Raw genomic sequence first — 218,732 nt, forward strand, 5'->3', positions numbered from 1 at the left:
GGCGATGAACCCAAACATACGGGAGTTAGTCTTGACGCACCTAACGACCGGTCTCCAGGTTTCAAAGCTCTTTACTCATGTGCTAAGCGAAATGGTCTTCTCTATCTACAATTCCACGGTGCTGAACTAAAACACAACGGCACCGATTGGGGCGACGACCAAACCATTCCTATCGTTGATGGTGAAAATGTTAAAACTGACCTCAATGGCAACACCGTCAAAGTGTTCTGCCACCACACTCAATTCCCAATTGGCATCGCATACAACAACTAAGGCCCTGCTATGAACGAACAAATGAATGAACAAGCAAATGAACCAGTCACTGAGCAACAGGCTGTGATCACCTATAAAGATATACACACCAAAATTGCCCTGCGACACCCACAAGAGCAAATCACACAAGCGCTGCAACAGGCTATCGAACAAGAGCAATCGGCACACGAACAAGCACATGCACAATGGCTAGAAGCACTCCCAGTAATTCAAGCTGAAATTGAGCAAGCACAGGCGCACAACGCAGCAAACCCAAACGATCAGGTAGATGTTCCAACACTACCGACTGAACCTGTAATTGACATAGCAAAACGTCGTGCGTGTTATGAAGTCAAAAGCGTAGAGGTAGATTTAGAGCTCACAACTGAAGCGCAAGACGAATATGTTGTTTATGACGATGACACACTAATTGCATACCATCACCCTAAAACAATTGCTCATACTGACGAGCAAATCGCCAAAGTAAAACGCGAACGCTTTAAAGCTCAACGCGCCGCAAACGTTGCGGCTATCACCATTGAAGTTGACGATATGGTGTTTGATGGTGATGAGCTGAGTCAACAACGCATGGCGCGGGCTATTTTGCTTATGTCTGACGAAGACACTCAGCTTTGGGTGTTGGCTAACAACGAAGTGGCTGAGGTAAGCAAAGCGCAGCTCACACAGGCCTGTTTACTTGCAGCACAAAGGCAATCTGAACTTTGGGTAGCATAGTGGCTACGACCGCTTTTAAAAAGCTTCTACCATCATTCCACTTCTAATCAAGCAGCCACAAAGTGACTGCTTCACTTCTTTTTCAAAACGGTCAAACTTGACCGTTTTCTTTTCTAAATAATTGCTACTATTTCAGCAAATTGAAACAGTGGTCTTTCCCGTAACGAAATGGGCATAGGGTTTTACTCTATGCCCATTTTTTGTTTGCGCGGTTTTGAATACTCATTAAAAAGCAGAGCCAAACTATGAGCAATCCTTTTACCTTGGTGCATGCTGACGTGTGCCGAGCATCCACCAGTACTATTTTTATTGATAGCATTGCAGCCGAGCCTGTCAACAATCCACTTACCCAAAACTTGCCTGTGTATGGTCGTGAGCAATATTTTGCTAACTCGCTCGTTCAGCCCCTTGTTCAACCCGTTTTGATCAAATTCACCTCATTTGGTAATACCAATTTAGGCAGTTTTGCGGGTGGTCATCAATTGGCTGAGTGGGTTCAGGTGGATAACTGCATCGTGGTAAATGGTGAAGACTTAGCCTTGGTAAACCCCAATACAGATGATGAGAACTGGTTTAGCTTGGGCAATACCATCAGCGAGCACAGCCAAGTTACCGCGCATATTATGATTGCCACCATCGGTGAAGGGGAGGAGTTTACCGCCATGCCGCAAATGGATGTGATAGCCACGCCCAACAAATTTACGCAAACCTTTCCCAAAGGGGTGATGGGCCGATACAACCATAATCATGTGCCCGATGGCAGCGATACCGCCTTTAAACTCACTCGACAAGCTCAGCCCGACGGGCCTGATTTTTGTGCGTATTTACAAGGCGAAAATTGGTTAGATACCACCAAGGCAATGAACTTAAACCTTGCCAACAACACCATTCAAAATGGGCAAGTTTTACAGCCTAACAACGTTGCCATTTATTTTTACCACGGTGAATAAAAGGACTTAACAAGCCATGTCAAAATCTCAACTCATTGATTTATCAAAGTTGCCGCCGCCTAATGTGTTAGAACAGTTAGACTACGAGCAACTGCTTAAAGAGTTAAAAAACAATTTATTAGCGCAAAATCCAGCGCTTGAGCAAACTTTGGGGCTTGAATCTGAGCCACTTACGCAACTGCTCAACACCTATGCGTATCAAGCCATGTTACTGCGTGCACGGGTGAACGATGCCGCTAAATCGACCATGCTCAGCAGCGCAACAGGGGCAGACTTAGACCAAATAGCCAGCAAATACGCGGTTGCACGCCAGCAAAATGAAAGCGACACCCGCCTGCGCGAGCGCGTGCAACTGGCGTTTCATAGCCTAAATACCGCAGGCACCGGTAAAAGCTACCGCTATCATACTTTGAGCGCTGATGAACGGGTAAAAGATGTGCATGTTGCCAGCCCATCGCCGTGCCATGTTGTGCTTACAGTGTTAAGTAACGAGTCACAAAATGGCTTGCCATCAAGCGATCTGATGAACACCTTACACGAAGCTTTTGGACTGCAAGCAGGCTCACCCGAACGTGTCTCTCATGCGTTAGAGACACAAAAAATTCGCCCCATTGGCGACCGTGTAGAGATAGTGCCACCAAAAATAAAGCCATATACGCTAAATGCCCACATCAAGCTAGAGAAAGGCCCGGGGAACACCCATGTCAAAGAGCAAGTACTTGAAAAAGCCGCGCACTTTATTGCTAAACAAAATGGCCTTGGACAAAGCATCAAACGCTCGGCACTGTTTGCTGTGTTGCATCAACAAGGGGTTGAAGAAGTTGAGCTTATTGAGCCAAATAGCAACATTGTTGTAGCGCAAGATGAAGTTGCTTGGTGTGAAAACGGCTTAGATAAAATCACCTTTGAGGTTGTGGCATGAGTCAGTTGCACAATGGCACACAACTGCAAGGCGAACTACAAGAATTAGCCCAAGATCTTCTACAGCCAATTTGTGATGGCACAGACTTTATTACCACATTGTGGGATGCACAAAGTTGTCCAACGTCTTTGCTACCTTGGCTTGCTTGGAGCCAAGGTGTAACGCAATGGGATGAAAGTTGGAGTGATGCAACCAAGCGTTTGGTTGTCTCGCAAAGTTATGAGCAGCACAAACATTTAGGCACGCGCTTTGCCATTATTAATGGCCTTACCCCGTTTGGTTATAAAACAAACCTAAAAGAGTGGTTTGAAAAAACACCGCAAGGCGTTGCGGGGACGTTTTCGGTTGATGTGTCGGTGACCGACAAAGGCATAGATCAAGAGGTGATAGAGCAGATCTATGCCACCATCACCCATACCAAGCGCGAAAGTGTGCAGTTTGATTTATCGGTGAGCTTGCTCAGTGAGACAGAATTGGCCTTTGCCAGTGCTGCCACATCGGGCATTACTGCCACCGTATATCCCTATTATGCCAGCGAAATTAGCAGTGAGTCGTCGTTGCGTGTTGCGCTTGTTAACCAATCTTTTAATCAAATCAAAGTATATCCTCGGAGTAGTTATGTCTCAGCCTCAATACTGGACCATGCTGACCCCAGCTGGTCGAGCTAAAATTGCCAACGCCATTGGCACGGGCCAAAAAATCAATTTAACCAAATTTGCCGTAGGCGATGGCCTAATTCACCCAGATGCGCAAGGCCTTACTAATGAGCGCTTTAGGGGGCTAATCAATAGCTCTAAAACCCTCGATGAAAGCCCTTCAATGCTCGAAATTATAGGGGTAGTACCATCAACTGAAGGCGGCTTTTATGTTCGCGAAGCGGCCTTTTATACCGAAGATGATGTGGCGTTTGCCATTGTTAAATATCCAGAAACATACAAACCTAATATTGCCGACAACGCCAGCGCCGAGCTTGGCATAAAAGCGGTGATCGATGTGGTTCAGGCTAATGCGGTAAATTTAAAAATTGACCCATCTATGGTGTACGCCACGCAAGAACATGTCGCCAATGAAATCAACAAATTTATGGGCCTGCTATCACTTGATGGCGGTGCTTTTTCAGATTCTTATCCTAATGCAACTAGCCTAGATGGAGGCACTTTATAATGGCAAACAAATTACAATTTAGACGCGGCCCAGCAGCCAACAGAACCAACGTAACCCCAGCAAGCGGTGAACCAATTTGGCTTACCGATAGCAAAAAACTGTTTGTAGGTGACGGCCAAACCCCGGGTGGTATTGACATTTTTGGCACCCTTGGCAGCGCCATTTATAAAGATGCTGGTACAGGCGCAAATCAAGTATTAACCCTTGATGGCAGCGGTAAAATTCCAGAGGGCGTGCTACCAAGTTTAGCCATTGGCCAGCCGTTTGAAGTGGCAAACCAAGCCGCCATGCTTGCGCTAACGGCACAGCCGGGCGATTTGGCAATTCGTACTGACGAGAACAAGTCGTATGTGCTAAAAGCGAACCCAGCCAACGTGCTATCGAACTGGATTTTACTCAGAACGCCAACCGATAACGTTTTATCTGTAAATGGCAAAACGGGCGCGGTAACAATCAATAAAAGCGATGTAGGTTTAAGTAACGTTACCAATGAATCTAAAGCACAGTTATTTACCTCACCAAACTTTACAGGCAACCCAAAAGCACCCACTCGCGCGTTGTCTGACGACAGCACCCATATTGCCAACACCGCATGGGTAAAAGATTGGGTTAATTCATTAGGCTTAGCGGTTGAGGACGGCGACATTGACGGAGGCACATTTTAATGGGTCGAAAGATTCAATTTAGACGCGGACCCGAGGCAGAACGGTTACAAACCGTTCTCGCCAACGGCGAGCCGGGATGGTCTCCAGAGGCTGAGCAGTTGTTTATTGGTGATGGGCAAACCTTAGGCGGCGTGCCTGTTGAAATGGGCAAGTTCACACTGGTTGACCAACCGACATTGGCCACAGCAGGTGGACGTTATTTGTTTACCTCAGTAACCACATTGCAGTTGCCGACCTCAGCCATTGAGGGAGCGGTTGTCTCTGTCATGCTTGGTAGAAACTGTGGTGCAACAAGAGAAAATCCGGTCAGAGTGTTAGCGCCGCAAGGTCAGTCAATTTATAAAAAAGACGTTGCAGGTACTGAGTATCAAATGACCAAAACGAGTGTGCAGCGTAGTTTAATCTATTTGAATGGAGAGTGGTATTTATGATCCATAATGATTTCGAAAGTACCGCAGGTTCTTTACCTGTAAATAGTGTAATAGCAATGCAGCTACCTGAAACTGAAATAAAATACCATGCGCCTGATGGCTCGGTATGGCTGCGTTCGGGGCATTGTGAATTAGATTTTGCGCAGTATCCAGATGCTAGTCGTCATTTATATCTACCAGCTGCTGTAATGTCAGGTGCACCTTCTGGAGATTTGTCGTTAACATATGCAAGCGGCTATATATTTTTTGCAGCTCAAAACAACAAAATAGTTTATCGCGTTGACGAAAATTTTGAAGGTGAAATTGAGAGTTTTGATGTAAGTGCACACGTAGCGTATGTTACGGCGTTAACGTTTGATGGTACACATATACTCATCTACGACTACAATAATGCGAATATTCATCGATTCACAACCAATCTAGAGCATATTAGTCAATTTCGCTTTTCTCAGAATTTTGGCTGCCGTGACTTTACCTATGATGGTGAGTTTATTTGGGTATTATCAGCCTCGCAAACGGGTAATCAACTGTCACTGACATCCTACACAAAAACAGGTCAATATATGTCAACAATTCCAAATATTGATATATATGCTAGTGGGTTGGCCTATCACGAAGGTGGCTTTTACATTTCAATTCACAACCACTCAGACATTAAAAAATACGACAAATTGGGCGCTATTGTTCCAGGAGAGTCAATCAAACCAAAAATCTATTCTTCGGGACAGTTTCGAGGATTGGCAAGCAATGGTAATGGTGGTGTATATGTCTCACGCTATGGTGACGGTAAAATTACGCTATTTAAAAAAGGCATTGGCACGATTCAAGCGCAAGAGTCAAATACAGAGCTTCCATATTACATGAGAATTAAATAGTTCGCTTTTCGCCAAAAAATTCAAGGAGCCTAATCGATGACCAGTTATATCGATTTAAGCAAACTCCCTGATCCCAACATTATCGAATCACTCTCATTTGAAGCCATCTATAAAGCGCGTAAGGCGCGCTTTATAGAGCTTGCGCCAGACTATGCGCAGGCGCTTGAACTTGAGAGTGACCCGTTAACTGTGTGGCTTCAGGTAGAAAGCTATCAAGAACTATTACTGCGCCAGCGCATTAACCAAGCGGCGCAGTCAAATTTATTGGCCTTTGCCAAAGGCGCTGATTTAGAGCACCTCGGTGCCTTTTATGGCGTTGAGCGAGTGGCCGATGAGCAAGATGACGATTATCGTCAACGTATTCGTAACAATACCATTGCATCAAGCACCGCAGGCAGTGCCGAGCACTATCGTAATCATGCTATTAATGCCGCACCTAACGAGATTGCCGATGTATCGGTAACCAATATACGAGACGGTAAAGTGATCCGCGGTAGTGTGATTGTAACCGTGTTAGCAAAAGAGGCATTGGATAGCCATACCTTAGGCATCAAGAACGAACCACAACCAGCAGATGCACCGCCAAGCAAAACCACGGTTGAACGTGTCAAAGACAAAGTGTTGGATGATAGCGTTAAAATGCTCACCGATTCGGTAACAGTGCAACCCGCTGATATGAAAGTAGTTGATATTGAAGCGGATATCTATTTACAGCCCAATACCTCTAGCGATGTGTTTAATGAGCTAGAGCCGCTGCTGCGCAACGCGTGGCGCGATGAGGCAAAACTAGATTGGGATTTAGCACCGAGTTGGATAAGCGCGCAACTGCACAAAAGCGGGGTGAGTCAGGTTGAAATTAAAAAGCCCAATGGCTTAATTAACATCACGCCAGAGCAATGTGCCGTACCGGGCAATATTAAACTCACACTTTGCGTGAGGTAACAATGCAACAACTTTTACCCCCTAATCATAGCCCGCTGCAGCTCAAAGGCTTGCAAAGCCAAGATCAAACAACCCTGTTTGATGGCGCAATTGCTAATCTAACCAACATGAAGGCCAATCCGCACGATGCGCAACTTATGTGGCTAGTGTGGGAGTATGGGTTAGAAAGCATTTTGCCCTACAGCCAAGATGTGCGCAAAACTCTTAAAGACGGGCTGGCATGGCAACGTATTCGAGGCACGCCAAAAAGTTTAACCACGGCACTTGGTTGGCTTGAGCTAAACGATGCACAGATAGAAAACACCCCACCGGGGCAGCATTATTATACCTATCAAATTGAAGCAGGCACTGTGCCCGGTGACGAGCGCTTAACCAAGGTGGTTAATCTGGCACAGCTATCGGCACCGGTGAGCAGCGAACTGACTCGCGTATATCATGGCTATGACATTCGCAAGCAAACGCTATCAAGCCAAGGCTGTGGGTTTGGTCATGTGCTCAGTGATTACTCTGGTGTGATGTTTAAGCATCAAGGCAAAGGTTTAGTTAAGGCCAGTTTTGGCCGCACACAAAAGCACTTTGTTGATGCAAGCGTTGAGCAAATTAGCTTTGCCCACCAGCGCAAACGCAGTCAAATAAGTGAGCATTTAGATGTTCAAGAGACAGGTCGCTACTGCTTAACCACCAACCAGCCATCGCATCTGCCTAACATCATTGTGCGGAGTCGTTTATTTAGTCAACAACGTACCCTTGCACAACGGGTGTGGTTAGGTCCATGGCATGACCGTTGGCAAAACGCCAATTGGCAATCACAGCAATTATGTAGCGTGCAAATGAACTATAAGCGCATCACTAATGTGGCACCATTAAGCTTCTCGGGCGCAAGCACCGGGCGAATGAACTACGGCACATTAAACCTGATTGCAACCCTGCCAAACGGTTAGGCAAGCCATTTTCTTTGGCGCATTCGCGCTTTCATATTTTGTTTTTAGTAAAATCAATCGGAAACCAACATGAGCGACCCAAGCACATTTACGCCTATCGTGTGGACTGAGCAAGGCTTGAGCAAACTGCTTAGCGCCTCTCAGCAGGGCATTAGTATGGCGATCACCCATGTGTCGGCGGGAGATCAAGCCTATGCTCCTAGCAACACACAAACCGCACTTCGCAACCAGCTACAAATAGTCCCCATTGGTGGTGCTGAAATTTTTGACGACCACCAGTTTGGCAAACAGCTGCGCTTTAGTGCCTTATTTGATGGCCCACAAGAATACCCAGTAAAAGAGATTGGTATTTGGTCAACTGAGCAGACCTTAGTGGCTGTGTACAGTGTGCCAAATAAGCAGCTGAACTATAAATCAGCCGATGCCGCTTGGCTTGAGGTATTTAACCTCAGCGTATCGGCTCTGCCTAATGACAATATTACGTGTACGGTTGGGGTGAACAACGCCAACGTGTTTTTAACCGAAGAGCTGCTCACCATGACCTACGCACACGTCTTACAAAGTAAAAACTTGACCAAACAAATTCACCAAAACTTTTTACTGAACAAACGGTTAAGAAACGCCGGATTGTAAGGAATCATCATGAGTATAGATTTAAAACTAACTGAAATTAATGCCATCGTCACCGAGCAAACCAACGAAGTCTCAAACCTAAAAACTGCCATAGAAGACAGCTGGCAAGAGATAGACAAAGTACACCAGCTTGCTAAACAAAACCATCAAGCTGCCCGCGACTGGCAAACCAAAACCGGTAAAGTCACTTTTAAAGACTTAAACGACACAGAATACCAAGTTGATACGCTTGCAACGCTGATTAACGAAACACAAAAAATCAACCCACACCCAGAGGTAATGACCAAAGCTCAGTTTGATGCACTGCGCCAAATGCGCAAGCAGCAATATGCGGGCAGTGGGTTTGTGGAATGGGGGAAGTGTTACACCACTGAGGGTAATTGGAGTCCACAGTGGATAAACGAGGGCCTATTTCAACCTGCAAAGGCACCTGCGTATAAAAATCAATTGATGACGGGTTCAGATGGTGGAGGACAGCAAGGGAAATCAAGTTCTAACTTCCCATTATGCTCAGTTGATGGCACGCAGTTACGATTGAGCTTTGTTAATTCAGCAAACCCAGACATTCTTAATCAAATTAACTTTCCAGACGCCCCCGATGGCACTAAAACCTATGATTCTGCCACGGGAAAAGTAACCCAACATGCTAGTGCTGAAGAGGCGTTTGGTGGGTTGGTAACCAATGGTAACTTTAGTACCGGTGATATTTCGGGCTGGTCTCTTAACGCAGCAAACGATGAAGTGTCAGTAACTAATGGGGTCGCTACCCTCACTGATATTGATGGAACATATGCATCGCTTATTAATCAGCAGGTACCGACAGAAGCTGGTAAAGAGTATGTGTTAAAGGTGTCGATTAAAGTACATGAAAACAACCACGTATTTGCTGCGTTTGGAGACACAGAATTTATTGAGCGTACACCTCAAGTAGGCAAATGGTATGATGTTACCGTTAAGCATGTTGCCACGGCCTCATCAACGCGTATCAACGTTGGCACTAACTCGCCAACAGCGGTTGGTGAATCTGTATCAATCAGAAATGTATCGGTAATGCCCGTTACCGAACAAGTCATCACCTCTCGTAAAGACCTCGTTTTCCTTGAGTCGTGGCATGAAAAAATTGCCGATAAAGATGTGGTTTATCCACTGGGTAACGTGCAATTCGGTGCAAATACTTACGAGGGCATTGGCCTTGCCAGTAATTTAGTTGCACAAGGTTACTCCGCGTTTGGTGAATGGGACACCGATACCAAAGGGTATGGCGTAAAATGGTCAACTCTATCTGCCGTAAACCGCGTTAAGTTTTTAAAAAATCCTGAGCACAATATTTATTACGACCCAGAAGCCAAAGCGTATATTCAGGTACGGTACCGGGTTCGAGTAGTTGAAGGTTATGGCGACCAATGGAATGAATTACGTCCATCTGTGCATGAGATAACAACAGAGTGGGCAATTGCGGATAGGCGACGTATCACGTTTGCGCAAGGCTCATCACAGAGTGTTACTTCTAAAGTGTTTGTAATGAAAGGTCATACGCACACCATTTACACTAAACAAGATAATGGCGTTGCTGAAGGGGAAGGTACAACAATCGGCTCACTAAGCTATGGACAGACTAAACCTTTGACTATACCTATTGCGATAGTCCAGCGCTTAAACCAAGGTGCTTATCACCCAACATATAACCCGATGGGCACGGCAAAAGTTTGGCATACAGGTGGCTTTTTAAAATATTGGCATGATGCAACCGGAGTTGAATTTTTGACCTCTCAAGCAGCTTGTTTTAACTATTCTGCCAATGACACGCAATGGGAGCACGGTAAAGTTGCTTGGGGCCGCTGGGGTTCAAGTATAGAAAATCACAATGATAGCGTTTATGGTCGCCTAGACCAATATACATACTATGATGCTATCTACGCAGGCCAAGTGGAAGACTTACGCCTAAACGCCAATAAATTAGATGTTAATCAACTGCGCGAAGATGCTTTAAATAAAGCAATAGCAGGCACATTGCGTGGTAAAGGAAAAACAATATTCACCACTGTGAAAGCAAAAAAACTAGCAATAGCCAGTGCATATGCAGGTAAGTATTACATAAACTTGTTTGGAACCGTTGATACACAAAATGGTTATGAAGTTGAACCTCAAAATAGGCCATTTAGCTACTTATATAACAGTATTCGAGGCAATATACTTTACCCAATATATGTTGAACCCAGCGGCAATATTTATACTTCAGATGTTCCGAGTGCATTATTAGAAAACAGGTTTCAGAATGTCGGGTCAAGCACTTTGCTAGACTGGCAGATTGGAGATGATATTTATTTAGTAAACGGCGAGCAAATGACGAGTGAATTTGACTCTCTCCCGTGGACTGACATAGTTGGTCACCCTGAGCGTATTGCGGAGACGTTCCCTAACGGCGTTGTTGGCCAGTGGTTGCCAAAGTTACCTGATAATTCGTATGGATATCCACTGAATAAAAAAACTACAGATAGTAAGTTAAATGCGACTTATACTCGAGATTTAGGTGAAACTTGGACAAACTCAGACGTTGGTTTTGATAACATCAAAAATACCAGTTCGGGAAGTTGGCACCCTGATATTGTTGTCTTACTCAGCTATAAAACCCCTGCTTATTTTACTCAGGCCACCAGCCACCAGCCAGTGATAAGCACTGTAGGCAATGTGTATGCAACGCAAGCTAACTTAACAGCCTACGGCAACCGCTTACAACCGAGTTTAACGGGTAATGTGGGCACGCGAGCCAATGGTGCATTTATACACGAAGAGGTTGCGGTTAATAAACTCAGTAAATATGCTCCTACAGGTCAATTGACGTGGACACAATCTCTTGGGGATGAACCCAAACACGCGCCGCTGAATTTAGATAGCCAAACAGAGCCATCAAGCGCGGTTAAAACATTGAGCACCGTAGTAGAAAAAAATGGCTTGTTATATTTGCAGTTTAATGGTGCAGAGTTGATGTACGGTACACCCGAGTTTACAACAATAAGTGCTACTAACTTAGGCACAAATATGGTTGCGGGAAATCTCTACTATGTGCACCTTGATGCAGGTACAACCGTGATGGATGGTCGTTATTGGTATTGTAAAACATCCTCCAGTGTTAATTGGAACGCACCAAACTGGGTGACTCAAACCAATGGGGCTGTGGGTGTTCATCATGCGCCAGATAGACATGAATATTTAATTCCTATTGACCCTGCATCATGGGGCGATGACCAAATTATCCCGATCATCAACGGTGAAAACACCAAAACAGATTTAAACGGCAATACCGTGAAAGTATTTTGCCATCACACACAACTTCCGCTGGGTATTGCCAGCCACTAAGGACAAATTATGGAACAAACTAATAATGAGACTGCGCTAGCGGTCGACTCAACTGTGCCTGAAACACAAGCGATTAATGAACAAGCAAGCACTGACAGTGCGCAGCAATTGTTTGAGCAGCCAAGCATCAGTTATGACGATGTGCTAACCAAAATGGCACTACGTCACCCACAGGAGCAGGTTGAGCAGGCATTAAAAGCGGCCATTGAGCAAGAGCAAGCCGCTCATGTTGCTGCATATCAAGCGTGGGAACTTGAAGTGGTCGAAGTGGAGGCGGCGCGTCAAGCTGCGCTGGCACACAATGCCAACCTAGATGCCGATAGCGATGAGTTGATAGAAGTCCCTGAATTACCAGCTCAACCACAACTAGACTTATCGCTACGTCGCCAGTGTTATCGCACAGAGTATGTTGAGGTTGACCTTGCATTAACCACCGAAGCAACCCCCGCACGTACAGAATATGACGACGAAGCTTTGGTCGCTTATATCTATCCAGCAACGCACGCACACAGTGAAGCGCAAATCGCACAAGTTAAGCGTGAACGCTTTAAGCAAACACGTATGCAAGAGCTTGCCAAACTGACCGTAGAAGTTGACGGGATGGAGTTTGATGCAGATGAGCTAAGCCAACAACGTATGGCGCGCGCGCTGGTGGTCATGCAAGACGATGAGAGCACATCATGGATATTGGCAAACAATGACGTGGCGCAGGTGAGTAAAGCGCAGTTGTTTGAGGCCTGTAAATTGGCATCAGCGCAACAAACCGCATTGTGGGTTAGCCAATAATTCACTATTAACACAGATTTAAGCCCGCTAATGCGCAACTAGAGTCGTTCATAAGTTCGTAGATGCCATTTTGAGTCTGTTTAGGGAGCTGAGCGTCACAAGATTCTGACCTTCGTCAGAATGACGGGTTGTTCGTCATCCTGAACTTGTTTCAGGATCTTCTTGCTCTCAGCGCCCAATGCTGAACGTCAGCGAGATTCTGACCTTCGTCAGAATGACGGATTGTTCGTCATCCTGAACTTGTTTCAGGATCTCAAGACCTTTTAACGACTCGCACAACGCAGAGGCGGGCTTTTTTGTGCGCGTTATTTGCCAACATTATTTATTTTAAGGAGTACACAGTGGCCATATTGACTCGTGCAGGGCGCATTGCACTGGCTAAGTCCATTAAGCAAGAAGATATTTATCTGGCGTGGGGGCAAGGTGCAATTGAGTGGGATAACCAACTTCCGCCAGAGCAAAGTGCTAGCACACAGCTAACCTCTACTTTAGGTTATCGCAAAGCAACTCGGGTGTTGTATTGCGAGGTAGATCAAGAAAACGGCGAAATTCAAGTCCCCAATGGGCGTTATAAAATTGTCGACTATCCAACCCCGCACTTGTATTGCCAATTTAATTACGACTTTGAAGATGGCTTATCAAAAACCGTTCGAGAGTTGGGTTTAATGGTAGGCACAAAGCCTAATGCCGATGTGCCAAATGGCAAACCTTATTTACTCCCCAGTGAAGTGTCGCAAATTGGCACCTTGATGCTACTTGAGCATCGGCCCGCGATTTATCGCGACCAAGGGGTACGTGAATCTTTTGAATTTGTAATAAGCTTCTAAGGGAGCATTATGCAGCCACATATTTATGATCAAATCAGGGCAGAGCATCCTGATTACTACCAAAAGTTTGATGCTAACAAACAGTACGAACATATCCTGTTTCGCGCCGGCAAAGGTCTGCAAAGCCGAGAGCTTAATGATGTACAGCATCAAGTGGCCCATCAGGTCAAAGGTGTTGCCGATGCCTTATTAAAAGATGGCAATATTGTTTCAGGTGGCGGCGTTAAAGTAGAGCAAGATAAAGATGGCGCACGCGTCAGGCTTGCCGCCGCATCTGTATATATCCGCGGTGCGGTAAGGCCAATCCCAAGCGCTGAATATGAGCTAGATATCAGTAAAGATACTGTAGTAGGGATCTTTTTAGAAAGCACCGTTGTTACTGAAGAACAAGATGTTGAATTGCGAGACCCAGCTGGTGAAGGCTCGCCAACGGTACATCATAACTACAACGAAGCAGGCGCGGCGCGTTTGCAAGTAACTGGTCGTTGGGGATTGTTAGAGGGGGCGCAAGCTGCTAATACTGAGTTTTACCCTGTATATCAAATAAACAAAGGCGTGTTGGAAATCAAAGAAGCGCCGCCTCAAGTCGATGCTATTTCGAGCGCGTTAGCGCGATACGATAGAGAGTCCAACGGGGGTAACTATGTGGTAGAGGGGTTGGGCCTGCATTACATAAAGACCGACAATGGTAAACAGCACTTTAGCTTACAGTCGGGCAAAGCCCATATTGCTGGGTTTGAACTTAGTTATGCAATGGCGTTGCCGGTGACGCTACCAGCTGATCCTGATGTACAAGTAATTGGTGCTGAAAAAACCAACCTTGAGTTAGTGGTAGTTGACGGGCAACAACAGCTATGGGCAAAAGTAGACTTTGCGCCTTTAAAACAGGTGGACCGAGCAAGTATCGACATTCGGGCAACGCGCAATTTGAGCAGAGAAGCTGGGCAACTCCGTGATAAAAGCTTTCACAATACTGGCGTTACTCATATTGAAAAGGTCGAATATAACGAAATTGAGTATGTTGAAGGCCAAGATTTCAAGCAAGAAGACAATCATATCGTTTGGTTGCTAGATGGTCCAAAAGAGCGACCTCCTGCGGGCAGTAGCTATCAAGTGACCTATGTGTATTCTCGAGTTGTTAATACCAAAGAGCAAACCTTAAATAGCTTTAGAATTGATACATCGGATATAGGCGCTGACGAAACGATTCTTACTGAAGAAATTGAAATGGATTATCAGAGGTTTAACCCTCGGATTGATTTATTTGTAATGACCAAACAAGGTGTTGTTGAGCGTATAAAAGGCGCATCGGCACTGGAGTACCCCCAGCCGCCAGCCGCCCCAGAGCAGCATCTACCTTTGGCATATGTGTATCAATTGTGGGATGGCACGGCTCCACGAATTGAGTCGGTGGCGATTCAAGCTGTGAGCATGCTGGACTTGCAAAATATGCAGCATCAAATTCGCGATTTATATCAGTTGCTTGCTATTGAACGTCTGCGTAACGATGCCAATGCGCAAGAGTCTGCCAGTAAATATGGCGTGTTTGTTGACCCATTCTTAGATGATGACCTTCGAGACCAAGGTAGAGATCAAAGCGCCGCCATCATTGATGGTGAATTAACGCTGCCAATCACCCCCAAAGTCGAGTTACTTGATGCTGAGCAAACACTATTACTGCCTTTTGAGCTAGAAGATGTGCTTACTCAACCAAAGCGTACGGGTTCAATGAAGGTGAATCCTTATCAGGCATTTGAGCCCGTTCCTGCTCAAGTGACTTTAACACCGAATGTGGATCACTGGACCGAAACTCGTCAGCGCTGGAGTAGCCCGATTACACGCCGCTTTACGCGTGGTGGAGGCTTAGTTCAGCGCATTGTCACACGAGTAGACACCCAGCGCGTGGGGGTACAAACCCAACAGGCAGAGTTTTTACGTCAAAGAACTGTGCACTTTACAATCACTGGCTTTGGTAAAAATGAGCAACTTGAGAGGGTGTTGTTTGATGGCATTGAATTAGTGGCGGAGGAAGCGTGATGATCACAGCAAATGAAAACGGGGAGCTATCGGGTCGATTTACGATCCCCGCACAAACGATCCCCGCGGGTGAAAAAACCGTGGTGTTTCAAGGCAAGGGAGAGCATGGTTCACAAGGGTTCGCAACCTACACGGGCAGTGGTCAAATTCGTACCGAAACCCTAGCACAAGTAACAACTATTACCACGCAACGTTTTGACCCACTGGCACAAACCTTTACCTTGCAGCAAAGCCGATTTATAGCGGCGGTTGAATTGTATTTTACAGACAAAGGAGGTGAGTCTGTGCAAGTACAGATTCGTGAGGTAGTGCAAGGCATACCAACACAAACAGTGTTAGCACAAAGCCGAGTAGCCAGCGATGATATTTCAATAGGCGCAGCCACGTTGTTTGAGTTTACCCCGGTGTTTTTACAAGCCGGACAAGAATACGCGATTGTGGTGTTGACCGATGGGTCGCAGCATGAGGTAGCGATTGCCGAACTCGGTCAGTTTGACCAACAACATGGTTGGGTAACCAGTCAGCCTTATCAAGTAGGTGTATTGTTGTCATCAAGCAATGCCAGTACCTGGACGCCACATCAAAACAAAGACTTAACCTTTAAATTAAAAGCCGCCAAGTTTACTCAACACACACACAGTGTTGATTTAGGGAGCGTTACCGCACAAAGCGTTAGCGACCTAATGGCACTGGCGGTTGTGCAGCGACCAAGCTCACAAACAGACGTGGACTTTACCTTTAAAGTAGCTGGCAGTGACAACATCTTAGAACGCGCACAAGAGTGGTCGCCACGTCAGCTCAAGCAAAAACTGATTGGTAAAACCCTCAATGTGAGCGCCAATTTAACGGGCACCGATACGCTAAGCCCGGTGCTGTTTGCAGGCAGCCAATGTGCGCTGGGTGAGGTTGAGCAAAGCGCCGACTATATCACTCGTGAGATCAGCTGCCACAATGGTGGCCAATTTACGGTGAGCTTTGATGCGGTACTTGATGGCGCAGCAGCAATAGAAGTGTACTTATTAGATGATAGTCAGCCAGAACCCATCCTAATTCCATTGACTAAGTCTTCAGCCAGCGAAGGAGGATGGAAGCAATTTGATTACCTGCATACATTCAACGATGGCACCAATACGCCAGATGAAAGCTTATTAAAGCGGGTACGACTGAAATTGGTATTACGCGGCAATGAAGCACATCGCCCAAGAGTGAAAAACCTACGCGCATTTTCAACTTAAGGAGCAAGTATGACCGTTGAAATTAATACGCCTAAGCGTGATTATCCGCTTCCTCATCCTAGTAATTTGCTTGAACAAGATGTGTTAAGGCTAATTCAAGCGCTGACACAAATTGATACCGATGTAGAGGCTCATGAACAGGGCCTTAGTCAACACCAAGAGGCGCTTACGCAGCAACAGTTGGCACTTGCACAGCAAGCATTCAGTAATGACGCAAAGCTGGCAGAGCTAAAAGCTCTAATAAATCAGCAACAAGCGGCCCACCACGAGCTACATCGCAAGCAAAAAATCAATCACCTACTTGGTGAAACCATCTACCCACTTTAAGAGGACATTATGGCAACGATTAATAACGCCATTCAGGAAATGGTCGACCACTTGGTCGACAAAATGCGCAGTAATGAAAAACTCAGCGCAGAAGAGCAAACCTTAGTTAGCAACGCCATTCAAAAATTATCAAGTAGTGCGAATTTGGAAGCCGCGATAGTGGCTGTGGCGCAAGAGCATTTGGGCGAGGCGACAGGTCACCTAACCAGTGCTAGTGACGTTGTAAAAGAGTTACAAGCTAAATTGCTGGAACAGAGTGATAACCTTGGGCTATTGCCTGAGCTTGAGACTAAGTTTAATGAGATCACTTCAAGCTTAGTGACCAATGTTGCTAACACGTTAGCAGATCTGCCCAAACAGCTCATTGATCCAACTTTTAAACTGGGCGAACCAGAATTTAGATTGGATTATTATGATAATACTGTTTCGACATTGATTAATACTACTCAAGTCTATGGAGCATATAATAGCGTTAGTTTAGCGAACTATGACAATAAGACCTTTTACGGCTATTTTGATGCTGGGAGTGCTACTCAAGCAGACAACCCAGCTGTAATTTTAATGATTGATTCAAAAGGAGAGGTCTCTAAAGCTACTCGAACTACTCCTCTTATTGCTCCAAATGGAAGTGATACGGTTGGAGTTTTGGTTTTGCCGAGTGGAGAAAATACACTATTTTCTTATATAGCAAGTACTAAGCAGCTTACAATTTATAAGAGCCAAAGCTTTACTACTCAAGCAACGTTAGAAACGGATTATTTTAAGCTTTATCAGGATAAAGAAACGAAAAATTTATATTCGGTTGATGCAGGAATTCTCCATGAATTCGACGGAAGCACATGGATACAACAACTACAACAAACTTTCAGTAACGAAACTCAGTTTGATAGTTGGGCGCTAGCACAGGGTCTTGAACCATTGCACAACCGTACGATTAAACCCGTAAACTCAAGTATTGGTATCAGCTCCCAGACAGGCTATTTATCTTCATTGTCTTATCTTAGTGTTACTCGCCCCCCATCTCGCTTGGAGGCCGCATTTAAAGATAACACATATGAAACGATGACAAATATTGGTACGCAAAGGCTTGTTCAATATAATCAGTCGACGCTATCACATGCAACCAACCGTTACATTTATGCTAAGAGCTTTAAAAGTCGAGTGAAATTACCAAATTTAGGGTCTCCTATAAGAGCAAATTTAGAATCGGTTGCACCAACTAACAGTTATGAAAGTAACAGTGCGAATTATCATGCTCAAGGTTACCCGCAATTAATCACGTATTCGCCGATTCACAACGCTTTGATTGTTTATCAATATTTCCGTTTTTTTGAAAATAGTAATAACCACCAAACACAATCACTTTGCCGCGTTTACTTTGCTTAAGGAGCGAATATGTTTAATTGGAGCGATAAAAAACAAGCCATCTATTTGCATGGCACGTATTTACTAACCCACCCAGAGACGGGGGAGCGTTGGGAGTCCAAACAACAAGCGCAGCTTTGGTATATAGAATATCAAGCTCAAGAACAAGCGCGTGAAGAGGAGCTTGCGCAACGAGCCATGCCTGAGCTTAAAACGGTTAAATTGCAAGCTGTTGACGGAGCGTTAAAAGTTCCAAGCAATTTCGAGTCGTTGGATGCGATTAAAGTAACTGTGGCGGAAGGACAGAATGTCACTTTAACAGGGTTGTTGGATATTGCTGATGAGTCATTTTTAGTGCCGGTGCTTCGCGATGATGGTCGCCGTGTGTACTTTCCTATTGAAGTGCAAAATGGCCAGTTTAGTGCAACGTTTAACTTTCCCACATCAGGTCGTTTTGAAGTGTCACAAGCATTACTAAACGAAGAGTTTGCGCAGCCACGCTTTAGTGCCAGTAGTATTACCTTTTACGTAATAAGGCAGACGCAAACTGCCGCGTGATGTTAGATTCTGATCTTTGTTAGAATGACGGTGGTTTTTTAAAATACTTACTTCAGGTCAGCATTGACCTGTTTTAAGCGCTAAAAATCAGTAAGATACACATATGCTGATTAATTAACTCAGTTGAGTTTCTCACTTGAGCTTCTCAACCGAGTTTATCAACCGAGTTTATCAACCGAGTTTATCAACCGAGTTAACATACAGTTTATGTCCCAACTTGCATTTTAAGCCTACCCACTGTGGTAGGCTTTTTTATTGGGGCAGAACAAAGCATTCCGTCACTCTTAACAAATATTGTCATCCTGAACTTGTTTCAGGATCTGCTAATCGTCGGCACCCGATGCTGAGTGTAATGAGGTTCTGACCTTCGTCAGAATGACGGTGGCGTTTTTTAAATACTTACTTCAGGTCAGCATTGACCTGTTTTAAACGCTAAAAATCAGTAAGATACACATATACTGAATGATTAACTAAATGCTTAAACACAGGCATTTAAACCTTAACAGTTCCATTATCCGAGCAATTAAGCCCACCTTAAAAAGTGGGCTTTTTTATTGGCGTCAGAGGTGCATATGCGCGTTTTTAACTTATTAGATATGTCGAAGGTGCCATTACCTGACACCATTACTGAGCTGGATTTCGAGCAAAAGCTATCACAGCTAAAGCAAAAACTGCTGGAGCAATACCCACAGTACAAAGACGCACTTTCCTTAGAGTCGGAACCTATGTTGGTGTTGCTTGAAATGATGTCATATCAACAAACGCTGTTCGATAGCAAATTAAATAACGCCATTAAAGGCAGTATGTTAGCAAGCGCCACAGGGAATGACTTAGAGGCGATTGCGGCAAGGTACAATTTAGCTAGACAAGCCGATGAATCGGATGAGCGTTTTCGCCGTCGTATTCAAATGGTGTTTGAAGGGTTAAATACCGCAGGCAGTAAGCAAGCCTATCAATTTCATGCTTTGTCGGCAGACTCGCGGGTAAAAGACGTGTACGTAACCAGCCCAGAGCCTTGTGATATTCACCTAACTATTTTAAGCCACGAGAAAGATGGGGTGCCATCAACTGATTTGATGAATACTTTACATCAACACTTTGGATTAACCATCGATGGCAACATTGCCAAAGAGGCGTCAAAAGTACGCCCGCTTGGCGATAGAGTGACAATCTCTGGCCCACAGCTAAAGCGTTTTGATTTAGAGGTGTCGATAAATATTGCACCGGGGCCTGCTGCATCGGCAGTAGAGCAAACGGTCAAAGCTGCGCTTGCTCAGTATCTAGCAAAACAAAGTTTGTTAGGTAGAGATATAAATCAAATGGGGCTGTTTGCAGCGCTTAATCAGCCGGGGGTTGAAAGCGGGCAAATTATCAGCCCATCAGAGGATATTGTGGTGGCGGCCGATGAGGTTGCACTGTGCGAGCGCATAAAAGTAAATACCCATGTGGCTTTGGGGGAGTAAATGGATAACTTTGCTAACTTGCCCAAGTTACTGCCCAGTAATGCCAGTAAATTACTACACGCACTTACGCAGTTATTAACTTATCCAGAGCAAACTCAGTTACTTTACGATATTTGGCATCCACAAAAGTGCCCAGCACAGTTATTACCATGGCTGGCTTGGTCACTGTCGGTGGATGACTGGAATGATGCGTGGAGCGAAAAAAACAAGCGCCAAGTAATTGCTGATGCATTTGAAGTACACCGTTACAAGGCTACCCCGTACGCACTCAAAAAAGCTCTCGATAGTTTGGGCATTGAAACTGATATTCAAGAGTGGTGGCAAAGCGAAGGTGCACAACGGGGCACAGTGCTGGTACAGGCGCTAGTGAATCAAAACCTCGATACCAACGCGCAAGGTTTGCTTACCAAAGCGATGCTAGCGCAGGTTAAACGTATTGTAGATACCGCCAAGCGTGCATCGGTGCACGTTGAAGTGCAATTAGGCATTTCGTTGAAAGAGCAATTTGCAACCGGGTTGTTTAGTGGTGCAGGGATTGGACTTGCCCGCAAGGATGGGGCATTTAACGGCGTGCATCCCGATGATGGCACGCTGTTTTCTGGTGCTGTGTTGGGCGCAAAAATTGGCGTGGGTGCAAGTGATAAACAGGCACAGTTTGAGGGCGTTAGGCCCAACAGCGCAAATGGATTTTTAACCGCAGGTTTAGGTGCCAAGGCAGGCATTACTGCGATTGATAAACAGGCGCAGTTAACAGGCATTACCCCTCCAAGCTCAAAAGCTTCATTGGGGGCAGCCCTTGGTGGCAACAGCGCCATTGCAAGTTGCGAATATCAGGCTGCGTGGTTAGGGGTAAAACCTGAACCTGGGGCAATCTCTCAAGGCATTGCCGCACTGCTAACACGCATTCAATTTAATCATTTAACGTTACAAGGAGCGACTTAATGTCTGCATTAACCTTGCAGTTTACTCAAGCGGGACTAAACGCCTTGCTCAGTGCTACACAGCGTGGCTTTAAAGGCAAAATTAGCCATATGGCTTTTGGTGATGCCGCTTACACACCAAGCAAAACACAAACAGCCCTAAAAGGCGAAAAAGAGCGCGTTGCTATAGTTGATACCGATTACAGCGATGGTGAAACCAGCGAGCTAAAAATTGCCGCTAAGTTTGATGCGCCATTGGAGTACGCCATTCGTGAAATTGGCGTCTTTATCGAATCGCCTGATCACAGCGGTGAGGGCGAGCCTGAGCTGATCTTATTGGGCGTGTACTCACAAGAAAACACCACACTGGGTTATCGCACTCCAGATGTAAAGGTGTTGCAGTGGCTTACTTTGTCTTTAGCACAAATTCCATCCAATAGTGTTGAAGTAAAAGTAGGGGTTGACAACCTCAATATCATTGTGGATAGAGAGCTGGCCGATATGGCACTAGTACAGCTCAACACCATGCAAAGGCAAATTGAACAAGAGCTGCGTTTAGTGGCTTTAGAGCAAGCTCAATAATTAAGGAGTTTTCATGTCAGAAAAAACAATGACGCAGCGCTTAACCGATGTAGTGACCGCTGCGGATAATTTAACCCAAACGGTGCAAGACCAAATTGGTCAGATTAACAGTACTGTATCGACCAAAATGGGTGAGGTTAACAGTGTAATTACGCAAGCAAATCAAGATATTGATAAAGCAATAATGGAGCTTGGAAATAGTCATGCAAATCAGATTATTAGCTACTATGACCGCGTTCTGCATACAAAAGCGTCATTAGAGCCCACTATTGATCCCAATGATGAAACACAAACACAGTGGATTAAAGTACCCGTTACAAATACAGGGTATCTTACATATCCAGCGCCGCTGAAGTTGACCAAAGTTCATACTGTCAATGTTTATTCGTCAGAACCTGGATACTATGAAGAGCCAGAAAAGTATGTTAACGACTGGTCTCGTTCATTTGTAGAGTTCATATTGGCTAACACTGAAGCGACCAGTGAGCAAATTAACGAAGAAATAGCAGCTAAGAATTTAACGATACAGGGTACTGGAGGTTGGTGGGATGGTGCCAGAGTATATGATATTAACTCTATAAAAATTTCAGGTCTTGATCCCTATAGTCAACTGTATGTGAGATTTAAGAATCAAGTCGTATCACCAAGGCAAGGCGAAGGTTTAAAGCCTCAGAATATCTTAGAGTTTGGTGGAAACAGCTTCTTCTCAATAGACCGAGTCGTTAATTATCCTGGAATTGAAGCCTAGGGGGCACTTATGGAATATAAACCTTTATCAGAACAAGCAATTTTAGAGCTTGAAAAGCAAGTTAAACGCGGTCAGATCAAAATCAACGTAGCGGATCATGACTCTTTACTAGGTACCGTGTCAGATACATGCCATATTTTATTGGTGGAATTTGCCAAGCTAACAACTAAGCTAGCAGAGGCGACTTCACTAGAAGAGGTGAAAAGTGCAGCATCTGAATCAAATTCAATAATTGGTCAGTTTGCTCAAAAAGTAGAGCAAGGGACTCTGACTTTTCCGTATCAGCAAAAAGGCATAGACAACGTCGTTCAAGAGATTGAAACTCGCGCTTTGGGTGTCAGTGAAATATTGGCAAAAGCATAGTTTAAGCTATCTAACTAACCCTCTTCGGGCACATCGTCCGCCGTTAATCCTCCAGCCATTGTTTATTTTAAAAGGCTGATCATTTATATCAGAGAATCACTATGAATCATCGCAGTACCCTAGTTGAAAAGGTGCTTGAGTACCTGACGTCTGGACTTCAAGGCATCGCACAGGTTGGTTTAATAAAACCGACAATGCCGTATCCAGACTTAACGCAAGTGGCGCAGCTTTGTGTCACGCTGATATCAGAACGTCAAGCCAGTGAGTTGCAAAGTACCGGTAGCGCGTCAGGCGTTACCTATGGGCCTACTTCAAACAAGAACTTAAGCCCAAATCCACTCGATAGACGAGTGCTAAAACTGCAACTAGACATCGAAGCGGAAGATGCCGATAGCATCGCGCTGCTAAAGCGTTTGGACACTGTGATTGAAACTGGTGAAGCCTTGATGCAGGCAGACGGTGTGCCCGTTCCTTGGCAGCATTTTGTGGCGCAAAATGCTGAGTTTGCTTTTACCAAGCAAAGCGACTCGATGATAGGCAAAACTAAGCTAATTTGGGAGTTTTACTATCAAGTTGAGCCGCCAGAAGAGCTACCTGGGCCTACTATTACCGATGTGTATTTAGGTCCACAAGGGGGCGTGCATCATCATGTGGCAACGGTAAATGCTGAGGGTGAAGTGGTGATAGCGGAGGTGAACAATGCTGGCTAATTCGCTGCAAAGTAATCTAGCACAGGCAGATATGCAAAATCGCTTAGCAAAGTTGATATCGCTTGGCACTGTGAATGAAGTGGATTACGAAACAGCCAAAGTACGAGTCAAAATTGGTGATTGGCTTACCACTTGGCTGCCTTGGCTAACCAATCAAGCGTTTAACGATTTAACTTGGCAAGCCCCTGAAGTGGGTGAGCAAGTGATGGTGTTGGCACCCTGCGGTGATTTAGCCCAAGGCGTGGTACTCGGCAGCATCTATCAAAAAGAGCACAACATCGACAAGGTAGTAAGCGATGTTGCCAAGGAAGAGCGTGTCAACGTGCAGCGCACCAAATACCAAGATGGTTCGCTGGTTGAGTACGACCGCAATAAACATCAATACTTAATTGACATCAAAGAAGACACCGCGGTAATCAAACTCAAATCAGCCAAAGACATTATCTTAGAGTGTGAGAACGACTTAAACGTGATTGTGAAAAACAACGCCAACGTCACTGTCACTGAAAATGCCAGTATCACGGTTGAAAATGGCGATGCCAACTTAACCACCAATACCGGGAGCATTTCTGTTACGGCAACCGATGCACTTAACCTCAAAGGTAAAGTGGTCAATATCGAGTCTACGGGTGGCAACGTGGCGGTAAAAGCGTCGGACGTACTAAAGCTCAACGGTAGTTCAATTAGTGCACAGGAGTAAGCTATGCCAGCAATTTCTCTTGATGGCCATTTAACTAATGTGCATGTGGGGTTTTTGCCCGGTACCGCCAGTGCCACTCAAGCTAGTTTTACGGTGGCAGGTAAACCGGCTTTACGGGTAGGTGACCCAATTAGTACCCACAGTATGATTGCAGACCCAAAAACCAAGCATATCGGTAAAAAAATCGCACAAGGCGCGGGCACTTTTACTATCGCGGGAAAAGCAGTGGCTCGCATAGGTGATGCAACCAATTGCGGTGGTGCAATGGCTCTGGGTGAGGGCAGTTTTACTGTGGGCGGTTAACAAAAGGAAGCGCAATGATAGGTATGAACGCACAAACGGGTCGACCGCTTTCAGGGGTTGACCATCTAAAACAAAGTATTCGTGACATAGTGACGACGCCGCTCGGTAGTCGAGTTATGCGCCGTGACTATGGCTGTGGTTTATTCGATTTACTCGACAGACCATTTTCTACCTCGTTGGTGGGGGATATTACCCTCGCCATTTCTGAAGGGCTTGAAAAATGGGAACCACGCTTTCGTTTGGAATCGGTTGCCGTGCATCCTGCAGGCAGCGGTAAATTATCTATTGATATAAATGGCCTGTATTTAATTAACGGCGAACCCGTATTAATCGAAGGCATTCAAGTTTAATACCTAAGGTATAACGACAAGCAAACTGGGCTTAATCCCCCAATTATTTTTTAAATCTTAAACCACGCTTTGCGTGGTTTTTTTGTTTCTAACTGACATACCCTTAAAGGAGAATCATATGTCACAATTTCTACATGGTGTAGAGGTGATCGAGGCGCAATCAGGCACTCGTCCAATCAAAACAGTAAAAAGCTCAGTAATTGGTGTTATCGGTACAGCGCCAGCTGCAGATGCTGAAAAATTCCCACTTAATACACCTGTATTAATTGCAGGTAAACGTGCTGAAGCAGCGCCTTTAGGTGCTGAAGGTACACTTCCAGCAGCAATGGATGGTATTTTTGACCAAGCTGGTGCAGTAGTTGTAGTGGTACGTGTTGAAGGTGCTGATGAGGCTGCAATCATGTCTAACATGGTTGGTGGTGTTGCCGCGGATGGCTCTTATGAAGGTGTACATGCTTTCTTGGGTGCAGAGTCTGTACTTGGTGTAACACCTCGTATTTTAGTCGCACCAGGTTATGCACATCAGCGTCCAGCAGGTGAAGCAAACGCAGTTGTTAAAGAGATGGTGTCGGTCGCTGAACGTTTACGTGCAGTTATCATTGCTGATGGTCCAAATACAACCGATGAAGATGCGAAAGCATACCGTGCAGACTTTGGTTCACGTCGCGTATTCGTTGTTGACCCAGCGGTTAAAGTATTTAAAGACGGTCAGTCTGTTGTTGAACCTGCCAGTGCACGTGTTGCTGGTATGATTGCGAAATCTGACAACGATAGAGGTTTTTGGTGGAGTCCAAGTAATACCAATATGAATGGTATTGTGGGTACAGCTCGTCCAATTGACTTCCAATTAGGCGACTCAAATGCGCGTGCTAACCTACTGAATGAAAAAGAAGTAGCGACCATTATCCGTCAAAACGGCTTTAAGCTTTGGGGTAACCGCACGTGTTCTGACGACCCTAAATGGGCATTCCTTTCAGTGGTACGTACAGCGGATATGATTAACGACTCACTGCTACGTGCACATATGTGGGCGGTTGACCGTAACATCACAAAAACTTACATCGAAGATGTAACGCAAAGCGTTCAGTCTTACCTTGATAGCTTAAAAGCACAAGGTGCGATTTTAGGTGGCCAGATTTGGGCTGACGAAGACCTAAATACACCTGAAAACATCCAAGCAGGTAAAGTGTTCTTCAGCTTTGACTTTACACCACCAACGCCTGCTGAGCACATCACCTTCAAGAGCATTCTTACCAACAACTACCTAGAGGAAATCGTATAATGGCAATGTCTCCTAAAATCTTAAAAAAATTCAAGTTATTCGTTGATGGTAAAGGCTACCTAGGTATTGCTGACGAAATCACACTACCAAAAGTAACGGTTAAAACTCGCGAAGTAACCTCAGGCTTCCAAGCGCCAATTGAGCTTGATGTAGGTCAGCTTGAAAAGCTTGAAGGCTCAGTAACGTTACTTGAGTACAACGCTGACATGATGAAGCTACTAGGCGACTGGAGTGGTAAAACAACACCACTTACAGCGCGTGGTGCAATTCAAGCACAAGGCGAAGAGCCAGTACCAGTTAAAGTTACACTTGAAGGCTTCTTCAAAGAAGTTGAAATGGGTAATTGGAAAGATGGCGAAGAAGCAAAACTAACGCTTCAATACGCGGTTCAAAAGTACAAACTTGAAATTGGTCAAGACGTTATCTACGACATCGACCTATACAACGATACACGTATCATCAACGGTAAAGATCAAATGGCACTTCTACGTGCTGCAATTGGAGCGTAATACATTATGACAGATATCATTAAACTGAACTTCCCAGTAACGATCGACGCGCATGAGTATGCAACGCTTACAATGAGACGACCAAAAGTACGTGACCGTTTAATGGTGGACAAAACAGACTTGAGTGAGTCAGAAAGCGAAATTCGCTACTTCTCAAATCTGTGCGAGGTTTCTCCAGATGTGATTGAAGAATTAGACTGGAGTGACTTTGTCAAATTACGCGAGAAGCTACAGGCTTTTCTCGTATCCCGCCCAAGCGCTTAAAAGCAATGGTTATTGCCCTCGCTAAATATACTGGGTGGGGCTTAAACGAGTTAAACGCGCTGACCGAACCTGAGCTGTGCGAATGGTTTGAGGCAGCCGTAGACTACAAACAATCGACTGAGGCGGGTTAATCCCGCCTTTTTTGTAGCGCAAATCACATTACTTTGAGTGTGATTCGCGCTACAAAAATAAACACCACGCCTGTTTGTGCTAGCCAAATCTCCTTTGGTTTTAAGGCACTTCCAATACAGGCACGTCGCTCATTTCTTTGTATTTCCTAGGTATTGCTATGAAAAATCAGGACGCTTCTGATCAAATTCGCCCCCAAGCTGCGGGCGCTTCAACTGAGCAGGGAACTGCCCAAAACAAAGTGAAAAATAAGCTGCCAAACGTTCAGCCATATGAAGACATTAGCGTCAGTGCCGAAGTACTCGGGCAGGTAATTGCGCAACTTCAAAATGAAGCACTTGCGTTTGACACTAAGCCGCTGGAATCATTACTTGGCCTGTTATCTCAATTTAACGTTAATGAACTTTTGGCAAGCCACGTTACGCAGTTGCGTGCGCATTTGTTGGATCTCAACGCAACGCTTGCTGAACAAACCAGTGCATTCCCTCAAGGAAAAGGTCCTCAAGGAGCCGATCTGCTAGGTGAAGGCCATCAAGAACAAGCACCAACCGTTGCTTTAGCACAGCGCCCTGCAAGCACTGGTAGCGCTACAATTGAAAGCAGCTTGTTGAGTACACAAGAGTCGGCAGTGCGACAATTGGATGCACAAAGTGTGATGCGCGACAGCCTATCATCGGTGCAGTTCAGCACGGCGAATTTGCTCAATGCCATTGATGTTTCATCGCTCGACGAAAGCTTTACGCAACTAAATTGGTCTATCGGCGCGGTTGAAAACGCCATACTTGGACTCGGTAAAGATTTACCTAAAGTTTTTGAACAAAGTGTTGGTAATGCCATTCGCGGCTTACTTAACACGGTAGCCAGTTTAAAAGTGGTTAACGTTAAAACGGTTCAACAGCAGCTAACAATAAATAACCAATTTACGGCAAAACTAAAAGGCAATCAGGCAGAGCCTGATAAAAATAAAATTGGTTTGTCTGATACGCTGCAAAGCGCAGCGCCGTCGGTCAGTGCATTAGAGCCAAAAGCTGAAAAACAGCAGGCCCCATCGCAAGTAAAGCGTAAGGGTACACATGGTAACGCCACAAAGCATAACGGTAAAAAAGGCAATAAGCGTTCAGTACCTTCGGCATTAAACGCGACTAAGCGAAAGCAAAGCAAAGCTAAAAATGTAGATGCAGGTAACTACAAACAGCCAGCTGCAAAGCAAGTTAGTGCGTTAAATCAATTGGATTTACAAAGTGTTGCAGCAGGGGATTTGTCATCGCTGATTGACCTTGCGCCCGACATTTTAGAAGCGGCCAATCTGAAAGGTCCTGCAAAGGCATTAAAAACCGCATTACCAGCACTTAAACAGCTGGATATGCAAGGTATCGCCAGTGGTGATATTTCATCCTTGCTGGATGCTGCGCCGGGCTTAATGGAAGCGGCCAATTTAAAAGGTCCTGCAAAGGCATTAAAAACCGCGTTACCGGCACTTAAGCAGCTCGATATGCAAGGTATCGCCAGTGGTGATATTTCATCCTTGCTGGATGCTGCGCCGGGCTTAATGGAAGCGGCTAATCTAAAAGGTCCAGCAAAGGCATTAAAAACTGCATTACCGGCACTTAAACAGCTCGATATGCAAGGTATTGCCAGTGGTGATATTTCATCATTGCTGGATGCTGCGCCGGGCTTAATGGAAGCCGCCAACTTTAAAGGCCCTGCCAAGGCGTTACAAAGCGCATTACCAGCGTTAAAACAGCTTGATATGAAAGGGATCATGGAGGGCGATTTACAGTCCTTGGTGAAAGCAGGTCCTGATCTGCTTAACTCTTTTGGGTTTAGTGATGCGGCGTCTGTGTTTAAAAAGCATGGCGCAGCCATTGGTAAACTCGACTTTAAGGGTATTTTGAACGGTGATTTATCATCGGTAGGTGATGCCGCGACGGAGTTTTTATCATCGCTTGGTGATGATGAACAACCATCACAAAAGCAGCAGAAGAAAAAGCCAGCCAAAAATCGCAAAGGTAAGCGTCGCGGCGGTAAACGCAATCAAGCGCAATATCGCAGCAACAACAAGCCGTGGGCTAAAGAAGGCCGAGATGTTACGCAAGCGAAGCCAAAAGCAAAGGTTAAAGTGGCAAAACCTGCGCTTAAAGTATTGGATGGTGGCTTAAATGAGCAGCCTCGTAAGCAGTCATCAAAAACGTCAAATAAGTTATCAACAAAGCAGCCGGTTAAACAAACCAGTAAGCTAAAGCTTGGTCAAAGTGGCGCTGCCAATGACCCTATTTTTGGCAAGATGAATAAACCTAAGTTTAAAGCGGGTGGTTTATTTAAGAGCATAGCGCGCAGCCCAATTGCAAAAACACTCGGCCGATTTACTGGTCCATTGCGTAGCATCATGGGCGCGGCTGATGTTGCTTCCACTTTGTCAGATGACAGTCTCAGCAAACGTGAAAAGTCTCAGCAAATTGGCACTGCGGCGGGTGGCGTCGGTGGTGCCATGGCGGGTGCCGCGGCGGGCGCAGCCATTGGCTCCATCATTCCGGGCGTTGGTACCCTAATTGGTGGTGCGATTGGTGGAGCAATCGGCTCGTTTGGTGGTGAGTCACTGGGTGGATTTTTAGGCGACTGGTTTGGTAGCAAGATTGACGACGAAGCGCCAGCCTCTCCAGAGACAAGTAATACAACGGATAGTGTGGCGCAAGGCACGCAAAGCCAACCTGCGTCTTTAGCCAATGCCCAACCTTTGAGTATCGGCAAAGTAGATCAAACGCTGGGTCGAACCGCAGCGAATGACGCCATTGTTAAGTCAGTGGTCAGTAATACACAGCAAACAAATCAGGATAACAATCAAACGCTTAGCTCGCAGGTGCAAAGCACATCGAGTCAGAGTACTTCAAATAAAAGTACGTCAGTGACAAGTACAGCCAATAATTCGGCGCAATCACAATCTGCCAGTACTTCAAATACATTTGGCAGTATTTTGAGCTTAGCGAGTAATGTGCTCGGCCCTATGGGTGCCATCACGGGCACGATTATGGCGACGCAGCCCAACGCCAATAAGTCGGGCAGTAAAATGAGCAAAGTGGCCAATGCCACTGGTGCTTTAGGCCATGCAGTGAACGGTTTAAGCATACTCAATACGACCAATAACGACGCTTTATCAGCCAAAGAAAAAGCACAGAGCATCGGAGAAACACGCGGTGGCTGGGTGGCGGGTGAGCTAATCAGCCGCACTTTAGGCAAGTCTAAAAATCCGGTATTGGCAGCAGCCGCACCGATGTTGAGTTTTTTCGGTGGCGGTGCAGTTAGCAAAGCAGTTGGCGGTGTTAGCGGTTGGTTTAGTGAAAAAGTACTGGGTAAAGAACAAGCGAATGCCAAACCAGCCTCAGAGCTTGCGGCTAAATCGCCAGATGCGGCTGTATTGTCATCAAAACTTGAGAATGATCCAAATGCATTGCATGAAATAACCAAGCGCGAGCCAAAGTCGACATCTTCACAACCAAATGTAAATAGCAGTGTGACGGTAAACGCCAACATTACGGTAAACGCCACGCCAGAAATGTCGGCCATTGATATTGCCGAACAAATTAAACAAGTGCTAGAGCAGAAACAGCAACAAGCACAGCGCGATATGCGCCTGAGATACATTGACGAGGTAGCCTAATGGCAAAAGTAAGTAGCGCATCGCACATGATGCAACTGGGGGATTACAAATTCTCGGTAAGCAGTGCGGCTTTTAGTAAATTAAGTTACGAGACGGAATATCGCTGGAAGACCCAAGAATCGCAAACCGAAAAAAATAGCCCAGTTCAACAATTTATCGGGGTTGGCAGGCAAAGTATCAACCTTGACGGCACTATCTATCCACAGCTGGTAGAGGGGGGTCTTGTGCAGGTTGATAAAATGCGAGCAGAGGCTGCCAAAGGTAAGCCTCTCACATTGGGGTACGTAGAAAAAAGCGGTAACTCGAGTCCATCTGTTGGCCGAGTGATGGGCAAATGGATCATCAAGTCGATAAATGAAGAACGTAAGTTGTTTTTAAACGACGGTATACCACGAGAAATTCAATTCCAAATGACCTTAGAGAGCTATGACGGCAATACTAAGTAAAAAGGAGAATAAAATGAATGGTGTCACCTATATCACCCGCGATGGCGACTGCTTAGACAACATTTGCTGGCGTCATTATGGACGCAGCAGCGACATGGTCGAAATGGTGCTGGAAGCCAATCATGGCTTGGCTGAACTTGGCGCGATTTATAAAGAGAATATCGAAATATTTTTACCAGAAGTGATTGAAAAGCCAATTGCACAAAACGTGATTAATATTTGGGACTGAGGTACAGACAATGGACAGTTCAGCTAAGAATATTCAGCCCCAGTTTTCGATTAAAACCAATGGTAAAGAAGTTGCTAAACGATTGGTTGACCGTATTGTTGATGTACGAGTGAGCTTGAAAACGGGGCTGATGAGTGACAGTTGTTATGTGCGCTTTGACAACTTAGAGCCTGCGCCTATCAAAGTGTCAAAACCGACCGACACCGTTGAAATTGCTATGGGTTATAAAGAAGGAAACGAAGACAAAACTGCCACCTTACAACCTTTAGGACTTTTTGAAGTGGGGGAGACCAGTTTAAGTGGTCCCCATCGCTCTATGGAGTTGTTTGGTAACAAGCTATTTTGGCACACCACGCTAAAAACGCCGAAACAACGTTCTTGGCCAGAGGATCCTAAAAAGCCAAAAAAACTGGGTGAACTGGTGTCTGATATAGCTGGTGAACATGGCTTAGACCCACGTGTTGGTGATGTTTTTAAAAACATTGAGCTACCGCATATTGAGCAAAATGAGAGTGATGCGCAATTGTTGAGTATGTTGGCTGAACAGTTTGATGCCATTGTGAAAATTGCCTATGACAAGCTGATTTTTATGGCGCGAGGTACGGGCAAGTCACTCTCTGGTAAGTCGTTAACAGAAGTCGAAGTCAGTAATTTGCACATACTTGATTGGCAGTATGAGCAAGGTGCTTATCGCCAAATTGGTGAAGTAACCGCGTTTTATCATGATTTTGAAACGGCAACACGCACGCCTGTTAAGGAAGGTGAGGGCAGCCCCGCCTTGGTATTGCCCTATGTGTATGCTGACGAAGCGACCGCTAAACGGGCTGCCAAAGCGAAACACAACCGGCAAAAGCGAGCAACCAAAACACTGGCCTTGTCTATGATTGGCGATGCAAAGATTGTCGCCGGTGCGGTTATCAATGTGGTTGATAAGTCTACAACTGAAAAAAATAAAGTAGACCAGATCCTTGGAAAATGGTTTGTCTCAGAAGTTGAGCATCAAATTAACTATCAAGGCTTTCGCTCTCATTTATTATGCGAGCAGCTAGCCTGAGCTTTTCACGCTGACAATCCAAAATTTAATTAAATTAATCAAACAATTAATTCCTATCCAGTAACTGCTGTGTGGGCTTTTCCTTCTTCTTTAATCCTACCAACGATTCCTTTCTCCAACTAAGGCCACCCTATGCTTAGCGTAGGCTCTGGCCTCCTTCCACTACTCAATACTACACTCGCCCTTTTGTGCGTTTGCTTTATCACTACTGTAAGAGATACACAGGTTTGAAAACTCCCCCGAAGCAATTGTTTTACCATCTTGTTGATAAGTAAACTTAAATGGCCATAAAATGCCTTTTACAGCTCGATAATCCATTTCATGACCAACTCCGCCATCATCGTAAAACAGTTTAAGGATTTTTTTACGTTTCTCATCCACTAAGATACTAAAAGGCTCTACTAATGGCGCTTCGATTCGATAGATAAACTGGCTTGGTTCATAACTATATTGACGATATAGCTTAGTCTGCGGCTGTTTTAGTAAATCAATAAAGTTCTGTCTTAGTCTTTTTATCTCATTCTTTACTTCACTCGTACTTAGGCGTTCTGTTGTGTGGTTCGAGAGGTTGATTTTTTCACCTGATTTTGCGTTTATTTCATAGCGAACCCCTTGTCTTACACTTGTTAGTCTAAATGGCTGGTAGCGAACATAAACCCGTTCGCTACTTTTTGTACCGTTGATCTCAAGCGTTACCGTATAAGAAAATGCAGTGATGTCTTTGACGCTCGAGTGATGAGATAGCAAGTTAAGCTTTTTTGGTGCGAAGTGCGCTTGATACCAGTTATCAGGAAAAGCACTTTTTGTACTCACTTTGTGAATGTTAAATAAAGCATAACCTGGCTCTGGACGGTTACTACTATAGTACAGCCACTTTGCATCCACAGAGAATTGTGGGGTGATCTCATGATGTGCTGAATTAACATCACCCTTTAATTTGATTGGCGCGCTCCACTTTCCCTTATGGTGGCGGCTTGCGTACAAGTCTGCATGATTCGATGATTTAGTCGTTTGCCAAAATACGGCAACTTTTCCGTCTGGTGAAAATGTGATGTCGCTACGCGCCGTAACATGCTTATCGATAGGTATGCTATTGAACGGTTCGGTTTTTTTAGCTGACTCGTTATTTACCATAATTTTATACTGGCCATTTTCAATTTGAGTGAAAAAGAGTTTGTCATTATGGCGCTCTGGCCCAAGCGCATCGTTATCTAAATTGATGTGCATTAATAGCGGTGCGATATCTTGCGCCAAACCTTGTTTTAACGTTGCTTGCCAGAGGTTTAAATGCCGACTTGTGGCATCACCATTTAAAGGTCTATCGGTGACAAAATAAAGGTGTTTTCCATTAGGGGCATACATGGGGTCGGTATACTTAAACTGGTTAGGACCAAGTTTTAGTTCAATAGGATGAGTAAATTCACCCTCATTCGAGCGTGAGTATTGTATGACTTTGGCGTTACTAAAATGGTTGTCTGAGCGGGCCAAAACAACACGATTATATTTGGGGTGAAAGTTGAGGTTATAATCACTCTTATCACTTGATAGAGCTTCAACTATCTGAGCATAAACGGTCAATGGTGAGCAGATAATAGCGAGTAATAGCAACAAACATTTCATTGTTTTTCCCCTTGAGCTGCTAAGTTTTTATACACTTTGCCTTGCTTCATAACAAAATTCACTTGTTCCAATTCGGCGATGTTTGCCAGAGGATTAGCACTGATAGCGATGATATCTGCTGCAAACCCATTTTTTAGCTGGCCTAAAGAGTCGCTTAACCCTAACATTTTGGCACTAACCAGAGTTGACGAGCGAATGGCATCAATTTCTGACATGCCATATTTGACCATATGGCTGAATTGTTTCGCATTTTGTCCATGTGGGAAAATAGCGGCGTCCGTTCCAAAAACAATATTTGCACCACGTTTATAGGCATTGCTAAAGCTGTCTCGTTGACGTTTTCCTACTAACTTTTCTTTTTCGATGGACTCTGGTAATGCGCCATTGTCTTTTGCATGTTGCAAAATATAGTCACTAACAAAAACATCCATGCTCAAATAGGTTTGGTTTTTTATGGCCAATTCAATGGCCTTTTCAGATAAGAAGCTCGCATGTTCTATAGAATCAATGCCTGCTGTTATGGCATTAATGATGGATTTTTCACCATGGGCGTGAGCCGCAACGATAATACCTCTTCTGTGAGCTTCTTCACGAATAGCGCTCATTTCATCAATGGTATATTGTTCATCACTGACTTGAGTGCCTTTAGACATTACCCCTCCACTGGCACAGACTTTTATCGTGTTAGCACCATATTTAATGGCTTCTCTTACTTTGGCTACGGCTTGCCAAGGGCCATCAGCCACACCATGTGCACTCACGCCATAATGCGGAGCAAGTAAATTGTTGTCACAATGACCACCTGTACTACCTATAGCTGGTCCACTTGTAAATAGCCTCGGACCAATAATATCTCCATCATCAATTGCTTGTTTTAGGGCTATATCACTATAACCGAATGCCCCCATATTTCTTACGGTTGTAAACCCCGCCATTAGTGTGGCGTTGGCATGTTTAGCTCCGTATAATGCAGCGCGTGGGGCAGAAATACTTAACCCTTTATAGCCAAAACGCGTTGGGGAAAAGGTTAAATGAACATGCATGTCCATCAATCCCGGTAGTAAAGTTTGCCCTGTCAAATCGATTACATTTGCTGCCTTAGCTAAGTTTCTTTTGCCGAAGTAAACACCTGAAATGTGCTGATCCGTCACTTCAATGATGGGGTTAGGTCGTAACTCTCCTGAGACGACATCGAGTAAATAGCTGGCTTTAATGTAAGTGGATTGTGCTTGCACCGAAGTTGCCAGTAATATTAAAAGCAATAAAAAAGAAGTCTTGTAAATAGTTATATTCATACTTAATCTGATTCTGTGTTGCGTAAGTTATGCTTTAAAAAGCTTAGGTGTGTACTGCAAACAGCAGTCACGCGTTATGAAATGTTGAAGCTATGCTTGGTAGCTTTGAATTGCTTGAAATACGTTTGAATATTTTTGAATAATTTTAAATATCAAAATAAATCAATTGGTTAATATCTTGGTTGAACTGAATGTGAAGTACTTAAAAGCAGGAGATCTATATCTCAACTGCGAATCTAAACAGGTTTTTTTTAATGAACAACGTATAGAGCTACCCACACTATCGTACAAGTTGTTATTTGAATTAATGGCCGCATGGCCAGAAACGCTGACCCAAGATGAGTTGATTGCGCGTGTTTGGGGCAGTCTTCATGTACAAAATACAACATTAAGTCAAAGAGTTAAGTTATTAAGGCAGTCACTTAAAGCGGTATCTGACGATCTAGTATTTATAGAGGTTGAACGCAGCAATGGGTACCGTTTTGCACGCGAAGTACAGCGCTGTAATGTATTACCAAACCATAATGGAGCATTGAATTTATTGCGGGTAAAGCGACCGTGGATACTAACATGCTTTTTCATGTGTGTACTTGCAGCTGCTGTTTTGATCATAGCTCGCTCGTCAAAAGATGAAACAGCTGAGATTCAACAGGCAGCGCGTCATTTACATGTATTACCATTTGAAGCTGATAAACAAAGTATAAATATCAAATATTTAATTGATCCGTTAAAGTATGAGTTAGTTAATTTACTCGGCGAGCTCAAAGGGCTTCAGATCAACCGTAGTCGCGTAATAAAAGAGCAGCATAGTAATGGACGACGCTATACGGTGTCTGGCAAAGTCAGTGGTAGAGACAATTTTGTCGTGGTTGATATAGAGCTGACGCTGCAGCAGGAAATAATTTTTGTAAAACAGTATCAGACAAATCGAAATTCACTATATTTTTTAAAGTTTGATATCGCAAAAGATTTGCTTGCACATTTACCTGCTGTGCAGCAACCCACGTTTATATCTCAGCCGGCAAAAGCAAATGTGTTAAATCCGCAAGCATATGATTTGTTTTTAAAGGCCATGAATTACTTTTATCGTGGCAATATCGAGTCAAACCGCATTGCCAGTGAGTTAGTCGCTCAAGCTTACCAGATATCAAATCAATGCTTTGATATTATTCAAGGTTATAGTCAGGTATTAAATGAGGCGTTGTTACTCGGTGCGAATGTTGACGAAAAAAAGCTTAATAGTCTCATAGATAAGTTAACCGAGTTGTATCCAAAACACCCTGCAGGGTATATCGAACTCGGTAAATATTATTACTTAACAGGTGAACTGACACAGGCGCGTATGGTATTTGAAGGTGTGCTTATACAGCACCCTGAACACATCCGAGCACTCAAAGGATTAGCATGGGTTTTAATAGAGCAGGGCGGATTATCATTGGCAGATAAGCATGTGGAGCAGATCACTATTTTTGAGCCTTATTCCATGGAGCCAGCTTTAATGAGGGCTGGTATTGCGCTCAAGCAAGGTAACTTAAACGAGGCAACGCGGCAATATAAGCGCATTCTTGCAGTTGAGCCTGACAATGTAATGGCACTAAATGGCATTACGCGGTTGTTGCTCACAAGCGCTGATATAGAACAAGCCAAGCAACAAAATAAGAAGACTTTGGGTTACTCCCCAAATGATGCATATGCCCTTTACTATCAGTCTGTTATTGATATCTTTGAGCAGCACTACGCGCAGGTTCAAACGACCGCTAAACGACGTTTGCAAACTATTAGTAATGTGCGCCTAGTGAGCAAATACCAAAGGTTACTAGGACTAATTGAGCAGTTAGAATCTAGTGGTCAGCCGCCGTCTACAAGCATGATATTCCAAGATAACTCTTTATAAGCGGCTCGTAGCGGCGCATTTTGTTTATCCAATTATTTGAGTTCGTTAGCTACTTCGGCAATTTTTTGTCTTAGCCAAATATGGCTTGCATCTCGGTGCAATAACGGACTCCAAATCATATCCAACTCAAACGGTGGGATAGGGAATGGCGGCTCTAGAATTGCAAGCCCAGGGTCATCTTTGTAGATGTTGGCTGCTTTTGAGGGTAAAGTGGCGACTAAATTTTGCTCTTTGGCTAAATGTATTGCTACATGGTAATTACGCGTAAAGGTTGCGATATTTCTATGCTTACCAAAGTTCGCTAACGCTTCGTCTACCCAACCCAGTTTTTGTACATCGGCGGGGTCCATACCTACACCTACACCAAACCCGGTTTTACTCACCCAGATATGACGTGCTTTTAAATAGGCATCTAAGTTGAAGTTGTCAATTATAGGGTTATCCGATTTAATCAAGCAACAAAAGCTATCTTTCCAGATTTGCTTGTGATGGAAAGATTGCGGTAAGTTTTCAAAGCGGTTGATTGCCATATCCACTTTGCCGTTTTCCACGTCATGGAACGTTACATCACTGGGCGTGAGAATGTCTAAGGTGGTGTCTGGTGCTTCTTCGTGCAATTTATTGAGTAGTTTTGGGGCTAAAGTGCTCGCCGCGTAGTCACTGGCCATGATTCTAAATACGCGATTACTTTGGTGTGCAACAAACTCACGGTTAGGTGCTAATGTCTCTTCAAGAGTCATTAATATGCCTCGGATCACAGGCTGCAGCTCAAGTGCACGTTCGGTTGGCACCATTCCTTCACTAGTTCGCACTAAAATTGGGTCATTAAAAAGGTTTCTTAACCTTTTTAATCCGTTACTCATGGCCGGTTGTGTAATGCTAAGCTGATTCGCCGCGCGCGTAACGTTACATTCGCGAAGTAAAGTGTCTAAATAAACAAGCAGGTTTAAATCAATTTTACTAATGTTCACGGCGTTCCTTTTTTATTTTATCTAGGTGGACGAAGCGCTGCGTTTGCGGGTAAGGATATATATGTTTTACAACCTTATTTTCTATATCTCGCTGTGCTTGCTGCCAAAACTTTGCAGTTAATAGCTCCGGATGAGCTTTTTCAAATAGGCTTCTGAGTGTAGGGTTTGTGAGGACAAATGTACACAGTTGCTGCGGAAATACATCTTGAGGTGCAGCTGAAAGCTCATCAACACCACTGTATAAATCCGATAAATCCATTTTTGGCATATCTCTAAAATTCATGTCTGTCAGATACTGCACTTCATCATAATCGTAAAAGATCACCCGCAGATGTTTACTCACACCAAAATTTTTCAGCAACATATCCCCTGGGAAAATATTAGCTTGCAGCATCTCTTTAATAGCTAGGCCATAATCGTTCATCACATATTCTGTTTGCTCTGTGTCGGCATTTTGTAAATACAGATTTAAAGGCGTCATACGCCGCTCGATGTAAAGGTGCTTGATGACTATCATGTCTCCTTCATCCTGTATGCTACCTGCTATGGTTTTATAAAACTGCTGCAACAAAGCAGGTTCAATACGGTTTTTTGGAATAACTACATCGGAGTATTCAATTGTGTCAGCCATCCTTCCAACTCTGTCATGGTTCTTAACCAATTGGTAGCGCGCTAAAACAGTCTCTCGTCCAAATGGTTTGCTTTCTGAAAAGTTGTCTTTTATAACCTTAAAAACATAAGGAAAGCTTGGTAGCGTGAATACCATCATCACCATGCCAGGTGTTCCTGGGGCTATTGTAAATAGGTCGTCACCATTGTTTAGGTGTGTGAGAAACTCGCGATAGAACTCGGTTTTTCCTTGTTTATGAAAGCCAATAGCATTGTAAAGCTCCGCTGGGGTTTTATTTGGCATCAATTGATTCAAAAATCGCATCAGGGCTGATGGCGCGTGTGTTTCCACCATGAAGTAGGCTCTAGCAAAACCAAAAATAACTCGCATTTGCGATGAATTAGTAAGTAATGCATCAATATATAGGCCACCTTTTGGATGGTGTAATACGGATATTATGAACGGTTGCACACCACTTTTTGAAACTACCCGACCAATAATGTACGCGCCTTTATTACGATAAAACGGCGCTTGTAATATATCAAAGCGCATCATATGACTTTTATGATGTGTATCAGGAGCTTGGCGAATAAAGGCTTTTAATAGCAGTTTGATATCTTTATCTAGGTTATTGAATGCAATCTTAAAATCGATATGACTTATGATTTCTTTAATGGTGGGTCTTAAACCCCCTACGGCAGGAAAATAACTTCTATACTCGGCCTCAACGGGTAACGCCGGAGCGTCTTTAAGTGTGGTCTCAACAAAAATAAAATCATTGTTAAAGTAACGCCGATGGAACAGGCGACAAAAAACACTATTATAAAAAGTTTCTGCTAACTCGGCTTGGGGATGAAAGCTAAGTAGCTCCAAGTAGTCTTGCTTTATTTGATACCATAGTGGTTCATTGAGCTTAGTGCAGGGCAGGGACGTTTTGAGCCGGTTTATGGTTTCATCAACACGCAAGTCATAGTGACTAATTCTTGATTTACTGAGCTTTTGTATTAAAGACCAATCTTGCTCAGCAAAAGCTTGTCCTGCTAGTTGCGTTATTTTTTGAAAAAGCTGATAGTGCCGTGTAAAGCCTGCCAATATCAGCTTAGCAATTGAAAATGACTGCACCGTAGTACCTTAAGTGGTATGACCTGTTTGTAGGTTAACGGTTTTTATCTTGCCTGTCACTTATTCATAACGCTTAAGGCGTTTTTCTAACTGCACTATTTGTTTGTTTAGTGAGCGATACTGCTGGTGATAAGTTTTATTAATCGCCTTTAGTTTTTGCTTAATATCTTTTAGTGTCTCTGAGCGTTCTTTATCACTCATGATGCGGTTTACACGTTGTTGTTGGTCGCGTGTTTCTCTATCTCTTTCCCTTGTTAAAATTGCCGCTTCGTGCTTTTTGGCTCGCAGTTGATTTTTTAAATTTCTAACAATTTGTTTCTGTTCTAATCGGTTAAGCGTTTTAAAGTGTTGCTCGACAGGTGTATTGGCTTTAGGGTCTGTGTTGGTCAGAGTATGCTCTGTACCATTGCCGCCACACGGAAATTGGCTGTATACAGTGCCGCGTTCCGAAACACATTTATAGTAATTAACTATGGTTTTTGCTTGGCCAGAGAGTGAGCTAAAAAACAGTAAAAAAATAAGACTCCGTATCATAAAGCTTCCTTTTGAGATATTCCTCACTCAAAGATAGACAAACATCACTAAATGGCAAATCAACGTAGGTTTTGTTCAGGTGAAAACTTTTTCAATACTTTGATACTATTGATTAAAAAAGGAATATCCAGCTTCTGTTCAATAGTAAATCCTTCCGTGCCAGAGAGGTTTTTATAGCTACCGTCTTGACTAACCAATGTAATCCTATCTTTTTTAAAGGCAACTAACACACCTTGTGTATAGTTAACTCCCTCAACACTACTGATATGCTTAAGATCTCTCCCTAACATAGTATGACTTGCAAGCTGTGCACAGTTTAAATGAGAGGCTACAAGTGTATAAGTAATATCATGTAATTGCTTAAAGATGAGCGCTTCAGATACTTTAAAACCTTTGCTATAAAATTTGCTTGTATGAATTGCATCGCTGCTTTGAGGTGCTAGAGAAAACGCAATAATAGTACCTTCAATTTTTTTATCAGATTTAAGTGTACTGCCGTTAATGATGCTGACAGGTGCGTTATCACTTTTTATATCGTCAAAGCCATCCAAGCCAATAACGTTCAGTAGCGGCTGAGCTGAACTCCATGCAGGCATCGAGTTTTCCATAATGGCTGTTTTATAAAAGGCGGGCAGTCCATAAATCAAATTAAACAGCGCATCAGAGTGGTTTGTTGGTTGTAGTAGTTGCTTTACAGGGCTTAGTTGTTGCTGATTAACAAAAGCATCCAAATCAGGGGTTTGCTCAAACACTATAATTGATATCGGCGCATTATCTGGTACATCACACGATGGAATCGGTTTACTATAGGTGAATAAGTTTTGAGTTTGCGTCAAGCTAATATCGTGAGCTTGCTCGTACTGTTTTATATCTAATAAATCATGCCTAGCCAGCAGTGTTTTGGCGGTTGTAGGATAAGACAACGGAAGCACATTGTCCTGCTTGGTAATATCGAAATAGGCATTTGCGTCGGCCCAAATGTGAATGCTGTGACTGGCTGCAAAACAACTTACTAAAATAGCAGATGCATATTTAGGAAATTTATAACTTTTAAGTTCAGCAAGGTGGCGCCATGCCCGATTACCTGCAAGTAATTCAAAAATGAGCACTACAACCACAAAGCTTAAGGCTAACGTACAGGCAATAATAGGCGAGCCACTGAATTTACTCCAAAGCAATGAGATTATCTCTGGACCTGATTGGAGGTTAATATGATAGCCGAGCTGAAAATAGACAAATGCGTCTAGGCTTAACACAGATATTCCGAAGGTTGCTATCAGTGCAGCCATACCGCGAATATGCCTGGGGTAAGGAAATATCAGGCTTAATGGGAATACCGTGAGTACAAACGCACTAAAGGTAATAAAGCTTGTATGGCTCAACCAAGTAATAAGCATATAAAAGCCGCCAAGCAAACTTGACGGTGCTTTATCTGCAAACAAGTAGCTACTGCTAATTAGCAGTACTAAGCCAATATTTGCGAAAGTAAACCAATGCCCCCAACTTAAAAGTTGGCTAGCTTTAGAAGAAAACGGGCTTTGTGGGGTTAAATTCATCCAGTTATTTTACCGATTGTACGAGCGCTTTAGCGAAGTTTTCAGCAACAGATTGTCTTTTCGCTTCTGGCACATGTTCTTTTAAAATATGCGTGATAGAATTTCCCAAACACATGAGGCTCAAATCCACTGGTGCCTTCTGTGAGGTCAGAACATCAATTAGTTGGTCAACAATTTGTTCAACTTGTTTGTTGGAATATTTAGATTGGATAGGCATCAGTTGGTTCAATTTTAAAGAGTTATAATTTTTACATTTTAACACCAGAGGCGCGAAAAACAAAGATGAGCATAGAGGTGAATAAGCTAGTTGTACATTATGTCGACAAGCAAGATGAAGATACACAGATCCACTTACGCGAAGATGAGATGCAAATTAACGATAAAGTTAAAGTGTTCATCGAACAGTTACATCATGCTTACAATGGAAAACCTGGCAAGGGGTATTGCGCGTTCAGTGGCGAGAAAAACAGTCAAGTATCTGGTGCGATGCAAAGCTACCGAAATAATGAATTGGGCTTTTGGCATATGACACAGCAAGCAACCGAAGTGCTAAAAGAAGAGTTAAATAAATACGCTTTTCACGAAACGGGTTACTTGATTTTTTGCCATTATCAGTACGTTGCAACAGATTATATCCTTATCGCGTTGATAAATATCAAAGAGCATTACTCAATTACCTCGGAACTTAATCTCTCTGCATCGAGACATTTAGATATTTCACGTATGCAATTGGCCGCGCGTGTTGACCTAACCGCCTGGGACACGCAAGCCGAAGATGCGAGATATATTTCATTTATTAAAGGTCGAGCAGGTAGAAAAGTAGCGGACTTTTTCTTAGATTTTTTAGGCTGTGAAGAGGGTATAGACCCAAAACAGCAATCACAGGTAATGCTTAGTGCTGTCGAAGATTATCTAAGCGAGCAACAGTTTGATAAACATGAAAAAGACAATTTACGTAAAGAAGTTTTCGATTATTGTAATGACTGTGTCGCATCGGGTGAAGATGCAAATGTAGAAGTGCTATCAGATACACTGTCAAAGTCATCAGATGCCCCGTTTGACGCTTTTTATAAAGAGCAAGGTTATGATTTGGCAGAGTCTTTCCCTGTTGATAAGAAAACGCTAAGCACCATGGTTAAGTTTTCTGGTCTAGGCGGTGGCGTGAGTGTTGGCTTTGAGCGTAAGCATCTGGGTGAGCGCGTTATTTACGACGCAAAAAGCGACACGCTTACTATCAAAGGCATTCCACCTAATTTGAAAGATCAACTGCAGAGATTCTATGAGCAAGATGAACAATAAAGTTTATGTTTTCGCTCCTTGAATGAAAAATGCCGCTTGATGCGGCATTTTTGTTTGTAACTGTTACTTTAAGCGCCTGACACTATAAACTCAGCCAACTGCTTAGATAACTTGCCACCAAGCTTTTGCATTGCATTACTTTTTGCCGTTTGAGAATAGGAAGATGCGGCTTTTACTTTACCATTAAAATGCGCTTTTTCGCGTCCGTTTTCCTTCACCACCAAAAAGCTCTCACCAATGCTATAGAAAGTATCGGCCTTTTTAATGTGCTGCCAATCTACACGAAAAGATAACTCAAAATCAGCATTATCCGATACGATTTGAATGCCATTTCCGGTGAGGGCACTGGCTACCATATCTTTTATATTGCTATGTCTATCTGAATCAGCGGTGATACTAAAACTTAAGCTATTCAACACTTCTTCACTGCTGGCCAACTGAGCTTGCACTTCGCTAGGTATTGGCAGCTTAGCGGACTGTAGCATTTGTAAATAGTCATTTAATTTGCCGCGCTCAATGACTAGCCTTCTGATTTTGATTGCTTGCTTTAAGCGCTGAGATTTAGTTGCCGCATTTAAAGTGGTTTGGCGAATAGTATCATCAATCCCACTTATACTAAGTTCAGTCTGCATGATGGCTTCTGTGCGGTTAAATGAGGCAAGTGCATAGGCCGTATTATCCTTTTGAAACTCCTCCTCAATTTTTACGCCTTGCAGCAATATGCTGGGGACTTGCGAATTGATCACCTCATCAATATGGTATTGCATAGACTTTTCGTTTGCACTTTGTTCTATGTTAGTAGTAGCGGCAATGGTGACGTTCAGCTGTTTAGCAAGCGCCAATCGCGCAGACTCTTGAGCTGCAAGCTTAGCCGTTTGCATATCGCCCACACTATCTGCAACACCCACACCATAAATCATGTAATCAGCATGAGGCGTTGCTGTGACCCATGATGGTGTAACAGGTGTAGGAGGTGCTTTTTCAGTTGTTTGACAGCCCGTTGCTAACACCAAGCTTAAGCATAGTGCCGCCGAAAGTTTAGAAGCCATAACCGGATCGCTCTTGTAACTTTTGAATTTTCTTCTGACCATTCCATACCTCTCGGTTGCTCGTCATATCGATTAAACGCAGGTCTACTTGATAAAAGGTAACGCGAGTTCCACCTTGTTGGTCGACAAAAGAGTTAATGGTGCCTGATAGCGCATAATCCGCACCATATTCCTGACCCATTTCATTTTGCGACTCAAGACTTGCATTCAGTTCTTGGTCTTTTCGCTCTTCTCTTATTTCATTTCGAACTTCTTTATTAGCAACGAAATCGGCCTGCCCAGAGCGCAAAATTGCACGTTTTAGATCGTTCAAGAAGGTATCTACAGCTATATGTTGATGTGATTTATTTCGTACAGTTTGAATGATAATAGCGGGGCGACTGCCTTCTCTTTTTAGATGGTCGTTTACCCACGGAAAGCTTAGCATATCGCTGATCATAGCCTCAGCCACTAATTGTGAATCTTTACCATTCCATTTGTCTGACAAAGCTACTTCTTGGTTCGCGTCAATTCGCTGTACTTTCGTGCTTTCACAAGCACTTAACGCGAGTGTAGAGAGCACCGCAAAAGGAATGAGCTTAGTTAATTTGCGATTGTTTTTCATGCCATTATTCCATATTTAAGGTTGAGAGAGTGTGAGAACTTTGGTCACGTTTGGTATCCAAAAAAGTGCGTGTGTGCCAAAGGCCCATGTTGCTATTGATATTTAGCGTTTCACTTTGTTCAATGACGTGTCCAGAGTTCAAGTAGGTTTTAATAGTAATTTTTTGCTCGCCAGCAGGAAGTGCAAACTGTGCAACACGAGTTTCTAAGGGAAGTGTTTGCCATTGTCTGGTATCTGCTGACGCCGTAATTGCATTAACTAACGATGTCGAAAACTTGGCCAAGCTGCCGAGCAAATTATCTTGCTTTACGCCAACTTCTTTTAACACCTTCTTCGCTGAAAGCGCTTTTGTAAGCTCTCTGGTCAGTGCAGCTCTGATCTCACTATTAGACTGAGCAAGCGCATCTTGAAGAGTTAAAAGTCCAATTGAATGATACGGGATCAGTTGCGTATACGGCTTGCCTGCAAGCCAAACTTCACTTTTTTTAACTGGTGTATCAATTGGTTCAAGATAGGTGACAGAGATCCTTGCACCAAATTCGAGAGCATCAACAATGCCTAGCTTCACAGCCTCATCCCAAAGAGGTCCAAGAGGTAAGCGTTTAGTAACCGTCCCCATTGCCACATCACCTAAGTCACCCAACATGTAGTTTTGGATCATGTCAAACAAGCTTGTGTCTGCGTGCAGCATTTGGAACCATCTTATTTGTGCTTTTCGTTCTTGAGTTGTACCAAATACAATCGGCGTCATAATAAGCGCTTTTGCTTGTGCATCTGCCTTTAGTAATAAGTTCAACTGCTTTCTTTTTGGCGCAATGCCGATATCTTGCACAATAGTAACATTGGTATGGTCGTTACTACTTTCATATTTGCCTTTTAACTTATTTTTAAGTTCTCTGAGCTTATTTTGGTAGCCCCCAGCCTTTTGCATCACTCTGGCAAGCGCGGCAGATACTTGATGAGAAACTAGGTCTGGTAATTTATATTGTTGCTTAAAACCATTGTCATACATTTGCATCGCGCGTTCGTATTGGAGTCGCGCAGAGTCTAATTCGCCTGTTTGCTCAAATAGAACACCACTTAGAAAATGCGCATACGCATCATCTTTGTAGTCTATGTTTTCTAATAGTCCTTTTGGCGCAAAAATAGGGGTTAGCACTTCATTTATTTTACTGGCAGTCGAGTCATTTGTTTGTAAAGTGGTGTAGCCACCTGTTTTTTCTTTAAGTCCCGTTAAAAAAACATCTAGTTGACGCATCTCAACGAGCGCAGCATCAAAGAACGGCTGCGCGTTCGATGGGTTTTTCTGTGCTAGCGCATTGTAATTTATGGCCTTCATAATATGAATTTGCGGCACGTAATAGGCCTTTCCTTTATAGGTTGTATAGGTTGGTCCACTAAATTGCACCATAGCTAGTTCGGAAATGCTTTGCGTATAGAATGATTCAATTAGGTTTATTGCTTCACTCAAATGGGTATTACTCTGCTCGAAGTTTTTCTCAAGTTGCAATAGACTTGCCATTTCTAAATGGTAGAGTAATCTCTCGTTGCCTGTTTTACTGTAATTATGTGTAATGTTTTGTTTGGCTTTAACAAAATTACCTTGTTGTGCCAATTGGGCAGGTGAAAGCTGCTGTAATGGTGTTATATTGCAGGCACTGAGTAAACAGACTTGAATTAAAATAACTAACAACGAAATAGATTTTTTTATACTGGCACTCAATGATGCGTCCTTTGCTTAATCGTGAGGTGACGAAAATTATCTTATCAATGTGGGCAAGGTAATAAAACTATAAATATTATTAAAGCAATAAATTGTTAAAAATGGTTTTTACAATTTATTACTTCCGCTAGCGAAATAGTTTGCTAGATTGGGAGCTATAAATTACTTCGGGCCAAAAGGAAAGACTATGAAAATTAAACCACTAATCACTACGCTTGTACTTGCTGGGATGCTAACAGCCTGTAGTTCAACTAAAGATGATGATGCTTCTAGCCCTCGGGTTAATATTCCTGATTGGGTGCTTAACCCGGTTATTGAGGATGGTATTGCCGCTGCTGATTGCATTAAGTACTCAGGCAACATTTCTGTGGATCAAAAAATGGCGGTCGCTAATGCGCGTCTAGCGCTTGCACAACAAATTGAAGTGCGTATAGAGGGACTTGATAAGACGTTTGCCAATAGAACGGATGCAAATGACGAAATGACAGTGGGCAGTACATTCAGTTCAGTATCAAAGCAGCTTACTAAGCAAACGCTTAATGGCTCACGTGTAGTGAAAGCTGATGTGGTTGATATATCAGGTAAAGATTATTTCTGTGCGTTAACTACATTATCGCCAGAACTTACAAAAACACTATTTAAAGACTTGATTAAGGCTGCTAAACCAAAAATTGACCCAAGAGATGAGCAGTTTTTATATCAAGAATTTAAAGCATTTAAAGCTGAACAAGACTTAGAAAAAGAAATCGCTAAGTTGACCAACTAGAGCGTGTTGCTGGCTCATTTAGACGCTTTAGTTGATGAGCCATAAACCACACAACCGAAAAATAACTGTTAATTGTTCTGCTAGGAGAGCGGCAATGAAAAAGAAGATAACGATGTTTGCTTTTATCTCGCAGTTTTTTTTGCTTGGTGCCGAAGCATCGCAAGACATTATGTTCAGTGAACTAGATGAGGCGATGCAACAATGGCAGTCAAACTTTAGTGAAAATAGCAATCTCAATAGCCAACAAAATAAGGAGTTGGAGGAGTTTGAACTATTTAAACAGCAGCGCATAAAGGAATTCGATGATTATGTGGCGCAACACTTCGCAGAGTTTGACGCCTATAGAGATAACCTTATAGCGAAGTGGGGTGAGGCTGAAATATCCGATAAAGCAAAGTATGTGGCATATAATGATGACAACGATGCACGTTTAATTGTTGATTTTGAAGCCAACACATTATCAATTGCCGTGCACCATTCTAAGCAAACAGAGGTCACTGCAGAGGATGCACACGCAATCTTTGCAAGGTTTTTATCCGAGCATACTAAATTATTTAAAAAATTTTATGTAGACTCAAAACCGCAGTTCCCAAGCCCTACTAAGCTCTCTACCTCGACATATGATGTAAGTAATGTTGTCAAAGCACAATCACTACTTAGCGCCAAGAAACAGATTAAAGCGCAAACCATACAGCAGCAACAACTCATTGAACATCAAATGGACGACCAGCTGACGCATTCTGTGGATACGATTGAGGCCAAAAAATTACTAGAAGAAAAGCAGCGTAAGCTCAAAGCACTGCAAACACAGCGTTTGGAGCGCTTGAAAAACAATATTAAATTGCTAGCACAAGAGCCCAAGTCGGCTGCAAAAGTCACCGAATTTGCTATCACATTACCAAAAAGCATCGAATTGCCAAGACGAGCAAAGGAATATGAGCCATTAGTATCTGCCAATAGCGAGAGGTTTGGTATTGAGTCGAGTTTGGTTTTTTCAGTAATACATACTGAAAGCCACTTTAACCCACTAGCAAAGTCGGCTATTCCTGCTTTTGGTCTAATGCAGGTAGTACCGACTAGCGCAGGTGTTGATGTAAACCGCTTTTTGTATAACCGAGACGAGCCGATGGCCGGTCCATACCTATATAATGCTGATAATAATATTGAAGCGGGAGCCGCCTACTTACATATATTAGATAAACGTTACTTAAAGCACATTACTGATCCTTTAAGCCGAAAATACTGCATGATCGCAGCATACAATACTGGAGCTGGCAATGTGGCCAGAGTGTTTAATAGTGATGATTCTCGTAATATAAAAAACGCCAGTCGTATTATAAACTCAATGACTCCCGAGCGAGTGCTCGAGGCCCTTGAGCGTGGTTTACCTTATGATGAGACTAAGCACTATTTAAAGCGCGTGTTAGAGAGGGAGCAACTGTATCAGTCGATTTAACTATTTGAATTAGAAAAATATAGTAAACTTTTATCGCTCCTACTTATATCTTAGGCTTTACTCGTTATACTTCTTCTTTTTGCTACATATAAGGAAAAGCTTTGAAGTGGTTTGCTGCTGTATCTGGCAATAATGTTGCCTTGGATAACTTAGATAAAATCCGTTCACCTCAATTTAGCCTGTTTGAAGACTCTGAAGATCATCAATCGAGTTTATATTATTTAAAGTCTGCGCACTTCGAGGTGCTTGAAGACCCTTATACTGTCATGTCACACATGAAAGGGTTGCTGCAACTTATTAATGGTGCTTGTGCGATAGCGTGGGGGTTTCAAGAATATGACGCTAAGCTTCCGATTAAACTTGATGGTCTATACACGACTAAACCCCCAGTATCCAACGCAGGGTTTAATATCATTCACGGGCTTGGTGAGCTTGATGATATTCCGCCATCTAGCCCGTTTTTGGGCGATTTTATACCTGTATGGAGTGATAACCCATTCAGATATAAAGTATCTTCTCTAATTGAGATGAGTGTTAATAATGACGATGTACTTTGCTTGCTGAGGCAAGCATCAATAGGTGTCGATTGGAGAAATCTTTATTGTATATGGGATACCATTAGCCATTATTGTGATGGTAACAAATCTGCTATTAAACAACTCGGCCTTGATGAGCAGAAAATTAAGGCATTTACAGGGACCGCTAATAGTTTCTGTCACCTTGGTATTGAAGCTAGACATGGAGCACAAGGTTGGAGTAAACCTAAAAATGTTATCAGCCATAGTGACGCTATGTGCTTAGTAAGCAATATGGTGACTCGTTATGTCAAAGCTAATCATGATGTCGAAGCATTATTTGAGCAATGGCAAGATAGGTATAACCCAAATAAATACACGTATCCAACTTAGATACTAATTAAAGAGATTTAAGAATGTTTGTTGACAGTCACCTAGCCGTGACTGGGATATAAGAAAGGCCGCAAATGCGGCCTTTTTATGTATTAGCTGTATTTATTACTCTGCATGACTTGGTTCACTAGATGACTGAGCGCTGCTAGAAGCAATTGACATCGTTGATGCCATTGCTGCACTCGCTTTACCTGTCGGCGATTTTGAGCCAGCCGATAGACCTGAGTTAGCAACGACTTCTCGCGCTTCGTGAGGCATTGCAGATGGTGTGATCATTTCATCAGGCTCATCTACACTGCTTGCCTTAGTCATAGGCGAACTTGCGTTGTTGGTATAACGTACGCGAGGTTTGTTCTCAGTGCCATTTAGAGCAGCAGTACCTTTTGCTTCAGCATGAACTTCTGCTACTTCCTCAATTGCTGCTTCTGGCTGAGTTTGGGCTTGAACTTCTGCCACTTCTTCAATTGCAGCCTCTGACTGAGTTTGGGCTTGAACTTCTGCCACTTCTTCAATTGCAGCCTCTGACTGAGTTTGGGCTTGAACTTCTGCCACTTCTTCAGTTGCAGCTTCAGGCTGAGTGTCAGCTTGAACTTCTGCCACTTCTTCAGTTGCAGCTTCTGGTTGAACGTCAGCTTGAACTTCAGCTACTTCTTCAAATACAGCTTCTGGCTGAGTTTCAGCTTGTTCTTCAGCTACTTCTTCAGATACAGCTTCTGGCTGAGTTTCAGCTTGTTCTTCAGCTACTTCTTCAGTTGCAGCTTCTGGTTGAACGTCAGCTTGAACCTCAGCTACTTCTTCAGATACAGCTTCTGGCCGAGTTTCAGCTTGTTCTTCTGCTACTTCTTCAGATACAGCTTCTGGCTGGGTTTCCGTTTGAGCTTGTGCTACTTCTTCAGATACAGCTTCTGGCTGAACGTCAGCTTGAACTTCTGCCACTTCTTCAGTTTCAGTTGTTAGCTGAGTCTTCACTTCAACTTCTGCTGCCAGTGATTCAAATTCAGATTCAGCTCCAGACTCAGAGGTACTTTGTGCTTTAAGTTGCGCTTCATACTCAGCTGCGGCTTGATCTGCAACAGGTATAAAGGCTGGCTCTGCATCTTTATCACCTTCAGGCTTACGACGACGTTGACCGGCTGCTCGTAAGTGACGAGGAGAGCGGCGAGAACGAGTCCTAGTCGTTTCTTCCTCAGATCTTTCAGCTTCCTCAGATGCTTCTTGAGGCAACTCAGATACTGGTGATTTCACTGGGGCAGGTGACGCTTTAGAATCAGACTTCGTAGCTGTATCTAACTTTGCTTCTGTTTGCTCTACGTCTTGCTTAATCTCAACGTTTGCTTGCTCAGTGCTTTGAACGTTTTGAGATTGCTCCGGTGCGTCTGCAACTTGCTCAGTTGAAACAACGTCATTACTTGTTTCAGTTTGGTCTGTGATACGTACTTTTTTACGCAAATTGCGACGCTGACGACGAGGCTTCACTTTCACTTCGTTCGCTTCGACTTCGGTGTTTACCTGTTCCTCTTTTACAGAGTCAGGTCTCACTTCATCGGGGCGTTTACGTTGATTTTGACGGCGACGCTTGTTTCTACCTTCCGTTTTTTCACGATTTTCGCTAGTGCTGCGGTTGTCGGCACTTTTAGCTTCTTGCTCAGTGCTAGCAGCTTGTGGCTGTTCATCACGTTTTTTAGGATTATTACGACGACGGTTTTGATTTTTTCGCCTGTTGTCGTTATTTCTGCGAGGCTTATGCTCTTCCTGTTTTTTCTGATCTGTTTCTTTGTCTTCGCTTTGAGAACCAAACAAACCTTTTAACCAGTTACCAATGCGAGTCAGTATGCTTGGTGTGTGCTTTTCGACTTCAACCTTGGCAGGTTTTGGCGAAATCGTACTAGGTGTTGGTGCAGGTGCTGTAGGCATAACAACACCTTTCAACACAGGCTCTTCTTTAGTAGCTACCGTAGCACGAGATATTTCAAGTACTTCTGGCTCTGGCACAGTAATTTGCTCGTAGCTCGCTGCTTGAGAAGTCTCATCTTTACGTAAACGTAGCACTTCATAATGCGGTGTTTCCATATGCTGGTTTGGAATGATCACCACATCACAGTTGTGACGTTTTTCAATTCTTTGTACTGATTTGCGCTTTTCATTTAGCAAGAAGGCGCCAACAGTAACAGGTACCTGTGCGTTGACTTGCGCGGTATTGTCTTTGATCGCTTCTTCTTCAATCAAACGAAGGATAGATAGCGCAATTGACTCATTAGAACGAATTGTTCCTTGACCGCTACAACGAGGGCAAGAGTGCTGACTTGCTTCACCTAGGCTTGGACGCAAGCGTTGACGTGACATTTCTAACAGGCCAAAACGTGAGATCTTGCCGATTTGTACACGGGCACGGTCAGGACGAACAGCATCTTTCAAACGGTTCTCAACTTCTCGCTGGTGGCGAGGAGGTGTCATATCGATGAAATCGATAACAATCAAACCACCTAAGTCACGTAGGCGCAATTGGCGCGCAATTTCGTCAGCCGCTTCTAAGTTGGTATTTAACGCTGTCTCTTCGATATCGCCGCCTTTTGTTGCTTTTGACGAGTTGATATCTATTGAAGTTAACGCTTCTGTTGGATCAATAACAATTGACCCACCAGATGGCAAGCGAACCTCGCGCTGGAAAGCAGACTCAATCTGGCTTTCGATTTGGTAGTGTGTGAATAAAGGCACATCGTTTTGATAAAGCTTAACGCGACTCATAAAATCAGGTCTGAAGCGCTCGATGTGGGCTTTTGCCTCTTCGAACACACGTGCTTTATCAATTAGAATTTCACCAATGTCACGGCGTAAGTAATCGCGAATCGCTCGGAAAATAACGTTACTTTCTTGGTGAATTAAAAATGGAGCCTTACCACTGTCAGCAGCTTCTTGGATTGCTTGCCAGTGTACCAATAGGGCTTTAAGGTCATATTCTAGTTCTTCATACGATTTGCCTACACCCGCTGTACGTACAATTAACCCCATGCCCTTAGGCAAGTCTAGACGACTCAAGGCTTCTTTTAGTTCGATACGCTCATCACCTTCGATTCGGCGAGATATACCACCGGCTCTTGGGTTATTGGGCATTAAGACTAAATAGCTACCAGCAACACTGATAAAGGTGGTAAGTGCAGCGCCTTTTTGTCCACGCTCTTCCTTATCAACTTGCACAATTACTTCTTGACCTTCTTTGATCACGTCTTTGATGTTAGGACGGCCGTTGAAGGTATAACCACTTGGGAAGTATGTTTTTGCAATTTCTTTAAGAGGAAGAAAACCGTGGCGCTCGGCACCATAATCTACAAACGCGGCTTCTAGTGAGGGTTCGATGCGGGTAATTTTACCCTTGTATATATTGGCTTTTTTCTGTTCGTGACCAGGACTTTCGATATCTAAATCATATAATCTTTGGCCGTCAACCAGTGCTACGCGCATTTCTTCTTGCTGCGTTGCATTGATTAGCATACGTTTCATATTGTTACTCTACTTTCAAATTTAGTCGAGTCTGACCGTCTGCAGTATCAGCAGATTTAGTGTTCCATAGGTTTTAATGCAGTCTCACGACTGGGGAAAGCGGGAACAATTCACATTAACCTTGCCTAGTGAGCAGTGTTTTACAGCGCATAACTTGCGTCCACAGTACTCTTGTCAGCAATGCATTTTTGCATTCGGTTTTTCGCACGGGCTAAATAGCACGACACTGTTAACTATCAGACAAATATCTTTATTTCTTGCTTTTTTTTGGTTTAATCGTGCTTAACGTCACTTACGATCTATTACGCTCATCGTCAGGTGTTAAATGCACGTGTTTGGTCGGGTGTGACAAAAGCTTTGGAAATCCTAGCTTCAATCTGTATGATCTGACACCCAGATGTGCTTCACGATTAGTATTTTGCGATTAAAAAGCGGTTTCGCAAAATTTCGAGCCGATTATCCCATTAATACCCTCGTGATAGCAACTAAATTATTACTCAAATCAGTGATTAGGCAATGTCAGAAAAGTCCGGTTTAAAAGTTAGCTTTGTTACTATTACCGAAGACCAAGAAGGTCAACGTATAGATAACTTTTTGGTAACCCATCTAAAAGGCGTACCAAAGAGTGCGGTATATAAAATTTTGCGAAAGGGTGAAGTGCGCGTAAACAAAAAACGCGTCAAACCGGTTTATCGTCTTCAGCCAAATGACCAAGTGCGCATTCCACCTATTAAAGTTGCCGAACGAGAAGAGTTTGTACCGCGCAATTTAGATAAAATTTCAGCCTTGGAAGATGCCATTATATTTGAAGATAACTATTTGATAGTTATAAATAAGCCGTCAGGTATGGCAGTGCATGGTGGAAGTGGTCTAAGTTATGGCCTTATCGAAGCTTTACGAGTACTAAGACCTGATGAGAAAAACCTAGAATTGGTCCATCGCTTAGACAGAGATACATCAGGTTGCTTACTTATTTCTAAGCGTCGTTCAATCCTCAAAGGTCTTCATGAGCAACTACGTGAAAAGACCATGGAAAAGAATTATTGGGCACTGGTAAACGGCCAGTGGGCTGCAAAACTAAAGAATGTCACAGAACCTTTGCGAAAAAACACGCTGCAATCGGGTGAGCGAGTAGTGCGTGTGGATGAAGAGCAAGGCAAGCCTTCCCACACACGTTTTAGAGTGTTAGAGCGTTTTAGCGATTGTACTTTGGTGCAAGCATCGCCTGTAACTGGGCGTACGCACCAAATTCGTGTTCATACTCAGTGTAAAGGTCATCCTATTGCATGCGATGATAAGTATGGAGATCAAGTGTTTGACGCCAAAATGCGCAGTCGCGGATTAAGCCGTTTATTTTTACATGCACATGATTTACGTTTTTTACATCCAAAAACCGAAACCACATTACATGTTGAAGCGCCTTTGGATAAAGCGCTGGAAAATTGCTTAAAAACATTAAAGGAAGAGTAAATGCGTTATAAGTTGGTCATATTTGATTGGGACGGCACGGTGATGGATTCGGTGCCAAAAATAGTAAATACGTTAAAATTGGCAGCGGCGAGTGTTGGCGTTGCGGTTCCTTGTGATGAAAAGGCGGCGGCAATTATAGGCTTATCTCTAGATACTGCTGTGGCAACTTTATTTCCTAATGATAAAAAATATTGGCCAGAACTTATCGAAGCATATCAATATCAATATGTACACGGCGATAATACTGCAACTCCGCTGTTCAATTATGCGGAGCAATACATTCGTCAACTAAAGGCCAAAGGCGTGTTACTCGCCGTTGCGACGGGCAAAGGAAGATCTGGGCTTGAGCGCATGTTAGCGCAAACTAAGTTAGGTGATTGCTTTATTACGACACGCACTGCGGACGAAGCGCAGTCAAAACCTAGTCCAGACATGATCCATCAGATTTTAGATGAGTTAAACGTTGCAATTGATGATGCAGTGATGATTGGTGATTCATTGCTGGATATGAAAATGGCCGAAAATGCGGGTATAGATGCAATAGCAATGAGCTGTGGCGCCGCCAGTGCTGAACAACTAACACAAAGCTGTGCACTGGCTGTATGTCACGATTATCTGCAGTTAGAGCAAACGCTGCAAAGTCAGCACGTCGAAGCCGCGCTCTGCGAGTAATTGATTAAGTCTTATCAAAGGGAGGCCGACTAAACTATTCGGGTCGTCTCCCTCTAGTTTGTCGAACAAACAAATACCCAGTCCTTCACTTTTAAAGCTCCCAGCACATTGATATGGTTGCTCGCTGTCACAGTAGGCTTCAATTTGTGACAGTGAAAGTGTTTTAAAATACACCGAGAATGGCTCAATAATCGTATCAGCAGTATTACTTTCGATATCAAATAAGCTCAAGCCAGTTAAAAAGGTGACCTTGTGCGAGCTAAAAGTGCTTAGTTGTTTGATTGCATTCTCTCGAGTATGAGGTTTGCCGAGTATGTTACCGTTGTGCAGCGCAACTTGATCTGAACCTATCACCAGCCCTTTAGAAAAATGCTGTTTAGCACTTTTGGCCTTTGCTTCGCTTAGCCTCAAGACAAGTTGCTCAGCCGACTCGTTGGATAATGGAGTTTCATCTATGTCTGGCGAAAAGCTTTCAAAAGGTAAGTTAAATTTTTTTAAAATTGACTGCCTATATGGTGAACTTGAGGCTAAAATAAGGGGTATTTCCATTGATACTCGCAGGTCGATTTAAATATGTAGCAAGGATAGGGCGCAATAACGCGAAAAACAAAGGAAAGTTTGATTTTTATTTTGACTCAGGCACTAACTATCTATATGATGCAGCCCCTATGCAAAAGGTGAAAATTCCCATCACCCTTGATCCTTGTAGAGCCGCACAGCGTTGTCTAACTTATGACGGAGTTGTTCAGCTTGAAGAGCTTTCTCGTTTAGAGCAAGTTGTACAAGATCAATCAGGTGAAATAGCGGTAAACATTCATTGCAAAAATGATGAGCAAGGGTTAGTTGTTGTTAGCGGAACTATTCGCGCACACCTTACTGTTATTTGTCAGCGATGTAATGATGAATTAGGGTTGGATTTGGTACAAGACTTTGCTTATTCTCCAGTTGGATTAGGTTCAGAGTCAGATGATCTTCCCGATTGCTACGATGTGGTAGAACTGAATGAAGAAGGTGAAATCAATCTTCGTCAACTTATAGAAGACGAGCTGATTTTGGCGATTCCTATAGTTCCTAAGCACAACGAAGCATCATGCACTTATTCTGAGAAGCCTGCCAGCTTCGGTGAGATAGAGTCGCAAGAGAGCAAACCAAATCCATTTGAAATTTTAAAACAACTTAAGAAAGATTCTTAGGAGAAGGCTAATGGCAGTACAAAAAAGCAAGAAGTCTCGCGCACGTCGTGGCATGCGTCGTTCACACGATGCAATCAGTGGACCAGCTTTAACTGTAGATCAAGTTTCAGGTGAGACTCACCGTCGTCACCACGTGACTGCAGATGGTTACTACAAAGGCGTTAAAGTAATTTCTAAATAAGAGATTGCTTTATGCTGACTCATCTAACCATAGCGTTAGATATGATGGGGGGCGATTACGGCCCCCGTTCATCTATCCCCGCAGCGGTCAAGGCTGTAAATAAGCATCCCAATTTAATGCTGCTCCTTTGTGGTAACGAAGCTGTTATCAACGAGGGATTAAGTAAACTAGACTCTCTCAATCACCCTAGATTAATCATTAAACATTGCCCTGAAGTTGTCACTAACAGCTGTGAGCCGGCGCTTGCTTTAAGAAATAAAAAAGCATCTTCTATGCGCGTGGCATTGGATTTGGTGAAATCAGGTGAAGCCCAAGCTTGTGTTAGCTCTGGTAATACAGGGGCGTTGTTCTTCATGGCGCATTATGTATTAAAAATGCTGCCGGGTATAAAAAGACCAGCTCTTATTTCTTCGGTTCCAACAGAAAAAAAACAACCCGTTTATCTACTAGACTTAGGCGCTAATGTGCACTGTGATGCGCAAACGTTGTTCGAGTTTGGCATTATGGGTTCAATTGTAGCCGGCCAGGCATTAGATATCGAAAAACCTAAAGTTTGCTTGCTTAATATTGGCTCTGAAGATATCAAAGGACATGAAGGCATTAAACAAGCTGCAGAGATGATGAAAGCTTCAAAACACATCAATTATCAAGGGTACTGTGAAGGAAGTGACATGTTTACCGGTAAAGCTGATGTCATAGTGTGCGAGGGGTTTGTTGGTAATGTGGCACTTAAAACCTGTGAAGGAATAGCTAAACTTATAATGTATAAGTTTACAAAGGCGTTAAAAAAACACGCTTTTTACCGTCTGATAGCATTTGTATTGCGGCCAATAATAAAAAAACTCTATAAAAGGGTGAACCCCGACCAGTATAACGGCGCAAGTTTGGTAGGATTGCGGGGCATTGTTGTGAAAAGCCATGGAAATGCTTCAAATAAAGCATTTCTTGCAGCGATTGAGGAAGCCGCCCGAGAAGTTGAACGCCGCATCCCCGAGAAAATTCAAGCTACTTTTGAGCAGATTGCATCAAAATCAGAACATCCGCCATCTTCAATCAGCAAATAGTTAATTTGTTGTATAGAATATACGTGGCGTAACTATTACTAGAAGAGCACTATAATGTCACAAAAAATTGCACTTTTATTTCCTGGCCAAGGGTCTCAAACCGTTGGCATGTTGTCAGAACTATTAGAAACATCCGATGTTGCTAAGCAAACTTTTGCTGAGGCATCAGCTGCACTAGGATACGACCTTGCTGCATTGGTTTTGACTGGACCGGAAGAAGAGCTTAATCAAACTCACCGTACACAGCCTGCGCTATTGACTTCAAGTGTTGCTATTTACAGACACTGGTTGCAAAGTAACCAAGATAAAGAAGTTATCATGGCAGGACACAGCTTAGGTGAATATTCAGCGTTGGTTTGTGCTGGTGTCATGTCTTTGAGCGATGCAGCAACCTTGGTTGAAAAACGTGGATTATATATGCAAGAAGCAGTACCTGCAGGTGTGGGCTCTATGGCTGCGATCATTGGTCTTGAAGACCAAGCAATTGAGCAAGCATGCGCAGAGTCAGCGGGTGAGCAAGTTGTTTCTCCGGTAAACTATAACTCGCCAGGCCAAGTGGTGATTGCGGGTCATAAAGAAGCGGTTGAACGTGCATCTGAAGCTTGTAAGGCAGCTGGAGCAAAGCGTGCATTGCCATTGGCGGTAAGTGTTCCTTCGCATTGTGCTCTGATGAAGCCTGCTGCTGATAAATTGGCTAATGATTTAACAAATATGAACTTTAGTACCGCAACCTGTGATGTTATTAATAATGTCGACGTTGCAGTAGCTAACTCAGAACAAGAAATTAAAGATGCACTTATTCGTCAATTATACAGTCCTGTACGATGGACTGAGACAGTGCAATCGTTAGCTAAACAAGGCATTGAACAAGCATATGAATTTGGACCAGGGAAAGTGATCACTGGTTTAGTTAAGCGTATTGATAAATCTGTTGCTTGCAGTGCGGTAAACGACACTGCGTCTATAGCAACTGCACAATAATAAGAGAAGAATTAGGACAATGAGCAAATTATTTTCTTTAGAAGGTAAAGTAGTTTTAGTGACGGGCGCAAGCCGTGGTATCGGCAAAGCGGTTGCAAATGCACTAGTGGCACAAGGTGCGAAAGTAGCTGGTACTGCTACTAGCGAGTCTGGTGCTGAGAAAATTAGTGAATACCTAGGTGACAACGGCAAAGGTTATGCTTTGAATGTGACCGATGTTGATTCGATCACGGATACTTTAGCGGCAATTAAGGCTGATCTAGGTGATATTGACGTATTAGTAAATAATGCAGGTATTACCCGCGATAATCTGCTAATGCGTATGAAAGACAGCGAGTGGGACGATATTATCGATACTAATTTGAGTTCAATCTATCGCCTGTCAAAAGCTGTATTACGCCCAATGATGAAGAAAAAGTGTGGCCGTATTATTAACATTGGCTCAGTTGTCGGCACTATGGGTAACGCTGGTCAAGCTAACTACGCAGCGGCTAAAGCCGGTGTGATTGGTTTTTCTAAGTCTTTAGCACGTGAAGTAGCCTCTCGTGGTATTACAGTGAATGTTGTAGCGCCTGGTTTTATCCAAACAGATATGACAGATGAGTTAACAGATGAACAAAAAGCAGCTACGCTTGCCAATGTGCCAGCAGGGCGTTTAGGCCAGCCAGAAGAGATTGCTGCTGCAGTGTGTTATTTAGCTTCTGACGCTGCTGCGTACGTATCTGGTGAAACATTGCACGTAAATGGCGCGATGTACATGGTATAACGTTGCAAAGATCACAATTTCGCATTTTAATTTTTTGTGATCTTGCTGCAAACTTACTTGAAATTGCTATGAAAATAAGCGATAAAAGTAGAAAATATTAGCTAAGAGGTTTGACCAGATAAAAAATTCTGAGCAAATCCTTGAATCACAGTATTATGCGCCGTAAACTACGCCGCAATCTGAAAATAACGCAAATGCGTTTTAATAAAGGAAAGAAGAATGAGCGATATTCAAGAACGCGTAAAAAAAATCATTATCGAGCAACTAGGTGTTAAAGAAGAAGAAGTAAAATCTGAAGCGTCTTTCGTAGACGACTTAGGTGCTGACTCTCTTGACACTGTTGAACTTGTTATGGCTCTTGAAGAAGAGTTCGATACTGAGATCCCTGACGAAGAAGCAGAGAAAATCACTACTGTTCAAGCAGCGATCGATTACGTTACTGCTCACGCTGAGTAATTAGCGAACACTCGGGGCAGCGCTCGCTGCCCTTAGTTTTTTTATCCCCCTCATAAAATAATAATCCCTTTTTGGAGGAAACCGTGGCTAAACGTCGAGTCGTAGTAACTGGCTTGGGTATGTTGACGCCGCTGGGTAATGATGTTGCATCAACCTGGCAGGGCTTATTAGATGGCCGTAGTGGCATCGAAAACATCACTCACTTTGATACATCATCTTTTTCAACCAAATTTGCAGGCCTAGTCAACGACTTTGATGCCACCCAATACATGGAAAAAAAAGAAACCAAAAAAATGGATTTGTTTATCCAGTATGGTATCGCCGCGGGTGTGCAGGCAATTCAAGATTCAGGTCTTGAAGTGACTGATGAAAATGCTCATCGAGTTGGCGTAGCTGTTGGCTCTGGGATTGGTGGTTTAACCCTGATTGAAGAAAACCACATCAAATTATTAAACAGTGGACCTCGAAAATTATCTCCGTTTTATGTGCCATCGACCATTATCAATATGATCTCAGGTCATTTGTCGATTATGCACAATCTACGAGGCCCAAATATTTCAATAGTAACAGCATGTACGACAGGTTTGCATAATATTGGCCATGCGGCACGTATGATTGCATACGGCGACGCTGATGCTATGGTTGCTGGTGGTGCTGAGAAAGCATCTACACCAATAGGTATGGGCGGCTTCTGTGCAGCTCGTGCTTTGTCTTCTCGTAATGATGATCCGCAAGCAGCATCGCGTCCTTGGGACAAAGACCGTGATGGTTTTGTTTTGGCAGACGGTGCGGGTGTGATGGTACTAGAAGAGTATGAGCATGCGAAGGCGCGTGGTGCAAAGATCTACGCTGAATTAGTCGGATTTGGTATGAGCGGTGATGCGTATCATATGACCTCTCCACCAGAAAATGGCGCAGGCGCAGCTTTGGCAATGAAAAACGCATTAAATGATGCGGGTATCAATGCTGAGCAGGTCGGGTATATTAACGCCCACGGCACGTCTACCCATGCGGGTGATAAAGCGGAAACGCAAGCGGTGAAGTCAATTTTTGGTGATGCTGCCAACAAAGTAATGGTAAGCTCATCAAAATCTATGATGGGGCACTTACTAGGTGCTGCAGGTTCAGTTGAATCTATTATCACAGCGCTGTCGTTGGTGAACCAGCAAGTGACACCAACCATCAATTTAGACAACCCAGATGAAGGGTGTGATCTAGACTACGTACCTCATACCGCGAGAGACGCGAAACTTGAATATGCCTTGTGTAATTCATTCGGGTTTGGTGGAACTAATGGCTCGTTGCTGTTTAAAAAGGTATAATGCAGTTAAGGCATAAGACGAAGAGCCTGGCATAGCCGGGCTTTTTTGTGGGTGACATATGGAAATTATTCAAGCTGATTCGATATCCGTTTTTGACCGGGGACTACTCTACGGTGATGGCTTTTTTACCACCGCGCAGGTTAAGGATGGACGAATTTTGCTTTGGCAATTGCATAAAGAGCGCCTCAAAAACTGCCAACAACGTCTATATTTCCCTGAAATCGATTGGCCTCGTCTAGAAAATGCCTGTCAAAGAACATCTCAGGATATGTCGCACGGTGTTTTGAAAATTATGATTACACGTGGTAAGGGTGGAAGAGGCTACCTACCGCCGAAAAATGCGCTACAAAGTGTTATTATCCAAACATCAGACTATCCAGTTCATTATAAAGCACTACAACAAAGTGGGTTACAGTTGCAGTTCAGTGCGATAAAACTTGGACATCAGCCTTTGCTTGCCGGCTTAAAAACCCTTAATCGCTTAGAGCAGGTGTTAATAAAGGAAGATGCCAGTAACTACGAGTGCGATGATGTAATAGTGTGTGATTTAGATGAACACGTTATAGAGACGTCAGTAGGAAATCTAATTGCAATCAAAAATGGTAAAGCATTTACGCCTAAATTAGACCGCTGTGGTATCGAAGGGGTTTATTTGCAACATTTGTCTACAGTAAACAGCATTGAAAAAACACGTTTTTCAAAACAAATGCTCAGTGAAGTTGATGCCTTGTTTGTTTGCAATAGTTTACTCGAATCTGTATTTGTGCGCAGTGTTGGCGAGCACAAATTTAATCTACCTCTTGCGCAAATGCTCAAAACTCAATTAGAGTCAGGGATGTTATGATTAAAAAAATTGCACTGGTTTTGGTTTTGCTTTTAATGGTGATAAGTAGTTTTGCTTATCATCAGTTCGCAGCCATACAAAATGAATCTCTCAAAATAAACACTGATTTATATGAAGTAAAATCAGGTGTTGGTTTTCACCGCTTATGCAAAGAGTGGCAAAGACAAGGGTTTATAAGCTCATGTTTTAGGTATCAAGTTTATGCAAAGTTTGCACCGCAGCTTTTTCATCTAAAGGCGGGCGTATATGAGCTGAGCAGCTTGCGTGTTTTAGATGCGATAGCAAAAATCCATCGTGGTGAGCAAAAGCAGTTTAGTTTCACGATTATTGCCGGAGAGACGTTTAACGACGTGCTTAGCAAACTAAAAAACAGCCCCTATATTGTTTTTTCAAATGATAAGCAACAATTGCTGGCAGAGTTGCAAATGGACAGCGAACCGGAAGGGTGGTTGCTGCCAGAGACTTATCATTACGAAGCATACACAAAAGCGTCTTCACTGCTCAAACGAGCTAATCTTAAAATGCAGCAAGTATTAGAGCAAGCGTGGCAACAACGAACCGAACCATTGCCTTTGGAGACGCCATATCAAGCCTTGATTTTAGCGTCGATCATTGAAAAAGAAACAGGCTACGCGCCAGAGCGAACAACCATAGCGTCAGTCTTTGTGAATCGTTTGAATAAGAATATGCGCCTGCAAACAGATCCAACGGTCATCTACGGGCTAGGGCAAGAGTTTGACGGCGATATAAAGCGTCGCGATTTGAGACAATATACGCCTTATAATACGTATAGAATTAAAGGCTTACCGCCAACGCCGATCGCTATGCCATCCGCAGATGCAATTTACGCGGCTACACAACCGGCGCAAACACCTTATTATTATTTTGTGTCAAAAGGTGACGGCCAACATCAGTTTTCAAAGAGCTTGCGAGAACATAATCAAGCGGTTCAAAAGTATATTTTAAAGAGAAACAATGACAGCTAAATTTATTGTAATTGAAGGCTTAGAAGGCGCCGGAAAGTCCACAGCAATGGCGATATGTCAGCAGTTTTTGCAACAGCACAATATCGACTTTGTACAAACTAGAGAGCCTGGTGGTACACCACTTGCTGAGCAATTGCGCAACTTAATCAAACAGCAACATGAAGAACTTGTCGCCAGTGAGACGGAACTATTGCTAATGTATGCCGCAAGAGCTCAGCTATTACATAATGTCATTCGGCCTGCACTAAAGCAGGGTAAATGGGTGCTCGGTGACAGGCATGATATGTCTTCGCAAGCATATCAAGGTGGTGGCAGAGGTTTGGCGCCAGAGACACTGAGTGCGCTGGCTAAAATAGTGCTTCACGGACTTAAACCTGATTTGACTCTTTACTTAGACATTCCTCCTGCAGTTGGCTTAGAACGTGCAAAAGGGCGTGGAGAGTTAGATCGAATAGAATTAGAAGCATTGAGCTTTTTTGAGCGCACTAGAGCAAGATATTTACAGTTAGCACAAGAAGATGAGAGCTGTGTTGTAATAAACGCTGATCAGTCAGTAGAAAAGGTCCACGCGGACATATTGGTTGCGCTTGAGCAGTTTTATTTGCGGGTGAGCCGCTAATGTACGCTTGGCATGAAACACTTTGGCAACAGTTGGCACAGAGCCAGCGGCAACATAGGTTTCATCATGCACTACTATTACATGGTTTAGTGGGCGTTGGTAAACAGGCACTGGCGACTGCTTTGGCTGAAGCTCTGTTATGTGAGCAGCATCAGTTTTTAACGTCATGTGGGCAGTGTAAAAGCTGTGCGTTGTTTAAAGCGAATACACACCCTGATCTAATAACGATTGCGCCACAAGGGCAAAGTATATCTGTTGATGAGATAAGGGAGTTAGCCAGCTTTGTTCATCACTCTGCGCAGCAAAATGGCAATAAGGTTGCCATCATTGTTAACGCACACAAAATGACACACTCGGCTGCTAATGCGCTTTTAAAAACGCTTGAAGAGCCCAATCCTGGGCGGTACTTGCTACTGACATGTGATGATATCAGTCAGTTGCCTGCAACTATATTAAGCCGTTGTAATAAAATACAAGTTGCGGTGAATGATAGAGATTTAGCGAACGAATGGATACAACAGCAGTTACCAAGTGACATCGATTACCCATGGCTCAATGGCTTTGTTGATCAACCGCTGAAAGTTCAGCAATGGTATTTAGATAATCAATTAGAACTGATTGATATGCTGTATAAATTTGCAAGTGATGTGAAAGCAAGTCATAATTTCGAATCGGTACAGAGAATACTTAGCGATACGCCAGAGTTGGTTGATGTGTTATGTTTGTTTATTCAACAACATCTCAAGGCTAGCTTGTTAAATGGGCTTGCTTTGCAAGCGTATAATGAGGCTCAAAAAGCACTCAATCAGTTTATGGCAGACAACAAGCAAATTTTAGGCTTAAATCAGTCATTGGCGCTTAGTAAGTTAGTCAACACTATAAAACGTACGATCAAATAGGATTTCCAGTGCAAGAATTGCTAATAGACCTACAAGATTTAGATGAATTGTATCGCTGTTATATGGCAACGTTAAAGCAAGGCGGTTTATTTGTTAAAAGTAATGCACGTTTTGAATTAGGGCAAAGTGTTACTTTGCGCGTTACCTTGCCTGATGAGATTGAAGATCATCAAATTATTGGTAAGGTTGTCTGGATAACACCACAAGGCGCACAAAACTCAAATCCGCCAGGTGCTGGGGTAAGTTTTGTTGAAGACCCAGATAGAATCAACGATAGAATTATTAAGCAATTAGGTACCGCCCTAAATTCAGATAAACCCACCTACACCATGTAAGAGCAGTTATGATTGTAGATTCACATTGTCATTTAGATAGACTTGATTTCGAAAAGCTCGGCCAGCAGTTACCAGAAATATTAGCAGCAGCGAGAGCCAAACAAGTAGAGCACTTTTTATGCGTTAGCGTCACGCTTGACCAATTTCCAGGTATGCTTGATGCCATTAGCCAGTATGACGATGTATCTGCATCGTGTGGTGTTCATCCACTGGATCAAAAAGATGTGTTGGACAAAGAAAGGCTGATCAAGCTGGCCAGCCACCCCAAGGTGGTTGCAATCGGTGAAACAGGGTTGGATTACTATTATTCCCAAGATACGCATCAAGTGCAGCAAGACAGTTTTGTGGGTCATATCGATGTCGCAAACGAGTTCAACAAACCGCTTATTATCCATACTCGTGATGCCAAGGCTGATACCATCAATTTGATGAAAGCACATAATGCGCAAAACTGTGGTGGTGTATTGCATTGCTTCACAGAAGATTGGGCAATGGCAAAACAAGCATTGGATCTTGGTTTTTATATTTCGATTTCCGGCATTGTGACGTTTAAAAACGCAGTCGAGCTAAAAGAGGTGGTAAAACAAATCCCTCTTGATAGGCTACTTATTGAAACGGACTCACCATATTTGGCGCCTGTGCCTCATAGAGGTAAAACAAATCAACCTGCTTACGTTCAAGACGTAGCATACTATATCGCAGATTTAAAAGGCATAAGCTACAAAGAGCTGGCAACAGCGACCACTGATAATTTTTATAACTTATTTAGCTTGGCACCTCGCTCGGATGCGGCAAACTAACGCGTTACCTCAATTGTTGCTTGGCCCTATGCTTCGCAGAGCAGAGCAGGGTCAAGTTTGTGTGCAGCTGGTGACCAGTTTTCACAGTGTCCTCGCTATCGAGATAGAGGATTATCAGTGTAAAACAGAGCAAAAAACCTTCCGTCTGGGAACGCATTGTTTTTTCCATATATTATTAGTAAGACCTATTTCGGGACTATTTCCAGCCGATGTGGCGCTCAATTACCATCTGCTGTCTGATGGCCAAACGCTTAATTTAGAAGATTATAAATATCCGTCTCAAGCAAGTACCCAATGTGTCATACCACAACAATTACAACAGGTTTTGCATGGTTCTTGCCGCAACCCTCATCACCCGAGCCGAGATAGCTTAGTCGCCGCGGATGCACTACTAGAAAAGTGTAAAATTTCAGGTCAGCCAGCGCCGAGTTTACTGCTGATGTCAGGCGACCAAATCTATGCGGATGATGTGGCTGGTCCAATGTTATTGGCTATTGCTCAATTGATTGAAATACTGGGGTTATATAAAGAGCAAGCTCATATTGCTGAGCTGCCAGATGATATCCAACTGCAATTGTTTAATCGCCATCAATTTTTGCCAAAAACGCCCTGGCAGGAGTGCTCTAAATACAGTTTTAGCTATTGGTTTAAACGAGGCGAAGCGCACTTTACAAGCTTAAGTGCCGGTAATCACCTAATTTATTTTCAAGAATTTGTAGCCTGTTACTTGCTTAACTTTGGTGCTGTGTGCTGGCAGCTCGTTGATCATGAGCAAATGGCGTATCTGGGTACAAATCCAAAATTTATTAAATCATTTGATGCTCAATCAAAGGCAATTGAGAAATTTGTTGAAGACCTACCTTACGCACAGCGGCTATTTGCCAATGTTCCTACGTTGATGATGTTTGATGATCATGACGTGACCGATGACTGGAACCTGACTGCCCGTTGGGAGCAGGCCATTGCAGCCCATAATAGTAGTCGTAGGATCATCAATAGCGGATTACTCGGTTATTGGCTTTTCCAAGGGCTTGGCAATGATGCTATGCACAACAGCGGCAGTTTATGTGCAGAGTTTGAGCGCAGTTTGCAAGGTGATGTTTGGCAATTTAAGATGCTGGATAAAGCGCTTAATCGTTTTTCAAATTGGCATTACTGCCTTGAAACAAAGCCCAAGGTAGTGGTAATGGATACCCGTACTCATCGTTGGCGCAACGAGCAAAACTTTAATGAACCCAGCGGCTTATTAGATTGGGAAATGCTGATGGAGTTAGAGGATACTTTGCTGGATCATAAAGAAGTAATTTTGGTGTCTCCGGCGCCAGTATTCGGTGTAAAGTCTATTGAAGCTATTCAATCAATTTTTAACTTCTGTGGTCAACCATTGCTGGTGGATGTTGAAAACTGGATGGCCCATGAAGGCTCTGCACGTAAATTGCTGGAAATATTTAGGCGTCCAGATACGCCAAAGGAAACTATTATATTATCTGGCGATGTACATTATTCATTTTGCTTCTCAGTGCAAAGTCGATTTGGTAAACATCACAATAGAATTTGGCAGTTGACGGCCTCGGGCATAAAAAATGAGTTCCCAAAAAAGCTAATAAGTTGCTTGGATAAGTTGGACTCGATATTTTATGCGCCGTGGAGTCCTCTCAATTACTTTACAAAACGTTGGCAAATGGAAGTAAACAAACATCCTTTACAAGGTCATGCCAAAAAACAGCCTTACTTAGTTTCCGATAGCGCCATTAGTTTAATTACTTTAGATAACGCAAAGTTGTCACGTTATCAGCTACTACACCATGATGGCAGGATACAAGAGTTTTCATTAGAGACTGATTAGCAGAATAGTTTTAGAGTTAACCGCGAGTTTTGATAAACCCTTTAAAAAAAGAAATGTTTGTAAAGTGCCCTAGTTTGCGACCCGCTGAAAGTACTTTGTTCAATATCAGCTCAAAATATCAACTTGTCTTGGTAACTCTTTGCTATATTTATTTAAAGTCCTCTGCCTTGTGTAGCCTATGCAAATTAAATGGTGTTTATACTTTGCATTAGTAATTAACCTAGCTTATGCGGTTCCGCAGTTTTCTGATACTGCGCAAATAATGCGGCACTACGATTATAACAGTGGCTTAAGCCAAGTAACTGTTACTGCTTTGGCGCAAGACCAATATGGATACATCTGGGCGGGTACTCAAGCGGGCTTGAATAGATTCGACGGACATGAATTTATGCAATTTAAGCCCAAACAGCAAGATGGTAAAAGCCTGGCTGGTGGCTTTGTGACCGACTTATGTATCAGTGCAGACAAAGTTTGGATAGGTACACGTACAGGCTTGAGTGTTTATCACAGTACTCATGGATATTTCACTTCATTTTTATCTGAGCAATACCCTGAAATTGAATCAGACCGAGTTATCTCCTTGGATTGCAATGGCCCAAACGTCATAGTGTCGTTGGAAGATAACCATGTTTATCAAGTGAATCAAACATCTTTAAATCCCAGTAAAATCATTTTGCCTGGCCGATTCATTCGCAATGTTATAGAGCGCACTGATGCATATTACTACTTAAGCGAACAGGGCTTAATGAAGTATGTAAAGCAATCTGATGAAGCTGTGTTATTGCTAGGTGGTGAATATGAAAAAATGAGTTTTTCTGTGCAGCGCATTGTGCTTATTAGCAAAATGCAGCAATTAGTTAATTATGACACTCTATATGAGCGTGTACTTTGGTCTAGAAGCTTCGCCAGTGATGCCAATATTACACTGCATAATGTTGTAGTGAACGCTGACGAAGTATTAGTCGCAACCAATAACGGCTTGTATTTATTGGATAGGCAAGGGCAGTTGATAAATCATTGGTACAAGCGCAGCATGCAAGCCAATGGCTTGCTTGATAATAATGTGATCACGGTGATGCGAGATGACAATCAAGATCTTTGGCTTGGTACGGAGACTCGAGGTCTACACTTTTTAAGTCAACTCAGCGAATCGTTCGGTCACGTTAGTCAATACAATTACCCTCAATCACCTTTATCGAGTCCTGATATACGTAGCTTTGCGATAGATAAACAAAACCGCCTTTGGTTTGGCACATCTAGTGGATTATTTATATTTGACGGTCAAGGGTTTGAAGCCGCTTACAAGTTATATCCTTCATTGGACTTATTAGAAAATAGCTTTATCACTCAAGTCGCTATTATTGAAGAGCAACTCTGGGTAACCACCAGAGGTAACGGGATTGTAAAGTACGATTTTGTCAGCGCACGGTTAGAACACCTTAAACCTGATTTTGGCAATGGTCCAGAGCTTACCTTTAACAGCATGCTTAAGTTTAAAGGGGAGCTTTTAATCAGCTCACGTACCTCTGGTTTGTTAAAGTATGCTGCAGATAAAAATACTTTGGAGCCATACTTTCATCCATCTATACAAGCACCTAGTCATGTTTCTTCGATGAAGAACATTGCAGGTTCATTGTGGTTTGGCTCGATTGGTAATGGTTTATATCAGTATAAAGATGGCAGGCTTCGTAACATAACGACGCAAGACGGTTTGATTTCAGATATCGTCTTTATGATCGAGCAAGATCAATATGAAAAAGTATGGATTGCCAGTGAGCTAGGTATCTCGATTGTAAACAACCAGTTTGAAATTGAACGCACAATAAACCAAGAGAGCGGTTTGGCAAATACAGCAATCTGGGCACTCGTTTACGATGGTTTTGACCATATGTGGGTGGGAAGTAGTGGCGGATTAAGCCAAGTGCATACCGCAAGTTATGCAATTCATAACTTCTCGCCAATTGATGGTATTCAAGATAATGAGTTTAATTATAACGCGGCTTGGTTAGCACCAGATGGACGTGTGTTTGTGGGTGGAGCGAAAGGGTTTAATCAGTTTTATCCGCAAAAAGTTAATATTGATAAAACAGAAAAACCTTTGCTTATTAGTCACATTGAGTTGCTAGGCAAACCCTTGGTGCCAAGTGCTGATGGTCATCTGCGCACTTCCCCTGAATTGGCTAGTGAACTACATCTGGCGCATGATGAAAATATAGTATCTTTGCAGTATTCAAGCCTTGATTATGGCTCAGAGCAACAACAGTTTTACTATCGAGTTTTGGGTTTGAGTCAAAAGTGGCTAAAGCTTGCCTCTGGTGTAAGGCAAGTGAATTTGTTGCGACTAGAGCCCGGTGAATATGTGGTCGAGGCGTATACACTAAATCGCTTTAACATTCGTTCACCAACTCATCGTTTTGTTATAAAAGTTGCTGCACCATGGTGGTGGAATAGGTACTCAAAAGCACTCTATGCGCTGACTATTTTGTTGGCTGTTGTGCTCATTGTGCGGGCTAGGCAAAAACGCTATCAACAGGTCATTCGAGCCAACAAAAAAATGCAAGACTTGCAGCAGCGGCTAGAGCTGTCGTTATGGGCCAGTGGTGATGAGTTGTGGGACTGGCACATTACTCAAAATACTATTTATCGGCACAGCGTCTCGCCACGCGTAGACTATGGTATTACGCAAACTCGCATGACCTTGGATGATATCGGGCGATTTGTTCATCCTGATGACAGCATGTATCTAAAAGAAAAAGTCGAGGCTTGTATTAGTGGTGACGTACAAAGTTATGAAATTGCTATTCGTGTTAAAGATTTAGATGGCAATTGGACGTGGGTGTTAGACAGAGGGAAAGTAGTTAAAAGAGATGATGATGGCCGAGCAATACGCATAGCGGGCGCGCTCAAAGATATTGCGCAACTCAAGGAGCATGAAAATGCACTGCAAGCGCTGAATGAGCAGCTAGAGATTAAGGTCGCGATGCGTACCGACGAATTGTATAAAAAGAATCAGAAGCTAGAGCAAGCTATGATGGAGCTAAAGCATACTCAAGATGAATTGATAGAAAGCGAAAAAATGGCCTCATTAGGAAGCTTGGTTGCTGGGATTGCGCACGAGATTAACACACCTTTAGGCGTGGCGTTGACGGCTTTGACATATAACGAAGAGAGTATGCAAAAAGTCGCTCATAAATTAAAAAATAGAACGCTCAGCCAAAAAGATTTAAACAAGTCACTTGAAGAGCAGGCACAGGGCTATCAACTCATATTCAGAAATCTCGACAGAGCGCAAAACTTAATAGGTAATTTCAAACAAGTAGCAGTTGATCAGTCAAGTGAAGTTTGCCGAAAAATTAACTTAAAATCTTACGTAAACGACATCTTTACGTCGCTTGAGCCGTTAATTAAAGGCAAGAATATTGAGATACAAATTGTGAGTGAAGATGATTTTGAGCTTACCACTTATGCTGGCGCGATTTATCAAATATTAACCAACTTACTTAATAACTCAGTGATACATGGCTTTGAAAATCAAGCTTCAGGAATTGTTGTTGTTGAGTTGTTACATGATGAGCAATATTGGTATGTAAACTATCAAGACAATGGGGTGGGCATGCCTGACGAGATGCTTAAGACGATATGCGACCCATTTGTCACCTCCAAACGCAGTCAAGGAGGATGTGGTTTAGGGATGCATATTGTTTATAACTTGGTTACGCAACTTTTAAAAGGCGAGATCCGCTGTTTTTCAAAGCCTGGTGAGGGAATAGAAGTAAAGATCAAGGTGCCAATCCAACTCTATGAAATAGAACAAGATTGACACCTAATACAGGTTAGTACTGATAACTTATATGCTGAAAGAATCTAACATTAACGTCTTGTTTCTCGGGGTTAATGTGTAATTTATCAGTAAAAGAGTGAATGGCGCCTTCTACGCTATTCATAAAGCGCCCGTAGCCCATATCTTTTTTGTTTGATGCGTGTGCAACGATAACAAAATTCATGGTATCTACTAGTTTGTCACTTTCCCATATCGACGCGGTTTGTACTTTATCACTTTCGGTGTCGAAACTTAGCTTTTGTAGTTCGCTATTGGCACTATTTTTATCAATTTGACTGTTTCTAACTAGTGGTAAACGACCATCGGCAACAAAAGCGCATAGCGACAGCTGTTTGTCTGCACAGCTAGATAAAAAGGCATCTTCAATCGCTCTATAAAATAGGCTGTAATCGCCCGGTTTAATGAGATGTTGATACTCTGTTTTTAGTGCGCGAGTTACAGGTAAACTGAAAGTGGCATATGTCATTTCTGAGTGTGCTTCAGGCAGCTGGCAATTTCTAGCTTGATAACGAGGGTACAAACTTCTTAGTTTGTAGCCGTAGCTTTCTTTATTACCTTTTGCTTTAGCAAAAATATCGTAAGTTAGGTGTTGGTGATCTCTTACTCTTAATTCGTTGGCAGAGATATTTTTATTGGTTTCAAGTAACGCATCGAGTGTGCGTTTGACCTTAGAGTGAAAGTTTGCAGCATTGGCGCGAATATCGCTGCCAGTGGCTAAAAATAGCAAAGAGATCTTGCGCGCTTTAACATCTTCATCCCAGTATGATTTATGGGCTTCATGATATTTAGGGTTATAAAAGAACAGCATTTGCTTGGGGGTTTGCAAGCAATACGATTCTTCATGAAAACGTACGATAGGTAGTTTATCATTCGCTATCAAGTGTACATTATGGAGTTCATATTCGTCACACAGCGCAAATAATTGACGAGATAGTCTCTCGTAACAGCTTTGCACGTTATCGAAGCAAGCATAAAACTGCTCATTTGGTTTAAATTCAGCGAGAATATATTGATTGTTTCGCGCGTTAGTTGGAATGTAGACGCGATTGAGTGTCATTGAAGCCATATGTCGTTGTCCTTGGATTACATCACTTTATGTGCTCAACTATACAACAGTTTTGTTGCTTTTTTATTGCGATAGAACAAAAAGTGTCATGAAATTTTAAAGCTCGCTACCTCATATTGACGGCAATTAAATAATTCTTCTTCTGCAGAGCATGATTTGCTGTAAGTTCTAGCTGGATTTTGTAATAATGCCGAAGTTATTCAGTGCTAATTTCAGAGGAATGCATGCCCATGGCGGAAACAGAAAATCGCCCAACGAATTTTATTAGAACAATTATCGATGCTGATTTGGCTAGCGGTAAGCACCAGCAAACGCACACGCGTTTTCCGCCTGAGCCAAATGGGTTTTTACACATCGGCCATGCTAAATCAATCTGCCTAAATTTTGGTATTGCACAAGATTATCAAGGTCTTTGTAACTTACGTTTTGACGATACAAACCCAGAAAAAGAAGATATAAACTACGTAAAATCAATTCAAGAAGACGTAAGTTGGTTAGGTTTTAAATGGGATGGTGAGATTTGTTACTCGTCAAACTACTTTGATAAATTACACGACTATGCGGTTGAGTTAATCGAAAAGGGTTTAGCCTACGTTTGTTTCTTATCACCTGATCAGGCACGCGAGTATCGTGGCACGTTGACGGAACCTGGTAAAAACAGCCCTTACAGAGATACACCTGTAGAAGAGAACTTAGCGTTATTTGCAAAAATGCGTAACGGTGAGTTTAAAGAAGGTGAATGCGTATTACGTGCCAAAATAGATATGGCCAGCTCATTTATGGTAATGCGTGACCCTATTATTTATCGTATTCGTTTTGCACATCATCACCAAACAGGTGACAAGTGGTGCATTTATCCTATGTACGATTTCACGCACTGTATTTCAGATGCGCTTGAAGGTATCACTCATTCACTGTGTACGCTTGAATTCCAAGACAACCGTCGTTTATATGATTGGGTGCTAGACAATATTAGTATCGATTGTCATCCGCAACAGATTGAATTTTCGCGTCTTAACCTTGAATACACGGTGATGTCAAAGCGTAAGCTTAATGATTTAGTGGTTAATGGTCACGTAGAAGGGTGGGATGACCCGCGTATGCCAACAATTGCAGGCTTACGTCGTCGTGGTTATACGCCAGCGTCAATTCGCGAATTTTGTAAGCGTATTGGTATTACCAAACAAGATAACATGATCGAAATGGGCATGTTAGAAGCGTGTATTCGTGATGATTTAAATGAGAGTGCACCGCGTGCGATGGCCGTACTTGACCCATTAAAAGTTGTTATTGAAAACTTTGATGAAGGTAAGGTAGAGCAGCTTGTAGCACCAAACCACCCAACTGATGAATCAATGGGCACGCGCGAGCTACCGTTTACTAAAGAGTTATACATTGAGCGCGAAGACTTCCGTGTTGAAGCAAACAAAAAGTTCAAACGTTTAGTGTTAGGTAAAGAAGTTCGCTTGCGTAATGCCTATGTGATCAAAGCTGAACGTTTTGATGAAGATGCCGATGGCAATATCACGACTCTTTACTGTACGTATGATGAAGAGACACTCGGTAAAAACCCAAGTGACGGCCGTAAAGTAAAAGGCGTGATTCACTGGGTAAGTGCAACACACTGTGTTGAAGCACAAGTTCGCCAGTACGACCGTTTGTTTAACGTACCAAATCCAGCGGCTGCTGACGATTTTACGCAGACGCTAAACTCAGAGTCTCTCGTGATTATTGAGTCAGCAAAACTGGAGCCGTCACTTGCAAATGCAAAAGCTGAGCAGGGTTTCCAATTTGAACGTATGGGTTATTATTGTCGAGATAATAAGTCTGATGATTTGGTATTTAACCAAACTGTAGGCTTGAGAGATTCTTGGGCAAAAATAGAGAACGCTTAAGCACCAAATTATAAAAAGGGCCGAATCATTCGGCCTTTTTCGTTAGCGAAAGAAATAATGAAAAACCTAGCTTCCGTTAAGCAAAGCGCTAAATCCATCCACAATTTCTATATTAATGAGCAGCAATCAATCTATTTGCTGTCGCATCACGATGCTAAAAGACATCGCCAGTGGCTAAATATTTGTAAAAAGCAGCTTACAATGCTTGGCTATACCAATGTAGAGATCATTGGCTCAGGCGCATTTGGTTTTGTTTTTGCGGGAGTTAGCCCAGATGCCCAGCAATGGGTATTTAAGTTTTCACGTATTACTTTATCTCAGGCTATTCGCGATAGGTTAGAAGATGAAGCTTATATGCTGTCGCAAATTCGCAATCCTATGGTGCCTAGATTCTTTGCTTTTGAGAGGGTGAAAAAGCAAGGGATCTTAATGATGGAACGAGCGCCGGGGGAAGATTTAGAAAAAATATCCCTCAAACGTGGCCGCTTTTATCCAGATGAGTTAATTGCGTTAGCGCTGAAGCTGCGCAACGTGTTGAGAGACTTGCGTGCTCATCGAAACGGTATGTCGCCTCAACCCATTGTGCACGGTGATATCAAGCCATCAAATATCGTCTGGGATGAAAAAACCAAGAACTTTTCTTTGGTGGATTGGGGAAGCTCAGTTTATGCGCAAATAGATGAACATGGCGAGCCAGTCGCAAGTAATATCATGGACCTAATGTCCTCTGACATATCCAGTACCAACGCCAGAATGGGAGACGTGTATTTTATTGGCGACGAGCAAATGTCCGGTGCGCAATCATCCCCTCGATTTGATGAGCAAGGCGTTGCTTCAACTATTTATGCGCTGGCCAGCGCCCAGTCTTGTCGCTTTGGCTCACAGGTTATTCCTGCGAAAAGCTTAGGTTTACCCAAAGAGTTTGCCTCTGTTATCGATGCGATGTTGAGCAAAGACAAGCAAACTCGAGACCAAGCGGGCGACTATTTTATGCGTAATATGCCTGCGATGGCACGTGCATATTTACCGCGCTTGCCCAGAAAAGAACGCAAGGCAAATATTCCATTTTGGGTCAGCAACACCGATGAGCAGCCCGACACCGTGGTATATAGCTCTCGAAAAGAGTTTTTGCGCAGAGCCGATCACAATCAACAGCTTCATGACGTAAACGATGCGCAACTGGATAGATACTACAAAGAGTTTTTATTTGACACAGGTGATGTCGAAAAAGCCTTTTTAGCATCGATTAGTCGACTGGCAAAATACCCTGTGGTAGGTGGGCTAAGCTTCCATTGGAAGGAACACTCTTTATACATTGAGTCGAGTTTGATCCTCCATGACAGCCAACTGCAAACAGCTTTGACCGATGCAATTAATGCCACAGTGATGTTGGCGCAGGGTATTACCCAAAAAGGGCTATTCAAATGCTGCTTGTTCGATGCACGGCAAACCATTCAGCTAGAAAGAGATGAAACCGGCGCGTTTATTTTTGAGAAGTTACCCGAGCTTTGCTACTCGGTTGTTGATGTTTCGAGTAACGAATTGACTCGACCCCACAGTTACTTTGAAGATGGTAAAGACCCAGATGAACAGTTGCAGTTACCCAAAAGCATCATTAAGTGCGTTTTTGAGCTGAACCAAATTCATCATACTGGCTGTATTATTTTTGAGTCGCTTGAAAATCGCTTGAAGATTCACCACTATTACCGTCTTTTAGATGCTAGCAAAGAGGCGCAGTTTAAAGAGCTTCTGAGCCGAATAATGCAATATGCAATGAGCATTGAAGATGTTGGTGTAGCGGGGTTTATGAAGTTGCCTTATAAGAATACCCGAGAGTTCAACTTATGTGAGCAACAAGAAGAACATTACTATCCAAAAAACCCAAAAGAAGTGGCGCTTAATCACAAGTAATTGCTTCTTTATAAGTTGAATTATTTGCTATTGCGCATAATCACGTTTTTATTCACAGTATTTGTCATTTGAACAATAGGTGAGCAAGGAAATGGACAAACAACAAAGACAAGATATTTTAACCTTAAGCTGGAGTATTCATGATGATGTTGAGCAGGCAGTGCTTAAACATCCTGCCAGCGAAAACGATGCCGACTGGCCGCAGAAGCAACGTTTGTTACTCGCCGATATGGCGTTACATCTATTGCAAACTGCGCTGAAGCCAGGTGAGTTACAAAAAGATAAACTTGCCAATAACTTAAATGCAATTCTAACCCTGAGCGACAGCTTTATTGAGCATGTTGATTTAAAAGCTGTGTCAGATAAATTGTATCAGTTAGAGAGCGAGCATGAGTCGTAAAATTACGCTAGCTCCACAGCAGCATGATAAGTTAGTTGTGCAAACTCAAGCTTATTGCGCTGAAAACCTCGGACTAGAGTTAGCGCAGTTTGATGCCGCTTTTATGGTTGATTTTTTTATCGAGCAAATAGGCAAGCAGGTATACAACCAAGCACTTGAAGATGCCAAAAGTCATTTACAGCAACATTTTGAAATGCTCAGCGATAGGCTGTACGAATTGGAAAAATACTAGGCCAACACGCCTAAAGCTCTGCTATTATTGGATTAATCAATATAAAGTAAACGGAGAATTGTATATGGAAATACCAAAATCTCTACATGATGTACTTGGAGAACAACAGAGTAAATCTGCGCTGCTTAGTATCGCGATTTTCACGCTTTTAGGCTCAATTGTTATTTTTTCATTGATGCATTACCAAGCGCCAGAGCAATCATATGCGTGGTGGCAATACGCCCTAGGGGAATTGATCATCATTGATATCGTTGCAGGGGCGGCAGCCAATTTTACCCAAGGTACAAATCACTACTATGCGAAAAGTGCAAAGTCACGATGGATATTTATAGCTATTCATATTCATTTGCTTGCAGTGGCGGTATTGTTTGAACAATCGCTGTTACAAGCTTTATATATTTGGGCTTATGTTATTATCGGCGCGTGCTTTTTAAACCTGTTGTTTCGCAATCCTTGGCAGAGGATCATCGCTTTGCTGGTGGTTTTGGGTGGGTTAATTGTGATTGCAAGTTTTGGTTTACCATGGTGGTACCAGCTGGTGGCGGGGTTATTTTTGGTCAAAGTGTGCTATTCATTTGCAGTGGATCATTACTACACAAAAAATCCGACCTAAGTCGGATTTTTTATCTGCTTGCTTACTCGTCCGGTCGGTAAGTTTTTTTCATGATGTAGACGTAAGCGTTAACAAAAGCATGTTCTTGGTACTTCTTTAAGCCTGTATCTTCAAAATCAATGGGGAGCGGGTTGCGTTTTAACTGCTCTTTTACTTCTGTGCTAGAGAGCAAGCGAACATCTAAGCCCTCAATTAACTGAATGGCTGCTTCCATTTTAAAGCCCGTAGCGCTGCCCGCGAACTTACCTTTTGGCGCGCGCTGGCGGATGGCTACAGAGTCGACTTGATAATCAGCCATTAATTTGCCAAAGTCGAACTGAAACTTGCACATTTGTTCTGTATCTTGACCGACATTTGCTAGTGTGAAGCGGGTTTGACGAATATCTCGTATATCAAAAACGTCATCTTCTTTGGTCAGCAAGCACAGCAGCACATCGCTGCCGGTGATCTCAACACCACATGTTCTCATTATTTGTTTCCAATTTATTGTGTTATCGGCGAATTATAGCAACCTGACACTCAAAGCAAAAGCTTACACCTGAATCTCAATGGCTATTGCACTGTGATCTGAGTATCGAATGTCTTCTTCATCCCTTTGTGGGTCTAAATGCGCGTCGAAATTGCGGTAAAAAACGGATTTGACCAAAGGCGCATTTTTATTTGGATTAAAGTGTTCTGAGGTGAGAATGTAATCAAGGATGTTTCCACTGCCTTGATAATAATGTGTTGCAGGTTTACTTTCAAAAGTATGTGCGTTGTCAGAAAAACTAAAGCTATCAAATAGGCCAACACGTTCAAAATGGGTGTGCTCTGTGACTTGAACAGGGAATGCTTGGGTCATAAACGATAACGCAGGGCTGTGGATATTGTCATTGAAATCCCCCATAACCAGCGTGGCGCTATTTTGCTCTCGTTGGGTTTTAAGCGCATCGTAGTAAATAATCGAAGCTTCTAATGAACGAGAAATTTGTGATTGCATCATGCCGACTGTTTGCTGAAGCATTGACAATAAAGGGTCGTCTTGTGCTTGCTCGGCAAACATATGTGCCATTGATAGCACTCTTTGCGACTTTAAATGCATGGCATAACAGGTAATGTCGCCGATACCTTCAAGTTCGATTTGGCACTTCACCGGGGTGCGATTAAATCTAAATTGCTGCTGATTGTTTAAATACTCCAGTAATTCCGGGCAGGGCTCTAAAGCTGAAACTTGTTTGAAAGGCACTTTAGAGGCAATCGCAACTACTGGGTTGAATAACACATTGGGGTAAATTGCATCAGCCAGAGGTGTATCTACAGTTGCAAAATAATTGAGCCCCAAGTTGTGACACAATGATTTCAACGCATCAATGCTAAATACTTCTTGAAATGCGATTACCGTTGGGTCAATGTGTTCAATGAGCCCGGTGATAAACTGCGTTTTGGACTGCCACTGAGATTCGCTGTATAGTTCATGAGGTTGATAAAAAGAATACGGCGGTGCGACAAAGTTAAGTAAGTTCAAAGAAGCAAAGCAATAGCGAGTTTGTTTAGTCATGTTTTAACCTTGTATAATGCACTAAGGTGTATAAATTTAATAATTTATGTATCAATTTTAGTCTTTCCCTTGAATTTCGTCACGTGCGCGGTCAAAATACCGTTCGGTTTGGAAGTCCCCAAGCACACGGTATGCTAAATCGCTGCCGGCGCCAATGCTTATTCGTACAAGCGTTGTTGGGCATTCATTTTTATATTAATTAATTTTGTACATGTGATGCGTCGTAGGTGTCACCACTGTAAATAGGATTTATCATGCCAATTATTACGCTTCCTGACGGTAGTCAGCGTATCTTTGAAAACCCAGTTTCAACTTTACAAGTCGCCCAAGATATCGGTCCTGGTCTTGCAAAAGCAACCATCGCTGGCCGTGTAAATGGTGTACGTGTTGATGCGTGTGACATCATCACAGAAGATGCGAACTTAGAAATCATCACAGCAAAAGATGATGATGGTTTAGAGATCATCCGCCACTCTTGTGCTCACTTAATCGGTCATGCAATTAAGCAGTTGTTTCCTGATGTTAAAATGGCAATTGGTCCAACGATCGACAACGGCTTTTATTATGATGTTGACCTTGAACATTCTTTAACGCAAGAAGACCTAGATGCCATTGAAAAGCGCATGCTAGAACTTGCGAATACTAATTACGATGTTGTTAAGAAAACCGTTTCTTGGCAAGAAGCTCGTGACACTTTTGAAGCGCGTGGCGAAACCTATAAAATTGAAATTTTAGACGAAAATATCGCTAAAGATGATAAACCTGGTCTTTATCATCACGAAGAATATATCGATATGTGTCGTGGTCCACACGTGCCTAATATGAAGTTCTGTCAGCACTTCAAAATTATGAAAGTGGCGGGTGCATACTGGCGTGGTAACTCTGAAAACAAAATGTTACAACGTATCTATGGTACAGCGTGGGCGGATAAGAAACAGCTTAAGGCTTATTTAAAGCGCCTTGAAGAAGCAGAAAAACGTGACCACCGTAAAATTGGTAAAGCGCTTGATCTTTGGCACTGGCAAGAAGAAGCGCCAGGTATGGTGTTTTGGCACAATGATGGCTGGAGCATCTACCGCGAGCTAGAAGACTTTGTGCGTGAAAAATTACGCGAATATAGTTACGAAGAAGTAAAAGGTCCAATGATGATGGACCGTGCGCTTTGGGAAAAATCAGGCCACTGGGACAAATACGCTGATGCGATGTTTACCACAGAGTCAGAAAAGCGTGAATATGCAATTAAGCCGATGAACTGCCCAGGTCACGTGCAAATCTTTAATCAGGGTTTGAAGTCATACCGTGACTTACCATTGCGTATGGCGGAGTTTGGTTGTTGTCACCGTAATGAGCCATCAGGCGCTTTGCATGGTTTGATGCGTGTGCGCGGCTTTACTCAGGACGATGCACACATATTCTGTACAGAAGAGCAGATCATGGACGAAGTTTCGGCGTGTATCAAAATGGTTTACGATACGTACGACACTTTTGGCTTTGAAAAGATTGTTGTAAAGCTGTCTACTCGTCCAGAGAAGCGCATTGGTGAAGACGAAATGTGGGATAAGGCAGAGCTGGCGCTAGCTGAAGCGCTTAAAGCCAACAACATTGAGTTTGAATATTTGCCGGGCGAAGGGGCTTTCTACGGTCCTAAAATTGAATTTACTTTATATGATTGCTTAGAACGTGCTTGGCAGTGTGGTACAGTACAACTCGATTTTGCATTACCAGGTCGTTTAGGTGCCACTTACGTTGCAGAAAACAATGAACGTAAGACACCGGTTATGATCCACCGTGCAATTTTAGGTTCAATTGAACGCTTTATCGGTATACTAACCGAAGAGTATGCTGGTCTATTCCCAACTTGGTTAGCGCCAAAACAGGTGGTGATCATGAATATCACCGACAAACAAGCTGATTACGTGCATGAAATTGTACAAAAGTTAAATAAACTTGGAATTAGAGCCTGTGCTGACTTGAGAAATGAGAAGATTGGCTTTAAAATTCGGGAGCATACTTTAAAACGTATACCTTACCTACTTGTTGTTGGTGATAAAGAAGTTGAACAACAAGAAGTAGCAGTGAGAACGCGTAAAGGTGAAGACCTTGGCAAGTTCTCTGTCGAAGATTTTATCGCTAAAATCAGTGAAGAAATTAAGCATCGACAATAAAATAAACCTGCGTGTGGCAATAAAAAATATGATTGCTACACGCAACAATTTTGATTTTCTTGGAGGAACGTACCATTAGAGGCGGAAAAAAAGGGCAAACTACAGCTCAAAAAAATCGTATCAATGAAGAAATAACTGCGAAAGAAGTTCGCTTATCTGGCGTAGAAGGTCAGGAAGCGACCATTATGTCGTTGAAAGAAGCTCAAGCGATTGCTGATGAAGCCGGAGTGGATCTAGTAGAGATTAGTCCTAATGCTGAACCTCCTGTCTGTAAGGTGATGGACTACGGTAAGTTCCTTTTTGAAAAAGCAAAATTACAAAAAGAACAAAAGAAAAAGCAAAAGCAGATCCAGATTAAAGAGATCAAGTTCCGTCCTGGCACTGACGAAGGTGACTACCAAGTTAAGCTACGTAGCCTAAGAAAATTCTTAGAAGCGGGCGACAAGGCTAAAATCACTATTCGTTTTCGTGGTCGCGAAATGGCTCACCAAGAAATTGGTATCGAATTACTTAACCGTGTTAAAGCTGACTTAGAAGATTTGGCAGTTGTTGAATCTTTCCCTAATCGTGTAGAAGGGCGTCAGATGGTGATGATGATGTCACCTATTGCTAAAAAGTAATAAACACGGCATAATGCGCGCGAATTTAATACAGGTTTAAAGTGTCTTTGTTGGCCACCTGTATTAACCGGTTTTAAAGAAAGGGTAGTACCTTCACCGGATTTGGTTGTGAGTTAGGCCTTCAAAGTGATGGAAACATCCGCCTACTTGCATTGGTTTAAAGCAATACATTTGGAGTTATTGCAATGGCTTATAAGCTAAAATCACACAGAGGCGCAGCTAAGCGTTTCAAAAAGACTGCTTCAGGCGGTTATAAGCGTAAACAGTCGCACTTACGTCACATTCTGACTAAAAAGTCTTCTAAGCGTAAACTTCACTTACGTGCTAAGTCTATGGTTCACAAAAACGACATTGGTCTTATCGACCGTATGTTACCATTCGCTTAATAGGGGATATCAGAAATGGCAAGAGTTAAACGCGGTGTTATCGCACGTGCACGTCACAAAAAAGTATTAAAGCAAGCTAAAGGTTACTACGGAGCACGTTCACGTGTTTACCGCGTAGCTTTCCAAGCAGTAACTAAAGCAGGTCAATACGCATACCGTGACCGTCGCGCTAAGAAACGTACTTTCCGTCAATTATGGATTGCACGTATCAATGCTGCAGCACGTCAAAACGGCCTTTCTTACAGCCGTTTCATCGATGGTCTTAAAAAATCATCTGTTGAAATCGATCGTAAGATCCTAGCTGATATCGCAGTATACGACCAAATCGCTTTCGCAGCATTAGTTGCTAAAGCTAAAGACGGTCTAGCTGCTTAATAAGCATTAAAGCTTATCCCCCAAAAAAGGAGCCTTAGGCTCCTTTTTTTGATCTCATCATCATATTAGCTGTGTTTTCAACGATTTTTTATCAATAATTTATCCAACCATCGAGTGCTGAGAAAACGCTTTAAATATCCCATAAAGTAAGTTGGGAAAGTGACGTAATAACGAGGCTTTGCCTTTTCTGCCGTTAAAGCATGATAGAGCTTTTTATAAACAGCTTCAGGCCCGAGTGTAAACGGCTGTGGGACGGTTTGGGATGCTAGTCTATTTAGTTGAGCGATGTAGTCTTGTTCATGAGGGCTTGATTGGATCTCAATATTATCAACAAATGCTTTTTTAGCGTTCTCTCTAAACTTAGATGTGATTGGACCTGGTTCGATAAGACTAATTTGAATATCGGTGTCTCTCAATTCCATACGCATGGTGTCTGTTAAGCCTTCCAACGCAAACTTACTGGCGTTATATGCGCCGCGAAAGGGTAAAGCGACAAGCCCCAGTACCGATGAATTATGTATGATACGCCCACTGCCATGCTGACGCATATGTTTTACCGCGAGATTTGTTAGCGTATGCCAAGAGAACAAATTAACCTCAAACTGCTGACGTAAAGCGGCGGTTGGTAGATCTTCTACGGCGCCAGGTTGGCCATAAGCACCATTATTAAAAAGTGCATCGAGTTTGCCATCGCACAACACAAGTGCTTCATTAAACCCTTGTATTATGTTTGCCTCATCACTCAAATCGATTTGAATGCATTGCAAGCCTTCGCTTCTTAGTTTGCCCACGTCAGACACTTTTCTACAAGATGCAATAACATTGAAGCCTGCGCTTTTCAGGGCATGGGCACAGTAATATCCAATGCCTGTTGAGCATCCTGTAATAAGAATTGATTTTGTCATAAAAGCCTTCTTTGACTATGTATTGTCCTGATTATGATTAGCCTGATGTTATTAGCTGCATATTTTTGTTGAATCACCGCACATTGTAAGATGTTAACTAAAATATTGATATAATTGTGCTATCTAGGCTGATAATTGAGAAATAAAAATGATCGCAAGCATGATTATGTTAACTGCAGGCTTGTCATTAAACGGGCATTTACCACCGTTAATTCCTTGGCAAGGAACAAGTGAACAGTTGATGCAAACAAAAGGCCCTCTGACAACTTATTTTGAGTTGAGCGAAGGGGCTGACTCCCCTGATTATCAGCAGACAATGGCGTTTGTAGAGCGTTTAGTTGCGGCCAACCCGACTCAATTTAAAGCTTATGACATTGGCTACAGTAATTCGGGTAGAGCTATCAAGATGCTTGTTGCCTCTGAGCAAAGCCAGTTCTCTGCGTCGATGTTAAAAAATAATAATAAGCCCACTTTACTTATCCAAGCAGGTATTCATGCTGGAGAAATTGACGGCAAAGATGCTGCCTTTATGATGCTCAGAGACATAGCATTGGGTAAACGTCGGGATTTACTTAGTAAAGTAAATATTTTGTTCATTCCTATCCTTAATGTTGATGGTCATGAAAGACGCAGTCGATATAACAGGATCAATCAGCGTGGGCCCGTAGAAATGGGCTTTCGAACCAATGCCAACAATCTTAACTTAAATCGGGATTATACCAAGCTTGATACCCCAGAAATAAGAGCTGTGTTAAAAGTGATTAACGAGTATGAGCCACAGCTCTACTTAGATGTACACGTAACGGACGGTGCAGATTATCAATATGACATTACTTATGGTTTTACACCAGAGTTTGCCAGTGAATCACCAGCCATTGCTCGTGTGCTAGAAACAAAAATCAAGCCAGTCATAGATAACACTTTGCTTAGTCAGGGCCATATACCAGGGCCGCTGGTGTTTGCCATGGATAAAAGAGATTTTAAAAAAGGCATAGCTGGATGGGTTGCCAGCCCCAGATTTTCTAACGGTTGGGGTGACCTTGCAGGGGTGCCAACTATATTAGTCGAGAACCACTCTTTAAAACCTTATAAGCAGCGCGTTCTGGGAACCTACGTTTTATATGATGGATTGATATCTGCGTTATCTGAACATCAAGCAGAACTTGCAGAAGCGGTTGCTTATGAACAACAGAATCTACCTCAGCAATTGGTGGTAAAAAGAGATTATGCAAAAAAACCTGACTTTATTAGCTTCAAAGGGGTTGCCTATAAACACTTTGAAAGTGCAATATCAGGGCAAGCGGAAGCGAAATATTTAGGTGAAGCACTACAGTATGATGCGTTGCCGATTTTCTGGCAAAAAGATGTGGCCCTAAAAGTCGATGTTCCACAAATCTTTTATGTTCCACCGGCCTACCCAGATGTGGTAGAAAAACTCAAAATACACGGAATTGCAGTACAGAAACTTAGCGAACAACAACAAGTTCAAGGTACTTTAAAGAGTGCCTCTATTGCGCAACATAGCTTCGCACAGCAACCTTTTGAGGGGCGCTTTAGAGTTGATGCTACAGTTAATTTTGATGCTGTTGAGAAATTTGATTTAACAGGTTGGTATGCGGTGCCAACGCAACAAGCTCGTGGCGAATTAGCAACACACTTATTGCATCCGCTTGCCCCAGATTCATTGTTTAGTTGGGGAGAATTTAACACAATTTTTCAGCGTACCGAGTATGTTGAAAATTATGCACTGGAGCCATTTGCTCGTTCTATGCTAAAAGAGAATCCAGCCATGGCTTTAGAGTTTGATCGTAAGATACGTGAAGACAAAGCGTTTGCAAATAACCCAAGTGCTCGTATGGAGTGGCTGTATGCGCAAACGCCGTATTATGATCAGGCATATTTAAAATATCCGATCCTCATGTCGTTTAAGGAGAAGTAGAGTGCAAGTCATCACTTTACCAGTAACACCGTTTATGCAAAATGCGCGGTTTATAACCTGTGAGAGTACTGGGAAAAGTGCAATTGTAGACCCAGGCGGTGATCTGGATAAATTACTGGCGCAAGTCAAGCAACAGGATCTGCACGTTGAATTTATCTTATTGACACATGGACACCTCGATCATGTAGGCGCTGCCGACGAGCTGAAAAGTGCCTTAGGTGTTGATATCATTGGGCCGCATATAGACGAAAAGTTCTGGTTTGATGCGCTGCCAATGCAGTCACAAATGTTCGGCTTTGCGCCAAAAATGCCATTTTATCCAGACCGTTGGCTTGAAGATAGAGAGCAAATTAAGCTTGGGGATGTGTTGTTAGATGTTTTACATTGCCCAGGGCACACTCCTGGGCATGTGGTGTTTTATCATAAGGCATCATCGCAAGTATTAGTAGGTGATGTCTTATTTAGAGGTTCTGTTGGGCGCACAGACTTTCCTAAAGGGGATGCATCGCAACTGAAGCAGTCTATACTTGAGCAGCTCTTTACACTGCCTGATGATACGGTAGTGCTATCTGGGCATGGCGAAAACACCACAATTGGTTATGAAAAACAAAATAACCCATTTGTGAGTGGACGATTTGGTTAACTAAAGGGGCGGACAAATGTCTTGTCTGCATGTATAATTTTTTCCACTGACTAAAATTTAAAGAAAAAACAATGTCATTAAATCAGGTTGATCGCCAAATATTGGCACTATTACAACAAGACGCAAGCCTTTCTACTGCGGAAATAGCTGACAAAGTTGGGCTATCTCAATCACCGTGCTGGCGTCGTATTGCTAAGCTGGAACAAGACGGTTATATCAAAGGCAAAGTCGCTTTGTTAGATGAAAAGCAGTTGGGTTTTGATATGTTGGTCTATGCACATGTTCGCTTGTCAAACCACGGCAGAAGTAACTTGGCTGAATTTGAAAAGCTGATAATGAGTTATGATGAAGTCACTGAATGTTACACTATGGCAGGTACAATGGACTTTATGTTACGCATCATCTCTAAAGGTATAGAAGGTTATGAACTGTTTGTCAGAGATAACTTGCTTAATCTTGAGTATGTTCAAGAAGTTCACTCAAACGTGACTATGACCTGTGTAAAAAGAACAACGGCACTACCTTTGTAAAATAATACCGCCGCTTGTCATAAAGTACCAGTCACCTTCGTCTATAATATTGACATCTAATTTGTTTAAAGTGCTGTATTTTGTTAAAATCCAGCGCTTTTCTGTACGTTGTAAATACAAGAGGATGTGAATGTTTAATTTAATCAGCAAGGCGCCAAGCTCTGCTAAGAATGACATCTTATCTGGTTTGACCGTGGCACTAGCCTTGGTACCAGAAGCGGTTGCATTTGCGTTTGTAGCGCAAGTAGATCCTTTAGTCGGCTTATATGCTGCGTTTATTGTTGGTTTGATTACGTCAATTTTTGGTGGACGACCTGGCATGATATCAGGTGCTACTGGTGCACTTGCGGTGGTAATGGTCAGTTTGGTTGTTGAGCATGGTGTAGAGTACCTGTTTGCCACCGTACTATTGATGGGGATACTGCAAGTTTTAGCAGGAATATTTAAACTTGGTAAGTTTATCCGCATGGTTCCTCATCCTGTAATGCTAGGTTTTGTGAATGGACTTGCGATTGTTATTTTCCTTGCACAGCTAGGTCAGTTCAAAGTGTCTGACGCGCAAGGTCAGTTGCAGTGGATGCAAGGTAGTGAGCTGTATATTATGCTTGGGCTAGTCGCGCTTACTATGTTCATTATTCACTTTTTACCCAAAGTGACCACGGCTATACCTTCCTCTTTAGCTGCAATATTGGTTGTAACGGGTTTAGTGATAGGCCTTGATCTAGAAGCCCGCAACGTATTGGATTATCTAAAAGATATGTCTGGTAATGTTAACGCGACTATTGCTGGAGGCCTTCCACAGTTCCATATTCCGCAAGTACCGTTTAATTTAGAAACGCTTTATATCATTTTCCCATATGCGCTAATACTTGCTGCGATAGGGTTAATTGAGTCTTTGTTAACGCTCACCCTTATAGATGAAATTACTGAAACGCGTGGCAACAGCAACAAAGAGTGTATCGGTCAAGGTGCGGCAAACATGACGTGTGGTGTGTTTGGTGCTATGGGTGGCTGTGCGATGATAGGGCAATCAATGATCAACATCAATTCAGGTGGCCGTAGCCGATTATCGGGCATTACTGCTGCGGTGTTATTGCTTGGCTTTATCTTATTCGCTGCAAGTTTAATAGAGATGATCCCGTTGGCGGCACTGGTTGGCGTTATGTTTATGGTTGTACTAGGCACGTTTGAATGGTCTAGTTTTAGGTTAATGAAACGCATTCCTAAAACGGATGCTTTTGTTATTGTTCTTGTATCTGGTGTCACTGTGATAAGCGATCTAGCGATTGCTGTATGCGTAGGTGTGATTGTGTCTGCTTTGGTATTTGCGTGGGAGCACGCTAAGCATATCTACACAAACAATTATATTGATGATGAAGGCTCAAAAGTATACGAGCTTCACGGACCACTATTTTTTGGTTCAGTGAAAAACTTTGCTGATTTGTTTGATGTAAACGCCGACCCAAGTGATGTAATTATCGAGTTTAAGCACAGCCGAGTGGCAGATCACAGTGCAATAGAGGCGATTGATAACTTAGCCGAGCGATATACAAAAGCGGGTAAAAAGTTGCACTTACGTCACCTAAGTCAAGATTGCCTTGACCTTTTAGAAAAAGCCAAAGACCTTGTCGAAGTGAACGTAATCGAAGACCCCAAATATAAAGTGGCGTCGGACAAACTTGCGTAAAGCAATTGGGCGTTAAAAAGGCACTTCGGTGCCTTTTTTTATTTGCGCTGGAATGAAAAAAAACTAGGACCATTTACAGTGATTCATTCACGAGCACTGGGATATAATTCAACAGTACTATGAGGAGTTTAATAAGCTTTTGAAATGGCAAGCACTGGTCGATAATCGACAACGATTTTTTTGGGTTTTACAGATAGCAGGGTGGCTTGGCTACGCACTGGTTAACTATATTGGCTCAAAAGTATTTGAGATGCGCGATATATATGTGTTTGTTATCGTGCTTAATGCTTATGCAGGGTGCTTGATGACAGTGCCACTGAGGTATTTATACAGAAAAATATGGAATGCCTCTCCTTGGGTACTCATTTTGGTGGTGTTTGGTGCGTCTTACGTCACTGGGACATTATGGGCAGTTGTTCAAAAGTTTAATCTATGGGAAATTTACCGTCATGGTTATCGCCCTGAAGAGTGGTTCTACTACCTGCAACAAGGCCTAGACTCTGTTTATATCGTGCTGTGTTGGAGTGGTTTGTATTTTGGTATCAAGTACTACCAGCTGCTACAAAGTGAACGACAAAAAGCACTCAAAGCTAATACCATGGCGCATGAAGCACAACTCAAAATGCTGCGTTATCAGCTCAATCCTCATTTTTTATTTAATACGCTCAACGCCATTTCAACACTTATTTTGGTTGAAGAAAACAAAGATGCGAACCTGATGGTCGCGAGGTTGAGTGACTTTTTACGCTATACCCTAAATACTGACCCGATTAAAAAAGTGGCTTTAGAGCAAGAGTTACATGCACTGTTGCTCTACTTAGAAATTGAAAAGGTACGCTTTGATGAACGTTTGTCGATTGATATTGATGTCAGTGACGAAGCTAAGCAAGCGTTGGTACCCAGCCTGATATTACAGCCTCTGATTGAAAATTCTATTAAATATGCCATTGCCCATTTATCAGAAGGCGGTAAGCTAGAAATAAAAGCACAAGTTTTCGCCAATGAGTTATTGCTGGAAGTGGGTGATAATGGGCCGGGGGCGGAGCTGCAAAATGGGCAACTGCAAAATGCCCAAGGCGTTGGTATTGCCAACACCATAGATAGACTTAAAACGCTATATGAAAATAATTATTCATTTGTGTTATCGCATAATGAACCGAGTGGTTTAAAAGTGAATATTCGCGTTCCTTTTGAGAAGGCTAAGAAGTAATGAGCAAAATTAAAGCATTGATTGTTGACGATGAGCCACTGGCCAGAAAAGGCTTGGCTGTACGTTTAAAATCGTTTTCGCAGATAGACGTTGTAGAGTTATGCGCCGGTGGACAACAAGCAATTGATGCCTGTCAAAACCAAGATATTGATTTAGTTTTCTTAGATATCCAAATGCCAGGGATGAACGGCTTTGAAGTGGCAAGAGCTTTGAGTGAGAGTGTAAAGCCACTACCTGCAATCGTATTTGTAACTGCTTTTGATCAATATGCAGTGCAAGCGTTTGAGATCCACGCATTGGACTACATTTTAAAACCCGTTGATGACAACAGATTAGAAAAGGCGGTGGAAAAAGTGCAAAGTTATTTAAAAACACAACAAGATAACATTCACAAGAAAAAGCTAGCTAGCTTTGTTGCTGGGATAACAGGCAATAACTGTGAAGAAATTTTGAAAAAGTTGGCAACAGGCGATACTCTGGTAGATAAAAAATATCCAGAGTCATTAGCCGTAAAAGAGCAGGGCGAGATCATTCGCGTTGCTACTGCAACCATTCAATGGGTGGATGCAGCCGGTGATTACATGTGCCTACACTGTAGCGATGGCCAAACTCATATTTTGCGCAAAACCATGAAGGAGCTTGAGCAAGAACTAGACCCCGCTTTATTCGTGCGTGTTCATCGTTCAGCAATTGTAAATACTAAACAGATCAGCAAGTTGGTTACGCAAAGTAGTGGTGAGTATTTGTTAGTATTAGATAATGGGCAAGAACTGAAGGTTAGTCGTAGCTATCGCGATAAAGTAAAAGCGGCGTTGGCAAGCTAGGCAGCCAATTAGCTGCCTAGCGAATCGGTTTAAACTGTCACAATTTTCATGGTGTTAGTTGCACCGATTGTTTCCATAGCGTCGCCATGGGTCAGTATTACTGTGTCACCCGCTTTAAGCGAACCGGCTTCAACCAGTGTATTAAGTGCGTCACGAACCATCGTTTTGTCAGAGCACTTGGTTGAATCAAAATAGACAGGATAAACACCGCGATAAAGTGCAGTTTGTCCAAGCGTACTTTGATGTCTAGATAAAGAGTAGATTGGTAGACCTGAACTAATACGTGACATAAGCTTTGCAGTTTTACCAGACTCAGTTAATGCCACGATTGCTTTTACGCTATCTAAATGGTTGGCAGCATACATAGCTGATAGTGCTAATGTTTCAGAGGTATCAGAAAACATGCTGTCTAAACGGTGCTTTGATACGTGTATTTCTGGCTGTGACTCTGCACCTAAGCAAACTCTCGCCATAGTTGCTACTGTCTCTTCAGGGTAGTCACCAGCTGCTGTCTCAGCTGAGAGCATAACAGCGTCAGTACCGTCTAGTACTGCGTTTGCAACATCCATGACTTCTGCACGGGTTGGCATTGGATTATCAATCATTGATTCCATCATTTGTGTCGCAGTGATAACCGTTCGGTTAAGTGAACGCGCGCGTCGGATGATCAACTTCTGTTTACCAACTAATGCAGCATCGCCAATCTCAACACCTAAATCGCCACGAGCTACCATAACCGCATCTGAAGCTAGAATGATGTCATCGACCGCTTCTTGCGTAGCTACCGCTTCTGCACGCTCAATTTTAGCAAGGAGCTGAGCATTAGAGCCGGCTTTTTCTGCTAAGGAGCGTACATAGCGCATGTCATCACCGCTGCGCGGAAACGATACTGCAATGTAATCAACGCCAATTTCTGTTGCGGTGATTAAATCTTCTTTGTCTTTGTCGGTGAATGCTGGTGCGGTTAAGCCACCACCTAAGCGGTTAATACCCTTATTATTTGATAATACGCCGCCAACGGTCACAGTGGTGTGAACTAGGTGACCTTCAACACTATCAACAGTTAGCTGAATAAGACCATCGTTAAGCAATAAAAGGTCGCCCTTGCTGACATCTTGTGGCAACTCTTTGTAATCGATACCAACGGATTCAACAGTACCTTGGCCTTTTTCCATCTTGGCGTCTAATGTAAATTTAGCGCCAACTTCCAAAGTCACTTTGCCATCTTTAAATGTAGAGACACGGATCTTTGGACCCTGTAAATCAGCTAAGATAGCCACATGCTTGCCAAGCTTTTTCGCGATATCACGTACAGCTTGTGCGCGCTTTTTATGATCTTCAGCTACACCATGGGAGAAATTAAGTCTGACCACATTGGCACCAGCTTGGATGATTTTTTCTAAGTTATTATCTCTATCAGTTGCCGGTCCAAGTGTGGCTACGATTTTTGTGCGTCTAAGCATCAGGATCTCCAGTAGGCCTATATCCATAGGGTTATGTTATTTATACCAAATCTTTTACAACATCATTTGTTAGCAAATAAAACCATCTCACGCCATATTTGCTGCAAATTACTCTAGTTCGTAAAGAATTAACTCAAAAGGCTTTTTAACGACTAGATTAAATTATATGATCTGTATGACGTCATTATGACACCGGTGTCAGTGTAGGTCAATCACTGATACCGTTGCAAAAAAGTTTACCTGTGAGTGATTTTTGTACTTTCTCAATGGCCTTGTAATGAACCCGAGACAAAATCTAAGCCCCTAATACATGCCAAAGAGCATAATTTAGCATCTTAGCCTAGCTGGGGTATAATGACCAAGAAATACAAATACTCACAATATTGTAGTTACCGAGGAGGAAACTAAATGCAAGTTGCATTAGTTGGTTTGGGTGTGATGGGTAAAAACCTCGCGCTGAATCTTATTGAAAAGGGGTTAACACTAGTTGCCTATGACACGAACCCCGACGCAGGCGCAGAGCTATTAAGCTGTGCTCAATCTTTGGGCTTAGCCGAGCGTTTACACATAGTTTCAGATCTCGGTGATATGGTTAGGCGCCTAGAGTCGCCACGTTCAATTTTACTATTGGTTCCGGCTGGCGAATTAGTTGATAGAGTGTGTGTTGACTTAATTGAAGCAGGCGTGTCTAAAGAGGATATCATTGTTGACTGTGGTAACAGTAATTACAAAGATGGTATCGCTCGCAAATTGAAATATCAGAATAAATTTGAATTTGCCACTATGGGTATTTCAGGCGGTGCTGAAGGCGCGCGTCATGGTCCTGCGATGATGGCAAGTGGTTCAGAAGGTGGCTGGGAGCGTGTCGAGCCATGGTTTGAAAAAGTTGCCGCCAGCTATAATGGCGAGTCGTGTTTTGCTCGTGTTGGCCAATCAGCCAGTGGTCACTTTGTGAAAATGGTGCATAACGGCATTGAATATGCGCTGATGCAACTTATTGCTGAAACATATCAGCTGCTACGCCACGGTACCGGGCGCTCTCCAAAAGAAGTCGCAGCAATTTTTGAACAGTGGTCACAAGGCCCTTTAAATAGCTACTTGCTATCTATTTCCAGCCATATTCTTAGTCTTGAAACTGAAGAATCTGAGCCATTGGTTGATCTAATCGATAATAAAGTTGGCGCAAAGGGAACTGGTCTTTGGACTGCGCAAAATGCCTTAGAACTTGGTATAGCCGTACCATCATTGGTTGCCGCTGTGCAAGCAAGGCATTTAACGAATACCATAGATACCCATGCAGCAAAAGAAATGACGTATGCAAGTAAAGATACGGTTGCCATTGATGTTGACTTAGAAGAACTCAAAGAAGCATTTTATTTAGCAAGTTTATTGTGCTACCGACAAGGGCTTGCTTTGATAAAAGGGGCATCTCGCGCACATCAATGGAAAGTTGATTTGGCAAAAACGCTACAAACTTGGCGTGCTGGTTGTATCATCAGAGCCGACTACCTTGATGATATTGCGCAGGGTGTTGAGTTTATCGACACACTCGATAAAGAAGCCTCATCGCTTCGCAAAGTAACGGGGCTTGCGATTGCAAGCGGTTTAGCATTCCCTGTACTGTCGTCAACACAAACCTATATAGCGACATTGAGTACACCAAGTAATGGTCATCTGGTGCAAGCTCAAAGGGATTATTTTGGTGAACATGGCATTAAAACCCACAGTGGTGAGACGTGCCATTTAACTGACTTGGTAGATATAGACGCTAAAGTACGTTAATCAACATAACGCTAGAGCAATAAAATAGCCGACGATAAGTCGGCTATTTTATTGCTCTAGCGTTATTCATCTTGTCATTTCGCCACGTAGATTATCTTGCATCAGATGTCTAACGGTTTCTAACTCAAGCTTTTGGCTAAATAAGTAGTGTAGTTTCGCAATACAGGCCTCTATAGTCATATCAAAGCCACTGAGTACACCGCTATTGAGCAGTGCATTGCCAGTGGCATAGCCGCCCATATTAACCTGACCTTGAATACACTGCGTTAAATTGATGACCACCACACCGCGTTCACTGGCTGCTTTTAAAGAAGCAAGAAAGTTTGGCTGCTGAGGTGCATTACCAACCCCAAAGCTCAGTAAGATTAAGGCTTTAATGTTGCTATTGATGACGCTATTGATGATTTCGTCACTGATCCCAGGATACAAATATAAAATGCCAATAGGTTGGGGCACTATGTTTGTTACTTGCAGTGCTTGTTCGACATATGGACTGAGTTTACCTTCTTTCAACTGTATATTGATACCAGATTGAGCAAGTGGTTGTAAATTTGGTGAAGCGAAAGCATCAAAACCATCAGCATGAGCTTTAGTTGCTCGATTGCCTCTAAACAGTTTGTTGTTAAAAAACAGGCTTACTTCTGCAATCGGGTAGTTAGCAGCTAAGTACATTGCGTTGAGTAAGTTAACCTGACCGTCGGAGCGTAATTGAGACAGTGGAATTTGAGACCCCGTTACGATGACTGGCTTCGTCAAGTTTTCAAACATAAACGACAGCGCTGATGCAGTATAAGCCATGGTGTCGGTACCGTGTAGTACCACAAAACCATCGTATTGTTCATACTTTTTTTGAATATCATCAGCGATCATTTGCCAATGTAAGGGCGACATATCGGATGAATCAATCAAGGGACAATATTCATGAATATCGAATAAAGGCATTTCTTCGCGAGTAAACTCAGCATTATTTTTGACTGTTTCTGTAAGATAGCCTTCAGCGGGGATATAACCACGACTTGACTGCTTCATACCTATGGTACCGCCAGTATAAGCGATGTATATTTTTTTTCTTTTCATAAAAAAGCCCAGAATACATTCTGGGCTAAGTATATCAACTGCAGCATCACATTGGCAGTTAGAAAGTGACTTCGCAGACTAGGCAGCGAACATAGGTTCCGTTTGGATCATTAAACTCATTAAGTAGAGACAAGTTTTGTTTAACTTGCGAGGTGATCGGCGCTAGATACCCATTTGTTAAAACATTGATAGCAGAGTTTGTTGATACCCCAGCAAGCGCAGCTTGCACGGTTGCTGAACCGAAAATTTCACGAAGTAGCTGCTCTTTCTCTGATAGCTCTTGCTCAATTGTGATCACATCATAGAAATCTAGGTTAGCGAGTTTAGCTGCTGCTTTAATCGCGTCTTCCTTGTAACCTAGATTATCAATCAAGCCGAACTCTTTCGCTTGTGTAGCCGTCCAAACGCGACCTTGCGCAACTTTGTCTACAGCGGCTTTGTCCATGTTACGCTCTTTTGCAACTAAGGAGATAAATTTATCATACGAATTTTCTACGCTTAGTTGGTAAATATCTTTAATTTGAGGGTCAACACCACGAGCAATTGAAACAGAGTTAAGCTCGGTAGTGGAAACACCATCGGAATGAATACCAAGCTCTTTTAACGAGTTCTCAAAGGTCAAGATTGCGCCGAATACACCGATAGAACCTGTGATGGTACTAGGTGCTGCCCAAATTTCGTTAGCAGATGCTGCAATCCAATAACCACCTGAAGCTGCAACAGAGCCCATAGACGCTACAATCGGCTTTCCTGCGGCTTTTATTGCGATAACTTCGTTACGGATTGTTTCTGAAGCGAACATACTGCCACCGCCAGAATCAATACGCAGAACCACCGCTTTAACTTTATCATTTAGGCGCGCTTTTTTAAGCAGTGCAGCGGTTGAGTCGCCACCGATGGTTCCCGCTTTGCGTTTGCCATCTTCAATCGAGCCACGTGCTACGATAACCGCGACCTTCTCCGAGACGGGGTTTTCGAACTTCACTGGAGGCTTAATCAAGTCTAAATATTTGTAGAACGAAATTTGCTTAAACGTTTTACCACTTTTATCAAGACCAACTAAATCAATAAGTTCTGCTTGTAGTTGCTGATCAGTTTTAAGCTCATCTACCCAACCATTGGTAAGAGCATACTGAGCAAAGTCGCCTTGTACCGCTTGTATTTTTGCTTGGTAGCTATCTAATGTTTCATCAAAGTTATCTTGATTGAACTGACGCGCATCACTGATCTCGCTTTTATATTGTTGCCACAATTCGCCGAGCCATAAACGGTTAGCTTCTTTTGCAGCATCTGACATATCATTACGAATGAGTGGCTCTATCGCAGACTTGTATGTACCAACGCGGAAAATATGTGGCGTCACCTTTAATTTGTCTAACGCGTCTTTGAAATACATCGGATAAGATGAAAAACCTTTAATCTTAACGCCGCCATAAGGGTGCAATGAGATATTATCAGCATGGGCAGCTAAATAATATTGCGCTTGAGAGTAGTAAGAACCATGGGCGATGACTTTTTTGTTGGCAGCTTTGAATTGGTCGATTGCCTGACTAATCACTTCAAGCTTATCTAGGTGTCCACCATATAAGTTTTCTAAATCTAGTAATAAAACTTGAATTCGCTCGTCTTCAGTTGCTTTGTGAATAACTTTTAAAACGTCATCTAACAATATTTCGTTTGGTTGATCGCCAGAATCCCGTAAGTCATTAAGTGCCGCATCGAGTGGGTCAACATAGGTAAGCTCTTCGACTAAAAAGCCATTGAGATTGAGCCGTAATACACTGTTGTCTGACACCGTGATTTTTTCATCACTACTAAATGCAGCGATTAACGCTGCGACTATTATCACGAAAAAAATCAAATTCAATATTAGGCGGCGTGAAAAGTTCAGGCCGTGCCACAAGGCTTTAAAAAATTTACCGATCAGATTCAAAACATATCCTCATAAAAGAACTGCCTACTATATGGATTTATCATAACTCAGTTTGTATTGCCGTGTTAGGACAAAAACGTAACGAAGTATTTAAACTTTCCTGTTTGACTGAAAACCAAGCAAAAAGGCTTTTAAAGTAGAAGGTTAAAAGGGGAGTAGTTGTTGTAAACAATTAATTTACTGACTGTTGAGCTTGCTAATTTGAAAAAAATTGTTAATGTTGCACAGGTTAGACCAGTTAGTTGGGGCAGGTAATGTTAGAAAAACAATTAGAATTAAAACACACAACGCTTAGAAACCGTTTAGTAATGGGTTCGATGCATACAGGATTAGAAGAAGGATGGCATAATCGCAAAAGGCTAAGTGCGTTTTACGAAGCCCGAGCTAAAGGAGGCACTGGATTATTAATCACCGGCGGGTACAGTCCAAACCTACGTGGCAAGTTAACACCCATTTCGTCTTCGTTTAACTCGTTCTATGACGTGATAAAGCATAAAGCTTACACCAAAGCTGTTCACAAGCATGGTGCAAAAATCTGTTTGCAATTATTGCATGCAGGGCGCTATGCATATCATCCATTTAATGTGGCACCTAGCGCAATCAAAGCGCCTATCAACCCTTATAAGCCCAAAGCAATGTCAAAAGGGATGATTAAAAGTACCATCAAAGACTTTGCTCACTCGGCTAAGTTGGCACAAAAGGCGGGCTATGATGGTGTTGAGATCATGGGCTCGGAAGGCTACCTAATTAATGAATTTATGGCTAACCACACCAATAAGCGTGATGATGAGTACGGCGGCACGCTTGAAAATCGTATGCGCTTAGCTATTGAGATAGTAAAAGCTGTACGCGCTGCTGTATCTGACAAGTTCTTAATCATTTTTAGACTGTCTGTGATGGACCTGATCCCAAATGGTTCAACCCCGCAAGAGGTGACGTTACAAGCTAAAGCATTAGAAGCTGCCGGCGTTGATATTTTAAACACGGGTATTGGTTGGCATGAGGCCAGAGTGCCAACCATCGCCAGCATGGTGCCTCCGGGGGCTTTCAAAGAAGCGTCAAAACGCTTAAAAGATGTGGTCGATATTCCAGTTATTGCCGTTAACCGCATTAATACACCTGATATTGCAAATGATATTTTAAACAACCAAGAAGCTGATCTTATCTCAATGGCAAGACCGCTATTGGCTGACCCAGAGTTTTTTAATAAGTACGCTGCGAACCACAGTGAGCAAATCAATATTTGCATCGGCTGTAATCAGGGCTGCTTAGATCACGTGTTCAAAAACAAAAGGGCGACTTGTTTAGTTAACCCACAAGCGGGCTATGAACTTGATTATCCTCTTGACAAAGCAACTAACAAAAAGCGTGTATTAGTTGTTGGTGCGGGCCCAGCTGGTTTATCGGCAGCCTACTATTTGGCAACTAAAGGTCATGAGGTTAGAGTCATCGATAAAAACGCAGAGCCAGGCGGACAGTTTAATTTGGCTATGCGGATCCCAGGTAAAGAAGACTTTAAAAAGACACTGGCTTACTACTTATCAGAATTGTCGCGACTTGAAGTGAAAATCGATCTTAATACGTCATACGAGGACGCTATGTCTAATGACTATGACGACGTGGTGTTTGCCACCGGAGTGAGTCCTCGATTGTCAAATATTGAATGCAGTGATGGTAAGCGGGTGTTTGCGTATGACGAAGTGATCCGCAAAAATGTAGAATTGGGCGATAAAATAGCGATTTTAGGTGCAGGTGGAATCGGCTTTGATATGGTTGCCTTCTTAGCTGAAAAGCCAGAGCAGTCAATTGAAGAGTTTAAGCATCACTGGGGTATTGAGTGTGAGCCTCAGCCTCTCAAAGACCCACGCAAGCTATACATGCTCAAGCGCAGTGCAGGCCGCTTTGGTAGTGAGCTGGGTAAGACTACGGGCTGGATCCACCGCCAAGTTGCAAAGCAGCATGAAGTAGAACAATTGGCTGAATGTGAATATCTGGCGTTTTCAAACAAAGGCTTGTTGATCAAACAAGCGGGCGAGGAAAAATGGCTAGACGTAGACACTGTAATTGCGTGTATTGGTCAGGTATCTAACGATCAGTTGTTTGATAAAGAAAGCTTACCTACAAACCATCATGTTATTGGAGGGGCTAAATTAGCCAGTGCAATCGACGCAAAACGCGCTATTTATGAGGCGCTGCAAGCGGCACGTTTAATTTAAAATGTGCTAATTATATTTAGTTTGTAATAAACAAAAGCTTAGTGCGGTCTAGACTAATAATAAATATCATCAATTATTAGATAGGCCGCTTATGCATCATACCCTTTATAAAACCTACCACACCATTTTCTCAAAAATACGTATCTTTGATGGTTTACCTGCTTTACTGATGAGGCTAATCGTTGCGCCGGTGATGATAATTGCAGGCTACAACAAACTGAACATTGCCAATGATGACATTGGCTTTCCTAATAACTTACTGGCTGATCAAAATGTTATCTCGTGGTTTGGTAATGAGCAGTGGGGGTTGGGTTTACCTTTTCCTGATGTTTTAGCCTTTTTAGCTGGATGGAGTGAGTTTTTGGGCGGCTGGTTACTGCTTATTGGCTTATTGACGCGGCTTGTTAGTATTCCTTTGTTGTTCACTATGTTTGTTGCTGCAACCAGTGTGCATTGGGACAATGGTTGGTTTTCGGTAGCGCCAAGCAACCCACAAACCAGTGCAGCACAGGTGTTTAACTGGCTGGGGTTTTCTGCAGCCCAAGAGAGTTTGAATAACAGTGAGCAAGTAGCAGAGCGATTAGATAAGATCAAGTCTTTAGTTGAAACCCATGGTTATCCAGATTACCTATATGAAAAAGGCAATATAGTAATTTTGAACAACGGTATAGAGTTTTCGGCCATTTATTTTGTGATGTTGCTCAGTTTATTGTTTACCAGCGGTGGGCGCTTTGTCAGTTTTGACTATTGGTTAAAGCAGCATTTCGAAAATAAGTTTGAAAATTAAAGAAAAAACGCGTCATAGATAGATGATGAATGCTTACGATGGTATCCTCTTGGCCAATAAAAAATAGATTTTGAGGTAATAAAAAATGGATGCCATCGAACTACTTACCACCCGTCAATCAGATAGCAATTTATCTTTTCCTGGCCCATCAGCTGAACAACTCGAAGTAATAAAAAAAGCGGCCCTTAAAGTGCCAGATCATGGTGGTTTAACGCCTTGGCAGTTTATTATTGTTGCTGATGATGCACGCGATAAATTAGGTGAAATTTACTACCAAGCGGCTGTTGCGGAAGAGCAAGATGAAAGAACAATCAGTCGTGCAAAAGCACTGCCTCAGCGTGCGCCGATGATCATTATTACCGTTTCGCCTTATCAAGAACACCCAAAAGTTCCCAGAATTGAACAAATTGAAAGTGCAGCGTGCAGTGTATTTGCAATGCAGCAGGCTGCCTTTGCACAACGTTTATCTGGAGTGTGGAGAACGGGCTATTTTGCACAAAGCCCAACTGTAAAATCTCTGCTAGGGTTAAATGAGAAAGATGAAATTGTTGGTTATCTATATTTGGGTACGCCCACTGTAGAGTGTACAAAACCAGTACGACACACACCAGACACATTTTTTACTGAGCTTTAAAGGGTTTTTGCTATGTCACTGCATGTTATTGACCATCCATTAGTACAACATAAACTAGCGTTATTAAGAGAATATGGGATCAGCACCAAAAGCTTTCGGGAATTAGTGAGTGAAATTGGTACATTGCTCACTTACGAAGCAACCAAAGACTTGCCTTTGCAAGCTAACCTTATTAAAGGCTGGCAAGGTGATGAGATAGAAGTTAATAAACTACAAGGCAAAAAGATAACGGTAGTGCCGATTTTACGCGCGGGCTTGGGCATGATGGATGGTGTGATGGAATTAATTCCGTCCGCTAAAGTGAGCGTAGTAGGGCTGCAAAGAAACGAAGAAACCCTTGAGCCTGTTCCATACTTTGAAAAACTGGTTGGCAAAATTGAGCAGCGCTTAAGTTTGGTCATAGATCCAATGCTCGCAACCGGTGGTTCGATGATTGCGACCATTGATATGCTCAAAAGTGCTGGGTGTACACACATTAAAGCCATTGTTTTAGTTGCCGCACCTGAAGGTGTTAAAGCAACCTTAGAGGCGCACCCTGATATTGAAATTTACACCGCAGCTTTGGATAGCCATTTAAATGAGCACGGCTATATAGTACCTGGCCTTGGTGATGCGGGTGATAAGATTTTTGGTACGGTTTAGATTAGTACAACACCTCGTTTAGGATATAAGTATGCATTGCAAACTCGTCGATGTATTTAGTAAGCAAAAACTGCAAGGTAATGGTTTAACTATCTTTTATGATTTTGACGAGCATCTAGACAAGCGCAAGATGCAGGCGTGGACAAGGGAGATGCGTCAGTTTGAGTCGATTTTTGTTAATACAAACGCACAACCTTACCGCGCATGGATCTTTACCATGGAAGAAGAGCTTGATTTTGCAGGGCATCCACTGCTGGGTCTTGCGTATCATCTGCATGAAAGTATTGGTACACCAAACGAACAATGCCATTGGTCTATTGAGCTAAATCACACCGTGGTAGAACTTTCGAGTTTTTGGGAAGGTAAACATTTTAAAGCGTCAATGCACCAAGGTGTGCCTGAATTTATTGCAACCCTCAGCGCAGCGCAGGCGGAGCCGTTTTATGAAGCTCTCGGGATTGGCCATTTACAGCCCCATGACTATTCGGCGCAAGTGATAAGTACGGGGTTGCCTTATTTAGTTGTGCCCATTGAACATGGTTTGAGCAAAGTAGTATTTAAAACAACAGAACTTGAAACCATGCTCGAAAAGTATCACGCGAAATTTTTATATCTAGTTGATATTAATAATTTTGAAGGTCGAACGTGGGATAACCGAGGCTCTGTAGAGGATATAGCTACAGGCAGTGCCGCAGGGCCCGTTGCGGTGTATTTATTTGAACATGGCTTAACAACCCATAAAAAGGTAACGATTAAACAAGGTCGCTTTGTTGATAGACCAAGTGAAATTGACGTTGAGCTTGTTTGCGAACGAGATCAGATCTCGGATGTGGTTGTCAGCGGATATGTTACAAAAGTGGGTTCTTTTATTCCTCAATGAAAGCTAACCTCCTAAGTATGAAAGCAACTTTGATTAAGTTTGTATTACGCATATTAGTCTGGCCTGCAGCCTTTGTGTGGTTTGGCATAAGCTTGGTGAGCATATGGGTGTTTATTCGCGATTTTCACTTAAGCATTGCTGCTGTATTGAGTCTTGTTTTCGCTATCATAGGCCTGCTTTCTTTATTGGTTATGTCAGTGAGCGCACTTAAATATCCAGCTATTTCTTTATTACACGTTGTCGTGTCGCAGCTTGGATGCGCTGTTTTGGGTTTTGTGATGTATCAGGGATTATTTAATGAACCCATTATGGTGCTCAGCGGACTATCTTTGCTCCTTGCATGCTGTGTTGTGAGTGTTGATTTTATTTTGACACGATTGAAATAAATTCGCTGAGTTGTAAACTGGCGAGTTCTTTGTACAAGTATTTAAAAATAACTGTATTAACGTCGAGATTTATTCCATCGCCCAGTAGCCAGCTTCAATAGTTTTAGGAATTTCGGACACTCAAAATGGTCGGCAGCTGGGCAATTAGCCGCATGGCGAAGACTATCTCGCATCAAAGTCAGTTGGTTGATTTGAGCCTCTATCTCATCAGCTTTTGAAAGCAACAAATCTCTATTAACCTGCATATTGCCATGCAATAGCATCTGTTTAATCTCATCAAGAGATAATCCAGCTGCGCGCCCCAGTGAAATAAAAGCCAGCCTTTGCACAATATCACTGGCAAATACTCTTTTTATACCACAGCGTCCAATTGATTTAATTAAGCCTATTTCTTCGTAGTAACGTATCGTAGATGCGGGTAGGTTTGAGCGTTTTGCCGCTTCCCCAATATCCATAACAAATGCCCTTGACTTAAAGTTGACTTGAAGTTGTAGCATGGTCGCATAATTATCAAGTAGCAGCCAAGAGGATCTATTTATGTGGGATGAAAGGTACAATTCAAAGCAGTATGTATATGGAACACGCCCGAACGATTTTTTAAAAGAGCGCGTTCAGTCTTTGCCTAAAGGAAGAATACTCAGCCTAGCGGAGGGCGAGGGCCGTAATGCAGTATTTCTTGCTCGGTTGGGCTATAAAGTTACAGCGGTTGATAGCTCAGCAGTCGGTTTAGAAAAGGCACACAAACTCGCAAGTCTTCATGGTGTGTCAATTGAGTGCATTCATGCAGATTTAGCCGAGTTTGAGTTTGGCGAAAATCAATGGCATGGCATCATTTCAATACTTTGCCCTTTACCATCATCAATAAGAAAGTTGGTTTATCAAAAAGTAGAGAAAGGATTGCTAAATGGAGGTGTGTTTTTAACGGAATCTTATACCCCTAAACAGCTTCGCTACGGCACTGGTGGAGGGGATTGTATTGATACTATGCAAACCAAGGCAACATTAACACGAGAACTACCGAATCTAGAGTTTAACCATCTTTTTGAGCTCGAGAGGGAAATAATCGAAGGGGATTTTCACACAGGGTTAGGTGCTGTGGTGCAAGCGATTGCGACAAAGTATGGCTAAATTTTTAAATCAAATGATGAAAATCAGACAAGCAATGTTGAAATAAGCTCGACTGCAAAAAAGGTGTCGTTGTTATTTTTAGTTTTTTAGGATATCACAATGTAACCTGGACTTGGGATAATGGATACGACCAAGGTATTGATATCAATCCATTACCAGAACGAACTATTCTGGGCTGCTACGTTTGTTCAGTTTTTCCACTCCCCCGTAAGTGAGCTACAGCTAGCAAATTCAGTATGGAAATGCGCAAAAATGCACTGCTGTAACATTTCACTTCTCCCGTGTCTGGGTTACGCGGATTAACCCAGTAACAAATTTCTGTAACTGTCTGATTTTGATTGAATCTGTTAGGTGGTCTTCTAATTGGAAAGTAAACCGATTTGAGGTTGTTTTTATCACTGAGTCATAACACGGGCAGTGGACAATTTGATCGTGGAAATATCGATATTTGATTTGGGGTAAAGTAACTTTGCAAAAACTGACTAATTAAAAGCCCTTGTTCAAGCCTGGAGTCTGCTGGATTATCACAGCATTGCTTATCAACGGCGTTTTTCTGAGTTACTCAACAAGCAATTATTTTGTGCCTGTTAGTTTTTAGTCGCTGGCTTTGAAAGCCACAGAGCGAGTTTTTCAATTACTTTTTGAGCGACAATGGGTTTAGTGAGGTAGTCATCCATTCCAGCATCGAGACACTTTTGCCTATCTCCTTGCATAGCATTTGCTGTCATGGCAATAATAGGAATAGATACCATCGCTTCGCCACAGCTACCATTTCGAATATTTTCTGTTGCTTGATATCCATCCATTTGTGGCATCTGGCAGTCCATTAGAATTATACTAAATGGTTCTGTATCAGCTTGGGTACGAATTTTTTCAAGCGCTTGTATACCGTTTGCTGCAATTTGAACTTCAAGGCCAATGTTTTGTAACACCTTTAGTGCAACAAGCTGGTTTATTTTGTTATCTTCCACAAGCAATACGCGAGTATTGTCAGCCCAATTAAATTCGCATACATCAGTGGAGGAATCCTTAATCAATTGATTCAAATTATTCTGTTGTTCAACGATTGACCAAGCTTTGCGATTCGAGGCTGATAACACATGCAAAAGAGCTGTTTGGGTAACCGGCTTACACAAATATTGTTCAGTGTCAGAGTTATGTTCTTGACCATGTTGGTAGTAATCTTCAAACTCGGTCATCGCAACAAATTTTACAGGTGTAAAGCTTACATCTTTTTGTAGTTTATCCGCAAAAGATCTATTTTGGATATTTAATAACCCCTTATCATAAAAAACGATATCAAAAGGCTGGTAGTTTTCTAGGTGACTGAGATTGTGTTGTTCAAGTATGTTTAGAAGGGAGGTGAGCTGATCAGCCTCTTTTACAGTCACACCCCAGCATTCAAGTTGATTTTTAATTGCTTTACGCGATGCTGTGTTACTGGTTGCAATTAGTACGTGTAGCTTCACTTCATCAAACTGATATATCCTTTTAGGTCCTGCTAGAGTAACTTCGCAAGTCACCGTAAAGCGGCTGCCGCCCCCTTCATCGCTTACTACTGATACATCGCCATTTAGCATCTGACATAACCGTTTAGTGATGCTTAAACCAAGTCCTGTACCGCCATATTTACGTGTGGTTGATGCATCTACTTGGCTAAAAGAGTCAAATAATGAAGCGAGTTTGTTTTTTGGGATTCCAATACCTGTATCAGAGATCTCGCAGCTCAAAATATAACGGTCGCTACTCTCTATTGGCATAAGCTTAGCTACGATGGTAACTTCACCTCGCTCGGTAAATTTGATGGCGTTACTAATAATGTTGCTAAAAATTTGCCGAATCCGATTGGGGTCTGAACGCAAAATAGGAGTGTGTATGTCAGCTAAGTTAAGCACAATTTCAATGCCTTTACTTTGCGCTGATAACGCCATTGATTCAGCGAGTATTTCCAAAAGTTCAATAAAATCAAAATCAATGCACTCTAGTTCTAGCTTATCAGCTTCGATTTTAGAAAAGTCTAAAATATCGTTGATTAGCGTTAGAAGAGAGCCTGCACTCGTACTTGCAATATCTATCGCATGTTTTTGTTCAGGGCGAAGTGAATCTGATTTTAGAAGCTCTAACATTCCAATGACGCCATTCATCGGAGTTCTAATTTCATGACTCATGTTTGCGAGAAAATCTGACTTGAGTTGGGTTGCTTCTTCAGCTTTTACCAACGCAGTAGCTAAATCCTTTGCTTGTGCAGCTAAAGATGCTGTTTTCTCTGAAACTTGCTTTTCGAGCTGAGATACAAATTGTTTTTGTCTATTGATCTCCAATCGCTGCAAACGAGTTCTTAGATAAATAACCATAAAGACAATAGCGCTAATGAATAATAGATAGAAAATGTAGGCCCACCAAGTTTGCCAAAATGGAGGTGCAACGTGCAGGTTTATGGTGAGTAATTTATCTCCCCACTCGCCGTTACTATTAGTAGCCTTAACTAAAAACCGATAATCTCCGCCATCAAGGTTTGTAAAAGTAGCCATATTACGATTACCGATCTCTATCCAGTGCTTATCGTATCCCTCCAGTTTATAAGCATATTGATTTTTTTGAGGGGAGGTAAAGTCAAGAACTGAAAACTCAAGAGAGAATACATAGTCTAAATGAGATATCTCAATGTCAGTGACATAGGAATAGGGGAGATCAAGGGAAACAGCTTGGCCCATTATATTAAAGCCAGTCAAAACAATATTTGGATCAATAACATCGGAGCGTAGTGAGTGGGTACTAAAGTATTCTACACCTCTAGGACTACTTGTAAATAAAGTTGTATTTGCACCTTTTACTAAGCTACTAGGGTAGTAATTGATGCCCAATAAACCATCTTGACTATCAAAGTTTTTAACCGTATGATTTAAAATGTTAAATCTAGAAATGCCTTTGTTTGTGGTTAGCCATAAGTGGCCCTCATCGTCATCCGAAATAGCTCTGATTAGATTGGTAGGTAACCCATGCTGTTCGTTAAAGTGTTGAAAGCTATGTGATTCAGGTTGATACAAGTTGAGTCCCTTTTGGGTCGCAATCCATATTTTGCCATCACTTACTTGATGGATGTCTTGCACAATACTGCCCAAAAGACTGTCAGATTGATATTGATTACTTTTTAGAGGTAAAAAGCGCTGTTCATTTTGTAGCCAAATATTAATACCATCTCCAGTGCCAACCCACATATTGCGGTCTTGATCTTTAAATATTTCGAGAACTTCAGGGTGAGACAAACCAGCTGCAGTACTTAAGTGGGTGAACGAGTTACGGTGTGGATTGTATAAATACACCCCGTTTTTATATGTGCCTATCCAAATATGACCATTTGTGTCTTGGCTCAATGCCTTAATTTCCCTAAACTCTTGGTGCTTCGGATCATCTTTGGGATAGGTCACTAACTGAACGCTATTTTTAATAAGATCAAACTTGGCTAAGCCTTCGTCTTGAGCGACCCATAATAGGTTGTTATTGGCTAAAAATAGAACTGGTCGTTCTAATAGACGGTTATTGTTGAAGCCATTTTTTTCATTAAAAACAGCACCTGATAATTTGCTTAGCCTTTGCTCCCCCGAGTGCCACTTAAAAATTTCAGACTTTGAGTTCGCAATTAAAATATCACCGTCTTTATCGGGTAAAATTCCGTTGGGAGCGCTTAGCTCAGGATGTTTTAGTGACTTGAATTTTCTATGTCGTACAAGTTTGTATATACCATGTACTTCGTTTGTGATCCAAAGTGTTTTGGCACTGTCTTCAAAAATAATTCTTAAGCCGTTATTATGAGCAAGGTCTAACTGTTCAATTTTATCAACAGCACTGGAGTACCTGAATACACCATTGCTGGTTACGAACCAAATAAAACCTTCGCTATCTTCTATCATCGAATTTACTTGGCCTAAGCTCTCACCATTAGGTGCGCTAATAGGTGTAAAGTTCGTTGAGTCGGTATCAAAAACAAATGAGCCTTTTTGGGTGCCCACATATATTGTTCCATCACTACTTTTTAAAATATGCCTAATTTCGTTGGCACCAGTCGGTGTATTGTTTGTAGGGTCTGGTAAATAGTATAGGAGGGTGTTTGACAGTTTATTGTAGAGGTTTAAACCATAACTAGTCGCGACCCAAATTGAGTGTTTATCATTATCTTCTATGTCCCAAATTCGATTGTGAGTAAGAGCAGAATTATCTTGCTTAAGATGGCCGAATCTACCGTCACCTAAATAACGATTTAATCCTTGATCGTAGGAGCCAAGCCAAATAATGCCCTCTTGATCATGATGTAGTGATTGGATCCTGTTTGCGGAAATCGAATCTGTTCGTTTAGGGTCGTGAAGAAAGTTTGTAAATTTTCCTGTTTTGGGGTCGTATCGATTAGCGCCTCCTCCCCAGGTACCAATCCATATATTGCCATAATTATCTAGCATGAGATTTCCTGCATCATTGTGAGATAGCGTATTTTCGCTCATGTTATCAAATTCAAACAGAGTGACTTTGCGTCCATCAAAACGCATGACGCCATTTTCGGCAGTACCAAACCAGAGCAATCCTTGATGATCTTGGATAATAGAATAAATTTCGGAAGAAACAAAACCATCTTCTGCTGTGAGTGTCTTTACTGAATACTCATTGACTAAAAATGCAGATTGGGCAAAAGAACACTTGAGTTGCAAGACCGCAAACAGTAGCAATGCGTACACAAAATATTTAGTCATAAGCTCTTTCATTAAAAGTATTGTTAAAAACTTACTTCATGTTCATTAACCTGTTCATTATTTCTCTACGTTGGTATGTATATCAATGCACGTATTTTGAATCACTGCTATACAACTAAAGTTGAGAAAAAATGCATTTAAACCTTAAACTGCTCTAGCATGTTTTCTTGTTCTGCTATCTTTTCTACTTGGCTCTTCATTGTGTAATCGACGGTTTTTGCTTCATTAAAGACCATATCAGAGATATTTCTGATCTCCATAGCATTGGTGTTTACTTCACTGACCACTTGTCTTTGCTCATTAAGCATATCCGCAATTTGCAGATTTAATTGCACTATGTGTTCAATCGCAGTACGAATGGCTTGCAGTGAATCGCTGGTTTCATCTGCTTTACCCACTGTTTTTTCTACCACGCTTTGACTTTGCTTCATCACTTGTACTGCATTGACAGCACCAGCTTGCAGTTGGTCAATCATGTTTTTAATTTCAGTTGTGGCCTCTTGTGTGCGTTGGGCTAGGGTGCGTACTTCGTCTGCAACAACCGCAAATCCACGGCCAGACTCACCTGCGCGGGCAGCTTCAATCGCAGCGTTTAGTGCCAACAAGTTGGTTTGTTCAGCAATACCATTGATAACAGACAAAATTTGCTCAATACCGCTTGTGGATACTTCTAAATCATTCACGACGTCTACCGCAGTTGATATTTGCTCTGACAAATGAGCTATCGTATCAGTGGTTTGCGCAACAATCTTTTGCCCTTCAACTGCAGCTGTATCTGTATTTTGAATCGCCTCTGCAGCTTCCTGCGCAGAGTTGGCGACACGTTGTTCTGTTTCAGACATATGCTCTGTCGCTGCAGTTAGAGACGTTAGAGATTCTAACTGCCTTGAAATAGCATTGCTTGATTGGTTTGCTCCAGAAGAGGTTTGTTTGGCGTCTTCAAGAATTTCATGTCCGAGTACTTGAATATCTGCGATAAGCTGTTGCAAACGTGCAGTAAACAGGTTGAAATTTTCAGCCAGCGAAGCAAACTCAGGGTCACTATTGGTATTAAGTCTTACCGTTAAATCGGCATTCCCTTTAGCAATGTTCGCCATTGCATCATTAATATCAGATAGCGGCTTGAGTAAGAGGTTAATAACAAAAGATAAAACCACGATACTGATGATCACAAATAATGTAGTAAATAAGATAGAGTCCTGAGTGACTTCTGTAACAGCCCCAAATACTTTGTCTTTTTCCAATGCCACACCGACTAACCAGTCAAAACCCTCTACTTTTTGGAAATCAATGAGATACTCGGTGTTGTTCAACGTGATGTATTGTAGGTTTTGGCTAAATGCGGTATTACCCAAAAATTTACTTGCTTTATCACCGTTAAGACTGACATTAGGGTGAGAAATAATAGTGCCATCAGTACTAACCATGAACGCAAAACCAGCATCAAACAAGTTGAACGAGTTAATCATATCGCCAAGCTTGGCTAAACTCACATCATAAAACAACGCACCGTGAAAACGACCTTGCTTTGTTACTGGTGTACCAACAGATACGACAATTTCTTTACTCACAGAGTCGGCATAAGGTGCTGTGACTATTAGCTTTCCCGCATCCTTGGCATCAGTGTACCATGGCCTTTTACGAGGATCCCAAGTAGGGCCAGGGTTCCAAGAAGGATCGCTGGCTATATATTTGCCTGTGCTTTCTTCGCCATAGCCAATTAACAAAAATTGTTCTGTTAGTTTTGGCTGCGATAAAATTGGATATGCACTTTGTAAAGAGTCTGTTTCGGATATCAAAGACGTCGCCAATGTGGCTAAATCGATACTACCTTGCATTTGTGCTGTGACGGTATTACTGATCCCTTGGATTATTTCATTAACACTATGACTAACTTGTAATTCTAAATTTTGTTTAATTGAAAAGTATTGTTTGATTGATAAAACGCTGAGCGCAAGAAACAAGACTAACGAGGATACAATAACAATTTTGTGTTTGAACTTCACGGCACATCTCCAACACTCGACATCATATAAATGTAAAACATTAACAAAAACTTGCAATGTTAGTTTTGCTTTAATGTACCAGATATCGCAAAACTTTAAACAGTTAGATTAATTTGCTTTAAACATTTATGTAATATATTTGTTACTTATCCAGCTTCTATCATAATAGATGTTTTCCAATCCCTGTCTTTTGTACGTGAGTTAGATTCTTTAAAGATACAATTGTCGCCAAAGTTGATACTAAAGGCGTATTCAAGTCGCATTCATATTGGTCCTTTATTATTGTATATTGCATTGTGATTAACTCAATAATCGAAAGGGTAACTTATGAATAAGTTAACTAATTTACTATCCATAACAGCAGCAATCATTTTAGGCGGTTGTGGCGGTTCATCTGATTCAAGTAGTTCAGCAGCACAAACAACGCCAACAGTTGTTACAACTACAATGTCTTTAGGAGTATCAGATGCGCCAGTGAGCAACGTTAAAGCTGTCAATGTTATGGTCGACGGTGTTGTGCTACAAAAAGATGATGCGCGGACAAGCTATGAAACAAAAGATGAAAATGGTAACCCGATCATCATTAACCTACTTGACTACAGTGGAGATAAGATATTTCCATTGCTAGATTCTGTGGAGCTTGAATCTGGCGAATATCAGTGGCTAAGAGCAAACATTGTTAATGGTAGCAGCGTAGATAACCTTTCTTTAGGGTCACACCTTGTCTATAACGATGATTCGCAGGTACCGCTTGATGTAAAGCGTAAGGGGAGTGATGGGGTCGGTGAAATCCAAATTAACAATGTTGTTGTTAATGAAGGGGCTAACTCGTTTGTATTAGAGTTTGACCTTAATCGCTCTTTGGTGGCACCGCAAAGTGGCAATACGGTGTTCTTGAAACCGACGGCGATTCGTTTGGAGAATACAGCGCAGACTTTCACCGTGTCAGGTTCAGTCTCTGAGGAATTAAAATCGGCATGTATTGCTGATAACAGTGAACTTGCGCCTGAGCAGGGTCAGTTCAAACATGTGATTTACTTGTACGATGAGCAAGCCGCACAGCCGAGTGATATTTTTGAAACAGACCCGGTGGATAGCAACTCACCTATTGCAACTGCAACGTTGGAAGAGAATAATGAATTTGCTATCGCCTTTATCGAACCTGCAACGTATCAAATCGCGTACAGTTGCTTGGGCCACTTGGATGATGTTGAAGTGCAGGATGTGGATTTTTCACTCTACCAACTAAAAAGTCAGAGTGTGTCACAAAACACGACTGTCGCTTTCGAAACAACTCCCTAAACGACTCTTTTAGAGATAACCCAAACCCAATGGCCCATTTGTCATTGGGTTTTTTGCCGCCTCATTGCCTACCTTAAATTCTGCATTGTGAAAATTTACTCTGTTAATGTGTTCGTAAAGTAATGTAAAACTGATTGGTTTTGAATAGCTTGCTAAGCTATAACACGAGATAGATCCAACTGAGCATGGTTATACGTATTAACCACTTAGCATTATTTTTTTGGGAAACGCATGCAGTTACGTACTTTGATTTTGTTTTTTGCCTTGGTTGGCTGGTCCGCTGAGTCACATAGTAAAGAAGAACGACCGGCGACTATGGTTATTACTCAGCCAGTGCAATTTATTGCTGCCAAAGAGCAGATAACAGCTGTGGGTACAACAGAGGCTTGGCGTTCCATCGTTTTATATCCCGCAGTGGCTGACCGTGTAACCCATATCGGTTTTAAAAGTGGCGAGCGAGTTAATAAGGGGGACGTACTTTTTCAGCTTGATGATAGAAAAGAACAAGCACAAGCTTTGCAGGCAAAAATTCAATTAGAAAATGCAAAACGTGCGCTAGCAAGGTTGCAAGATAGCATCAAAAAAGGCGCCACTACGCAAAGTGCGCTGGATGATGCACAAACTGAGGTAGAACTTGCTCAGGTGAATCTGCTTCAGGCAACCAATGATATTCAAGATCACCGAGTCGTTGCGCCATTCTCTGGGGTTGTAGGGATCACGGATATTGAAGTGGGAGATTGGCTAACAAATCAAACAAGACTGGTGTCATTAGATGACCGCTCATCGCTATATGTTGATTTCAAGGCCCCAGAACATGCACTTGCAATGCTCAAAAACAGTAGTGAAATTAATGTGATCCCTTGGCATGACGAACAGGGTCTCCAACAAGCTAATATCGCTGATATTGACTCTCGCATTGACGACAAAACTCGGACTATTCGTGTTCGAGCATTATTGAAAAATGATGAGGATAGGTTCTTGCCTGGAATGAGCTTTAAAGTGATATTGACTGAATTTGGCAAACGCTATGCAAGTATTCCTGAAGCGGCACTGATGTGGGGACCAACGGGACCATATGTTTGGTTGTCACGCCAAGGCGCTGCAAAAAAAGTCGAAGTGCAAGTTGTGCAACGACAAGAGAACAAAGTGCTAGTTAAAGGTGATATTCAGCCTCAGGCAACGCTTGTGGTTGAGGGTGTTCAGCGATTACGTGAAGGCCAAAAAGTAACGTCACAACTTGCGAAGGCCCAATAATGTCTAACTCATTTTTGAATAACTCATTATCTGATTTGCCATCGTTGGCTATTCGCAGGCCCGTGCTTATAGTGGTTTTAAACTTACTGATTATTATTGCAGGTATTGCTGCGCTTGGCGGCGTTGAAGTGAGAGAGTTACCCGATGTAGATAGACCGCGTCTTACGGTAAGTGCGTCATTTCCCGGAGGCTCACCGGAAACGTTAGATACCGAGGTAACGAGCAAGCTCGAAGGGGCCGTTGCACGCGTATCAGGCGTTAAGTCAATTCGGGCGCAAAGTGAAGAGAACAACAGCCGCATTGTTGTTGAATTTAGACCTGGTACCAATATTGAAGATGCGGCAAACGAAACTCGAGAGTCGGTAAGTCGAGTGCAAAGGGAGTTGCCAAAAGAAGTTGAGCGGGTGTCCATTATAAAAGCAGATAATGACGCCCAAGGCGTGGTTAGCCTAACCGTCAGCAGTGACTCTTTAGACATGGAATCCCTCACTGCAAGAGTTGAGAGAGACTTGGCCCCGCAATTTTTAACTATTCCTGGTGTGGCGGATGTTCGACTCAATGGCGATCGAGAGCGGGTCCTGCGGGTGGCGCTTGACCCGTTGAAGTTAACAAGTTTTGGTCTGTCAGTTGCTGAAGTCGCAAAAGTGTTAGAGCAAGCACCATTCGATGTACCCGCGGGAAGTTTAAAATCATCTGATCAGCAGCTCATTGTAAGAGCTGATGCTACATCGATAACTGCAGCGCAAGTTCGCGATATCATGATTGACGAGCAAACGCGAATTGGTGATGTGGCGGCGGTATATTTTGGCCCAGCAGATGCGCGCAATATGGTGCGTTTAGATGGCAAACCGGTGATAAGTCTGGAAGTTATTAGGCAAGCACGTTCTAACACCATAGAAATTTCTGATGAAGTACTAAAACTGGTAGAAAGCCAAAAACTGCGCTTTCCAGAGTTAGCAATTCATGTCACACAAGATGATGCCCAGTTTATCCGAGGCTCGGTTGATGAAGTGTTGCAATCGTTGTTGATCACGATAGTACTGGTCGTCATAACACTATGGATATTCATAGGCTCATGGCGCGCAACCATAGTCCCTGCCATCGCGATTCCAATGTCATTAATGGGGTCGGTCGCAATCATTTGGCTACTTGGTTTTTCAATTAATATCCTGACATTACTTGCACTGGTATTAGCAACCGGTTTGATTGTGGATGATGCTATTGTTGTTAGTGAAAACATTCAAAGAAGGAAGTCTCAAGGCCTAGCCAGTCGCGCAGCCTCAGTACTGGGCACAAGAGAAGTCTTTTTTGCGGTGGTAGCAACGACAGCTGTGCTGGTCGCTGTATTTGTGCCTATCGCTTTTTTACCTTCAACCGCTGGGCGGCTATTTCGAGAGTTTGGAGGTGTGCTAGCGGGTGCTGTGATCATCTCTTCATTTGTAGCTTTATCGTTGGTGCCTGCATTAACTTCACGACTGCCTAAAAAGTCAAACAACAAGTTACTATTTGGATACATAGGTCGCAAATGCGCTGCCTGCTATGGGGTGATGATAGCTTGGGTATTAAAGCATGCTTGGTTAACGTTACTCATATGTTTGCTATGCGCCGGTTTATCAGGGCTTATGTATACTCAGTTAAAAAGTGAATTACTGCCGCAAGAGGACAGAGGAAACATTCGTATTTTTGCGCGAGGTCCCGACGGCGTGGGGCTGAACTTTATGGATAGGCAAGCTATGGCAATGGAGAACGTGCTTGCCCCTTACGTTGACCAACAGCAAATTTCGTCGGTATACACTGTTGTTGGCCAGTGGGACCCGAATATTGTTTTTATTACGGCGCCGCTAGTGGATTGGTCTGAACGCGAGCTTTCACAGCAGCAGATAATAAACAAGATTAGGGAACCGTTAGGTCAAATACCGGGTGCGCCTGCACGTGCCTTTGGTGCAAACAGTTTAAATCTTAGAGGACAAGGCGGGGGAATAGAGCTTGCGCTGCTTGGTGATAATTATTTGAATATTTTTAATGCTGCTCAAGAGTTTAGTGCACAGCTTGAACGCGCTTATCCACAATTTGGCAAAGCAGATATATCCTATCAGCCATCACAGCCTCAGTTGCGTGTTAACATTGATCGTCGTCGAGCTGAAGATTTGGGTGTGCAGTTGAGCGATATTGCGATCACTTTACGTGCGGCAATTAATGGTGATGATGTCGCAGATTTAAATGTGGGTGACCAGTCGATACCCATTATATTGCAAGCGCAAAATTACGAAATAAAAACGCCAGCAGATCTCGCTAATTTGTATGTTAAAAGTCAATATGGTCAATTGGTTCCGCTTTCAAGTTTAGCAAATTTAGCTGAAGAAGGTGTCGCCGCAGAATTAGAACGGTATGCGCAGCGCAGAGCCATAGAGCTCGACTTGGAACTACCAAATGGTATGGCAATGAGTGAGGCAGTAGAAATCATCAGGGCATTTTCCCATGAGACGCTTCCTGCAGGCATTGATTTAGCGTTTAAAGGAGAGGCCTTAACTTATCAAGAAACTGCTTATGAGGTGATGTTGACATACATTCTTGCCTTTTTAATTGTTTTGCTGGTGTTGGCAGCTCAGTTTGAGAGCGTAAATAGTGCAATGGTTGTTATGATCACAGTACCTTTTGGTATAGCTTCAGCCTTTGTTGCATTAAAAATCACAGGAACCAGCCTAAATATATATTCGCAAATTGGCCTAGTCATGCTGATTGGCTTGTTAGCGAAAAATGCAATATTGCTGGTGGAGTTTGCTGATCAGCTTCGTGACAAAGGCTATGAAGTGAGAGAGGCAATTTTAAACGCTGCCATGGTGAGATTGAGACCTATCGCGATGACGCTGTTTTCAACGTTATTGGGGTCTTTACCATTGATCCTGTCTGTTGGAGCTGGTGCGGAGGCACGAAATGCAATTGGTTGGGTCGTTTTTGGCGGTTTGGGGATCTCGGTGCTCTATACTTTGTTCCTTACGCCAGTTATCTATTTGGGGCTCGCTCGCTTTACCAAGCCAAGAGTTGATGAAAGCAAGCGCTTAGAAGCTGAATTAGAACAAGCTCACAGCAATCAATAATCACTGGCAAATTTTAATAGCTCAACTGAGTTGGTGGGTAGTTCGCCGCCAGCTCGTTGCGCTCCGCCAATTAGATAAATGCCTTCTTCAGTACTGATAGCACCTAAACCATGGCGGGTTGAGGTCATAGATATGGGCAGCGTTTGCCATTTGTCGCTGGCAAAATCATACTGCCAGATGTGTTTGAAGGTTTTACTATGCATCATAGTAATACCTGCGCGGTTGATGCTGTAGTTATATTGCTCACCGCCAAATACGTAAACTTTATTGTTGTGCTTTGCAGCCGCAATACCTGAAGATGCAAAAGGAGTGGGTGCCAATTCAAACCATTTGTCAGCATTTTTGTCATAAAAGTCGACCTGCGATTGATTTTGATGGCGCTTATCTTGAATCCGACCGCCGATCAGTAGGCAGCCCTTATCCATAGCCACACATGCTCCAGAGTTTCTCGCTAATGGTAAAGGTGCGGCTTGTTGCCATTGTTTGCCATCAAAAAATACATGATCGCTAATGTCAGCCAAACGGCCATATATTATTCCTCTGCCCGAAATTACATGCGCATGATTGTTAATGGTGGCATACCCAGCTTCAGCCTGAGGATTAGGCAAAGGGATGGAAGAGTGCCAATGATCATTCAAATCTGCAAGTAAGAACGTGTCCTTTCTCACTTGCCATGGATCTGCTTTACTCGCTGCAAAACCGCCTACTGCTAATACACCTTGTTGTGTGGTCAATAATCCTAAGTGGTGACGTTTAACAGGTAGCTGAGGACCTAAACGCCATGTTTGTTTGCGTAGATCAAATAAATAACAAGCTTTAGAAGCATCCATTGCGCCCATAGTGGCACTTTCAATGGGGCTTTGTTCAAGTGCACCTGCAATAACTAAATGCTCGTTAAATAGACATGGATAGAGCTCTTGTAGGTAATTAGGTAAACGAGGTTTATCGATCCAAACGGCTTTTTTGTGCTCAGAGTTTGCTAATAAACTAGGTGAGCTTGCCAATAGGGTCAATTGAACTAATTTGCGAATAAAAGCACGGCGTTCCATGTTTGTCCTTTTTAGGTACAAAGTGAAAAGATAGCAAATTTAGCGGTGTTTACAATAAGGTTTTGTCATGAATTGTAAACAAGCTGATGGGAGTGTTTGTTTAATGTTAAAAGTGAGTTTGGGATATAAAAAAGCCCACTTGGAGAAGTGGGCTATCGAAATACTTGTTATTAATTAAGCATTTTCAAGCGCTGTGCGTGCGTCAACATATTCCATATTGAAGCCTTCAGCAACTTCTTTACAAGTGATTTGACCGTTGATCACGTTCAAGCCATCCATAAAATGCTTGTCTTCAAGTAGTGCAGCTTTATAGCCTTTATTCGCTAACTTGATGATGTATGGTAGCGTTGCGTTATTCAATGCAAATGTTGAAGTGCGTGGCACTGCACCAGGCATGTTAGCAACACAGTAGTGAACAACGTCGTCAACAATGTAAGTAGGCTCAGCATGTGTTGTTGGCTTCGAAGTCGCAATACAGCCACCTTGGTCGATAGCAACGTCAACGATTGCAGCGCCAGGCTTCATCGCTTTGATGTGCTCAGCAGTTACTAATTTAGGCGCAGCAGCACCAGGAATTAGTACGCCACCAATTACAAGGTCAGCTTCTAATACGTGCTTCTCTAGCGCGTCAGCAGTTGAATATACCGCTTTAGCTTGGCTACCAAATTGTGCGTTAAGTGCGCGAAGTACATCAATGTTACGGTCAAGAATAGTAACATCTGCGCCTAGACCTACTGCCATTTGTGCTGCGTTACGGCCTACCATACCACCACCGATAACAACTACCTTTGCAGGTTCAACGCCTGGTACACCACCTAGTAGCATGCCGCGACCTTCGCGTGACTTCTCAAGTGCTTGTGCGCCTGCTTGGATTGACATACGGCCCGCAACTTCTGACATAGGTGCTAGAAGTGGTAAACCACCACGTGCGTCAGTCACAGTTTCATAAGCGATACAGATAGCTTTGCTCTTAACTAAGTCTTCTGTTTGTGGAAGATCAGGTGCTAGGTGTAGGTACGTGAATAACACTTGACCTTCACGTAACATCGCACGTTCAACGGCTTGAGGCTCTTTAACTTTTACTACCATATCTGCTTGTGCAAATATTTCTGCTGCTGTGTTTAGAACAGTAGCACCAACTTCAGCATAATCTTCATCAGTAAAACCGATACCAATACCTGCATTGGTTTCTACGATGACTTGGTGGCCGTGGTTAATTAGTTCACGAACACTCGCAGGAACCATACCTACGCGGTACTCGTGGTTTTTAATTTCTTTAGGTACACCGATAATCATAATAAATCGCCTCTAAAATAGAACGGGATAAAATTTTCGACTATTATATGTATGCCACACTAGCATGTCCTACCTTTTTACATGTCCTGAGTAGTGTTATATACTAATGTTTAATCTTAAACAGTAGAAAAAACTATCTAAAATGCACCAACAATTAGATCGAATCGACAGGAAAATATTAGTCGAATTACAAAAAGATGGGCGGATTTCGAATGTAGAACTGGCGCGCCGCATAGGTTTGAGCGCGACTCCGTGCTTAGAAAGGGTAAAAAAACTTGAGCGCGAAGGCTTTATTCGAGGTTATAAAGCGGTAGTGGATCCTGCTAAACTAGGTCAAGGGCTTCTCGTCTACGTAGAAATTACTATAAATAAGAACTCTCCTGATGTTTTCGATAGGTTTAATCAGGCCGTACGTCAGCATGACGAGATCATTGAGTGCCATTTAGTTTCGGGCAACTTCGACTTTTTACTTAAAACGCGTGTAACGGATATGTCTGAATACCGAGGTGTATTGGGAGAAATTTTATTAAAATTACCTAATGTCAGTGAAAGTCGCACTTATGTAGTGATGGAAGAAGTGAAAGGTGAAGAGGGTGAAATAATAAAACCCTATGCACCATGAGCCTTTTCTTGCTAAGGTGTGCCTAGTAAATTGCTAATAAAAGAACAAAAATAGAGGAAAACGCCAGTATGCGTCTAAATGGTGTACAACGCCTCCTTGAAACCGGATTAATCATCAGCACTGCAGCGGCCATTTTTATACTGTGTGCATTGATAAGCTTTGATCCCGCAGACCCTGCATGGTCACAAACAAGCGAATACGTTCAAGTCAATAATATTACCGGCTCTGCGGGTGCATGGGTTGCTGATATTCTATTGGTCAGTTTGGGCTGGCTTGCGTTTTTAGTGCCTGCCGCGATTCAAATTTTAGGTTATCTATTATTCAAAAAACCGCACAAAATTTTGCAGCTCGACTACACAACTTTGGGGTTGAGAGTGATCGGGTTAACTTTATTTGTAACGTCAGCAAGTGCTATTAGTAGTATCAATTTTGATGATATTTTCAGCGTGTCATCCGGTGGGGTAGTGGGTGATGTTGTTGCTGGTGCAATGATGCCTGCCTTTAACTTTACTGGCACATCTATTTTATTGCTGTGTTTTTTCTTTGCTGGCTTAACGCTATTAACAGGCGTTTCTTGGGTAGACTTTGTGGACTACCTAGGCGCAAAAGTTGTGCAATTTTTCAGGTGGCTCAAAGCTAAATTTGAACAACGTAATGAAAAAGTTGTTTCTGTACGTGACAATCAACAGCACTTATTATGCGAGACTGCAGAGCATTTTGACACTCAAGAGCAACCGCAAGTACAGATAGACGAGCAAATACAGCAACAGAATAAATCTAAACTATTGAGTTTAAAAGATAAACTCTTCTCATCTAACAATGAGCAAGCGGTAAGAGCTGATGATGAGTCATCAGTACAGCCGAATGTATTTGACGAGTTAGATGATATTTTGGATCAGGAAATCAACTTTTCTGCAATTGATGATGAAGGGTTTGATACTGCGTCAGCGCTTAACGCGCTAGATGAATCTGCTGCTATGCCTCAAGGTCCTAAAGAAACCACCGTAGTCTCACCAGCAAGACCACTAAAACCAAAGACAGAACAACCACAATCGACCTTTAAACCTGAGCCTTCGGCAAAAGAAAAATTTGAAGCCCTATTAGAAGAGCGTCCACCGATGGACCCACTTCCATCACTGGATTTGCTTGACCGACCAGATAAGCAAAAGAACCCAATTTCTAAAGAAGAATTGGATGCAGTTTCTCGCCTCGTAGAGGTAAAATTACTCGATTTTAATATTCAAGCGAGTGTTGTTGGGGTTTATCCTGGGCCCGTAGTAACCCGATTCGAACTAGATTTGGCTCCAGGTATCAAAGTGGCGAAAATTACCGGTCTTGCTAAAGACTTGGCGCGCTCGCTGTCAGCTGTAAGTGTACGTGTGGTTGAGGTTATTCCGGGCAAAACCTATGTAGGACTTGAGTTACCGAATAAGCATCGTGAAATAGTGCGTTTATCTGAAGTGATTAACGCGCCGAAGTTTGAACAAAACGCCTCTCCGCTCACCATGGTATTGGGTAAAGATATTGCAGGGCAGCCGGTTGTTGCTGACTTAGCTAAAATGCCTCATTTACTCGTGGCGGGTACTACCGGTTCGGGTAAGTCAGTTGGCGTTAATGTTATGATATTAAGCTTGCTGTACAAGTCACCACCTGAAGATGTGCGCATGATCATGATTGACCCAAAAATGTTGGAGCTTTCGGTATACGAAGGTATTCCTCATTTACTATGTGAAGTGGTCACTGATATGAAAGAGGCGGCCAACGCATTGCGTTGGTGTGTGGGGGAGATGGAACGTCGCTACAAGCTGATGTCAGCCTTGGGAGTGCGTAACTTAAAAGGTTACAACCAAAAAGTGTTAGATGCTAAGGCCGCTGGGCAGCCTATTCTTGACCCATTGTTTAAAGACACTGATGGCATGGCCGATGGCCCACAAGAATTAGATAAGTTGCCTAGCATCGTCGTTGTGATTGATGAATTTGCTGACATGATGATGATTGTTGGTAAAAAAGTTGAAGAGCTAATCGCACGTATTGCACAAAAAGCACGTGCAGCGGGTATCCACTTGGTACTTGCAACGCAGCGCCCATCAGTTGATGTAATCACTGGCTTAATTAAAGCCAACATACCAACTCGTATGGCGTTTCAGGTATCAAGTAAAATCGACTCAAGAACTATCTTAGATCAACAAGGTGCAGAAAACCTCCTCGGTATGGGTGATATGTTGTATCTACCATCAGGCACTAGTGTTCCGATACGTGTGCACGGCGCGTTTGTTGATGACCACGAAGTACACGCCGTGGTAAATGATTGGAAGGCAAGAGGCAAACCAAACTACATTGAAGAGATTTTATGCGGTGATGCCACCGAAGATATTTTATTGCCAGGCGAAGCACCTGAAGGAGGCGATGATGAATCAGATCCGCTGTACGATGAAGCGGTGGGTTTTGTTATCGAGTCAGGCAAAGTGTCGGTATCGAGCGTGCAGCGTAAGTTGCGCGTCGGTTACAACCGTGCGGCAAGGTTAGTAGAGCAAATGGAAGCGTCTGGTGTAGTCAGTGCACCAGGACATAACGGTGCTCGAGAAGTACTCGTACCAAGAGGTGGAGCAAATTAATGAAGTTTATAAATAAATTGACAAAATGTAGTGTACTGTTGTTTGGCTTAACCTTAAGTGTTAACGCTGTGGCAGATGCAGCGAGTGATTTAAAAGATAAGCTGAGCAATATTAATACTTTTGAAGCGCAGTTTTCACAAAGCGTATTGGATGAACAAGGGAATGTATTGCAACAAGGCGCAGGCAGAATAGCCCTTGCACATCCACTAAAAATTTACTGGCAACAGCTGCAGCCAGACGAAACTTTATTTGTCTCGGATGGTGATAAAACCTACTACTATGACATGTTTGCTGAGCAAGTGACGGTCATGAATACGGCGTCATTGATAGATACGACCCCATTTGTGTTATTGACTTCACGCGCTCAAGAGCAGTGGGCAAAGTATCAAGTGACTCAAACAGACGTGGGCTATCAAATAACGCCAAAAGATGGCGTTGAATCACAGGTTGAAATGTTGGAAATTGAATTTTCAGATAAGCTGAACTTACAAAGTGTGAGAGTAAAAGACGTTTCTGGACAAGTTTCTCGCTTTAGTTTTGAAAATGCTAAGTTGAACAATTCACTTGCCACAGACTTATTTAGCTTTGTTATACCCAAAGGGGTCATCGTTGATGATCAGACCCAAGGTGAGTGATAGCAGTGAGTAGTCTCGGTTTTGATTTTGCTCCTGATGTAAGACCTTTGGCCGCTCGTATGCGGCCAACTTGTTTGTCGCAATACATTGGTCAGCAACATATTTTAAGCGCCGAACAGCCACTTTATAAGGCAATTGAACAAGGCCGTTGCCATAGTTTGATTGTTTGGGGCCCCCCAGGAGTAGGTAAAACCACAATTGCAGAAGTCATTGCGCACCATGCACATGCTGACTTAACGAAACTCTCGGCCGTCACCTCTGGTGTTAAAGAAATACGCGAAGCCGTTTTGGAAGCAAAAAGCCGTTTATCCCAAGGTCGCAGAACACTGTTATTTGTCGATGAAGTTCATCGCTTTAATAAATCGCAGCAAGATGCATTTTTACCTTATATCGAAGATGGCACGTTTATTTTTATTGGTGCGACTACTGAAAATCCGAGTTTTGCTTTAAACAATGCAATTTTATCCCGAGCGCGCGTTTATACCTTAAAACCGTTAACCGACGATGAGCTAGTGAAGGTGCTCATTCGCGCATTAGAACAAGATGAACAACTGAGCAAGCTAGATATTTCTATCAGCGAACAAGCACTAGTGGCATTGGCAAAAGCCAGCTCAGGAGATGCCAGAAAGGCACTTAACCTGCTTGAGCAAGCCATTGATTTAGCGCAGCGAGTCGATAATCAGGTGATTATCGATGAACAAGTATTGCTACACGTTTTACCAAGTCATCTGGCTAAATACGATAAAGGTGGAGATCTTTATTACGATTTGATTTCTGCGTTTCATAAATCGGTAAGAGGAAGTAGCCCAGATGCGGCGTTATATTGGTATTGTCGTATTTTAGCTGGTGGCGGCGATCCGCTCTACGTCGCAAGGCGCTTGCTAGCTATAGCAACAGAAGACATCGGTAATGCCGATCCAAGAGCAATGCAAGTAGCGCTTAATGCATGGGATATCTACCAAAGAGTTGGGCCTAGCGAAGGAGAGCGAGCAATCGCTCAAGCCACCTTATATCTTGCCAGTGCGCCAAAAAGCAATGCGGTTTATATGGCATTTAATCAGGCAAAGCAAGATGCGATGAGCGATCCAGACTACGAGGTTCCTGTGCACCTTCGCAATGCGCCAACCAAGTTGATGAAAGAGCTTGGCTATGGAGATGAATATCGCTACGCACATAATGAGTCTGGTGCATTTGCTGCGGGAGAAAACTACTTTCCCGAACAAATCAAAGACAGACAATATTATCAACCTACGGATCGCGGTTTAGAAAAGCAAATTAAAGCAAAGTTGGAGTATCTGCAGCAACAGAACCAACAAAGTGACCTAAAAAGATATTAAAAATGATTAAAATGTACCTAACAATAGCTTTTGGCGGCGCACTTGGTGCCTGTTTGCGGTTTTTCATTAACGATATAATGCTAAAACTCTTGGGTAAGGGATTCCCTTTTGGTACATTGACCGTTAATATTCTTGGTTCACTGTTAATGGGCATTCTTTACGGTTTAATAGAAAAACAAATTATTACCGTCAGCCCCGCCAAGACCTTAGTGGGGATTGGTTTTCTGGGCGCATTAACAACGTTTTCAACATTTTCGATGGACTCTGTGCTGTTACTGCAGCAGGGTCAGTTTTTGAAAATGGCTCTTAATGTCACACTCAACGTGGTTGTGTGTATTTTTATGGCTTGGTTGGGCCTTTGCTTGGTCATGCAAAAAGGTTAAAAATAGCAAATGTTAGATTCAAAATACTTACGTCAAGACATTGCAGAAGCAGCGGCACGCTTAGCGAAGCGTGGCTTTGATCTGGATGTTGAAGCAATCAACGCGCTGGAAGAAAAGCGCAAGGCATTACAAACTCAAACTCAAGAATTACAAAGTGAGCGTAACAGCCGTTCCAAAGCTATCGGTCAAGCAAAAGCAAAAGGTGAAGACGTACAACCTTTGTTAGATGCTGTTGCCAACCTTGGTGATCAACTTGCAGCTGCTAAAGCTGAGCAAGACAGTATTCTTGCGCAATTGAATGATATTGCTATGTCATTACCAAACTTGCCAGCTGACGATGTACCAGAAGGCAAAGATGAAAATGACAATGTTGAAGTATTAAAGTGGGGTGAGCCTAAGCAATTTGACTTTGAAGTTAAAGATCACGTTGATTTAGGCGAAGCGCTAGGAAAAGGTCTTGATTTTGAGACTGGCGTTAAATTAAGCGGTTCACGTTTTACCGTAATGCGTGGCGGTATCGCGCGCATGCATCGTGCTCTTGTTCAGTTTATGCTAGATACACATGCAGATAAAAATGGTTATACAGAAATGTATGTACCTTATCTTGTGAATAAAGACAGTTTGTTTGGTACAGGTCAGCTTCCTAAATTTGCTGAAGACCTGTTCCACACCAAAGGTCTGGTGAGTGACGAAGGCGTTGAACAGGACGGCTTTAGCTTAATTCCAACTGCTGAAGTACCATTAACAAACTGTGCGCGTGATGAAATTTACGATGAGAAAGACTTACCAATTCGGATGACGGCACACACCCCATGTTTTAGAAGTGAAGCGGGCAGCTATGGTCGTGACACGAGAGGTCTTATTCGCCAGCATCAATTTGATAAAGTTGAATTAGTACAGCTTGTTAAACCTGAAGATTCAATGGCAGCCCTTGAAGAGCTAACAGGCCATGCTGAGCAAATTCTTCAAGCACTAGAACTCCCATATCGTAAAGTAGTGCTATGTACTGGTGATATGGGCTTTGGGGCCACTAAAACTTACGATTTAGAAGTGTGGCTACCTGCACAAAACACTTATCGTGAGATCTCATCATGTTCGAATATGTGGGACTTCCAAGCGCGTCGCATGCAAGCGCGTTTCCGTCGCCAAGGTGAGAAAAAACCAGAGTTGCTACATACACTTAATGGTTCTGGTTTAGCTGTTGGTCGTACTTTAGTCGCTATCTTAGAGAATTATCAACAAGCAGATGGCAGTGTAGTTGTTCCTTCAGTGCTTCGTCCATATATGGGCGGATTAGAAGTGATCAAATAAGCTATAACTTGATCTCAATAAAGCGCCCGCAATATAGCGGGCGTTTTGCTTTTCGCATTTTAATTAATCGTAACCTCAAAGTGCGATTGTGCACAGATTTCATTGCTCGCAAATTCAATATATCCGCATATCCCACATTCTACACTTGTGGAGGAGGATTTAAGCACCAGGTTTCCTTCAAAAAAGCCTTGCTCTTTTATTGAACTGTTAATCTTATCGGCAGGAATGAATACTTCCAATGTACTGTTTGTGTTTACAGAGATGGGATCTAGTGTCGTATTTCTTGCGACATAGAATTGTAAAGTTTGTGCCTGAGCACTTCTGTTTTTTATCGTAACTGATACGCCTATCGGTGCGGTGTCACAACTATACTGAATAATTGAATTAGTAAAACAGGCAGTAAATAGCGTCCTTTCACAACTGGCTCCTTTATCCTTTAATGCTATTTCCATGAAACCTTAGGTTGAAATGCTGTACAAAGGAATATAAGCAAAATGGGATGTATAGAAAATGAATACAAATTTATTAGCGGAAAAACCAACGAACCGATGCGCTCGTTGGTTAGCTAGAGAAATAGGTGATTTGTTTTTAGAAATGGAACTCGTGAACTGAGTATGTATGTTCTTGGCCATCGCAATCGGTGGCAATTGCACTTGTCGGTTTGAAGTCACTTCCGATAAACCATTTTGCAGTCATACGTGAACCATCAGGGCAATAGTCACCTACTGTATGTGCTTCGTAACGACCTGCTGCGATGTCAGCGGGCTCATTTTTATTCCAATATAAGCGTACTTCATTGTGCGGTGGGATACCTGCAATTTGCTTGTAATAGACTTTCATGGGGTGCCAGCGAGTGACTAGTCCGCCGCATGATGCTGATTGGCACTTGAGATATACGAAGCTATATGAGTGTTTTAGTACTCCGTCATCGCTTGAATTGGCCATTGCTGAACCTGACAGTAGCCCAAGAGAGAGTATTGAAGTTGCGAGTAGAGTTTTCATATTCTTATCCTTGTGTTTATAGTTTTTGCTCGCGCATATGCAGCGCCCCTACTTTTTAATGTTTATTTTTTGTTTTAAAAATGTTTTACATGTAAATGTTTGTGTATTCTTCCTATTCAAATAGTTGGCCGTCCCTTTTAATGGAATTATCAAATAGATGTCGTGAAGTTTTACGACTTTCAAAAAGCCTCTATTTGACTGATTTAATGTTGATTAGTGGGTCAGGCACAGTTCTTTAAAAGAAAGTCTCTGTTGCATGTTGCTATGCAATACTCTTTTACAAATCATTTGTCAGCTTTACGCCTATATCGCTTTAGAGTGCAATGCAAGTGCATAAGCTGTGTTTGTTATTTAGCTGCTCAGTTTTATACTTAGTTTGAAATTAAAAGGTAAGAACATGCACGACGAAGTACAAGTGGCTTCTCCATGTATACGTCATTGCTGTTTGGATGGTGATGACGTGTGTGTGGGTTGTTATAGAACATTGTCAGAGATATTGGACTGGAGTTATTGTAACTCTAAAGAACGCCAACAAATTCTCGCGCGCTGCAAACAAAGAAAAATAAAGGGTAACAGGAATACAAATTGCGGCGGAAAACAATGAGTCAGCTTTCTAATGGCTAAAGTGGCAACCTGTGCAACATAGTTGGAAATCGAGTAACGGACTTTCACCGAACGGAGATTGAACACTTGTGACTTTTATGTCTCGTCTTTAGCAATTGCGCTTATGTACTATACTTTTTGTCAAAATATTCACTCACTAAGTGTTATATGGCCTCATTGCGCACCGTTTTGATAATACCTCTCTTCATTTGTAAGCCAGTGCTCGCCGGCCCCAGCGAAGACTCATTGGATATATTTTCACTTGCAGTTGAAGAGTTACAGCAGCTAGAGGTTACGGTTGCTGCACGTAAAAGCGAGCCTTGGCTAGCTTCTTCTGGCACAGTCTACGTAGTTAGTCGTTCTGATATCGAAAACTACGGTTGGCGGGATCTAAAAGAAATACTCGCCAGCATTCCTAACATGGACTACTTCTACCAATGGAGCTGGTTGCCCGGTGGGCAAAGAGGGTTTACCGGTAACATGTCGGGCACTTTGATGTTAATAGATGGTCGGGAAGTGCAAAATTTGCTCGCAAACGAAGCATTTATAATGAACAACTTTCCATCTAGCAGAATTGAGCGCGTTGAAGTATTGCAAGGGCCAAACTCTACGCTGTATGGAGGTAATGCAGCACAGGGAGTTATTAACGTAATAACGCGATTAGAGCGCGATGAAAACGAGCTTCACGTGCTAGGGGGCGAAGTTGGCACTCGGCATGGTCATTTATTGTTAAATCACAAAAATGGTGATTTTTCTGCTTCACTCAGTGCCAGTTATTTTGAAAGTGATCAAGACTATCAACAGCTCAGAGAGTTTGTGATGAACACCTCAGAGTTTAGTCGCAGTAGCAAAGACAGACTTCGAAACCTAGACCCTAATGCATTTAGAAACAACGAACAAAACTACACATTAGACACAAAGCTTAGCTATCAAAGTTTATATTTTGGTGCAAATATCAGTCGAGCTGAGAATGTCAGCGGTATTGAGGCGGTTACCTATGATTATATCACCGGCGATGATTCAAGGCGTGGATATGCCAATTACTACTTGGGCAAAAACATAGCTGTAAACGCTCAGTGGCAAGGCAATGTTGAATTAAGTTATTTTCGTGAATACAAAGAAAAAGACCGATTGACCACCATAGTGCCTGAAGGCGCAACTCGATACAAAGATCTTATCCAATACAATGAGCGTGAAGACATTGGCCCATCAGACCGCGTAAGGTTTACAACCCAGTGGCAATATAACGTGAATGAAAGTGCAGACTTTATATTTGGCTATGATGGTTGGCGAACAGTGATAGGGCGAAAAATAAAGTACCGAGATGTTAATGGTGACATTGTGTTATTCACGCCAGCAGAATGGGCAAAGGAAAAAGAAAAATCTACCAAGCATGCGGTGTACGCTCAATATTCTAAAACATTTATGTGGGATACAAGGAGCTTAAAGTTGAGCGCTGGATTGCGTTACAACCAGCAAGATTTCACTAATTCTGCCTACTTGCCAAGGGCGAGCTTGGTTTATCAAAGTGATGAATCGCAAGCGATCAAGTTAACCTATGGAGAGGCGTTTAGACCGCCGACGATATTTGAGTTCGACTTAGTAGTTGACGATGAACTCGAGTCTCAAACGATGCAAATGACCGAGCTAAACTGGAGTAAGAGCTTTGTTTTCAAAGACATCAAGTTTGCAAGTATCGCCGCGCTTTATCATATGAAAGCCGAAAACTTCTATGAAAAAATACTCGATCCGACCAGAGGTATATGGCAGACCGAAATCACTGGTGAGCATCGCATTTATGGGCTTGAAACACAGCTCAAATTTCAAGCCCGTAATTGGCAAGGTCAATTAAGTTATAGATATATCAAGCCAGATGAGGAGCGTGTTGGCACAGAATCGCAGATACTCGATGTGCCCAAATACAAGCTCAAGTTTGGTTTAGTTTACCGCTTGAATGATACATGGCGTATCGCAGGGTTTGCCGATCATTGGGCTGCAACCTATACAGAATCGAACGTGCTTTCGGGAAAAAATACGGGAATTGAAAAGATAGATGCATGGACCACCTTGAATATGCACCTTTTTAAGCAAACAGAACGTTTCTCATATGGTATTTATATCGAAAATGTTTTTGATACTGAGTACTTTCACAGCAATGGTAGAGGAACATCCCCCACAAAATATTTGCAAGCACCAAGAAATATTCGTTTGCAATTTAGCTATAAATTTTAGTGCTTGCTGGGCAGGCATATAATGCCTGCGTAGTGTTTTCTAAATTATTTCCCTTTCCTGTGGACACGCTGCTGCATAAACGACAGAATTTTACTCGAAATGACGTCTAAATCTTCTTCTAGCGCAAAGTGGCCGGTATCGAGAATATTGAAATCAATGTTTTTCAAGTCTCGTTTGTATGGGTGAGCACCTTCCTCAGGGAAGATATAATCACCTTTACCCCATACCAACAGTGTAGGCGGTTGATGTGTTCTAAAGTACTTTTGCCAAGCTGGGTAGAGTGCAGGGTTGGTACCATATGAATAAAACAGTTCTAACTGAATTTCTTTGTTTCCAGGTCTATCTAGAAATGCTTGGTCTACAAGCCAGTTATCTGGACTAATCATTTCACTATTACGAACACCATTTGTATACTGCCATTTAGTTGCGTCAATAGTTAACAAGACATCGGCAAGAGCTTGCTTGTTTGCATCGCTTTTATCAGCCCAATACTGTCTAATAGGTTGCCAAAAATCACGTAACCCCTCGTCATAAGCATTACCATTTTGAATAATTAACCCTTCGATTTTTTCAGGATTAGCTTGGGCTATTCTAAAGCCAATTGGCGCGCCGTAATCCATAACATACATAGTAAATTTATCAACACCAACTTGGTTTAAAAAATGCTCGGTGATCTTTGCCAGATTGTCAAAGCTATATTCAAATTCATTCACTGCCGGCATTGAGCTATTGCCAAACCCAGGGTAGTCAGGAGCGATAACATGATAATTATCAGCAAGTTTAGGAATTAAATTTCTGTACATATGTGAAGATGTAGGGAAACCGTGTAGTAGAACTATCGTTGGGTCACTTTTATCTCCTGCTTCACGATAAAAAATGGTTTGTTTGTCTACTTCAATGGTTTTGTGGTAAGTCGGTGTAGCGTGCGCATAGCTCATACCAATCGCCAGGGCTGCGGTTGCTAAAGAGATGTTCTTCTTGATCTGTTTAAGATAATTAGTTGGTGTAAAGTGACTCATCATCATGTTTCCTATTAAAAAATAACCTAGTGTTTATATATGTGCTCAGCTTTGTTGAGCAGATGAATGCATTATGAGACTTTCTGTTTTGGTGATAAATAGCGTAAAATGGAACTAACTATCTTCATATTGTTGACAATGGGTGCGGTATGGACACAATTGATGGACTAAAAGCGGTGGTTGCTGTCGCGCAAACCAATTCTTTTACATTGGCAGGTGAGCGCCTTGGGTTATCAAAATCTTTAGTGAGTAAGTACGTCAGCCAACTAGAACATCAGGTTAATATTCGTTTGTTTAACAGAACAACAAGACGAGTATATCTTACTGAGTCTGGTACGCAGTTTTACCAGTACGCGATTGTTTTACTTGAACAATATCAGGAGATGCTTGATATCACTCAAGCCGTGCATGGCTCACTCAGTGGGACCCTAAAAATTAGCGCACCTTTCGCGTTAGGTGAAACCAAGCTCGCGCAAATCCTGCCTGATTTTATGAACGTGCATCCTGAACTTAACGTGGAGTTAAGTATGTCAAATACCGCCGTCAATATGGTGGAAGAGGGAATAGATGTTCGATTGAGAGTCGGCCAGCTTAACGACTCTTCCTTAATTGCGAGAAAAATCGCGAGCTATCCTTTGGTGATCTGCGCTTCTGCAGATTATTTGACGGACAAGATGGTTATTCAAGTGCCAGAAGATTTAGCGTATCACACTTGTATTGTTGACAGTAATTACAAAATTGCGGCTTTATGGCCTTTTAAACATAAGCAAACAAAAGCACAACACCTTGTTGAAGTAAAATCGAAACTCAGTGTAAACAGCCCAAGTGCGGCGAGGGAAATCGCCATCAATAGCGGCGGCATTATTGTCTGTCCAATCTTTGTTGTTGAAGAAGCGATTGAAAAAGGCGAGTTAGAAAGGTTGTTACCAGGGTATGACATCATGCAGTTTGATCTTCATGCCGTGTACCCACATCGTGAGTATGTGGCTAGGAAAGTACAAGTCTTTATCGAGTTTTTGAAAACACAACTCGCATGAAAAAGGTTCTTTAAGTAGTTTCAAAGAGAGTTTTGGTAATAGTGTCGAATCAGTATAGCACTAACCATTATGCTTACAGGTAGTTCAAGCCGTCATAATGTGTCTCTAGAATAGTAAAAATAACAATCTTAATTTGATAGGGAAACAAACAATGAATAACAAACATCACCTTCAAGATTTATTGGAAGCCAACTTGAAAAGAGTAACAGGCGCAGGTCCGATTGATAATTTATCTAAGTTAGCCGGACAAGACGCTACAGAAGTGAGTTCTAACCCAAGCGGACCAGCGCAGATAGGTGCCGCCGCGACCCTACAAGGCAATTCTGTAGGTGTTGGTTCGCAAACTGGTACAGGTTCAGATCATGATATTGGGCATAAAGTACAACAAAATCCTTAAGTAAGCCCATAAGTTGGCAAACAGATAAATGACGTATTGCAATGAGAGCTCCAATATTGATTGGGGCTTTTTTGTTCTTATACGTACACAAAATATGCGTCTATTATGTTTAAGTCGGATGGCGCTTCGCTTATGCCGATCTACGTTCTAAAAAAGATGTTGTACGATTAAGAGTGGAGAGATATATGACATTAGTTGTTGCCCATCAAGATGATAATAATGTTTTGCGATTAATTGCTGATATGAGGATTAACGATGAAAGAGCTTTCGCTGAATCTAGAAACACTATCTATAAAAGTAAAATAAAGGCAATCGTTCTTCATCCAAAAATTGCATTCGCATATGCTAATAAAGTAGCGCCAGCAGAAGAAGCTATTAAACAGCTTTTTAAAGATCTGATTAATATGAATAATGTACCCATCAGCAGGGTTTGCCAAGTGTTGATGCATTTTCATCAAGAGAGTAATAAAGATACGGATTTTTTGATATGTGACGGGTTTAATAATGAGATCTTGCAGATTAAAGATGGGGAACTTAATGGGAGTGGGCGGTATATAGGCGATCACTTTGGCTTTGAAAAATATCAGGAACAGTTCATTACTAGCAGCGACAGCCATCTAAATACAAAAATGTTAGATTCAATGAATGCCGTAATTCATAATACTTCTGTGGATAGTGTGGGAGGTTACGAAACATTGGTGACTAACAAAGAGGCATATGGATTTCAATATGCTGAAGTTGCTCTTGTGCATAGAGAGCGAGAAAAAACCATAGACATCCCGGAGAAAGGTGCGAAGGTGTTAGTACCATTTGGGACTGTAGAAGAAGGAACTGGGTCAATTCTTCAATTTGCTGGTTGTTGTATAAGGCGGGAGTACTTAAGAGCGACAGGGTTTTACTCAACAGGTACGACTAAGGGTCTATTATTTTTGCCATGGATTTCAATTGACCCTTTGATAGTTCAGTGTTCGGATGGAAAGAGCTTCATTGAAAACTCAAGAAAAGAATATGGTGTTGGGCTAAATGGCTTTGATTATGACGGAAAATATGGGCTGGTTAGGATTAGTAGTTTTAAGTGAGGTAAATCTGCTCTATCCGACTTGATAACAGCACACCTTACCGAAAACTAAATTACCAAGCCTGCCCTAAACACTCAACTACATATACACCAATGGCAAGTTATACGTCTGGCGCAGGGCATTGATATAGCGCTTTGATTTACACACCGAGCTGAGGTGCCAACGACTACCATAGCGGTGATATTGAACAAGTGCGCTTTGGGGGAAATAAACGTAATCAAGCAGTTACCCTAATGCTTCATAAATTCAGGTTTAAATTAGGTACATGCACGGCAATTTGGGCATTAAAAAGGTGAGCTAGGCTCACCTTTTTAATTAGTCTTTTAACGAGATAGACTTAGCTTCTATGCTAATTTTACCTTGTTTAAACAAACCACCAATGGCTTTTTTGAAGTTTGCTTTGCTGGTAGAAAATGCTTTTTTGATTTGTTCAGGATCTGATTTGTCTCCCAGCGGTAAGTAGCCACCGTTTTCTTTTAACGCTTGGATGATTTGATCACCAAGGTCAACAACTTTGCCCATGCCAGGTTTATCTAACACCACATCAATTTTGCCATCATCGCGGACTACTTTAATGTAGCCTTTGATCTTTTGACCAACGAACATACGTTTGAACACGGTATTAAAAAACACCACGCCAAAGTGTTGCTCGTTAATAATAACCTTGTAACCAATGTCGGTTTTAGCGGCAACGATAAGATCCACTTCTTGAAATTTTTCGTACCTTGGCTCGGTTTTATTGACGAACTTGTTGAGATTGCTAGAGGCGCATATGCGTTTACTGGCATTATCTAGATACAGCTTAACCAAGTAGCTATAGCCTTCACGCATTTTTGGCTTTTGTTCGTTAAATGGCGCTAGCACGTCTTTATCAATGCCAATATCCATAAACGCGCCAACGGTGCTCAACTCTTTTACACGCAAAAGGGCAAATTCACCAACTTGAGCAATGGGCGTTTTTGTTGTGGCAGTTGGATGACCTTGCGAGTCTTGATAAATAAATACTTGTACGCTATCGCCTTGTTCTAAATGTTCTTCGAGTTCATTGGCAGGTAAAAACACTTCGCCTAATTCTTTACCATCAAGGTAAGCACCTTCAGCGCACACTTCGCTTATCATTAACGTTTCAATACGACCTAACATGATTATTCCTCTGATGGCTTAGGTTTACGACGAAGAGGGGCGTTGCCATCCACATCAAATGGTGCAGGGATCGCTTTTTTAACTTTGGCTTTTGGCTTGATATTCTTTTTCACTGGCTTTTTAGCAACTGGTTTAGCTACTTGTGGTTTAACAATTTTAGGTTTTACTGGCCTAAAACCTTTGAATTTTGCTTCTAAGCCTTCGATGCTCGCAAATTCAAGTTTGTCGTTTAGGTAGTTTTTGATGGCAACGTAACTGTTCCAATCTTTTGGGCCAACCAATGAAATTGCAGTGCCTTTAAATCCAGCACGGCCGGTACGGCCAATTCGATGCACGTATTCTTCTGCTTGCTTCGGCAAATCAAAATTAATTACGTGTGTTACGCTCAGTAAATCAAGGCCACGTGAAGCAACGTCAGTTGTCACGAGCACTTTGAATATGCCACGGCTGAACGCATCCATGATATCTAGACGCTTGTTTTGTACTAAATCGCCAGCAAGTGCTGTGGCTTTAACGCCTAATTCATTCAGTTGCTCACTAATACGCGTTGTATCTGAGCGTGTAGCTGTAAAAATAATGCATTGACCTACGTCATCTTGCTGCACAAAGTGCTTTAGCAAGGCATCTTTATGATCCAAGTGGTCAGCAAAATATAGCGTCTGCTTAATATCGCCGTGTTGCTGATGAGCGTCACTTAAGATGATTTTTTTAGGGGCGCGTAATAAGTTTCTAGATGTTACTTCAACTTGGGCGTGATCAAGTGTTGCTGAAAACAGCAATGTTTGACGCAGCCTGTGGTTGGCTTCTTCATTAATCTTGTTCAATTGATCCGCAAAGCCCAAATCGAGCATACGATCAGCTTCATCAAAGATTAACAGCTCAAGGCCTGCAAGTTGCAAAGAGCGTTGCTCTAAATGGTCAGCAATACGCCCTGGAGTACCGATAACAATTTGTGGGTCTTTGCGCAATGCCTTAATTTGGTCATTAAAGTTTTCGCCACCTAAAATTTTAACCACATTGATACTAGTGCCTGCTATCAACAAGCGACATTGTGTAAATACTTGTGTGGCTAGCTCTCGGGTAGGGGCAATAATCAAAACACGTGGGTCGCGCTTACTTAATGCCTTTTGCTTCATGACACGATGCACTGCTGGTAATAAAAACGCTAAGGTTTTACCTGAACCTGTCTTGGACTGAGCGAATACATCATGCCCGGCGATGGCCGTGGGTACCGCCTGAGCTTGGATCTCAGTAGGCTCTGTGATCCCTTGGTGGGCAAGTTGTTTTTCGAGGCGAGTTTCAATGCCTAATTCGGTAAAATGCAAAGCGTTTTTCTCCAAAACTTAATTTCTATAAGACCGCGTATTATAGCAAAGCATTAGTAAGCTCTCCTAGCATTAAAGCACTTTGTATCTGGATTTTTGCAATTAAAGTAAAAATCCGTACAATACGCGCTCTAGCGCCGGATTTACGGTCCGGTATGTGTGCTTTTGGCGTTGTGCTTAATGCCCTAAGCGAAGTGAAAGCTGAAATTTAGGAAACCCTATGTCTAAACCATTTGTGGTTTGTGCCATGTATAAATTCGTGTCACTGCCAAACTTTGAACAAATTCGTCAACCACTTCATGATGTGATGGAACAGCATGAAGTACGCGGTACATTGTTACTTGCTGCTGAAGGTATTAACGGCACCGTTGCAGGTAAACGTGAAGGTATTGATGCCTTACTTGCGTGGCTCGATAAACAGCCTGGTTTAGATAACATTGTATTTAAAGAATCGTACGATGAAACTTGTCCGTTTTACCGCACTAAAGTAAAGCTTAAAAAAGAAATCGTGACCATGGGTGTACAAGGTATCGACCCGCTAAAAGTGGTGGGTAGCTACGTTAAGCCTAAAGAATGGAATGATTTGATCTCAGACCCTGAAGTTGTGGTGGTTGATACGCGTAATGATTACGAAATCGAAATAGGCACGTTTATACATGCTATTGATCCAAACACCAAAACGTTCCGTGAATTTCCGCAGTGGGCTAAAGAGAATTTAGATCCAAGCAAACATAAAAAAGTAGCCATGTTCTGTACCGGCGGTATTCGCTGTGAAAAATCAACAGCATACATGAAAGAGCAGGGTTTTGAAGAGGTTTATCACCTTGAAGGCGGTATCTTAAAGTACTTAGAAGAAGTACCAAAAGAAGAATCGCTTTGGGAAGGTGAGTGCTTTGTATTTGATAACCGTGTAGCGGTTGGTCACGACTTACAAAAAGGCTCATATGATCAGTGTCATGCTTGTCGTATGCCCATCACTGAAGAAGAAAAGCAACGTGAAGAGTATATGGAAGGCGTTTCATGCCATCATTGCCATGATAGCCTTACAGATGAGCAAAGAGCTCGCTTTGCAGAGCGTCAAAAGCAAATTCAGTTAGCCCAAGCGCGTGGTGAAGGGCACATCGGTCACGATGCACAAGAAGTTTTGCGCCAACGTAAAGAAGCAAAACAAGCTCAAAAAGAAGCGCAAAGACAAAAGTCAGCTTAATTAATGAGTAATAACTGCAAAAGCCTCAACGTTTAGTTGGGGCTTTTTTGTTGCTTTTGCAACCAATGTCATGCTTTTGTGGGGTTGTCGAAAGGGTTGATTGTTTGTTAGGCTAATTATGTCCAATATAACAACAATAGACGGCGAACCATGGGCAATTTATTTTTACAAGAGCGCGAGCGCTGGTGGGTTTGGTTAGTATGGGGCCTAATAGGCTGCCTCTCGAGTGGTTTTGTTTTAAGCTTAACTCATCAGCAAATAATGGGGTTTACTGTGCCAAGCTTATTGGTTTTAGCCATCACAGTTTGGATGAGTTATAGCAAACGTTTTGAGTTTTTTAGAGCGTTTAGAGTACTTTTAGTAATTGTTACTTTTTCTTTCTTTCCTTCTTTGCTCGATGCGCTATTACCTATCGATAAACTTTCAGTTGCGATGCTTAAAGGCGGACTAGTCTTAGTTTTTGGCATACTTCTTTGTATCTTTTGCGCTTGGTTTGCCAAAAGACCCAAGCAATATTATTGAATTTTACAAAAAATTGGTTCCAACTCTTTACAGCGATACTTAAAACCACTAATATGCGCGCCAACAACGGAGAGATGGCTGAGTGGTTGAAAGCACCGGTCTTGAAAACCGGCATACGTTAATAGCGTATCTAGGGTTCAAATCCCTATCTCTCCGCCACCTCATTCCCAAAACCGCCTTATTGGCGGTTTTTTTCGTTAGGAGGCTGTTATGTCAGCATTAGTTGTAAAACATACTAGCTTATGGATAGTGTTTGGCTTCTTTTATCTTAGCGGCTTGGAAATGGCCCTGCGTTTGGCCATTGATGGTCAGCAAGATCCTACATTAATTAAAACACTTTCACTTACCTTCTTGTTTAGCCTACTTGTTGCCCACTTGATAAGAAAGTACGAAAAAATGTGGCCGTTTTTGGCATCGGTTGTTATCAGCTTAACTGGCATTGTTGGATTTGGTTATTATTTTACGCAGCGCCTTACACAGTATAGCTTTGAGCTAGGGTTGGGGTTGTGTCTAAGTTTACCTCTAGCCACGTTTTTGGTAGGAAAAATCAAGCTTCCTGAACGTCAAGCGGACAAGTAAGTCCGTTTAAACTCATAACTGGCTATGTTACACTGCGCGCGTCTTTTAATAGAAACTAAAGTGAATTAACTTATGTCAGATTTATTTAATACAGATGCTGAAAAAGCAAGCTACGGAATTGGCTTACAAATGGGTGAGCAATTAAAGGCAAATCCATTTGAAGGTCTAAACTTGCACTCAGTATTTGAGGGAATGAAAGACGCATACGCGGGTGACGCGTTCCGTGTTGAGATCCCTGAGATCCAAGCTGCATTCGAAAAAATCAATGCTGAAATTCAAGCTCGTCGTGAAGAAGAAGCGAAAGTACTAGCTGCTGAAGGTATTGCATTCTTAGAAGAAAACGCAAAGCGTGCAGAAATCACAGTTACTGAGTCTGGCCTTCAATATGAAGTGATCAGCACAGGTGAGGGCGCAAAACCTGCAGCTGACTCAAAAGTACGTGTTCATTACCATGGTACTTTAATCAACGGTACTGTATTTGATAGCTCTTATGACCGCGGTCAGCCTGCTGAATTCCCGGTAAATGGCGTTATCAAAGGTTGGACTGAAGCATTACAACTAATGCCTGCTGGTTCAAAATGGCGCTTATATATCCCACACGAACTTGCATATGGTGAGCGTGGTGCTGGTGCATCAATCGCACCTTTCTCAACGTTAGTATTCGATGTTGAGCTTTTAGACGTTTTATAATCGCGAATAAACGATTTACGATAAAACACGAAAAAGGCCGGATCATTCCGGGCTTTTTCATGTGATTAATCCTACATCGCGCATGTGTGTGCCACATATTTAGGATAGATTTACCTCTAGTGCGCGTGTAGCATCTTAATGGTATATTAGTGAAATATTTCCTGCGCTTTTATAAGTGGATAGGGAGCGGTTTGAACCCTAAATAAGTAGAAATGGTATTGTATGTCTTTTCCTCCTTGCCCAAAATGTCACTCAGAGTATGTGTATCAAGATCAAGATAACTTTGTATGTCCTGTATGCGCATACGAATGGAACCCGTCACAAGCCAATGAAGACGACGCTGTCAGCGTAAAAGACGCAAATGGGGCGTTATTAGTGGATGGTGATAAAGTCACCGTGATAAAAGATCTCAAAATCAAAGGCAGCTCTCAAGTGATTAAAATTGGCACCAAAGCCTTGGTTAGACGCGTGCTTGATAAGAAAGACCATGAGCTTGACTGCAAAGTAGATGGCGTGGGTGAAATGATGGTCACCGCTAAGTTTGTAAAAAAGGCTTAAAGTGTAAATTTCATGCCAGATGTTAGCGTATTCATCTTGAACTGAAAGAGAAAAGGAGTAACGGTATGTATGAGATGTTGGTGGGACTTGAAGTGTATGATGGTGGCATCTACGAGCAATACAGGGCAGCAATGAAACCACTTCTTGCGCAATACGAGGGTGGGTTTGGGTACGATTTTGCTGTTAGCGAGGTATTGCGCTCAGAGGTGGACGTTGCGATAAACCGTGTGTTTACAATTTACTTTGCCAATAAAGCCAAAGCCGATGGTTTTTTTTCAAACAACGACTATCTAGCGATAAAAAGCCAATACTTTGAGTCATCAGTTCGAAATACGGTGATCATTGCCAGTTATGAAAAGTGAGCTTACGCCATCCAATTCTAAGTGAGGCTCAAACCAACGCTAAGTTTGATGGCAAATGCCACCACACTTTTAAATCGTCGGCGTAATTTTAAATACACCTAGCAGGCTTTGGTAAACCTGCAATTTTCGTGGCTTGTTTTGCAGGACCTTTGGGGAATAGTTTGTATAAGTACATGCTGTTTCCCTTATCTTCTCCAAGCGCTTTTGCCATCGCTTTGACTAACATGCGTATAGCAGGGCTTGTGTTATATTCTTCATAAAAGTCACGCACAAAGTTGACGACCTCCCAGTGCGCAGCTGTTAACTGAATACCTTCTTGCTCGGCGATGATGGGCGCAAGCTCAGGGCTCCACTGAGTATGGTCAAGCAAATAGCCTTGCTTATCTGTTTCTATTGATTGATTGTTTAGTTCTAACATGTTTTACCAAGTAATTGATTTATTCGCGTTACTTATCAGCTTAACCCATTCGATATCACTGAGTAGATTATATCCACAACTTGTTGATACGCCTCTGGCGATAGCACAGTCTGTTAGCATATAGAGCTTTTCACAAAGCTGACTGTAAGAGGCGTGATCATAGCACGCATCACCGCTGAGCAATACCGCATCATGACGCGCTATGAGTTGCTTTATATTTAACTTTTGATAATAAGTTACAGGTTTCGAAAATATGTGTACTGTCTCGATGCTCATAAGGTAACCACAAAGTCTTGCTGTTGAATTAATGACTGTTGCTGTTGCTTATTTAAGATGACAGCAGTGATGTTCAATTGCTCTTGAGTTAATTGGTATTTCGCCATGGCATCAGCACAAACGTATACCTGTTCTACATCATATATTTCTAACGTCTTAATCGACTTAAAATAGTCTTTAAGGCCTATATGCGTTGCAGATTGCTGCTTTTTCAGTGCAAGTATTGCGGAGTCTATTAACAACCAAGAAATATTCTGATCGATTGCCGCATATATTAATGTAGTGTCAAGCGCGTCACGTATTTTTTGGCCATCAAATGGGCTATCAGAACTTATCACTAAAACATTTTTCATTTAAATTGAACCCACTTATCTGCTTTTGTGCTTAGCATTGCAAACTCAGCTAAACCAGCAACTGTAAATAGTCCGGTGTTATTGGTATCTATGGCGCGCTTTTCAGCCGCAGTGACACATAACATAAGAGGAATACCTAAATCAGCCAGCGCTTGCCACGTCGCTTGGACATTTAGCTCATCAGATGCCAGTTGAAAGTGTTGTGAAGCATGATTAACAGCGTCTTGATATAAAAAAATACACGATATCTGGTGACCACTTTGCACAGCTGCATGTGCAAAACGAGACAGCCGCTGTAAGCAATCATGATCGGCAACGCCCGAATGCAAAGATAAAACAAATTTGCTCAAAATACGCCCATTAAAAAAGCCCCAAGAGGGGCTTATTTTACCAGAACAAACTGGTTAGTCATCACTTGCACCTAAAAGAGCTAATAATGAAGTAAACAAGTTATAGATGTTAAGATACAAACCAACCGTTGCAAGTACGTAGTTAGTCTCACCACCATTAATGATACGGCTCGTATCATATAAAATGAAACCAGACATAATTAACACAACGGCCGCATTTAACGCCATAAAGGCAACGCTACTACCAATGAACAGGTTTACTAGGCTGGCAATAACAACAACGATTAAACCCACTGTTAAAAAACCACCCATAAATGAGAAGTCTTTTTTAGTTGTAAGGGCATATGCAGATAGACCGAAGAAGATTAGCGCTGTAGAGCCTAGTGCTTGGGTAATAAGCATACCGCCGTTTGGCATTGCAGCATAGTGGTTAAGAAGTGGTCCTAATCCAAAGCCCATAATACCAGTGAATAAGAAGACTAAACCAATCGCAGACGATGAGTTTGCTTTTTTATGAATAACGAAAATTAGACCCAATCCAACAAGCGAACAGATTAGACCCGTGAAGCGTGGTAACGCCATTGTCATTGAAATACCTGCTGTGATAGCACTAAAAGCAAGTGTCATCGCAAGCAAGAAATATGTATTCTTTAATACCTTGTTAGTTTCAACGGTCGACATTACCGGTCTAGCGGTATCGTACGAATGATTGAACGCCATGGTTAAACTCCTTTGTGAACAAAAGTTCTAATATATTGACTGAGTAAAGGTTACCAAGAGTTATATGGTTCGGCAAACATTGTCGATCAAATAGAGTCGTGAAAAATTGGAAAGTTCCGTTTTGAGTATAAAATTGTTCTACATTTGAACAAAAGTGAGGTTTTTTGAGCACTTAAACTTTTTTTTGAAAAAAAAGCTTCACATTGTGGCGGGGATTATCTAATATTCGCCCCGCTGCGGAGAGATGGCTGAGTGGTTGAAAGCACCGGTCTTGAAAACCGGCATACGTTTATAGCGTATCTAGGGTTCAAATCCCTATCTCTCCGCCACTAATTTTATATGGTGCATTTGTGAATGCGTCATATCTGACTTCGGAGAGATGGCTGAGTGGTTGAAAGCACCGGTCTTGAAAACCGGCATACGTTTATAGCGTATCTAGGGTTCAAATCCCTATCTCTCCGCCACTATTCAATGAATAGTAAGCTGCTACACAATGTAGCGGCTTTTTTTTTGCTCAAAATTCCAAGCTTAGACCAAAGTCCACTGGTGAATATTTCATTATCATGCAATCTCAGTAACATTGACTCTATTTAAAGGTGTTGGATTGCATGAAACAAAAACTAGCCAAAAGCGTTGCTTTATCATTATTGTCACCCATATTTGTTGGTGCTTTGCTGGGCGTGTATTTTTCTATATCCAGTCAGGGATCAGGCCTTAGCATATTTTTTAGTATGTTAAGTACGGCAATTGCAAATGCACATGTAGTGGGGTTATCTATGGCGTTATGTGTTTTGCCTGGGTATTTGATTTTAGTCAAAAAGCAAAAGGTACGCTATGACGTGATACTGACTCTTGGCATGCTAGGAGGTGTATTATTTAGTATCCTTTTTGCCGCTAGCAGTGGTGGGGCTTTGCTAGTTAATGCTGTAATGACGACAATTGCCGCTGGGTTGTTTTTATACGGCTTGAGGCGATTTGCTTAACTTTGTACCAGGCGCTGCTCTATATTTAGCCAAGTAGCACTATATTTACGGATATTTAATACTTTTTCGCCACAAAAGGTTTCAATTAATTCTGTGAAAGAGTACCTTAGACTTTTGTATGTTGTAACCGTGATTTAGTAGATGCAGAAGCAAGAATTTTATCAGTCACTCACAAAGCAAGCACAAGCTCTAATTAGCACAGAAAGTAATGTCGTGGCTAATATGGCTAATTTAAGTGCTTTGCTGTTTACGTCACTAGAAGATATCAATTGGGCTGGCTTTTATTTTGTCGATAGTCCAGAAGAGTTAGTCTTGGGACCATTTCAAGGTAACCCTGCCTGTATACGTATTCCTATGGGTAAAGGCGTGTGCGGCACGGCTGCTAAAAGTCAGCAAACCCAGTTAGTTGAAGATGTACACGCTTTTGATGGGCATATTGCCTGCGATGCGGCGTCTAATTCTGAAATTGTCATCCCTATCTTTAAAGATGGCAAAGTGTATGCTGTGCTTGATATAGATAGCCCTTCGTTATCTCGTTTTGACGAAGATGACAAGAATGGCCTTGAGGCACTGGTTAAAAGCTTTGAGTTGACTTTATCGTGAAAGACTTACTAAACGTACAAGATTACTTATTTTCAACTGCCGACGTGGGTGACTGGGAAGGCGAAGAAGAACATGTTGCCGAAACGCTTAACGAATTGATTCATTTTGCATGGCAACAATTACCAGATGATCTCGAATGCGAAATCATCGATAATGTAATAAACGGTATTTGGGAACATCTTCGTGGTGATTTAGCCTTACTTGAGGCCGAATTTGAAGAGTTAACAGACTGGGTAACACACTATATCCAATCATCGTTAGATGAGCAGATATCATAAATAGGTTCAAAAATGGAAACCACAAACAAGCTAAAAGATATTAATGAGGTACTGGATTTTCTATATTCAGAGTTTCCTCAGTGTTTTAAACAAAAAGATGGCATAAAGCCATTAAAAGTCGGCATTTTTAAAGATATTGCTGAGCGCATCGAAGGCTCTGAGAAGGTAAGTAAAACGCAGGTGCGTCAGGCATTGCGTAAATACACTTCTAACTGGCGATATCTAGAAGCGGTTACTAAGCATGAGTTCCGTATCGACCTAGACGGTAACGATGCTGAAAAAGTAGAGCAAGAGCACATCGAACATGCTCAAAAAGCGCTAGAAGAAAGCCGTGCAAAAATGGCTAAGCGCAAAAAGCCACAGCGTCCTCGTCAAGACGGCGAAACAAAATCTTACAAAAAGAAAGGTGCACCGCATCCTCGCTCAGGCGATAAAAACGCTAGAGTTAATAAAAAGCCAGAACCTCAACAAGCTAAGCGCAGCTCAGGTAAAGTTGAACCATTGCCTGCGAATGAGGTCAAGGTTAATAACAAAGTAAAAGTTAAGTTAGGCCAAGCACTTGTTAATGCAACTATTACTGAAGTGAACAAAGATGAAGTTCACGTAGAGTTAGTTACTGGTATGCAAGTTAAAACTAAAGCAGACAGCCTATATATCGTTTAAGGAGTTGTGCGTATGAGTAAAAAGTTGACACTCATTCCTGTTGTTGCCGCATTAATATCTGGGGCAGCCTTTGCATCATCAAATACCGTTACTGAGAAGGATATTCCGGTCTTAGCACCAGAATCTCAACATACAACGGCTAGCAAACGAGTGACCAACTTATTTACTCGCCAGCACTATAAACGCTTTAGCTTCGATGACGCTTTGTCGGAAGAAATTTTTGATCGTTACGTTGATTCACTCGACTATAACCGATCTGTTTTCCTACAAAGCGACATTGATAAATTCAAAAGCTACAGAAAACAGTTTGATGATGCGTTAAAAACGGGCAAATTAGAATTTGCTTACGACATGTTTAATTTAAGCATGAAACGGCGTTTTGAACGTTTTCAATTTGCCTTGTCTTTGCTAGAAAAAGAAATGACGTTTGATAAACCAGACGCATTTTTTTATGACCGAGAAGACATTGCTTTTGCACAGACTCAGCAAGAACTTGATGAATATTGGCGTCAACGTGTTAAGTCTGATGCATTGCGTTTGAAGCTCACTGGTAAAGACTGGAAAGAAATCCAAGAAATTTTAAGCAAACGATACAACAACACTTTAAAGCGTTTAGTACAAACTAACAGCGAAGACGCATTTCAAGTTGTAATGAATTCATTTGCACGCAGTGTTGAAGCACATACATCTTATCTATCCCCGCGCCGTGCAGAGCAGTTCAAGATGGACATGGATCTTGAATTAGAAGGGATTGGTGCAGTACTTGGCTATGATGAAGACTACACTGTTATTCGCTCGCTTGTGCCTGGTGGCCCTGCCGATAAATCTGAGCAAATAAAGCCCGATGACCGCATTGTTGGCGTAGCACAAGATAATGAAGAGTTTGTTGATGTGATAGGCTGGCGCTTAGACGACGTGGTTGATCTTATTAAAGGCCCTAAAGGAACTAAGGTTAGGCTTCAGTATTTAAAAGGCTCAGATACGCACGGTACACCTAAAGTTGTAGAAATTGTGCGGGATAAAATTCGCCTTGAAGATAGAGCAGCTAAATCTGAAGTATTCGAAGCCAAATATTCAGATCTAACTAGCAAGATTGGTGTAATCGAAATACCAAGCTTTTACAATAATTTATCTAAAGATGTAAAAGTAGAGATTGCTAAACTCAAAGAACAGAAAGTAGATGGCATTGTTATTGACCTTCGTCAAAACGGCGGTGGTTCGTTATATGAGGCAACTCAGCTAACAGGTTTATTTATTGATCAAGGACCTGTGGTACAAATTCACACAGCTTACAATCGTGTCGAAGCGCAACAAGACCGAGACGGTATTACATTTTACGATGGGCCTATGACGGTACTGGTTGATCGTTATAGTGCGTCTGCGTCTGAGATTTTTGCCGCTGCTATCCAAGACTATGGTCGCGGAGTTGTTATTGGAGAGCAAACCTTTGGTAAAGGCACCGTGCAACAACACCGAGGCTTGAGTAAAAATTACGATTTGTTCAGTAATGCTTTAGGTAGTGTTACTTACACAATCGCTAAGTTTTATCGTATTAACGGTGGTAGCACACAAAACAAAGGGGTGATCCCTGATGTATTGCTGCCTTCGGCAATTGAACCTGAAGAGTGGGGCGAGAGCCAAGAAGACAACGCACTACCATGGGACAGTATTAAGCAGGCAAGCTATAGCAGCTTAGACAACTTAAAACCGGTTGTTGAGTATTTAAAAGCAAAGCATGAGTCTCGAGTAAAAAAAGAGCCAGAGTTTAAATACGTTTACGATGATATTGTGCGGTATAAAGAACAAAATGACGATAAGAAAATATCGTTAGTTGAGGCTGAAAGACTTAAAGAACGTGATGAGGCTGAAAAACGTTCACTAGCAAGAAATAATGAACGCCTCAAGAGGCTAGGAATGGAGCCTGTTGACAATTTGGATGATTTGCCAGAAGTGTTATCAGAGCTTGATCCTTATTTAGAAGAAGCTGCGCTTATTACGCAGGATCTTATCTCATTTGGCCGATTAGCAAAAAATGATGTATAAACATTAATCTAAATCGGCATAAAAAGGCGCTACGGCGCCTTTTTTGTTACGACTTGCGTCATGAATTTGCTATTATTCACGCCAGCTACTTTACGAATAACAATGATAAAACTATTACCACGACTCAAGGTCGTGCGTAAAAAATAATAATAAGCATGAATTTCATGCGTAGGAGAGTTCAGTTTGAAGCAACCTAAACAACCCTCATTTTTAGATGCGTTTGTGCCAATTACAGTATTAGTCTGCTTACTCGGTGCAGCTGTATATTTATATGGAGACAACTCTTCATCGGGTCCCAATCAAATAGCACTATTATTTGCCACTTTTACAGCTGCATTAGTCGGTTTAAAAAATGGTTACACTTGGAAAACACTCGAAGAAGCAATGATCAAAGGGATCACCTTATCTCTAGGGGCGATCCTTATCTTATTGATGGTAGGAGCCCTGATAGGTACGTGGCTTTTGTCAGGCACTGTGCCTACATTGATTTACTATGGGTTGCAAATAATCAGTCCAAACTGGTTTTATGCCGCCAGCTGTATGATATGCGGTATTGTTGCAATGAGTATTGGCAGCTCTTGGACCACCGCGGCAACCATTGGTGTGGCCTTGCTTGGGGTAGCTACAGGTCTTGGGCTTGATCAAGTAGTTACAGCGGGGGCAGTTATCTCTGGTGCTTACTTTGGCGATAAACTAAGTCCACTTTCAGAAACTACCAACTTAGCACCAGCTGTTGCTGGAAGCGATTTGTTCGAACATATTCAACATATGCTGTGGACAACCGTACCAAGTTTTGTTATTGCGCTGATTATATTTACTTTTATGGGTTTCAGTGCAGAAGTTAATAGTGATATTGGCCGCATAGAAGAGATAGTCACTATCCTAAAGGGTAACTTTACTATTAATCCAGTGATGTTAGTGCCATTACTTGTGTTACTCGTACTTGCGTTTAAAAAAATGCCTGCATTTCCTGCTATTTCTATCGGAGCAGTCGTTGGTGCTGTATGGGCAATGTTGTTTCAAGGTGACTTAATTCAAAGTCAAATAGATACATCGCAGGGCGAGTTAGTTGGTTATTTTAAACTGGTGTGGGCTACTTTTTATGAAGGTTTTAGCATAACCACTGGTGATGGCAAAATGGATGACTTACTCAGTGGCGGCGGTATGTCAAATATGCTCAATACAACTTGGTTGGTGATGACTGCGCTAATGTTTGGCGCGATTATGGAAAAAACAGGTCTACTTGATATTTTTGTTCGTAGTATTTTAAAAATAGCCAAGAGCACAGGTTCTTTGATTGCAGCAACGATTGCCACCTGTATCGGTACAAATGTCGTTGCTGCAGATCAATATATCGCTATTGTTGTTCCAGGCAGAATGTTTAAAGAAGAATATAAAAAGCGCGGCCTAAAGCCTGTTAACTTATCACGTACATTAGAGGATGGCGGAACAATTACAAGCCCGTTAATACCTTGGAATACATGTGGTGCATACATGCAAAGTGTGTTGTTGATTAATCCATTTGACTATGCTTTATATGCATTCTTTAATTTAATTAATCCGGTGCTGGCAATTATCTACGCGTACTTGGGCATTAAAATATTACGCATAAAGCCAAAAGACACAGCTGAACCAGCTTAATCATGTCGCCCTGTTTATTCGGGGCGTTTTTTTGAGGAAAAACCATGCAAACAAAGCCTCAAGCTAAGTATCTAAAGGACTATAAAGGACCATCACACCAAGTAGCCAGTTTAGAACTTACCTTTGATTTATATCCTACTAAGACAACAGTTAAAGCAAAAGCGCGTTATACAGCCACTGACGAGAAAACTTCGTTAAAACTAGATGGCGTAGAGCTAAAATTACTATCGGTAAAAGTTGACGGTAAACTATTTGACCAATACGAATACGCTCAAGACTACTTGTTGCTTAATGGACTACCTAAAGACTTTGAACTTGAAATTGAAACGCAGATATCGCCACAAACCAATACGTCTTTGGAAGGCTTATATCTATCAGGCGGTGCGTATTGTACGCAATGTGAAGCCGAAGGCTTCAGAAAGATTACGTATTTCTTAGATAGACCTGATGTATTAACTGTTTACACCGTAACGGTCATCGGCGAGCAATCTATGCCACACTTGCTCTCTAATGGTAATAAAATTGAATCAGGCCAGTTGGCTGATGGGCGTCATTTTGCAAAATGGCACGACCCATTTAAAAAGCCCAGTTACTTATTTGCATTAGTAGCAGGGGACTTCGACGTTCTTGAAGATGAGTTTATTACTCGCTCAGGTAGAAAAGTCGACTTGGCTTTGTTCGTGGATAAAGGCAACCTAAGTAAAGCGCCTCATGCTATGTCATCATTAAAAAAAGCCATGGAATGGGACGAGCAGCGCTTTGGTCTTGAATACGATCTTGATATCTACATGATTGTTGCGGTCGATTTTTTCAATATGGGCGCAATGGAAAATAAAGGCTTAAACGTTTTTAACAGCTCTTGCGTGCTAGCGAACCAACAAACAGCGACAGACAGAGACTATCACACAATAGAATCAATCGTTGGTCATGAATATTTTCATAACTGGACCGGCAATCGTGTGACATGCCGTGATTGGTTCCAATTATCGTTAAAAGAAGGCTTAACGGTTTTTCGAGATCAAGAATTTAGCAGTGACTTAGGCTCAAGAGGTTTAAACCGTATTGATGCCGTGATGGCGATGAGAACGCATCAATTTGCAGAAGATGCAGGGCCAATGGCTCATTCTATCCGCCCTGATAAAGTTATTGAAATGAATAACTTTTATACAGTGACTGTCTATAACAAGGGTGCAGAAGTGATCCGCATGATGCACACCTTACTAGGTGAAGAAAACTTCCAAAAAGGCATGCAACTGTATTTTGAACGTCATGATGGTTGTGCAGTTACTTGTGATGATTTTGTGGCTGCAATGCAAGATGCCAGCAATGTTGATTTACGTCAGTTCAGATTATGGTATGAGCAAATTGGCACACCAACGCTTACGGTAGAGACTGAGTATCTGCCCCAGAGCAACACCTATGCGTGTACCATCAAGCAGAAGCATGCTCAAAATGACCCAATACAGAGTCCATTGCATATTCCTTTTGCCATCGAGTTATTGGACAAGTCGGGCCATACATTACCGCTTATTGTAAATGGTGAACGAGTATCAAAAGTTATCAATGTGACTCAAGAAGAGCAGACCGTGGTGTTTGAGCAAATACCAGAGCGACCGGTGGCGGTATTGTTAGAAGACTTTTCTGCACCTGTATTGGTTAAATATGATTATAAAATGTCGGAATTGATCCACATTATTGCTCATGCAAGTAGTGACTATGTTCGTTGGGAAGCTGCACAACAAGCTTTTCAGTTAGAGGTACTTAAAGGGGTCGAACAGTTTAATAGCGGCGCTGACATTGCCTTGTCAAGTGAGCTACTAGAAACGTTCAGCAAACTGCTGTGTGACAGACGAGGTGATTTGGCGTTGTTAGCTGAGCTGATCAGAGTGCCAAGTTTTGACACTTTATCCAGTGCCTTTGAGCAGATCCCCGTAGATGCACTTAATAGCTGTATAAAATGCTTTGAGCGAGATATTGCAAGTCATTTAGCAGATACTTTAAAACAAGCTTTTGAAGCCTGCGAAGAAAACGGCGAGCTAACCCACGAAGCGATATCCGCAAGAGTACTCAAAAATGTGTGCTTGTATTATTTAGCTATGGTGGCAGACGACAAAGTGTCTCGGTGGTTAGATAATCAATTAGACAGCGACAACATGACGTTAAAGTTTGGCGCACTCAAGGCGACATTTAACGCTCAGTTAGCTTCGTCAGACAATACTATGGCTAAGTTTGATTCACAGTGGCGTCATGATCTGTTAGTGATGGATAAGTGGTTTGCGTTGCAAGCAACTCAAGTCGGCGAGCAAGCGATAGCTAAAATAAAAAGTTTGTATGTGCATCCATGTTTTGATAAATCAAACCCAAACCGAGTAAGAGCACTAATTGGAAGCTTTGCAAGGAACAACTCCGAAGAGTTTCATCGAATTGATGGAGAGGGATATAGGTTGTTGGGAGACTTACTCATCGAACTCAATGCAATTAATCCGCAAAATGCTTCTAGAATGCTTACACCATTTATGTCGTGGAAACGCTATGATGAGCAACGGCAAACATTAATGAAAGCTCAACTAGAACGTCTATCAAAATTGTCAGACCTAAGTGATGACTTGTATGAAAAAGTTGAAAAAGCATTAAGTTAGGTAAAAATAGTGCAGGAATATTTTTTTTCAATGTACCTTACTTATGATCAATGTATGGAATATTATCAAGGAAATATTAAGTACATTCAGGTGACAGAGGATGGTGGAAAGCGAATTCGCTTTCCTGCCATTCATATTCGCAAGTTTGTTTCTTCTTTAGGTATAAGAGGGCGCTTTCGATTATGTCTAGATGGCCAAAACAGCTTTGTTTCGCTTGAAAAAATTGCTTAATAAAAAATTTTAACCCACTCGTATTGTATTTTTGTTAAATGGGTTTGTTATAAACTTAAATTACGTGTTATAAATTGTCTGGTAGGACGTCTTACCAAGAGTAAAATAGCGACCTAAAAGCTAAAAAGCACCGATTGAACGCGTTCCATTTGTAATTTTGATAATTCGCTTCTATCGTTACGACAACAAAAAACAACTACTTGATTATAAAATACCCGCCATAAGGGGGAGAAATAATGATAAAAAGATCGCTTTTTGTGAAAAACAAAATCATGCTCGGTCTTAGTGCTGCTGCTTTATCTATGAGCAGTGCACCTTTACTTGCTGCAAGCTTTCAAGTCGGTGATTTTGATATCACATTCGACTCGACTTTTTCTTACGGACAGAGTATTCGCGTTGAAGATAGAGATTTTCAATATATAGGTAAAAGTAACCATCCACGATTCAATTGGTCTGGTTATAACGCAATAACTGGTAATACCGTTTATAGCTCTGCCGACGTGTGGAGTACGCCTGGCGCATACTCAAACAATGGTGATGCCGGTAATTTAAACTTTGACTCAGGTGATACTTTTTCGCAGTTAGTTAAAGGAACTCATGACCTTTCTATTAGCAAAGATAATTACGGGTTTTTCTCTCGTTTTATGTATTTTTATGACTTTGCTATGGAAGATGGGGATTTTGCACACAACAATCCAGTTTCTGGTAAAAAAGCTGATCCATGTGCATACGATGAGACTAAAGAGCAAGTATGTTCAGATATTCGACTATTAGATGCGTTTGTTTGGGCCGATTTCGATCTGAACGATGGTAAAAATCCATTATCAGTTCGTTTGGGTCAACAAGTTGTAAACTGGGGTGAAAGTACGCTTATCAGCCACGGCATCAACGTTAATCCAGTAGATATAGACCGCTTAAAGGCACCCGGTTCCGAGGTAAAAGAAGCACTTATTCCTGTTGGTATGCTTTGGGCTTCACTTGGTATTACCGAACACATTACGCTGGAAGGTTTTTATCAGTACGATTGGCACGAAACACGCCTACCAGCGACTGGCAGCTACTTTTCTACCAATGACTTTGCTTCAGCAAATGGTTTTTCGCAAAATATCCAGTTAGGTTTCACCTCAAACCCAGATATTGACTTGCAGCATTTAACAGACTCTTTAAATTCACTTCAAGCAACTTGGCTCGGCGCATTAACAGCGCAGGGACAAGATGTTACACAACCTGGTGTGACAAGCAGCGAGTCAGCGCAAAAACTATTGGCACAAATGTATTTAGCTTATCCCACTAAGGTTGCCTTAAAGGGCAAAGGGGATGCTGGTAAAAATGAGCCAGAAGATGGTGGCCAATATGGTGTGCGTCTTGGTATTTACTCTCCAGAGTTAAATGACACTGAGTTTGCGCTTTATTACATTAATTACCATAGCCGTAGACCTTTGATCTCAGGTAAAGCATCTAACTTTACGAGTGAGGCTATTGCTAAAGACTTAGCGTATATCGCAGGTAATACTATCACTGAAGATAATATCACCAATCTAAATGCATTTACGCAAGGTATTATTGAATATCCTGAAGACATTAAACTATATGGCTTGAGCTTCAATACCGCTTTGGGTGAAACGGCGTTTTCAGGTGAGTTTACCTACCGTCAAGACGAGCCTCTGCAAATTGATGACGTAGAGCTACTTTATGCGGGTATGGTTGAGCAGCTAGCATACGCGGGTCGTCGAGATGACTTTGCGGGCTTCTCGCAGTTAAGTCAGGGCGATGCGGTTGCTTACGTTGAGCCGGGTGAGATTGCACAGGGCTATGTACTAAAAGATACGCTGCAAGCGCAATTTACTGCTACACATTTATTTGGCCCGTCTTTAGGTGCGGATAGCTGGGCGGTTGTAGGTGAATTGGGTGCTGTTACAATCAAAGATATGCCTACCTATGACCAGCTTCGCTTAAACGTTGCAGGTACAGGTCGAAGCGGCACGATTGAGGGTATTTCAGGTAAAGAATACGACTTGATCCATAAAGCCGTTTCGAATGGCCCTGAAGTGAACCCATTCCCAACTTCTTCAGCGTGGGGTTATCGCCTAATTGCTAAGGGTGAGTTTAATAACTTATTTTCAGGCGTAAACTTTTCACCAAAAGTTGTATTTTCGCACGATGTAAATGGTATCACACCTGATCCTATGTTCTTGTTTGTTGAGGATCGTAAGTCTTTAGGTGTCACCATGAATTTCAACTATCAAAATACATGGTCATTTGACTTTGGCTACAACACCTTCTGGGGTGGTGGCGCAACAAATACATTCGCAGACCGTGATTTTGTGTCTTTTAACATCAAGTATTCAATTTAAGGGCTTTCAGTATGTTTAGAAAACCTACACTACTTGCCGCAACAATGATAACAATGCTATCGGCAAGCAATGCAATGGCAAAAATGTCGGCAGATGAAGTAGCACGTTTAGGAGCAGATCTGACTCCAATCGGCGCTGAAAAAGCAGGTAATAAAGACGGTTCAATCCCTGCTTGGGATGGTGGTATCACTAAGCCGCCAGCTAATTATAAACCTGGTATGCACCACCCAGATCCATTTGCTGATGATAAAGTATTGTTTACTATCGACAAGTCAAACCTTGATAAGTACAAAAACTATCTAAGTCCTGGACAAATCGCTTTGTTTGAAACGTATCCAGATACGTTCAAAATGAACATTTATCCAACTCGTCGCAGTGCTTCATATCCTCAATTTGTATATGATGCAACCAAAAAATATGCGTCAACGGCTGAGCTTATCGAAGGCGGAAATGGGATTAAAAACACCGCGATTGGTATTCCATTTCCAGTGCCAAAAGATGGTTTAGAAGCTATTTGGAATCACTTGTTACGCTATCGTGGTTTATCGATAGCCCGTTTTGGTGGTCAAGCTATGCCAACTGAGTCGGGTGATTACAACTTAATTGGCTTTGATGAAAAGTTACTGGTTAAATATTCGGCGCTAGATGCAACGCCGGAAGAACTAAAAGAGTCAAATGTACTATTTAAGTTCAAGCAGAGCGTAACAGAGCCTGCGCGATTAGCTGGTACTGCGTTGTTAGTACATGAAACGATGGACCAAATATTAACGCCGCGTCAAGCTTGGACGTACAACACGGGTCAACGTCGTGTTCGCCGCGCGCCAAACGTTGCGTATGATGCACCAGGAACGGCGTCTGATAGCTTACGTACAACCGATGATTTTGACATGTTCAACGGTTCACCAAATCGTTATGACTGGACATTAAAAGGTAAGCAAGAGCTTTATATTCCATATAATAGCTACAAGCTTCACAGTGATAAGCTTAAGTATGACGATATCTTAAAGCCTGGTCACATTAATCCAGAGCACGTACGCTATGAAAAGCACCGTGTATGGGTTGTTGAAGCTAACTTAAAAGAAGGTACTCGTCATATCTACAAAAAACGTGTGTTTTACATAGACGAGGACAGCTGGCAAATTCATATTGCGGATCTTTATGATAACCGCGACCAAATGTACCGCGTGGCGATGGCACATGGCTTGAACTATTACGAAGTACCAACACATTGGAGTACATTAGACGTATATCACGACTTAAACTCACGTCGTTACTTGGCTATTGGCCTAGATAACGAAGAGCAAATGTACGACTTTAGTCAGTCATTCCAAGACAATGAGTTTACACAAAGTGCGTTACGCCGAGAGGGTAAGCGCTAAGTTAGCTCTCAACCAACTATTGCTAGCGGTTAAATTGGCTGCTAGCAATTCTGTTTATTTGGCGAGTTCTCGCCTCCTGTCACGTTTATTTGAGTAGTTTCAGCATGATAAAAACATCCATTGCGAGTGTCTGTGTACTATTTTGTACTTTTGTGAGTGCGCAAGTCGCTCCAGAGTCTGCATTGCAAGTTCAGCATCCCCAAAGAACCCTATTTACAGACATTGTTGATAATGAAGGTACGCTGATAGCCGTTGGTAAACATGGCACTATCGTGACAAGTGAAGATGGTCAACATTGGCAGCAGGCACAGGTGCCTATCCAGTCATTGTTAACCGCAGTGACTGCCGTTGGTGCAGATAAAGCTTGGGCATGCGGTCACGATAGCAGCATTTTGTTTAGTAGTGATAAAGGTCGAACATGGCAGTTGCAGCAATATTTACCTGAGCAGCAAAAGCCGTGTTTAGATATTGAATTTGTAGATGAGAATGTCGGTTTTGCAATTGGTGCCTACGGCATGTTTTATGAGACCGAAAATGGTGGCAAAACGTGGCAAAAACGCTTTATTGACGATTTTGTTCATCCTGATGACAAAGATTATCTGCGCGATTTAAAAGAAGATGACCCTCGTGCATATGAGGAAGAAACCAAGTTTATACTCCCACATTTTAATCGTATCTTGGTACAAAAAGGTCACCTTTACTTGGTGGGTGAGATGGGATTGGTTGCCCACAGTGAAAACATGGGTAAAAGCTGGGAGAGACTAGAAGAGTTTTATCCTGGTTCGTTTTTTGCGATAGCACCTTATGCAGAAGACCAAATTATCGTAGCTGGTTTACGTGGAAATGCCTTTATCGCAAGCATTGATACCCTTGAATTTCAAAAAATAACAACGCCAGTTAAGGCCACTGTGAATTCACTTGTGTCTTACAAAGATACCTCTTACATGTTAGCAAATAGTGGTTTTCTATTTGGTTATAGTAAAGGACAGGTGACATCGTCACAGTTAAGTAGCGGTCATGCGATATTATCAGCCGTTACGTTTAAAGATAAATTGATTTTAGCCACTGAAAAGGGACTAAAAACTTGGGAGGCTAAGAAGTAATGCAAGCCGTTTTAAACAAATTAGAATATGCGGTGTTTCGTCACAGAATGGCAGTGTTGTTGCTATTTACAGCCTTAACATTTTTATTAGGCTATAAAGCGACACAGATTCAGCTCGATGCATCATTTAACAAAAATATTCCTTTGCAACATGAGTATATGCAGTTGTATTTGAAGCATGAAAAGCAATTTGGTGGTGCAAATAGCATTTTAATCTCTGTGTGTGATGAAGATGGCGATATTTTCAATCCCGACTTTTTCAAACAACTTAAAGCAGTTCACGATCAACTCTATTTTATACCTGGTGTAAATAGACCTTTGGTTAACTCTATTTTCTCGCCAAGTGCGCGCTTTGTTGAAGTTGTTGAAGATGGTTTTGCGGGGGGTCCAATTATCCCAGCAAATTTCACAGCAACTGAGCAGGGGCTTGCTGTTGTTAAACAAAATATAGAGAAGGCAAATGTAGTTGGCCGTATGATAGCCAGTGACTACAGTTGTGCTATGGTGAGCGCGCAGCTCATGGAGATCGATCCGCAAACGCAAGAAAAGTTAGACACACTTGAGTTTGCCAAAAAACTTGAATCGCAGATCCGCGAACCGCTAAGTACAGACAAAGTCAGTATCCATATAATTGGTTTTGCCAAAATGGCTGGTGATATTGCCGATGGCGCAAAAGGTGTGGTGTTGTTTTTTGCTCTGGCAATCGCTTTCACTTTCATTATGGTTTGGCTGTTCTGTAAAAGCTTTAAGCTAACGCTATTACCAATAGCTTGTTCAATAATTGCTGTTGTTTGGCAAATGGGCTTACTGTCTACCCTTGGCTTTGGCTTAGATCCCATGTCAATTTTGGTACCATTTTTAGTGTTTGCCATCGGCGTGAGCCATGGTGTGCAAATGATCAACTCGATTGGTAAAAAAGTTGCTGAGGGCGTATCGAGTAAAGTGGCGGCACAAGCCAGTTTTAAAGCGTTGTTGATCCCAGGTGGTATTGCGTTACTCTCTGATACTGTAGGATTTTTAACGTTATTAGCAATAGATATTGGGATTATTCGAGAGCTAGCTATCACTGCGAGTTTAGGTGTTGCTGTTATTATTTTCACCAATCTTGTTTTGCTACCCATTTTAGCGTCGTACTTCAATTCAAGTAAGATCAGAAGGGTGGACGATGGTAAAACCGTTTCTCACAACGTATTTACCCATTTGAGAGAAGCGCTGGTATGTGCCACAGATAAAAAGTGGGCGAGCGTTATTTTGGTGGTATCTGGGTTATTATTCGCGTTTGGCTATTGGCAGTCGCAAAATATGCGCATTGGTGATTTACACGCAGGCGCACCCGCATTACATCAAGATGCACGTTACAACCAAGATACATTTTTAATATCTGACCGTTATGCAATTTCTTCAGACATTTTAAAAGTCATTGTTGAGGCATACCCAGCGGCATGTACCGAGCATGATACTATGGCAAGGATCAGTCGCTTTCAATGGCGGGTAGAGAACCTAGCTGGCGTACAATCAGCGGTATCATTAAGCTCCGTTGCACAAGCGGTAAATGCTGGCTACAACGAAGGCAATCAAAAGTGGCAAACGTTACCTAGAAATAGTGCGTCATTGGTGCAAGCAACATCTCGAGTTGAGACCAGCACAGGCCTGCTCAATGGCGATTGCTCGGTCATGCCAATCATTATTTTTATGCAGGACCATAAAGCAGAGACCATAGATCATGTTGTCTCTAGTATTAAGCAGTTTGCACAAGAAGAAGACACGGACAAGGTACAGTTTAAACTTGCATCCGGCCCAATTGGTGTAATGGCTGCAACGAATGAGTCTGTTTCCGCTGCACAGTTACCTATGATGATCTACGTATATGGTGCGGTTATCATTTTGTGTTTATTAAGCTTTAGAAGTATTAAAGCGACGGTTGCAGTTGTGTTGCCTCTATATATCGTCTCAACGCTCGCACAAGCATTGATGGTTAAACTAGAAATTGGCTTAACAGTCTCTACTTTACCAGTTATTGCATTAGGCGTAGGTATTGGGGTTGATTATGGTATCTATATTCTATCTTCAATGATGGGGCAGTTAAAACAAGGTGTGCCACTTGCTATCGCTTATCGAAACGCGTTAGCAGAGCGAGGCAGCGCTGTGTTGTTTACAGGTATCACTTTGGCAATTGGTGTTAGTACCTGGATTTTCTCCGCATTGAAGTTCCAAGTAGACATGGGCATTCTTTTAACCTTCATGTTTTTGGTTAATATGCTTGGTGCGGTGCTATTATTGCCTGCAATTGGCACTTTACTCTGGACCGACCAGAAAAAAATTCGTGAATAAATGTGCTTCTAAATAGCCAGTATTGGCTATTTATATCTATATTTTGTGAATAGATGAGCAAATAGCTGAAAAGCTTAAAATGTTTTCGTCGAAAAGGCTGTTTATTAGCGTCAGAAAGGTTAAAATTCTACTGACTCCACGCTAATAAACAGCTGTACAAATAATCTACCGTTCAAAGGTGGTATAGATTAAGGAACACATATGACACAAAATGAAGGTCCAGCATCAGTTATCCTCGATAACGTATGTAAGTTGATCCACAAGAAAGTTCATGCAGAGAACGTGTCACTCGTTGAAACATTTGCCAAAGCCTTGTACAGCAATATGTCTAAAGAGGACTTGGCAAACCGCAACGATAGTGACCTATATGGCGCTGCACTTAGTCTTTGGAATTCTCTCGAAAAAAATAACTCAGATGAAGCGGTGATCCGCGTATTCAATCCTGAGGTGGCAAAAGATGGCTGGCAGTCATCTCACACCATCGTAGAGATCATTGCTAAAGATATGCCTTTCTTAGTTGACTCAGTACGTATGGCAATGAATCGCGAAAATATTGTTTCGCATTTGCTATTGCACTGTCCGCTCAAAATTCAACGCGATGATGCTGGAAAAATAGCTGCTATTTCAAATCTAAAGGCAGAACAAGAGTCGACATCGACTAAAACTGTGTTCTTTATTGAGATAGACCGTCAGACAGATAAAAATGAGATTGAAGCTTTTACAAAAGAGCTTGAATCAGTACTACAAGATGTGTCTTTGGCGGTAGAAGACTGGTTACCCATTCGAGATAAGCTTAAGGCTGTTATTAAAGACTTGCCAAAACGCCACTTTAACTGCGATGAAAGTGAAGTTAAAGAAGCTATCGAGTTTTTAGATTGGTTAACTCAAGATAACTTTACCTTCATGGGTTATCGTCAGTATGACTTAACACCAGTACAAGGTGACTACGAACTTAAGCACGTAGCTGAAACAAGTTTAGGCTTGATGAAAAAATCAGCAGATGCTCAAGGCCGACTGCTTTCAGAATTACCTGAGGTTGCTCGCAAAGAGGCACGCAGTGATAATCTTCTGATACTAACAAAAACAAATTCACTGTCACGTGTACACCGTCCTGCATACGTAGATTATGTTGGTATCAAGCGCTTTGATAACAAAGGTAATGTGATAGGAGAAGACCGTTTTATCGGTTTATTCTCATCAAGTTTTTACAACAATAGTGCGGCTGATGTGCCTGTGCTAAGAGGCAAAATCAACCGCATTATGCAAATGTGTGATTTTGCTAAAGGAACGCACGCATACAAAGCAGTGTTAAATATTCTTGAAACATACCCACGCGATGAACTAGTGCAAGCTCGAGAAAGCGAACTTTTAGAAGTGGCTACGGGTGTATTGCAAGTACAAGAACGTGACATGTGTCGTTTGTTTGTGCGCAAAGACATTTACGGACGCTTCTTTTCTTGTATGGTATATGTACCAAGAGAGCGCTATAACACCGCACTTAGACGTGAAACTCAACAATTATTGGCCAATGCGTTCCAATCAAAAGAAAAAGTTGAATTCACCACATATTTCTCTGAGTCTACGCTGGCAAGAACGCATTACACAGTGCGCGTAGCTGACAACAATATTGAATATAACGTGAAAGACATCGAAAACAATTTAATCGAAGCGGCCCGCACATGGGAAGATAAACTTCATGATGCACTATTAGAAAGTGCTGGTGAGGCTCGTGGCAACGAGTTATTTAGAAAGTACTCGTCGGCGTTCCCAGGCGCATATAAAGACGAAGTGTTGCCAAGTGCTGCAGTGGTAGATATTGAGAAGTTAGAGCAACTTGATGATGAGAACAAGCTAGACATGCTTTTCTACCGTCCACAAGAAGAAGCAAATTCTCAAATCGTTCGTTTAAGCTTGTTCCACAAAGACGAGCCGATCCATTTATCTGATGTTATGCCAATGCTTGAAAACTTTGGTTTACGAGTGATTGGTGAAACACCGTATGCGATTAAGTCTAGTGATGGTCAAGTAAACTGGATCATGGACTTCTCAATGCTGCTTGATAGCAAAGGTATTGCCGATTTTAATAAAGTATCTGCTCGTTTTAGAGCTGCACTTACTAATGTTTGGCATAACCGCCTAGAAAATGACGGCTTCAACCGCTTAGTTTTATTGGGTGGTTTGACGGGACGTGAAGCGTCAATCCTGCGTGCATACGCAAAATATATGCGTCAAATTGGGGTTACGTTCTCACAAAGCTATATTGAGAGCACCTTTGATCATTACCCGCATATTGCGGCTAAAATTGTAGATCTATTCGTTAAAAAGTTTTCACCGACAAAACCAGCATCGCAGAAAACTATCGACAAAGTTGTTGCTGATATATATGAAGAGTTGGAAAACGTAGCGAACCTAGATGACGACCGTATCATCCGCTTGTATGTTGATATGATGAATGCAACGCTGCGCACCAACTTCTTCCAAAAAGAACAAGATGGTACTAATAAGTCTTATGTTTCATTCAAGGTTAAGCCTAGCGAAATTCCTGATATGCCGCTTCCTCTACCTGCGTATGAAATTTTCGTTTACTCACCGCGCGTTGAAGGTGTTCACTTACGTGGCGGTAAAGTTGCGCGTGGTGGTTTGCGTTGGTCAGACCGTCGTGAAGACTTCCGCACCGAAGTCTTAGGCTTAGTTAAAGCGCAGCAAGTTAAAAACACAGTTATTGTGCCTGTTGGTTCTAAAGGTGGCTTCGTTTGTAAGCAGCTTCCAACTGATCGTGAAGCGTTCTTTAAAGAAGGCCAAGAGTGTTACAAGATTTTCATCCGCGGTTTATTAGATATTACCGACAACATTGTTCATGGCGAAATTGTTCCGCCTGAAAGTGTAATTCGTCACGATGAAGATGACCCATATCTAGTAGTAGCTGCCGACAAAGGTACAGCGACCTTCTCTGATATAGCCAATGGCATTGCATTAGAATACAACTTCTGGCTAGGTGATGCATTTGCATCAGGCGGTTCAATTGGTTATGACCACAAGAAAATGGGTATCACAGCCAAGGGGGCTTGGGAGTCTGTAAAACGTCACTTCCGTGAAATGGATATTGATTGTCAAACAACTGACTTCACAGTTGTTGGTATCGGTGACATGGCAGGGGATGTATTCGGTAATGGTATGCTTCTATCTAAGCACATTAGATTGCAAGCGGCATTTAACCACATGCATATCTTTATTGACCCTAATCCAGATGCAGCTAAGTCATATGTTGAACGTGAACGTTTATTTGCACTACCACGCTCGTCTTGGGAAGACTATGATAAGTCGTTAATTTCTGAAGGTGGCGGTATTTTCTCGCGTGCTGCTAAATCAATAACGCTTACGGCTGAAATGAAAAAAATGCTCAATACTAAAAAAGTGAGCATGACACCAAACGAGTTAATTAAAGCATTATTAATGATGCCATCTGACTTACTTTGGAACGGTGGTATCGGAACCTACATCAAGCACTCTAAAGAAACCAATGCAGAAGTTGGTGACCGTGCAAATGATGCATTGCGTATTAATGGTGCTGAGCTGGGTGCAAAAGTATTTGGTGAGGGTGGTAACTTAGGTGCTACGCAATTAGGTCGTATTGAGTTTGCAAGCAAAGGCGGACGTATTAATACCGACTTTATTGATAACGTAGGTGGTGTTGCTTGTTCAGATAACGAAGTAAACATTAAGATTTTGCTTAATGGTTTAGTTGCAGAAGGTGACTTAACTAAGAAGCAGCGTGATGAGTTACTATACTCAATGACTGATGAAGTAGCACAACTGGTATTAGCAGATTGTTACCGTCAGACACATACTTTGTCGATCACTAAGTCTAAAGGCCCGGCTACACTCAAAGAAAAAGTACGCTTTATTCATGCGCTTGAAAAAGAAGGCAAGTTAGACCGTACAATTGAGTTCTTACCGACAGATGAAGAGCTTGCAGAACGTGCTGCGGCGGATAAAGATTTAACTCGCCCAGAGCTGTCTGTACTCGTTTCATATTCGAAAATGGTGCTCAAAGAGTCTTTAGTTGTTGATGAAGTATCTGAAAACCCGTATTACCGTCAATTACTAGTAAACTCGTTCCCCGCGCCTCTGCGTGAAAAATTCGGTTCCGCGATGGACAACCATCCACTGCGCAAAGAAATCATAGCCACCAAGTTAGCAAATAGTATTGTTAATGATATGGGCTTGAACTTCATGGTTCGCATGAACGAAGAAACAGGCGCGAGTGATAGCGAGATAGCTCTGTGTTATTCGATTGCAAGTGCTATTTTTGAGATGAAGAGCACATGGAGCGCAATTGCTGCGCTTGATAATAAGATCCCAGCTGCGGTTCAGACGGAAATGTTGTATCAACTTCGCCGTACAGTTCGTCGCGCAACACGTTGGTTCTTACGTCATCGCAATAAGGCACAGACCATTGGTCAAACCATCGAGTTCTTTACTCCAATCTTTAAAGATGTAAGCAAAAACCTTAACAGCTATATGGTTGAAACAGAGAGCGCTTCAATTTTGGCTAATGCCAAGAAACTTGAAGAGCAAGGTGTACCGAGTGATATCGCAATGCGCATTGTATCATTATCGAGCTTGTTCTCTGTAATGGACTTAGCTGAAGTTGCACATAACTCAGGTCGTAAAATTAGCCTAGTTTCTAACACTTACTTTAAGCTTGGCGCGAAAATGGGTTTACACTGGTTCTTGGATCAGATCACTGCGCAGCAGGTATCTAACCATTGGCAAGCATTGGCTAGAGCTTCATATCGTGAAGAACTAGATTGGCAGCAACGTTCTCTTTCAGAGGTTGTACTTAATAGCTTCGACAATGATGACGAAGACGTTAATGCATTGATTGAGAAGTGGATGGAGAACCAGTCAACGTTGTTATACCGTTGGCAGCAAATGCTTCAAGAGTTTAAGACCTCGCAAAGCCACGATTTTGCTAAGTTCTCGGTTGCGTTACGTGAGCTTATGTTGTTAAGCCACAACTGTGACACTACCAAATAATTTTTAAATCGTTAAAATACCCCGGCCTTGCTGGGGTATTTTTTTGTCTGCATGCTTATGCAGATTGTTATGTTACTTAGGATCTTTTAGGAGTTTTCATGTTTTATGATATTGCGCGTCGCTATATGTTTAGCCGTGATGCTGAATGGGCACACGAATTTGCATTAACTAATCTGCGTCGTTTTGCACATACCCCTTTGAGTATGGCATGGTCGCAGTCAGTCGCGGATAAACCAGTAAACTTCCTTGGCTTAGAATTTAAAAATCCAGTGGGGCTCGCTGCGGGTTTAGATAAAAATGCTGAATGTATAGAAGCCTTTGCGCAAATGGGCTTCGGTTTTCTTGAAGTTGGTACGGTAACGCCACGACCACAAGCAGGAAATGACAAACCTCGTATATTTAGATTACCGCTAGCACATGCCATCATTAACCGCATGGGCTTTAACAATAAAGGCGTTGATAACCTAGTCAACAATGTCAAAGCTGCGAAATATGATGGGATCTTAGGGATCAACATAGGTAAAAATAAAGATACACCAAATGAGAAAGGAAAAGACGACTACATTCACTGTATGAGAAAAGTGTTCGAGCATGCTTCATATATTACCGTGAATATTTCCTCTCCAAACACGCCAGGTTTGCGTGACTTACAATATGGTGATGCACTTGACGATTTACTACAAAGCTTGAAAAACGAGCAAATGGACTTAATTGCCAAACATAGTAAATCAGTTCCTATGCTAGTAAAGATTGCACCTGATATTGACGCTGTACAAGTGGCGCAAATTGCTGAATCTCTTGTAAAAAATAGAATTGATGGAGTAATTGCGACTAATACAACGTTGGAGCGTACGGCTGTTCAAGGGATGCAATATGGCACTGAAGCTGGTGGATTGTCTGGTCGTCCAGTACGCGAAAAATCGACATTTGTTGTGGGGGAACTTAAACGTTTAACCGAGGGCAAACTGCCAATTATTGGTGTAGGCGGCATTGACAGTGCCGAAGCTGCAAAAGAAAAGCTGGCAGCAGGTGCGTCTTTATTGCAAGTCTATACCGGCTTTATTTATGAAGGTCCTACGTTGGTGAAAAGGATCGTTGACGGTTTATAATGATCAGTTATATAACTAAATGATCGTAAACAAATTGTTCTTATAAATATTTTCACACCTTAGAATTTTTAGTTATACTCCCACGTACTATTCAATAAATTAAAATAGTACGGGGAGAATCATTTTGCAGGCATCTAAAGAGTGGCAATGGATTAGTTGTCGCCAAAGAAATCGTTTGCTTGTAGATTTAGGTGAAGAGTTGATACTCTGCACGCCTTTCCGTTTGCGTCAATTAACACAAGACGCCTACTCAGATCCCCACCTAAGCATTGTTGAAGCCGCCTATTATCAAAATGTTTTTGCGTATTTACGTAGTTTTAATGTTTGGTCTGAGCCACAATGTTGTCAAATCGCACTTAACGCAACCGCAGCAAAGTTTTACTTATTACCTGTGCAAGCAAAAAGTTGGTTTTTTGAAACTTACACTGGTGACCAACCATGTACTGAGGCCATTGTACGCTTGAGAACGACACAGCAAGAAGGTGATTTCTTCATCGTAGAACAAGTCGACGGCGCATGCTTATGTATTAGTTTAAGTCTTCAATTTGCTCTAGATGAAAACTTATCTTTAGAACAGTTTCAAGCTATCAAAGTGCTTAATAACCGAATCCACCCATTATTAAGCTGTAATAAAATTTCCAAAATGGCGTGATCAAGCTGTCTCTAACCTATGTTATACTCGCTGGTAATTGAATATAAAGGGTTAGTACATTGCAATTTATCGCGCTCACATCTATTGGTATCGAACATCTCTTAGCGGAAGAACTTCAACAAGCAGGACTAGAACTGGTCAAGCAAAATGTTGGCTCTATTCGTTTTAATGCTGATAATCTAGCCGCGCAAAAGTTTTGTTTAACAACACGTTTCGCCACTCGTGTTATGTTGATGATTGACGAAAGTGAAGAGATTAAAGACAAAGCAGCGCTTTATAAGTTTGCAAGATTTCAAGCTTGGCAAGATTGGTTTGGTCCAACTCAAACATTTGCAATAGAGTTTAACGGTACCAATACAGAGCTGAAAAATACTCAGTTCTCTGGTTTAGTTATAAAAGACGGCATTGTAGATTATTTTAATGATCTCTATGAGCAGCGTCCAAACGTAGACAAAACTGATCCTAACATCAGAGTTATCGCAAAACTGAATAAAAACAAATGTGCGTTATACATCGACTACTCAGGACCTCGTTTATCAGATAGAGGATACCGTACGCGTCAAGGTAAAGCGCCAATTCGTGAACATCTTGCTGCTGCCTTAGTGAAGCGTAGCGGCTGGCTTGAAGACACCACTCGCCCTTTATTTGACCCATGTTGTGGCTCAGGTACGCTGCTGATTGAAGCGGCTTGTATGGCGAATAATATCTATAGCAACTTAAATCGAGAGTTCGCATTTAAGCGATTACCAAGCTTTAGAAAAGCCAAATTTGATGAAATACAAGCAGAATTAAAATCAGCACAAAAAGACAATAAATTGTGGATCATCGGATCAGACTTTGATCAAAAGGTGGTTGCTGTTGCTGAGCAAAATGCCCAAAGAGCAGGGGTTAGCGAGCACATTCAGTTTAGCGTTAAAGATGCCAATGCTTTGGGTCAGGTTGCAAAACGTTCAGGGGTTGTACTGAGTAACTTACCTTATGGTGAACGTTTAGGGTCAATGGCCGAGCTAGTTAACTTGTACCGTAATATGGGGATCGCGTTTAAAAAGCATTTTAAAGAATGGCGATTAGCTTTACTGGGCACAGACGACAGTTTGTTTAAGTTGTTAAAGCTATCTAGAGAAAAACGTTACAAATTTAAAAACGGTCCGATTGATGTTGAGCTAAATATGTATGAGCTTAACGAACGTCAAGTAACACAAAACGAACAGAAAGTAGGCCTCAACTTTGAGGGCTCTACTGCGTTTGCAAATCGTTTGAAAAAGAATAAACAGGCACTAAAAAGTTGGCTCAAAAATGAGCAAATTAACGCATATCGCGTGTATGACGCCGACATTCCGGAATATAACGTTGCTGTTGATGTGTATAATGATTCGGCCGTTATCTTTGAGTATGCCGCGCCTAAAGAAATAGACGACAACGTTGCACAAAAGCGTTTGCAGGATGTGATCACACTTACCGCCGAACAGTTACAAATTGCGCCACAGAACATCGCAGTAAAGGTTCGTAAAAAGCAAAAAGGCGAGTCACAGTACACAGCGATGGATAAGCAAAATCGTTATGATACGGTAGAAGAGTTTGGCGCTAAATTTAAAGTTAATTTGTTTGATTATCTCGATACGGGGCTATTTTTAGATCACCGCTTGGCGCGTCGTTACATTCAACAAAATGCCAAAGACAAACGCTTTTTGAATTTGTTTTCTTACACGGGTTCAGCATCGGTGCATGCCGCAATCGGTGATGCAAAATCGGTTATGACGGTAGATATGTCAAAAACGTATCTAAAATGGGCAGAAGAAAACTTTGCGTTAAATAACTTAAAGAACCCGCGTTATCGCTTTGAGCAGGCAGATTGTTTAAAGTGGCTGGAGCATGCGCAAGGTCAGTATGATCTGATATTTTTAGACCCGCCAACCTTTTCTAACTCGAAACGAATGAAGGACGTATTTGATGTACAACGAGACCACATTCAGTTACTGACTTGGGTTAAAAAGATCTTAAGCCCAAAAGGCGTGCTTATTTTCTCAAACAACAAGCGCGGTTTTAAAATCGATGAAGTCGGTTTGATTGGACTTGGCTTAAAAGCGCAAAACATCTCAAATGAGACATTATCGCCAGACTTTAAGCGTAATAAACAGATACACAACAGCTGGTTGATAACCCATGGCTAAATATGTTTTATACCACACAGAAGGTTGTCATTTGTGTGAACAAGCTTATGAATTGATGTTGCAGCTCATACCATCTGAGGAGTTTGAGCTGATAGATATAGTAAGTGATGAAGCCTTGATGGCTGCATATCAAACATCAATTCCAGTAATGAAAAGATGCTCTGATGAAGAGGCCATATATTGGCCTTTTGATCAGCAAAAAATTCAACAACTCGTAGAATAATATGGATTTAATTAGAATATCAAAAGCGCAATTAGCGTTTGGCACACACCCTTTGCTGGACAATGCCGATGCGGTTATCGAAGCCGGTGAAAGAGTCTGTATCGTTGGTCGAAACGGTGCTGGTAAATCTACTTTACTCAAAGTACTTGATGGTGAAGTGTTACTTGATGACGGTGAAATTAACCGTGTAGGAGAGTTAAAAGTCTCTCGTCTTGAACAAGACCCACCTAAAGGCGCACATGGCTCCGTATTTGATTATGTAGCCAATGGCTTACCTAATATTGCTGAATTGCTGATTGAATTTAATCATGTTAGCGAAGCGCTGCAGACGGATCAATCACCAGCCTTGTTGGGTAAACTTGAGAAGCTGTCGAACAAAATTGAGGCGGCAGATGCTTGGCGTTTTGAAAGCCGCATTAAGTTGGTTTTAAGCCAGCTTGAACTCGAATCAAATATGCGCTTGGAAAAGCTCTCTGGTGGATGGCTGCGCAAGGTTGCGCTTGCAAAAGCGCTGGTCAGTGAACCCGATCTACTCCTTCTAGACGAACCAACTAACCATTTGGATATGAACAGCGTTATTTGGTTGGAGCAGTTTTTAAAAGACTTTAAAGGCGGCATCGTGTTTATTTCGCACGATAGGGCGTTTATCAGAGCAGTCGCTACACGTATTCTTGATTTGGATAGGGGCAAGCTGATTTCTTATCCAGGTGACTATGCTAAATACTTAGAGCAAAAAGCACACGACTTAAAAGTAGAAGAATCGCAAAATGCGTTATTCGACAAAAAGCTAGCCGAAGAAGAAGCTTGGATCCGTCAAGGGATCAAAGCGAGAAGAACGCGTAATGAAGGACGTGTTCGCGCACTAAAAGCACTTCGAAATGAGCGTAAGCAACGAGTCGAACAAGTGGGTAAAACTGACTTTAATATTGAAACAGCAGAGCGCTCAGGCAAGTTGGTGTTTGAAGCACAGCATGTGCATCATGCTTTTAAAGATAAAATTATCGCTAAAGATTTCTCAACACTTGTGATGAGGGGCGATAGAGTGGGTCTTGTTGGGCCTAATGGTGTGGGCAAAACAACACTACTCAAATTATTGTTTGGTGACTTAGCTGCAGACGGCGGAAAGATAAAGCAAGGCGTGAATTTAGAAGTTGCTTATTTTGATCAGTATCGTGAAAAACTTGATGAAGAGGCAACGGTGCAAGACAACGTTGCAGAGGGTAAACAAGAAGTGATGATGGGTGGAAGAAGTCGTCATGTACTTGGCTATTTGCAAGACTTTTTGTTTCCTCCAGCCAGAGCTCGAACTCCTGTTAAGGCTTTGTCGGGTGGAGAGAAGAATCGCTTACTTCTCGCCAAGCTGTTTTTGAAGCCATCCAATGTGTTGGTATTGGACGAACCAACCAACGATTTAGATATCGAAACGCTAGAACTGCTTGAAGACATTATCAACCAGTATCAGGGCACCATCTTAATCGTCAGCCACGACCGTGAATTTATTGATAATACTTGTAACTCAGTTTGGGCATTCGAAGGCAGTGGTCAAATTACTGATATCGTTGGTGGTTATACAGATTACGAGCAATATGTTGCTATGCGTCAAGCGCAAGCAAAAGAACTTGAAAAACAAGTTAAGCAAGATGCAGAAAAGCAAGCGAAACAAAGCAAAGCAAGTAATAACAAAACAACCAAGCTAAGTTACAAATTAAAACTTGAATTAGAGCAGTTGCCAAGTAAAGTAGAAGCACTTGAGCAAGCACTAGAACAGCAACAAGAAATAGTAAATGCCCCAGACTTTTTCAAGCAAGATGCACAAACTACGCAAAGTGCGTTGAACGAATTAGCTGAACTTGAGTCGAAGCTTGAAATCGCGTTCGTGCGTTGGGAAGAACTAGAAGCATTACAAAATCAGTAGTAAGGAATAAAATGAAGCACACATTTTTAGCTGTAAGCATTTTTGCTGGCTTAAGTAGTCAGGCACTTGCAGCTACCTACCAATTAACAGAGTTGCCTCGCTATGAAGGCGGTAAATATACAATAATCTCAGATGTTAACGATAATGGCCAAGTTATCGGTGCTGCAACAAACTTATTTGGGCTACCCATTGACGTTAGTTACATCGACTTCGAAGATACCGACATAAAGAATGCTTATACTCAAACTGAAAAGGCGTACAAAGACATAGACGAAGTAATATCTTTTACGTTAGAAGATATTAAAAATGGTGTAGCTGCAACGAATGCTGATGCAATTAGCTTTATGTTGAACTTTTTGGGAGCACGAGCAAGTTCTGCTGAATATCAAAAACTTCAAGATAGGATAGCGCTTAATATTGATGCTGTATCGGCACAAGAGCAAGTGATATTTGATGTTGAGGATGCCGATACTAATGGTTTAACTCGTTCAACGTCAAACTATTTGACTGCTATTAGTGAAGATGGGGTTATTGTTGGTTGGGGGTCATCACCTTTTTCGAAAACCACTTTTACGCCTGAAGGTGAATCGCAAGCAAAGACATACTTTATCCGTGATTGGAGTTCTAGGGGTATAGTATTAACTCCTCAGGGTGAAAAGATAACATTAGAGCCAGCATTTTCTGAGCATGGTGGCTATAGCATGGCGTCAGATATTCGTAAGCTAGATGATGGTGGTTATGTTGTTGTTGGTCAATCAAGCACTGGTATCCCAGAGAACCGCCAGAAAAACTACGATGATAACTGTGATGATAAAGATGAACCTTTACAAGTTTGTCGTTGGATAAGGCAACTATCATCTAGTCGAACATTTTATGACTTGAGAGCATTTAAGTGGCAGCTAGACGAAAACTTTAATGTAGTTAGCTCGCAAGACTTAGGTTTGGGTTTAACACCTAAAGAAGACGAAGACGATGCTTTTATCAGTGAAGCTTTAGCCGTTAACAAAGCTGGGATTGCGGTTGGTTATTCACCCTACAGAGAAGGCGATGACTACTACCCATATGGCGTAGCAGGGTATTTTAAAGACGGTACTTTTAAAGCATTTAAAAAGTTAGAAAGATGGTACGAAATAGGCAAAGCAACAGATATCAATAATAACAACATTGCCGTTGGTTATATGGCGGATAGAATTAGCAACACCATTAATGATCAATATGCATTTTATTACGACCTAAATGAAGATAAATTTGTTGAGCTGCCATACTTTTTTAAAGGCTCAGATGCCATTGCGACTGATATCAATGATGCAGGATTTATCGTAGGCCAAGCACGAGTTGAGAAGGACGGTGCTAACCGTCGCAGAGAGGGCTTTATCTACCAAATAGGTGATGATAAGGTTACCAATATTAACGATTTACTGCCTTGTAAAGATAGTAATGGAAACAACTATCCATACACTATTGCTGAGGCAATTAAGATCACTGAGTCAAACCATATTTACGCAATTGCGACTAAAACGGTAGAACGTAGAGACCGCTTGGGTAACATTGAAAAAGATAGTAAGGGCAATATCGAGTACGAATCTGTGACTCTCCCTGTATTGTTAACACCCATCTCGGGTGGCCAAGTTGAAAGCTGTCCACCACCAGAGGCGGAAACGTATGAGCGTAAATCAGGAAGTGCAGTGTTTTTGAGTTTGCTAGCGCTACCATTTGCATGGCTGCGAAGAAGAAAGTTGAAATTAGCGAAAAGCTAACAGATAACCAGAACAATAAAAAAGCCCTTAAGGGCTTTTTTATTGTCTATATTTTATATCTATTGCTTATTTCTAGAAGACCAAGCCTTATTAACTGATCTTCGCCATAAGTAGTCGATGCCAAAGTAACCTATCACAGAGGCAACACTTGCACAGATCAAAGAGCCTACCATAAATGCGGGACCTATGGTGGACAAGCTCTGAGTTAGCCATTCCCAGCTCGCCTCAAAATGAAATGGCTGAGTCTCTTGACCAAGGGCAAATACGCCGACCAAATACGAGCAGTAAAAAATGGGCGGCATGGTGAGAGGGTTGGTTAACCACACTAAGGCAACTGACAGAGGCAAATTTACGCGAAATGGAATCGCAAAAGCAGCAGCTAGTACCATTTGAAAAGGAACAGGGATGAATGCGAAGAACAACCCCACAGAAAATGCGCCACGGGCAGAGCGTCTGTTCAAATGCCAAAGGTTGGCGTCATGCAATAAACGACCAAATATTTTGAGTGACTTTTGCTGTTTGATCTTATTGTGATCGGGTAAAAATCGTTGGATCGTTTTCTTAGCCATACTGTGAAACCATATACGTCAATTCTCTTCGGGTGTGGGTTTTGTGTAGGCTGTTTGATAACCGTATTTTTTTACGAACACTGGCAGTTTTATAGCAGCTTACTTTTCCTACTGGTTGTCGCGCATTATTTTAAGCCGTTTTGGCTATTATTGTTAGGGTTTATTTTAGCTATTTTTTCAGTATCGGTACATTATTGGCTTTTTTACAAGCAACCTGAGTTAGAAGAGGAACAATTACAGGCTGTTAGTATAGAAGCTCGGATAGAAAAAACCTTTTCGGATGATTATTTGCGCATCAGGCTTACCAAAATAGCTGAAGAATCACTGCCATGGTACCGACAAGTTTTTGCAAATGTTGCTTTAAAGGATACTACAAACAAACTAGAAAGCGGCTTATACGTAAAAGCACTCGCAAAACTAAACCCGTATCGCAGTCGTAAAAACTTCGATAGTTTTGACGGTGAACTCTATGCATTTACGCAAAAGCTCCACTACAAAGGTCAATTGACTCAGATCCAGTCGTTCTCCACAGCAAAAGCGAATGTCATTACAGTTTATCGCCAGTGGTTATGGCAAAACCTAGATGGCTATCAATTATCTTGGCTATATTACACGCTACTTAGTGGAGACAAATCACAAATAAGTGCTGAAAACAAACAACGCATGCAACAGTTGGGGCTTAGCCATATGCTCGCAATATCAGGGCTGCATGTAGGTATTGTATATGCCCTAGGCTTTTATATGAGCCAATGTTGTTGTTTTTTTGCTAGCTTATTTGGTGTAAGGTATAGTCAACTAAATGATTTGAATCGATATTACGCTTTTGCAGGCTTAACTTTTAGCATACTGTATGTGTTATTAAGTGGTTTGGCTGTATCGGCACTGCGTGCATTACTCATGCTTTCGGTATTGGTGATTGCTTATTTTTTTGCAAGGCAAATAATCAACTATCGCGTGTTGCTATTCGCCCTGTGTGGTGTACTCCTCGTTGATCCGTTTTCGGTTTTAAATCCCGGATTGTATTTTTCATTTATTGCTGTGTACTGCATTTTTAGTTTTGTCAGAATGTCGGCTAACAAAATAAATGCAAAGCATTTTGCTACTCAGTTAATACTTCTACAACTCATATTGGGTGTGCTACTAGCCCCATTGAGTAGTTACTATTTTTACGGAATTAGCGTCTCTTCATTAATCACCAATATCGTTTTTATTCCTTTATTGACATTTTTGTTGCTGCCAGCACTGGCTTTGCTGTTGATTAGTTTTTTATGCGGTTTTACGTTTAATTGGTTTGCGCTAATTGATGAGGCCATATTTGTAATCCTTAAGCAATTAACTGAACTACTGCTAGATGCTGGTTGGTTAAAAACACAGCCCTTTGCTTGGCAATATCTGGTCATTTTTTACTTATCAATCTTGCTGTTTACACATTGTAAAGTATGGCGCGCTATCGCAATGATTCCGATTGTTATGGGTATAACTAATGCAATCAGCGAACCACAAATAAAGTGGCAAATAGACGTGATAGATGTTGGCCATGGTACCGCCGTATTGATAACGGTTGGCAAGCAAGCGCTGCTTTACGATCTTGGTGCTAAGTACTTCGATCGTTTTTCAATATTTGAACGTGTTGTGAAACCTTATTTAGAAGCGAATAATCTTCAGTTGTCACAGGTTATTTTAAGTCATCAAGATAACGATCATGTTGGTGGTATTAACGAGCTGCTTGCGTACATCGGTAGTAGACCTTTGAACGTTTTCCACAATGGGAAAACACATACCAGCTGTAATATTATTCAAACAAAGTTTGCACAGATCTTAACCGTGGAATCACTTTGGCCAAGTCATGTTATGTCTAGCGACAATAATAATTCTTGTGTTGTAAAGGTAAGTGATGGCCACTATTCGTTGCTATTGACAGGTGATATTGAGCGCATTGCTGAACAGTTATTGGTCAAACAAGCAAGCTCAAAGTTGAGCAGTGATATATTGCTGGTTCCGCACCACGGCAGTAATACCTCTTCGAGTAATGAATTTATCAGCGCGGTTCACCCCCAAATTGCAATTTACTCAAGAAGCTATTACTCGATTTGGCATTTACCACACCCTAAAGTGGTAGAGCGTTATAATCAAGCAAGTGTGACGCAGCTTGATACTGCACTCGAAGGCCAGATACGCATTAAGGTGACAAAAAGTGGATTACTCATAGGATCCGCGAGGAAAAGCCATCAATTTTGGTTTTTGTAACAGGCAAAGCACAGATTTTTGCTTATTTTTTGGCGTTTTTACTTCAATAATAAAGGTTTGGCGACATTGCATTTTGTTTTTGAGCAGTGCCAAAGTACAATAGACAGGTTTTCAATCGCAGAGAGTTTTTATGCAACAAAGTGCCAAACAAGTCTATCAACGGTTATTAAAATATACATTTGACTTCAAAATGGTTGGCATATTTTCTGTCGTAGGCATGTTGGGCTATGCGGCAATGGACGCATTGTTTATTAAATTGATGCAACCGTTTATAGATGACGGTTTAACACAGAGAAATACAGAAGTATTAACCTGGGCACCTATCATTGTGATTGCGCTAGTATTGGGGCGTGGCGTATTTAATTATATGGCATCTTATTGCTTAAGTTATTTAGGCTCTCAAGTTGTACAAAGGCTACGACAGCAGTTATTTGAGCACATGCTATATTTACCAGTCTCTTTTCATGATCAACATTCAAATGGAGATATGATCTCTAAAGTCACCTTTGATACCGAGCAGGTCCAACAGGCGATTACGCGCGCTTTACAAGTAATGATAAGAGAAGGTGCGTTTGTGTTATTTCTTTTAGTTGTTATGTTTGACGCAAGCTGGCAGTTGTCGTCTATCTTTCTTGTGATAGTGCCGCTGGTGGCAATTATTGTAAACGTGGTTTCCAAGCGCTTTAGGAAAATTTCTAAAAACATCCAAGATGCAATGGGCGAGGTGACCAAAGGGTCTGAGCAGATGCTGGCTGGGCACAAAGTTATCCATGGTTTTGAAGGGCAAAACAAAGAAATTAACCGCTTTGCACAGGTGAACAACCACAACCGCCAACAACGAGTAAAAATGGATGCCACGCGTGCATTAAGTGTGTCGGTTATTCAAATTTTAGCGGCAAGCGCAATGGCATTGATTTTAGCCATCATCGCAATGCCTTCAATGATAGACACAATTACTTCAGGAACCTTTGTTGCGTTGCTGTCTTCTATGATGATGATGCTACGACCACTGAAGCAATTGGCTAACGTGAATGGTGAGCTGCAACGTGGTATTGCAGCCGCGCAAAGTATATTTGATATACTCGATACGCCGACTGAGCTAGACACTGGAACAAAAGAGATCACATCTTGCAAAGGCGAAATAAAAATTAACAATCTCACCTTTTGCTATCCAACGAAGCAAGAGCCGGTTATTAGAGACCTAACATTACATATCAAGCCAGGCGAAAACATTGCCTTGGTAGGGCGCTCAGGTTCAGGTAAGTCGACATTGTCGAATTTGCTTCCTCGTTACTACGACATCTCCTTGGGAGAGATACTGTTAGATGATGTTCCTATCCAGCAATACAAATTAAAAGACTTACGCCGCCAGTTTTCTGTTGTATCTCAACAAGTTGTTTTATTTAACGACACCATAGGTAACAACATTATGTATGGCTTAGAGCAGCCTTTATCGAAAGAGCAGCTCATTGATGTGGCTAAGCAAGCACATGTTTGGGAGTTTGTAAAAGATTTACCTGAAGGTTTGGACACTGTTGTTGGCGAAAACGGCGTTATGCTGTCAGGTGGACAAAGACAGCGTATTGCAATAGCAAGAGCCATTGTGAAAAATGCGCCAATTCTTATTTTAGATGAAGCGACTTCAGCGTTGGATACCGAGTCTGAGCGGCTGATCCAAGATGCACTGGAGACGCTCATGGCTGATAAAACATCGATTGTGATTGCACATCGACTTTCTACTATTGAAAAGTCAGACAAGATTTATGTACTAGAGCAAGGTAAAGTTATCGAGCAGGGCACCCATCAGGCATTACTTGCGTCGGGCGGCACATACGCAGCGTTATGCCAGATGCAGCATGGAGCATAGTGTGAGTAAAATAGAGAAAAGTTGGTACCAAAGCAAAAGCTGGCTAACCTTTTTACTCTTACCCTTAAGTGGATTATTTTGGGCACTAAGTACGCTGCGGTGTTGGTCTTTTAAAGTGGGCTTGAGTAAGACTTTTCGTGCTCATGTACCTGTTATCGTTGTTGGTAACATAGGTATTGGCGGTAATGGCAAAACGCCCTTTGTATTATGGTTGGTGCCATTTTTACGTTCTTTAGGCCTAGAAGTGGCGGTGATAAGCCGAGGGTATGGTTCTAAAGCACCGTATTATCCCTTTTTGGTAACACCTGATAGCAGCGTAGGTGAAGCGGGTGATGAGCCATTTCTGTTGGCTGCAAGATTAGATTGTCCGGTTGTTATAGGAGCTGATCGAAGAGCCAGCTGTGAGCTTATAAATAAGCGCTACAACGTAGATGTTATTATCTCAGATGATGGCTTGCAGCACTATCAAATGCACCGTGATATAGAGCTTTGTATTGTTGATGCGCAGCGCCGCTTTGGCAATGGCTGTTTAATTCCAGCAGGCCCGCTTAGAGAGTTACCAAGTCGGTTAAAAAATGTTGATTTGTTAATAGAAAATGGTGGGAATGCGCCGTTGAGTTACACATTGGCGCAAACAGGTATTTATCAAGTTTGCAATAACCAGCGAACTGAGCAATACCCACTACAAGGGGTTGCAATTAGCGCTATAGGTAATCCGCAGCGATTTGAAAATAGCCTCAGAGAACTGGGCATAAGCATAACCGATACTCAACATTTTAGGGATCACCACGCCTATAGCATCGAAGATTTTAAAGCGCATACTAATCAAGCTATATTTATGACTGAGAAAGATGCCGTGAAATGTCACGCATTTGCTAATGACAACTGGTACTATTTACGCGTTGATGCAAAGCCAAGTGATGCATTGCAATCATCCATAAAACAAATTTTAAAACAAAAAGAGATTTATCATGGCATTTGATAGAAAATTACTTGAGATTTTGGCATGCCCCGTATGTAAGGGTAAGCTACAGTACGATAAAGAAAATAGCGAACTTATCAGCACTGCGGCAAAGCTTGCTTATCCAATTCGTGATGATATTCCTGTATTACTTGAAGATGAAGCCAGAGAGCTAAGCTCAGATGAAGTAGAAAAGTGGCATGCATAACGCCTGTTCCGTCTACTGTTGGCATGTAACGAGCTGCAGCAACTAATATGGTTAGCATTGAAATAGTCGCTGACGAAGGTGACTTTGTTGTTGCTCATAAGGCCGCTGGGATAAGTTTTCATAGTGAGAGTGACATTGGCTTTGTCGTGCAGCTAGAAAAGCAGCTTGGCGTTAAGCTCTATGCTGTGCATAGGCTCGATAAGGTTACATCGGGATTACTGATACTCGCAAAATCAAGCGCTGCAGCGAATAGCCTAAGCCAATTGTTCGCGCACAGAGAAATTGATAAAGCTTATCTTGCACTGATAACAGACAAACCCAAGAAAAAACAAGGCTGGATCAAAGGCGATATGGGTAAAGCGCGTCGAGGCGCTTATAAACTCCTCAAAAGCAGCGACAATCCTGCGATAACCAGGTTTTACAGTATCAGTCTTGAAGCTGGCCTTAGAGCCTGCATTTTAAAGCCCTTTACAGGTAAAACACATCAATTAAGGGTTGCCTTAAAAAGCTTATCAGCACCGATTTTAGGTGACGAGCTATATGGTGGACAAAGTGCTGATAGAGTGTATTTGCACGCATATGCACTGAGATTTATGTGGCAAGGTGTTGTAAAGCAATACACTATTGAGCCTAAACCCTATGGACAGTTTGCAAAATTATTTCAACACGAGGAGTTTGCGAAATGGCAAAACCCTTGGCAGTTAGAGTGGTAGTATGACACAACAACAAACCCAATTACGTTTTGGTGGTATTGGTCGCTTATATGGGCAACAGCAATTAGATTGGCTAGGTGAAGCCAAGTTTTGCGTTGTAGGCATTGGTGGAGTAGGTAGTTGGGTTGCCGAAGCGCTTGCCCGCACAGGCATAGGGCATATCTGTTTAGTTGACCTAGATGATATTTGTGTCACTAACGTGAATCGACAAATTCACGCATTGTCCTCGTCTATTGGTGCGCAAAAAATAGAAGCAATGCGTGATAGGCTCATCGAAATAAACCCCCATTGCGAAGTCCAACTCATAGATGACTTTATTACTTTAGATAATATTGCCGAGTACATCTGTGACTTTGATTATGTGATTGATTGTATTGATGCTGTAAAAGAAAAAGCGGCGTTAATCGCACATTGTAAGCGTCGCAAAATCCCAGTAATAACCACAGGTGGCGCTGGTGGACAAACAGATCCAAGCCAAATTCAATTTGGTGATGTGGCTAAAACAACGCAAGATCCTTTGCTGGCAAAGGTCAGATATATACTCAGAAAAAACTACAATTACACAACCAATCCGAAACGAAAGTTCGGCGTCGATTGTGTTTACTCTACTGAGCAACTGGTTTATCCAACCGAAAGTGGCGAAGTTTGTATGGCTAAGCAGCAGGCCGATGGTAGCAAAAATATGGATTGTGCGACCGGATTTGGGTCGGCAACTATGGTTACTGGGACGTTTGGTTTTTTTGCCGCATCTAGAGCGATTCGTAAGTATTTGGACAAAAAAATGAAGCAAGCCAGTGCGTGATTAAGTTGGGTTCACTAGTGCGATTTTGGATTTTTTTGGTGGGGTAATTGTACAAGTAAACACAGCAATGAGCGGTGTGCTATGATCTTATTTTCTTCCACGTCGCACCGCTAAGCAAATGCCATATTTCCTCATGTTGTTCATTGTATATTCTATGTTGGTTGTGCCGATGGCCAGAGCTGAGCATATAAGAGTAGTGACTGAACATTTGGAACCCTATCAGGTGCAGAAAAAGAACGGCGAACTAGGCGGTTTCATGACGGAGATAGTCAAGGCGATGTTTTCCTTGACTGGTGATAGTTACAACATCGAAGTTATGCCTTGGGCGAGGGCCTATGAAAGGCTTTACATGAGCCAAACGTTTTAATTTATTCAATTGTGCATACAAGGGCGCGTGATCAGCATTTTGAATGGGTTGGTGAAGTACCCAGAGATACTATTTTTCTATGGGGACTAAAAAGTCACTTTCCTGAAGAACGTAATTCATTCCATTCGCTTCATTCACTGAAGTACTTTGAAACTGCGGTGATCAGAAGCTCGAATGCAGCGCAATATCTACAGTCACTCTACTTTCAACATCTTGTTTCTGTCAGTTATGAAGAACAACTCTTAAAGTTGTTAGTACGAGAACGGGTTGCGCTTATTATGGGCACAGAATACTCGATATGGAATCACGCACAAAACGAAAGCGTAGATCCAGCTGCGTTAGCTAAAGTTGCAGAGTTGACAGAATTGAACGTGAGTATAGGCATTGCCTTTAATAAAAAATCCAACCCATTGATCATCAAGCGATACAAAGAGGCATTTCAACAACTGGATAACACAGGGGCACTGCGTCGAATAAAAAGCGACTGGTACGCAAGGCAGTTAATGTCACCTTAATGTAAAAACACACGCGCGTGTTTGACGCGCGCCGTTTCAGGTCAATTGCGCAATTTGCTTCTGAATTGTCTCAACAATTGCTTTAATGCCATTACCTCTGGATGGGCTGAGGTGTTTAATTAATCCCAGAGACTCAAACTCTTGATAGGCATCAATTTGTTTCGCTTCTGTTGGTGTTTTACCACTGTACATAGCCAGCACAATTGCGAGTAGGCCTTTCACAATACGAGTGTCTGAGTCGCCGACCAAAAGCAAATTTTGCTGCTGTTCGTCAAGTTCAATGTGCAGCCAAACGTTACTTTCACAGCCCGTTACCTTTGCTTGCTCAGTCTTGAGCACATCTGGTAGCGTAGGGAGCTGTTTGCCAAGCAGCATAATCTCTCGGTAACTTTGTTGCCAACTAGCCGTATTTGAGAGTTTGTCGTGAATTTCCTGATATGTCACAAATTTTACCCTTCAATCAACGCAATACAGTTGTGCAATGCGTCTATAAATCTGTCTATGTCTGTTTTGTTGTTGTAAAACGCTAAACTTACCCGAATTGTACCGTTTAAGTTTAATGTTTGCATCAGTGGTTGCGTACAATGGTGACCACTTCGAACAGCAATGCCATAGCTGTTGAGTAGCATTGCAAAGTCGTAATGATGTTCAGACTTATAAGTAAAGCTAACGGTACCAATATTATTCTCTAAATCACCGTACAGCTTTATACCTTCAATTTGAGATAGTTGTTTGACTAGGTATTTAAATAATGACTGCTCGTAGTGATGCATTGTTGCAAAGTCGATGGTACTTAAATAATCAAGGGCTGCACCAAAACCCAGCACTGCGGAAATATTTGGGGTCCCAGGCTCAAATTTAGCTGGAGCGTCACGAAAAGTTGTTTCTTCAAACGATACCTGTTTGATCATTTCGCCTCCGGTTTGGTAAACAGGTAGCGAATTGAGTAAATCGTATTTTCCGTAAAGTACGCCCAAGCCCGTGGGCCCAAGTGCTTTATGTGCGGAAAGAACGTAAAAATCACAATCTAGCGCTTTTAAGTTTGGTCGCAAATGCAAAAATGCTTGAGCGCCGTCAATCAGCGTGACTGCCCCAAATTCTTTTGCTTTAGCAATAAGCTTTTCAACCTCTTGGATATTTCCAAGGGTGTTTGAAGCATGAGAGCAGGCAAACACTTTGGGTTGCAATTGCGCTATTTTGTTTATCGCTTGTGCTGTATCTATGACTCCCTGTGCATTAACAGGTATCACTTCGAGCTTTGCATTAGTACGCTGCGCTAGCTGTTGCCAAGGCACAATATTGGCGTGATGTTCAAGCGCTGTAATGAGAATAATATCGTCTTGCAGCAAGTGCTGGGTTAAACCTGCCGCAACTAAATTGATACTTTCAGTTGCGCCACTGGTCCAGACGATTTCTGTTGCGTTTACGCTAAGAAAGTTGGCTATTTTTTCGCGCACTTTTTCATAGTTTAAAGTCGCTTGCTCGCTAAGTGTGTGTAAACCTCTGTGTACGTTCGCGTTGTTTTTTGCATAAAAGCGATTAATTTCGTCAATCACCGTCTGAGGCTTTTGGCTGGTGGCACCTGAGTCTAGATAAACTAAAGGATTACCTTCTATATGCTGGTCAAGTGCTGGAAAATCGTTTCGCAGTTGTGCAATGTCACTCATGCAGTGTTCCTTAGGGTTAACAGAGCGTGGATTTTAAATAGATTTACAGGTTAAAGCCAATAAAAAAGGCCGCAATCAGCGGCCTTAATTGAGATAAAAAGTGATTATCTTTGTGATACCGGTGTGTAATCGCGGTTCGTGTAGCCTGTATAAAGTTGGCGAGGACGGCCAATTTTATGACCAGGTTGAGATAACATTTCATCCCAATGTGAAATCCAACCAACTGTACGAGACATAGCGAAAATAACGGTAAACATGCTGGTAGGAATACCGATAGCTTTCAAGATGATACCTGAGTAGAAATCTACGTTAGGGTATAGCTTCTTCTCGATAAAGTAAGGGTCTTCCAAGGCGATTTGTTCAAGCTTCATCGCAACATCTAACAATGGATCTTGGATATTTAGTTCTTTAAGAACTTCATGACATGTCTCACGCATTACTGTAGCACGAGGGTCGAAGTTTTTATAAACACGGTGACCGAAGCCCATTAAGCGGAACGGGTCGTTCTTGTCTTTAGCTTTTGCAACATATTCATCGATGCGATCTACTGAACCGATTTCTTCTAACATGTTTAAACATGCTTCGTTTGCACCGCCATGAGCAGGGCCCCAAAGTGATGCAATACCCGCAGCAATACAAGCGTAAGGGTTAGCACCTGAAGAACCTGCTAGACGTACAGTTGACGTTGATGCGTTTTGCTCGTGGTCAGCGTGAAGCATGAAAATTTTATCCATTGCTTTTGCTAGGATAGGATTCACTATGTATTCTTCTGCTGGTACAGAGAACATCATATGTAAGAAGTTTTCTGCATAGCTTAAATCATTGCGAGGGTATACGAACGGTTGACCAACGTTATATTTATATGCCATCGCCGCGATTGTTGGCAATTTAGCTACTAAACGCACTGCACTGCGGTGACGCTGCTCAGCGTCTGAAATGTCTAAATCATCGTGGTAGAAAGATGACATAGCACCTACTACGCCACAAAGCATTGCCATTGGGTGAGAATCAACGCGGAAACCTTGGAAAAATACCGCGATTTTTTCATGCAACATGGTGTTGCGTGTGATCTCATCTGCAAATTCAGCATGTTGTTCAGCTGTCGGTAACTCACCTTTTAGTAAAAGATAACAAAGTTCGATGTAGTTAGACTTTTCAGCAAGCTGTTCAATTGGGTAGCCGCGGTGTAACAATACGCCTTTCCCGCCGTCAATGTAGGTGATAGATGACTCGCACGAACCGGTAGACATAAAACCTGGGTCATATGTGAAATGGCCATGTGCGCCCAAAGTGCGAACATCAATTACATCTTGGCCAGCTGTGCCTGAGTAAATCGGAAGTTCAATCGGATCGTGACCTTCAATATGTACTGTGGCTTTTTTATCTGCCATCTATTTATCTCCTATAAAATAACAATTCTGATTGTTATGTTGTGATACGAATGTTAAGCAAATTCTGATCATTTTAACGTAAAACTGGGGTGGAAAGTCAATTTTTCTAAGAATTATGCAAATATGTATAATAAATATTCTATGGAGATTAAATATTATACCATTGGCTAATTCGCAACCGTCTCAATCTAAACAAGAATTGTAAAAGCGCCCACGGCCTTATATACTGTCAAAGGTTTTATACCGTATCGTCTGTGGGTAAACCTATTTTTACGAAAAATGATCGTTTTTTTGGAAAAACAGGTTTATTTAGAGTGTGCCATTTGTGCATGTAGTGCAAATGGGTTTTATAAAAACAAGTAGATGAGCTCCTTTGTGGGCAAGATGGGCAAGTAACTGTGAAAAAGCAAAGACCTGTAAATCTAGATCTTACGACTATATCGATGCCGGCAACGGCTAAAGCGTCGATTCTGCACCGCGTAACTGGCGTGGCGTTATTCTTCGCTTTAACTTTTGTCATTTGGGCTTGGTCTGAGTCTCTTTCTTCTCCCGAAGGTTTTGAGTTTGTAAAAGGCCTATTTAGCGGCTTTATTGCAAAATTCATCGCGTGGGGCACCGTCAGTGTTCTGGCATATCACCTAATCGTTGGTATCCGTCACATGATCCAAGACATGGGTCACTGGGAAGAATTAGAGTCTGGCAACAGCAGCGCTAAAATTGCAATTGCACTTTCTGTGGTAGTAGCAATTCTAGCAGGAGTGTGGATATGGTCTTAAATCAAGCAACTTTCAAGCGTGATGGCGTACAAGATTACGTGTCGTTGCGTACAACCGCATTAGTAATTGCAGCATATGCAGTATTTATTGTTGGTTATTTACTTCTTACTCCAGAACTGACATTCGAAGCATGGAAAGGTTTGTTCTCAAATCTAGCTGTTAAAGCAGCAACCATCATTACTTTAGTGTGCATTATGGTGCATACACGTATCGGTCTTTGGCAAGTCCTAACAGACTACGTTAAAAGCTCAACGATGCGTTCGGTACTAGGCTTCGTTTTAAACTTAATGGCGCTTGCTTACGTAGCAATTGGTCTGTTTGTTCTGTGGGGTGTTTAAGTGAAATACAATACTCGTGAATTTGATGCTGTTGTTATCGGTGCTGGTGGTGCTGGTATGCGTGCAGCACTTGCTATCTCTGAATCAGGCAAAACTTGTGCATTGATTTCTAAAGTTTTCCCAACACGTTCTCACACAGTATCTGCGCAAGGTGGTATCACTGTTGCACTAGGTAACTCGCATGAGGATAACTGGGAATGGCACATGTACGATACGGTTAAAGGGTCAGACTTTATCGGTGACCAAGACGCTATCGAATATATGTGTCAAACAGGTCCTGAAGCTATCACTGAATTAGAAAACATGGGTCTGCCATTTTCTCGTTTTGAGAATGGCCGTGTTTATCAGCGTCCTTTCGGTGGTCAGTCGAAAAATTTCGGTGGCGAGCAGGCAGCTCGTACAGCTGCGGCAGCTGACCGTACAGGTCATGCGCTACTTCATTGCTTGTACCAACAGAACGTTAAAAACAAAACCAACGTTTTCTCAGAATGGTACGCATTAGACTTAGTTAAAAACGATAACGGTGATGTAGTAGGTTGTACCGCTATTGATATCGAATCAGGTGAAGTTACATACTTCAAATCTAAAGCAGTTGTGCTTGCAACGGGTGGTGCAGGGCGTATCTTCGCTTCTACGACCAATGCTCACATCAACACTGGTGACGGTGTTGGTATGGCAACACGTGCTGGCATCGCAATGCAAGATATGGAAATGTGGCAATTTCACCCAACCGGTATCGCAGGTGCAGGTACACTGGTAACTGAAGGTTGTCGTGGTGAAGGTGGTTACCTTCTAAATAAAGATGGCGAACGTTTCATGGAACGTTATGCACCAAATGCTAAAGACTTAGCATCGCGTGACGTTGTTGCTCGCTCAATGATGACTGAAATTCGTGAAGGTCGTGGTTGTGACGGTCCTTGGGGTCCTCACATCAAACTTAAGCTAGATCACTTAGGTGAAGAAACGCTTAACCTGCGTCTTCCAGGTGTATGTGACTTGTCTAAGACATTTGCACACGTAGACCCTGCTAAAGAGCCAATTCCAGTAATCCCAACATGTCACTACATGATGGGTGGTGTTCCAACTAACGTAAACGGTCAGGTGTTAAGCGTTGACGCGAACGGAAACGGAAAGCTAGTTGAAGGTTTATTTGCAGTAGGTGAGATTGCTTGTGTATCAGTACACGGTGCTAACCGCTTAGGTGGTAACTCACTACTTGACCTAGTTGTATTCGGCCGTGCGGCTGGTAACTTCCTAGGCCAATACCTAGCAGATACGCAAATCTCTAAAGATGCATCAAGTGATGACATCGATGCTGCATTTGCTCGTTTCAACCGTTGGGAAAACTCTACCAAAGGTCAGGGCGAAGATCCGGTTCAAATCAAAAAAGACTTACAACAGTGTATGCAGCTTAACTTCTCGGTATTCCGTGAAGGTGATGCGATGGCTGAGGGTCTACAGCAGCTTAAAGAAATTCGTGAGCGTCTTAAGCATGCGCGTCTTGATGACAAGTCAACCGAGTTTAACACTCAACGTATCGAGTGTTTAGAGCTAGATAACCTTATGGAAACTGCTTACTCAACAGCGGTTGCTGCAAACTTCCGTCAGGAAAGTCGCGGTGCTCACTCACGTTTTGACTATCCAGACCGTGATGATGAAAACTGGTTATGTCACACAGTTTACAACCCTGTGACGGAAAGCATGAGCAAGCGCGAAGTAAACTACGCGCCTAAGACTCGTGAAGCATTCCCACCAAAAGCACGTACTTACTAGGAGCTAGACGATGGCAACTTTAGAATTTTCTGTTTATCGTTATAATCCTGATGTGGACAATGCACCACGTATGCAGGATTACACGCTTGAGGTAGAAGAAGGCCGTGACATGATGGTGTTGGACGCGCTTTTACTTCTAAAAGAGCAAGACCCAACGTTATCTTTCCGTCGTTCTTGTCGTGAAGGTGTATGTGGTTCTGATGGTGTAAACATGAACGGCAAAAACGGCCTTGCATGTATCACACCTATTTCAGCTTTACAAAAAAATGGTAAAGGTAAAATCATTCTACGTCCGTTACCTGGCTTGCCAGTTATCCGTGACTTAGTTATTGATATGAGTCAATTTTATACTCAATATGAGAAAGTTAAGCCGTTCTTAATCAACGACAAACCAACCGGTGGCGTTGAGCGTCTTCAGACAATTGAAGAACGTGAAGAGCTTGATGGCTTGTATGAGTGTATTTTATGTGCGTGTTGTTCAACGTCGTGTCCTTCGTTTTGGTGGAACCCAGACAAGTTCATCGGCCCAGCAGGTCTTCTACATGCTTATCGTTTCTTGGCTGATAGCCGCGATACTGCGACAGAAGAGCGTTTGGCAGACCTTGACGATGCGTTCAGCGTATTCCGCTGTCACGGTATCATGAACTGTGTTAGCGTATGTCCAAAAGGCTTGAATCCAACTAAAGCAATTGGTCAGATTAAATCTATGTTGTTAAATCGTTCGGTTTAAGACATATTTAAATCCTTAGATGGCATGCACACGCATGCCATCTTGTTATTAATTAAATTTCTGCGCTAGAGAAAAGGGCTAATAAATGCACGAAGGTGTGATGAAGGCATGGCTAGAATCTTCGCATTTGTACGGCGGAAACGTAGCTTATGTAGAAGAGCTGTATGAAGCGTATCTTGATGATGCGACTTCAGTGCCAGAAGAATGGCGAGAAGTGTTTGATCAACTTCCTAAAGTTGATGGGGTGGATGTTGATGTTAAGCATTCACAGGTAAGACAGCAGTTTGCTGAACTTGCGAAAAACAAACACAGAGAAGTAGTAGTTGCGGCAGATGGTTCATCAGATGCCAAGCAAGTCAGAGTACTACAACTAATTAACGCATTTAGGTTTAGAGGCCATCAGAACGCAAATCTAGACCCATTGGGTTTATGGAAGCGAGAAAGGGTTCGTGATTTAGAACTTGATTATCATGAACTAACCGATGCGGACTTAGACAAAGAATTCAATGTTGGCTCTTTTGCTTGTGGCAAAGAGACAATGAAACTAAAAGACTTATATGCTGCGCTAAAAACCACTTACTGTGGTTCAATTGGTGCGGAATATATGCACATCACTTCTACAGAAGAAAAACGTTGGTTACAGCAACGCCTAGAGTCAACTTTCTCAAAACCCCAATTTAGCAAAGAAACAAAACTACGCATTCTTAAAGGCCTAACAGCTGCTGACGGTTTAGAAAAATACCTCGGTGCTAAATTCCCAGGCGCGAAACGTTTCTCGCTAGAAGGTGGTGATTCATTAGTACCTATGCTTAAAGAGCTGATTCATCGCGCTGGTGAAAGTGGCCAACAAGAAGCAGTTATTGGTATGGCACACCGTGGTCGTTTGAATGTGCTAGTAAACGTGCTGGGTAAAAACCCTCAAGTGTTATTTGATGAATTTGCTGGTAAATACGGCGAATTAGCCGGTTCTGGTGACGTTAAGTATCACATGGGTTATTCATCTGACTTTGCTACGCAAGGTGGTGATGTCCATATGGCATTGGCGTTTAACCCTTCTCACCTTGAGATTGTTAACCCTGTAGTTATGGGCTCTGTGAGAGCGCGTCTGGACCGCTTAGGCTGTAAGACTGGTTCAAAAGCGTTACCAATCACGATTCATGGTGATTCAGCTATCGCAGGCCAAGGTGTTGTACAAGAAACATTTAACTTGTCTCAGACACGCGCGTTTGGTGTAGGCGGTACAATTCGTATCGTAGTAAATAACCAAGTTGGTTTTACAACATCTAAGCAAGAAGATGTGCGTTCAACAGATTACTGTACTGATATCGCGAAAATGGTCCAGGCACCAATTTTCCATGTTAATGCGGATGATCCTGAAGCCGTTGCTTTTGTTACACAAATCGCACTCGATTTCCGTAACCAGTTCCGTCGTGATGTCGTGATTGATTTAGTGTGTTACCGTCGTCATGGTCACAACGAAGCTGATGAGCCTAATGCAACACAGCCATTGATGTATCAGAAGATCAAAAAGCATCCTGTGCCGCGTCAAATTTACGCTGAGCAACTAGCGCTTGAAGGTATTATCACAGACGACGAAGCGAAAAAGCTAGCTGATGAATATCGTAATGGTTTAGATAATGGTAAGTGTGTGGTTGAAGAAATTAAGCCTGATACTAAACACTCATCTGATTGGTCTAAGTTTGTTGGTCACGATTGGGATGTAGCGTACGATCCTAGACTGTCGGTTGATAAGCTAAAAGAGCTTGCCGAGAAAGTATCGACATACCCGGAAACTCATAAAGCTCAGTCTCGAGTTAAGAAAATTTATGATGACCGTCAGGCAATGGCTAAGGGCGAAAAACCACTTGATTGGGGTATGGCTGAAACACTGGCTTATGCAACTTTAGTTGACGAGGGTGTTGATATCCGTATGACAGGTCAAGATTCTGGTCGAGGAACTTTCTTCCATCGTCATGCCGTAGTACATAACCAAAAAGACGCTTCGACTTATATACCTCTGCAGGATATCCACGAAAATCAAGGTACATTTGAAGTATACGATTCTGTGCTTTCAGAAGAAGCTGTATTGGCGTTTGAATATGGCTACGCAACAGCTGAGCCAACTTCATTAGTATTGTGGGAAGCGCAATTTGGTGACTTTGCTAACGGCGCACAGGTAGTATTTGACCAGTTCTTAAGCTCAGGCGAGCAGAAGTGGGGTCGTTTATGTGGCCTGACAATGTTATTGCCACACGGCTATGAAGGTCAGGGACCTGAGCACAGTTCTGCGCGTTTAGAGCGTTACCTGCAATTGTGTGCTGACCACAACATGCAAGTATGTGTGCCTTCAACACCAGCGCAAGTATATGCTATGTTACGTCGTCAATCAGTTCGCCCTTTACGTCGTCCACTGATTGTCATGACACCTAAGTCATTGCTTCGTCACCCGCTCGCTGTTTCCTCACTTGAAGAACTTGCCGAAGGCGTGTTCTACAACATGATTGATGAAATTGATGACATCGATCCAGCTAACGTTGAGCGTGTTGTTTTCTGTAGCGGTAAAGTTTATTACGAACTTCTACAAGAGCGTCGTAAGCAAGAATTAAATAACATTGCTATCGTGCGCGTAGAGCAGCTTTATCCTTTCCCACATCAGGAAATGGACGAAATTATGGCTCGTTACCAGCACGTTAAAGATTTTGTTTGGTGTCAAGAAGAGCCGCAAAACCAAGGTGCTTGGTACTGCTCTCAGCACCACTTCTGGGACGCAATTCCAGCAGGTGCAAACCTAACTTATGCTGGCCGTAAAGCATCGGCAGCACCAGCGTGTGGCTACATGTCAACACATACTAAAGAACAAAACGCGTTAGTTGCTGACGCATTAACAATTAAAAAATAAGGGATAAGAGATGACAACCGAAATTAAGGTTCCTGTTCTTCCTGAGTCAGTTGCAGACGCCACGGTTGCAACTTGGCACGTTAGCGTTGGTGATACCGTAACTCGTGACCAGAACCTTGTAGATATCGAAACAGACAAGGTTGTACTAGAGGTTGTAGCACCTGAAGATGGTGTGATCACTGAAATCAAAGAAGTGGATGGTGCAACTGTTCTAGGTGAACAAGTTATCGCAATTTTAGGTGCTGCTGGCGAGAAGGCTAGTGCACCAGCTCAATCAAATGAACAACCAGCAGCGTCGTCATCGGCGCCAGCAGCAGAAGGTAAAGAAGTGGACATTAAAGTACCTGTACTTCCAGAGTCTGTAGCAGATGCTACAATCGCAACTTGGCATGTTCAACCAGGTGAAGCGGTAAGCCGTGACCAAAACCTAGTTGATATTGAAACTGATAAAGTAGTTTTAGAAGTTGTTGCACCTGAAGATGGTGTGATGGGTGAGCATATTCACGCTGAAGGTGAAACTGTACTTGGCGACCAAGTAATTGGTAAAATTATAGCCGGTGGTGCACCAGCTGCATCTGCTCCAGCTGCGCAACAAGCGACAGCTGCTTCTGAAGAAAGCTCAGATGTATTAACTCCATCAGTGCGTCGTCTAATTGCTGAGAAAGGCTTAGATGCTTCTAAGATCAAAGGTTCAGGCAAGGGTGGTCGTATCACCAAAGAAGATGTTGATGCATTCTTAAAGTCTGCACCAGCAGCGAAACCTGCATCTGCACCAGCTGCGGCTATGCCAGCAGTAGCTTTGGGTGAGCGTACACAAAAACGTGTACCTATGACTCGTTTACGTAAAACGATTGCGAATCGCTTACTTGAAGCCAAAAACTCAACAGCTATGTTGACGACTTTCAACGAAGTAAACATGAAGCCTATCATGGACCTTCGCAAGCAGTACCAAGAAGTATTCGAAAAGCGTCATGGTATTCGTTTAGGTTTCATGTCTTTCTACGTAAAAGCAGTAACTGAAGCACTTAAGCGTTTCCCTGAAGTGAACGCGTCTATTGACGGCGATGACATTGTTTATCACAACTATTTCGATATCAGCATTGCGGTATCAACGCCTCGTGGTCTAGTAACACCAGTATTACGCGACTGTGACAAGCTATCGGTTGCAGAAATCGAGCAAGGTATTCGTGACTTAGCGTTAAAAGGTCGTGACGGTAAGCTAACAGTTGAAGACATGACTGGCGGTAACTTCACTATCACTAACGGTGGTGTATTCGGTTCACTGCTTTCAACACCAATCATTAACTTGCCACAATCTTCAATCTTGGGCATGCACAAAATCCAAGACCGTCCAATGGCAGTAAATGGTAAAGTTGAAATTTTACCTATGATGTACCTAGCACTAAGCTATGACCACCGTCAAATTGATGGTAAAGAATCAGTTGGTTTCCTAGTAACAATTAAAGAGCTACTAGAAGATCCAACACGTCTATTACTAGACGTTTAATCAAGATTGATTAGATATTAAGCTGTATGTTAAGTCATACAGCTTTTTTTTTTGCGCCTTTGGTCTAACTAGGGTTTTCATCGTACGCCTTGGGATCTATACTAGGAGCGCAATTTGGGATAGCTGATTATTTGCATAAATATTCAGCTTTTTTAGTATAAGAAATTGGATAAAGCATCATGAATTTGCATGAGTATCAGGCAAAACAACTATTTGCCGACTATGGTTTGCCAGTATCTGAGGGGTTCGCTTGTGATACACCTCAGGAAGCGGTAGAAGCAGCTGCTAAAATCGGCGGCGACAAATGGGTAGTTAAGTGTCAAGTACACGCCGGTGGCCGTGGTAAAGCAGGCGGTGTTAAGCTAGCTGATAGCAAAGAAGAAATTCGCGCATTTGCTGAGAACTGGTTAGGTAAAAACTTAGTTACTTACCAAACAGACGAAAAAGGTCAGCCAGTAGCTAAAATCTTAGTTGAAAGCTGTACAGACATCGCTAACGAATTATACCTAGGTGCTGTTGTAGACCGCGCAACTCGTAAAGTTGTTTTCATGGCATCTACTGAAGGTGGTGTTGAAATTGAAACAGTTGCAGAAGAAACACCAGAGCTAATTCATAAAGCTGAAATTGATCCACTAGTAGGCCCTCAGCCTTACCAAGGTCGTGAGTTAGGCTTTAAACTAGGTCTTAACCCAGCACAAATTAAACAGTTCGTTAAGATCTTCATGGGTCTTGCAACTATGTTTAATGACCACGATTTCGCATTACTTGAGATCAACCCTCTAGTAATCACAGATCAAGGCAACCTTCACTGCCTTGACGGTAAAATCAGTGTAGACGGTAACGCATTGTTCCGTCAGCCTAAGATCCGTGAATTCCACGATCCTTCGCAAGAAGATGCGCGTGAAGCTCACGCTGCAAGCTTCGAGCTTAACTACGTTGCTCTAGACGGTAACGTAGGTTGTATGGTTAACGGTGCAGGCCTTGCAATGGGTACTATGGACATCGTAAACCTACACGGTGGTAAGCCTGCTAACTTCCTAGATGTTGGCGGCGGCGCGACTAAAGAACGCGTAGCAGAAGCATTCAAGATCATCCTTTCTGATGACAATGTTAAAGCAGTACTAGTTAACATCTTCGGTGGTATCGTTCGTTGTGACATGATCGCAGAAGGTATCATTGGTGCAGTTAAAGAAGTTGGCGTTAAAGTACCAGTAGTTGTTCGTTTAGAAGGTACTAATGCTGAATTAGGTCGTGAAGTTCTAGCTAACTCTGACCTTGACATTATCGCTGCAGAATCACTTACAGATGCTGCACAGAAAGTTGTTGCTGCTGCGGAGGGCAAATAATGTCTGTATTAATTAATAAAGATACAAAAGTAATCTGTCAGGGTTTCACTGGCGGTCAAGGTACTTTCCACTCAGAGCAAGCTATCCAGTACGGTACGCAAATGGTTGGTGGTGTATCTCCAGGTAAAGGTGGTCAAACTCACCTAGGTCTGCCTGTATTTAACACAGTACGTGAAGCAGTAGAAGCAACTGGCGCAACGGCATCAGTTATCTACGTACCAGCACCTTTCTGTAAAGATGCAATCTTAGAAGCGATTGATGCTGGCATCGAGCTTATCGTTTGTATCACTGAAGGTATCCCAACACTAGACATGGTTGATGTTAAAGTTAAGCTAGACCAAACTGGTGTTCGTATGATCGGTCCTAACTGCCCAGGTGTTATCACTCCGGGTGAAACTAAGATTGGTATCATGCCTGGTCATATCCACAAGCCTGGTAAAGTAGGTATCGTTTCTCGCTCTGGTACTTTAACGTACGAAGCTGTTAAACAAACTACAGATGCTGGTTTTGGTCAGTCTACATGTGTTGGTATCGGTGGTGACCCAATTCCTGGCACTAACTTCATCGACGTACTAGAAATGTTCCAAAACGATCCACAAACAGAAGCAATCGTAATGATTGGTGAGATCGGTGGTACAGCTGAAGAAGAAGCTGCAGAGTACATCAAGCACAACGTAACTAAGCCTGTAGTATCTTACATTGCTGGTGTAACTGCACCTGCTGGTAAGCGTATGGGTCACGCTGGTGCGATCATCGCTGGTGGTAAAGGTACTGCTGACGAGAAGTTCGCAGCTTTAGAAGCAGCTGGCGTTAAGACTGTTCGCTCACTAGCTGATATCGCTATTGCACTTAAAGAAAAAGCGGGTTGGTAATAACCAAAGCTTTTTAAAGTGATTATTGAATGCCAGTCCATGTGACTGGCATTTTTTTTGGTAAATAGAGTGGGTCTTTGCTTTGCGTAACAATGTCTTCGGGTAGTTTTACAGGTATTTCTATCATTCAATGAATCATTGTCCAAATTATGTGTACAGTAGGTTAGTCAGAATACCTAAACTATTTACTCAGTCGGAGCGACTTTTATCCTCCTAAATTCAATGGGGTAGGGTGTCTTGAGGCTGTTTCAGTGTGGTTCTGGCGATTGGATGACAACGAAGAACGTACATATGAAAGTCTCGGAGAACTGTCGCCAGCAGCTTACCGAGCAAAGTTAGAAAACTCTAGTTTACAGGTGTTTCACTAACGGGGAAGTGGACAGTGGGTCTTTTACTTTTTCAATTTCTTCAAAAACACAATTACAAAACGTAAGCAGCTCTTTAGTCTAAAAAACAGGCAGGTTATTGGGTGGGGAAATGGATAGAAATAGTTATTAGAAATCTCAATATCGGTTTTGCAACGTTCTATAAAGCACGCTAATAAATAGCAGAGTTATCAATCAGTCCTTTCAAACATCTTGGCTTGTGGGTAAAAATAGAGCCCCGAAGGGCTCCGTTAGTTACTTCTTAAAAGGGAAATATTCGCACATTTGTTCTATTGGAGAATCTAAATCAATTCCTAAATTTTCCAATACTTCAAAGAACCATGATAAATGCTCGCCCAATTCTGGTACGTCTTCATCAGTTACAGAAAGCAGGCAAATCGCGACTCGTGCAACTAAGGCGTCACTATTCGAAAACTCTTGAATCTGTCCACTAGAGTCAATGTAATTCCACCACTCATTTGCCGACTCTCGATATATATCGACAGGTATATTTCCTTCTAAATATCCGTTTGTAATATCGATAGGATCTTGAAACTTATTCGGAAACCGAATGTTGTTTGCCTTAATAACCTTAATCAAAAAGTTTAAATAAAGTTCAATAGCCGCCTTTGAATTTGACGGCCAATCTATAGCTCCAATATTCACTGCTTTTTAACTCCTAGATGATTCAATACATCATTACAAGATGTACATATTTTCTTAGCTGTACCATGTCCATTTCCTGACGCCCCGATGTTAACTGCTCTTATAGTACCGCCACTAACATCAACACCATCATTCAGTGCTTTATCAAGACAAACAATCTCAGCACATCCACCATGCCATGGCTTTCTAGCTGAAGCAGGAGTCCCCATAAGTGCGCCGGTAACTTGAGGATTTGGCTTAACAATTTCACCACTTACGCCAGTGTAAACTTTGTCTCCTACTCTTAATTCAGCAGCTGCTCCAGATTTTTTACCAGAGGCTAACGCAGCATCAGCCGCTGCTTCTGCGCTGTTTGCAGCTTCTCGGCTGCCTTTTATAAACATCCCTGCGCCACCAGGGACAACAGGCATTGCCAAAGCTGCACCATCAAGAATGACGCCAAGGGCATCGATTCCAGCAGCTCCCCAGTTACCTTGCCATAGGTTATTCCCTAGCGAGCTAAGTCCCATAGACAAACTTGCAGCATCCCAAACAGATTCAGCAATTTGACCTGAAGGGTCAGTATACTTGTATGGGTTGTTGTTTACATAGGCATAACGGTTAAAGCTATGAGGACTTCCCGTAAACCCAACCGGATCATTCGAGTAAAAACGACCTATGACGGGGTCATAGTATCGTGCCTGCATATAACTCAGACCAATGTCTTTGTCATACTTATGACCAGTGTAACCAATATCATCTGTTTTTTCATCCTTGAGCGTGTCGCCAAACGGACGATAGTGTTGACGTGATGCTTCTACAGATTGTGCAGGAGTAACGTCTCCAAACTTGGCAATTAGTTTCGTACCAAGGTAGATGTAGTTTGTTCCATTACCGACAAAATCACCTTTTTCTCGATACAATAACACACCTGCCTGACTGTACATGCTGTAGCTAACGCCACTTGCATCAGACTGCTTAGCTCGGCGGTTAAAGCCGTCATAAAGGTACGTATTTGTGCCTGAGTTGGTAAGTTGATTCGCACGGTTGAAGGTAAATCCTCTTGCGCCATTGTGAGTTACGTTACCTCTGTCATCATAAGAGAACGAACTATATTTTGAACCAAACCCAGTTACAGAGTCTAGGCGATGGTTTTTATAGGTATAGCTGAGCGAGCGACCCTTACTTGTGTAGCTTTTAATGTTGCCAAGGTAGTCATATTGAATCGTGCTGTCACCAAGACCACTATTACCGTCAACGTATGTTAAGCGATTTAACCCATCATACTGCATGCGAGTAATGCCATACGCATTACTGCTTAAGCCATCAGTAATTGAGTACACGTTGGCATTGTCATCATATTCGTAACTAAGATCTAACTTGCTAACGTTTGCTTGTGCGTCATTTAGACGTTTAGGCAGAAAGCTATCACTGTGTAAAGTTGTAGTATGAGTAACGCCATTTCCGTAAGTGAAACTCTTTATCGTTCCGTTAGGGTGGTAGGTAGCAGTATGTGCAAAGCTATGTTCGACAGTCGATTCATTGTTGCCACTTTCTGCATAGACTTGTGATTCTGTTTGTTCACCAAAGCTATTGGGTGTTAACGTTACTTTGGTGTCGTCAGGATATGTAAGTGCACTTAGGTGCATCATGTTATTGTAGTCGTACACTAACGACAAGGATTTGCCGTCAACAGTCAGAGTTTCACTTTCAAGCAAGTTCTGGTTATTGTACGTATACGCATGACTTACAGAACCTGCACTCAGAGCGGTTAGGTTGCCGTTATTATCTTTTGTGTAACTGACATTGCCGGTACTATCAGGATAAGAGACAGATTTAACTTCGCCTAGGTTATCAAGAATGTAGGTAACAGCTTTATTTGCTGGTTTGGCGATGCACACAGGGTTAGTCGTATTGTAGCTTACGCCTTCGGCGTGCCAGTTAGTTTCACCTAACGCGTTATAGTTGAATGCTTGTGCGCCCGTATCTTGGCGAACTGTCAGACAAAGCTGCTTGTAGGTGTTGTAATAATAGCTCTCGGTCTGAGAAACGGCTTGATTTTTGTCATTGAAACCCGATTGTTTAATCGTCTTTGTTAAACCTAATACATCAATATCAATTGAGGTTGTGATTCTTTCTGGCGAAGAAATTTTCGTTGCCAGTTCATAGCTAGGGCTACCATATGCAAGATAGGTTGTTGTGGTTACATTTTTCTTTGCATCTGTAACTTTAATTTTGTTACCACTTAAATAATCATATTTAACGCTACCTAGACCTGTTGTTGTCGTACTCTCTAAACGTCCTAAACCATCATAATGACTACTTACGCCTTTGGTTTTATTTGGTGTATCTTGCCAATATGACTCAAAAGTTTGATGACCAAATTTGTCGTATTTATATGTTTGATAGCGCGTGTTATTACCGTCATTTTGCGATAGTGAGGCTAAACGTAATAAACCGTCATAGGTTTCTACCTCAGTGTAAACAACGTCACCTGAGCAAGCGGCATCCGCATCATTATCAAGTAATTTACAGCGCTGCATTGTACGAGTTCGACCCGTTGTTGCATTGTCACTCCATGTATAAAGAACATCTTGCCAATTATTGTTTGAGGTGGTGTCGTCGCCGTAATCAATTGATTGAATACGGCCTTGTTTGTCATATCTGTACTTTGTTGTGATGTTATTAAAGTCGGTCTCTTGCGTAACCCAGCCATTATTATCGACGGTCTTCGTCCTAGAGATATTTCCGGCTGACTTACGAGCTGGAATGGTAATAGCCTGCGCTATTCCTCTTTTATAGTTATCATATTTTGTAAATCGGTTTCCTTCACCTACAGTGCGCGCGACGTTATATTCTTCTTTTTTAAGTTCGCCACGGGTTGTGTATTGAGGGTAACGAGTAGTCCAACGACCAAAGCTATTCGACTGGTAAGGCAATCCTTTGTTTGCATAAATACCATTGGCCGAGGTGGAGTCATGGTAGACAATCTCCGATACTGTGGTATAGCTGCTGTCATCTTTAGAAACTTTTACCGTAGTCGGCAATCCTAAAATCCAATTGGTAGAATTGTTGTAGTAACCCAGTTTTGTGTATTTTACGTTATCGCCAAACGTTTCCTTTATTTTTGTCGGTTTACCATATTTATCGTGTTCAAGATATTCAGTGGTATAGGTGTTGTTGTGTTCAGTAATAGTTTTTTTGGTCAGCTTAACTTTTCTGGTCAAGGAGTCTGGAATATCTTTTGGATAATCCATAAACTGAAATTCGCCAATGACAGCTTGCTCAGCATACGTAAATTCAGAGGTTCTTTTGTCTACTACGCTAGAGCCACTCAGTCTTTTTTGGGTCAGCGAAAGCAGTTTACCATGTTGAAATGACTTGTCATTTTCGTAGACTTTTGTCGTTATATCATTGCCGCGAGTGGCGGTCACTTCAATTGTATCATTACTGCCATTTTTGTAATCGAACTCCCACTTATCTATCAGTGTTGTACCATCTTTTACTGTTTTGGTTTCGAGTCTAAGGTTTTCGTCGAACGGGTCATTTTTGAGTTTACCAAAGTCTTTATAGGTATAGTCGACAGTAGCGCCGCCAGGTAACGTTACTTGAGTCAGTCTTTCGACGCCGCCATACCTTCCGTCAAAACCATGCTCCTCAATGCGGTACATCTTCTCCCCTTCGTACTTATATTGCCATTTAGTACCATTAGGGTTCTCAACAGATTCAAGGTAAAACTCGTATTTTCCAACATGATTATCTAGCGCGTAATTGTAGGTCCACGTTCGGTCATTTGCTGTAATGCTATCAATCGAATAGTCAGTATCAGTTGTATAGTTTAATGTGACTGTTTGCGGGTTGACTGCGTCGTTTCGAGTAATGCTATTTAGTCGTGAGTAAAACCTTGGGCTGTCGTAGTTCGTGGCTTTACATGCATTTTCGCCATAACGGCATTTGTCGGCACGTAGATAGACGGTCTCAAATTTTGCAGCCATTTCAGCGTAGTTATATGTGATTACATTGCCATGTACATCTTCAATTTTTGAAACGAATAGGGTGTTTCTTGATGGTTGAGAAAATGAATAAAGCAAGCCATTGTAGTTGTAGATAGCTTCTAGAACGTCCATGGTATAAGTGATACCAGCTGGGGATTTGACGATAAAACCATTACCATCGTTGGTGCATGAAGCAACCCAATTTGATGTGCTTACCCATTTTGCAGAGCTTGGATAGCGACCTGTTGTATCCGTTTTTTTTATTAACTGTTGGGCGGGTTGGCCGGGGATTTTTAGTTGTATACCAGACCAGTATCTATTGGCTATTTTTGTCCTTCCTGAATTTAACTGAGAGGCGCGACCGTCTCCAGGATAAGGGTCGTTGCATATACCGGTTCGTGTTGTAGACACGGGTTTTATGATTTCATCAAAGTGCTCAGGTTGCCATCCTCGAGTAATACCCCAAGGAGTCGTTTTGATAATGACCCTTGGGATTTCAAAATGCCAATTTACTAAGAGTGAATATGCTGACTGATAGCCCATAACAGGAGTCGTCGAACCATAGCTTCTGGAAATGACAATGTCCATGCCATTGCTGCCGGGTATAACGCCATCGACGACTTCGAAGCCGAGTTCGCCAGTTATGTCGTTGATAATTTCGCCAAAGTTATTTGTTTGAGTCGTACGGTCCTTACGCTGTGTATCACCAGGATAATGTTCAGCATCATCGGACCCAGCCATTGCACTATTATTTAGGTAAAGTATCGAAAGCAACAGAGTGAATATCACCCTGTTCATTAGAAAATTCATTCGCAATTGTTCCTTTGAGTTATTCCCATCGCAGAGGATAAAAATCATGCTGTGTATCAGAGTAAAAGTAGTATTGGGGTGATGAAAATGACTGTTTGAGGCGAGCTATAAAATATTTAGCCTGAGCAAACCGACAAGTTTCAGTTACCCGTTTCAGTAAAATCGGAAAGGTAAATTTTAAAGGCTGAACCCGAAAAAGCAACAAAAACCACAATAGGTTGTCACTAACCAGATATTTTTATGGCTCACACGTACCTGTTTTGATATTATCCGCCACTTTGCATAATGATGTTCTATCAGGCAGGTTGCACAGTATCAACTTGTTAAAAAATACAAGCAAGGAGTCGTAAGTTCGCATGAGAGTTCTTTTATTTATTAGTGTTATTTTTATGAGTATCAAAGTGTTCGCATTGGGGTCTCCTTATTTGAGTATTAATCGCTATTCCATTGAAAAAGGCGGAAGTGTTGACCTAAGTTGGAGCGCGCCTAGCGGTGCTATTAAATATAACCTTTGGGTAACCAAGCCTGATGGTGCCAATGTTAACTTCAGAAGAGATTACACGAGCAATTCGTTTTACAGACAAAATATAAACTTTGTTGGTACTCATACGTTCTATGTTGAAGCGTGTTCAGCAAGCCAATGTTCCCGCTCTAACTCTGTTACATTGAGTGTATACGAGCCACCACCACCAGTTCCAGTGCCAAGCTATACGCAGGGTTTACATGTCAGCCGAGTAAACATAGGTTATGGTGACTCGGTCACGATAAGGTGGTCTGCACCTTCGAATATGAGTGGTCATGCGGTTTACTACGATGTGTATGTCACTAAGCCAGGCGCAGGAGGGGGGGCTTCGGAAAGTTTCTTGTGGATGGATAACACGACCACCACAACTGTAACAAGAAGCAATATCTACCGCAGGGGAACAACAACAATAGAAGTTAGAGCATGTAACCAATACAACCAGTGTGGACCTTATAGCAGCACGTCATACACGGTTAGCGGAGAGTTGCCACAGCCAAATTTCAGTGTCAATAAACGTCAAATTAATGAAGGCGAGAGTGTTTATGCTTCTTGGTCAAATCATGCCTATTACAATGAAGCTGTTACATATACGCTATATGATGGTAGTGTTCAAGTTGCCAGCGGCAGTGATTTAACTTCATTTAATTATACAATGAACAGTATTGGCGCTCATTATTTATCTATAGGGATGTGTAACAAATATGGTGAGTGCAATGATAGAACAAAGACCCTCACGCAAGTAAACGTGTTACCGACAATTGAAACATCACGCGTCAGTGCATTAGCGATAGATAAAAGCGAAATCAGCTATGGTGAAAGTGTTAATATCTCTTGGCAGAAACCTGCAGGTTATATCTCAGATAGCCAATTGGTTTATGATATTTATATCACTAAACCTAGTGCGAACCCTACGGAGCCGGAGGAGCGCTTCCTTTGGCAAGATAATTTATCTGAGACTCAGATCAGCAGAGGGCCTATCTATCGCCGCAATGAAACAAAAATAGAGGTCATTCCTTGCCTTGTCTCTGGTGGTTGTGGATTATCAGCAGCAGTTACCTATAACTTATCAGGTGATTCTTTACCTCAGCCGGAAGTATTCAAAACTACGGCAAGTAAAGGCTATATTGGGTTCCCAATTTCTTTTGATATTCGTATGCCGACCTTTTTCAAAGAGGCTGTAACTAACCAAGTATGGGTAAAATACCCGGGAGCCAGCCAATTTAGCCATTTTGACACAGACTCTAGATTAACCACTGAGGGGGAATACTCTTTTCAATTAGAAGTGTGTACGGTTTACACGCCCAAAGTGTGTAATAAGAAACAAGAAACAGAATTTAAGCTCAACGTGACACCGTTAAAAGTAGAAGCGTTAACCGTAGATAAGGCAACTATTGAACTTGGCCAGCATGTTAATATATCGTGGCAAAAACCGATAGGTCTGAGTGAGCAATTCACTTACGATGTATTTATCACCAAACCACTGGCAACGGGCAGCGATGAGACAGAATCGTTACTTTGGCATGATAATATAACGGAAACACACGCTAATAGAGGGCCTAACTACCGATTCGGCAAAACAGTTGTAGAAGTTCAGCCTTGTACACTAAGTGGTGTATGTGGAAATAAAACGCGTGTTGAATATGTAGTTAGTGATGGCAATTTACCAGAACCTGTCTCATTTTCGGCGGATAAAAATCTTTATTATCAAGCTCAATGGCCCGAGTTTAGCTGGGAAATGCCTGAATTTTATAAAGAGAATTTTACTGCTAGTATTTGGGTGAAAAAGCCAGGTACTAGCACGCTGGTAAAATATACTCCTCAAACTGCTCTCAATGATGTTGGTGCGTACACTTTCTATCTAGAAGTGTGTGATACTCTACCGACACCCACCTGTAGCGTTAAGAGCAATACCTGGACAACTGTTTCGGTAACTGATGATGAATCTGCGCTCACAGTATCTGGGTTAGAGGTTGATAAACCAACCATCAAATTTGGTGAAATGGTTAATATTTCGTGGCACAAACCAAAAGGTATTACGGCGCCGATGAGTTATAATATTTATGTAACCAAGCCAGATGTATATGACGGTGGGCCGAGTGAGACTTTCCTTTGGCAAGGGAACTATGCGGGAACGCAGATTCAACGAGGGCCAAACTTTAGAGTGGGTGGAGCCATTATTATTGAAGTTGAGCCATGCTTTTTGAACGGTCGCTGTGGGTCGAAAGTTTCAACGAGTTACAAAGTATCAGACACGGCACTACCTGCTGTAACATTTGCTGCGCTTCCTGAACATTTAATTCTTGAGCAAAATGTAGTGCTTACTTGGCAGATCCATGAATTTTTTAAAGAACATACTACGTATTCATTATATGTAAAAGAACCTGGAAACAGTCAATTGCAGTTGCTGGGTGAGTTTGATTCTAGAGTCCAAACACTAGACAAAGATTATATGTTCACAACGGCGGGAACCTATCAATTCTATGTTAAAGCATGTCTTAGTGGGGATAATAGCGCTATATGTAGTGACTTAGATTCGTCTGAGATGACAGTGACGGTGAGAGATGAACAATTTGCACTCTCTTTACACGAAAAAGTTATAAGCTGGAATACCATTAATGGTGTTAGTAAAATTGAACTACAAAGAGCTCAATGTGAGTCAAGAGCCACTTGTAATGAATCACAAGTGAATGACTGGGTAACTATTGAGGGGATAGGAAATACGACACGCTATACTATTTCCCAAGAACTTGAAGGGAATTATTTGTACCGTGGTAGAGCGTGTTTTACCGAGAATAGCTGTACTCAGTGGAGCTATGTATCAGACATGAAGCCTAAAGGTGTTATCTATATTCATACTGATTTGTTAGGTAACCCTGTTGCTGAAACTCAGTAATTAAGCTGGCCCAATTCCTTGATTAAGGCGTTGGGTCATTCCTTCATACATATTTAGGCTATAAATTCCTTACAATCATTTTTCAGAGGCTGATGAGATTGACGCTCCAAAATCGACGTCAGAGTGCCAAACTGATTTAATAGCAACAGAGTTCATAGGAGCCCCATCTGAAAAGAGTTAGTACATTGTTCATTGTTGACCTCGCAAAAAATGTATTTCAATTGTTTATATAACTCAGGGTATCCCACACTAGAGATGGTTGACCTTAAAATTAAGCTTGACCAACACAGTGTTCGTATCATCGCTCCTAACTGCCCAGATGTTATTGTCTACTCCCCCGTTAGTGATACACCTCTAAAACTAGAGTTTTCCAATTTAGCTCGGTAAGCTGCAGGTGGCAGGTCACCTAGGCTTTCATGTGTGCGTTCTTCGTAAATGCTCTTATTATGCTTAAAAATACATTCGACAGCCTAACTGATTGCTTTCACAGCATGTCGATTTCAAGTTAAGAGTAGCCTTAGTTTGATCTTGCAGTTTATGCATAAATAATTATACTGTTTAAATATACAGTATTTTGTTTTTGGTGTGTATGAGCGAGATAATTGATTTACTGCAGCATCGCCAATGGCTATGGCAAGGGTGTGAGCAGACTCAATCCTTTGAGCGCGTGAGTACAGGTATTAATTTACTTGATGAACAGCTACATGGCGGCTTACCTCAACAAGGGGTGGTTGAAATACAATCGCCAAGTGGTATTGGCGAGTTACAGCTTTGGTTGCCTTATTTGCAAGCAAAAAAAGACTTAACCGTATTTATTAATCCACCGGCTCATGTTAATGCGCATCAGTTATATCATTTGGGTTTTGATAATAAACAGCTGTTACTCATTCAACCAACATCCGCCAAAGAAGCGCTTTGGGCCAGTGAGCAATGCTTAAAAAGTCATGCCTGTAGTAGTGTATTATTGTGGCACAACACATTAGCAATATCGCAAGCAAAGCGATTGCAGCTTGCCTCAGAGCAAGGCGGAGCCTCATTGTTTTTATTCCGCTCTATTAATGAACAACATTTTTCATTACCTGTAGCGTTATGCTTAGAATTATCAGCCCATAAACAGGGTATGGCAGTCAAAATCAAAAAACAAAAAGGGGGCTGGCCTAAAAGTACCTTTGTACTTAATTTAGCTGATTATTGGCCTCAATTGGCGCCTGCACCTATAGAAAGCAATAATGTGATGCCTTTTCCATCTGCATTTCGGATAGCTAAATGACGTTATGGCTATATATTCACTTTGAGCACTTGCAGTTAGATAGTTTGCTTTCAGAGCAAAGTAATCTTGCTATTGTAGTGGTAAATAGCCATACAAATCAGGTTATGCAGGCGTCTCATCGCGCATTACAAGCAGGTATTAAGCTGGAGATGGGATTAGCCAGTGCTGCGAGTTTGTGTGAAAACTTGCAGGTAGTTGCCTATGATGCGTTTTTAGAGAACGCGAAATTAGAAGAAATCGCAAGCTGGCTGTACTTAGTGACGGCCGATATCAGTTTGTTTCCACCCAATGGCGTCGTGCTAAAGGTTACTAACATGTTGTCTTTGTACAAAAGCTTAGATAGCTACTGGCAACATGTTCAAAATCATTTAGCTGATCTAAAGCTCAGCTATCGCTTTGCAACGGGTTACTCGGTGCTTGGTGCAAAATTACTTGCGCAGGGTAACAAAAACCTTGTTACTGATAATATTCAAGCATTAATGCAAGAGATTAAAACCTTTAATTTACAAAGCACAGAGTTGTCTCAAAGTACATGTGAAAAGTTACAGCGAGTGCGTATAACAACAGTGGCGCAATTACTGGATATCCCTATTGCAGATTTAGCCAAACGATTTGATATTGAACTGGTGCAATATATAGGGCGCCTTAAGGGCGAGTTGCAGCATCCGTTAACTTATTATGTTCCTGCTTTGGTGTTTTCTCGCCAGTTAACTCTGCTCTATGAACTTGAAAACTTACAGTGGTTAGCAAAACCATTGGATAAGTTGTTACAGCAACTTGAGTTGTTTTTAAGGCGTCGGAATAAACTTGCCATGCAAATTATTTTAGAGTTGCAATTAAGGGACGAACAGCCAATTTTGCTGCAAGTGGCAACAGCGCAAGGTGAAGGCTCTGCACAAGCTTGGCAATCACTTCTAGAGTTAAAGCTTTCTAATATTAATTTGTCGGCACCAGTGCAAGCTATCACATTATCGGTAAAAGATTTTTTGGATAATCGATATGAGAGTCAGTCTTTTTTTGAGCAAACAAGCGGTGGAATAAACGCCGCGGAGTTGATTGCAAGACTGCAGGCTAAATTAGGTGAACAGACGGTATCTGGTTTTGAAGTTTATGCTGATCTTCGGCCTGAGCGCTCATTTTTTACAAGTCAGCCTTTACCTGAGAGCGCTAAGTTACAGCGCAGACCAAAGCAGCAAAGACCAAGTATGTTGTTGCCCTATGCCGTTCCTTTACAAGAGAAAATAAGCATTTACTGGGGCCCTGAAAGGGTATGTACTGGCTGGTGGGATAATTATATTGTTGAGCGAGATTATTATATTGCTCGCAATGAGCAAGGTCAGTGGTTATGGGTTTACAAAGAGTCATCACAACGCTGGTTTGTACACGGGTTGTTTTGCTAGGTACTTTTGCTCTGAGTGCATAGGGTTACAATATTCAACTGGAGGTGTTAAATGACATCCTGTTATTTAACACCTCCAAAAGGAAGACTATTTTATGACTTATGCACTCTTCGGTCTTCGTAGGCACTAAAGCTCTTTTGATAAAAACGCAGTGGCCACGTGTGATAAGGGATAAACACTCTAGGCAAGGTGAACAAATCAGAACAAGTACCATCGTAGTTAGCTCTGCCACGGATAGTTGTTGTGGCTGTTTTGTAACTGGCGGCTTTCACTTGCTCGATATTCTTGTGGTTAAAGTGACCATACGGGTAGCAAAAGTCTGATACTTCAGTTTGAAACATGTTTTCAAGAGCCAGCTTGCAACCAACGATTTCTTCATAGGCATCTGGTTCACTGATTTTGTCCAAATGCACGTGGTTTTTAGTATGTGCGCCGATATCTTGTCCATAGTTAAGCCATTGTTTTATTTCTTGCTCATTCATCAATGGATTTGAGTCTATGTTTTTATGCTTATCCCAAATATTGTGTTGTCCAATTAGATCACTCACAACGTATAACGTGGAGCTAAAACCTAGACGCTGTAGCAATGGGGCTGCATGGGTTAAATTGTTTAGGTACCCATCATCAAAGGTTAGTCCTACCACTTTGCCTTGCTTTTCACCGCGAAGGTAAGGAGCCAACTGCTTCATACTCAGTGCTTTGTAGCCAAGTAACTTAAGCATTTTCATGTGGTTACAAAAACGTTTAGGAGGAACATGTATACTGCGCAGCACTGTGCCTTTTTTCTTTATTGCTAAGCTGTGATACATCAAAATGGGAATAGCTTGGGTCATATTACTTTCGTTCTTGAAGTTGCTTTAGGTGACTGAGTGAGTTTAGCGAACTTTTCTGATAAAAATGCCGCTAACGTTCTACGCAATCGAAGTTTAGGATAATACTGTAATTGAGTGTCAAATTCATAGTGTCCGTAATTGGCAAAAAACGCATCAATATTCGTTTGAGCAAAAGACTTTCTGCCTTTATGAGAATAATGATGTACATCATTTTTTCCTTCAATCAACGCCCCCTCATTGCCTAGCACTTGTGACATGGCAAATTGTTCTACTGTTCTTACCGTCGGTGCCCACTGATGTAAAGCAACCAAAAGTTGATCGGCTTTATCTATTAGCGTACGTTTGCTGGCGGTAATGCCGACCATGAGCGAGCCCCACATATGGTATTGGTGTGATATTTGATAGCTCACGTCCCCTTCAAGTTTAATAGGGGATTGATAGGACTCTCTATATTCGGTAAATTGTTTTTTTGTCAATGGTCCTTCATCCAAAAACATTAATGATAGATTGACGTTGATTTTATCAAACAATTCATTGATATCTTTAGTGAAATAAGTGTCAGTATCTAACGCTAGAATTTTGTCATTGGCACCAAGGTGTAAATTGTCAATCGCATGAGCGAGAGCTCGGTTTTTAATTCGATAATGGTAGCGGTTATTTAGTGACCAATCGAGCTTTAAAGTTGGTGTAATAGTAAAATGTGTCACTGGGTAGTTGGCAAAAAAGTCGGGCTTTTCGCTGACAACAACGACTTCAAGTTGATGACTATTTTTACAATGATGAAGCACCGACAGAATGCTGGTTTTTACTCCTTGGTAATAGAGTAAGTCATCTCCATATGCGACATACAGCAACACCTGTCTTAATTGACTGTGTTGCCTTTCCTTATATTGACTTGACATGGTTATTTGGTTCCTTTTCCTGATCCTTAAATTAGCCCATATATTTTTGACAAAAAAATGACTACTGAAGTGATAAGAGGGCTAACTCTGTGAATAAGCGCTTAGTAGCGCGGCAGAATTTTAAAACTTTGGTATGTATAAAAGTATTTATAAAACGTAAAAAAGTGTAGGGTATAAAAAAGGTACAAAGGAAGCCGCAATCGAATGAGAGTTATTGGTTAAAAGTTAATATGTCTTAAAATACGTTGCTGTTAGCAAGTAGCTGTAGGGTTGTTTGCTAAGTGATTTGGCAGCAGCGTTTTGACGCTACTGCCATTCGCTCGGTTAGAAGCTAAAGGTAACTTTAGCGTAGTAAGTCATGCCATCAAAACCATACGGTAGGGCACGCAGTGGATAACGCATTGCGCCGTTAGTGATAAAGTTAAGCACTTCATCTTCGCCAAGTTCGTCGGGTGTTTCATCAAATAGGTTGTCGATACCGGCAGAGATATTGATGTTATCGTTAAGCTGATAGCCCACGTTTACATCAACCAAAACAGCAGACTCAACCACACTGGTATCTTGCCAGTCATTGGTTGGTGATAGGAAATCAGGTAACACAATGTGTTTACCAGCAAAGTAACTCACTTCAGTTTTACCAAAGTAGTTAAATCTAAGCAATGAGCTCCATTTGTCTTGCTGATAATCAAAAGTAAGCGTAGCACGCTCTTGCGGCTGTCCGTGAGTTAAGAAAGAGCGTCTTTGCTCATCAAGTACGATACTTTCAGGAATACCTTGTGGCGCATTTACTTTATCGATCTCAGTCTTATTTTTGTTTGCAGCAAACGTAATATCAAGCGCGCCGCTTGCAACATCTACAGAATATGACGCGATTAAATCAACCCCTTTGGTAGTGGAGTCAAGCGAGTTTGAGAAGAAGTTACCTTGCACCGCTCCCGTTGCATTGAGTGCCGCATTGGCAGCTGGGAAGTTTTCAAGCTCGTCGCTGTTCACGCCAATAAAGCTACCTAGATTGATACGGTCATAAATCTTGATTTGATAAAAATCTAACGTAACAGACAAATCATTACTCACATCCCAAGCAAAACCTAAGTTGTAGTTATCGGATGATTCTAGTTTAAGTCCATCAACGCCTAGCGCTGCTGGGAATGGAGAACCCGCTGTAGCGGTGTAAGAGGTTGCTAATGAGCCATCGCCACCTAAAGTAGTAGTAAATGCGGTATAGCCAGATTGCTGCAAAGACGGGGCTCTAAAGCCTGTAGAAGCCGCTGCACGTACAGCAAAGTCTTCGGTAACTTCATAGCGAGTTGCAAGCTTCCAAATGGTGTCATCATTAGAGTTCGACACGTCTTCATAACGAAGCGCAGCGCTGACTAGCCAATCTTCATTTAACAGGGTTTCAGCTTCGATATAAATTGCATGGCTTGAGCGGTCAGCTTTGTTTGCTGCATCCGGTCTAAGCCCTTGATAAGCTTGAAAGCCACAGTCGGCAAATACATCTGGATTGATAACCGATGGGAATGAGCTATCGGCATTAGCTGTACCACATGCATAAGAGGCTATTTCACCCGGTACAATTTCGTAGTTCTCTTTACGATACTCGGCACCAATTGACAAATAAATGGGCTCACCACCTGCAACATCAATAATGCCATTGATATCTAAGTTTGTGGTCCATTGGTCGAATCTGAAACCACCCGAATAGCCCCCTTTAGGGCCTGCATTGTTAGCAATATCTTGTGCGGAAGCATTGGGGTTTTGGGCTAAATACTGGGCAGCATACGACGCATTGATGGTGTTTGATGACGAATAATCATATTGGTTTTCACCATACACACTGGAGAAGTCAAAATTCCAATCTGGGCTAATTTCACCTTTAAAACCAACTGCAAAAGATAAGTCTTCTGCTTCATTATCGATTCTCGGTAAAAAACCGTCTGGGTAGACTTGCGGTACGTTTCGTTCCGCGCGGTTGAAGTCACGATAAAAACCGTTACCAAATGCTGTACGATTCGAAAAACCAGCAAATGAGTAAAGCTCATTTTTACCCATAGGTAAGGCTGCGTTATAAAACAGCGAAATAAATTCACTATCTGAGTTACCTTGTCGCCAGCGAACGTCTTGTGATAACTCTCCAGGCTCAACAGTTGAAGAGCCACCAGTATCACGTTGCGCTCGGTTTGTACCATCGGCATCACGGTATTCTAGAGAGAAGTTGATAAAGCCGCCTTCGTTGCCAATATCAAAACCGCGGTTTAAACCAAGTGAGTAAGTGTCGCCATCACCTTCACCTGTTGAACCAGCTTGTACAAAACCGGTAGTAACACCGGTGCTGTCGTTCAGCGATAAGTTGATAACCCCAGCAATGGCGTCTGAGCCATAACGAGCTGCAGCACCATCTCTTAATATCTCAACATTTTTTAGTGCCATTAACGGGATAGAGTTCATGTCAGTACCCGCAGCGCCAGCGCCGACTGTACCAGATAAACCAAAAATGGCTTGTGTGTGACGGCGCTTACCATTGATAAGCACAAGCGTTTGATCTGGTTGTAAGCCTCTTAATGTTGCAGGGCGAAATAAATCTGATCCATCGGAGACTTGTGTACGGCTAAAGTTAAAAGAGGGCGCGATAGACTGCAAGCTTTGCCCAAGTTCAGTAAAGCCACCTTTGTTTAGCTGATCGGTGTCGAGTATGTCAATCGGAGAGGTCGACTCAGTGGCTGTTCGGTTAGAAACTTTTGACCCCAATACCGAGATCGTTTCGATGTTTTTATCATTGGCTTGCTGTGCCATAGCCGCAGAACTGGCTAACAGTGCCAGCGCTATTGGAGAGAGTTTAATAGATCCTGTCATAACTTTTTACTACTCTGTTGATGTTATAATGTAATCGTTTTTAAGTAGGCCAGAAAGTGGCATAAAAAAAATGCCAATGCAATGATTTTGTTGTGAAAAACGATAAGCCATTAGTCATATAAAATACTAATGAGTTTAAGATTGAGCTTTTAATCAATAACATAACGCTTATTTGCGATTGGTCATTTGGAAGGGATATTTGATCTTTCCAGTAAAACCTAGGATACTGTTTGAATGTACAGTATTTGCTTTTAGTCATATGCGTTACGCCGAATTATTTTGTCAAAGTAACTTCTCGTTTTTACAAGGCGCGTCACATCCTGAAGAGCTGGTAAAGCAAGCCGATTTTTTAGCTTACGATGCCATCGCTATTTGTGATGAGTGTTCGGTTGCGGGGGTGGTACGAGCCCATCGCGCTATAAAAGAAAATCAGCTGTCGGTAAAACTCATTGTCGGGAGTGTGTTTGAGTATCAAACATTAAAGTTTGTGCTTTTATGCCCCAATCGACAAGCCTATGCTGAACTTTGCCGCGTTATTAGTAATGCTCGAAAGCGCTGCGAAAAAGGTAAATATGAGTTGGACTTATGGGATCTGATGTCGATAAAACATTGCTTAATTATTTGGTTACCAACTTTAGGGGCGCAGGATAATCATTGGGGAATGTGGTTGAAGCAATATCACCCCCAGCGAGTTTGGCTTGGTTTACAACGACATTTATTAAACAACGATAGGGCTTACATCTCGCACTGTGAGCAACTTGCAAAACAGTATGACTTACCAATTACCGCCTGTGGTGGAGTACTAATGCATGTTGGGGAGCGGCAAAAGCTACAGCATACTTTAACTGCTATTCGCTATAACTGTGCGGTGAGCGAATTAGGCGAAATGTTAATCTCAAATACAGAGCGCTCACTGCGTAGTAAAGCAAAGTTAAGTAAATTGTTTAAGCCTCAGTGGCTAAACGCCACTTTTGAGATTGCAAGTCGATGTACATTTGATTTAGATAGCTTGCAATATGAGTACCCAAGTGAGCTGGTGCCTAAAGGTCACAGTGCTATGAGTTATTTACGTTCCTTGGTTAAAAAGGGCGAGCAAAAGCGTTTTCCTGACGGGGTACCTGACGATATCGCCGCACTGATTGAAAAAGAATTGTCATTAATTGAGTCACTCAACTATCCGTATTTTTTCTTAACGATTCATGATGTGGTGATGTTTGCCAAGCGCCAAGGGATCTTGTATCAAGGGAGGGGATCAGCGGCTAACTCGGTGGTGTGTTATTGCTTAGAAATCACGGCGGTAGATCCACGGCAGATCTCAGTATTATTTGAGCGCTTCATTAGTCAAGAGCGCAATGAGCCCCCCGATATTGATGTGGACTTTGAACACCAACGTCGTGAAGAGGTGATCCAATACATTTATCACAAGTACGGTCGCGAGCGTGCTGCGCTGGCTGCAACGGTGATCACCTATCGCTTTAAAAGTGCAGTACGAGATGTGGGTAAGGCATTGGGTATGGATAGTACTCAGCTAGATTATTACATCAAGCAAGTTAATCGCCGCGACAAAGCGCTGTCGTGGCAAACACAGATCAGCGAATTGGGGCTTGATGCAAGCTCGTATCAGGGGCAACTGTTTATTGAACTAGTTAATGAAATATTAGGGTTTCCGCGACATTTATCTCAACATGTAGGTGGCTTTGTTATTTCGGCTGGTCCGCTGTATGAGCTAGTTCCGATAGAAAATGCAGCAATGGATGCACGAACCGTGATCCAGTGGGATAAAGATGACCTAGAAACCCTATCTTTGCTAAAAGTCGATATTTTGGCTTTGGGCATGCTAAGTGCAATTCGCAAGTCATTTGATTATATTCATCAGCACTTTAATTATACTTGGCGTATTGCTGATATAACCCGCTTAGGCGACGATCCGCAAGTGTATAAAATGCTGCAAAAGGCCGACACTGTAGGGGTGTTTCAAATTGAGTCGCGCGCACAAATGAGTATGCTGCCTAGGTTAAAGCCGAGTTGTTATTACGACCTAGTGATACAAATAGCCATTGTACGACCTGGGCCTATACAAGGTGGCATGGTGCATCCGTTTTTACAGCGCAGAAGTGGTACTGAGCAAATTAGCTATCCATCGGAGCAAGTTAAATCGGTACTTGCTCGCACACTAGGTGTGCCGATTTTTCAAGAGCAAGTGATTAAGCTGGCAATGGTCGCTGCAGGTTTTAGTGGCGGCGAAGCCGATAAATTACGTCGAGCTATGGCATCGTGGAAAAAAACCGGCGAACTTATGCAATTTAAAAGCAAGTTGCTCGATGGTATGCAGCAAAGGGGTTATTCACAAAGCTATGCAGAGCAAATATTTGCACAGATCTGCGGATTTGGTGAATATGGCTTTCCTGAAAGCCATTCTGCGTCATTTGCAGTACTTGCTTATAGCTCTGCGTGGCTAAAGTATTATTTTCCTGCCTTTTTTTACACGGCATTGTTGAATAGCTTACCGATGGGCTTTTACAGTGCATCGCAATTATGCCAAGACGCCCAGCGTCATGGGGTGGCGATTTTGCCTGTATGTATCAATCATTCTAATTATGATCATGAGGTCATTGAGCAACACGGCACGTTTGCTATCCGCTTGGGTTTTAGGCTAGTAAAAGGCCTTAGTAGCGACACAATTAAAACTCTGCTTGCACAGAGACCTCAACAAGGCTACGTCAATATTGAACAGATACGCATGTTTGGTGTAAGTAGTACGAGTTTAGAGAAACTGGCATCGGCTAATGCGCTATCTTGTTTTGCTGGTGGTCGTTATAGCGCCCGCTGGCAAATTATGGATAAAGAGAGCGAACTGCCACTGTTTAGCTATGTTAAGGATGGCGATGATATTCAAGAGGAAATGGCGCCATTTGGCGAAGGAGAAGCACTAGATAACACTCTAGAAGATTATGCTGCGACGGGTCTTACTCTTAATAAACATCCGATCACACTGCTAGATGAAGCAAATCGTTTAGGGCGCTTTACTCGTCAGGTTGAGCTTGCGCATATCAAGAACCAACAGTTAGTTACAGTAATAGGGCTGGTCACTGGCAAACAAGCGCCGGGTACTGCTGCTGGTGTCACCTTTTTTACCCTTGAAGATGATACGGGCAATATTAATGTAGTGGTGTGGACGGCAACCGCTAGAGCACAAAAACAAGCTTATTTAAGTGCCAAAATACTAGAGGTGAAAGGTGTATTAGAGCGCAGTGGCGAAGTGGTTCATGTTATTGCTGGTAGGCTACTGGATCGCAGCGACTTGTTATTAACGCTTAAACCTCGCTCTAGAGAGTTCCATTAGCATGGAATGCTTATTTATTGTGTTTGTGTAAACAGTTGTCTTGCAGAGATATTATGCTTGGATTTATGCACGACGGTATCAACCACTCGCATTAAGGTACACCAGCGTTTTAGAAACCAAATGTAACACTTTTATAGCAAAAATTTTTTATGAAAGTAGACTCTGAAAACGTCCATAATTGTACCTTTTATGGGGTTTTTAGGTTAATAACTTGTTGATTTGAATATTTTATTTTCACAAAACTTGTGCTTATAGCAGTGATAGCGATAAAAAATGTAAGAAAAGTGGCGAATTGTGCGTTGCGAAAATATGTGGTAGAACAATACAGGTTAATTAAAACAATAACTTACACTACAACAGGGAAACGCAAACAATGAAACCAATATTTGCATTAAGTGCATTGTCAGCAGCAATGTTACTAGGTCAAACCCAATCAGCTGTAGCGGCGGATGAAAAAGTAGAACGCATTGAAGTTACCGGTTCACACATCAAACGCACTGACATGGAAGGGCCTTCACCAATCCAATCAATTTCAGCAGGTGATTTAGCAGCTACAGGTTCTACAGACTTGATAGGTGCACTACAAAAACTACCGGTATCAGGTGCTGGTACATTTAGTACTCAAGGTAACTCAAGTGATGACACCGCCAACGGTGGGTCGAGTGTGGCACTCAGAGGCTTAGGTGCATCATCTACATTAGTATTAATCAACGGTCGTCGTGTTGCAGTAAGCCCATTTGCAAAAGACATCGAAACTTCTTTCGTTGACTTAAATACTATTCCAGTTTCGTCAGTTAAACGTATCGACATTCTAAAAGATGGTGCATCAGCAACCTATGGCTCTGATGCAGTAGCAGGTGTAATCAACATTATCTTGCGTAATGATATTGACGGCTTTGAAGTGTCGGGCAAAGTATCTGATACCGCTGATGGTGGTGGTGAAGAGCAAAACTTTACTGTGTTATGGGGCTCGTCGACCGATAAAGGGCAACATAACTTTGCGCTCGATTACTTCAAACGTGGCGATGTATTTTATGGTGACAGAGACTACACAGCCACTGCAGATCAGCGCTTTAGAGGTGGTAACAATTCTTTAAGCTCATCAGGTTTCCCTGGCAGTGTAGAAGTTGTTAGAAGCATGCTAACAGACGAGCAGTGGGCAAGACTTCCTGTAACAGGCACCGCTGATGATGGCACCCCAATCAGACAGACTATTTTTGCCGATGTATGGGGCAACGATAAATGTCCTGAGAATATGATCATTGGCGATATCTGCCGTTATGACTATGCACCTCACATGACGTTAATTCCTTCAACTGAGCGTTTCAGCTTTAGCTATAACGGCGTTCAAGAACTTGCCGATGGCGTTGAAGGTTTTGCGGAATTTGCAGCGCAACACGCATCAACATTCATTCAAGGTGCTGGCAGCCCAAGCTTTACCGAGCTAACAATGAGCGGTGATAATCCAAATCACCCTCTAGCGACTGACCCAACGCACTTCTTACATGGTGTTGATATTTCAATGCGTCGTCGTACCGTTGATATTGGTAACCGTAAAAAAGACGTAGATTCAGAGTACTATCGTGGTGTTTTAGGTGCACGTGGTAACTACAAAGATTGGGATTGGGAAATTGCTTATTCAACAATTCGCTCAAGCGCAGTTGAAAAAGGCTTTGATGGTTTCCCTAATAAGATCCGTGCACAACAAGCGATTGATATGGGTTTATGGAACCCGTTTGAACCAAGCACTAACACAGCGCAAGGGCTAGCATACTTTGAGACTACAACAACGCGTTATGGTGCATCAACCATGCAATCACTCGACGGTACCATTTCTGGTGAGTTGTTTGAGCTAGGTGCGGGCTATGTATCAGCGGCATTTGGTTTTGAAACTCGCCGTGAAAAAATCGAAGATAACCCAGATAGCCAGTACATCCGTGGTGAAATTTTTGGTACAGAAGCAACGCAAGCCAATGGTGACAGAGATAACACGGCAGTGTTTGCTGAGTTCAGCGTACCAGTGCTAGACACGTTAGAGCTACAACTTGCTGTACGTCATGAAGATTACAGTGATTTTGGTACCACGACCGACCCTAAAATTGCATTTCGCTGGGCGCCCATTGATTCGTTAGTTATTCGTGGTTCTTGGGGTACTGCATTTAGAGCACCATCACTGGTACAGCTACATTTAGGCCGCACTGATGAGTCTCCATCAGTTATCGATAAAGAGCGTTGTCGTCAAACAGGCGCCGAGGCAGATTGTGAACCAACAGAATACACAGCAATTGTTGCGGGTAACAAAAAGCTTAAGCCAGAAGAGTCTGAAAACTACAACCTAGGTGTTGTATGGCAGGCAACTGACGACTTTAGCATTGGCGTTGATTACTGGAACTACGACCAAGAAGATCTCATTAAGAAGATTGGTGCACAGAAGCTAGTTGATTGCTGTGGTACCGATCCTAACTTAGTTGTTCGTGCGCCAAGCCAAGGTAGTACACTAGGTCGTATTTTGACTATCAACGACACATTCGTAAACATTGGTGGTCGTGAAACAGATGGTTTTGATGTTAACTTAGCGTATGCACTGACTACACAAAATATGGGTGAATTTAAGTTTAGCTATAACTTAACTTATGCCCTGAACTTTGAAGAGCAATCTTTCCAAAGTGATGACCAAGGTAACACAAGCACTGTACGTGAAGACCTAAACGGTGAGCATGAGCATCCACAATACCGTTGGACTGCGGGTGTTGACTGGGCAAATAATGACTGGTTAGCAACATTCAATGTTAACTTCATTGACTCGTACAACGACTTAGCAGATAGCGCAGGTAAGAAGTTTAAGATTGAATCTTGGACAACTTACGATGCAACACTAAGCTATATCGGCTTTAAAGACTTAACATTAACGTTAGGTGCAGCAAACCTGTTTAATGAAGAAGCGCCACTTGTGCCTTCTGACGCTATGGGTATTGATGCTAAAACGCACACAACACTTGGTCGCCAAGCTTACTTTAAGTTTGACTACAAGTTCTAATCAGTTTGAAAAATTGATTTAGATAAAAGCCCTGCGCAAGTCGCGGGGCTTTTTTATGGCGCATTACTAAAGACATCCACCTTAATTTACATGTTGGGGTGGTTTGTGAAAAATTACAGAGCACTTATGAAGCAAATCATAAGCGCTCTTTGAGTAAAGTAACTCGGTTATATCAGTGCAAGCTACTCAATTATCATTTTGATTTTTAAACTTAATATACTTGTACGCGCCACAGCTCTCGTTGCATCGACGCTTCACTCATAGCCGCGCGTCCATGTAAGGTGTAGTAGTTATCTATAATGACCAAATCTCCCGCTTGCCACTCATATTCCACAAGACAGCGAGGGTCGTATGCTACGTCATGAGCATCGCGTATTGCCGCATTAAATTCTGCCTGTGGCATATCTGAGTTACTCAGTGTGAATGTCTGCATTGCCAACTGAGACCCTTCTTGATAGCGAAATATATCGTCGCCCGTCACAGGATGAGTGTAAACCAAAGGGTAGGTATGAGGTGAGCCGCCATAATAGGTCATTTTTGTGTTGTAGGTTACATCAAGCGCTCGCCATTGTTCAACTTTATCTTGCCCAGCAATTTTCAGTGCGCAGCGACTGTCTACAAGCAAGGTTTGGCCTTCGCCTTTGGCGGGTGGTGTTTTGCAATACAACATAAAAGTATGTGCTGTAAATCTTGGGTTTTCGATAACTTCAGGTGTGTTTGCTGGCAGCATACTTAAATCCCAATGTAGCGGTGTCTTTTCGGTGGACATCACATAACCGGTGGGGTTTTCCTCTGGTTTTACCACTTTTACAGGACCAAAGTTCCAATGATATAGTTGACCATAAGGTTCGCAGAACTTCACCAGATCTTGTGGTTCAAATAAGTTAACTTGTTTCAAAACAACAAAGCCGAACTCCTGTGATAGGCTTTGTAAAAACTCAGACGATAATTGCTCATAACATGTGCCTGATTTTTTGGTGATTTTCAAACCAATTTTGGGTGTTTTAATGAGCTCAAAATCAAACTGTTCGGCATTATTATTCGCAACCTCTAGATATAACCACTTGTGGCCTTGGTAATACACTGGCACAACAAGTGATTCAAGTGCGATAGCGTGGGGCAACTGTACATACTCACCAGATAACTTGCGAACGGGCACGGTATGCCAAGGAGAAGTGCTTTGCTGCTGATGTTTAGTCAAAGCGAAAGTAAATTTAGGCCCGGCATTGTCATACTGATGAACAGACAAACGAATATGATTTGGAAACGCTTTTTCTATACCATAAGAGAGCGCTTTGCCTCTAAACATCATGGTATAGGCTTTGTCGCAAATCGACTGCAAGTATTGGTCTCTATCTGCTTCGGCCATAGGTTCAAGGTTAATATCATGGTACAAGTAACTACACAGTTTATCGTGAGTGCTTGAAAGCGCCTGATTACTTTGTACTTCTTTAGCAAACTTATTAAACGCGTTTTTACCGAGCCCTAGTTGCGCCACCAATTGTTCGCGCAATGTGTTTGAGCACTCAGCATCATCTTGTGTGTTGACAAGTGATTGCAAGTCGGCCCATTGAATATGCTCAGTGATAGTTAATTGGCGTAATGCGTTTTTGTAATGCTCTTTTTGTTCATCAGTAACCTGTACAATATCATTAAATGTTGTGCCATCACTTAAAATAGTGAGCTTACAACCGGGTTTATATACTTGCTTAATTTGTGCGCAAATTTCATCTAGTCGCTCAATTGCAATTACTTCGCCATAATCGGGCATGACAGAAAACGACTTATCTTTTTGATTTGGAGACTTACACGGGAATCCCGGTAAAATCATTTCAATGGGAAGCGATTCCTCAACAAAATAGGCAAGTTGAGTTGCTAACAGGGCTCGCCCAGTTGTTGCAAACTTATCGCCTTCAACGCGAACTAAATAGCGCTCAATGATATTCAATAGGGTATCGTGTAATGACTGCTCTTGTTGTATTTGTGTTTGTGGTTGCTTTTTAATTGCTATGTCAAACTGGGACATGTTCATTCCTTTTAATTTTTCATTCACTAGATTGCCAAGCTGTGTTATTTCGCTGATCTGTAATATAAGAGGGTTAGGTAATTCGCTGATATTACCGTAACCCCAAGCCACCCATACTGGCGTTACACCTGCTGCCAAAGCCGTGTTTATGTCGATAGATGTATCACCAATAAACAAGGTCTGTGATGGATGAAGGTTTAATCTATCCAACACAGTGAGGGTAGAGGTTGGATCTGGCTTTTTAGCAAATTGACTGTTTGCACCTACAATGGCGTCAAATTCAATATCATCGAATAGAGTTTTCAAGACAACTTGCGCATGGGATTGGTGCTTATTGGTCACGACCAAAACTTTAAGCCCAAGAGCTTTAAAATCACGCAAAGCCTGATGCACACCTTGATAAGGACTCGTATGTTGGCAAAGACGTGTTTGATATTCTTCTAAATAATGCTTGTACACTGTGTCGACAGATAAGTGTTCGGGGCATAAATGCTCGACCATATCGCGAGAGCCCCCTCCGATATATTGACGGTATACCGGCTCACCAAGGCGCTCTAAACCAAAGTGAGCAAGTGTGCGGTCCATGGCATAGGCAATATCTTTGAGGGTATCGACTAAGGTGCCATCTAAGTCAAAAATCAGCGCTTTAAGCACGTTGCTCTCCTAGCTCTTGAACAAACTGAGGTTGATAATGACAAGGCTTGCCTTGGTTGAATATCAATCGATACCGATTTTCGTCGACTAAACTTCTACGCTTTAATTGCACTTCGCCATCTACTCTTACTGCAACTGAGTGCCAAGGCGTTCGCCAGCTATCTTCTGCTCGACCGAGTTGGATACCAATTTTTTTAGATACTCTAAATTGAGGGTGTATGGATAAGCGAACAGCATTCGGAAACTTATCTTCAAGTAAAGCACTCCATGCATTACTGCGCTGGATCACTCTCAAAGATGTTTGTTTAGCGAGCTTTTGGATTTGTGTTTTACTTGATTGCGCGAATTCGCTAAGCCCGCAATAGTCTTCAAAAAGAAAGCGCGTGATCCCCGTATACATCGACTTTGTAGCAGGGTCAGTTTTAGCGCATGCAGTCAAAGTAATAAGCGACTCACCATACATGATCATCAGCTCTTCTCGCATTGACGATAAGCACTTCAACTGTGTAAATGCGTCCTTAATATCAAAAAAATCAAAGTGTTGTGGGTAATGCTCTGAATAATAGGCAATGACTTGATCGGTGTAAGCTTGTACGTTTTCATCTGGAATGCGTACTAGATCTGAAAACACATAGCCATCAGAGCATATAATGAGCTTGGCACCAAAAGAATAAACGGTGGAAATTTCTTCACACAGTTCATTAAGCAAGTCAATTGAATGCATCTCTGCTAAGTCTGGTAAATAGCTGAGTGTTTTATCACGATTTGGCGACTTACCGGGATAGGCGGGTAAAATCATAGTGATAGGTTGTTGTTGTTCAATTAAGTTTTTTACAATAGCTACATGGTGTGCGGTTTCTTGCTCATCAAAATGTTCAAACTCATGCAACAAAGGTGCTTCGCTTGCAACTAACTTACGCCTTGCGAAAATAAGCGAAACTATATTTTTTGCAAGCTTAGTGACATGGTCCATATATCCTCCCAGAAATAACCATTTTGTGCACTCGCATCACGGCATTGCTGAGCGTGTGCGCCCAAGCAAAGGATTCAACACCTAGATGAAACAATGGCGAAATCACTATGTGAAGTGAAGGTGCACAATAAACTTGGACCGATAATAGCCTGAGGGATCCCCATAAATAATCATTTAAATTCAAACACATCACTAACATCCAAATTTTGCCAATTCAAGTCAGTGATGGTTTTCTTAAAATGCCGGAGCCCCGCCATATAGTCTTGCTTAT

At 42.2% G+C, this 218,732-nt stretch carries 183 protein-coding genes and 3 tRNA genes; 142 read left to right on the forward strand and 44 right to left on the reverse strand.

The genetic code is table 11. The features are described 5' to 3' along the window. From HC733_RS03095 to HC733_RS03270, 36 genes are all read left to right on the forward strand, one after another. Window positions 1-273: hypothetical protein (locus HC733_RS03095; protein ID WP_190363598.1), on the forward strand; the 273-nt coding region annotated here is incomplete at its 5' end. A 9-nt stretch (window positions 274-282) separates the two neighbouring features. After that, the gene (locus HC733_RS03100; RefSeq protein ID WP_190363599.1) at window positions 283-987 is read left to right on the forward strand and encodes a DUF4376 domain-containing protein; all 705 of its coding nucleotides are present in this window, start codon (window positions 283-285) and stop codon (window positions 985-987) included. A 245-nt stretch (window positions 988-1,232) separates the two neighbouring features. Then, window positions 1,233-1,937, forward strand: coding sequence for a hypothetical protein (locus tag HC733_RS03105; protein WP_190363600.1), 705 nt, complete (start codon window positions 1,233-1,235; stop codon window positions 1,935-1,937). A 16-nt stretch (window positions 1,938-1,953) separates the two neighbouring features. Next, complete coding sequence (locus HC733_RS03110) at window positions 1,954-2,859, forward strand: baseplate assembly protein (protein WP_190363601.1); 906 nt, start codon at window positions 1,954-1,956, stop codon at window positions 2,857-2,859. Beyond that, window positions 2,856-3,527 (forward strand): phage tail protein I, encoded by a 672-nt coding sequence (locus HC733_RS03115; RefSeq protein ID WP_190363602.1) that lies wholly within the window; start codon window positions 2,856-2,858, stop codon window positions 3,525-3,527. Before HC733_RS03110 ends, HC733_RS03115 begins: the two co-directional genes overlap by 4 nt. Continuing rightward, window positions 3,478-4,023 carry a phage tail protein gene (locus tag HC733_RS03120; protein WP_190363603.1) on the forward strand — a complete coding sequence of 182 codons (546 nt, stop codon included), beginning with the start codon at window positions 3,478-3,480 and terminating at the stop codon, window positions 4,021-4,023. The genes HC733_RS03115 and HC733_RS03120 overlap by 50 nt, the downstream gene beginning before the upstream one ends. Beyond that, window positions 4,023-4,688 (forward strand): hyaluronate lyase N-terminal domain-containing protein, encoded by a 666-nt coding sequence (locus HC733_RS03125; protein ID WP_190363604.1) that lies wholly within the window; start codon window positions 4,023-4,025, stop codon window positions 4,686-4,688. The genes HC733_RS03120 and HC733_RS03125 overlap by 1 nt, the downstream gene beginning before the upstream one ends. Beyond that, window positions 4,688-5,119, forward strand: a complete 432-nt coding sequence (locus tag HC733_RS03130; RefSeq protein WP_190363605.1) for a hyaluronate lyase N-terminal domain-containing protein — start codon at window positions 4,688-4,690, stop codon at window positions 5,117-5,119. Before HC733_RS03125 ends, HC733_RS03130 begins: the two co-directional genes overlap by 1 nt. Then, window positions 5,116-5,994: a hypothetical protein gene (locus HC733_RS03135; RefSeq protein ID WP_190363606.1), complete on the forward strand. Its 879-nt coding sequence runs from the start codon at window positions 5,116-5,118 to the stop codon at window positions 5,992-5,994. Before HC733_RS03130 ends, HC733_RS03135 begins: the two co-directional genes overlap by 4 nt. 36 nt (window positions 5,995-6,030) lie before the next feature. Next, window positions 6,031-6,936 carry a baseplate assembly protein gene (locus tag HC733_RS03140; protein ID WP_190363607.1) on the forward strand — a complete coding sequence of 302 codons (906 nt, stop codon included), beginning with the start codon at window positions 6,031-6,033 and terminating at the stop codon, window positions 6,934-6,936. Window positions 6,937-6,938: 2 nt separating this feature from the next. Next, on the forward strand, window positions 6,939-7,877 hold the full coding sequence (locus HC733_RS03145) for a phage tail protein (RefSeq protein ID WP_190363608.1): 939 nt from the start codon (window positions 6,939-6,941) through the stop codon (window positions 7,875-7,877). 69 nt (window positions 7,878-7,946) lie between these two features. Then, complete coding sequence (locus tag HC733_RS03150; protein ID WP_190363609.1) at window positions 7,947-8,510, forward strand: phage tail-collar fiber domain-containing protein; 564 nt, start codon at window positions 7,947-7,949, stop codon at window positions 8,508-8,510. A gap of 9 nt (window positions 8,511-8,519) precedes the next feature. After that, window positions 8,520-11,867, forward strand: a complete 3,348-nt coding sequence (locus HC733_RS03155; protein ID WP_190363610.1) for a hypothetical protein — start codon at window positions 8,520-8,522, stop codon at window positions 11,865-11,867. 9 nt (window positions 11,868-11,876) lie between these two features. Further along, the gene (locus tag HC733_RS03160; protein ID WP_194709957.1) at window positions 11,877-12,653 is read left to right on the forward strand and encodes a DUF4376 domain-containing protein; all 777 of its coding nucleotides are present in this window, start codon (window positions 11,877-11,879) and stop codon (window positions 12,651-12,653) included. A gap of 341 nt (window positions 12,654-12,994) precedes the next feature. Further along, entirely contained in the window at window positions 12,995-13,480 is a 486-nt protein-coding gene (locus tag HC733_RS03165; protein WP_171624567.1) for a hypothetical protein, read from the forward strand. Window positions 13,481-13,489: 9 nt separating this feature from the next. Beyond that, window positions 13,490-15,517, forward strand: coding sequence for a DUF4815 domain-containing protein (locus tag HC733_RS03170; RefSeq protein WP_190363611.1), 2,028 nt, complete (start codon window positions 13,490-13,492; stop codon window positions 15,515-15,517). After that, on the forward strand, window positions 15,517-16,752 hold the full coding sequence (locus HC733_RS03175; protein WP_190363612.1) for a hypothetical protein: 1,236 nt from the start codon (window positions 15,517-15,519) through the stop codon (window positions 16,750-16,752). The genes HC733_RS03170 and HC733_RS03175 overlap by 1 nt, the downstream gene beginning before the upstream one ends. Before the next feature lie 9 nt (window positions 16,753-16,761). Then, window positions 16,762-17,079 carry a hypothetical protein gene (locus HC733_RS03180; protein ID WP_190363613.1) on the forward strand — a complete coding sequence of 106 codons (318 nt, stop codon included), beginning with the start codon at window positions 16,762-16,764 and terminating at the stop codon, window positions 17,077-17,079. 9 nt (window positions 17,080-17,088) lie between these two features. Then, the gene (locus HC733_RS03185; RefSeq protein WP_190363614.1) at window positions 17,089-18,465 is read left to right on the forward strand and encodes a hypothetical protein; all 1,377 of its coding nucleotides are present in this window, start codon (window positions 17,089-17,091) and stop codon (window positions 18,463-18,465) included. A gap of 9 nt (window positions 18,466-18,474) precedes the next feature. Continuing rightward, complete coding sequence (locus HC733_RS03190; RefSeq protein ID WP_190363615.1) at window positions 18,475-19,002, forward strand: hypothetical protein; 528 nt, start codon at window positions 18,475-18,477, stop codon at window positions 19,000-19,002. Window positions 19,003-19,574: 572 nt separating this feature from the next. Further along, the gene (locus tag HC733_RS03195) at window positions 19,575-20,465 is read left to right on the forward strand and encodes a baseplate assembly protein (protein ID WP_190363616.1); all 891 of its coding nucleotides are present in this window, start codon (window positions 19,575-19,577) and stop codon (window positions 20,463-20,465) included. After that, the gene (locus HC733_RS03200; RefSeq protein ID WP_190363617.1) at window positions 20,466-21,407 is read left to right on the forward strand and encodes a phage tail protein I; all 942 of its coding nucleotides are present in this window, start codon (window positions 20,466-20,468) and stop codon (window positions 21,405-21,407) included. Continuing rightward, the gene (locus HC733_RS03205) at window positions 21,407-21,967 is read left to right on the forward strand and encodes a phage tail-collar fiber domain-containing protein (RefSeq protein ID WP_152086234.1); all 561 of its coding nucleotides are present in this window, start codon (window positions 21,407-21,409) and stop codon (window positions 21,965-21,967) included. The genes HC733_RS03200 and HC733_RS03205 overlap by 1 nt, the downstream gene beginning before the upstream one ends. A 13-nt stretch (window positions 21,968-21,980) precedes the next feature. Beyond that, on the forward strand, window positions 21,981-22,715 hold the full coding sequence (locus HC733_RS03210) for a hypothetical protein (protein ID WP_190363618.1): 735 nt from the start codon (window positions 21,981-21,983) through the stop codon (window positions 22,713-22,715). Between the two features lie 9 nt (window positions 22,716-22,724). Further along, complete coding sequence (locus HC733_RS03215) at window positions 22,725-23,078, forward strand: hypothetical protein (protein WP_190363619.1); 354 nt, start codon at window positions 22,725-22,727, stop codon at window positions 23,076-23,078. 101 nt (window positions 23,079-23,179) lie between these two features. Then, window positions 23,180-23,788 carry a hypothetical protein gene (locus tag HC733_RS03220; protein ID WP_190363620.1) on the forward strand — a complete coding sequence of 203 codons (609 nt, stop codon included), beginning with the start codon at window positions 23,180-23,182 and terminating at the stop codon, window positions 23,786-23,788. Next, window positions 23,778-24,488, forward strand: coding sequence for a phage baseplate assembly protein V (locus HC733_RS03225; RefSeq protein ID WP_190363621.1), 711 nt, complete (start codon window positions 23,778-23,780; stop codon window positions 24,486-24,488). The genes HC733_RS03220 and HC733_RS03225 overlap by 11 nt, the downstream gene beginning before the upstream one ends. A gap of 3 nt (window positions 24,489-24,491) precedes the next feature. Next, complete coding sequence (locus tag HC733_RS03230) at window positions 24,492-24,791, forward strand: PAAR domain-containing protein (protein WP_190363622.1); 300 nt, start codon at window positions 24,492-24,494, stop codon at window positions 24,789-24,791. 14 nt (window positions 24,792-24,805) lie between these two features. Then, a complete protein-coding gene (locus tag HC733_RS03235; protein WP_190363623.1) occupies window positions 24,806-25,141 on the forward strand; it encodes a GPW/gp25 family protein in 336 nt (111 codons plus the stop codon). A gap of 118 nt (window positions 25,142-25,259) precedes the next feature. After that, on the forward strand, window positions 25,260-26,423 hold the full coding sequence (locus HC733_RS03240; protein WP_190363624.1) for a phage tail sheath subtilisin-like domain-containing protein: 1,164 nt from the start codon (window positions 25,260-25,262) through the stop codon (window positions 26,421-26,423). Beyond that, window positions 26,423-26,932 carry a phage major tail tube protein gene (locus HC733_RS03245; protein ID WP_152086226.1) on the forward strand — a complete coding sequence of 170 codons (510 nt, stop codon included), beginning with the start codon at window positions 26,423-26,425 and terminating at the stop codon, window positions 26,930-26,932. The genes HC733_RS03240 and HC733_RS03245 overlap by 1 nt, the downstream gene beginning before the upstream one ends. A gap of 6 nt (window positions 26,933-26,938) precedes the next feature. Then, window positions 26,939-27,196 carry a phage tail assembly protein gene (locus HC733_RS03250; protein WP_190363625.1) on the forward strand — a complete coding sequence of 86 codons (258 nt, stop codon included), beginning with the start codon at window positions 26,939-26,941 and terminating at the stop codon, window positions 27,194-27,196. A 289-nt stretch (window positions 27,197-27,485) separates the two neighbouring features. Then, window positions 27,486-30,980 (forward strand): hypothetical protein, encoded by a 3,495-nt coding sequence (locus HC733_RS03255; RefSeq protein WP_190363626.1) that lies wholly within the window; start codon window positions 27,486-27,488, stop codon window positions 30,978-30,980. Then, the gene (locus tag HC733_RS03260; protein WP_190363627.1) at window positions 30,980-31,426 is read left to right on the forward strand and encodes a phage tail protein; all 447 of its coding nucleotides are present in this window, start codon (window positions 30,980-30,982) and stop codon (window positions 31,424-31,426) included. Before HC733_RS03255 ends, HC733_RS03260 begins: the two co-directional genes overlap by 1 nt. A 13-nt stretch (window positions 31,427-31,439) precedes the next feature. Continuing rightward, a complete protein-coding gene (locus HC733_RS03265; protein ID WP_171624904.1) occupies window positions 31,440-31,655 on the forward strand; it encodes a tail protein X in 216 nt (71 codons plus the stop codon). A 10-nt stretch (window positions 31,656-31,665) separates the two neighbouring features. Next, window positions 31,666-32,709 carry a phage late control D family protein gene (locus HC733_RS03270; RefSeq protein WP_190363628.1) on the forward strand — a complete coding sequence of 348 codons (1,044 nt, stop codon included), beginning with the start codon at window positions 31,666-31,668 and terminating at the stop codon, window positions 32,707-32,709. A 162-nt stretch (window positions 32,710-32,871) separates the two neighbouring features. On the opposite strand, the gene HC733_RS03275 is transcribed toward HC733_RS03270, so the two are convergent. Together HC733_RS03275 and HC733_RS03280 are read right to left on the reverse strand one after the other, a co-directional pair. Beyond that, window positions 32,872-34,329, reverse strand: a complete 1,458-nt coding sequence (locus tag HC733_RS03275; protein ID WP_190363629.1) for a TolB family protein — start codon at window positions 34,327-34,329, stop codon at window positions 32,872-32,874. After that, a complete protein-coding gene (locus HC733_RS03280) occupies window positions 34,326-35,624 on the reverse strand; it encodes a Xaa-Pro dipeptidase (RefSeq protein ID WP_190363630.1) in 1,299 nt (432 codons plus the stop codon). Before HC733_RS03280 ends, HC733_RS03275 begins: the two co-directional genes overlap by 4 nt. A 193-nt stretch (window positions 35,625-35,817) precedes the next feature. Between HC733_RS03280 and HC733_RS03285 the strand changes: the two genes are divergently transcribed. Then, window positions 35,818-37,518: a tetratricopeptide repeat protein gene (locus tag HC733_RS03285; protein ID WP_190363631.1), complete on the forward strand. Its 1,701-nt coding sequence runs from the start codon at window positions 35,818-35,820 to the stop codon at window positions 37,516-37,518. 32 nt (window positions 37,519-37,550) lie between these two features. Here HC733_RS03285 and HC733_RS03290 read toward each other — a convergent pair whose 3' ends face one another. Genes HC733_RS03290 through HC733_RS03310 form a run of 5 tightly spaced genes read right to left on the reverse strand, consistent with a single transcriptional unit; the run spans window position 37,551 to window position 42,528 of the window. Then, complete coding sequence (locus tag HC733_RS03290) at window positions 37,551-38,489, reverse strand: LysR substrate-binding domain-containing protein (RefSeq protein ID WP_190363632.1); 939 nt, start codon at window positions 38,487-38,489, stop codon at window positions 37,551-37,553. Then, window positions 38,479-40,221 carry a bifunctional isocitrate dehydrogenase kinase/phosphatase gene (gene aceK / locus HC733_RS03295; RefSeq protein WP_190363633.1) on the reverse strand — a complete coding sequence of 581 codons (1,743 nt, stop codon included), beginning with the start codon at window positions 40,219-40,221 and terminating at the stop codon, window positions 38,479-38,481. Before aceK ends, HC733_RS03290 begins: the two co-directional genes overlap by 11 nt. A gap of 60 nt (window positions 40,222-40,281) precedes the next feature. After that, the gene (locus HC733_RS03300; protein ID WP_190363634.1) at window positions 40,282-40,755 is read right to left on the reverse strand and encodes a DUF4124 domain-containing protein; all 474 of its coding nucleotides are present in this window, start codon (window positions 40,753-40,755) and stop codon (window positions 40,282-40,284) included. A 59-nt stretch (window positions 40,756-40,814) separates the two neighbouring features. After that, complete coding sequence (locus tag HC733_RS03305) at window positions 40,815-42,311, reverse strand: DUF3413 domain-containing protein (protein WP_190363635.1); 1,497 nt, start codon at window positions 42,309-42,311, stop codon at window positions 40,815-40,817. A gap of 4 nt (window positions 42,312-42,315) precedes the next feature. Continuing rightward, complete coding sequence (locus HC733_RS03310; RefSeq protein WP_171624543.1) at window positions 42,316-42,528, reverse strand: DUF1414 domain-containing protein; 213 nt, start codon at window positions 42,526-42,528, stop codon at window positions 42,316-42,318. Window positions 42,529-42,593: 65 nt separating this feature from the next. Between HC733_RS03310 and yejK the strand changes: the two genes are divergently transcribed. Continuing rightward, window positions 42,594-43,610: a nucleoid-associated protein YejK gene (yejK, locus tag HC733_RS03315; RefSeq protein ID WP_190363636.1), complete on the forward strand. Its 1,017-nt coding sequence runs from the start codon at window positions 42,594-42,596 to the stop codon at window positions 43,608-43,610. 68 nt (window positions 43,611-43,678) lie between these two features. Here the strand turns inward: yejK and HC733_RS03320 are convergent, their stop codons facing one another. From HC733_RS03320 to HC733_RS03330, 3 genes are read right to left on the reverse strand one after another with little or no spacing between them, the layout of a single operon-like run. After that, window positions 43,679-44,659: an LPP20 family lipoprotein gene (locus HC733_RS03320; protein WP_190363637.1), complete on the reverse strand. Its 981-nt coding sequence runs from the start codon at window positions 44,657-44,659 to the stop codon at window positions 43,679-43,681. Further along, the gene (locus HC733_RS03325) at window positions 44,649-45,263 is read right to left on the reverse strand and encodes a penicillin-binding protein activator LpoB (protein ID WP_190363638.1); all 615 of its coding nucleotides are present in this window, start codon (window positions 45,261-45,263) and stop codon (window positions 44,649-44,651) included. Before HC733_RS03325 ends, HC733_RS03320 begins: the two co-directional genes overlap by 11 nt. A 4-nt stretch (window positions 45,264-45,267) precedes the next feature. Further along, complete coding sequence (locus HC733_RS03330) at window positions 45,268-46,986, reverse strand: hypothetical protein (RefSeq protein ID WP_190363639.1); 1,719 nt, start codon at window positions 46,984-46,986, stop codon at window positions 45,268-45,270. A 187-nt stretch (window positions 46,987-47,173) separates the two neighbouring features. On the opposite strand from HC733_RS03330, the gene HC733_RS03335 reads away from it, so the two are divergent. From HC733_RS03335 to HC733_RS03345, 3 genes are all read left to right on the forward strand, one after another. Next, on the forward strand, window positions 47,174-47,752 hold the full coding sequence (locus HC733_RS03335; RefSeq protein ID WP_190363640.1) for an LPP20 family lipoprotein: 579 nt from the start codon (window positions 47,174-47,176) through the stop codon (window positions 47,750-47,752). A gap of 94 nt (window positions 47,753-47,846) precedes the next feature. Next, window positions 47,847-49,208 (forward strand): transglycosylase SLT domain-containing protein, encoded by a 1,362-nt coding sequence (locus HC733_RS03340; protein ID WP_190363641.1) that lies wholly within the window; start codon window positions 47,847-47,849, stop codon window positions 49,206-49,208. Window positions 49,209-49,309: 101 nt separating this feature from the next. Then, window positions 49,310-50,116 carry a hypothetical protein gene (locus HC733_RS03345; RefSeq protein WP_190363642.1) on the forward strand — a complete coding sequence of 269 codons (807 nt, stop codon included), beginning with the start codon at window positions 49,310-49,312 and terminating at the stop codon, window positions 50,114-50,116. Window positions 50,117-50,221: 105 nt separating this feature from the next. On the opposite strand, the gene rne is transcribed toward HC733_RS03345, so the two are convergent. Further along, window positions 50,222-53,614 carry a ribonuclease E gene (gene rne, locus HC733_RS03350; RefSeq protein ID WP_190363643.1) on the reverse strand — a complete coding sequence of 1,131 codons (3,393 nt, stop codon included), beginning with the start codon at window positions 53,612-53,614 and terminating at the stop codon, window positions 50,222-50,224. Between the two features lie 516 nt (window positions 53,615-54,130). On the opposite strand from rne, the gene rluC reads away from it, so the two are divergent. Then, window positions 54,131-55,084: a 23S rRNA pseudouridine(955/2504/2580) synthase RluC gene (gene rluC / locus HC733_RS03355; RefSeq protein WP_190363644.1), complete on the forward strand. Its 954-nt coding sequence runs from the start codon at window positions 54,131-54,133 to the stop codon at window positions 55,082-55,084. Next, window positions 55,085-55,756, forward strand: a complete 672-nt coding sequence (locus HC733_RS03360; protein WP_190363645.1) for an HAD-IA family hydrolase — start codon at window positions 55,085-55,087, stop codon at window positions 55,754-55,756. It begins immediately after the preceding gene. Here HC733_RS03360 and HC733_RS03365 read toward each other — a convergent pair. Beyond that, complete coding sequence (locus HC733_RS03365) at window positions 55,706-56,305, reverse strand: Maf family protein (protein WP_190363646.1); 600 nt, start codon at window positions 56,303-56,305, stop codon at window positions 55,706-55,708. The genes HC733_RS03360 and HC733_RS03365 overlap by 51 nt on opposite strands. Window positions 56,306-56,424: 119 nt before the next feature. Between HC733_RS03365 and yceD the strand changes: the two genes are divergently transcribed. The 15 genes from yceD to HC733_RS03440 all read left to right on the forward strand — a co-directional run bounded on the left by yceD (window position 56,425) and on the right by HC733_RS03440 (window position 71,868). Beyond that, the gene (yceD, locus tag HC733_RS03370) at window positions 56,425-56,949 is read left to right on the forward strand and encodes a 23S rRNA accumulation protein YceD (protein ID WP_190363759.1); all 525 of its coding nucleotides are present in this window, start codon (window positions 56,425-56,427) and stop codon (window positions 56,947-56,949) included. A 10-nt stretch (window positions 56,950-56,959) separates the two neighbouring features. Then, window positions 56,960-57,130, forward strand: coding sequence for a 50S ribosomal protein L32 (rpmF, locus tag HC733_RS03375; RefSeq protein ID WP_010374010.1), 171 nt, complete (start codon window positions 56,960-56,962; stop codon window positions 57,128-57,130). A gap of 11 nt (window positions 57,131-57,141) precedes the next feature. Beyond that, window positions 57,142-58,194 carry a phosphate acyltransferase PlsX gene (plsX, locus tag HC733_RS03380; RefSeq protein ID WP_190363647.1) on the forward strand — a complete coding sequence of 351 codons (1,053 nt, stop codon included), beginning with the start codon at window positions 57,142-57,144 and terminating at the stop codon, window positions 58,192-58,194. 54 nt (window positions 58,195-58,248) lie between these two features. Then, a complete protein-coding gene (gene fabD, locus HC733_RS03385) occupies window positions 58,249-59,175 on the forward strand; it encodes an ACP S-malonyltransferase (protein ID WP_190363648.1) in 927 nt (308 codons plus the stop codon). A gap of 19 nt (window positions 59,176-59,194) precedes the next feature. Further along, on the forward strand, window positions 59,195-59,941 hold the full coding sequence (gene fabG / locus HC733_RS03390; protein WP_190363649.1) for a 3-oxoacyl-ACP reductase FabG: 747 nt from the start codon (window positions 59,195-59,197) through the stop codon (window positions 59,939-59,941). Window positions 59,942-60,160: 219 nt separating this feature from the next. Further along, the gene (gene acpP, locus HC733_RS03395) at window positions 60,161-60,397 is read left to right on the forward strand and encodes an acyl carrier protein (RefSeq protein WP_070985135.1); all 237 of its coding nucleotides are present in this window, start codon (window positions 60,161-60,163) and stop codon (window positions 60,395-60,397) included. Window positions 60,398-60,480: 83 nt separating this feature from the next. Further along, window positions 60,481-61,719, forward strand: coding sequence for a beta-ketoacyl-ACP synthase II (gene fabF, locus HC733_RS03400; protein WP_190363650.1), 1,239 nt, complete (start codon window positions 60,481-60,483; stop codon window positions 61,717-61,719). Between the two features lie 58 nt (window positions 61,720-61,777). Beyond that, window positions 61,778-62,563: an aminodeoxychorismate lyase gene (gene pabC / locus HC733_RS03405; RefSeq protein WP_190363651.1), complete on the forward strand. Its 786-nt coding sequence runs from the start codon at window positions 61,778-61,780 to the stop codon at window positions 62,561-62,563. After that, entirely contained in the window at window positions 62,563-63,549 is a 987-nt protein-coding gene (mltG, locus tag HC733_RS03410) for an endolytic transglycosylase MltG (RefSeq protein WP_342365980.1), read from the forward strand. Before pabC ends, mltG begins: the two co-directional genes overlap by 1 nt. Then, complete coding sequence (gene tmk / locus HC733_RS03415) at window positions 63,539-64,168, forward strand: dTMP kinase (RefSeq protein WP_190363653.1); 630 nt, start codon at window positions 63,539-63,541, stop codon at window positions 64,166-64,168. Before mltG ends, tmk begins: the two co-directional genes overlap by 11 nt. After that, the gene (gene holB, locus HC733_RS03420) at window positions 64,168-65,067 is read left to right on the forward strand and encodes a DNA polymerase III subunit delta' (RefSeq protein WP_190363654.1); all 900 of its coding nucleotides are present in this window, start codon (window positions 64,168-64,170) and stop codon (window positions 65,065-65,067) included. Before tmk ends, holB begins: the two co-directional genes overlap by 1 nt. Before the next feature lie 8 nt (window positions 65,068-65,075). Next, window positions 65,076-65,402 (forward strand): PilZ domain-containing protein, encoded by a 327-nt coding sequence (locus HC733_RS03425; protein ID WP_190363655.1) that lies wholly within the window; start codon window positions 65,076-65,078, stop codon window positions 65,400-65,402. Window positions 65,403-65,410: 8 nt separating this feature from the next. Further along, window positions 65,411-66,202 carry a TatD family hydrolase gene (locus tag HC733_RS03430; RefSeq protein WP_190363656.1) on the forward strand — a complete coding sequence of 264 codons (792 nt, stop codon included), beginning with the start codon at window positions 65,411-65,413 and terminating at the stop codon, window positions 66,200-66,202. Next, window positions 66,189-68,048 carry an alkaline phosphatase D family protein gene (locus HC733_RS03435; protein WP_190363657.1) on the forward strand — a complete coding sequence of 620 codons (1,860 nt, stop codon included), beginning with the start codon at window positions 66,189-66,191 and terminating at the stop codon, window positions 68,046-68,048. The genes HC733_RS03430 and HC733_RS03435 overlap by 14 nt, the downstream gene beginning before the upstream one ends. Window positions 68,049-68,226: 178 nt before the next feature. Beyond that, the gene (locus HC733_RS03440) at window positions 68,227-71,868 is read left to right on the forward strand and encodes a sensor histidine kinase (protein WP_190363658.1); all 3,642 of its coding nucleotides are present in this window, start codon (window positions 68,227-68,229) and stop codon (window positions 71,866-71,868) included. A 13-nt stretch (window positions 71,869-71,881) separates the two neighbouring features. Here the strand turns inward: HC733_RS03440 and HC733_RS03445 are convergent, their stop codons facing one another. Continuing rightward, window positions 71,882-72,955, reverse strand: a complete 1,074-nt coding sequence (locus HC733_RS03445) for a DUF3083 family protein (RefSeq protein WP_190363659.1) — start codon at window positions 72,953-72,955, stop codon at window positions 71,882-71,884. Window positions 72,956-73,185: 230 nt separating this feature from the next. Between HC733_RS03445 and glnS the strand changes: the two genes are divergently transcribed. The 5 genes from glnS to HC733_RS03470 all read left to right on the forward strand — a co-directional run bounded on the left by glnS (window position 73,186) and on the right by HC733_RS03470 (window position 78,006). After that, complete coding sequence (glnS, locus tag HC733_RS03450) at window positions 73,186-74,850, forward strand: glutamine--tRNA ligase (protein ID WP_190363660.1); 1,665 nt, start codon at window positions 73,186-73,188, stop codon at window positions 74,848-74,850. 57 nt (window positions 74,851-74,907) lie between these two features. After that, window positions 74,908-76,761 carry a protein kinase domain-containing protein gene (locus tag HC733_RS03455; protein WP_190363661.1) on the forward strand — a complete coding sequence of 618 codons (1,854 nt, stop codon included), beginning with the start codon at window positions 74,908-74,910 and terminating at the stop codon, window positions 76,759-76,761. Between the two features lie 91 nt (window positions 76,762-76,852). Next, a complete protein-coding gene (locus HC733_RS03460; RefSeq protein WP_190363662.1) occupies window positions 76,853-77,161 on the forward strand; it encodes a hypothetical protein in 309 nt (102 codons plus the stop codon). Further along, the gene (locus HC733_RS03465; RefSeq protein WP_190363663.1) at window positions 77,151-77,393 is read left to right on the forward strand and encodes a DUF2164 domain-containing protein; all 243 of its coding nucleotides are present in this window, start codon (window positions 77,151-77,153) and stop codon (window positions 77,391-77,393) included. Before HC733_RS03460 ends, HC733_RS03465 begins: the two co-directional genes overlap by 11 nt. 64 nt (window positions 77,394-77,457) lie before the next feature. Continuing rightward, window positions 77,458-78,006 (forward strand): hypothetical protein, encoded by a 549-nt coding sequence (locus HC733_RS03470; RefSeq protein WP_190363664.1) that lies wholly within the window; start codon window positions 77,458-77,460, stop codon window positions 78,004-78,006. Window positions 78,007-78,028: 22 nt separating this feature from the next. Here the strand turns inward: HC733_RS03470 and HC733_RS03475 are convergent, their stop codons facing one another. Together HC733_RS03475 and HC733_RS03480 are read right to left on the reverse strand one after the other, a co-directional pair. Continuing rightward, a complete protein-coding gene (locus HC733_RS03475; RefSeq protein WP_190363665.1) occupies window positions 78,029-78,475 on the reverse strand; it encodes a DUF3010 family protein in 447 nt (148 codons plus the stop codon). 63 nt (window positions 78,476-78,538) lie between these two features. Next, window positions 78,539-79,543 (reverse strand): endonuclease/exonuclease/phosphatase family protein, encoded by a 1,005-nt coding sequence (locus HC733_RS03480; protein ID WP_190363666.1) that lies wholly within the window; start codon window positions 79,541-79,543, stop codon window positions 78,539-78,541. A 254-nt stretch (window positions 79,544-79,797) separates the two neighbouring features. Between HC733_RS03480 and thrS the strand changes: the two genes are divergently transcribed. From thrS to rplT, 4 genes are all read left to right on the forward strand, one after another. Continuing rightward, window positions 79,798-81,708, forward strand: coding sequence for a threonine--tRNA ligase (thrS, locus tag HC733_RS03485; protein ID WP_190363667.1), 1,911 nt, complete (start codon window positions 79,798-79,800; stop codon window positions 81,706-81,708). Window positions 81,709-81,767: 59 nt separating this feature from the next. Beyond that, a complete protein-coding gene (gene infC / locus HC733_RS03490) occupies window positions 81,768-82,328 on the forward strand; it encodes a translation initiation factor IF-3 (RefSeq protein WP_190363760.1) in 561 nt (186 codons plus the stop codon). 185 nt (window positions 82,329-82,513) lie between these two features. Beyond that, entirely contained in the window at window positions 82,514-82,714 is a 201-nt protein-coding gene (gene rpmI, locus HC733_RS03495) for a 50S ribosomal protein L35 (RefSeq protein ID WP_070985175.1), read from the forward strand. Window positions 82,715-82,729: 15 nt separating this feature from the next. Then, window positions 82,730-83,089 carry a 50S ribosomal protein L20 gene (gene rplT / locus HC733_RS03500; protein WP_190363668.1) on the forward strand — a complete coding sequence of 120 codons (360 nt, stop codon included), beginning with the start codon at window positions 82,730-82,732 and terminating at the stop codon, window positions 83,087-83,089. Between the two features lie 77 nt (window positions 83,090-83,166). Here rplT and HC733_RS03505 read toward each other — a convergent pair whose 3' ends face one another. Then, window positions 83,167-83,994: an SDR family oxidoreductase gene (locus HC733_RS03505; RefSeq protein ID WP_190363669.1), complete on the reverse strand. Its 828-nt coding sequence runs from the start codon at window positions 83,992-83,994 to the stop codon at window positions 83,167-83,169. A 148-nt stretch (window positions 83,995-84,142) separates the two neighbouring features. Between HC733_RS03505 and HC733_RS03510 the strand changes: the two genes are divergently transcribed. From HC733_RS03510 to HC733_RS03535, 6 genes are all read left to right on the forward strand, one after another. Then, window positions 84,143-85,933, forward strand: coding sequence for a M14 family metallopeptidase (locus HC733_RS03510; RefSeq protein ID WP_190363670.1), 1,791 nt, complete (start codon window positions 84,143-84,145; stop codon window positions 85,931-85,933). 1 nt (window position 85,934) lies between these two features. Then, entirely contained in the window at window positions 85,935-86,576 is a 642-nt protein-coding gene (locus tag HC733_RS03515) for an MBL fold metallo-hydrolase (RefSeq protein ID WP_342365978.1), read from the forward strand. Window positions 86,577-86,647: 71 nt separating this feature from the next. Next, on the forward strand, window positions 86,648-87,106 hold the full coding sequence (locus HC733_RS03520; RefSeq protein WP_190363671.1) for an Lrp/AsnC family transcriptional regulator: 459 nt from the start codon (window positions 86,648-86,650) through the stop codon (window positions 87,104-87,106). 130 nt (window positions 87,107-87,236) lie between these two features. Next, a complete protein-coding gene (locus HC733_RS03525; protein ID WP_190363672.1) occupies window positions 87,237-88,793 on the forward strand; it encodes a SulP family inorganic anion transporter in 1,557 nt (518 codons plus the stop codon). Window positions 88,794-88,932: 139 nt separating this feature from the next. Beyond that, complete coding sequence (locus HC733_RS03530; protein ID WP_190363673.1) at window positions 88,933-90,003, forward strand: sensor histidine kinase; 1,071 nt, start codon at window positions 88,933-88,935, stop codon at window positions 90,001-90,003. Next, window positions 90,003-90,827 (forward strand): LytR/AlgR family response regulator transcription factor, encoded by an 825-nt coding sequence (locus tag HC733_RS03535; protein ID WP_190363674.1) that lies wholly within the window; start codon window positions 90,003-90,005, stop codon window positions 90,825-90,827. The genes HC733_RS03530 and HC733_RS03535 overlap by 1 nt, the downstream gene beginning before the upstream one ends. Window positions 90,828-90,856: 29 nt before the next feature. Here HC733_RS03535 and pyk read toward each other — a convergent pair whose 3' ends face one another. Beyond that, the gene (pyk, locus tag HC733_RS03540; RefSeq protein ID WP_190363675.1) at window positions 90,857-92,290 is read right to left on the reverse strand and encodes a pyruvate kinase; all 1,434 of its coding nucleotides are present in this window, start codon (window positions 92,288-92,290) and stop codon (window positions 90,857-90,859) included. A 408-nt stretch (window positions 92,291-92,698) separates the two neighbouring features. Here pyk and gndA point away from each other — a divergent pair, with 408 nt between their 5' ends. After that, the gene (gene gndA, locus HC733_RS03545; protein WP_190363676.1) at window positions 92,699-94,072 is read left to right on the forward strand and encodes an NADP-dependent phosphogluconate dehydrogenase; all 1,374 of its coding nucleotides are present in this window, start codon (window positions 92,699-92,701) and stop codon (window positions 94,070-94,072) included. Between the two features lie 66 nt (window positions 94,073-94,138). Here the strand turns inward: gndA and ansA are convergent, their stop codons facing one another. Both ansA and sppA read right to left on the reverse strand, forming a co-directional pair. Beyond that, the gene (ansA, locus tag HC733_RS03550; protein ID WP_190363677.1) at window positions 94,139-95,149 is read right to left on the reverse strand and encodes an asparaginase; all 1,011 of its coding nucleotides are present in this window, start codon (window positions 95,147-95,149) and stop codon (window positions 94,139-94,141) included. 58 nt (window positions 95,150-95,207) lie between these two features. Next, the gene (sppA, locus tag HC733_RS03555; protein WP_190363762.1) at window positions 95,208-97,076 is read right to left on the reverse strand and encodes a signal peptide peptidase SppA; all 1,869 of its coding nucleotides are present in this window, start codon (window positions 97,074-97,076) and stop codon (window positions 95,208-95,210) included. A gap of 260 nt (window positions 97,077-97,336) precedes the next feature. Here sppA and HC733_RS03560 point away from each other — a divergent pair, with 260 nt between their 5' ends. The 6 genes from HC733_RS03560 to HC733_RS03585 all read left to right on the forward strand — a co-directional run bounded on the left by HC733_RS03560 (window position 97,337) and on the right by HC733_RS03585 (window position 102,627). Beyond that, window positions 97,337-99,298 (forward strand): FAD-dependent oxidoreductase, encoded by a 1,962-nt coding sequence (locus HC733_RS03560; protein ID WP_190363678.1) that lies wholly within the window; start codon window positions 97,337-97,339, stop codon window positions 99,296-99,298. 91 nt (window positions 99,299-99,389) lie between these two features. Further along, window positions 99,390-100,085, forward strand: coding sequence for an HvfX family Cu-binding RiPP maturation protein (locus HC733_RS03565; RefSeq protein WP_190363679.1), 696 nt, complete (start codon window positions 99,390-99,392; stop codon window positions 100,083-100,085). Between the two features lie 85 nt (window positions 100,086-100,170). Next, a complete protein-coding gene (locus tag HC733_RS03570) occupies window positions 100,171-100,719 on the forward strand; it encodes an NAD(P)H nitroreductase (protein WP_190363680.1) in 549 nt (182 codons plus the stop codon). Between the two features lie 12 nt (window positions 100,720-100,731). Then, a complete protein-coding gene (gene upp, locus HC733_RS03575) occupies window positions 100,732-101,361 on the forward strand; it encodes a uracil phosphoribosyltransferase (RefSeq protein ID WP_190363681.1) in 630 nt (209 codons plus the stop codon). Window positions 101,362-101,392: 31 nt separating this feature from the next. After that, a complete protein-coding gene (locus HC733_RS03580; RefSeq protein ID WP_190363682.1) occupies window positions 101,393-102,241 on the forward strand; it encodes a PhzF family phenazine biosynthesis protein in 849 nt (282 codons plus the stop codon). Then, entirely contained in the window at window positions 102,238-102,627 is a 390-nt protein-coding gene (locus HC733_RS03585) for a hypothetical protein (RefSeq protein ID WP_238937419.1), read from the forward strand. The genes HC733_RS03580 and HC733_RS03585 overlap by 4 nt, the downstream gene beginning before the upstream one ends. 56 nt (window positions 102,628-102,683) lie before the next feature. Here HC733_RS03585 and HC733_RS03590 read toward each other — a convergent pair whose 3' ends face one another. Next, on the reverse strand, window positions 102,684-103,082 hold the full coding sequence (locus HC733_RS03590) for a helix-turn-helix domain-containing protein (protein ID WP_190363684.1): 399 nt from the start codon (window positions 103,080-103,082) through the stop codon (window positions 102,684-102,686). A gap of 82 nt (window positions 103,083-103,164) precedes the next feature. Between HC733_RS03590 and HC733_RS03595 the strand changes: the two genes are divergently transcribed. After that, window positions 103,165-103,755: a class I SAM-dependent methyltransferase gene (locus tag HC733_RS03595; RefSeq protein WP_190363685.1), complete on the forward strand. Its 591-nt coding sequence runs from the start codon at window positions 103,165-103,167 to the stop codon at window positions 103,753-103,755. 587 nt (window positions 103,756-104,342) lie between these two features. Here HC733_RS03595 and HC733_RS03600 read toward each other — a convergent pair. After that, window positions 104,343-108,497, reverse strand: coding sequence for a hybrid sensor histidine kinase/response regulator (locus HC733_RS03600; RefSeq protein ID WP_190363686.1), 4,155 nt, complete (start codon window positions 108,495-108,497; stop codon window positions 104,343-104,345). Window positions 108,498-108,634: 137 nt separating this feature from the next. Next, window positions 108,635-110,503, reverse strand: a complete 1,869-nt coding sequence (locus HC733_RS03605) for a methyl-accepting chemotaxis protein (protein ID WP_190363687.1) — start codon at window positions 110,501-110,503, stop codon at window positions 108,635-108,637. 327 nt (window positions 110,504-110,830) lie between these two features. Here HC733_RS03605 and HC733_RS03610 point away from each other — a divergent pair, with 327 nt between their 5' ends. The 3 genes from HC733_RS03610 to HC733_RS03620 all read left to right on the forward strand — a co-directional run bounded on the left by HC733_RS03610 (window position 110,831) and on the right by HC733_RS03620 (window position 116,157). After that, window positions 110,831-111,805, forward strand: a complete 975-nt coding sequence (locus HC733_RS03610) for a DUF4382 domain-containing protein (protein WP_171624491.1) — start codon at window positions 110,831-110,833, stop codon at window positions 111,803-111,805. A 231-nt stretch (window positions 111,806-112,036) separates the two neighbouring features. Further along, window positions 112,037-113,059, forward strand: coding sequence for an efflux RND transporter periplasmic adaptor subunit (locus HC733_RS03615; protein ID WP_238937420.1), 1,023 nt, complete (start codon window positions 112,037-112,039; stop codon window positions 113,057-113,059). Further along, complete coding sequence (locus HC733_RS03620; protein WP_190363688.1) at window positions 113,059-116,157, forward strand: efflux RND transporter permease subunit; 3,099 nt, start codon at window positions 113,059-113,061, stop codon at window positions 116,155-116,157. Before HC733_RS03615 ends, HC733_RS03620 begins: the two co-directional genes overlap by 1 nt. Here HC733_RS03620 and HC733_RS03625 read toward each other — a convergent pair. Next, window positions 116,151-117,206: a Kelch repeat-containing protein gene (locus HC733_RS03625; RefSeq protein WP_190363689.1), complete on the reverse strand. Its 1,056-nt coding sequence runs from the start codon at window positions 117,204-117,206 to the stop codon at window positions 116,151-116,153. The genes HC733_RS03620 and HC733_RS03625 overlap by 7 nt on opposite strands. Before the next feature lie 174 nt (window positions 117,207-117,380). Beyond that, complete coding sequence (gene ald, locus HC733_RS03630) at window positions 117,381-118,502, reverse strand: alanine dehydrogenase (protein WP_190363690.1); 1,122 nt, start codon at window positions 118,500-118,502, stop codon at window positions 117,381-117,383. A gap of 142 nt (window positions 118,503-118,644) precedes the next feature. On the opposite strand from ald, the gene lrp reads away from it, so the two are divergent. The 6 genes from lrp to serS all read left to right on the forward strand — a co-directional run bounded on the left by lrp (window position 118,645) and on the right by serS (window position 125,405). After that, window positions 118,645-119,124, forward strand: coding sequence for a leucine-responsive transcriptional regulator Lrp (gene lrp, locus HC733_RS03635; RefSeq protein ID WP_190363691.1), 480 nt, complete (start codon window positions 118,645-118,647; stop codon window positions 119,122-119,124). Between the two features lie 68 nt (window positions 119,125-119,192). Continuing rightward, window positions 119,193-121,739, forward strand: coding sequence for a DNA translocase FtsK (locus HC733_RS03640; RefSeq protein WP_190363692.1), 2,547 nt, complete (start codon window positions 119,193-119,195; stop codon window positions 121,737-121,739). Further along, the gene (gene lolA, locus HC733_RS03645) at window positions 121,739-122,374 is read left to right on the forward strand and encodes an outer membrane lipoprotein chaperone LolA (RefSeq protein WP_190363693.1); all 636 of its coding nucleotides are present in this window, start codon (window positions 121,739-121,741) and stop codon (window positions 122,372-122,374) included. The genes HC733_RS03640 and lolA overlap by 1 nt, the downstream gene beginning before the upstream one ends. 5 nt (window positions 122,375-122,379) lie before the next feature. Continuing rightward, window positions 122,380-123,711 (forward strand): AAA family ATPase, encoded by a 1,332-nt coding sequence (locus tag HC733_RS03650; protein ID WP_190363694.1) that lies wholly within the window; start codon window positions 122,380-122,382, stop codon window positions 123,709-123,711. Between the two features lie 2 nt (window positions 123,712-123,713). Next, window positions 123,714-124,094 carry a fluoride efflux transporter CrcB gene (crcB, locus tag HC733_RS03655; protein WP_190363695.1) on the forward strand — a complete coding sequence of 127 codons (381 nt, stop codon included), beginning with the start codon at window positions 123,714-123,716 and terminating at the stop codon, window positions 124,092-124,094. Between the two features lie 9 nt (window positions 124,095-124,103). After that, window positions 124,104-125,405 (forward strand): serine--tRNA ligase, encoded by a 1,302-nt coding sequence (gene serS, locus HC733_RS03660; protein WP_190363696.1) that lies wholly within the window; start codon window positions 124,104-124,106, stop codon window positions 125,403-125,405. A gap of 588 nt (window positions 125,406-125,993) precedes the next feature. On the opposite strand, the gene HC733_RS03665 is transcribed toward serS, so the two are convergent. Beyond that, entirely contained in the window at window positions 125,994-126,407 is a 414-nt protein-coding gene (locus tag HC733_RS03665) for a hypothetical protein (RefSeq protein WP_190363697.1), read from the reverse strand. Window positions 126,408-126,804: 397 nt separating this feature from the next. Here HC733_RS03665 and HC733_RS03670 point away from each other — a divergent pair, with 397 nt between their 5' ends. Both HC733_RS03670 and HC733_RS03675 read left to right on the forward strand, forming a co-directional pair. Continuing rightward, window positions 126,805-127,011, forward strand: a complete 207-nt coding sequence (locus HC733_RS03670; protein WP_190363698.1) for a DUF1289 domain-containing protein — start codon at window positions 126,805-126,807, stop codon at window positions 127,009-127,011. A gap of 245 nt (window positions 127,012-127,256) precedes the next feature. Further along, entirely contained in the window at window positions 127,257-129,242 is a 1,986-nt protein-coding gene (locus HC733_RS03675; protein ID WP_190363699.1) for a TonB-dependent receptor plug domain-containing protein, read from the forward strand. A gap of 44 nt (window positions 129,243-129,286) precedes the next feature. Here HC733_RS03675 and HC733_RS03680 read toward each other — a convergent pair whose 3' ends face one another. Beyond that, the gene (locus HC733_RS03680; RefSeq protein ID WP_238937421.1) at window positions 129,287-130,267 is read right to left on the reverse strand and encodes an alpha/beta fold hydrolase; all 981 of its coding nucleotides are present in this window, start codon (window positions 130,265-130,267) and stop codon (window positions 129,287-129,289) included. A gap of 143 nt (window positions 130,268-130,410) precedes the next feature. On the opposite strand from HC733_RS03680, the gene HC733_RS03685 reads away from it, so the two are divergent. From HC733_RS03685 to HC733_RS03695, 3 genes are all read left to right on the forward strand, one after another. Then, a complete protein-coding gene (locus HC733_RS03685; protein ID WP_190363700.1) occupies window positions 130,411-131,298 on the forward strand; it encodes a LysR family transcriptional regulator in 888 nt (295 codons plus the stop codon). Window positions 131,299-131,449: 151 nt separating this feature from the next. Next, complete coding sequence (locus HC733_RS03690) at window positions 131,450-131,695, forward strand: hypothetical protein (protein ID WP_190363701.1); 246 nt, start codon at window positions 131,450-131,452, stop codon at window positions 131,693-131,695. A gap of 185 nt (window positions 131,696-131,880) precedes the next feature. Further along, window positions 131,881-132,774, forward strand: a complete 894-nt coding sequence (locus HC733_RS03695; protein ID WP_190363702.1) for a hypothetical protein — start codon at window positions 131,881-131,883, stop codon at window positions 132,772-132,774. Between the two features lie 315 nt (window positions 132,775-133,089). On the opposite strand, the gene HC733_RS03700 is transcribed toward HC733_RS03695, so the two are convergent. Both HC733_RS03700 and HC733_RS03705 read right to left on the reverse strand, forming a co-directional pair. Then, complete coding sequence (locus HC733_RS03700; protein WP_190363765.1) at window positions 133,090-133,923, reverse strand: S1-like domain-containing RNA-binding protein; 834 nt, start codon at window positions 133,921-133,923, stop codon at window positions 133,090-133,092. Beyond that, entirely contained in the window at window positions 133,920-135,242 is a 1,323-nt protein-coding gene (locus HC733_RS03705; protein WP_190363703.1) for a DEAD/DEAH box helicase, read from the reverse strand. Before HC733_RS03705 ends, HC733_RS03700 begins: the two co-directional genes overlap by 4 nt. Window positions 135,243-135,462: 220 nt before the next feature. On the opposite strand from HC733_RS03705, the gene trhO reads away from it, so the two are divergent. From trhO to HC733_RS03735, 6 genes are all read left to right on the forward strand, one after another. After that, entirely contained in the window at window positions 135,463-136,449 is a 987-nt protein-coding gene (gene trhO / locus HC733_RS03710) for an oxygen-dependent tRNA uridine(34) hydroxylase TrhO (RefSeq protein WP_190363704.1), read from the forward strand. A 590-nt stretch (window positions 136,450-137,039) separates the two neighbouring features. Further along, window positions 137,040-137,130 (forward strand) — tRNA-Ser (locus tag HC733_RS03715). A gap of 51 nt (window positions 137,131-137,181) precedes the next feature. Further along, on the forward strand, window positions 137,182-137,550 hold the full coding sequence (locus HC733_RS03720; protein WP_190363705.1) for a hypothetical protein: 369 nt from the start codon (window positions 137,182-137,184) through the stop codon (window positions 137,548-137,550). Window positions 137,551-137,622: 72 nt separating this feature from the next. Then, a complete protein-coding gene (locus tag HC733_RS03725; RefSeq protein ID WP_190363706.1) occupies window positions 137,623-138,240 on the forward strand; it encodes an FKBP-type peptidyl-prolyl cis-trans isomerase in 618 nt (205 codons plus the stop codon). Between the two features lie 222 nt (window positions 138,241-138,462). Further along, window positions 138,463-138,798 (forward strand): zinc ribbon domain-containing protein YjdM, encoded by a 336-nt coding sequence (locus tag HC733_RS03730; RefSeq protein WP_190363707.1) that lies wholly within the window; start codon window positions 138,463-138,465, stop codon window positions 138,796-138,798. Window positions 138,799-138,863: 65 nt separating this feature from the next. Further along, the gene (locus HC733_RS03735) at window positions 138,864-139,160 is read left to right on the forward strand and encodes a DUF1330 domain-containing protein (RefSeq protein WP_190363708.1); all 297 of its coding nucleotides are present in this window, start codon (window positions 138,864-138,866) and stop codon (window positions 139,158-139,160) included. An 88-nt stretch (window positions 139,161-139,248) separates the two neighbouring features. Here HC733_RS03735 and HC733_RS03740 read toward each other — a convergent pair whose 3' ends face one another. From HC733_RS03740 to HC733_RS03760, 5 genes are read right to left on the reverse strand one after another with little or no spacing between them, the layout of a single operon-like run. After that, the gene (locus tag HC733_RS03740; RefSeq protein WP_190363709.1) at window positions 139,249-139,578 is read right to left on the reverse strand and encodes a TusE/DsrC/DsvC family sulfur relay protein; all 330 of its coding nucleotides are present in this window, start codon (window positions 139,576-139,578) and stop codon (window positions 139,249-139,251) included. Between the two features lie 3 nt (window positions 139,579-139,581). Next, window positions 139,582-139,854: a tRNA 2-thiouridine-synthesizing protein gene (locus HC733_RS03745; protein WP_190363710.1), complete on the reverse strand. Its 273-nt coding sequence runs from the start codon at window positions 139,852-139,854 to the stop codon at window positions 139,582-139,584. Further along, window positions 139,851-140,207 (reverse strand): sulfurtransferase complex subunit TusC, encoded by a 357-nt coding sequence (gene tusC, locus HC733_RS03750; protein ID WP_190363711.1) that lies wholly within the window; start codon window positions 140,205-140,207, stop codon window positions 139,851-139,853. The genes HC733_RS03745 and tusC overlap by 4 nt, the downstream gene beginning before the upstream one ends. Further along, on the reverse strand, window positions 140,204-140,557 hold the full coding sequence (gene tusD, locus HC733_RS03755) for a sulfurtransferase complex subunit TusD (protein ID WP_190363712.1): 354 nt from the start codon (window positions 140,555-140,557) through the stop codon (window positions 140,204-140,206). Before tusD ends, tusC begins: the two co-directional genes overlap by 4 nt. A gap of 54 nt (window positions 140,558-140,611) precedes the next feature. Then, window positions 140,612-141,277 carry a Bax inhibitor-1/YccA family protein gene (locus HC733_RS03760; RefSeq protein WP_171624465.1) on the reverse strand — a complete coding sequence of 222 codons (666 nt, stop codon included), beginning with the start codon at window positions 141,275-141,277 and terminating at the stop codon, window positions 140,612-140,614. A 238-nt stretch (window positions 141,278-141,515) separates the two neighbouring features. Here HC733_RS03760 and HC733_RS03765 point away from each other — a divergent pair. The 21 genes from HC733_RS03765 to HC733_RS03865 all read left to right on the forward strand — a co-directional run bounded on the left by HC733_RS03765 (window position 141,516) and on the right by HC733_RS03865 (window position 170,391). After that, window positions 141,516-141,606 (forward strand) — tRNA-Ser (locus HC733_RS03765). A 44-nt stretch (window positions 141,607-141,650) separates the two neighbouring features. Continuing rightward, window positions 141,651-141,741 (forward strand) — tRNA-Ser (locus HC733_RS03770). A 144-nt stretch (window positions 141,742-141,885) separates the two neighbouring features. Next, window positions 141,886-142,260 (forward strand): hypothetical protein, encoded by a 375-nt coding sequence (locus HC733_RS03775; RefSeq protein WP_190363713.1) that lies wholly within the window; start codon window positions 141,886-141,888, stop codon window positions 142,258-142,260. A 141-nt stretch (window positions 142,261-142,401) separates the two neighbouring features. Beyond that, window positions 142,402-142,863, forward strand: a complete 462-nt coding sequence (locus HC733_RS03780) for a GAF domain-containing protein (protein ID WP_190363714.1) — start codon at window positions 142,402-142,404, stop codon at window positions 142,861-142,863. After that, the gene (locus HC733_RS03785) at window positions 142,860-143,141 is read left to right on the forward strand and encodes a hypothetical protein (RefSeq protein ID WP_171624463.1); all 282 of its coding nucleotides are present in this window, start codon (window positions 142,860-142,862) and stop codon (window positions 143,139-143,141) included. The genes HC733_RS03780 and HC733_RS03785 overlap by 4 nt, the downstream gene beginning before the upstream one ends. 12 nt (window positions 143,142-143,153) lie before the next feature. Further along, a complete protein-coding gene (gene proQ, locus HC733_RS03790; protein WP_190363715.1) occupies window positions 143,154-143,804 on the forward strand; it encodes an RNA chaperone ProQ in 651 nt (216 codons plus the stop codon). Between the two features lie 12 nt (window positions 143,805-143,816). Further along, window positions 143,817-145,847 (forward strand): carboxy terminal-processing peptidase, encoded by a 2,031-nt coding sequence (gene prc / locus HC733_RS03795; protein ID WP_190363716.1) that lies wholly within the window; start codon window positions 143,817-143,819, stop codon window positions 145,845-145,847. A 183-nt stretch (window positions 145,848-146,030) separates the two neighbouring features. Further along, entirely contained in the window at window positions 146,031-147,488 is a 1,458-nt protein-coding gene (gene nhaC, locus HC733_RS03800) for a Na+/H+ antiporter NhaC (protein WP_190363717.1), read from the forward strand. A 44-nt stretch (window positions 147,489-147,532) separates the two neighbouring features. Further along, entirely contained in the window at window positions 147,533-150,127 is a 2,595-nt protein-coding gene (gene pepN / locus HC733_RS03805; RefSeq protein ID WP_190363718.1) for an aminopeptidase N, read from the forward strand. Window positions 150,128-150,136: 9 nt separating this feature from the next. Further along, the gene (locus HC733_RS03810; RefSeq protein ID WP_190363719.1) at window positions 150,137-150,358 is read left to right on the forward strand and encodes a DUF2835 family protein; all 222 of its coding nucleotides are present in this window, start codon (window positions 150,137-150,139) and stop codon (window positions 150,356-150,358) included. 236 nt (window positions 150,359-150,594) lie between these two features. Then, window positions 150,595-152,712 carry a DUF1302 domain-containing protein gene (locus tag HC733_RS03815; protein ID WP_190363720.1) on the forward strand — a complete coding sequence of 706 codons (2,118 nt, stop codon included), beginning with the start codon at window positions 150,595-150,597 and terminating at the stop codon, window positions 152,710-152,712. A gap of 11 nt (window positions 152,713-152,723) precedes the next feature. Beyond that, window positions 152,724-154,091, forward strand: a complete 1,368-nt coding sequence (locus HC733_RS03820; protein ID WP_190363721.1) for a DUF1329 domain-containing protein — start codon at window positions 152,724-152,726, stop codon at window positions 154,089-154,091. A 104-nt stretch (window positions 154,092-154,195) separates the two neighbouring features. Then, a complete protein-coding gene (locus HC733_RS03825) occupies window positions 154,196-155,194 on the forward strand; it encodes a WD40/YVTN/BNR-like repeat-containing protein (RefSeq protein ID WP_190363722.1) in 999 nt (332 codons plus the stop codon). Further along, window positions 155,194-157,524, forward strand: a complete 2,331-nt coding sequence (locus HC733_RS03830; RefSeq protein WP_190363723.1) for an efflux RND transporter permease subunit — start codon at window positions 155,194-155,196, stop codon at window positions 157,522-157,524. The genes HC733_RS03825 and HC733_RS03830 overlap by 1 nt, the downstream gene beginning before the upstream one ends. Window positions 157,525-157,725: 201 nt before the next feature. After that, a complete protein-coding gene (locus HC733_RS03835; protein WP_190363724.1) occupies window positions 157,726-162,564 on the forward strand; it encodes an NAD-glutamate dehydrogenase in 4,839 nt (1,612 codons plus the stop codon). A 98-nt stretch (window positions 162,565-162,662) separates the two neighbouring features. After that, entirely contained in the window at window positions 162,663-163,673 is a 1,011-nt protein-coding gene (gene pyrD / locus HC733_RS03840) for a quinone-dependent dihydroorotate dehydrogenase (RefSeq protein WP_190363725.1), read from the forward strand. A 121-nt stretch (window positions 163,674-163,794) separates the two neighbouring features. After that, window positions 163,795-164,325: a cell division protein ZapC domain-containing protein gene (locus HC733_RS03845; RefSeq protein WP_190363766.1), complete on the forward strand. Its 531-nt coding sequence runs from the start codon at window positions 163,795-163,797 to the stop codon at window positions 164,323-164,325. 59 nt (window positions 164,326-164,384) lie between these two features. Beyond that, window positions 164,385-166,496 (forward strand): bifunctional 23S rRNA (guanine(2069)-N(7))-methyltransferase RlmK/23S rRNA (guanine(2445)-N(2))-methyltransferase RlmL, encoded by a 2,112-nt coding sequence (gene rlmKL / locus HC733_RS03850; RefSeq protein ID WP_190363726.1) that lies wholly within the window; start codon window positions 164,385-164,387, stop codon window positions 166,494-166,496. Beyond that, entirely contained in the window at window positions 166,489-166,719 is a 231-nt protein-coding gene (locus tag HC733_RS03855; protein WP_190363727.1) for a glutaredoxin family protein, read from the forward strand. Before rlmKL ends, HC733_RS03855 begins: the two co-directional genes overlap by 8 nt. Window position 166,720: 1 nt before the next feature. After that, the gene (gene uup / locus HC733_RS03860) at window positions 166,721-168,634 is read left to right on the forward strand and encodes an ATP-binding cassette ATPase Uup (protein ID WP_190363728.1); all 1,914 of its coding nucleotides are present in this window, start codon (window positions 166,721-166,723) and stop codon (window positions 168,632-168,634) included. Window positions 168,635-168,645: 11 nt separating this feature from the next. After that, a complete protein-coding gene (locus HC733_RS03865) occupies window positions 168,646-170,391 on the forward strand; it encodes a DUF3466 family protein (RefSeq protein ID WP_190363729.1) in 1,746 nt (581 codons plus the stop codon). Window positions 170,392-170,450: 59 nt separating this feature from the next. Here the strand turns inward: HC733_RS03865 and HC733_RS03870 are convergent, their stop codons facing one another. Next, window positions 170,451-170,960, reverse strand: a complete 510-nt coding sequence (locus tag HC733_RS03870; protein ID WP_190363730.1) for a DUF2062 domain-containing protein — start codon at window positions 170,958-170,960, stop codon at window positions 170,451-170,453. Window positions 170,961-171,014: 54 nt separating this feature from the next. Between HC733_RS03870 and HC733_RS03875 the strand changes: the two genes are divergently transcribed. From HC733_RS03875 to HC733_RS03905, 7 genes are all read left to right on the forward strand, one after another. After that, complete coding sequence (locus tag HC733_RS03875) at window positions 171,015-173,207, forward strand: DNA internalization-related competence protein ComEC/Rec2 (RefSeq protein WP_190363731.1); 2,193 nt, start codon at window positions 171,015-171,017, stop codon at window positions 173,205-173,207. 130 nt (window positions 173,208-173,337) lie between these two features. Continuing rightward, window positions 173,338-175,074, forward strand: a complete 1,737-nt coding sequence (gene msbA / locus HC733_RS03880) for a lipid A export permease/ATP-binding protein MsbA (RefSeq protein WP_190363732.1) — start codon at window positions 173,338-173,340, stop codon at window positions 175,072-175,074. Window position 175,075: 1 nt separating this feature from the next. Beyond that, window positions 175,076-176,056, forward strand: coding sequence for a tetraacyldisaccharide 4'-kinase (gene lpxK, locus HC733_RS03885; protein ID WP_190363733.1), 981 nt, complete (start codon window positions 175,076-175,078; stop codon window positions 176,054-176,056). Then, window positions 176,046-176,243, forward strand: coding sequence for a Trm112 family protein (locus HC733_RS03890; RefSeq protein WP_171624443.1), 198 nt, complete (start codon window positions 176,046-176,048; stop codon window positions 176,241-176,243). The genes lpxK and HC733_RS03890 overlap by 11 nt, the downstream gene beginning before the upstream one ends. Before the next feature lie 47 nt (window positions 176,244-176,290). Further along, complete coding sequence (locus tag HC733_RS03895; RefSeq protein ID WP_190363734.1) at window positions 176,291-176,956, forward strand: TIGR01621 family pseudouridine synthase; 666 nt, start codon at window positions 176,291-176,293, stop codon at window positions 176,954-176,956. 1 nt (window position 176,957) lies between these two features. Next, a complete protein-coding gene (tcdA, locus tag HC733_RS03900; RefSeq protein WP_190363735.1) occupies window positions 176,958-177,758 on the forward strand; it encodes a tRNA cyclic N6-threonylcarbamoyladenosine(37) synthase TcdA in 801 nt (266 codons plus the stop codon). Window positions 177,759-178,136: 378 nt separating this feature from the next. Next, window positions 178,137-178,640 (forward strand): transporter substrate-binding domain-containing protein, encoded by a 504-nt coding sequence (locus tag HC733_RS03905; protein ID WP_190363736.1) that lies wholly within the window; start codon window positions 178,137-178,139, stop codon window positions 178,638-178,640. A 36-nt stretch (window positions 178,641-178,676) separates the two neighbouring features. Here the strand turns inward: HC733_RS03905 and HC733_RS03910 are convergent, their stop codons facing one another. The 3 genes from HC733_RS03910 to HC733_RS03920 all read right to left on the reverse strand — a co-directional run bounded on the left by HC733_RS03910 (window position 178,677) and on the right by HC733_RS03920 (window position 181,698). Then, window positions 178,677-179,084 carry a SufE family protein gene (locus HC733_RS03910; RefSeq protein WP_342365979.1) on the reverse strand — a complete coding sequence of 136 codons (408 nt, stop codon included), beginning with the start codon at window positions 179,082-179,084 and terminating at the stop codon, window positions 178,677-178,679. Window positions 179,085-179,089: 5 nt separating this feature from the next. After that, complete coding sequence (locus HC733_RS03915; protein WP_190363737.1) at window positions 179,090-180,307, reverse strand: aminotransferase class V-fold PLP-dependent enzyme; 1,218 nt, start codon at window positions 180,305-180,307, stop codon at window positions 179,090-179,092. A gap of 104 nt (window positions 180,308-180,411) precedes the next feature. Further along, complete coding sequence (locus HC733_RS03920) at window positions 180,412-181,698, reverse strand: citrate synthase (protein WP_190363738.1); 1,287 nt, start codon at window positions 181,696-181,698, stop codon at window positions 180,412-180,414. A 398-nt stretch (window positions 181,699-182,096) separates the two neighbouring features. On the opposite strand from HC733_RS03920, the gene sdhC reads away from it, so the two are divergent. The 8 genes from sdhC to sucD all read left to right on the forward strand — a co-directional run bounded on the left by sdhC (window position 182,097) and on the right by sucD (window position 191,939). After that, on the forward strand, window positions 182,097-182,474 hold the full coding sequence (gene sdhC, locus HC733_RS03925) for a succinate dehydrogenase, cytochrome b556 subunit (RefSeq protein WP_190363739.1): 378 nt from the start codon (window positions 182,097-182,099) through the stop codon (window positions 182,472-182,474). Further along, window positions 182,465-182,812 carry a succinate dehydrogenase, hydrophobic membrane anchor protein gene (sdhD, locus tag HC733_RS03930; protein WP_190363740.1) on the forward strand — a complete coding sequence of 116 codons (348 nt, stop codon included), beginning with the start codon at window positions 182,465-182,467 and terminating at the stop codon, window positions 182,810-182,812. The genes sdhC and sdhD overlap by 10 nt, the downstream gene beginning before the upstream one ends. Further along, the gene (gene sdhA, locus HC733_RS03935) at window positions 182,813-184,585 is read left to right on the forward strand and encodes a succinate dehydrogenase flavoprotein subunit (protein ID WP_190363741.1); all 1,773 of its coding nucleotides are present in this window, start codon (window positions 182,813-182,815) and stop codon (window positions 184,583-184,585) included. A gap of 10 nt (window positions 184,586-184,595) precedes the next feature. Next, window positions 184,596-185,315 carry a succinate dehydrogenase iron-sulfur subunit gene (locus HC733_RS03940; protein ID WP_190363742.1) on the forward strand — a complete coding sequence of 240 codons (720 nt, stop codon included), beginning with the start codon at window positions 184,596-184,598 and terminating at the stop codon, window positions 185,313-185,315. An 85-nt stretch (window positions 185,316-185,400) separates the two neighbouring features. Then, a complete protein-coding gene (locus HC733_RS03945) occupies window positions 185,401-188,214 on the forward strand; it encodes a 2-oxoglutarate dehydrogenase E1 component (protein ID WP_190363743.1) in 2,814 nt (937 codons plus the stop codon). A 10-nt stretch (window positions 188,215-188,224) separates the two neighbouring features. Then, on the forward strand, window positions 188,225-189,721 hold the full coding sequence (gene odhB, locus HC733_RS03950) for a 2-oxoglutarate dehydrogenase complex dihydrolipoyllysine-residue succinyltransferase (protein ID WP_190363744.1): 1,497 nt from the start codon (window positions 188,225-188,227) through the stop codon (window positions 189,719-189,721). A gap of 179 nt (window positions 189,722-189,900) precedes the next feature. Next, on the forward strand, window positions 189,901-191,067 hold the full coding sequence (sucC, locus tag HC733_RS03955; RefSeq protein WP_190363745.1) for an ADP-forming succinate--CoA ligase subunit beta: 1,167 nt from the start codon (window positions 189,901-189,903) through the stop codon (window positions 191,065-191,067). Next, window positions 191,067-191,939: a succinate--CoA ligase subunit alpha gene (gene sucD / locus HC733_RS03960; RefSeq protein WP_190363746.1), complete on the forward strand. Its 873-nt coding sequence runs from the start codon at window positions 191,067-191,069 to the stop codon at window positions 191,937-191,939. Before sucC ends, sucD begins: the two co-directional genes overlap by 1 nt. Window positions 191,940-192,559: 620 nt before the next feature. Here sucD and HC733_RS03965 read toward each other — a convergent pair. Both HC733_RS03965 and HC733_RS23065 read right to left on the reverse strand, forming a co-directional pair. Continuing rightward, window positions 192,560-192,970: a hypothetical protein gene (locus tag HC733_RS03965; RefSeq protein WP_190363747.1), complete on the reverse strand. Its 411-nt coding sequence runs from the start codon at window positions 192,968-192,970 to the stop codon at window positions 192,560-192,562. Next, window positions 192,967-197,754, reverse strand: a complete 4,788-nt coding sequence (locus tag HC733_RS23065) for an RHS repeat-associated core domain-containing protein (RefSeq protein WP_190363748.1) — start codon at window positions 197,752-197,754, stop codon at window positions 192,967-192,969. Before HC733_RS23065 ends, HC733_RS03965 begins: the two co-directional genes overlap by 4 nt. A 356-nt stretch (window positions 197,755-198,110) precedes the next feature. Between HC733_RS23065 and HC733_RS03975 the strand changes: the two genes are divergently transcribed. From HC733_RS03975 to HC733_RS03985, 3 genes are all read left to right on the forward strand, one after another. After that, window positions 198,111-201,170, forward strand: coding sequence for a hypothetical protein (locus HC733_RS03975; RefSeq protein ID WP_190363749.1), 3,060 nt, complete (start codon window positions 198,111-198,113; stop codon window positions 201,168-201,170). Window positions 201,171-201,759: 589 nt separating this feature from the next. Continuing rightward, window positions 201,760-202,440: a translesion DNA synthesis-associated protein ImuA gene (imuA, locus tag HC733_RS03980; protein ID WP_190363750.1), complete on the forward strand. Its 681-nt coding sequence runs from the start codon at window positions 201,760-201,762 to the stop codon at window positions 202,438-202,440. Continuing rightward, on the forward strand, window positions 202,437-203,840 hold the full coding sequence (locus tag HC733_RS03985) for a Y-family DNA polymerase (RefSeq protein WP_190363751.1): 1,404 nt from the start codon (window positions 202,437-202,439) through the stop codon (window positions 203,838-203,840). Before imuA ends, HC733_RS03985 begins: the two co-directional genes overlap by 4 nt. Before the next feature lie 92 nt (window positions 203,841-203,932). Here the strand turns inward: HC733_RS03985 and HC733_RS03990 are convergent, their stop codons facing one another. From HC733_RS03990 to HC733_RS04000, 3 genes are all read right to left on the reverse strand, one after another. Beyond that, window positions 203,933-204,673 (reverse strand): polysaccharide deacetylase family protein, encoded by a 741-nt coding sequence (locus tag HC733_RS03990; RefSeq protein WP_190363752.1) that lies wholly within the window; start codon window positions 204,671-204,673, stop codon window positions 203,933-203,935. Continuing rightward, complete coding sequence (locus HC733_RS03995; protein WP_190363753.1) at window positions 204,670-205,575, reverse strand: hypothetical protein; 906 nt, start codon at window positions 205,573-205,575, stop codon at window positions 204,670-204,672. The genes HC733_RS03990 and HC733_RS03995 overlap by 4 nt, the downstream gene beginning before the upstream one ends. Before the next feature lie 324 nt (window positions 205,576-205,899). After that, window positions 205,900-208,428, reverse strand: a complete 2,529-nt coding sequence (locus HC733_RS04000; protein WP_190363754.1) for a TonB-dependent receptor — start codon at window positions 208,426-208,428, stop codon at window positions 205,900-205,902. Window positions 208,429-208,687: 259 nt separating this feature from the next. Between HC733_RS04000 and HC733_RS04005 the strand changes: the two genes are divergently transcribed. Next, window positions 208,688-211,771, forward strand: a complete 3,084-nt coding sequence (locus HC733_RS04005) for an error-prone DNA polymerase (protein ID WP_190363768.1) — start codon at window positions 208,688-208,690, stop codon at window positions 211,769-211,771. Window positions 211,772-212,144: 373 nt separating this feature from the next. Further along, window positions 212,145-214,808 carry a TonB-dependent receptor plug domain-containing protein gene (locus HC733_RS04010; protein WP_190363755.1) on the forward strand — a complete coding sequence of 888 codons (2,664 nt, stop codon included), beginning with the start codon at window positions 212,145-212,147 and terminating at the stop codon, window positions 214,806-214,808. A gap of 211 nt (window positions 214,809-215,019) precedes the next feature. On the opposite strand, the gene HC733_RS04015 is transcribed toward HC733_RS04010, so the two are convergent. Together HC733_RS04015 and HC733_RS04020 are read right to left on the reverse strand one after the other, a co-directional pair. Continuing rightward, entirely contained in the window at window positions 215,020-217,488 is a 2,469-nt protein-coding gene (locus tag HC733_RS04015) for an L-tyrosine/L-tryptophan isonitrile synthase family protein (protein WP_190363756.1), read from the reverse strand. Then, window positions 217,481-218,461 (reverse strand): isocyanide synthase family protein, encoded by a 981-nt coding sequence (locus HC733_RS04020; RefSeq protein ID WP_190363757.1) that lies wholly within the window; start codon window positions 218,459-218,461, stop codon window positions 217,481-217,483. Before HC733_RS04020 ends, HC733_RS04015 begins: the two co-directional genes overlap by 8 nt. Window positions 218,462-218,732 lie beyond the last annotated feature (271 nt).

The sequence above is a fragment of the Pseudoalteromonas sp. S16_S37 genome (assembly GCF_014694405.1).
Lineage (GTDB): Bacteria > Pseudomonadota > Gammaproteobacteria > Enterobacterales > Alteromonadaceae > Pseudoalteromonas.

What these genes read in the sequence shown, in the direction of transcription:
- HC733_RS03475 (WP_190363665.1), bottom strand. Translation starts at nt 78,475, where the DNA reads ATGAGAACATGTGGTGTTGAGATCACCGGCAGCGATGTGCTGCTGTGC.
- HC733_RS03195 (WP_190363616.1), top strand. Translation starts at nt 19,575, where the DNA reads ATGCGCGTTTTTAACTTATTAGATATGTCGAAGGTGCCATTACCTGAC.
- odhB (WP_190363744.1), top strand. Translation starts at nt 188,225, where the DNA reads ATGACAACCGAAATTAAGGTTCCTGTTCTTCCTGAGTCAGTTGCAGAC.
- proQ (WP_190363715.1), top strand. Translation starts at nt 143,154, where the DNA reads ATGGAAACCACAAACAAGCTAAAAGATATTAATGAGGTACTGGATTTT.
- thrS (WP_190363667.1), top strand. Translation starts at nt 79,798, where the DNA reads ATGCCAATTATTACGCTTCCTGACGGTAGTCAGCGTATCTTTGAAAAC.
- HC733_RS03305 (WP_190363635.1), bottom strand. Translation starts at nt 42,311, where the DNA reads ATGAATTTAACCCCACAAAGCCCGTTTTCTTCTAAAGCTAGCCAACTT.
- crcB (WP_190363695.1), top strand. Translation starts at nt 123,714, where the DNA reads ATGATTAAAATGTACCTAACAATAGCTTTTGGCGGCGCACTTGGTGCC.
- HC733_RS03725 (WP_190363706.1), top strand. Translation starts at nt 137,623, where the DNA reads ATGTCAGATTTATTTAATACAGATGCTGAAAAAGCAAGCTACGGAATT.
- HC733_RS03155 (WP_190363610.1), top strand. Translation starts at nt 8,520, where the DNA reads ATGAGTATAGATTTAAAACTAACTGAAATTAATGCCATCGTCACCGAG.
- HC733_RS03185 (WP_190363614.1), top strand. Translation starts at nt 17,089, where the DNA reads ATGGCAACGATTAATAACGCCATTCAGGAAATGGTCGACCACTTGGTC.
- HC733_RS03815 (WP_190363720.1), top strand. Translation starts at nt 150,595, where the DNA reads ATGATAAAAAGATCGCTTTTTGTGAAAAACAAAATCATGCTCGGTCTT.
- HC733_RS03595 (WP_190363685.1), top strand. Translation starts at nt 103,165, where the DNA reads ATGTGGGATGAAAGGTACAATTCAAAGCAGTATGTATATGGAACACGC.
- HC733_RS03915 (WP_190363737.1), bottom strand. Translation starts at nt 180,307, where the DNA reads ATGAGTGACATTGCACAACTGCGAAACGATTTTCCAGCACTTGACCAG.
- HC733_RS03975 (WP_190363749.1), top strand. Translation starts at nt 198,111, where the DNA reads ATGAGAGTTCTTTTATTTATTAGTGTTATTTTTATGAGTATCAAAGTG.
- HC733_RS03435 (WP_190363657.1), top strand. Translation starts at nt 66,189, where the DNA reads ATGCGGCAAACTAACGCGTTACCTCAATTGTTGCTTGGCCCTATGCTT.
- HC733_RS03740 (WP_190363709.1), bottom strand. Translation starts at nt 139,578, where the DNA reads ATGTTAGAACTAAACAATCAATCAATAGAAACAGATAAGCAAGGCTAT.
- HC733_RS03620 (WP_190363688.1), top strand. Translation starts at nt 113,059, where the DNA reads ATGTCTAACTCATTTTTGAATAACTCATTATCTGATTTGCCATCGTTG.
- HC733_RS03205 (WP_152086234.1), top strand. Translation starts at nt 21,407, where the DNA reads ATGTCTGCATTAACCTTGCAGTTTACTCAAGCGGGACTAAACGCCTTG.
- HC733_RS03525 (WP_190363672.1), top strand. Translation starts at nt 87,237, where the DNA reads ATGTTTAATTTAATCAGCAAGGCGCCAAGCTCTGCTAAGAATGACATC.
- HC733_RS04000 (WP_190363754.1), bottom strand. Translation starts at nt 208,428, where the DNA reads ATGACAGGATCTATTAAACTCTCTCCAATAGCGCTGGCACTGTTAGCC.
- fabG (WP_190363649.1), top strand. Translation starts at nt 59,195, where the DNA reads ATGAGCAAATTATTTTCTTTAGAAGGTAAAGTAGTTTTAGTGACGGGC.
- HC733_RS03455 (WP_190363661.1), top strand. Translation starts at nt 74,908, where the DNA reads ATGAAAAACCTAGCTTCCGTTAAGCAAAGCGCTAAATCCATCCACAAT.
- HC733_RS03775 (WP_190363713.1), top strand. Translation starts at nt 141,886, where the DNA reads ATGAAACAAAAACTAGCCAAAAGCGTTGCTTTATCATTATTGTCACCC.
- HC733_RS03745 (WP_190363710.1), bottom strand. Translation starts at nt 139,854, where the DNA reads ATGAGCATCGAGACAGTACACATATTTTCGAAACCTGTAACTTATTAT.
- fabD (WP_190363648.1), top strand. Translation starts at nt 58,249, where the DNA reads ATGTCACAAAAAATTGCACTTTTATTTCCTGGCCAAGGGTCTCAAACC.
- HC733_RS03570 (WP_190363680.1), top strand. Translation starts at nt 100,171, where the DNA reads ATGGATGCCATCGAACTACTTACCACCCGTCAATCAGATAGCAATTTA.
- HC733_RS03565 (WP_190363679.1), top strand. Translation starts at nt 99,390, where the DNA reads ATGCATCATACCCTTTATAAAACCTACCACACCATTTTCTCAAAAATA.
- HC733_RS03365 (WP_190363646.1), bottom strand. Translation starts at nt 56,305, where the DNA reads ATGGAAATACCCCTTATTTTAGCCTCAAGTTCACCATATAGGCAGTCA.
- HC733_RS03210 (WP_190363618.1), top strand. Translation starts at nt 21,981, where the DNA reads ATGTCAGAAAAAACAATGACGCAGCGCTTAACCGATGTAGTGACCGCT.
- HC733_RS03695 (WP_190363702.1), top strand. Translation starts at nt 131,881, where the DNA reads ATGACATTAGTTGTTGCCCATCAAGATGATAATAATGTTTTGCGATTA.
- HC733_RS03230 (WP_190363622.1), top strand. Translation starts at nt 24,492, where the DNA reads ATGCCAGCAATTTCTCTTGATGGCCATTTAACTAATGTGCATGTGGGG.
- tusC (WP_190363711.1), bottom strand. Translation starts at nt 140,207, where the DNA reads ATGAAAAATGTTTTAGTGATAAGTTCTGATAGCCCATTTGATGGCCAA.
- HC733_RS03190 (WP_190363615.1), top strand. Translation starts at nt 18,475, where the DNA reads ATGTTTAATTGGAGCGATAAAAAACAAGCCATCTATTTGCATGGCACG.
- HC733_RS03120 (WP_190363603.1), top strand. Translation starts at nt 3,478, where the DNA reads ATGTCTCAGCCTCAATACTGGACCATGCTGACCCCAGCTGGTCGAGCT.
- HC733_RS03990 (WP_190363752.1), bottom strand. Translation starts at nt 204,673, where the DNA reads ATGACCCAAGCTATTCCCATTTTGATGTATCACAGCTTAGCAATAAAG.
- trhO (WP_190363704.1), top strand. Translation starts at nt 135,463, where the DNA reads ATGTCTAAACCATTTGTGGTTTGTGCCATGTATAAATTCGTGTCACTG.
- HC733_RS03255 (WP_190363626.1), top strand. Translation starts at nt 27,486, where the DNA reads ATGAAAAATCAGGACGCTTCTGATCAAATTCGCCCCCAAGCTGCGGGC.
- HC733_RS03430 (WP_190363656.1), top strand. Translation starts at nt 65,411, where the DNA reads ATGATTGTAGATTCACATTGTCATTTAGATAGACTTGATTTCGAAAAG.
- imuA (WP_190363750.1), top strand. Translation starts at nt 201,760, where the DNA reads ATGAGCGAGATAATTGATTTACTGCAGCATCGCCAATGGCTATGGCAA.
- rplT (WP_190363668.1), top strand. Translation starts at nt 82,730, where the DNA reads ATGGCAAGAGTTAAACGCGGTGTTATCGCACGTGCACGTCACAAAAAA.
- HC733_RS03480 (WP_190363666.1), bottom strand. Translation starts at nt 79,543, where the DNA reads ATGACTAAACAAACTCGCTATTGCTTTGCTTCTTTGAACTTACTTAAC.
- HC733_RS03560 (WP_190363678.1), top strand. Translation starts at nt 97,337, where the DNA reads ATGTTAGAAAAACAATTAGAATTAAAACACACAACGCTTAGAAACCGT.
- serS (WP_190363696.1), top strand. Translation starts at nt 124,104, where the DNA reads ATGTTAGATTCAAAATACTTACGTCAAGACATTGCAGAAGCAGCGGCA.
- HC733_RS03125 (WP_190363604.1), top strand. Translation starts at nt 4,023, where the DNA reads ATGGCAAACAAATTACAATTTAGACGCGGCCCAGCAGCCAACAGAACC.
- rne (WP_190363643.1), bottom strand. Translation starts at nt 53,614, where the DNA reads ATGAAACGTATGCTAATCAATGCAACGCAGCAAGAAGAAATGCGCGTA.
- HC733_RS23065 (WP_190363748.1), bottom strand. Translation starts at nt 197,754, where the DNA reads ATGAATTTTCTAATGAACAGGGTGATATTCACTCTGTTGCTTTCGATA.
- holB (WP_190363654.1), top strand. Translation starts at nt 64,168, where the DNA reads ATGTACGCTTGGCATGAAACACTTTGGCAACAGTTGGCACAGAGCCAG.
- acpP (WP_070985135.1), top strand. Translation starts at nt 60,161, where the DNA reads ATGAGCGATATTCAAGAACGCGTAAAAAAAATCATTATCGAGCAACTA.
- HC733_RS03100 (WP_190363599.1), top strand. Translation starts at nt 283, where the DNA reads ATGAACGAACAAATGAATGAACAAGCAAATGAACCAGTCACTGAGCAA.
- rluC (WP_190363644.1), top strand. Translation starts at nt 54,131, where the DNA reads ATGTCAGAAAAGTCCGGTTTAAAAGTTAGCTTTGTTACTATTACCGAA.
- HC733_RS03945 (WP_190363743.1), top strand. Translation starts at nt 185,401, where the DNA reads ATGCACGAAGGTGTGATGAAGGCATGGCTAGAATCTTCGCATTTGTAC.
- HC733_RS03320 (WP_190363637.1), bottom strand. Translation starts at nt 44,659, where the DNA reads ATGGCTTCTAAACTTTCGGCGGCACTATGCTTAAGCTTGGTGTTAGCA.
- HC733_RS03985 (WP_190363751.1), top strand. Translation starts at nt 202,437, where the DNA reads ATGACGTTATGGCTATATATTCACTTTGAGCACTTGCAGTTAGATAGT.
- pepN (WP_190363718.1), top strand. Translation starts at nt 147,533, where the DNA reads ATGCAAACAAAGCCTCAAGCTAAGTATCTAAAGGACTATAAAGGACCA.
- HC733_RS03215 (WP_190363619.1), top strand. Translation starts at nt 22,725, where the DNA reads ATGGAATATAAACCTTTATCAGAACAAGCAATTTTAGAGCTTGAAAAG.
- HC733_RS03835 (WP_190363724.1), top strand. Translation starts at nt 157,726, where the DNA reads ATGACACAAAATGAAGGTCCAGCATCAGTTATCCTCGATAACGTATGT.
- HC733_RS03535 (WP_190363674.1), top strand. Translation starts at nt 90,003, where the DNA reads ATGAGCAAAATTAAAGCATTGATTGTTGACGATGAGCCACTGGCCAGA.
- HC733_RS03270 (WP_190363628.1), top strand. Translation starts at nt 31,666, where the DNA reads ATGGACAGTTCAGCTAAGAATATTCAGCCCCAGTTTTCGATTAAAACC.
- HC733_RS03240 (WP_190363624.1), top strand. Translation starts at nt 25,260, where the DNA reads ATGTCACAATTTCTACATGGTGTAGAGGTGATCGAGGCGCAATCAGGC.
- HC733_RS03735 (WP_190363708.1), top strand. Translation starts at nt 138,864, where the DNA reads ATGTATGAGATGTTGGTGGGACTTGAAGTGTATGATGGTGGCATCTAC.
- HC733_RS04020 (WP_190363757.1), bottom strand. Translation starts at nt 218,461, where the DNA reads ATGGACCATGTCACTAAGCTTGCAAAAAATATAGTTTCGCTTATTTTC.
- HC733_RS03235 (WP_190363623.1), top strand. Translation starts at nt 24,806, where the DNA reads ATGATAGGTATGAACGCACAAACGGGTCGACCGCTTTCAGGGGTTGAC.
- HC733_RS03220 (WP_190363620.1), top strand. Translation starts at nt 23,180, where the DNA reads ATGAATCATCGCAGTACCCTAGTTGAAAAGGTGCTTGAGTACCTGACG.
- glnS (WP_190363660.1), top strand. Translation starts at nt 73,186, where the DNA reads ATGGCGGAAACAGAAAATCGCCCAACGAATTTTATTAGAACAATTATC.
- sucD (WP_190363746.1), top strand. Translation starts at nt 191,067, where the DNA reads ATGTCTGTATTAATTAATAAAGATACAAAAGTAATCTGTCAGGGTTTC.
- HC733_RS03615 (WP_238937420.1), top strand. Translation starts at nt 112,037, where the DNA reads ATGCAGTTACGTACTTTGATTTTGTTTTTTGCCTTGGTTGGCTGGTCC.
- HC733_RS03760 (WP_171624465.1), bottom strand. Translation starts at nt 141,277, where the DNA reads ATGGCGTTCAATCATTCGTACGATACCGCTAGACCGGTAATGTCGACC.
- HC733_RS03780 (WP_190363714.1), top strand. Translation starts at nt 142,402, where the DNA reads ATGCAGAAGCAAGAATTTTATCAGTCACTCACAAAGCAAGCACAAGCT.
- prc (WP_190363716.1), top strand. Translation starts at nt 143,817, where the DNA reads ATGAGTAAAAAGTTGACACTCATTCCTGTTGTTGCCGCATTAATATCT.
- HC733_RS03890 (WP_171624443.1), top strand. Translation starts at nt 176,046, where the DNA reads ATGGCATTTGATAGAAAATTACTTGAGATTTTGGCATGCCCCGTATGT.
- yejK (WP_190363636.1), top strand. Translation starts at nt 42,594, where the DNA reads ATGAGCATAGAGGTGAATAAGCTAGTTGTACATTATGTCGACAAGCAA.
- HC733_RS03145 (WP_190363608.1), top strand. Translation starts at nt 6,939, where the DNA reads ATGCAACAACTTTTACCCCCTAATCATAGCCCGCTGCAGCTCAAAGGC.
- HC733_RS03175 (WP_190363612.1), top strand. Translation starts at nt 15,517, where the DNA reads ATGATCACAGCAAATGAAAACGGGGAGCTATCGGGTCGATTTACGATC.
- sucC (WP_190363745.1), top strand. Translation starts at nt 189,901, where the DNA reads ATGAATTTGCATGAGTATCAGGCAAAACAACTATTTGCCGACTATGGT.
- HC733_RS03505 (WP_190363669.1), bottom strand. Translation starts at nt 83,994, where the DNA reads ATGACAAAATCAATTCTTATTACAGGATGCTCAACAGGCATTGGATAT.
- HC733_RS03940 (WP_190363742.1), top strand. Translation starts at nt 184,596, where the DNA reads ATGGCAACTTTAGAATTTTCTGTTTATCGTTATAATCCTGATGTGGAC.
- HC733_RS03995 (WP_190363753.1), bottom strand. Translation starts at nt 205,575, where the DNA reads ATGTCAAGTCAATATAAGGAAAGGCAACACAGTCAATTAAGACAGGTG.
- HC733_RS03275 (WP_190363629.1), bottom strand. Translation starts at nt 34,329, where the DNA reads ATGAAATGTTTGTTGCTATTACTCGCTATTATCTGCTCACCATTGACC.
- HC733_RS03825 (WP_190363722.1), top strand. Translation starts at nt 154,196, where the DNA reads ATGATAAAAACATCCATTGCGAGTGTCTGTGTACTATTTTGTACTTTT.
- plsX (WP_190363647.1), top strand. Translation starts at nt 57,142, where the DNA reads ATGCTGACTCATCTAACCATAGCGTTAGATATGATGGGGGGCGATTAC.
- HC733_RS03310 (WP_171624543.1), bottom strand. Translation starts at nt 42,528, where the DNA reads ATGCCTATCCAATCTAAATATTCCAACAAACAAGTTGAACAAATTGTT.
- HC733_RS03260 (WP_190363627.1), top strand. Translation starts at nt 30,980, where the DNA reads ATGGCAAAAGTAAGTAGCGCATCGCACATGATGCAACTGGGGGATTAC.
- HC733_RS03105 (WP_190363600.1), top strand. Translation starts at nt 1,233, where the DNA reads ATGAGCAATCCTTTTACCTTGGTGCATGCTGACGTGTGCCGAGCATCC.
- rpmF (WP_010374010.1), top strand. Translation starts at nt 56,960, where the DNA reads ATGGCAGTACAAAAAAGCAAGAAGTCTCGCGCACGTCGTGGCATGCGT.
- HC733_RS03590 (WP_190363684.1), bottom strand. Translation starts at nt 103,082, where the DNA reads ATGGATATTGGGGAAGCGGCAAAACGCTCAAACCTACCCGCATCTACG.
- HC733_RS03180 (WP_190363613.1), top strand. Translation starts at nt 16,762, where the DNA reads ATGACCGTTGAAATTAATACGCCTAAGCGTGATTATCCGCTTCCTCAT.
- HC733_RS03340 (WP_190363641.1), top strand. Translation starts at nt 47,847, where the DNA reads ATGAAAAAGAAGATAACGATGTTTGCTTTTATCTCGCAGTTTTTTTTG.
- HC733_RS03300 (WP_190363634.1), bottom strand. Translation starts at nt 40,755, where the DNA reads ATGATACGGAGTCTTATTTTTTTACTGTTTTTTAGCTCACTCTCTGGC.
- HC733_RS03830 (WP_190363723.1), top strand. Translation starts at nt 155,194, where the DNA reads ATGCAAGCCGTTTTAAACAAATTAGAATATGCGGTGTTTCGTCACAGA.
- HC733_RS03670 (WP_190363698.1), top strand. Translation starts at nt 126,805, where the DNA reads ATGCACGACGAAGTACAAGTGGCTTCTCCATGTATACGTCATTGCTGT.
- rpmI (WP_070985175.1), top strand. Translation starts at nt 82,514, where the DNA reads ATGGCTTATAAGCTAAAATCACACAGAGGCGCAGCTAAGCGTTTCAAA.
- HC733_RS03665 (WP_190363697.1), bottom strand. Translation starts at nt 126,407, where the DNA reads ATGAAAACTCTACTCGCAACTTCAATACTCTCTCTTGGGCTACTGTCA.
- tcdA (WP_190363735.1), top strand. Translation starts at nt 176,958, where the DNA reads ATGACACAACAACAAACCCAATTACGTTTTGGTGGTATTGGTCGCTTA.
- HC733_RS03640 (WP_190363692.1), top strand. Translation starts at nt 119,193, where the DNA reads ATGCGTCTAAATGGTGTACAACGCCTCCTTGAAACCGGATTAATCATC.
- HC733_RS03335 (WP_190363640.1), top strand. Translation starts at nt 47,174, where the DNA reads ATGAAAATTAAACCACTAATCACTACGCTTGTACTTGCTGGGATGCTA.
- HC733_RS03510 (WP_190363670.1), top strand. Translation starts at nt 84,143, where the DNA reads ATGATCGCAAGCATGATTATGTTAACTGCAGGCTTGTCATTAAACGGG.
- HC733_RS03225 (WP_190363621.1), top strand. Translation starts at nt 23,778, where the DNA reads ATGCTGGCTAATTCGCTGCAAAGTAATCTAGCACAGGCAGATATGCAA.
- HC733_RS03685 (WP_190363700.1), top strand. Translation starts at nt 130,411, where the DNA reads ATGGACACAATTGATGGACTAAAAGCGGTGGTTGCTGTCGCGCAAACC.
- HC733_RS03465 (WP_190363663.1), top strand. Translation starts at nt 77,151, where the DNA reads ATGAGTCGTAAAATTACGCTAGCTCCACAGCAGCATGATAAGTTAGTT.
- HC733_RS03440 (WP_190363658.1), top strand. Translation starts at nt 68,227, where the DNA reads ATGCAAATTAAATGGTGTTTATACTTTGCATTAGTAATTAACCTAGCT.
- HC733_RS03160 (WP_194709957.1), top strand. Translation starts at nt 11,877, where the DNA reads ATGGAACAAACTAATAATGAGACTGCGCTAGCGGTCGACTCAACTGTG.
- HC733_RS03580 (WP_190363682.1), top strand. Translation starts at nt 101,393, where the DNA reads ATGCATTGCAAACTCGTCGATGTATTTAGTAAGCAAAAACTGCAAGGT.
- sdhD (WP_190363740.1), top strand. Translation starts at nt 182,465, where the DNA reads ATGGTCTTAAATCAAGCAACTTTCAAGCGTGATGGCGTACAAGATTAC.
- HC733_RS03520 (WP_190363671.1), top strand. Translation starts at nt 86,648, where the DNA reads ATGTCATTAAATCAGGTTGATCGCCAAATATTGGCACTATTACAACAA.
- pyrD (WP_190363725.1), top strand. Translation starts at nt 162,663, where the DNA reads ATGTTTTATGATATTGCGCGTCGCTATATGTTTAGCCGTGATGCTGAA.
- HC733_RS03200 (WP_190363617.1), top strand. Translation starts at nt 20,466, where the DNA reads ATGGATAACTTTGCTAACTTGCCCAAGTTACTGCCCAGTAATGCCAGT.
- HC733_RS03600 (WP_190363686.1), bottom strand. Translation starts at nt 108,497, where the DNA reads ATGACTAAATATTTTGTGTACGCATTGCTACTGTTTGCGGTCTTGCAA.
- yceD (WP_190363759.1), top strand. Translation starts at nt 56,425, where the DNA reads ATGCAAAAGGTGAAAATTCCCATCACCCTTGATCCTTGTAGAGCCGCA.
- HC733_RS03820 (WP_190363721.1), top strand. Translation starts at nt 152,724, where the DNA reads ATGTTTAGAAAACCTACACTACTTGCCGCAACAATGATAACAATGCTA.
- HC733_RS03140 (WP_190363607.1), top strand. Translation starts at nt 6,031, where the DNA reads ATGACCAGTTATATCGATTTAAGCAAACTCCCTGATCCCAACATTATC.
- HC733_RS03130 (WP_190363605.1), top strand. Translation starts at nt 4,688, where the DNA reads ATGGGTCGAAAGATTCAATTTAGACGCGGACCCGAGGCAGAACGGTTA.
- HC733_RS03920 (WP_190363738.1), bottom strand. Translation starts at nt 181,698, where the DNA reads ATGGCAGATAAAAAAGCCACAGTACATATTGAAGGTCACGATCCGATT.
- HC733_RS03115 (WP_190363602.1), top strand. Translation starts at nt 2,856, where the DNA reads ATGAGTCAGTTGCACAATGGCACACAACTGCAAGGCGAACTACAAGAA.
- HC733_RS03870 (WP_190363730.1), bottom strand. Translation starts at nt 170,960, where the DNA reads ATGGCTAAGAAAACGATCCAACGATTTTTACCCGATCACAATAAGATC.
- HC733_RS03585 (WP_238937419.1), top strand. Translation starts at nt 102,238, where the DNA reads ATGAAAGCTAACCTCCTAAGTATGAAAGCAACTTTGATTAAGTTTGTA.
- HC733_RS04010 (WP_190363755.1), top strand. Translation starts at nt 212,145, where the DNA reads ATGAAACCAATATTTGCATTAAGTGCATTGTCAGCAGCAATGTTACTA.
- HC733_RS03150 (WP_190363609.1), top strand. Translation starts at nt 7,947, where the DNA reads ATGAGCGACCCAAGCACATTTACGCCTATCGTGTGGACTGAGCAAGGC.
- HC733_RS03135 (WP_190363606.1), top strand. Translation starts at nt 5,116, where the DNA reads ATGATCCATAATGATTTCGAAAGTACCGCAGGTTCTTTACCTGTAAAT.
- HC733_RS03110 (WP_190363601.1), top strand. Translation starts at nt 1,954, where the DNA reads ATGTCAAAATCTCAACTCATTGATTTATCAAAGTTGCCGCCGCCTAAT.
- upp (WP_190363681.1), top strand. Translation starts at nt 100,732, where the DNA reads ATGTCACTGCATGTTATTGACCATCCATTAGTACAACATAAACTAGCG.
- tmk (WP_190363653.1), top strand. Translation starts at nt 63,539, where the DNA reads ATGACAGCTAAATTTATTGTAATTGAAGGCTTAGAAGGCGCCGGAAAG.
- pabC (WP_190363651.1), top strand. Translation starts at nt 61,778, where the DNA reads ATGGAAATTATTCAAGCTGATTCGATATCCGTTTTTGACCGGGGACTA.
- HC733_RS03250 (WP_190363625.1), top strand. Translation starts at nt 26,939, where the DNA reads ATGACAGATATCATTAAACTGAACTTCCCAGTAACGATCGACGCGCAT.
- HC733_RS03245 (WP_152086226.1), top strand. Translation starts at nt 26,423, where the DNA reads ATGGCAATGTCTCCTAAAATCTTAAAAAAATTCAAGTTATTCGTTGAT.
- HC733_RS03680 (WP_238937421.1), bottom strand. Translation starts at nt 130,267, where the DNA reads ATGATGATGAGTCACTTTACACCAACTAATTATCTTAAACAGATCAAG.
- HC733_RS03855 (WP_190363727.1), top strand. Translation starts at nt 166,489, where the DNA reads ATGGCTAAATATGTTTTATACCACACAGAAGGTTGTCATTTGTGTGAA.
- HC733_RS03170 (WP_190363611.1), top strand. Translation starts at nt 13,490, where the DNA reads ATGCAGCCACATATTTATGATCAAATCAGGGCAGAGCATCCTGATTAC.
- HC733_RS04005 (WP_190363768.1), top strand. Translation starts at nt 208,688, where the DNA reads ATGCGTTACGCCGAATTATTTTGTCAAAGTAACTTCTCGTTTTTACAA.
- pyk (WP_190363675.1), bottom strand. Translation starts at nt 92,290, where the DNA reads ATGCTTAGACGCACAAAAATCGTAGCCACACTTGGACCGGCAACTGAT.
- HC733_RS03265 (WP_171624904.1), top strand. Translation starts at nt 31,440, where the DNA reads ATGAATGGTGTCACCTATATCACCCGCGATGGCGACTGCTTAGACAAC.
- uup (WP_190363728.1), top strand. Translation starts at nt 166,721, where the DNA reads ATGGATTTAATTAGAATATCAAAAGCGCAATTAGCGTTTGGCACACAC.
- HC733_RS03460 (WP_190363662.1), top strand. Translation starts at nt 76,853, where the DNA reads ATGGACAAACAACAAAGACAAGATATTTTAACCTTAAGCTGGAGTATT.
- lrp (WP_190363691.1), top strand. Translation starts at nt 118,645, where the DNA reads ATGCACCAACAATTAGATCGAATCGACAGGAAAATATTAGTCGAATTA.
- HC733_RS03730 (WP_190363707.1), top strand. Translation starts at nt 138,463, where the DNA reads ATGTCTTTTCCTCCTTGCCCAAAATGTCACTCAGAGTATGTGTATCAA.
- gndA (WP_190363676.1), top strand. Translation starts at nt 92,699, where the DNA reads ATGCAAGTTGCATTAGTTGGTTTGGGTGTGATGGGTAAAAACCTCGCG.
- HC733_RS03690 (WP_190363701.1), top strand. Translation starts at nt 131,450, where the DNA reads ATGAATAACAAACATCACCTTCAAGATTTATTGGAAGCCAACTTGAAA.
- HC733_RS03625 (WP_190363689.1), bottom strand. Translation starts at nt 117,206, where the DNA reads ATGGAACGCCGTGCTTTTATTCGCAAATTAGTTCAATTGACCCTATTG.
- HC733_RS03610 (WP_171624491.1), top strand. Translation starts at nt 110,831, where the DNA reads ATGAATAAGTTAACTAATTTACTATCCATAACAGCAGCAATCATTTTA.
- HC733_RS03360 (WP_190363645.1), top strand. Translation starts at nt 55,085, where the DNA reads ATGCGTTATAAGTTGGTCATATTTGATTGGGACGGCACGGTGATGGAT.
- HC733_RS03865 (WP_190363729.1), top strand. Translation starts at nt 168,646, where the DNA reads ATGAAGCACACATTTTTAGCTGTAAGCATTTTTGCTGGCTTAAGTAGT.
- HC733_RS03720 (WP_190363705.1), top strand. Translation starts at nt 137,182, where the DNA reads ATGTCAGCATTAGTTGTAAAACATACTAGCTTATGGATAGTGTTTGGC.
- HC733_RS03325 (WP_190363638.1), bottom strand. Translation starts at nt 45,263, where the DNA reads ATGAAAAACAATCGCAAATTAACTAAGCTCATTCCTTTTGCGGTGCTC.
- ald (WP_190363690.1), bottom strand. Translation starts at nt 118,502, where the DNA reads ATGATTATCGGTGTACCTAAAGAAATTAAAAACCACGAGTACCGCGTA.
- HC733_RS03895 (WP_190363734.1), top strand. Translation starts at nt 176,291, where the DNA reads ATGGTTAGCATTGAAATAGTCGCTGACGAAGGTGACTTTGTTGTTGCT.
- lolA (WP_190363693.1), top strand. Translation starts at nt 121,739, where the DNA reads ATGAAGTTTATAAATAAATTGACAAAATGTAGTGTACTGTTGTTTGGC.
- HC733_RS03445 (WP_190363659.1), bottom strand. Translation starts at nt 72,955, where the DNA reads ATGGCTTCAATGACACTCAATCGCGTCTACATTCCAACTAACGCGCGA.
- msbA (WP_190363732.1), top strand. Translation starts at nt 173,338, where the DNA reads ATGCAACAAAGTGCCAAACAAGTCTATCAACGGTTATTAAAATATACA.
- HC733_RS03470 (WP_190363664.1), top strand. Translation starts at nt 77,458, where the DNA reads ATGGAAATACCAAAATCTCTACATGATGTACTTGGAGAACAACAGAGT.
- ansA (WP_190363677.1), bottom strand. Translation starts at nt 95,149, where the DNA reads ATGAAAAGAAAAAAAATATACATCGCTTATACTGGCGGTACCATAGGT.
- HC733_RS03280 (WP_190363630.1), bottom strand. Translation starts at nt 35,624, where the DNA reads ATGAATATAACTATTTACAAGACTTCTTTTTTATTGCTTTTAATATTA.